The organism is Streptosporangium saharense, from assembly GCF_014203715.1.
GTDB lineage: Bacteria > Actinomycetota > Actinomycetes > Streptosporangiales > Streptosporangiaceae > Streptosporangium > Streptosporangium saharense.
Genome location: NZ_JACHJP010000008.1, coordinates 56,083 through 286,768, shown reverse-complemented (window position 1 = coordinate 286,768; position 230,686 = coordinate 56,083). Strand labels below are relative to the sequence as shown.

Genomic DNA, 230,686 nt, shown 5'->3' with positions numbered 1-230,686 from the left:
CTTCTTCACCGTCGCCGCGCAGCGCGACCTCCTTGAGAAGGCGCTCAGGGCACACTCCGAAGGCACGATGCTGCCGCTGGCGATCCTCGACGGCGCCGGAGCCCTCGTCGGCAGGATCGACATCAGCGGCATCACCAGGGGCGCCTTCCAGTCGGGCAGCGTCGGTTACTGGGTCAGCGAGTCCCACAACGGCCGGGGAATCGCCACCGAAGCCGTGTCCGAAACCAAGGAGATCGCCTTCACAGAACTGGGCCTGCACCGCCTCCAGGCCGAAACACTCGCCCACAACACGGCATCCCAACGAGTCCTGAGACGCAACGGATTCATCCCCTACGGAATCGCCCCGCAGTACCTCAGAATCGCCGGAGAATGGCAGGAACACATTCTCTACCAGGTCCTGAACGGGGAATGAGCGTAGGTGCCGGGCACGGTGAACACCGTGCCCGGCGGTTGGTTATCTGAGGCGGGCTTCGATGGCCTCGATGATTCGGGGGCGGAGTTCGGCGGCGCGGATCACCGCGTCCACCGAGCCGACCTCGACCGCGCGTTCGATGTTGTGCACCCGGTCGAACTCCCCGGCCACCTCGCCGAGCTTCTCCGACCTGACCGTGGCGCGGAGCTGGTCGAGTTCGGCGCTCAGCGCGGCCCGGTCACCGCCGACGGCGGCCGCGACCCGGGCCTCCAGGTCACGCACCCGTGGGTCGGCCGCGGTCCTGGCCGCGACCTCGCCGGAGAACACCACCGCGGCGGCGGGGGCGCCACCGAGCACCGAGGCGAAGGAGCCCTCCAGGGCCAGCACGGTCATGCCGGGGTTCAGCGCCTTGGAGAACACCACGAACGCGCCGCCGTGGTAGCGCGAGATGACGCAGAACACGATCGGCCCACGGAAGTTCACGATCGCCCGGCCGATCTCCGCGCCGTACTCCAACTGCAGCTTCCGCATCGACTCCGGGGAGCCGTCGAAGCCCGACAGGTTCGCCAGCACCACCAGGGGCCGGTTGCCGCTGGCCGCGTTGATCGCCCGCGCGGCCTTCTTCGACGACTGCGGGAACAGCGTGCCCGCGGTGTAGGTGTCGGGGCCGTCGGTGGGCGGGAAGCCGCGCCTGGGCACGGAGCGGGACTCGATGCCCAGCAGGCAGACCGGGATGCCGCCGACGTGCGCGTCCTGCACCACCGCGGTCTCCGCGTCGGCCATGCCCGCCCAGCGTTCGAGCACCGGGTGGTCCTGGTCGGACAGCGCCCGCATCACGGTCCGGATGTCGAACGGCTTCTTGCGGTCCGGGTTGGCCTCGGCGGAGAAGATCTCCCCCACCCGGGTGAAGTCGCTGCCGTCCAGGGTGTGCGGGAAGTCCGAGATGTCCCGGTCAACGGGGTCGGTCGTCCTGGCCCGCCTCGGCGCGTCCTCGCCGGGCGCGACGTAGGTGTGGTCGTAGTGCGACATCAGCAGGTTCCTGGCGGCCGTGAGGTTCGGCGCCCAGTAGTGCGCCTGCCCGTTCGGGCCCATCACCCGGTCGTAGCCGCCGATGCCGAAGTTGTCCTCCGCCGACACGCCACCGGAGAAGTCGAGCGACTGCTTGCCGGTGAGCACCATCGCCGAATCAGGCGTCATCACCAGGATGCCCTTGGTGTGCATCAGCATGGTGGCCTCGGCGTTCCAGTACGGCTGCGCGCCGACGTTGATGCCCGCGACCACGACGTTGATCTCGCCGCCGTCCTGGGTGAACTCGACGATCCGCTTGAGCGCGGCGGCCACCCAGTCCATGTTCTCCGTGCCGGACTCCATGGAGATCCTGGCCCCGGCGGACAGCGCGTACCACTCCAGCGGCACCCGCAGCCGTTCGGCCAGATCCAGGGCGGCGATCACCCGGCGGCACTCCGGCTCGGACAGCGCGCCGAGCGACTTCGTCGAGTCTCCGAGCAGCACGACCCTGGTGACGCCCTGCGGGTGCCGCGTGGTCGGCGTGGTGACCACGCCCGCGACGATCGCCGCGGTGTTGCGTCCCTTCTGCCGTTCGACCGGCACCAGCGCGTCGCCGTCGAGGTCGTACTCGACGAAGTCGCCGAGCAGGCCGGTCAGCTCGTAGGGGTAGACCGTGTTGCGGCTGCTCGCGCGCAGCACCTTCTGCCGGTAGTCGTCGACCGGCTCGACCGGCTCGTCCGACGGCTCGCCGATGAGCAGCTCCGTGCCGCCGGTGAGGCTGAAGGAGACGCGCACGGCGATCTTCTTGAGCTCACCGGTGCCGTGGTCGCGCTGCCGCGCGATGATCAGGATCTCCTCCAGCCCGGCGCCTATGGTGGTCGGCAGCACCCGCTTGGCGAGCAGTTCCAGCTCGGCGCGGGTGATGTCGCTGGGGGGCCAGACGTAGATCACGACGCGGTTGGTGAGGAAGCGGGGCGCCGAGGACCGCTGGGCCCTGACGCGGCGGATGGAGTCCAGGCAGGCGGCCAGCGCGTCCTCGGCGGTGGGCAGGGCGGCCAGGCGACCGTCGTGCTCACGCAGCTCCACGAGGTTCCTGACCTGCGTGAACGCCACCAGACGGTCGTCGGAGGGGTTCTCCTTCGCCACGCAGCGGAACAGGTAGACGTCCTCGTCGGAGGAGGGCAGGCGGGTGAGGTCGAACTTGCGCAGCCGTTCCATCTGCATCCGCTGGGCGATGTACGGGTGCAGGCCGCGGATCAGCCGGTCCTCCACCATCCCGGTGTCGGAGGGGCGGAAGGTGACGTGGTGGTGCATGGCCGCGCCGCCGCGACCGGCGACGGTCAGGGTGAGCCTGCGGACCTGCGGGGGCAGCGGGTGCGCGCCGACGACCTTGCCCAGTTCTGCGGCCACGTCGGCGAAGTCCTCCGGCTGGTCCTCCCAGACCAGGTAGATGTCGGAGTCCAGGGGCTCCTCACCGGTCGCCAGCTCGGCCAGGCCGCGCAGCGCGTCGCCAAGCGCGTGGAAGCCGACGGCGGTGGACACCACGGTGAAGTCGGTGCACTCGGCGAACACGAAGGCGCAGTCGGCGTGCCTGCCGGTGCGGATGCCGACGAGGCGCTTGTTGCCGTAGTAGCGCCGGGTCAGCACCTCCAGCATGGTCGTGTTGTCGAGGTCCTTGTGCGCGAGGCGCTGGCTGAGCAGCCGGACCAGGGGTTCGGTGACCCGCACCATCTCGGCGACCCGCTCGGCGCGGTCGGGGGCGTCCGGGTTCGCGTCCAGGTAGCGCAGGTGCTTGCGGACGTCGGCGTAGACGCGGGCCCGGTTACGGCGCAGCAGCGGCAGGCCGAGCCAGGCGAACACCACGCCACGCGCCAGGTCGGACACCACGGGGAAGCGGACCTGGGTCGCGGACAGCAGGCGTTCCAGGGCGAGACCGACGGGCTCGCGCAGCGCCTCGGCGGGCGGCGACTCGCGCAGCCAGACCTGCAGCAGGGAGGCGATGACGTCGGCGTCTGTCGACGTCCGCTGCTGGGCCAGGAAGATCCGGAAAACCGCGGCTTCCAGCTCCGGGGTGCGCTCCAGGTCGGTGACGCCGTAGTGGCCGAGCACCCTGGCCAGCTTGTCCTGGAACGTCGTCGGCAGCCCGGCGCGTTCCACGTCGAGGCTCTGCAGGTAGGTGTGGAAGTACTCGCGGGCGCTGTGCACGTGGCTCTCGCCGCCGACCTCCTCGCCGGGTGGGCGGTTACGGCTCAGCTCGGCGAGGTCGGTGAACACGGTCAGCAGGCGCAGTTCCGCTTCGAGGGGGCTGTGGCCGTCCTCGACCACGGCCTGCCGGGCGGCGAGGTAGTCCTCCAGCACCCGGCCCTCGTTGTGCGGGTCCACGTCGAAGCCGAGCAGCAGGCTGCGCAGGTCCTCAAGGCCACGCCGTACACGGTCGCGGGCCGGGGTCTCCTTCGGCGCGGCGGGCAGGTCGAGCTCCACCCGTTCGACGGTCTCGGTGTCCTCGGTGTCGGCGAGGGGGTCGAGCCGCAGCAGCGGGGCTCCGGTGTCCACCTGGCTGCCCAGGGTGACCATGCACTCCTTGAGCCGGGCCCGGAACGGCGCGCGCAGCACCGTCTCCATCTTCATGCTCTCCAGGACCAGCACCGGAGCCCCGGCCTCGACCTCGGCGCCGACCTCGACCAGGGTGGCGACGACCAGCGCGGGGGCGGGTGAGCGGAGCACGCCGCCCTCGTCACGGCTGACCCGGTGGGTGACGCCGTCGACCTCCACCAGGTGCACGGCGCCGTGGGTGCCGGTGACCAGGCGATACTTGGCGCCGTTGACCACGATCTGCCCGGTGTGCCGGTCGATGCGGTTCAGCTCGACGTTGACGGTACGGACGTCCTCGCCCGTCTCGATGACGATCTGGAACCGGTGGGCGCCGACCCTGGCGACCCGCACCTGGTAGCCGACGCCACGCAACTTGAGCTTCAGCCGTCGGCCGCTCTCGTGCTGCACCTGGGGACGGCCGCCGAAGGCCGTGGACAGCAGGCGCCGCTGCTCGACGTGCTCCTCATCCTCGTACACCGCAATGGCGGCGGCGGCCACGGCGACGGCGGAGTGCCGGTGGGACACGAGCCGTCCCTCGCCGCGGACCCGGTCGATCCAGGCGGTGTCGGCGCTGGCGTCGATGACCTCCGGCTGGTCGAGAAGGTCGAGCACGAAGCTCTTGTTGGTCGTGCCGCCGTCGATGATCACCGTGGTCTCGGCCATGGCCCGGCGCAACCGGCCGAGGGCCTCACCACGGTCACGGCCGTGGGCGATGATCTTCGCGATCATCGAGTCGAAGTCGGCGGGGATGGTGTCGCCCTCGCCGACCCCGGTGTCCACCCGGATGCCGGGTCCCGCGGGCAGGTTCAGGCGTGCGATGCGGCCCGGGGAGGGCGCGAAGTCCCGGTCGGGGTCCTCGGCGTTGAGCCGGGCCTCGACGGCGTGCCCGCGCTCCACCGGCGGCTCCCCCACCAGCCGGTTCCCGGCCGCCACCCACAACTGGGCCTTGACGAGGTCGAACCCGGTGGTGGACTCGGTGATCGGGTGCTCGACCTGGAGGCGGGTGTTGACCTCAAGGAAGGCGAAGATCCTCTCGCCGGGGTGGTACAGGAACTCGACGGTCGCGGCGCCGCAGTAGCCGACCGCGACGGCCAGCCGTTCCGCGGAGGCCTTGAGCTCGGCGCTCTGCTCGGCGCTGAGCACCGGGGAGGCCGACTCCTCGATGATCTTCTGGTTGCGCCGCTGCACCGAGCAGTCACGGACGCCGAGCGCCCACGCGGTGCCCTGGCCGTCGGCGATCACCTGGACCTCGACGTGCCGAGCGCCGGTGATCAGGCGCTCAAGGAACAGGACGCCGCTGCCGAACGCCCGCGCGGCCTCCTGGCTGGTGCGCTCGTAGGCGTCGGCCAGCTCGGCGTCGTTGGTGATCACCCGGATGCCCCGCCCGCCGCCACCCGCGGTGGCCTTCAGCATCAGCGGGTAGCCGACCTCGGCCGCGGCGGCGAGGGCGGCGTCCAGGGACTCCACGGCCCCCCGGCTCCACGGCGCGACAGGGACCCCGGCCTCCTCCGCGATCAGCTTCGCGCCGATCTTGTCGCCGAGCTTGCGCATGGCCTCGGCGCTCGGGCCGACGAAGGTGACCCCGATGTCCTGGCAGAGCTCAGCGAACGCCGGGTCCTCGGCGACGAACCCCCAGCCGACCCAGGCGGCGTCCGCCCCGGTCTCCACCAGTGCGCGCCTGAGCACCTTCAGGTCGAGGTACGGCCGAGCCGCCGCAGGACCCAGGTTGTAGGCGATGTCGGCCTCACGGACGAACATCGCGGACTGGTCCACGTCGGTATGCAGGGCGACCGTCTCGATCGTGCTCCCTGTCTCCGCGGCCAGTTCCCGGGCTGCGTGGATGAGCCGCATCGCGGCCTCTCCACGGTTGACGATCACAATACGGCGGAACACTCGACCGACCTCTCATCTCCTGCACCAGAGGGAATTACACCCCGTGCCCACATTCCACCCCGCAGTGCGGACACTGACTGTCATGCGATGAACAGCGCATCCGATCGTACGGCGGACCCGGGAGAAAGAAACCGATGAAAAGCCACTATCCCTCCGGAGAATCGTTGTTTCCATGAAACAAAGGCCGACTCGGATGATCGCTCTGCACGAGCTCCGTCAGCACGCCGGTGACGTCCTTGGGATGCAGGAACGCGATCGACGACCCCATCGAACCGTGCCGGGGCCGCTCGTCGAGCAGCCGGACTCCCCTGGCGTCGATCACCCGCATCGCCTCGGCGACGTCCGGGACTCCGAACGCCACGTGGTGCACCCCCTCGCCCCGCCTGGCCAGGAACTTACCCACGGGCGAGTCGGGGGTCAGCGGTTCCAGCAACTGGATGTAGTTGCCGTCGCGAACGCGCAGCATCGCCTCCTTGACGCCCTGCTCCTCGTTGACCTCGCGCGCGACGACCGTCAGCCCGAAGGTCTTCGTGAAGAACTCGATCTTCTCTTCCAGGTCGTGTACGGCGATGCCGACATGATCGATTCGTACGAACACGCGTCCCACCTCCTCTGGGTTCCCGCACAAGGGTCAGTTCCCGTCGAGCCTGGCCAGCAGGGCGAGCGCGGCCTCGGTGACCACCGTGCCCGGCGGGAAGACCGCGGCGGCACCGGCCGCGCGCAGCTCGGCGACGTCGCCGGGCGGGATCACTCCCCCGACGACGATCATGATGTCCTCCGCGCCGAGTTCCGCCAGCGCCTTCCGCAGCGCGGGCACCAGCGTCAGATGCCCCGCCGCCAGCGAGGAAACCCCCACCACGTGCACGTCCGCCTCGACGGCCTGGCGGGCGACCTCCTCGGGCGTCTGGAACAGCGGGCCGACGTCCACGTCGAACCCGAGGTCGGCGAAGGCCGTCGCGATCACCTTCTGCCCCCGGTCGTGGCCGTCCTGCCCCATCTTGGCGACCAGGATGCGGGGCCTGCGGCCCTCCGACCGCTCGAACTCGGCGCAGGCCGTACGGACCTCCTCCACGCCGGAACCCACCTCCTGCCGGTAGACACCGGAGATCGTCTGGACCCGCGCCGCGTGCCTGCCGAAGACCTTCTCCAACGCCTCGGAGACCTCACCCACGGTCGCCCCTACCTTGACGGCCTCGACCGTGAGCGCCAGCAGGTTCGCCGTACCCGCCGCTCCCTCGGTCAGCGCGGCCAGGCGGGCGGCGACCGCGCCGCCGTCGCGTTCCTGGCGCAGTCTGCGGAGCTTGTCGAGCTGCCGGTCGCGCACCGCGCTGTTGTCGACCTTGAGGACCTCGATGGGCTCCTCGGCGTCGGGACGGTACTTGTTGACGCCGATCACCGGCTGGCGCCCGGAGTCGATGCGGGCCTGGGTGCGGGCCGCGGCCTCCTCGATGCGCAGCTTCGGCAACCCCTGGTCGATGGCTTTCGCCATGCCGCCGACGGCTTCGACCTCCCGGAGGTGGTCGCGGGCTTTGGCGGCCAGTTCATGGGTGAGGCGTTCGACGTAGTAGGAGCCGCCCCACGGGTCGATCACCCGGCAGGTGCCCGACTCGTGCTGGAGCAGGAGCTGGGTGTTGCGGGCGATCCTGGCGGAGAAGTCACCGGGCAGGGCCAGCGCCTCGTCCAGGGCGTTGGTGTGCAGCGACTGGGTGTGGCCCTGGGTCGCGGCCATCGCCTCGACACAGGTGCGCACCACGTTGTTGAAGACGTCCTGCGCGGTCAGCGACCAGCCGGACGTCTGCGAATGCGTGCGCAGCGACAGCGACTTGGGGTTCTTGGCGCCGAACCCGGCCACGATCTCGGCCCAGAGCAGCCGGGCGGCCCGGAGTTTGGCGATCTCCATGAAGAAGTTCATGCCGATGCACCAGAAGAACGACAGACGTGGGGCGAAGCGGTCGATGTCAAGCCCGGCCGCCACCCCGGCGCGCAGGTACTCCACGCCGTCGGCCAGGGTGTAGGCCAGCTCCAGATCGCACGTGGCCCCGGCCTCCTGGATGTGGTACCCGGAGATCGAGATGGAGTTGAACTTCGGCATCCGCTCGCTGGTGTAGGAGAAGATGTCGGAGATGATCCGCATTGAAGGACCGGGCGGGTAGATGTAGGTGTTACGGACCATGAACTCCTTGAGGATGTCGTTCTGGATGGTCCCGGCCAGTTGCTCGGGCGCCACCCCCTGCTCCTCGGCCGCCACGATGTAGAGCGCCAGCACCGGAAGCACGGCACCGTTCATGGTCATCGACACACTCATCCGGTCCAGCGGGATACCGTCGAAGAGCTGCCGCATGTCGTAGATCGAGTCGATCGCCACCCCGGCCATCCCGACGTCCCCGGCGACCCGAGGATGGTCGGAGTCGTAGCCACGGTGGGTGGCCAGGTCGAAGGCGACCGACAACCCCTTCTGCCCGGCCGCGAGGTTGCGGCGGTAGAAGGCGTTGGACTCCTCGGCGGTGGAGAACCCGGCGTACTGCCTGATCGTCCACGGCCGCGTCGTATACATCAGCGGGTAGGGGCCCCGGGTGAACGGCGCGAGCCCGGGGAACCCCGGCGACGCGCATCCGGCCGTGTCCGCCGCCGTGTAGCGGGTCCGCACGGTGATCCCCTCCGGCGTCGTCCAGCCCTGCCCGTCGCCGGGCGGAAGCCGTACCGCGAGATCACCGTCGAGCGGGAGGTCGGAGAAGTTGGGGATCATGGGGTGGCTCCGTTGCCGTGCAGGTCCTGGAGGACGCCGAGCGCGTCGCAGCCCGTGAAGATCGTGCGGTCGATGCCGGGAATGTCGGCCCTCCCGGCGAGCATCACCGTGGTCGCACCGGCCGCGCGCAGCGCCACGACCGTCCGCTCCGCCGTACCGGCGTAGTCACGCTCGTCGCCGCACAGGCAGGCCGCCCGCGCGCCCGAGGCCGTGAACGCGGCGGCCAGTTCCGCGGGGGCGCCGGTCGCGGTGGGGGTGGCGAACCCGCCCGCCTGGAACAGGCCGGTGGCGAAACCGACCCGGGCGGCGTGCCGGGCCGGGGAGCCGAGCGCGGCCAGGAAGACGGCGGGGCGGACCCCGGTCCGCGCGACGGCCGCGTCGGCCAGGTCACGCAGTTCCTCGTACGGCTCGGCACGCCGGAACCCCAGGGAGGCGAGTCCCGGCCCCGGCCCGCCGGGTGTGGGCGGGACCTCCTCCAGGTTCGGGAACTCCGACACGCCGGTGATCGGGCGGCGCCGGTGCGCCAGGTCGGCCAGCCTGGCGGCCCTGGTCTCGGCAAGGCGTTCGGGGATCAGCTTCTCCGCCGCCGTGGCGTGGCCGCCCGCCCGTTCGATCTCCTGGAACCAGGCCCAGGCCCGGGTGGCGAGTTCGGCGGTGAGTTCCTCGACGTACCACGACCCGGCCGCGGGGTCGGCGACCCTGGCCGCGTGCGCCTCCGCCATGACGATCGTCTGGGTGTTCCTGGCGAGCCTCCTGGCCAGGGCGCTCGGCGCGCCGAGAACGGCGTCGAACGGCTGCACCGTGACCGCGTCGGCCCCGGCGACACCGGCCGCGAAGCACGCGACCGTCGTGCGCAGGATGTTCACCCACGGGTCGCGGGCGGTCATCATCGCCGACGACGTCACCGCGTGCTGGAGCTGCGGTCCTTCCGCGCCGACGAGTTCGCCGACCCGCGCCCAGAGCCTTCTCGCGGCGCGGAGCTTGGCGACGGTGAGGAACTGGTCGGTGTCCGCCGCGTAGCGGAACTCAAGCTGGCCGTACGCCTCCTGCGCGCTCAGTCCCGCCGCCGTCAGGGTGCGCAGCGCGGCCACCCCCTCGGCGATCGAGCAGCCGAGTTCCTCACCCTCGCTGCCGCCCGCGTCGTGCGCGGGCAGCGCGTCGATCACGACGGAACGCAGCCCACGGAACTCCCTCGCCACGCGCGGTACCAGCGGGTCACCCGGGTCGAGGCCGAGGGTGCCGCCGGGGGTCTCGCCGGGCAGCAGCCCCAGCAGGACCTCCGCGCCCGGCCCTTTGAGCACGACGGGGGCCAGGTCGAGCAGCACGCCGTCCAGGACCCGGGGCAGGTCGGCCGGGGTGATCCCGGCCGACCCGGACGTGACCAGCCACAGTGACGTCGCGCCGTTCTCCAGGTCGGCGAGGACCGCCTCGCGGGCGGCGGCCGGGTCGGGACCGGCGTGCCGCTGCCTGACGTCCCACTCCCCGGCCCGCCCCTGCGGGGTGAGCGCCCACGGACCCGCCTCCCAGTAGAGCGGCGCGACGGGGACGCCGTCGTAGGTCGTGGTGGTGAGCGCCTCCTGCGGCAGCCCTGATTTGGCGAGCACCCCCAGGGCCAGTTCCCGCCAGCGCTCGTACGCCGTCGTTCCTGCACTGTCCACGTTGATCATCCGATTCGGGGTGTCCGGGGGTTCACTCCGCCACGTACGTGCGGCTCACCCACTGCATGACCCGCAGTTCGAGGCCGTCCAGCGAGACCGTCTCCCCGGTCGGCTCGAAGTGCTCGTAGCGGTTGGCGATGGGCAGCGTGAACGGCTGGCTGGGGTCGAAGACGTGACGGGTGCGCTGCTCCTCCGGGATGCTCGGCACGGACCCGCCGCGGAGGACGACGTTCGGGCGCAGGATGACGGCCGGCTGGCTCTGGGGCATGGATCTCTCCTTTGCTGTACGGCTCGCCGCACGACTGCTGTACGGCGCTGCTACCGCTGTCCGGTCGACGAGGCCATCGGGGACAGCAGACGGTCGGTGACCAGGCGGACGATCGCCGCCTGGTGCTGGGTCAGGTAGAAGTGGCCACCGGGGAACACGTCAAGTTCGGCACCGCCGACGGTGTGCTCGCGCCAGGCTCGGGCCTCCTCGACGGTCGCCTTCTCGTCGTCGTCGCCGACCAGGGCGTGGATCGGGCACGAGAGCGGCGGTCCCGGCCGGTAGCGGTAGGTCTCGACCGCCCTGTAGTCGGCCCGGACCGCGGGAAGGATCATCTGCAGCAGCTCCGGGTCCTGGAGGGCGCGCGGGTTGGTGCCGTCCAGCTTCCGAAGCTCCGCGACGAGCCCGTCCACTCCCCGCAGGTGGACGTCCTCGTCACGGTGCCGGGAGGGCGCGCGGCGCCCTGAGGCGAACAGGATCGCCGCGGGGGTGCCGAGCGCCTCAAGGCGGCGGGCCACCTCGAAGCCGACCACCGCCCCCATGCTGTGGCCGAACAACGCCACGGGCAGGTCGCGGTACGGCAGGAGCGCCTCGGTGACCAGGTCGGCCAGCGTCTCGATGGTCTCGACGCAGGGTTCGTGGCGGCGGTCCTGCCGGCCGGGGTACTGCACCGCGAGGACGTCGACGTCCGGGACGACGGCGGTGGACATCGGGTACCAGTAACTGGCCGAACCACCCGCGTGGGGCAGGCAGACCAGGCGGACCCTGGCGGCCGGGGCCGGATGGAAGCGGCGGATCCAGGTGTCAGCCGCGCCGTTGGTGAGCGTCATGATGCTCCGTCGCTCTCCCGATCGGGAGCTGTTTGGGGCTGTTTCAATCAGAGGCTGAGGCAGGCCGGATACATGGACAACCCCTCAGTGGGCCCGGACGGGGACAAGGGCACGTAGGGGAAACGTAGGGGTGCGGCCCCCGCCGACGGCTCGGCAAGACTTTCGCGAGACACCTATGACGCGTGTTCCGTGTCCCGCCTCACGTGCCGTCGGCGCACGCCAAAGGAGCCGTTGACATGCTGCGTACCGAGCTGATCAGGCCGCTGCCTGAACTCCTGCGCTCTCAGGCCGAGTCACACCACGACAAGGTGGCCTTCCGGGACGGCCGCCGGGCCGTCGGCTACGCCGACCTGGACCGCAGGACCGCCAGGCTCGGCGGACACCTGGCGGCGCTGGGCCTGGGCCGTGGCGAGCGCGTGGTCATCTACCTGGACGCCGGGGTGGAGGTGGTGGAGAGCTACCTGGCGGTCGTCAGGGCCTCGGGGGTCGGCGTCCCGGTCAATCCGTACTCAAGTGACGAGGAGCTGGCCTACCTGCTGGACGACAGCGGGGCCACCGCGGTCGTCACCGACACCCGGCATCTGGACCAGGTGCTGCGGCTGCGGGCGGAGCGGCCTGGGCTGCTCGTGATCGCCTCCGGCGCTGCCGTACAGGACCTGCCGTCGTTCGAGACGCTGGCCGTCACCGAGCCGCCTATGCCGCCCCGCGACGACCTCGGCCTCGACGAGACCGCCTTCATGCTCTACACCTCGGGCTCGACCGGCGCGCCGAAGGGCGTGCTGTCCACCCAGGGGAGCTGCCTGTGGTCGGTCGCGGCCTGCTACGCGCCGCTGCTCGGGCTGTCGGAGGACGACCTGGTGCTGTGGCCGCTGCCGCTGTTCCACAGCCTGGCGCACATCCTCTGCGTGCTCGGGGTGACCGCGACCGGCGCCACCGCCCACGTCATGTCGGGCTTCGCGGCCGACGAGGTGCTCGGAGAGCTGCGCGGCGCGCCGTACACCTTCCTGGCCGGGGTGCCCGCGCTCTACCACCACATCCTGCGGGAGAGCGGCGGTTCCCTGGACGCGCCGAACCTGCGGGTCTGCCTGTCCACCGGCGCGGTGACGTCCGCCTCCCTCGCGCGGAACTTCGCGGACGCCTTCGGCGTCCCGCTGCTCAACAGCTACGGCTCGACCGAGACCTGCGGCGCCATCGCCACCGAGGCGCCCGGCACCGAACAGCTCGCCGGTTCGTGCGGCCTTCCCGTACCCGGCCTGGACGTGCGGGTCGTCGATCCGGAGACCGGGACGGACGTCGAACCCGGCACGGAGGGCGAGGTGTGGGTACGCGGCCCGAGCCTGATGAGGGGCTACCACAACCGCCCAGAGGCCACCGAGGAGGCGCTGCGGGCCGGGTGGTACCGGACCGGTGACCTGGCGGTCCAGGCGGCCGACGGCCAGCTCACCATCAGTGGCCGCCGCAAGGAAGTGATCATCCGGGGCGGCGAGAACATCCACCCCGGCGAGATCGAGAACGTGGTGCGGACGGTGCCCGGCGTGCTGGACGTCGCCGTCACGGGCAGGCCGGACGAGGTGCTCGGCGAGGTGCCGGTCGCGTTCGTGGTGACCGGGCCGGACGGCGTGGCCGTGGACCAGATCTTCGAGGCCTGCGCCACGCGGCTGGCGTACTTCAAGGTCCCGCAGGAGATCCGGGAGATCGCCGAGGTGCCACGCACCTCCTCCGGCAAGATCGTCCGGCACCGCCTGTTCGACACGCCCGGCACCCTGATCGGCTCCCGTGGCACCCGGCACGAGTCGCTGTACCGGGTCGACTGGATCCCGGTCAGGGCGGACGTCACGGAACCGGTCCGCGCCGCCGTCCTCGGTGCCGCGCCGTACGACCTGCCAGGCGAGCGATACCCCGGCCTGTCCGCCCTCCCCTCCGAGCTGCCGGAGATCGTCTACCTTCCCTGGCCGTCATCCCTGGAAGAGCCCACCGCCACTCCTGCGGGAGAGCCCGCCGTCGCCCCTGCGGGAAAGGTCATCATCGCCTCGGGAAAGACCGTCGCGACCTCTGCAGGAGAGCCCGCCGCCTATTCGGGAGATCCCGCCACCACCGCCTCCGGAGCGGCCGTCACCACCCCTGCAGGAAAGGCCATCATCACCCTTTCGGGAGAAACCGCCTCTGCGGGAGAGACCGCTCCCTCAGGAGGGACCGCCACCCCCTCTTCGGAGGAGACCGTCACCGCTGCTTCAGAAGAAACCACCACCGCCTCGGGAAAGACCGTCACGACCTCTGCAGGAGAGCCCGCCCATTCGGGAAAGACCGTCACCGACGTGGCGCGGGCGGCCGTCGCCGAGCTCTCCGCGCTGCTCGACGGGTGGCTCGCCGAGGAGCGCACGCGCGGGACCCGGCTGGTGGTGCTGACCCGTGGCGCGCTCGCGGCGCACGCGGGTGAGGAGGTCCCCGGCCTGGCCCAGGCACCCGTCTGGGGCCTGCTGCGCGCGGCGCAGCGGCGGAACCCGGACCGGTTCACGGTGATCGACCTGGACGGCGAGGCGGCGTCGTCGGCCGCGCTACCGGCCGCCCTGGCCACCGGTGAGCCCCAGCTCGCCGTCAGGGACGGGGTGCCCCGGGTGCCGAGGCTGGTCCCGGTCGCCGTCGGACCGACGGGACCGGCCATCGAGGGAACCGTGCTGGTCACCGGCGCGGGCGGGGCCGCCGCTGCGGCGATCTCCCGGCATCTGGTCGCCGAGTACGGCGTGCGCCACCTGGTGCTCGTCTCCACCGCCCCCGACTCCGCGGCGCTGGCCGTGGAACTCAGCGAACTCGGCGCCGAGGTCACACTCGCGGCCTGCGACATCGCCAACCGCCCGGCCGTCGCCGACCTGCTGGCCGGTGTGCCCGCCGAGCACCCGCTGACCGCGGTGGTCCACGCCGCGGGCGTCCCCGGTCTGGCCACCGGTGGCAGTGCCGACCGCTGGGTGCGGACCGCCATCGACGGCGCAGTCGCCCTGCACGAACTCACCGCCGGCCTCGACCTGCGGGCGTTCCTGCTGGTCTCCACCGCCGAGGGCCTGCTGGGCACGGCCGAGGAGGAGCACGGCGGCTGCGGCGCCTTCCTCGACGCGCTGGCCCAGCACCGCAGGGCCTCCGGCCTGCACGCGGTCTCGCTGGCCCTGGACACCACCGACGTGGAGCTCGGCCCCCTGCTGGACGCGGCCCTCACCGGCACCGACACGCCCGTGGTGGCCACCCGGGAGACCGACTCGGTGCTGTTCCGCGAGGTCACCGTGGCGGACCCGGCCGTCGGCACCTCGGTCGCCGCCAGGCTGCGCGCCCTGCCCGCCGCCGAGCGCCACCAGACTCTGCTCGGCCTGGTGCGGACCGAGACCGCCGGGGTGCTCGGCCACGGCCTGCCCGGGACGGTCGCGCCGCAGCGGGCGTTCAAGGAACACGGCATGGACTCCGCGTCGGCAGTCCGCCTGCGCAACCGGCTGCGGACCATCCTCGGCCTGCGCCTCCCGGCGACCATGGTCTTCGACCACCCCACCCCGGCCCGGCTGACCGACTTCCTGCTCGCCGAACTGCTCGATGAGGCACCGGCTTCCGAGGGGCCTGGCCGTACGGCGGTGGCCGACGAGGACCCGATCGTGATCGTCGGCATGGGCTGCCGCTACCCGGGAGGAGTGGACTCCCCCGAGGCCCTGTGGCGGCTGGTATCCGAGGGCCGCGACGCCGTCTCCGCGTTCCCGACCGACCGTGGCTGGGACACCGAGGCCCTGTTCGGCGGCGCCCCCGGCACCTCGGGGACCTCCTCAACCCGCGAGGGCGGATTCCTCTACGACAGCGCCGAGTTCGACGCCGCGTTCTTCGGGATCAGCCCGCGTGAGGCGCTGGCGATGGACCCGCAGCAGCGGCTGCTCCTGGAGACCTCCTGGGAGGCCGTCGAGCGGGCGGGCATCGACCCGGAGACGCTGCGCGGCACCCGGACCGGCGTGTTCACCGGCGTGATGTTCCACGACTACGCCAGCCGAATCACCCGGGCACCCGAGGAGGTCGAAGGCTACCTCGGCACCGGTACGGCGGGCAGCGTCGCCTCTGGCCGGGTGGCCTACACCTTCGGCTTCGAGGGTCCGGCGATCACCGTGGACACCGCGTGTTCCTCCTCCCTGGTCGCCCTGCACCTGGCGGCCGCCGCGCTGCGACACGGCGAGTGCGACCTGGCGCTGGCGGGCGGCGTGGCGCTCATGGCGACGCCCGAGGTGTTCGTCGAGTTCAGCCGCCAGCGCGGTCTGGCCGAGGACGGCCGATGCAAAGCCTTCGCTGCCTCCGCCGACGGCACCGGCTGGGCGGAGGGCGTGGGCGTCCTGCTCGTCGAACGCCTCTCCGACGCCCGCCGCAACGGCCACCGGGTACTGGCCGTCGTCCGAGCCACCGCGATCAACCAGGACGGCGCCTCCAACGGCCTCACCGCCCCCAACGGCCCCGCCCAGGAACGCGTCATCCGCGAGGCCCTGAGCGTCGCTGGCCTGACCTCAGCCGACGTGGACGCCGTAGAGGCGCACGGCACCGGCACCCGCCTCGGCGACCCCATCGAGGCCCAGGCGCTCCTGGCCACCTACGGCCAGAACCGCTCACAGCCGTTGTTGCTCGGCTCGCTGAAGTCCAACATCGGCCACGCCCAGGCCGCCGCCGGTGTCGGCGGCGTCATCAAAACCGTCCTTGCCATGCGGTACGGCACGCTGCCCCGCACCCTGCACGTGGACGCGCCCACCCCGCACGTCGACTGGACCTCAGGGTCCGTCGAACTGCTCACCGAGGCCCGTCCGTGGCCGGAGACCGGCCGCCCCCGCCGAGCAGGCGTCTCCTCCTTCGGCGTCAGCGGCACCAACGCCCACGTCATCCTCGAACAGTCCCCCGAAACCCCACAGTCGGAGACCGACGAGGCCGGGCGATCCGAGACCAGCGAAACCAAGCGATCCGCAACCGGCGAAGCCGAGGCGTCGGAGACCGGTGGAGCCAGGCGATTCGCGGTCGGCGCGGCCCATGGGTCGGGAACCGGCAGGACCGGCGAGGCCGAACTGCCCGTGACCAGCGAGGGCGAACAGTCCGAGGCCGTAGCGAGCCCCGTTCCGGTGGCGTTCTCCGCGAAGAACCCCGAAGCATTGCGCGCACAGGCCACCCGACTCGCCAAGCACCTGACCGACGAGACCGAGCGATCCACGACCGGCGAAGCCGGGGCATCGGAGGCCGGTGGAACTGGGCAGTCCGAAACCGGCGCGGCCGGAGGGTCGGAGACCGACGCGGCCGGTGGAGTCAAGACCGGCAAGACCGGGCGATCCGCGATCAGCGAAGCCGGGGAGGCAGGAACCGGTAGAACCGGACGGTTCGCGGTCGGCGCGGCCCATGGGCCGAGAACCGGCAGGACCGGCGAGACCGAGCTGCCCGCGACCAGCGAGGGCGAGCAGTCCGAGGCCGTGGCGGATCACGTTCCGCTGGCGTTCTCCGCGAAGAACCCCGAGACACTGCGCGCACAGGCCGCCCGGCTCGGTGAGCACCTGACCGACGAGACCGAGCGGTTCAAGACCGATGGAACCGGGCGGTCCGAGACCGGCGCGGCCGAGGGGTCGGAGACCGGTGGGGCCGGACATTCCGAGACCGGTGGACTCGGGCGATCCACGATCGGCGAAGCCGGAAGGTCGGAGACCGGTAAAACCGGACCGTCCGAAACCGAGTGGTCGGAAACCGGTGGGACCGGGCGGTTCGTGATCGACGAAGCCGGAGAGTCGGGGACCAACGGGACTGGGCGGTTCGAGGGCGGTGCGGCCCAGGGTTCAGGAACCGGCAGGATCGGCGAGGCCGGGCTGTCCGAGATCGGCGCCGGGTTGCACGAAGCCAAGCTGCCCAAGGCCAGCGCCGAGTTGCCCGAGACCGACAAGGGCGAGCAGCCCGAGGCCGTGGCGGGTCCTGTTCCGGTGGTGTTCTCCGCGAAGAGCCCCGAGGCGCTGCGGGCGCAGGCTGTCCGGCTTGGTGAGCATCTGAGTGCCAACCCCGCGCTGCGGCCCATCGACCTCGGTCACTCCCTGGCCGTCTCCCGTTCCACCTTCAACCACCGCGCTGTGGTCGTCGGCGCCGATGCCCGGGAGTTGGTCGCCGGGCTCCAGGCCCTCGCCGACAGCACCGAGCACCCCGGCCTGGTCACCGGCAACGTCTCGGCCAGCGCCCGTACCGTGTTCGTCTTCCCCGGTCAGGGCGCCCAGTGGACCGGAATGGCCCTCGACCTTCTGGACGCCGAGCCCGTGTTCGCCCAGCGGCTCACCGAGTGCGCCGAAGCCCTCGCCGAGTTCACCGACTGGGACCTCCTCGAAGAACTGCGAGGCACCCTCGACCGGGTTGATGTCGTCCAGCCCGCGCTGTGGGCCGTGATGGTCTCCCTCGCCGAACTGTGGCGCTCGTACGGTGTCCACCCCGACGCCGTGATCGGCCACTCCCAGGGTGAGATCGCCGCCGCGACCGTCTCCGGAGCGCTGTCGCTGAAGGACGGCGCCCGGGTCGTGGCCCTGCGGTCCCAGGCCATCACCGCCATCGCGGGAAACGGCGGCATGCTGTCCGTAGCCCTGCCCGCCGACCGGATCGACCTGACCCCCTGGCACAACCGCATCTCAGTAGCCGCCCTCAACGGACCCTCCTCGACCGTCATCTCCGGCGACGGTGACGCCCTCGACGAGTTGCAGGCCGTACTCGACGCGCGGAATGTCCGCACCCGGCGCGTCCCGGTGGACTACGCCTCGCACAGTCCCCACGTCGAATCCCTCCAGCCCGACCTGCTGGAACTCCTGGCACCCATAACCCCCCAGACGCCGCGAATCCCCTTCTGGTCAACCGTCGACAACCGCTGGATCAACGAGGCCGAAACAGACGCCGCCTACTGGTACCGCAACCTGCGCCAAACCGTCCGCTTCGCCGAGGGCGTCAACGCGCTGGCAGGTCAGGAACACGGTCTGTTCGTCGAGGTCAGCCCGCATCCCGTGCTGACCGGTTCGATCCAGGACAGCCTCTACGACACCGGCGCCCACGCCATCGGCACCCTGCGCCGTGACGACGGCGGCCCGCGCCGATTCCGTACCTCCCTGGCGCAGGCCTTCGTCCACGGCGCCGACGCCGACTTCTCCACGGTCTACAGCGGCGCGTGCCTGGTGGAGCTGCCCACCTATCCCTTCCAGCGCACCCGCTACTGGCTGGAGCCGTCCCCGGCCGAGACCGCAGACGTCACCTCCGCCGGGCTGAACAGCGTGCGGCACCCGCTGATCGGCGCCGCCGTGACCGTCGCCGACGGCCACGGGCTCCTCCTCACCGGCCTGGTCTCCCGGCACACCCACCCGTGGCTGGCCGACCACACCGTGATGGGCGCCACCCTGCTGCCGGGAACCGCGCTCCTGGAGATCGCCGTCCAGGCCGGTGACCAGATCGGCTGCGGCCGGGTCGAGGAACTGACCCTGGAAGCCCCCCTGATCCTGCCCGAGCACGGCGGCGTCCAGTTGCAGGCCGTGATCGGGGAGGCGGACGCCACAGGTGGCCGTCCGGTCAGCCTGCACTCGCGGCCCCACGACGCCGTGACGGACCGGCCGTGGACCCGGCACGCGACCGGCACCCTCTCCCCCGAGGCCCTCGCCGTACCGGCCGATCTCCGTCAGTGGCCACCGGCGGGCGCCGAGCCGCTGCCGGTCGAGGACCTGTACGAGCGGCTGGCCGCCGACTACGGCCCGGCCTTCCAGGGCGTGCGGGCGGCGTGGCGGCGGGGCGAGGAGGTGTTCGGCGAGGTCCTGCTGCCCGAGGAGGTCACCGACAGGACGGCGGGGTACGGCCTGCACCCGGCCCTGCTGGACGCCGCGCTGCACGTCATGGACCTCGGTGCCGTACGGCACGGCCAGGAGTCGAGTGAGGGGCACCTGGCGTTCTCCTGGAGCGGGGTCTCGCTGCACGCCTCAGGAGCGACCGCCCTGCGGGTCCGGCTCTCCCCCGTGGGAGTGGACTCGGTGACCCTTGAGGCCGCCGACGAGCACGGCGACCCGGTGATCTCGGTGGCGTGCCTGGCCGTCCGGCCCGTGTCCACCGAGCAGTTGAGGGCCGTCCGCTCCGGGCCCGGTGGGGACTCGCTGTTCCGGGTGGAGTGGACCGCGCTGCCCACCGCAGCCGTCGCCGTGGGCCGTTACGCCCTGGTCGGTGAGGACCCGCTCGGGCTGGTGGCCGGGCTGGCCGCCACGGGCAGCGGGGTGGATGCCTACGCCGACCTGGCCGCGCTCGCCACGGCCGAGGGGCGTGTCCACGACACGGTCCTGCTGCCGCTCGCCCCGGATGCGGGTGGCGAGGTGGCGCACGCCGTACAGGCCGCGACACACGCGCTGCTCGGGCTGCTGCAGGAGTGGCTCGGCGGGGAGCGGTTCGCCGGGAGGCGGCTCGTGGTGGTGACCCGGGGCGCGGTGGGCGCCGGGGACGAGCCGCCGGACCTGGTCACCGCTCCGCTGTGGGGCCTGGTCCGTTCCGCGCAGTCCGAGCATCCTGACCGTTTCGTGCTGGTGGACATGGATGCGGAGGACGCCTCCTACCGGGCGCTGCCCGCCGTACTGGCCGGGGACGAGCCCCAGTTGCTGGTGCGCGGCGGCTCGGTGCGGGCCGCCAGGCTCGCCCGGGTGCGGGCCACCGAGGAGGGCGCCCCCGCGCTCGACCCGGACGGCACCGCCCTGGTCACCGGCGCCACCGGTGGCCTCGGCGTGCTGGCCGCCCGCCACCTGGTCGCCGCGCACGGCGTCCAGCACCTGCTGCTCGTCAGCAGGCGCGGCGCCGAGGCCGAAGGGGCAGCCGAACTGGTCGCGGAGCTGCGCGAGGCGGGGGCCGAGGTGACCCTGGCCGCCTGCGACGTCGCCGACCGCGAGGCGCTGGCCGTACTGCTCGCGGAAATCCCCGCGGAGCACCCGCTGACCGCCGTGGTGCACACCGCGGGCATCGTGGACGACGGTGTGATCGAGACGCTGACGCCGGGCCAGTTCGACCGGGTGCTCGCGCCCAAGGTCTCCGGCGCGCTCAACCTGGCCGACCTCACCCGGGACGCGAACCTCGCCGCCTTCGTGCTGTACTCCTCGGCCGCCGCCGTGTTCGGGGCCGGTGGCCAGGCCAACTACGCCGCCGCCAACGCCTTCCTTGAAGCCTACGCGCGGCATCTGCGGGCCGAGGGCCGTCAGGCCGTCTCGCTGGCCTGGGGTCTGTGGACCGAGCGCAACGGTATGGGCGGCAGGCTCACCGAGACCGACCTGCGCAGGATGGCCGGGGTCGGCACCGCCGCGCTCTCCGCCGAGGAGGGCCTCGCCCTCCTGGACACCGCCCGCGCGGCCGGTGAGGCGGCGCTGATGCCGATCCGGCTCGACCTGGCGGCCGTCCGTGCCCGTTCGGAGAACGTCCATCCCCTGCTGCGCGGCCTGGTCCGGGCGCGGGCGAGCCGTACCAGAAAGTCGGAGCACTCCGGCGGCCTGGCGCTCGTCCAGCGGCTGGCCGGGCTCACCGAGGCCGAGCGCGAGCGTGAGCTGCTGGAGCTGGTCCGCGCCACGATCGGCGCGGTGCTCGGGTACGCGGCGGGCACGGCGATTGACCTGGAGCGCACCTTCAAGGAGCTGGGTTTCGACTCGCTCACCGCCGTCGAGCTCCGCAACCGCCTGCAGGGCGCGACCGGGCTGCGGCTGCCCGCCACCCTGATCTTCAACTACCCGACGCCGAAGGCCCTCGCCCATCACCTCCGTGACGAGCTGTTCGACGACCGCCTCCCGGCCACCACGCCGACCGCCCCGACCGTCGAGGACGGCGACCCGATCGTGATCGTCGGCATGGGCTGCCGGTTCCCCGGCGAGGTACGGACGCCGGAGGACCTGTGGGAGCTGGTCGTCGCCGAACGCGACGCGGTCGGCCCGCTGCCCGGCGACCGTGGCTGGGACCTCGACGGGCTCTACGACCCCGATCCGGAACGGCCGGGTACCTCCTACACCCGCGAGGGTGGCTTCCTGTACGACGTCGCCGAGTTCGACGCGGCGTTCTTCGGGATCAGTCCGCGTGAGGCGCTGGCCATGGACCCGCAGCAGCGACTCTTGCTGGAGACCTCCTGGGAGGCGTTCGAGCGGGCGGGCATCGATCCGGTCTCCGTGCGGGGCGGCCAGGTCGGCGTCTTCGTCGGCACCCACGGACAGGACTACGCCACCCTGCTGGCCGCCGCCCCGCCCGGCAACGAGGGCTACATGGTCACCGGCAGCGCGGCCAGCGTGATCTCCGGCCGTATCGCCTACACGCTCGGTCTTGAGGGACCGGCCGTGACCGTCGACACCGCGTGCTCCTCGTCGCTGGTCGCGCTCCACCTCGCCGTCCAGGCGCTGCACAGCGGTGAGTGCTCGCTCGCGCTGGCGGCCGGTGCTGCCGTGATGGCCACCCCCGAGGGCCTGGTGGCGTTCAGCCGCCAGCGCGGCCTGGCCGAGGACGGCCGGTGCAAGGCCTTCGCCGCCGCCGCCGACGGCTTCGGCATGGCGGAGGGGGTGGGCGTCCTGCTCGTCGAACGGCTCTCCGACGCCCGCCGCAACGATCACCCCGTGCTGGCGGTCATCCGGGGCAGCGCGATCAACCAGGACGGCGCGTCCAACGGCCTCACCGCCCCGAACGGCCCGGCCCAGGAGCGCGTCATCCACCAGGCGCTGAACGTCGCCGGGCTCACGGCGCGCGACGTGGACGTGGTCGAGGCCCACGGCACCGGCACCCGCCTCGGCGACCCGATCGAGGCGCACGCGCTGCTCGCCACCTACGGCCAGGGTCGGGATACTCCCCTGTTGCTCGGCTCGATCAAGTCCAACGTCGGCCACACCCAGGCCGCCGCGGGCGTGGCGGGCGTCATCAAAACCATCCTGTCCATGCGGTACGGCACGCTGCCCCGCACCCTGCACGTGGACCAGCCGACTCCGGAAGTGGACTGGACCTCCGGCGCCGTCGAACTGCTGACCGAGACCCGTCCATGGCCCGAGACGGGACGGCCCCGCCGGGCGGGCGTCTCCTCCTTCGGCGTCAGCGGCACCAACGCCCACGTCATCCTGGAACAGGCCCCCGAGCGTCCGGAAATCGGTGGGGTCGGGCAATCCGCGATCGACGAAGCCGCAGGATCGGAAGCCGGGGGAACTGGGAGGTCCGAGACCGACGGGACCAGGCGGTCCGCGATCGGCGAAGCCGCAGGGTTGGGGACCAACGGGCGATCCGAGGCCGACGAGGCTGGGCTGTCCGAGGTCGGGGCGGGTGTCGTTCCGGTGGTGGTCTCCGCGAAGAGTTCTGAGGCGCTGCGTGTGCAGGCCGTACGGCTCGGCGAGTATCTGAGCGCCAACCCCACCCTGCGGCCCGTCGACGTCGGCCACTCGCTGCTCACGGGGCGGTCGCTGTTCAACCACCGCGCGGTGGTCGTCGGGGCCGACAACCAGGAACTGGCCGCCGGGCTCCAGGCCCTGGCCGACGGCACCGAGCACCCCGGCCTGGTCACCGGCAGCGCCTCGGCCGACGCCCGTACCGTGTTCGTCTTCCCCGGTCAGGGTGCCCAGTGGACCGGCATGGCCCTCGGCCTTCTGGACACCGAGCCCGTGTTCGCCCAGCGGCTCACCGAGTGCGCCGAGGCCCTGGCCGAGTTCACCGACTGGGACCTCCTTGAAGAACTGCGCAGCAACCTTGAGAGGGTTGATGTCGTCCAGCCCGCGCTGTGGGCCGTGATGGTCTCCCTGGCAGAGCTGTGGCGCTCGTACGGTGTCCACCCCGACGCGGTGGTCGGCCACTCCCAGGGTGAGATCGCCGCCGCGACCGTCGCCGGAGCCCTCTCGCTGAAAGACGGCGCCCGGGTCGTGGCCCTGCGGTCCCAGGCCATCGTCGCCATCGCCGGAAACGGCGGCATGGCCTCCGTCGCCCTGCCCGCCGACCAGATCGACCTGACCCCCTGGCACGGTCGCCTGGCCACAGCGGCCGTCAACGGTCCCGCCTCGACCGTCATCTCCGGTGACGTGGACGCCCTTGAGGAACTCCTCGCCCGCTACGGCGCCACCGACGTCCGCACCCGGCGCGTCCCCGTGGACTACGCCTCCCACAGCCCCCACGTCGAATCCCTCCAGCCCGACCTGCTGGAACTCCTGGCACCCGTCACTCCGCAAACGCCGCAGATCCCCTTCTGGTCAACCGTCGACAACCGCTGGATCGACCAGGCAGAAACCGACGCCGCCTACTGGTACCGCAACCTCCGGCAGCCGGTCCGGCTCCACGACGCGACCACCGGCCTGGCCTCCCAGGGATACTGCCTGTTCGTCGAGGTCAGCCCGCACCCCGTGCTGACCGGCTCGCTCCAGGACAGCCTCTACGACACCGGCGCCCACGCCATCGGCACCCTGCGCCGTGACGACGGCGGCCCGCGCCGGTTCCGTACCTCCCTGGCACAGGCCTTCGTCCACGGCGCCGATGTCGACTGGACCCGGCCCGTGGCCGGTGGCCGACGTGTCGACCTGCCGACCTACCCCTTCCAGCGCGCCCGCTACTGGCTCCAGCCGTCCACCAGAACCACCGGCCTGAACGCCCTGGACCACCCCCTGCTCGGCAGCGCCGTACCCCTCGCCGACGGCGACGGAGCGGTGCTGAGCGGCCTGATCTCCCGGCACACCCACCCCTGGCTGGCCGACCACGCGGTGTCCGGCGCCGTGATCCTGCCCGGCACGGCCTTCCTGGAGATCGCCATCCAGGCCGGTGACCAGGTCGGCTGCGGCCAGGTCGAGGAACTGACCCTGGAGACCCCGCTGATCCTCCCCGAGCACGGCGGCGTCCAGTTGCAGGCCGTGGTCGGGGCGGAGAACGACGGACTGCGCCCGCTGCGGATCCACTCCCGCCCGGCCGACGCCGTCGCGGACGAGCCGTGGACCCGGCACGCCAGCGGTTCCCTCTCGTCCCTCACCGGCACCGGCACGACCGACCTCTCGCAGTGGCCGCCGACCGGTGCGACCGCGCTGGACGTCACCGACGCCTACCAGCGGCTCGCCGAGGCTGGTGTGGAGTACGGCCCGGCCTTCCAGGGCCTGCGGGCCGCCTGGCAGGGCCGTGACCAGGCCGTATACGCCGAGGTCGTCCTGCCGGAGGCCGAGCAGACGGCCGCCGACCGCTACGGCCTGCACCCGGCCCTGCTGGACGCCGCGCTGCACGCCATGGGCCTGGTGCCCGACGCCGAACAGGGCAGGCTCGCCTTCTCCTGGGGTGGCGTACGGCTGCACGCGACAGCCGCCACCGCCCTGCGTGTACGGCTGGCCCACACGGCACCGGACACGCTGACCCTGGCCGTCGCCGACCGGACCGGAGCGCCGGTCGCCACCGTGGAGTCACTGCTGCTGCGACCGGTCTCCGACGAGCAGCTCCGCTCCGCGGACCGGACGGTACGTGACTCCCTGCTGCGCATCGACTGGGTCCCGGTGCCAGCCGTCGAGACGAGCACCCGCACCTGGACGGCTCTCGACCTGGACGTCCCCATCGACCCGGCCGCGGTGGACGGCGCCGTGCCCGATGTGGTGGCTGTGCGGCTTGAGCCGTACCGGGGGCCGGACAGGGCGGAGGAGGTCGCCACCGCTGTAAACGTGGCGACCACTCGGGTGCTTCGGCTGGTGCAGGAGTGGCTGATGGAGCCGCGGCTCGCGAACGCCCGGTTGGCCATCCTGACCCAGGGCGCCGTCGCCGCCGGAGCCGATGACGTGCCCGATCCGGTTTCGGCTGCTGTGTGGGGGTTGGTGCGTTCCGCGCAGTCGGAGAATCCGGATCGGCTGGTCCTCATCGACCATGACGGCGGGGAACTCCCGCTGGACGCGCTGCCCGTGGACACCGAGGCGCAGCTCGCCGTACGGCAGGGCGCGCCACTGGTTCCTCGCCTGGCCAGGGTTCCCGTCGGCGGCGGGGAGCCGGGCACGCTGGACGTCTCCGGGACCGTCCTGGTCACCGGGGCGGTCGGTGGCCTCGGCGAGCTGACCGCCCGTCACCTGGTCGCGGCGCACGGCGCCCGGCACCTGCTGCTCGTCAGCAGGCGCGGCGCCGACGCCGAAGGGGCCGACGAACTGGTCGCCGAGTTGCGCGAGGCGGGGGCCGAGGTGACCCTGGCCGCCTGCGACGTCGCCGACCGGGAGGCGCTGGCCGTACTGCTGGAGAACGTCCCCGCCGAGCATCCGCTGACCGCCGTGGTGCACACCGCGGGCGTGGTGGACGACGGTGTTGTGGTCTCGCTCTCTCCTGAGCGGTTCGAGCGGGTGCTCGCGCCCAAGGTCACCGGTGCGCTCAACCTCCACGAGCTGGCGGGCGGGGTCCGTAGTTTCGTGCTCTTCTCGGCCGCCGCAGGTGTGCTCGGCAACCCGGGGCAGGCCAACTACGCCGCCGCCAACTGCTTCCTGGACGCGCTGGCGCGGCGGCGCCGGGCTCGGGGGCTGCCCGCGGTGTCGATGGCCTGGGGCCTGTGGCGGGAGCGCTCCGGCATGGCAGGGCGCCTGGACGAGGCCGACCTCCAGCGGATCACGCGGGGCGGCGCCGTGGCGATGACCGCGGAGACCGGGCTTGCCCTGTTCGACGCGGCCGTGGCCTCCGGTGAGCCGGTGCTCGTGCCGATCCAGCTCGACCGGGTACGGCTGCGCGCCCAGACCACTGGGCTCTCCCCGCTGCTGCGCGGGCTGGTGGACGGCGGCACGGTTCGTCGTACGGCGAGCGGTGCCGAGACCGTGGCTTCGACGGGCGGCCTGGCCGAGCGGCTCGCCGGGCTCCCGGCCGAGGAGCGTGGGCGCGTCATGCTGGACCTGGTGCGCGGCCATGTCGCCGGGGTGCTCGGGCACAGCTCGGGTGAGGCCGTCGAGGAGGACAAGGCTCTCAAGGAGCTGGGCTTCGACTCGCTGACCGCCGTCGAACTGCGCAACCGGCTCAACGCCGCGACGGGGCTGCGGCTCCCGGCGACCCTGGTGTTCAACCACCCGACGCCGCTGGCGCTCGCCGTACACCTGCTGGAGGAGTTGCTCGGCGCGGACGCGCCGGAGCAGGCCGCGGTGGTCGCCGTGGCGGATCCCGAGGAGCCGATCGCGATCGTCGCGATGAGCTGCCGTTTCCCCGGGGGGATCGACACGCCCGAGGCGCTGTGGGAGGTGCTGGCCGAGGGTGGCTCGGTGCTCTCGGAGTTCCCGGACGACCGTGGCTGGGACCTGGAGGGCATCTACCACCCCGAGCCCGGCACCCCGGGCCGCACCTACACCCGGACCGGGGGCTTCCTGACGGACGTGGCCGGTTTCGACCCCGCGTTCTTCGGGATCAACCGCCGCGAGGCGCTGGCCATGGACCCGCAGCAACGGCTGCTGCTTGAGACCTCGTGGGAGGCGTTCGAGCGGGCCGGGATCGACCCGCTCACCCTGCGCGGCAGCCGTACCGGGGTATATGCCGGAATGGTCTACCACGACTACGCCACCTGGGTGCGGGACGTGCCCGAGGAGGTTGACGGCTATCTCGGCAACGGCAGCGCCGCCAGCGTGGCCACCGGGCGGGTCGCGTACGCGCTGGGCCTTGAGGGTCCCGCGGTGACCGTGGACACCGCGTGCTCGTCCTCCCTGGTCGCCCTGCACTTCGCGGCGGGCGCGCTGCGGCGTGGTGAGTGCGATCTGGCACTGGCGGGCGGGGTGACGGTGATGTCCACGCCGAAGCTGCTGATCGAGTTCGCCAGGCAGCGCGGCCTGGCCGAGGACGGCCGGTGCAAGGCCTTCGCCGCCGACGCCGACGGCACCGGGTTCTCCGAGGGCATCGGCATGCTGCTCCTCGAACGCCTGTCGGACGCCCGGCGCAACGGCCACCGGGTGCTCAGCGTGATCCGGGGCAGCGCGATCAACCAGGACGGCGCGTCCAACGGCCTGACCGCTCCGAACGGTACGGCCCAGCAGCGGGTGATCCGGCAGGCGCTGGCCGCCGCCCGGCTGGCCCCGGCCGAGGTGGACGCGGTCGAGGCGCACGGCACCGGCACCCGCCTGGGCGACCCGATCGAGGCGCAGGCGCTGCTCGCCACCTACGGCCAGGACCGCGAGACTCCCCTACTGCTCGGCTCGGTCAAGTCGAACATCGGCCACACCCAGGCCGCCGCGGGCGTGGCGGGTGTGATCAAGATGGTGCTGTCCATGCGGTACGGCACGCTGCCCCGCACCCTGCACGTGGACCAGCCGACTCCCGAGGTGGACTGGACCTCCGGCGCCGTCGAACTGCTCACCGAGGCCAGGCAGTGGCCCGAGACGGGCAGGCCGCGCAGGGCCGGTGTCTCCTCGTTCGGCATCAGCGGCACCAACGCGCATGTCGTCCTTGAGGAGGGGGAGCCGGTCGTTCCCGAGCGGGTCTCGGAGCGGCCCGCCGTACAGCCGGTGCTGCTGTCCGGGCGGTCGGAGAAGGCGCTGCGCGGGCAGGCGGCGCGGCTGCTCGATCTGGTCGAGGCGCGGCCTGAGCTGCGGCCCGCCGATCTGGCGTACTCGCTGGTCACGACCCGTTCCCCGTTCCCGCACCGGGGCGCCGTGGTCGCGGCCGACCGGGAGGAGCTGCTGACCGGGTTGCGGGCCCTGGCCTCAGGCACGCAGGGGGCCGGGGTGCTGCGCGACATCGCGAAGCCGGGCAGGATCGCGTTCCTGTTCACCGGGCAGGGCGCGCAGCGGGTCGGCATGGGGGCCGAGCTCTACGACGCCTACCCCGTGTTCGCGACGGCGTTCGACGAGGTGTGCGCCGAGCTCGACAAGCACCTGGAGCGGCCGCTGCGCGAGGTGATCTTCCATGAGGAAGAGCTGCTCAACCAGACCGGCTGGACCCAGCCCGCGCTGTTCGCCATCGAGGTCGCGCTCTACCGCCTCGTCGAGTCCTTCGGCGTCAGGCCCCACTACCTCGCGGGGCACTCCATCGGTGAGGTCGCCGCCTTCCACGTCGCCGGGGTGCTCAGCCTGGCCGACGCGGCCCGGCTCATCACCGCCCGGGCCCGCCTCATGCAGGGCCTTCCTCCGGGCGGCGCCATGATCGCCCTACGCGCCGACGAAGCCACCATCCAGCCCTACTTGGGGGAGCACGTCTCGATCGCCGCGATCAACGGACCAAACTCCCTCGTCATCGCCGGAGAAAGCACCGCAGTTCACGAAATAGCCCGAAATTTCACGAACCCTCGGCCCCTGAAGGTCAGCCACGCCTTCCACTCACCGCTGATGGACCCCGTTCTCCAGGAACTCCAGCGGGTCGCCGAGTCACTGACCTATCACCCGCCGACCATCCCCATCGTCTCCACCCTCACCGGACAGGTCGCTGTTCCCGACCCTGAATATTGGGTCCACCACGCCCGCCAGCCCGTCCGCTTCCACGACGCCATCACCACCCTGGTGGAACACGGCGTCACCGGCTTCCTGGAGATCGGCCCTGACGCCGCCCTCACTCCCCTTCTTCCGCAGGACGCCATCCCCACCCAACGCCGCAACCAGTCTGAGGAGACCGCCCTCACCACGGCGCTGGCCGCCCTCCACCTGCACGGCACCCCCGTGGACTGGTCCGCCCTCCTCACGCCCCACCTCATCGACCTGCCCACCTACGCCTTCCAGCGCGAACGCTTCTGGCTGGACAGCCAGCCCGCCACGGCGGCCGACCCGATGGACGCCTCCTTCTGGGACGCCGTGGAGCGGCAGGACACGGCCATGCTGGCGTCCGTCCTGCGCGTGGACGGTCTCCCGTCGGAGCTCGCGGCGGCCCTTCCGCTGCTCGCGGCCTGGCGGCAGTCCCGGCAGCACTCGCTGCCCGCCGTACAGGACGAGGCACCCACGCCCGAGGCGGGCGCCGAGCTGCGGGAGAGGCTGGCCGGGCTCTCCGAGCCCGAGCGTGAGGAGCTGCTGCTCGGGGTGGTCGAGAACTGCGTCGCCACGGTGTTCGGCCAGGCCCCGCAGCTCGACGCGGAGCGTGGCTTCCTGGAGCAGGGCTTCGACTCGCTCACCGCTGTCGAGCTGCGCAAACTGCTCACCGAGGTCACCGGTCTGCGGCTGAGCAGCACGTTGATCTTCGACTACCCGACGCCGGCCGTACTCGCCAAGCAGCTACGTGCCGAACTCGACCTGGACCTTCCTGACGTCGGCCCCTCCGCGGTGGCGACGGTCATCGAGGAGGCCGGGGACGACCTGATCGACGAGATGGACCTGGGCGAACTGCTCCGCCTGGCCCGCGACACCGCCGAATCCTGAACCGCACCTTGAAAGACGGAGAAAGAGCTGATGGACGCAGCACCCCAGGAAGTCGTCGCGGCCCTGCGGGACTCCCTCAAGGAGATCCAGCGGTTGCGCCGGGAGAACCGGCGGCTGGCGGACGCCGGTCGTGAGCCGATCGCCGTCGTGGGCATGGCCTGCCGTTACCCGGGCGAGGTGACCTCGCCGGAGGAGCTCTGGCAGCTGGTCGAGCGGGGCGGTGACGCGATCTCCGACTTCCCCGCCAACCGTGGCTGGGACGTCGAGGCCCTCTACGACCCGGATCCCGACAGGCCCGGCACCACCTACGTCCGCAAGGGCGGGTTCCTGCACCGCGCCGACGAGTTCGACGCGGCGTTCTTCGGGATCAGCCCCCGCGAGGCGCTGGCCATGGACCCGCAGCAACGACTGTTGCTTGAGACCTCCTGGGAGGCGTTCGAGCGGGCCGGAATCGCGCCGACCTCGGTGCGCGGCACCCGGGTCGGGGTGTTCGCCGGGATCGCCACCGCCGACTACGCGGCCCGCTTCCAGTCCGTCCCCGAGGAGGTCGAGGGCTACCTGGGCAACGGCAGCGCGGGCAGCGTGGCCTCGGGCCGGGTGGCGTACACGCTGGGCCTTGAGGGTCCCGCGGTGACCGTGGACACCGCGTGCTCGTCCTCGCTGGTCGCGCTGCACCTGGCAAGTCAGGCGTTGCGCAACGGTGAATGCTCTTTGGCGCTGGCCGGTGGTGTCACGGTGCTCTCCACCCCGGCCGGGTTCGTCGAGTTCAGCCGTCAGCGCGGCCTGGCGCCGGACGGCCGGTGCAAGTCGTTCGCCGCCGCCGCTGACGGCACGGCGTGGGGCGAGGGCGTTGGCGTGCTGCTGCTTGAGCGCCTGTCGGACGCCGAACGCAACGGGCACCGGGTGCTGGCGGTCGTCCGGGGCAGCGCCATCAACCAGGACGGCGCCAGCAGCGGCCTGACCGCGCCGAACGGCCCCGCCCAGCAGCGGGTCATCCGGCAGGCACTGGAGAGCGCTGGGCTCACCCCGGCCGAGGTGGACGTGGTCGAGGCACACGGCACCGGCACCCGGCTCGGCGACCCGATCGAGGCGCAGGCGCTGCTGGCCACCTACGGCCAGAACCGCTCACAGCCGTTGCTGCTCGGCTCGCTGAAGTCGAACATCGGCCACACCCAGGCGGCGGCGGGCGTCGGCGGCATCATCAAGATGGTCGAGGCCATGCGGTACGGCGTGCTGCCCCGCACCCTGCACGTGGACGAGCCGACTCCCGAGGTTGACTGGACGGCCGGTTCGATCGAACTGCTCACCGAGGCCCGTGCATGGCCCGAGACGGGACGTCCACGCCGGGCGGGCGTCTCGTCGTTCGGCGTCAGCGGCACCAACGCCCACGTCATCATCGAACAGGCACCGGAGGTACTCACTCCGCACGTGCCGTCGGAGAAGACAGCATCCGCACTGCGCGGCGAGAAGCCGCAGGTCCCCACGCAGTCAACATCGCACCCGATGTCGGCGAAGGCCGTACCGCAACCGGCACGCTCCATCACACCGCACCCGCCGTCGGAGAAGACCCCGCCCGAGCAGACGCCCGCCGAGGGGAGGCCAGGCCCGACGCACGCCATCACTCCCCACCCGCCGTCGGAGAAGACCGCACCCGCACCACCCGAGCAGACGCCGCAGGTCCTCACGCACTCGCTGTCGGCGAAGGCCGTACCAGAACCACGCGAGGAGAAACCACGCCCCGCGCCCACCGTCGCCCCACACCCGCTGTCAGCGAAAACCGCACCCGCACTGCGCGACGGGAAGCCGCAGGTCCCCACGCGACCCACCCCGCACCCCCCGTCGGCGAAGACCGTGCCCGCGCAACGTGAGCAGGAGCCGCAGGCGCTCGCCGAGGAGAAGCCAGGCCCGGCGCACGCCGCCACTCCCCACCTGCCATCGGCGAAGACCACACCCGCACCACACGAGCAGCCCACCCCGCACCCGCCGTCAGCGAAAACCGCGCCGGAACCGCACGAGGAGAAGCCGCACCCCGCACCCACCGTCGCCCCACACCCGCCGTCAACGAAGACCGACGCGCTACACGAACAGGCGCCCTGCGAGCCCGCACACGCCGCCACCCCCCACCCGCCGTCGCCGAAGACCGGGCCGGAACCGTACGAGGAGAAGGCGCGACCCGCGCGCGTTGTCGTCCCGCACCTGTTGTCGGCGAAGACCGTGCCCGCGTTGCGGGAGCAGGCGGCTCGGTTGCGGGTTCGGGTCGACGCGGATCCGGGGGTGGACCTGAACGGCCTGGCGTACTCGCTGGCCACCACCCGGGCCCACTTCGCGCACCGGGCGGCGGTGGTCGCGGCCGACCGGGACGAGCTTCTCGCGGGGTTGGCCGAGCTGGCCGAGGACGGGCCGACGTTCACGACGGTGAACGGTAAGACCGCGTTCCTGTTCACCGGGCAGGGCGCCCAGCGGGTCGGCATGGGAGCCGAACTCCACGACGCCTACCCGGTGTTCGCGGCGGCGTTCGACGAGGTGTGCGTCGAGCTCGACAAGCACCTGGAGCGGCCGCTGCGCGACGTCATCCTCCACGACGAGGAGGCGCTCAACCAGACCGGCTGGACCCAGCCAGCGCTGTTCGCCATCGAGGTCGCGCTCTACCGCCTCGTCGAGTCCTTCGGCGTCAAACCTCACTACCTCGCCGGACACTCCATCGGTGAGGTCGCCGCCTTCCACGTCGCCGGAGTCTTGAGCCTGCCTGACGCGGCCCGGCTCATCACCGCCCGGGCCCGCCTCATGCAGGACCTTCCTCCGGGCGGCGCCATGATCGCCCTACGCACCGACGAAGACACCATCCAGCCTTATCTGGGGGAGCACGTCTCCATCGCGGCGATCAACGGGCCAAACTCCCTCGTCATCGCCGGAGAAAGCACCGCAGTCCACGAAATAGCCCGAAATTTCACCAATCCCCGGCCGCTACGCGTCAGCCACGCCTTCCACTCCCCCCTCATGGACCCCGTTCTCCAGGAACTCCAGCGGGTCGCCGAGTCACTGACCTACCACCCGCCGACCATCCCCATCGTCTCCACCCTCACCGGACAGCTCTTCACCCCGGACCCTGATTACTGGGTCCACCACGCCCGCCAGCCCGTCCGCTTCCACGACGCCGTCACCACCCTGCTGGGCCACGGCGTCACCACCTTCCTTGAGATCGGCCCCGACGCCGCCCTCACCCCGCTCCTGCCGCAAGGCGCCATCCCCACCCAACGCCGCGACCAGCCAGAACAGACCGCCCTCACCACCGCCCTGGCCAACCTCCACCTCCACGGCATCCCCGTGAACTGGCCCGCCTTCCTGCCCCCCGCGACCCCCGTCGACCTGCCCACCTACCCCTTCCAGCGTGAGCGCTTCTGGCTGGACGGGCCGGAGCCGGTGGCCGATCCGGTGGACACCGCCTTCTGGAACGCCGTCGAGGAACAGGACCTCTCGACCGTCGCCGAGACCCTGCGGATCGACGAGTCCGGCAGGCGGTCACTGGGCGAGCTGCTGCCCGCGCTGTCGTCCTGGCGACGGGAACGCCGTGACCGTTCACTCCTGGACACCTGGCGCTACCGGGTCGAGTGGCAGCGGCTCGCCGACCCCGTCGGCACCACGACGATGACCGGCTGCTGGCTGGTCATCCTGCCCAAAAGCCTGCCCAAAAGCCTGAACGAGGACCTGTCCGAGAAAGCCGAAAGCGTGGTCGCCGCCCTGCGGGAGCGCGGCGCCGAGGTGGTCACCGTCACGGAGACCGCAGACCACACCCGCCTCCTGGACGCCCTCGACGGGCGACGGCCAACCGGGGTGCTCTCCCTGCTGGCACTGAATGACCGTGAGACGCGTCCCGGAGTGCCCGCCGTACTGGCCGGAACCGTACTGCTACTGCGTGCCCTGGACGAGGCCGGGATGGACGCCCCGCTGTGGTGCGCGACCCGGAGCGGCGTAAAGATCGGCGAGCAGGGCGTCGAGCCCGCGCAGGCCGCGCTGTGGGGACTTGGCCGGGTGGCCGCGCTGGAGTATCCCGCGCGCTGGGGTGGCCTGGTGGACCTGCCGGAAACCCTCGACGCCAGAACAGGAGACCGGCTCGCCAGAGCGTTGCACGGCCTCGACGGTGAGGACCAGGTCGCCGTACGGCCAGACGGCCTGTACGTGCGACGCCTGGTCCCCGCAGCGGACGGTGGCACAAGCGGCGAGTGGCGCCCGCGCGGCACCGTACTGGTGACCGGGGGCACCGGCGCGCTCGGTGCGCACGTTGCCCGCTGGCTGGCGGGCAACGGCGCCGAGCACCTGGTGCTGACCAGCCGCAGGGGACCGGAGGCCACCGGGGCCGCCGCGCTGGAGACCGAACTGACCGGGCTTGGAGCCCGCATCACGATCGCCGCGTGCGACGTGGACGACCGTGACGCGCTGGCCGTACTGCTGGCGGAGGTCGGGCCGCTGAGCGCCGTGGTGCACGCGGCCGGGACGGGGGTGATGGCGCCGCTGCGCGAGCTGGACGCGGACGGGCTGGCCGCCTCCGCCGCGGGCAAGGTAACCGGCGCGGCGCACCTGGACGAGCTGCTGGACGGCCAGGAACTCGACGCCTTCGTGCTGATGTCCTCCGTCACCGGGGTCTGGGGCGGGGGCGGCCAGGCCGGGTACGCCGCGGCCAACGCCTATCTGGACGCCCTCGCCGAGCGACGCCGTACACGAGGACTGAAGGCCACCTCGGTGGCCTGGGGGCCGTGGGCCGGGGAGGGTATGTCGGCGGGGCAGGAGGAGCCGCTGCGGCGGATGGGCCTCGGCGCGCTCCCGCCCGACCTCGCGGTGGCCGCGCTCCAGCGGACGCTCGACCGGGACGAGACCGTCGTGACGGTCGCCGAGGTGGACTGGTCGCGGTTCCAGCCGGGCTTCACCGCCGTACGGCGGAGCCCGCTGCTGGCCGATTTGCCCGAGGTGCGGGCGTTGGAGGACACCGCGGGACAGTCGGATCAGACCTCCACACTGCGGGCCAGGCTCGTCGGCCTGCCGGTCGCCGAACGCACGCGCACCCTGGTGACGCTGGTGCGCGGCCTGACCGCCGAGGTGCTGGGCCACCCGACTGCCGACGGGATCGACGTGTCCCGTTCGTTCCAGGAGCAGGGCTTCGACTCGCTGACGGCGGTTGAGCTGCGCGACCGTCTCGGCCGTTCGACCGGGGTGCGACTGCCGAGCACCCTGCTGTTCGACCACCCGACGGTCGAGGCGGTCGCCGCCCGGCTGCTCGGCGAGCTCCTTGGCGATGCCCCCCACGAGGAGACACATACCTCGAAGCCGGTCGCCGACGAGCCGGTCGCCGTCATCGGGATGAGCTGCCGCTACCCCGGCGGGGTGCGTACGCCCGAGGAGCTGTGGCGGCTGGTCGCCGAGGGCCGGGACGCCATCGGCGGCTTCCCGACGGACCGTGGCTGGGACACCGCCGCGCTGTTCAGCGACGACCCGGAGCAGGCGGGCACCTGCTACGCCTCGGAGGGCGGGTTCCTGTACGACGCTGCCGAGTTCGACGCCGCGTTCTTCGGGATCAGCCCGCGTGAGGCACTCGCCATGGACCCGCAGCAGCGGCTCCTCCTGGAGACCTCCTGGGAGGCCATCGAGCGGGCCGGAATCGACCCGCGGTCGGCGCGGGGCAGCAGGACGGGCGTGTTCACCGGCATCTCCTACCACGACTACGCGGCCCGGTTCACGACAGTTCCCGAGGAGGTCGAGGGCTATCTCGGCAACGGCAGTTCGGCCAGCGTCGCCTCTGGCCGGGTGGCGTACACGCTGGGCCTTGAGGGTCCGGCCGTCTCGGTGGACACTGCCTGCTCCTCCTCGCTGGTCGCCCTGCACCTGGCGGTCGCCGCGCTCCAGCGTGACGAGTGCTCGCTGGCGCTGGCCGGTGGCGTCGCGGTGATGTCGACGCCGGGCTCGTTCGTCGAGTTCAGCCGTCAGCGCGGGCTCGCGCCCGACGGGCGCTGCAAGGCCTTCGCCGACGCCGCGGACGGTACCGGCTGGGGCGAGGGCGTGGGAGTCCTGCTGCTGGAGCGCCTCTCCGACGCCCAGCGCCAAGGGCACCCGATCCTGGCGGTCATCCGGGGCAGCGCCGTCAACCAGGACGGCGCCTCCAACGGCCTGACCGCGCCCAACGGCCCCGCCCAGGAGCGGGTCATCCGCCAGGCGCTGGCCGCCTCCGGGCTCACGACAGGCGACATCGACGCCGTGGAGGCCCACGGCACCGGCACCCGCCTCGGCGACCCCATCGAGGCCCAGGCACTCCTCGCCACCTACGGCCAGAACCGCTCACAGCCGTTGCTGCTCGGCTCGCTGAAGTCGAACATCGGCCACACCCAGGCCGCCGCAGGAGTCGGTGGCGTGATCAAAACCATCCTGTCCATGCGGTACGGCGTGCTGCCTCGCACTTTGCACGTGGACCAGCCCACCTCCGAGGTGGACTGGACGACCGGCGCCGTGGAACTGCTCACCGAAGCGCAGAAGTGGCCCGAGACGGGACGGCCTCGCCGGGCGGGGGTCTCCTCCTTCGGCGTCAGCGGCACCAACGCCCACGTCATCCTCGAACAGGCCCCCGAGACCCCCGAGCCGCAGCCGTCCGAGCAGACCGGCCCGGTTCCCTTCCTGCTCTCCGGCAAGTCCGAGCAGGCGCTGCGCGCCCAGGCCGGGCGGCTGCGCGAGCACCTCGACGACGACACGGACCTGTCCGTGCTGGGCCGCGAACTGGCCCTGTCGCGGTCGCGGTTCGCCCACCGGGCGGCCGTGGTCGCCGAGGACGCCGAGGGCCTGCGCGCCGGACTGGCCGCGCTCGCGGCCGGTGGGTCGTCACCCGAGGTGGTTCGCGGTACGGCGGGCACGGGCAGGACGGCGTTCCTGTTCACCGGCCAGGGCGCCCAGCGCGTCGGCATGGGCGCCGAGCTCCACGACACCTTCCTGGTGTTCGCGACGGCCTTCGACGAGGTGTGCGCCGAACTCGACAGGCACCTCGAACGACCCCTGCGCGACGTCATCCTCCACGACGAGGAAGCGCTCAACCAGACCGGCTGGACCCAGCCCGCGCTGTTCGCCATCGAGGTCGCCCTCTACCGCCTCGTCGAGTCCTGGGGCGTACGGCCCGACCTCGTCGCGGGCCATTCGATCGGCGAACTGGCCGCCGCGCACGTCGCCGGGGTGCTGAACCTCCCCGACGCCGCCCGCCTTGTCGCCGCACGCGGCAGGCTCATGCAGCGGCTTCCGGCGGGCGGCGCCATGATGGCGGTCGAGGCCACCGAGGACGAGGTGCTGCCGCTTCTCGACGGGCAGGTGGTGGTGGCCGCCGTCAACGGCCCGCGCGCCATCGTGCTGGCCGGTGCGGAACAGGCCGTGCTGCGGGCCGGGGAACGGCTGTCCGGGCGCGGCTGCCGTACCAAACGGTTGCGGGTCAGCCACGCCTTCCACTCGCCGCTGATGGACCCGATGCTGGACGAGTTCCGGGCGATCGCCGGGTCACTGACCTACCACGCGCCGACGATCCAGATGACCGCCGAGGTCACCGACCCCGAGTACTGGGTGCGGCACGTCCGCGACGCCGTACGGTTCCACGACGTGTTCCAACGGCTGGCCGCCGAGGGCGTGACCAGGTTCCTCGAACTGGGACCGGACGGCGTGCTGACCGCGATGGGCCAGGACTGCCTGACCGGGGACGTCACCCTGCTGGCCACGCTGCGCAGGGACAGGCCGGAGGCCCAGGCCGTGGTCCGCGCGGTCGCCGCGCTCCACACGCTCGGGGCGGAGGTGGACTGGCCGGCCTTCTTCACCGGGGCCGGGACAGGCCGGATGTCGCTGCCCACCTACGCCTTCCAACGCGAACGCTTCTGGCTCGACGGCCCCGAGCCGGTGGCCGATCCGGTGGACACCGCCTTCTGGGACGCCGTCGAGGAACAGGACCTCCCAACCGTCGCCAAGACCCTGCGGATCGACGAGTCCGGCAGACGGTCACTGGGTGAACTCCTGCCCGCGCTGTCGTCCTGGCGACGGGAACGCCGTGACCGTTCACTCCTGGACTCCTGGCGCTACCGGATCGAGTGGCAGCGGCTCGCCGAACCCGAGACGGCCCCGCTGCCGGGCACCTGGCTTGCCGTCCTGCCCGAGGGCGAGGCCGCGCCGGAGGGTCTCCTGGCCTCTCTGGTACGGCACGGCGCGGACGTGAGGCGGGTGAGCGTGGGTGAGCCGGACCGTGCCGCGCTGGCTGACCTGCTGCGGCTTGAGCTGGACGGGACGACCCCGGTGGGCGTGCTGTCGCTGCTGGCGCTCGCGGACGCCGACGAGCACGCGGTCACCACGGGTACGGTCGCGCTGCTCCAGGCCCTCGGTGACCTGGGCCTGGACGCCCCGCTGTGGTGCGCGACCCGGGGCGGCGTGACCGTTGGCGAACAGGTCGCGGAACCGGCGCAGGCCGCGCTGTGGGGCCTTGGCCGGGTGGCCGCGCTGGAGCACCCGGACCGCTGGGGCGGCCTGGTTGACCTGCCGGAAACCCTCGACGCCAGAACAGGAGACCGGCTCGCCAAAGCGTTGCACGGCCTCGACGGCGAGGACCAGGTCGCCGTACGGCCAGACGGCCTCTACGGGCGACGCCTGGTCCCCGCGCCGGTCGGACGACGCGGCGATGCCCCCACCTGGGACGGCACCGTCCTGGTCACCGGTGGCACGGGCGCGCTCGGCGCTCGGCTCGCCCGTCACCTGGCCGGGCGCGGTGTCCGGAAACTGCTGCTCACCAGCCGCCGTGGGCCGGAAGCCCCGGGCGCTGCGGAGCTGGCCGGGGAGCTCACCGCGCTGGGCGCCGAGGTCACCGTCGCCGCCTGCGACGCCGCCGACCGCGAGCAGCTCGCGGCGTTGCTGGCCGAGCACCCGGTGACCTCGGTGGTGCACGCGGCCGGGGTGCTCGACGACGGCGTGCTGGACGCGCTGACCCCCGGCAGGATCGCCGGTGTCCTGCGGGCCAAGGCCGTCGCCGCCCGCCACCTGCACGAGCTGACGCTCGATCGGAAGCTGGACGCCTTCGTGCTGTTCTCGTCGTTCAGCGGCACCCTCGGCGCCCCCGGGCAGGCGGCCTACGCGGCGGCCAACGCCTACCTGGACGCCCTGGCCGAACGGCGTGCCGCGCTCGGCCTGCCCGCGACCTCGGTCGCCTGGGGGCCGTGGGCGGAGGGCGGCATGGCCTCGGGCGGCGAGGTGCTGGGGCGCGCCAGGAACGCCGGGGTGGCCCCGCTGGCACCGGAGTCGGGGCTGGCCGCCCTGGACGCCGCGCTGGCGCTGGGTGACACCGCGGTCGCCGTGGTGGACGTGGACTGGTCCCGGTTCGCGGCCGGGTTCACCGCGGTCAGGCCGAGCCGGTTGCTGGCCGAGATTCCGGCAGTCCGGGCACTGGCCGTGGAACAGGCGCCCGCCGGGGCGCTGACGGCGAGGCTGACGGGTGTCTCCGGGGCGGAGCGGGAGCGAATTCTGCTGGACCTGGTGCGCCGGATGACCTCGGAGGTGCTCGGGCACCGGGGCGTGGCCGCCGTGGAACCCCACAGGGGGTTCCTGGAGCTGGGGTTCGACTCGCTGACGGCGGTCGAGCTGCGCAACCGCCTGGGCGGCGCCACGGGCCTCTCACTGCCGTCCACGCTGCTCTTCGACCACCCCACGCCGGTGGCCCTGGCGGGCCTGCTGGCGTCCCGGCTGGCCCCTGCGGCGGAGGAGGGGACGGGGGTGTTCGCCGAGCTGGACGCGCTTGAGGCGGCGCTCACGGACGCCGAGCTGGACGCGGAGGCCGGTCGCAGGGTCACCGCGAGGCTGGAGACCCTGCTCTCGAAGTGGCGTGAGTTCAGGGGTTCAGGGGTGTCGGTCAGGGGTGTCCCGGTCCCGGCCGCGACTGCCACTGTCGAGGCAGACCTCGAACTGCAATCCGCGTCGATCGACGAGGTGCTCTCCCTCATAGATGCGGAATTCGGCCTCTGAACGGATAAAGCCTGCTGGAAGGTGTTCAATGCGGACGGATGACAAGGTCGTCGATTACCTCAAGAAGGTGACCGCAGACCTGCGGAGGACACGCCAGCGGGTTCGCGAACTTGAGGAAGCCGACCACGAGCCGATCGCGGTCGTGGCGATGAGCTGCCGGTTCCCCGGCGACGTACGGACACCCGAGGACCTGTGGCGACTGCTCGCCGAGGGCGGCGACGCCGTCGGCGAGTTCCCCACCGACCGTGGCTGGGACATCGACCGGCTGTTCGACGGCGACACCGACGGCACCGGCGCCTCCTACGTCCGCGAGGCCGGGTTCCTGTACGACGCCTCACGGTTCGACGCGGGCTTCTTCGGGATCAGCCCGCGCGAGGCGCTGGTGATGGACCCCCAGCAGCGGCTGCTCCTGGAGACCTCCTGGGAGGCCTTCGAGCGGGCCGGGATCGACCCGCAGACACTGCGGGGCAGCAGGACCGGCGTCTTCGCGGGCACCAACGGGCAGGACTACGCGGCGCTGGTCACCAGGTCGCCCGCGGCGGGCGAGGGCTACCTCGCGACCGGCATCAGCGCGAGCGTGGTCTCCGGCCGCCTCTCGTACACCTTCGGCCTTGAGGGCCCCGCGGTCACCGTGGACACCGCCTGCTCGGCCTCGCTGGTCGCCCTGCACCTGGCCGTCCAGGCGCTCCGCCAGGACGAGTGCTCCCTCGCCCTGGCGGGCGGTGTCACGGTGATGTCCACGCCGCTGTCCTTCGTGGAGTTCTCCAAGCAGTCCGCGCTGGCCGGGGACGGGCGCTGCAAGGCCTTCGCCGACGCGGCGGACGGCACCGGCTGGGGCGAGGGCGCGGGCGTGCTGCTGCTCGAACGCCTCTCGGACGCCCAGCGCAACGGACACCCGGTCCTGGCGGTCATCCGGGGCAGCGCCGTCAACCAGGACGGCGCCTCCAGCGGGCTCACGGCGCCGAACGGCCCCTCCCAGCAGCGGGTCATCCAGCAGGCGCTGGAGAACGCCCGGCTCTCCACCGCCGACGTCGACGCCGTGGAAGCCCATGGCACCGGCACCCGCCTCGGCGACCCCATCGAGGCCCAGGCACTCCTGGCCACCTACGGCCAGAACCGCTCACAGCCGTTGCTGCTCGGCTCGATCAAGTCGAACATCGGCCACACCCAGGCCGCCGCAGGTGTCGCCGGTGTCATCAAGATGGTCCTGGCGATGCGGTACGGCCTGCTGCCGAAAACCCTGCACGTGGACCGTCCCTCCACACACGTGGACTGGTCGGCCGGGTCGGTCGAGCTGCTCACCGAGGCCAGGGAGTGGCCCGAGACGGGACGGCCGCGCAGGGCGGGCGTCTCCTCCTTCGGCGTCAGCGGCACCAACGCCCACGTCATCCTCGAACAGGCCCCCGAGACCCCCGAACCGCAGCCGTCCGAGCGGACCGGCCCGATTCCCTTCCCCTTCTCCGCCAAGACCGAGCGGGCGCTGCGCGCCCAGGCGGAACGGCTGCGCGAGCACCTGGACACCGCCCCCGGGCTCGCAGACCTCGGCCACTCGCTGGCCACCGGGCGTTCCGGTTTCGTCAGGCGCGCGGTCGCCGTCGCCGACGGCCACGAGGGACTGGCCGCCGCACTCGACGCGTTCGCGACCGGTGAAGAGTCGCCCTCGGTGGTGACCGGCACCGCCGACGTGAGCGGCAAGACCGTGTTCGTCTTCCCCGGTCAGGGCGCCCAGTGGGCGGGTATGGCGGTTGACCTCCTCGCCACCGAACCGGTCTTCGCCCAGCGCCTCACCGAGTGCGCCGAAGCCCTCGCCGAGTTCACCGACTGGGACCTCCTCGAAGAACTGCAAGGCTCCCTTGACCGGGTTGACGTGGTCCAGCCCGCGCTGTGGGCCGTCATGGTCTCCCTCGCCGCGTTGTGGCGCTCGTACGGTGTCCACCCCGACGCCGTGATCGGCCACTCCCAGGGCGAGATCGCCGCCGCGACCGTCTCCGGAGCGCTGTCGCTGAAAGACGGCGCCCGCGTCGTGGCCCTCAGATCGCAGGCCATCACCGCCATCGCCGGAAACGGCGGCATGCTGTCCGTCTCACTCCCCACAAGTCAGATCGACCTGACCCCCTGGCACGAGCGCCTGGCAGTAGCCGCCCTCAACGGACCCTCCTCGACCGTCGTCTCCGGCGACAGCGACGCCCTCGACGAGCTGCAGGCCGTACTCGACGAACAAGGGGTCCACAACCGGCGCGTTCCGGTGGACTACGCCTCGCACTCCGCCCACGTCGAGCGACTCCATGAGGAGCTGCTGACGCTGCTCGCCTCGGTCACCCCGCAGAAGCCGCAGATCCCCTTCTGGTCCACCCTGGAGAACCGCTGGATCGACCGGGCCGAGACCGACGCCGCGTACTGGTACCGCAACCTGCGGCGGACCGTCCGGCTTGAGGAGGGGGTGCGCGCCCTGGCGGCCGACGGGCACGCCTTCTTCGTCGAGGCAAGTCCACATCCCGTGCTCGCCTCCGCCGTACAGGACACCCTGGACAGCGCCGAGGCCACAGCCGTCGCCGTCGGCACGCTGAGCCGCAACCAGGGTGGGCCCGCCCGGTTCCGCGCCGCGCTCGCCGCGCTGTACGTGCGCGGCCACGAGATCGGGTGGGGCACCGTCTTCCCCGGCGCCCACCGGATCGACCTGCCCACCTACCCCTTCCAGCAGGAGCGCTACTGGCTGGACACCGTCGCGGGCGGCGCGGGCGACGCCGCGGACCTGGGTCTCGGCGGCGCCGACCACCCGCTGCTCGGTGCCTCGCTCACCCTGGCCGACGGGGACGGGCTGCTGCTCACCGGCCGCCTCTCGCTGCGCACCCACCCCTGGCTGGCCGACCACGCCGTGCTCGGGTCCGTCCTGCTGCCCGGCACGGCCTTCCTGGACCTGCTGGTTCACGCCGGGGACCAGGTCGGCTGTGAGCGGGTTGACGAACTGACCCTGGAGAGTCCGCTGGTGCTGCCCGAGCGCGGCGGCGTCGCCCTCCAGGTGCGGGTCGGCCCGGCCGACGAGGGAGGGCGGCGCGAGGTCACCGTCCACTCCCGTCGGGAGGACGCCGCGCAGGACGCTCCCTGGGACCGCCACGCCAGCGGCTTCCTCGCCCAAAATGCCCCGGTGACCGGGGAACGGCTGACCGCCTGGCCGCCGCAGGGCGCGACCGCCGTTGACCTGGACGGCTACTACGAACGGCTCGCCGAGGGCGGTCTCGGGTACGGCCCGGCCTTCCGTGGCCTGCGCGCCGCCTGGCTGGACGGCGAGGACGTCTACGCCGAGGTCCGGCTGCCCGAGGGTCAGCGGGAACAGGCCGAGCGCTACGGACTGCACCCGGCGCTGCTGGACGCCGCCCTGCACGCGCTCGGCTGTGCCGTACAGGATGGCCGGGGGCTCGGTCACCTGCCGTTCGCCTGGAGCGGGGTGACGCTGCACGCCTCCGGCGCCGCCGAGCTGCGCGTCCGCCTCACCCGCACCGGCCAGGACAGCGTCTCGCTGCTGGTCGCCGACGGTTCCGGCGCCCCGGTGGCGAGTGCCGACTCCTTCGTGCTGCGTCCACTGGCCGCCGACACGCTGAGGCCGGACACGACGGCCGACTCCCTGTTCCGGATCGACTGGGTAGCCGTGCCGCTCCCCGACGAGGCCGCGGAGCCGTACCGGACCGAGAGTCTTGACCTGCTGCCCACCGAGGTCCCCGCGACCGTGCTGGTGCCGGTCGTGGCGCCCGCTGAGGGCGGCACCGCCGAGCGGGTCCACGCCGTCACGCGCCGGGTGCTTGAGCTGCTGCGGACCTGGCTCGCCGAGGACCGCTACGCGCACGCCCGGCTGGTGATCGCCACCACCGGCGCCGTCGCCGTCCGGCCCGGTGAGGACGTGACCGACCTGGCCTGCTCCGCCCTGTGGGGGCTGGCCCAGTCCGCGCAGTCGGAGAACCCCGACCGGATCGTCCTGGTCGACCTGGACGGCACCGAGGCCTCCGCCGCCGCGCTGCCCGCCGCGCTGGCCACCAGTGAGCCCCGGCTCGCCCTGCGCGACGGCACCGTACTGGCCGCCAGACTGGCCCGCGCCGCGACCTCGACCGCGCTCAGGCCCCCGGCGGGCACCCCGTGGCGGCTGGACATCGCGGACCGGGGAACCCTGGACAACCTGTCCCTCGTGGCCTGCCCCGAGACCCTGGAACCGCTCGCCCCCGGCCACGTCCGGGTAGCCCTGCGCGCGGCGGGCCTCAACTTCCGCGACGTGCTCAACGCGCTCGGCATGTATCCCGGCCAGGCCGGGCTGCTCGGCAACGAGGGCGCGGGCGTCGTCATCGAGGTCGCCGACGACGTCACCGGCCTCGCCCCCGGCGACCGGGTGATGGGCATGTTCGCGGGCTCCTTCGGCACCGTCGCGGTCACCGACCACCGGCTGCTGGTGAGGATGCCGCAGGGCTGGGACTTCACCGAGGCGGCGTCCGTCCCGATCGTCTTCCTCACCGCCTACTACGCGCTCGTCGATCTCGCGGGACTGCGCGCGGGCGAGTCCGTCCTGGTGCACGCCGCCGCCGGTGGGGTGGGCATGGCCGCCGTCCAGCTCGCCCGTCACCTGGGTGCCGAGGTGTACGGCACCGCAAGCCGGGGCAAGTGGGACGCGCTCGGCCTGGATGGTCTCCATCTGGCCGACTCCCGAACCCTGGACTTCGGGGCCACGTTCCTGAAGGCCACCGACGGTGCCGGCGTGGACGTCGTGCTCAACGCGCTGGCCAGGGAGTTCGTGGACACCTCACTCGGACTGCTGCCTCGGGGCGGCCGGTTCGTCGAGATGGGCAAGACCGACATCCGGGACGCCCAGGAGGTCGCGGCCCGGCACCCCGGCGTGGCCTACCGTGCCTTCGAGCTGTTCGAGGCGGGCCCGGAGCGGATCGGCGAGATGCTCTCCGAGCTGGTCGCGCTGTTCGAGGCGGGTGCGCTGCGTCCGCTGCCGACCACCACCTGGGACGTACGGCGCGCCGCCGACGCCTTCCGGTACGTCAGCCAGGCCAAACACATCGGCAAGGTCGTGCTGACCGTCCCGCCCGCGCTCGACCCCGAGGACACCGTCCTGATCACCGGCGGCACCGGCACCCTCGGCGCCCTGCTCGCCCGTCACCTGGTCGTCGAGCACGGCGTCCGGCACCTGCTGCTCACCAGCAGAGGCGGCCCCAACACCCCGGGCACCGCCGAGCTCGTCGCCGAACTCGTCGAGCACGGCGCCGAGGTGACCGTCGCCGCGTGCGACGTCGCGGACCGCGAGCAGCTCGCCGCGCTGCTCTCCGGCGTACGGCTGACCGGCGTGGTGCACACCGCGGGCGTCCTGGACGACGGCGTGATCGGTTCGCTCACCCCGGAGCGGGTCGATGCCGTGCTACGGCCGAAGGTGGACGGCGCGCTCAACCTGCACGAGCTGACGGCCGACCACGATCTCGCCTGCTTCGTCCTGTTCTCCTCGGCCGCGGGGGTGCTCGGCGGCGCCGGTCAGGGCGGATACGCCGCGGCCAACACGCTGCTCGACGCCCTCGCCCAGCACCGCCGCGCCCTGGGCCTGCCCGCGCAGTCGCTCGCCTGGGGCCTGTGGGAGCGGCGCAGCGCGATGACCGGGCACCTGGACGCCCGCGACGTCGAGCGGATGGGCAGGGGCGGCATGACCCCGCTCACCTCCGAACTCGGCATGGCCCTGTACGACGCGGCCTCGCTGCTGGACGAGCCGCTGCTGCTGCCCGCCGACCTCGACCTCTCGGCCCAGCGCGGGCGCGGCCCCGTCCCGGCGCTGCTGCGCGGCCTGGTGCGGGCCCCGGCCCGTAGGAGGGCAGAGGCGGTCTCCGGCCCGCGTGGTTCCGCGCTGACCGAACGGCTGGCCGCCCTCGGGGAGGCCGAGCTGCTCGACCTGGTGCGCGCTCACGCCGCCGCCGTGCTCGGGCACGCGTCGGCGGACGAGATCGACGCCGGGCGCGCGTTCAAGGACCTCGGCTTCGACTCGCTGACCGCCGTCGAGCTGCGCAACCGGCTCAACACGGCGACCGGGCTGCGCCTGCCCGCCACCCTGGTCTTCGACCACCCGACCCCGACCGCCCTGGCCCGCCACCTGCGCGCCCACCTGCTGGGTACGGCCGAGGCCGCGCCCGCCGTACAGGCCACGACCGTGGCCGACGAGGACGCCGTCGCGATCGTGGCGATGGGCTGCCGCTACCCGGGCGGGGTGAGCTCGCCCGAGGAGCTGTGGCGGCTCGTGCTGGACGGTGGCGACGCGCTGACCGGCTTCCCCACCGACCGTGGCTGGGAGGGCGAGGGGCAGGGCGGTTTCCTGCACGACGCCGCCGAGTTCGACGCCGCGTTCTTCGGGATCAGCCCCCGCGAGGCGCTCGCCATGGACCCGCAGCAGCGGCTCCTCTTGGAGACCTCGTGGGAGACCTTCGAGCGGGCCGGGATCGACCCGACTTCCGTGCGGGGCGGCCGGGTCGGCGTGTTCACCGGCACCAGCGGCCAGGACTACGCCTCGCGGCTGCGCCGCGTCCCCGCCGAGGTCGAGGGCTATCTCGGCAACGGCAGCGCGGCGAGCGTGATCTCCGGCCGGGTGGCCTACACCTTCGGCTTCGAGGGTCCGGCGATCACCGTGGACACGGCCTGCTCCTCCTCGCTGGTCGCCCTGCACCTGGCGGTCGCGGCGCTGCGGCGTGGCGAATGCGACCTGGCGCTGGCGGGCGGGGTGGCCGTGATGTCCACTCCTGGGCTGTTCGCCGAGTTCGACCGGCAGGGCGGCATGGCGGCCGACGGCCGGTGCAAGGCCTTCGCCGCCTCCGCCGACGGCACCGGCTTCGCGGAGGGCGTGGGCGTCCTCCTGGTCGAACGGCTCTCCGACGCCCGCCGCAACGGGCACCCGGTGCTCGCGGTCGTCAAGGCCACCGCGATCAACCAGGACGGCGCCTCCAACGGCCTCACCGCGCCCAACGGCCCCGCCCAGGAACGGGTGATCCGCGAGGCCCTGAGCGCCGCCGGGCTCACCCCGGCCGAGGTGGACGCCGTCGAGGCCCACGGCACCGGCACCAGACTCGGCGACCCCATCGAGGCCCAGGCGTTGCTCGCCACCTACGGCCAGAACCGCTCACAGCCGTTGCTGCTCGGCTCGCTGAAGTCCAACCTCGGCCACACCCAGGCCGCCGCCGGTGTCGGCGGCATCATCAAGACGGTCCTGGCGATGCGGTACGGCACGCTCCCCCGCACCCTGCACGTGGACGCGCCCACCCCGGAGGTCGACTGGACCTCGGGAGCCGTCGAACTGCTCACCGAGGCTCGTTCATGGCCCGAGACGGGCAGACCACGCCGGGCGGGCATCTCCTCCTTCGGCATCAGCGGCACCAACGCCCACGTCATCCTCGAACAGGCCCCCCAGGAAGAACCGAACCCCACCGCCCCGACCGGTCACGGCGCCGTCCCGTCCCCGCTCGCCCCCCAGACCAGCCCCACCGACACCCACGTCACCCCTGAGCGGAGCCCCCAGAAGGAACCGGCCTTCACCGCCCCCATCACCCCCGGACAAATCCCCCAGGAAGAACCGAACCCCACCGCCCCGGCCGGTCACGGCACCATCCCGTCCCCGCTCTCACCCCAGACCAGCTCCACCGACACCCACGTCATCCCTGAGCAGGCCCCCCAAGGGGAACCGGCCCCCGCCACCCAGACCAGCGGCACCACCCCCGGACAAAACCCCCAAGAAGACCCGGACCCCACCGCCTCGACCAGCGGCACCAACGCCCCCATCACCCTCGAACAAACCCCCCAAAGGGAACCGGATCCCGCCACCCCAACCCGGCACAGCGCCGTCCCCTTCCTGCTCTCCGGCCACTCCGAGCAGGCGCTCTCCGCCCAGGCCGGGCGGCTCGCCGCCTTCCTGGCCGAGCGTCCGCGGGCCGTACTCCCCGATGTCGCGCACTCGCTGATCGCGCACCGGGCCGAGCTGCCGCACCGGGGCGCGGTGGTGGCTCGTGACCGGGAGAGCCTGCTGGACGGACTGGAGGCGCTGGCGGCCGGGCGGGGTCTGCGGGGCGGGGCCGCGACCGGGAGGACCGCCTTCCTCTTCACCGGCCAGGGCGCCCAGCGGCCGGGCATGGGGCGTGAGCTGTACGACGCGTACCCGGAGTTCGCGGCTTCGTTCGTCGCCGTCTGCGCCGAACTGGACGAGCACCTGGAACGTCCGCTGCGCGAGGTGGTCTTCCAGGGAGGCGAGCTGCTGGACCAGACCGGCTGGACCCAGCCCGCGCTGTTCGCCTTCGAGGTCGCCCTCTACCGCCTCGTCGAGTCCTTCGGCCTCCGGCCCGACTTCGTCGCCGGGCACTCGGTCGGTGAGCTGGCCGCCGCGCACGTCGCCGGGGTGCTGAGCCTCCCCGACGCCGCCCGGCTTGTCGCCGCACGTGGCAGGCTCATGCAGGGTCTCCCGGCCGGTGGCGCGATGGTGGCCGTCCAGGCTCCCGAGGACGAGGTGCTGCCGCTGCTCGGCGACCGGGTCTCGCTGGCCGCCGTCAACGGCCCCGAGGCCGTGGTGGTCGCCGGTCACGAGGAGGAGGTGCTGGCCGTCACCGAGCGGCTCGCCGAACGCGGGCACCGCACCAGGCGGCTGCGGGTCAGCCACGCCTTCCACTCGCCGCTGATGGACCCGATGCTGGAGGAGTTCCGCGCGGTCGCCGAGTCGCTGACCTACCACGCGCCGACGATCCCGCTGCCAATCGAGGTAGCCGACCCCGAGTACTGGGTGCGGCACGTTCGCGACGCCGTACGGTTCCACGACGCGCTGCTCACGCTGGCCGAGCGCGGCGCGACCACCTTCCTGGAGATCGGCCCCGACGCGGTGCTGACCGCCGCGGGGCGGGAGAGCCTGCCCGGCGCCCGGTTCGCGCTGGTCGCCGCCCAGCGCAGGGACCGGCCGCAGGAGCAGTCGTTCGTCGAGGCGCTGGCCGCGCTCAAGCTGCGTGGCGCCACTGTCGACTTCGCACGGCTGTTGCGCGGTGCCCGCCGTACCGAACTGCCCGTCTACGCCTTCCAGCGGGAGCGGTACTGGCTTGAGGACGCGGAGGGACCGGCCGACCTGGCCGGGGCCGGGCTCGGGCCCGCCGAGCACCCGATGCTCGGGGCGACGGCCGAGCTGGCCGACGGCACCGGGGTCCTGTTCACCGGCTCGCTCTCCGAGAGGACCCACCCGTGGATCGCCGAGCACGGCGTCATGGGCCGCTCCGTGGTCCCCGGTGTCGCCTACGCCGAGCTGGCGCTGCACGTGGCCGAGCGGGTCGGCTGTGACCGGGTCGAGGAGATCACCCATCTGGCGCCGCTGGTCCTGCCGCGCACCGGGAGCGTGCTGCTCCAGGTGCGGGTCGGCCAGGCCGACGCCGTGGGACGGCGCCCGCTCACCGTGCACTCCCGGCCCGAGGACGCCCCCGACGCCGGGTGGACGCACCACGCCGACGCCGTTCTCGGCTCCGGCAGGGCCACGCCGGACTTCGACCTGCGCGCCTGGCCGCCGCCCGGCGCCGAGGAGATCGACCTCGACGGCTTCTACCGGCGCGCGACCGAGACCGGCTTCGCCTACGGCCCGCTGTTCGCCGGGCTGAGGGCCCTGTGGCGGCGAGGCGAGGAGGTCTTCGCCGAGGTCACGCTGCCCGAGGAGGGCCGCGCGGCGGCCAGCCGGTTCGGTGTCCATCCGGGCATGTTCGACGCGGTGCTCCAGGCGATGGCCGCCTCCGTGCTGCTTGAGCGCGTCTCCCCCGAGGAGGCCCCGCACGGCCGCCTGCCGTTCGCCTGGACGGGCGTCGAGCTGCACGCCTCCGGTGCCTCCTCCGTCCGGGCCAGGCTGACCCCGGCCGGTGAGGGCGGCGTCGCCTTCGCCATCGCCGACGCCGCGGGCGAGCCGGTCGCCTCGGTGGAGTCGCTGGTCATGCGTCCGGTGTCCCCGAAGGCGATCACCGGCGCCGGTACGGCGGGCCGGGACGCCCTCTACCGGATCGACCTGACCGAGCTGCGGCTTCCCGAAGCCCCGGCGACCGTCGGCTGGGCCGTACTGGACGAGCTCACTTCCGGCCAGGACGTCCCGGAGACCGTGCTCACGCACTGGACGGCCCCTTCGGAAGGACCCCTGGCCGAGCGGGTGGGCTCCGTCACCGGCCGCGCGCTAGGGCTGCTCCAGGACTGGCTGGCCGACCAGCGGTTCACCAGTTCCCGGCTGGTGTTCGTCACCAGGAACGCCACCGGCCACGACGTCGAGGACCTCGCGCACGCCTCCCTGTGGGGCCTGGTCCGCTCCGCGCAGGCCGAACACCCCGGCCGGTTCGTCCTGCTCGACCTGGATGGAACCGACACCTCCGCCGACGCCCTGCCCGCCGCGCTGGCCACAGACGAACCCCAGCTGGTCATCCGTCAAGGCGTGGTGACCGTGCCCAGACTGGCCAGGACCACCGCCGACGCGACCCCGCCGACCTTCCGTGCGGACGGCACGGTGCTGGTCAGCGGTGCCACCGGCGCGCTTGGACGGCTCACGGCCCGGCACCTGGTCTCCGGGTACGGCGTGCGCCGCCTGCTGCTCGTCAGCCGTGGCGGTCCCTCCTCAGAGGGGGCGGCCGAACTCGTCGCCGAGCTGCGTGAGGCGGGTGCCGAGGTGACGATCGCCGCCTGCGACGTGGCCGACCGCGAGCAGGTGGCCCGGTTGCTCGCCGAGCACCCGGTGACCGCCGTGGTGCACACCGCCGGGGTGCTCGACGACGGACTTGTCGAGTCGCTCACCCCGGAGCGGATCGCCACGGTGCTGCGGCCCAAGGTGGACGGCGCGGTCAACCTGCACGAACTGACCCTTGGTCGGGACCTCGACGCCTTCGTCCTGTTCTCCTCGGTCGCCGGGGTGTTCGGGGCGGCGGGACAGGCGGGCTACGCCGCCGCCAACGCCTTCCTGGACGCGCTCGCCCACGGCCGCGACGCCGCCGGACTGCCGGGCACGGCCATCGCCTGGGGTCCCTGGCTGCTGGACGATCCGGTACGGCGCGGCATGGCCGGTGGGCTCGGCCGCGCCGACCTCGCCCGGATGGCCAGGGGCGGCCTCACCCCGCTCCAGGAGGAGCAGGGCCTCGAACTGTTCGACGCCGCCCTGGCCGGGACGGACCCGGTGGCCGTCGCGGCCAGGCTCACCCCCTCGGTCTTCCAGGGCAAGGAGGTCCCGCCGCTGCTGCGTGGCCTGGTCCGCGCTCCGGTACGGCGGGCCACCGAGGGCGGGCAGCCCCCGGCCCAGAGGCTCGCCGGACTGACCGGGGAAGCCAGGACCAGGGCGCTGGTCGACCTCGTCCGCACCCAGGTCGCCGATGTGCTCGGCCACTCCTCGGCCGAGGCCGTACAGGCGACCAGGACGTTCAAGGAGATCGGCTTCGACTCACTGACCGCCGTCGAGCTGCGCGGCCGCCTGCACGAGGCGCTCGGGCTGCGGCTGCCCGCGACCCTGGTGTTCGACTACCCGACCCCGGCCGCGCTTGCCGCCTTCCTCGACGAGCGGTTGCCCCACGAGGGGACCGCGCCCCGGGGTGAGCCCGGCCTGGCCGAACTGGACCGCCTTGAGGCCGCCCTGGAACGGCGGCTGGCCGAGGGTCACCCGCTCGGCGACCTCACCCCGCGCCTGCGCGCCCTGCTCGACCGTCTCGGCGGCCAGGACGCCTCCGACGCCCGCCTCGCGGGTGACGACAGCGACCTCGACTCCGCCTCGGACGCCGAACTCTTCGCCCTCGTCGACTCCCTGAACTGAGCCCCCCACGTAGCAGCACCCCGGCCGCCGAACCGGCCTCACCGCCGTGCGCGGCGCGGCCCGGACCGGGACGGCCCCCAGCAATCAGCATCCGTAGCAGGAAGTGGTTCCGACATGGCCGACGAAGACCAGCTTCGCGAGTATCTCAAGCGGGCGGTGGCCGACACCCGTAAGGCCCACCGCCGGATCAAGGAGCTAGAGGACGAGCGCCACGAGCCGATCGCCGTCATCGGCATGGCGTGCCGGTTCCCCGGCGCGGTGCGCAGCCCCGAGGAGCTGTGGCGGCTCCTGCTCGACGAGACCGACGCGATCTCCGAGTTCCCGACCGACCGTGGCTGGGACCTCGACGCGGTCTACGACCCCGACCCGGGCAGCGCGGGCACCAGCTACACCCGCCACGGCGGCTTCCTCGACGGCGCGGCCGGGTTCGACGCCGCGTTCTTCGGGATCAGCCCCAACGAGGCACTCGCCATGGACCCGCAGCAACGACTGCTCCTGGAGACCTCCTGGGAGGCCGTCGAACGGGCGGGCATCGACCCGCAGTCGCTGGCCGGAAGCCGTACCGGCGTCTTCGTCGGCACCACCTCCCAGCTGTACGGCACCGCCTCGGACATCCCGGAGGGCGTTGACCTCTACCTCGGCACCGGCACGACCTCAAGCGTCACCTCGGGCCGGATCGCCTACAGCTTCGGCCTTGAGGGTCCGGCCGTATCGGTGGACACGGCCTGTTCCTCCTCGCTGGTCGCGCTGCACTGGGCGGCCCAGTCGCTACGCCGGGACGAGTGCTCCATGGCCCTGGCCGGTGGGGTGACGGTGATGTCGAACCCCGGGATGTTCGTCCTGTTCAGCCAGCAGAAGGGGCTGGCGGCGGACGGCCGCTGCAAGGCGTTCGCGGGGGCGGCCGACGGCACCGCCTGGAGCGAGGGCGTCGGCATGATCCTGCTTGAGCGCCTGTCGGACGCCCAGCGCAACGGGCACCGAATCCTCGGCGTGATCCGGGGCAGCGCCGTCAACCAGGACGGCGCCTCCAACGGCCTCACCGCCCCGAACGGCCCCTCCCAGCAGCGGGTCATCCGGCACGCCCTCGCCGACGCCCGGCTGACCCCGGCCGACGTGGACGTCGTCGAGGCCCACGGCACCGGCACCCGCCTCGGCGACCCCATCGAGGCCCAGGCCCTGCTCGCCACCTACGGCCAGAACCGCTCAGAGCCGTTGCTGCTCGGTTCGATCAAGTCCAACATCGGCCATACCCAGTGCGCGGCGGGCGTGGCGGGCGTGATCAAAATGGTGCTGTCCATGCGGTACGGCACGCTGCCCCGCACCCTGCACGTGGACGAACCGACTCCCGAGGTCGACTGGACTGCCGGTTCGGTCGAACTCCTCACCAGCGCCCGTTCCTGGCCGGAGACCGGCCGCCCCCGCCGAGCAGGCGTCTCCTCCTTCGGCGTCAGCGGCACCAACGCCCACGTCATCCTCGAACAGGCCCCAGAACCTCCACGGCCGGAGTCGGATAAGGCCGGATGGTCCGTGACCGATGGGGCCGGGCGATCCGCGACCGACGAGGCCAGGGGGCCGGAACCCGACAGGACCGGGCGATCCGAGTCCGGCATAACCGGACAGACCGTGACCAACGGGACCGGGTGGCTCGCGGTTGGCGCGACCCAGCGGCCGGGAACCGGCGAGGCCGGGCTGCCCAAGACCAACGGAACCAGGCGGTCGGAAACCGGTGAAACCGAACAGCCCGCCACCAACGGGACCAGGCCATCCGCAACCGGCAGAACTAGCGAGACCAGCCCGTCCGAGACCAACGGAACCGGACGCTCAACGAGCGACGAGGCCAGAAACGGAAACGGACGGCCCAAGGCCGACGAGACCGGGCAATCCGCGATTTACACAACCCAACAGCTGGAGACCGGTAGGGCCGGTCGGTCCGCGACCAACGGGACCGGGCCATCCGCGACCAGCACGACCCAGCACCCGGAAACCAGTGAGGCCAGGCAGTCCGAGACCGGCGAAGCCGGACGGCCGAAAGCCGGTGGAACCGGACGATCCGCGACCGAAGAGACCAGACAGCCCGAGACCAGCGAGACCGGGCAGCCGAAAGCCGGTGGAACCGGACGGTCCACCACCAACGGGACCTGGCCATCCGCAATCGGCACGACCCAGCAGCTGGAGGCCGGTAGGGCCGGACGGTCCGCGACCGAAGAGACCGGGCAGCCCGAGACCGGCGAGGCTGGGCGGTCGGAAGCCGGTGGAACCGGACGGTCCGAGACCGCCACGGCCCAGCAGCCGGAAACCAGTGGAACCGGGCGATCCGCGACCAAAGAGACCGGGCAGCCCGAGACCGGCGAGACCGGACGACCGAAAGCCGGTGAAACCGGACGGTCCACGACCGACGCCGAGCGGTCCGAGGCCGGGGCGGGTCTCGTTCCGCTGGCGTTCTCCGCGAAGAGTCCTGAGGCACTGCGTGCGCAGGCCGCACGGCTCGCCGAGTACCTGAGCGCCAACCCCTCCCTGAGCCCCGCCGACGTCGGCCACTCGCTGCTCACGGGACGGTCGCTGTTCAACCACCGCGCGGTGGTCATCGGTGCCGACCGCACGGCGCTGGCCGACTACGCCGCAGGACAGACCCCGCCGAACGTCGTCACCGGCACCGCCGACGTCACCGGCAAAATCCTCTTCGTCTTCCCCGGCCAGGGCACCCAGTGGACCGGTATGGCCCTCGACCTCCTGGACACCGAACCGGTTTTCGCCCAACGCCTCACCGAATGCGCCGAAGCCCTGGCCGAATACACCGACTGGGACCTCTTCGAAGCCCTCAAAGGCGACCTCAACCGAGTAGACGTGGTCCAACCCGCCCTGTGGGCCGTCATGGTCTCCCTCGCAGCGTTGTGGCGCTCCTACGGCATCCACCCCGACGCCGTCATCGGCCACTCCCAAGGAGAGATCGCCGCCGCGACCGTCTCCGGAGCGCTGTCCCTGAAGGACGGAGCCCGCGTCGTCGCCCTCAGATCCCAGGCCATCACCGCCATCGCAGGAAACGGCGGCATGCTCTCCATCACCCTCCCTGCCGACCAGATCGACCTGACCCCCTGGCACGAGCGCCTGGCAACAGCCGCCCTCAACGGCCCCACCTCAACCGTCATCTCCGGCGACATGAAGGCCCTCGACGAGCTGCAAGCCGTACTCAACGCAAAAAACATCCACAACCGCCGCGTCCCCGTGGACTACGCCTCCCACTCCGCCCACGTCGAACAGCTCCACGAAAACCTGCTGAACCTGCTCGCCCCGGTCACCCCCCAAACACCGCAGATCCCCTTCTGGTCCACCCTCGAAAACCGCTGGATCACCCAGGCAGAAACCGACGCCACCTACTGGTACCGCAACCTGCGCCAACCCGTCCGCTTCACCGAAGGCATCCACACCCTCACCACCCAGGGCTTCCACGCCATCGTCGAAGTCAGCCCGCGCCCCGTCCTGACCACCGGCATCCAGGAAATCCTCGACGACACCCCCGCACCCACCATCGCCCAAGGAACCCTGCGCCGTGACCACGGCGACCGCACCACCTTCCTCACCTCGGCAGCCCACCTCCACGTCCGAGGCATCACCACCGACCTCACCCCCCGTACCGACGCACACCCGGTCGATCTGCCCACCTACCCGTTCCAGCACGAGCGCTACTGGCTGGAGCCGTCCTCAGGCGCAGGGGATGTCGCCGCCGTGGGTCTCGGCTCGACCGAGCATCCGCTGCTCGGCGCCGCGCTGCCGCTGGCCGAGGGTGACGGGCTGGTGCTCACCGGGCTGCTGTCGCTGCGTACCCACCCCTGGCTGGCCGACCACGCCGTGTCCGGCACCGTGCTGCTGCCCGGCACGGCCTTCCTGGAGATCGCGGTCCGGGCCGGTGACGAGGTGGGCTGTGACCTGGTCGAGGACCTGACCATCGAGGTCCCCCTCGTGCTGCCCGAGCGCGGCGGCGTCGCCGTACAGGCCGTGGTCGGGGCGGCGGACGCCTCCGGTTCACGCGCGGTGACGGTGTACGGCCGCCCGCAGGACGCGCCGTACGACGAGCCGTGGACCCGGCACGCCAGCGGCCTGCTCACCACCGACAGCACCGCCAACGACGCCACCGCGCTCGGTTCCTGGCCGCCCGCCGGGGCCGTATCCGTGGAGACCGACGGCTTCTACGACCGCCTGGCACGGGCCGGTTACGGCTACGGCCCGGTGTTCCAGGGGCTGACCCGGGCCTGGCGGCTCGGCGAGGAGATTTATACCGAGGTACGGCTGCCCGCGCAGGCGCACGGCGACGCGGAACGGTTCGTCCTGCACCCGGCGCTGCTGGACGCCGCGCTGCACGGCATGGGGCTCGCCCGCCAGGAAGGTTCCGAGGGCACCGGCCTGCCGTTCGCCTGGAGTGGCGTACGGCTGCACGCCTGCGGCGCCACCGCGCTTCGGGTACGGATCTCCCCCACGGGACCGGGTTCGGTCGCCCTGGCGCTGTTCGACGAGGCCGGGGCGCCGGTCGCCTCGGTGGAGTCGCTGGCCGTACGGGCGATCTCCGCGCGGCAGCTCCGATCCACCGGGTACGGCATGCGCGACGCGCTCTTCCAGGTCGAGTGGACCGGCGTCACGGCGGCCGGGGACATACCGGTGGAGCGCTGGGCGGTGCTCGGTGACGCCCCGGGCATCCCGGGAATCCGCCTGGACTCCCTGGCCGCCGTGACCACCGCGCCGGACGTGCTGTTCCTGCCCGCCCCGAGGACCGATGGCGAGTCCGTGACGGACACGCACCGGGTGACCGGTGACGTTCTGAGCCTGCTGCAGGAGTTCCTGGCCGACCAGCGGTTCGGCGGGGCGCGCCTGGTGGTGCTGACCGAAGGAGCCGTCGCCGCCGCCGACGGTGACACGGTGCCGGGGCTGGTCCACGCGACGCTGTGGGGCCTGCTGCGCTCCGCGCAGGCCGAGAATCCCGGCCGGTTCCTCGTCGTCGATCTCGACACCCCCGCCGACGCCGCCGCCCTGCCGTCCGCGCTGGCCTCCGGCGAACCTCTGCTGGCCGTACGGCACGGCAGGGTGCTCGCTCCGCGCCTGGTCAGGGCCGTCCCCGAGGCGTCCGCCAGGCCGTTCGACGCGGACGGCACGGTCCTGGTCACCGGGGGCACCGGCACCCTCGGCGCCCACGTCGCCCGCCACCTCGTCGCCGAACACGGCGTACGGAACCTCCTGCTCACCAGCAGAAGCGGACCCGACGCCCCCGGCGCCGCAGAAATCGTCGCCGAACTCCAGGACGCGGGCGCCCAGGTGACGGTCGCCGCCTGCGACGTGGCCGACCGCGAACAGCTCGCCGCGCTGCTCACCGGCCTGCGGCTGACCGGTGTCGTGCACACCGCGGGTGTCCTGGACGACGCCGTCATCGAGACGCTGACTCCCGAGGCCCTGGCCCGGGTGCTGCGCCCCAAGGTGGACGCCGCGCTCAACCTCCACGAGCTGACCCGGGACCAGGATCTCGCCGCGTTCGTCCTGTTCTCCTCGGCCGCCGCGACCTTCAGCAGTCCCGGCCAGGGCAACTACGCCGCGGCCAACGCCTATCTGGACGCGCTGGCGGCCCGGCGCCGGGCGGCCGGGCTCCCGGCGCAGTCGCTGGCCTGGGGGCTGTGGGCGCAGCCCAGCGGCATGACCGGGCACCTCGGCGAGGCGGAGCTCGAACGGATGAGCCGGGGCGGCACGGTGCCGCTCTCCGCGCGGGACGGCCTCGCCCTCCTGGACGCCGCCCTCGCCGTACCCGCCGCGCTGGTGGTCCCGGCAAAGCTCGACCTGGCGGTGCTGCGCGGGCTGTCGCCGGTGCCGCACCTGTTGCGCGCCCTCATCCGCCCCACGGGGCGCCGGGCCGTACAGGCGTCCACCGCCCAGGACGGCGGGCTTGCCGAGCGGCTGGCCGCCCTCACGGAGGCCGACCGGCGCCGGGCCGTACTCGACCTGGTGCGGGAGCAGGTCGCCGGGGTGCTCGGGCACTCCTCGGCCGAGGCCGTCGATCCCGACCTGCCGTTCAGCGGGCTCGGGCTCGACTCGGTGACCGCGGTCGAGCTGCGCAACCGGCTCTACCAGGCCTCCGGTGTACGGCTGCCCGCGACAGCGATCTTCGACTACCCGGCCGTCGCCACGCTCGCCCAGCGCCTGTGCGCACTGCTCCTGCCCGAGGCCGAGCCCGCCGAGCAGGCCGCGGAGGACCAGGCCGCCGCGGAACGGGCGCGGGCCGCCGAGATCGACGACATGGACATCGCGGGCCTCGTCGAACTGGCGCTGGGCACCGTCTGAGAAGGAGCGACACGACCATGACCACCACCCAGGAGCGGATCGTCGAGGCGCTCCGCGTCTCGCTCAAGGACAACGAGCGGCTCAAGCGGCAGAACGAACGGCTCGACGCCATCGCCCACGAGCCCATCGCCGTCACCGGCATGGCCTGCCGCCTTCCCGGTGGGGTGCGCTCGCCCGAGGACCTCTGGCGGCTGCTCGCCGAGGGCGCGGAGGGCATCGGCCCGTTCCCCACCGACCGTGGCTGGGACCTGGGCGGGGACAGTGCCACCGCCCAGGGCGGGTTCCTGTACGACGCCGCCGAATTCGACGCCGCGTTCTTCGGGATCAGCCCCAACGAGGCACTCGCCATGGACCCCCAGCAACGGCTGCTCCTGGAGACCTCCTGGGAGGCCGTCGAACGGGCGGGCATCGCGCCGGAGAGACTGCGCGGCAGCCGTACCGGCGTCTTCGCGGGCGTCATGTACCACGACTACGCCGCCCGGCTGGACGAGGTGCCCGACGCGGTGGCCGCCTACCTCGGCAACGGCAGCGCGGGCAGCGTCGCCTCAGGCCGGGTCGCGTACGCGATGGGACTCGAAGGTCCCGCGATCACCGTGGACACCGCGTGCTCCTCCTCGCTGGTGACGATCCACCTGGCGGTCCAGGAACTGCGCCGGGGCGGCTGCGACCTCGCCCTCGCCGGTGGTGTGGCGGTGATGTCCACCCCCGGCCTGTTCGTGGAGTTCACCCGGCAGAAGGGGCTGGCGGCCGACGGCCGGTGCAAGGCGTTCGCGGACGCGGCCGACGGCACCGGGTTCTCCGAGGGCGTCGGCGTACTGCTCCTCGAACGCCTGTCGGACGCCCGCCGCAACGGGCACCGGGTGCTGGCGGTCATCCGGGGCAGCGCGATCAACCAGGACGGCGCCTCCAACGGCCTCACCGCCCCGAACGGCCCCGCCCAGGAACGTGTCATCCGCCAGGCGCTTACCGCCTCCGGGCTCACGGCGAGCGAGATCGACGCCGTGGAGGCGCACGGCACCGGCACCAGACTCGGCGACCCCATCGAGGCCCAGGCGTTGCTGGCCACCTACGGCCAGAACCGCTCACAGCCGTTGCTGCTCGGCTCGATCAAGTCCAACATCGGCCACACCCAGACCGCCGCGGGAGTCGCGGGCGTCATCAAAACCATCCTGTCCATGCGGTACGGCCTGCTGCCCCGCACCCTCCATGTGGACCGTCCCTCCTCACACGTGGACTGGACGACCGGCGCCGTGGAACTCCTCACCGAGGCCCGTCCATGGCCCGAGACGGGCAGGCCACGCCGGGCGGGCGTCTCCTCCTTCGGCATCAGCGGCACCAACGCCCACGTCATCCTGGAACAGGCCCCCGAGGAGGAGCCGGTCCCTTCAACCGCCGAACGGGCACCCTGGCCACAGGCCGGACGCACGCAGGCCGCCCAGCCCACCGACGCCGGACACTCCCCGGAAACGGCCCCCACCACCGAACAGGCGCCCTGGCCGCAGACCGGACACGCACAGGCCGCCGAACGCGCACAGGCCACCCAACCCACCGACATCGGCCATTCCCCGAAGACGGCTCCCACGACCGCTACCGCTGAGCAGGTGCCCCGGCCGCAGGCCGGACGCACCGAGACCGCCGACATCGGCCACTCCCCGGAAACGGTCCCCACGACCACCACCGCCGAGCGGGCGCCCTGGCCGCAGGCCGGACGCACGCAGGCCGCCCAGCCCACCGACGCCGGGCACTCCCCAGAGGCGGCCCCCGCGACCGCCACCGCTGAGCAGGTGCCCTGGCCGCAGGCCGGACGCGCACAGGCCAACGTCGGCCACTCCCTGAAGGTGGCCCCCACGACCGCCACCGCCGAACAGGTGCCCTGGCCACAGGCCGGACGCGCACAGGCCACCCAACCCACCGACATCGGCCACCCCCCGAAGACGGCCCCCACGACCGCCACCACCGAGCAGGCACCCTGGCCGCAGGCCGGACGCGCACAGGCCGACATCGGTCACTCCCCGGGGGCGACCTCCGCGACCGTCACCGCCGAGCGGGTGCCCTGGCTGCTGGCCGGGCGTACCGAGGCCGCCGTGCGTGCGCAGGCCGTCCGGCTCGCTGAGCATCTGGCCGCCAACCCTGCCCTGCGGCCCGTGGATGTCGGCCACTCCCTGGCCGTCTCCCGCACCGCCTTCGCCCACCGCGCGGTGGTGATCGACGCCGACCGCACGGCGCTGGCCGACTACGCCGCAGGACAGACCCCGCCGAATGTCATCACCGGAACCGCCGACGTGACCGGAAAGACCCTCTTCGTCTTCCCCGGCCAGGGCACCCAGTGGACCGGCATGGCCCTCGACCTCCTGGACACCGAACCGGTTTTCGCCCAACGCCTCACGGAATGCGCCGAAGCCCTGGCCGAGTTCACCGACTGGGACCTTCTCAAAGAACTACACGGCACCCTCGACCGAGTAGACGTCGTCCAGCCCGCGTTGTGGGCCGTGATGGTCTCCCTGGCCGAACTGTGGCGCTCCTACGGCATCCACCCCGACGCCGTGATCGGCCATTCCCAGGGTGAGATCGCCGCCGCGACGGTCTCCGGAGCACTCTCCCTGAAAGACGGTGCCCGGGTCGTGGCGCTGCGGTCCCAGGCCATCACCGCCATCGCCGGAAACGGCGGCATGCTCTCCATCACCCTCCCTGCCGACCAGATCGACCTGGCCCCCTGGCACAGACGGATCTCCATCGCCGCCCTCAACGGCCCCTCCTCAACCGTCGTCTCCGGCGACGGTGACGCCCTCGACGAGCTGCAGGCCGTACTCAACGCAAAAAACATCCACAACCGGCGCGTCCCCGTCGACTACGCCTCCCACAGCCCCCACGTCGAGCAGCTCCAACACGACCTGCTCAAAATCCTGGCCCCCGTCGCCCCCCAAACGCCGCAGATCCCCTTCTGGTCAACCCTCGAAAACCGCTGGATCGACCAGGCCGAGACCGACGCCGCCTACTGGTACCGCAACCTGCGCCAGCCCGTCCGCTTCGCCGAAGGCATCCACACCCTCACCACCCACGGCTTCCACGCCATCCTGGAAGTCAGCCCCCACCCCGTCCTGACCACCGGCATCCAGGAAACCCTCGACGACACCCCCGCACCCACCATCACCCACGGCACCCTCCGCCGCGACCACGGCGACCGCACCACCTTCCACACCGCAGCCGCCAACCTCCACGTCCGAGGCATCACCCCCGACCTCACCCCCACCTACACCGGCGCGAACCTCGTCGACCTGCCGACCTACCCGTTCCAGCGGGACCGCTACTGGCTGGAGGGGCCGCGTGGCAGGGCGTCCGCCGACTCCCTGTTCCGTACCGTCTGGCAGCCGCAGGTTCCGGCCACCCGGGAGGCGGAGCCGTTCATCCTCCTCGACGACCTCGCCACGAACACCCCCGTCCCGGGAACCGTCGTGCACCGGCTGGGACACCGGCTGGGTCACGGCCCGGGGCGGGCGGGCGCCGTACGGGATGCCGTCAACCAGACGTTGGAGTTGCTGCGGGCGTGGCTGGCCGAGCCGAGGTTCGCCGGGGCCCGTCTCGTCCTGGTCACCCGGCGTGCGGCGGGTCCCGGGCTCGACGACCTCGTCTGGGCGCCGGTCTGGGGGTTGGTGCGGTCAGCGCAGGCCGAGTGTCCTGGGCAGTTCGTCCTGCTCGACGTGGACGAGTGGGACACGCCCGCCATGGCCGCCGCCCTGGCCTCCGGTGAGCCGCAGCTCGTGGTCCGCGACGGTGTCGTGCACGCCGCCCGGCTCGCCCGGGTGCCTCGGGAGCGGGAAGCGGCCAGGCCGTTCGACGCGGAGGGCACGGTGCTGGTCACCGGAGGCACCGGCACCCTCGGCGCCCACATCGCCCGTCACCTCGTCACCGAACACGGCGTACGGAACCTCCTGCTCACCAGCAGAAGCGGCCCCGACGCCCCCGGCGCCGCAGAACTCGTCGCCGAACTCCAGGACGCGGGCGCCGAAGTGACGGTTGCCGCCTGCGACGCCGCCAACCGCGAGCAGCTCGCCGCGCTGCTCACCGGCCTGCGGCTGACCGGCGTCGTGCACACCGCGGGCGTCCTGGACGACGGCGTGCTCGGCTCGCTCACCCCCGAGCGGGTGGACACCGTGCTGCGGCCGAAGGTCGATGCCGCGCTCAACCTCCACGAGCTGACCCGGGACCTGGACCTCAGCGCGTTCGTCCTGTTCTCCTCGGCCGCCGCCACCCTGGGCAGCGCGGGCCAGGCCGGTTACGGTGCGGCCAACGCCTTCCTGGACGCGCTCGCCGAGCACCGCCGCTCCCGGGGACTGCCCGCGCAGTCGCTCGCCTGGGGGCTGTGGGCCGAACGGTCCGGCATGACGGGGCGGTTGAGCGAGGCCGAGTTTGCCCGGATGACGCGCGGCGGGGTCGCCCCGCTCTCCACCGCCGAGGGGCTGGCCCTGTTCGACGCGGCCCTGAGCGCCGGGGACGCCACCCTGGTCACCGCCCGGCTTGACGTGGCCGCCATCGCCCGGCAGGCCGCCCCCGGCCCGGTGCCCGCCCTGCTGCGCGACCTCGTGCCCGGCGGTGCACTCCCCCAGCGCCCGGAACCGTACGAGGAGAAGGAGCGGCTGGTCGCGCGGCTGGCGGGGGCCGGGGAGGCCGAGCGGGAGCGGATCCTCCTGGAGCTGGTGCTCGGCAGGGTGGCCGGGGTGCTCGGTCACGCGAGTTCCACGCAGGTCGATCCGGGCAGGCGCTTCCTCGAACTCGGCTTCGACTCGCTGACCGCGCTGACCCTGCGCAACCAGCTCAACGCGGCCACCGGACTTCGGCTCCCCACCAAGGTGGTCTACGACCAGCCGTCCCCGGCGCTGCTCGCCACCCACCTGCGCGAGCTCCTCAGCCTCACCGAGCGCACCGACGCCCCGGAGGCCCAGGCGGGGCCGCTGGCGACGCTCTACTGGCGGGCGTGCGAGGAGGCGTCCTCGATGGATGCGCTCGCCCTGCTCAAGGCCGCCTCCCGGTGCCGCCCCTCCTTCCCCGAGGCCGAGGCGCACGCGCGGATCCCCGAGCCGATCCGGCTGACCGGGGAACCGGCCGAGGCCACGGTGCTGGTCTGCCTGCCGTCCTTCGGGCCGGTCTCGGGGCCGCACGAGTACGCGCGGTTCGCGGCCGCCCTGCGTGGGCGGCACGAGGTGCTGGTGCTGCCGCAGCCCGGCTTCGTGGACGGTGAGCTGCCGCCCGCGGACCTGGCGGCGCTGACCGCCGCGCACGCCGGGTCGGTGCTCAGGCACCTGGAGGGCCGTCCCTTCGTCCTGGTCGGCCGTTCTGCGGGCGGCTGGATCGCGCACGCCGTCGCGAGCAGGCTGGAGCGGCTGGGGACCCGTCCCGCAGGCCTCGCCCTGATCGACACCTACGACCCGGACTACGACCAGCTCCCGTCGCTCGAACCGTCGATGTCCGCCGTGATGAAGGACCGCGAGTCCGCCTTCGCGCTCTGCGACGACACCCGCCTGGCCGCCATGGGCGCCTACCACCGGATCTTCTCCGGCTGGCGTCCCGAACCGATCGACACCCCCACCCTGCTGGTCCGGGCCGCCGACCCGTGGGTGGAGGAGATCCGTGAGTCGTACGGCTGGCGGGCCGTCTGGGCGCTTCCCCACACCGCGCTGGACACCCCCGGCGACCACTTCTCGGTCCTTGAGGACCACTCCGGCACCACGGCGGGAACCGTCCTCTCCTGGCTCACCGTCTGAATCCCCCTCCCTAGGAGACACCATGAAGATCGTCATCATCGGCGCGGGTCTGGGCGGCGTCGCCTCCGCCCTCGCGCTCTCCCGCAACGGCCACCAGGTCGAGCTGTACGAGCAGGCGGACGAGCTCCGCAAGGGCGGCTACGGGGTGATCCTGTGGCCGAACGGCACGGGCATCCTGAACGACCTGGGCATCGACCACCGGGACATCGGCCACCGCCTCGACCGGGTGGACATCACCTCCGAGACCGGCCAGCCGCTGGTCCGGGTGGACCTGGACCGGATCGCCAGGACCTTCGGCTCCCCGAACAAGGTGATCCGCCGCAGCGAGCTGGTGGAGGTGCTGGCCGCGGCGCTGCCGCCCGGTGTGCTGCGCTTCGGCGCCCGCGCCACCTCCGTCGAGGAGCCCGCGGAGGGCACGGACGGGCCGGTCGTGATCACCTTCGAGGACGGCCGCCGCGTCGAGGCGGACGTGCTGATCGGGGCGGACGGCCACCGCTCCTTCGTCCGCAAGCACCTGTTCGGCTTCTCCCCTGCCGAGCACACGGGCTGGGCGACCTGGCACGGCACCACCAAGCTCCCGGTCGAGCTGACCTCCAGCCACCGGGTGCAGACCATGGCGGGTGACGCGGGGCTGTGCGTGATGCACCCGCTCGGGGAGGACATGCTCTACTGGGCGTTCGAGACGCCGTGGGCCGACGGCGACATGGCCCCTCCCGGTGCCCTGGACGGCCCCGACGTGCGCAACAGCGCGGGTCCCGGCGGGGAGCCGCCGTCCCCGGTGGCCAACCTGCGGGCCCGCTTCGCGGAGTTCTCCTCCCCGCTGCCGGAGCTGCTGGCCTCCATCAGCGACGAGGACATTGCGGTCTTCCCGCACATCCTCCACCAGGTGCCCCAGCGGTGGGGGCGCGGCCCGATCACGCTGCTGGGCGACGCGGTGCACGCCGTACCGCCACGCACGGGGATGGGCGCCAACCAGGCGCTTGAGGACGCGTGGGTGATCGGCAGGGCGCTGTCCGGCAAGGGCTCCCCCGCCGCGCTGCTGCGCCGCTACGAGAAGACCCGCCAGCGCCGGGTCAAGATGCTCTACCACTACGCCGCCGCCACCGGAAAGCAGGGGCAGGCCGTGCCCGGCCTGTTCAAGCGGTCCAAGAACGGCATCTCCTTCACCGGTTTCCAGCGCTTCCAGATCAAGGCGTTCAGCAACTACCTGAACACCGCGGCCCGCTGACCGTCCGTCACGCCCGAGAGAGGGACCCCCCATGAAGATCATCCGTCAGCACGCCTACGGCGCCCCCGAGGTGCTGGAGCTGGAGGACCTCGAACTGCCCGCCCCCGGCCTCGGCGAGGTGTTGCTGCGCACCCACGCGGCCGCCGTCACCTTCTTCGACATCCTCAACCGCCGAGGTGACCTCGCCAGGCGCGACTACTACAAGGCCGACGCGGCGCTGCCGCTCGAACCCGGCTACCAGGGGTCCGGCTACGTCGAGGCGCTCGGCCCCGACGTGACCGGCGTCGAGGTCGGCGACCGGGTCGCCTGGGCTCTGGCGGCCGGGTCGTACGCGTCGCACGTCATCGCCCCGGCCGCCCAGCTGATCCCGGTGCCGGACGACATCGGTCTCGACGAGGCCGCGGGGCTGCCGGTGCAGGGGCTGCTGGCCTACAAGCTGACCCACGAGGCCTACCCGCTGTCCGAGGGCGACTGGGCGCTGGTGCAGTCGGCGGCCGGTGGTGTGGGCACGCTGATCACCCAGTTCGCCGGGATGCGCGGCGCCAGGGTCATCGGGGTGGTGTCCAGCGAGGAGAAGGCCCCCGTCGCCAAGGAGGCCGGGGCCGAGGAGGTGATCGTCTCGACCACCACCGCCGACCTGCCCGCCGAGGTCAGGCGGATCACCGGCGGCAAGGGCGTCCAGGTGGTCTACGACGCGGTCGGCAAGGACACCTTCGCCGACAACCTGGACAGCCTCGCCTCGCGCGGTTACCTCGTCAACTTCGGTCAGGCGAGCGGCTTCGTCCCGCCGCTGGACCTGATGACGCTCAACGACAAGGGCTCGCTCTACGTCACCCGTTTCTGCCTGCCCCACTTCTTCGACGAGTCCTGGCCGCCGCTGGACTTCCTGGCGCGGGCCTTCCAGTGGATGCGCGAGGGAAAGCTGTCCGTCCGTATCGACTCGCGCTACCCGCTGGCCCAGGCCGCCGAGGCGCACGCCGCCGTCGAGCAGCGCCGTACCAGCGGACGTGTTCTGCTCATCCCGTGAACCCCTATTACCCCTGACATTCGGCCGGAACTCCTTTTCGCATTAAGTGCACGGACCAGGAAGGTTAGACTCCGCGATATGGGTGACACGAGCACGATTTCCGTTGCGCGCGCCACGATCGACAAATTCACCGACGCGTCATCCGGGGAACTCGACAGCGCATTCCGCCGCCTCACCGCGGAATTCTGGGAGGACGGTTCCGTCCGCCCCGAGGCGCTCTCCGACATTCCCGCCCTGCTGGATCTTCTCGGCGCCGTTCCTCCCAGGAAGCAGGCCAAACTGGCCGTGCTGCTCGGGCTGCTCGCCGAGGCCGACTCCCCCGGTCACCCCGCCGTCAGGAAGGGCCTGGACCTCTACCTGCGGCTGCTGGGAGATGGACAGAAGGATCCGGGCCGTGAGGCCGCCCTGGTCTTCCTGCTGGCCCACTTCCCCGAGGACCGCGAGCCGATCCTCGCCGCCGTGGCCACGGCCGGTCTGGACGAGGACGACCTCTCCCGGCTGACCCGCTGCCTCCAGCCGTACGAGACCGCCGACGCCGCCACCCGGTGGAACCTCGGCCGGGTCTTCCCCTCCCCCGCCGTGTGGGGCCTGACCGAGGAGGAGCGGGCCGCCAACCCCGCCCTTGAGGAGTGGCTCGGCCTGCCCGAGGGACGCGGCGCCGGGCTGTGGGCGACCGAGACCCGCGCCCTGCTCGCCTACGCGGGTGCCAAGGCCCTGTGGTCCGCCGAGTACGGCCCCGCCGTCTCACCGTTCGTGACGGCCGTCCCGGGCGAAGCGGAGCGCACGACGGGACCGGCCGACGGCTCCGACGTCTTCCGTGGCCACGCCGCCGCCTTCCGCTGCCCGAGCTGCCTCGGCCCGCTGTCCGACGGCACCAAGAGCACCGATAGCCCCGACTGTGACGGCTGCGGGGCCTCGTTCCCGGTGCGGGACGGGCTGCTGGACTTCCACGACGAGCCGTCAGGCCCGAGTGACCCGCTGCTGGCCGGGCGGTACGAGCGTGGCCTGCGGGCCGGTTTCGTCCGCATCATGGGCGCCAACTGGGGCGGCTGGGTGTCGCTCGACGACGAGGACGACTACCTGACCGAGCACGTCAGGCCGGTCGAGGGGCCGCTGCTCGACCTGGCGGCGGGCGCCGGCCGCTGGACCAGGGTGCTCACCCGCTCGCTGGGTGAGGACCGGGTGGTGGCGCTCGACCTCTCCGCCGAGATGCTGGCCCAGCTGCGGGCCAAGCTGGGCGGGGTGCTCACCGTCCGGGGCAGCGCACTGAAGCTGCCGTTCGGCGACGCCACCCTGGGCGGGGTGAACTGCTGGAACGCACTGCAGGCCATCCCCGAGCCGGAGCGGGCGATCCAGGAGGTCGGCCGCTGCCTGCGCCCCGGCGGCACCTTCACCGTGCTGACCTTCCGCCAGGCGTCCGACCCGCTCTACCGCCACTTCCAGCGCCGCCTTGAGCGCCAGGCCCACCGGGGCTCCTTCGACCCGGAGCAGCTCACCGGCTGGCTGGCCGAGGCGGGCATGGCCGTACGCGATCTCTCAGGACCGGGGAACTTCCTGTTCCTCACCGCCGTCAAAGAATAGTCTCCGCCGATTTCCCCCCACGAGGAGATGCCGTGCCCGTCATTCCCGATCCTTCCCAGACCTACATTCCGGGAATGGACAACAAAGTCGTCTTCCTGAAGAACCTCATCACCTCCCCGCTGATCGAGGTCGGGGAGTACACCTATTACGCCGACGTCGACGACCCGGCCGCGTTCGAGGCCAGGAACGTTCTCTACAATTTCGGCCCCGAGAAACTCGTCATCGGGAAGTACTGCGCGATCGGCACCGGAACCCAGTTCATCATGCCCGCCGCGAACCACCCGATGATCGGGTCCACCACCTACCCGTTCTTCATGTTCGGCGGCGACTGGACCCAGCAGACCATCGACGCGCTGGCCACCGTCACCAGCCGGGGCGACACCGTCGTCGGCAACGACGTGTGGATCGGCCGTGAGGCCGTGATCATGCCGGGCGTGAAGATCGGCGACGGCGCTATCATCGGCACCCGTGCCGTGGTCACCTCCGACGTTCCCGCCTACGGCGTGGTCGGCGGCAACCCCGGAAAGCTCATCAAGAAGCGCTTCGAGGAAGCGGACATCGACCGGCTCGCCAGGATCGCCTGGTGGGACTGGCCGGTCGGGGCCGTCACCGAGCACGTCCGCACCATCTTCACCGGCTCCCCCGCCGAACTGGAACTCGTCGCCAAGGAAGCCGGCCTGCTCGGCTGACGTCCCCCGATCCCGCGGCCGGTACGTCCGCAGGCGTACCGGCCGCGTCCCCGCACAGCACCACTCATATCTCCCTGAATGGAGTAGCACCGTGGAAGCCGCAGTCCTTCACACCCTCGGCAAGCCGCCTCGTTTCGAGCAGTTCCCCGACCCGGTCGCCGGGGAGGGTGAGGTGCTGGTCAAGGTCCTCGCGGCCGCGCTGAACCCGTCCACCAAGGCGGTCGCGGGCGGCGGCCACTTCGCCAGCTCGGAGAACCTTCCCGCGGTTGTCGGTCTGGACGGTGCCGGTCTGCTGGAGGACGGCAGCCGGGTGTTCTTCGGCGGGCCGCGCAAGCCGTACGGCTCGTTCGCCCAGACGACCGTCGTGCCGGTGCACCTCGCCTGGCCGGTTCCCGAGGGCGTGGACGACCTGACCGCGGCGGCGCTGCCCAACCCGGCGCTGTCCTCGTGGATCCCGCTTGAGCACAGCGCCAAGCTGCAGGCCGGGGAGACCGTGCTGGTGCTGGGCGCCACCGGCGAGTCGGGCAGGCTGGCGATCCAGATCGCCAAGCACCTGGGCGCCGGGCGGGTGGTGGCCGCGGGCCGCAACCAGGCGGTCCTGGACACCCTGGGTGAGCTGGGCGCGGACGCGACAGTCTCGCTGAACGGCACCCAGGAGGAGATCACGGAGGCGTTCGTCGCGGCGGGCGGCGACACGGGCTACGACGTGATCCTCGACTACGTGTGGGGCAAGCCGACCGAGGCGCTGCTCGCCGCCATCTCCCGCAAGGACTTCCACCTGCAGTCGTCCGGGCCGCGCCTGTTGCAGATCGGCGAGTCCGCGGGGGCGACCATCGAGCTGGCGGCCGGTACGGTCCGCAGCGCGGGCCTGACCATCGTCGGCGGTGGCTTCCCGCCGCCCAAGGTCTTCCTCGACATGTTCAACCGGCTGCTGGCCGGCGCCGCCGCGGGTGAGATCAAGATCGACACCCAGGCCGTGCCGCTGGCCGACATCGAGGAGGCGTGGCAGTCCGAGGACAAGAGCAAGCGCCTGGTGATCGTCCCGTAGAACAGGTCATAAAAGAGCCGCCCCCGGCGAACCGGGGGCGGCTCTCTGGTTTCAGGTGCAGGTCCACTCGGGTTCGCGCTTCTCCACGAAGGCGAGCGGCCCCTCAAGGGCGTCCCTGCTGTGCATCCGGCGCTCCTCCCACACGTGGCGGGTGGCGAAGGACCGTTCGAGCGGGGTGGTGACGGCCTGGGCGGCCGCTTCTTTGATGGCGCGGACGGACAGCGGGGCGCAGCGCAGGATGTCGCGCACCCAGCCGTCCACGCAGGCGTCCAGTTCCCCGGCCGGGACGACGTCGTTGACGAGTCCGTACTCCAGGGCCCTGCGGGCGGTCAGGCGGCGGCCGGTCATCAGGTGGCCGAGCGCGGCCCGGTACGGCAGTTGCTGGGCCAGCCGGAACACCCCGCCCGCGCCCGCGACGAGGCCGAGCTTCGCCTCGGGCAGCGCGAAGACCGCGTCCTCGGCGGCGACGATGATGTCGCAGGCGAGCGCCAGCTCGAAGCCGCCGCCCATGGCGAAGCCCTGGACCCTGGCGATGACCGGCTTGGCGAAGGCGAACCGCTCGGTCAGCCGGGGATAGCCCGGTCTGCCCCGGCTGCCGAAGGTGGACAGGGACGTGCCCGCCCGCACCCGTTCGGCCAGCTCCTTGAGGTCCTGGCCGACGGAGAAGGCCCGCTCCCCGGCGCCCGCGAGCACCACCACCCAGACGTCGTCGTCGGCCTCGATCTCGTCCCAGACCCCGCGCAGCTCCTCGTGCATCCGCAGGTCCATGGCGTTGAGCACCTCGGGCCGGTCGAGGGTGACGTAACCCACCCGGCCCTTCTTCACGTACCGCAGGCGGGTCAGCTCTCCGGCCATCAGAACGGATACCTCGCCGGGGTCTCGCGGACAGTCAGCCACTGCCACTGGGTGTACTCGTCCCAACTGTGCTCGGAGCCGTGCCGGGTGCCGTTGCCCGAGGCGCCACGGCCGCCGAAGGGCACGTGGGACTCGTCGTTGACGGTCTGGTCGTTGACGTGCACCATGCCGGTGCGCAGCCGGTCGGCGATGGCCAGGCCACGCCGTACAGAACCCGTCTGGATGGCGGCGGACAGGCCGTAGGCGGTGCGGTTGGCGAGCGCGACGGCCTCGTCGTCGTCGGCGACCACGGTGACCGGGGCGACCGGGCCGAAGATCTCCTCGGTGAAGGCCGGCATGTCCGGGGTGACCCCGGCCAGCACGGTCGGCTCGTAGAAGGGACCGCGGCGCACTCCTCCGGCCAGGAGCCTGGCCCCGGCCTCGACGGACTCCCCGACGATCCGCTCGATCCGGTCGAGTTGCCCGCCGTCGATGACGGGGCCGAGATCGACCTGCTCGCGGAAGGGGTCGCCGACGCGCAGCTTCCCGGCGCGTTCGACGAGCAGTTCGAGGTAGCGGTCGGCGACGGCGCGGTGCACCAGGTGACGGCCGGAGGCCATGCAGATCTGGCCCTGGTGGAAGAAGGAGCCCCAGGCACCGGCCGAGGCGGCGGCCTCCAGGTCGGCGTCGTCGAGCACGATCAGCGGGCTGTTGCCGCCGAGTTCGAGCGAGACCCGCTTGAGCATGCCCCCGGCGACCGCGCCGATCCTGCGGCCGACGGCTGTCGAGCCGGTGAAGGCGATCATCGCCACGTCGGGGTGCTCCACCAGGGTCTGTCCCGGTACGGCGCCGCCCGGCAGGACGCGCAGCACCCCCTCGGGCAGCCCGGCCTCCTCGAAGATCCGGGCGAGGACCCGGCCCCCGGAGAGCGGGGTGCGCACGTCGGGTTTGAGGACGACGGTGTTGCCGAGGGCCAGGGCGGGGGCGACGGCGCGGGTGGCCAGCAGCAGCGGCACGTTCCACGGGCTGATCACGCCGACCACGCCGAGCGGCAGCCGCCGGGCGTGGCTCTCCCTGCCCGGCTCGGCGGCCAGGAGGTGGCCCTGCGGGCGGGTGGGCAGCGCGGCGGCCGCCCACAGTTCGTCCAGGACGGCGCCGACCTCGTGCTCCGCCTTGCCCCGGATCGCCCCGCCCTCGCGGACCAGCAGGTCCGCGACCTCGGCGCGGTGCCGTTCCAGCGCGGCCGCTGCCCTGCGCAGTACGGCTGCCCGCCCGGTCGGCGGCGTCGCCGCCCAGGAGGGCTGTGCCTCCCGGGCGACGTCCACGGCGGCGGCGATGTCGGCGGGGCTCGCCAGCGTGACGACCGCGAGCGGCAGTCCGGTGGCGGGCTCCCGCACCTGGAGTCGGTCACCGGAGAGCTCGGGGTCGGGCCCGGCGTCCAACTGGATCAGACCGCTCATCGCGGCCACCTCCTTGTGACGTGTGAGTCGATCAGGTCGCGCCGGGCGCGGGCCTGGGCGCGTGTCCCCTGATGGGGACGTCGATCAGCAGGGGCCGTGTCCGCAGCGCGGACTCGGCGACGACCTCGGTGAGTTCCTTCGGATCGGTGACGCGGACGGCCTCGACGCCGAAGAACGCGGCGGCCTCCCGGAAGTCCAGGCGGTGCCGGTCGTCGGCGGGGGTGAGGTCGAGGCCGACGTAGTTGCCGGTGTCGGTCGAGCGGCTGTTCCCCCAGCCGTCCAGGGTCTCCTTGAGGGTGCGGTACTCGCCGTTGTTCATCACCACGAAGGTCACCGGCACCCCGAAGTGCCCGGCCGCCCACAGCCCCTGGAGGCCGAACATGGCGCAGCCGTCCCCGAGGACGGCGACCACGGGCCGGTCGGGGTCGCCCATCCGGCGGCCGATGGCGGCGCCGATGCCCCAGCCGAGGCCACCGCCGACGGTGTGCACGTACGACCCCGGCCGGTCCTGGCGGAGCACCTCGCGCAGCCGCAGCCCGGTGGTGATGGCCTCCTCGACCACGACCGCGTCCCCGGGCAGTCCCTGGGCCACCGCGTGGGCGGCGGCCAGCGGGTCGAGGGGGGCGGTGCCGTACACGGCGAGGGCGGCGCTCTCGACGGCGGCGCGCTTCTCCTCGGCCCGCGCGGCAGCGGCGGCGATCCGTTTTTTAACAGACGGAACGCCTCCCGCAAGTTCGGCGGTGAGGCCCGCGAGACTGGGACGCAGGGCGCCGTGCAGGCCGAGCCGTACCCCGAAGTTGCGGCCAAGCTCGGCGGGGTCGGCGTCGAGCTGGAGCACGACGGTGTTCTCCGGGATCGGGGAGCCCGGGGTGTAGTGGTGGGCCATGAAGGCGTGGGTGCCGACGATCAGGACGGTGTCGTGCTCGGCGAGGGTCCGCCGGATCGCGGTGTAGGTGGGCATCAGCATGCCGCCGTACAGCGGGTGGGTGGTGGGGAAGTCGAGGTTGTCGTACATCGGCTGGTGGTAGGTCACCGCGCCGAGCGCCTCGGCCAGCGCGACCAGCTCGGCGACCGCGCCGTCACGGCCTACGGCGTCACCCGCGACGATCGCCGGACGTTCCGCCTCGGCCAGCAGCCTGGCCGCGGCGGCGAGTTCGGTCGCCGGTCCCTGCGGGGTCACGACGGTACGGCCCGGCAGCTCGACCTGGGTGTCCTCGGCGAGCAGGTCCATCGGGATGGACAGGAAGACCGGCCCGGCCGGGGTGCGCCGGGCGGCGGCGAAGGCACGGGTGAGCATCAGCGGCAGGTCGTGGGCGTGCTGGACGTCGAAGGTCTCCTTGACCGCCGCGGCGGCCAGGCCGACCAGGTCGCCGGAGAGCATCGGGTCGTTGGCCAGGTGACGCCGGTCCTGCTGACCCGCGGTGACGACCATCGGGGTGCGGGAACGGCCCGCGTTGAGCAGCCCGACCAGGCCGTTGGCCAGGCCCGCCGCGATGTGCAGGCTGACGAATGCGGTCCGGCCCGTGGCGCGGGCCCAGCCGTCGGCCATGGCGACGACCGACCCCTCGTGGGCGCCGAGCACGTATTCGATGTCCCCGGCCTCGGCGAGCGCGTCGGTGAAGGGCAGCTCACTGGTGCCGGGGTTGCCGAAGACGGTGGTGACGCCCTCGGCCCTGAGAATCTCCAGCATCGCCTCGATGGGTTTCACCCGGTTACCTCCACGGGACGGCGGTCGCGGGTCCATGACCTGCCCACCTTGGCGATCACGTCCTGGCTGTAGATCCGCAGGGCTTGTTGGAAGGCGAATTCGGAGAGGTAGTGACGGAAGGTTTCCACGGGCTCCTCCGCGTGGTGCAGCATGTGACGGTTGGCGACGACGGCGGAGTTGGCGAGACGGTGGGCGGCGGCTTCTACGGCGGCGTCCATCGCCTTGGGGTCGACCACCTCGTCGAACAGAGCCCTGGCGTCGGGCTCGTTGGCCCAGATCTTACGCCCCGACAAAATCACCTGGCGGGCGCCCCTGGCACCGAGGAACCGGACGAGACGCAGGTTGCCGAGACCGGGGACGATGCCCTCGTCGGCGGCGGGCAGGCTGAACCAGCTGTCGGCGGCGGCGATCACGTGGTCGAAGACCAGCAAGAGCTGCGCTCCGCCGCCGATGGCGAAGGAGTCCACGGCGGCCACCCACGGCTTCTCCAGGGTGCGCTGCGGCCACGCCTCCTCCTCATCGAGGAGCAGGCCACGGTAGAGCTTGCTGATGTAGCCGAGTTCGCGGCGCATCAGGAAGTCGACGTAGCCGATGCCGCCCTCGTGCAGCTCGGTGAGGTTGATCCCGGCGCTGAACACCCGCCGCCCCAGGTAGCGCGGGTGGGTCATCGGGGCGCCGCGCACCACGCCCGCCGTGGTCTCCGGGTCGAGCAGGGCCAGGTCTACGGCGGTCTCCATGTCCTCGACGTGGGCCCTGGTCTCGGCGTTCAGGCAGTGCTCGTTGTGGATGGTCAGGTGGGCGACGCCGTCCCGGCGCTCGATCCTGACCACCCCGAGGTCGGCCTCGCCCGTGCGGCTGAACTCCGGGAGCAGGCTCAGTGCCCGCTCGGTCGGGCGGAGCATCGCGTCGATCAGGTGCCTGCCCGACTCGGGGTGGGCGAGTACGGCCTGCAGGAAGATGCCCTGGTCGATCTCCAGGCCCTGCTTGTCGGCCTGGCGCAGCCCCTCCTCCGCGGCCAGTTGCTCCTGACCGGGAACGAGGTCGGGGAAGGCCACCCCCGCCCGGCGCAGCAGTTCCTCGATCCGCAGATGACGGGTGCGCCCCTCGGTGAGCTCGCCGTACAACTCGCCGACGTGCTCGCGCAGGAAGCGCTGCCTGGCGAGCCTGGCCTGCGGCGTGGTGTCCACTTTCCCGATGGTCTCCGGGGCGGCGAAGGAAAGGTTCACGGCGATTACTCCCTCGGGGTCAGGCGCGGTCGGCGGACTGGTGGCGGAGCGTCCGGTCGCAGGCGGCCAGGTGGGCGCCGAGCGACTCCTCGTAGCTGGTGGTGACGGCGTCGAGCAGCAGGCGGCGGCGGATCGCCAGCTCGCCGCCGATCATGCCGCTGAGCAGCTCGGCGGCACTCAGGATGGCGTCGCTGATGCCCGCCCGGTCCACGGCGACGTGGTCGAACAGCCCCAGCTCGACGCCCTCCCTCGCGGTGACCTCCGTACCGAAAAGGACCAGGCGGCGGGCGCGGGCGACACCCAACTGCTGAGCCAGGCGGTGTACGGCCATGCCGGGCCAGAGCCGTCCCGAGGTGACCGCGGCGCTCAGCCGGACGTCGGCGGTGACGATCCTGTGGTCGGCGGCGAGCAGGATGTCCAGGGCCGGGCCCGCGCACTCGCCGCTGGCGACCGCGACGACCCCGGCCGGGGAGCGCTCAAGACGACGCAGCGCCTGCTCCCACTTGTTGACCAGGTGGATGCCGACCTCGCCGGGCCAGGGCCGCTCGCGGACGCCGGGGGCGCCCTCGATGTGCAGGACGGCGAAGGTCGTCTTCTCGGCGTCCTCAAGCTCGTCGCAGAGCCTGGCCAACTGGCCGACGAGCTGCTCGGTCAGCGGCTCCGAGCTGTCGACGAGAACGTGGATCCCGGTCGATTCGGTACGTGTGGGAAGCAGTTCGCTGACGGACATAGAAGTCCCTCTCTCGAAAAGCGCGAAATATGTCTTTTTAATTGGTCAATAGCGGACGAGGGCGGTTTCAATGGTCGAGCCGGGGCCCATTGTCATGAAGATTCCGTGGTCGCCCGGTTGGACGCGTCCCTCGGCCATCAGCCGTTCGTAGGAGAACAGGAAGGAACCGCTGGAGAGGTTTCCGTAGTCCCGCAGCACCCCGCTGGTGTGCCGGACGTCGTGCCTGGTCAGTCCGAGGTTGATCTGGACCGAGTCGATGACCTTCTTGCCGCCGGAGTGGATGATCCAGTGCGCGATGTCGCTGCGCCGTACCCCGGTGTCCGCCAGCAGCCGCCCGATGATGAGCTCGGCGTGCGCGCCGACGACGTACGGCACGTCACGGTCCAGGAAGAAGCTGAACTTGCCCTGGTCCTCGTCCCAGTCGTAGCGCATCGCGTCGATGGCGTCGGGGATGATGCAGCTTGAGAACTTGAGGATGGTCGGTCCCTCGGCGCGGACGTGGCCTTCCTCCAGCAGACCGGACGGGTCCGCCATCAGGATCACCGCGGCGGCGCCGTCGCCGAACAGGCTGTTGACCACGGCGGTGCGCATGGTGCCGTCGAAGACGTACGCCGCCGAACAGGTCTCCACGCAGACCATCAGGGCCGGGCGGCCCGGGTGGGCACCGGCCCATCCCGCCACCGCGTTCAGGCCGTTGAGCCCGGCGTTGCACCCCATGCCGACCACGTCGAGCCTGCTGGTGTGGACGCTGAGCCCCAGCTCCTTGATCAGGTGCGCGGACAGGCCGGGGGTGAGCAGACCGGTGGTGGTGACGCAGCAGATGTAGCCGATCTCGGAGAGGTCGAGACCGGTGCGCGCCACACACTCGCGGACCGCCCGCGCCCCCATCTCCACACTCGACGTCCTGTGCTTGCGCAGCAGCTCACCCTGGGTCTCCACCCGCCGCCCACCACCCGGCTCCTCGGGCGGGAGGGTCAGGAAACGCCGGTCGATCGCACTGTTCATGAAGAGCGACCTGATGCGCCTGTCGGTTATCCCGAATATGTCGAGGAGTTCGCTCTGCGCATAGGAGTGCGGCGGGGTCGCGGTGGCGATGCCAACGATCCGGGGCAGGACCCTGTTCCGTTTCTCGAGCGGCGACGCTTCCGTTTCCGACAGGGTCAGAGTCATTTCGTCCCCCCCTTTCTTGGAATTCCGGTCGTGGACGACCGACAAATGCATTCCAACAGACCCATCCACCACCAGACCACCCCGCCCCACCCCCAAAACGACCCCAGCCCCACCCCTCTCTTCGACCCCTTCACACAGCCCTCACAGTGAGGCGCCCACCCTCCCGGGTGCCACCGAACAGGCCGCGCGGCTCCCGGAACGCATCTGAACTCTGCGGTGCCTGGGCGGGGAGGCCTTCCGAGGCCCGACCCGCGTGGTCATAAGCGGCGGGTACGGCCTCGACCGCTCGGTAGGCCGCTGCTGTTTCTCCGGCCTTGGAGTACCGTCGGCGACGATTTCCCGCTGCCTGCCAAGCTCACCGTGACCGCAATCACCGGCGGCGAGGGGTACTCAACCGTCCCGGACCTGTGCACACTCAACGTCGACATCCGCCTCACCCCCGCCCTGGACGACCAAGCCTCCGAGGACCTGCTACACGGCTACGCCACGTGACCCGGCACCCAGCGGAGCCTGTCCGTCGTCACGGAGGCGGACAGATTCGTGGCAGAGGCCCTGCGCCGATGAGGACAGCGAGTGCTGCCACGTCAACCGGCCGCGTCGTGTCGACGCGATACACCGTTCCGAGAGAGAGCGGTTCGGCGTCTCGTGCCCACCGCCGCCAGTCCTCGTCGGAGGAGCCACCGCTGTCGGCGTGGACGGCATGCCGGTCGGTCAGGCGGGCGGCAAAGCGGTCCCGCGCGACCCGCACCGGCACCTCGCACCACACCTCACGCACATCGGCCACCTCTACCCCCGCGCGCTGAAGGCCCGCGACCACGACGGCCCGTAGCGAAGCCAGCCAGGGGCTTTCCAGCACCGCGTGCCCCCGGGCCTCGGCCAGCAGCGTCCACAGTGTCTCCCCGGCGGCCCGGCCAAGGAGGCTGCCCCACTGCCCAGCAGGACAGTCACCGGGCCGGACCGCGCCGAGGTTCTCCGCCAGGGTCTCCTTGATCGCGTCCTTGCTGAACAGGGGAAGCCCCAACTCGGCGGCCAGAGCCCTGGCAAGCGTCGTCTTGCCAGACCCGGGCAGTCCGTTGACCAGTACAGCGACCACGGCCCGACCCTAACCCCCGGCCAGTTCAGGGGAGGATGCGTCCATGGGACAGAGGGAGATGGGCCGTCTTGACCCCGGAAGTACCCGGGAGCATTTCGATGAGATTCAGCCGGGCTATGACCCGGAGGATCACAGGCAGCGAACTCTCCGGCAGGCCGCGTCGGCCGGATTCGAGGCGGTGGCGGCGCGGGAGAACGGGGTGCTGGTCGGATTCGCCTACGGCCTGCCGATCTCCGCGCGCTCGACGCGGTGGGACGGGCTTCGGCCCGTGGCGTTACGCGGTCAACCCGAGAAAATCCTGAACAGCACGGATGTGCCGGTGAGTACGTAGCTGATCGCGGAGTTCGGTCAGGGTGCTGGAGCTCAGCGCGGAGTCCACCCCGCTCATGTGTTCCAGAACCTGGTGGGCGCTCTCCAAAGCGGCGTCGATGTCGCCGAGCGCGAGATGGGCTTCGGCTCGACGCGCCAGGTAGATGGCTGTGCCTCGGGCTTCTTTCTCCGTGTCGTACGGATCATGGTGGGACATGGCGGCGTCGAAGTGCCGCAACGCCCGGTGGGGTTCGCCCAACGACAGTGCCGAACTCGCCGCGACCTGGTGCAGTTCACCGGCGGTCACCCAGTACATGGCGGGAAGGTCTTCTGAGGCCGGGCCCGCGCGGTCATAAGCGTCGAGCGCGGCATCGACTGCTCGATAGGCCGCTGCTGTTTCCCCAGCCTTGGAGTGGGCGCGGGCCTGGCGCGCGTGGAGCATGGCCAGCACACGCGGAGAGGTGATGTTCCGGGTGGAGGCCAGGGCGCCGTTGATGAGGTCGAGGGCGCCGCGCGGGTCGCCGTTGGTGTAGCGGAGGTTGGCCCAGAACGCCAGGGCACTGGCCCCGGCTGTGTCGTTGCCGGAGCTGGCTGAAGCACGGACCGCGGTGATGAAGTGTCGTTCGGCGGTCGCGGTGTGTCCGGAATCGTAGGCGCACCACCCTGCCAGCTGTGAGGCTTCAGCGGCCAAGGTGTACAGACTTCGGCCGGTGTTGTCGCTGTAGGAAGCCTCTCGAAGGATTCTGGTGATCAGGCGCAGTTCAGCGGTCGCGGCGTCGTACGCCTGACCGGAGCCGACCTGGTCATCCAAATGGCGTAACGCGTCCAACCGGGTGTCGAACAGGGTGACGACCTGCTGGCCGATACGGCGACCTGACGTACTGGTGGCGGCCGAATGCGGGGCTGTGGCCCATTGAGCGACCATGGCGGCGAGCGCGCCGCTTGACGCGACCAGGAAGCCCCGTCGATCCACTGGCCCTCCTACACTCTCCAGTGCTTGAACGGTACCCGCTGGAGTCCACGGAGATTCCAAAATGGTGTGATCGTCGTCAAACGCGAGAAAAAGCCAGTCCGGCCAACCTCGGCGCCGGACTTCCTGCGGGTCGACGCCGAGCACATCGGCCATGGCCTCTTGGACAGTGATTTCCGGTGTGATACTTCCCGAGGTCCAGCGAGAGACTTTCTCCTTGCGGGTGGCGGTTGCGCTGCCTTCCCGGGCGCGGTGCCTGTCAGAAACCCGCTTCAGGAACATGACCGCAGTCCAGCGGTTGCGATCAAGCAGCGTGGCGAGCGGATGACGGTCCACCGTGACGTTCATGCGCCCTCATTCCTGCTCCGAGGGTTGTCATTCCAGTCTGGCTCTTGGTCAGCGGGATACAAGGATCATGCCGATGGAAGGCAACGGTAGGCAACCGGAAGGCAACTCCAAGCAACGGTTGATCTCTTCTCTGTCACCGGCGTCACAGATTCACTGGCGGATGCGACCACACGACGCCTGGTGGGGGCGCTGCGAACACAGGTCGCGGTGGAACACCGCATCTCGGTCACTCAGGCTTATCGAGAAAGGAAACGGCATGACGTCACGACATGTTCTGGTCACTGGTGGTGCCGGATTCATCGGCACCCACTTGTGCGCGGCGCTGTTGAATCGGGGTGACCGGGTCACCGCACTGGACAACCTTTCGGCCGGACGCCTGACCGCTCTGGACGACCTGCTCAAGAACGACAGCTTCACCTTCCTGAAGCAGGACGTCATCGACCCGATCGACTGTGGCCGAGTGGACGCGGTCGTGCACATGGCTACTCCGGTCGGACCCGACGTCGTCCAGCAGCGTCCGATAGCCACGATGCACGCCGGTTCGATCGGCACGTTCAACGTGCTGGAGCTGGCCCAGCGGGATGACGCACGGTTCCTGCTCGTCTCCACCTCCGAAATCTACGGCGACCCTCTCGTGCATCCGCAGAGTGAGGACTACCGCGGCAACGTGTCCTCGACGGAGCCGCTGTCGTGCTACGACGAGGCCAAGCGCTTCTCCGAGGCAGCCGCGTTCGCCTACCAGCGCCAGTACGGCCTCGACATCGGCATCGTGCGGCCCTTCAACGTCTATGGGGGCGGCATGTACGACAGTGACCGGCGGGTGGTGCCCGCGTTCATTCGGAGTGCGATGGCCGGGCAGACGCTGACGCTGCACGGCGGCGGAACCCAGACTCGATCGCTGTGCTACATCGATGACTTTGTCGGTGGGATGATCGCCATGCTTGACAGCGATCAGAGCGGCCCCATCAACCTCGGCTCCGACCAGGAGGTCACCATCCGGGAGCTGGCCGAGTTGGTGGTCGAGGTGGTCGGCTCGGGCGATGTCGAGATCGTCCCTGGCCGTGCGCAGGATTCCCTGATGCGCTGCCCGGACATCAGCCGGGCCCGCGAGTTGCTCGGCTGGACTCCGACGGTGCCGCTGCGCGCGGGCATCGAGCGCACCGTCGCCTGGGCCCGTACGGCGCAGGCCGGTTGACCGCCGTGGTCGTCATCGTGATTCCCTCGGCGTGGTGTGCCGTCGGAGGAATCCAGAACCCATCGTTGCAGTGCACTGCGGAAACGGTCGGCGGCGCCATTGACTGGCTCGTCGAGGCCTACCCCGTCCTCAAGCCGCGAGTCCTGGCCGAACCGGGCCGGTTGGTGAGCTGGGTGAACCTCTACGTGGGAGAGCACGACGTTCGTGCTTTGCAGGGCCTGGACACCGTGGTGCCGACCAATAGCGAGATCGTCGTGCTACCCGCGCTGGCAGGAGGCTGACCATGACCGACACGATCGCAGAAGGCAGGGCCAACATGGTGGCCATCCCCGGCGGCCGGGTGCTGATCGGAGCGCCGGGCGCGCACCTGGACCAGGTCGGTGACGCCCAGCCGTACCCGCGGACCTGGTTCGCTGACGAGAGCCCGCGACACCCCTGCCAGGTAGCACCCTTCCTGCTGGATCGTCACCCGGTCACCAATGCCTCCTACGACCTCTTCGTCCGTGCCAGCGGCTATCGAACCGAGGCCGAACAGCGGGGGTTTGGACTGGTCTACGGCGAACACTTCTGGGAGGAACGCGCCGGAGCCTGCTGGCGGAGTCCCTCCGGAGCCGGGAGCGACCTGACCGGCCGCCAGCGGCATCCGGTGGTACACATCGCCCGCGCCGACGCTGAGGCCTACTGCGCCTGGGCAAGCAAACGCCTGCCCACCGAGGCCGAATGGGAGTACGCCGCACACGGCTCCACCTGGCGGCCCTGGCCCTGGGGAGAGGACTTCGATCCCGCGTGCGTCAACTGTGCTGAGCACTGGGCCGAACGGCTGTTGGGCGACCTGACCGACTGGCATCGCTGGTGGGCCCAGCGGCGATCCTGCCAGGGTGAGCGGCCGGCGACCACACCGGTTGGCGCGTTCCCAGGCGGCGACTCTCCCTTCGGGCTCGCTGACATGGCGGGCAACGTCGCCGAATGGATCGCCACCCCCTATCGGCTGTATGCGCCGGAAGTGAACTGCGACCCGATCCTGCGCCTCGCCCAGGGACGCTACGGTGTCCTGCGCGGTGGCGGCTGGATGAACATGCGCTGGCAGGTACGCACCACCGAACGCATCGCCTGCCATCCGTCCTACAGCACCTGGGCGACCGGGTTTCGCTGCGCGGCCGACGTGGACACGGAGCAGCTCGATTTCTCACGTTAGCCAGCGTGAGCGCCCCTAGGCTGCCGGGCATGCGCACACTCGTCACCGGCGGCGCCGGATTCATCGGCTCCCACATCGTCGATGCCCTCCTCCAACGCGGCGACACCGTCCACGTGCTCGACAACCTCTCCAGCGGCCGGACGAGCCGCCTTCCCGAGGGCCCCAGGCTCTGGGAGATCGACATCACCGACGCCGCCTCGGTCAACGCCGTGGTCGCCGAGGCGCAACCGCAGATCATCTACCACCTGGCCGCGCAGATCGACGTCCGGGCATCGGTCAGCGACCCGGCGCGTGACGCGGCCATCAACATCGGCGGCACCATCAACCTGCTGCAGGCCGCCCGCCAGGTGGACGCCAAACTCGTGTTCGCCTCCACCGGCGGCGCCCTGTACGGAATGGAGGCGCCCATCCCCTCCAACGAGCAGGTCCAACCCGCACCCGAAGCCCCGTACGGCACGGCGAAGTACTGCGCCGAGCAGTATCTCGGCCTGTTCAATCGGCTGTACGGCACCCGCCACACCGCGCTGCGGCTGGGCAACGTCTACGGACCCCGCCAGGACCCCGCAGGCGAGGCCGGCGTGGTGGCGATCTTCTCCGGCTACGCCCACACCGGCCAGCGACCCACGATCTTCGGCGACGGCACACAGACCCGCGACTACGTCTATGTCGGCGACGTCGCCGCCGCGTTCCTCGCCGCGGGCGACACCCAAGAGGGCGGGGTGTGGAACATCGGCACCGGCCAGGAGACCAGCGTCCTGGAGCTGATCAAGCACATCGGTCAGGTGGCCGGTCGCGACATCGAACCGCTCTTCGCCGCCGCCCGGCCCGGCGAACTCCAGCGCAGCGCCCTGAACGCCACCGCCGCCGAACATGACCTGGGATGGACGGCCACCACTCCCATCGAGGAAGGAATCACCCGCGTGTACACATGGGTACGCGACGGCCAGCCCGACCGGACGCTCTCCTAAGACACCTCCGCAACGTGTCCCCCGCCGCCACCGTGTGAGCGATCCCCGACACGCGCAAGGCCTCGGTACCGTGTCAGCACCGAGGCCTCACGCGGAAGCGCGGGGTCAGACGTCGAAGGCGCCGGTGTTCACACGGCCGATGAACGAGCGCCACTGGGCGGGGGTGAACGCCAGGGCCGGACCGGAAGGGTCCTTGCTGTCACGGACAGCGACGACGCCAGGGAGATTGGTGGCGACTTCCACGCATTGCCCGTTGTCGCCGCTGGCAGTGGCCTTTCTCCATGAGGCGCCGCCAAGGTCTACTTGGTCCATTTCCTGATCGCATCCTCTATCGTCTGATGGGTGACGCTTTTTGGCTGAGCATCCGCTCTGATGCTGTCATATCGCTGTTTGATGCGTGCCACGGCGTCGTGGTCGGCGGTTACCTGGCCGGACAAGACCGAATCGGCGGATACCACTTCGGAGCCGTCACGTAGTCGCGCCAGTGCGAACGCGCTCATCATGCCAGGCACACACCCTGCGGCGGTAGGAACCAGTTGGATGGTTATGCGTGGATGATGAGCCATCTCCAGCAGGTAGCGCAACTGGGCCGCCAGGACGTTGGGGCCCCCGATGGGGCGGTGTAGTACGTCTTCGTCGATGAGGGCGATGAAGGTCGGTGGGGACGGACTGTCGAAGATCGCGATCCGGCTGGTGCGAGCCTGGACGCGTTCGTCTACCTGTTCTGGGGTGGAGGTCGTCTGGAAGATCGCGCGGGCGTAGTCGGAAGTCTGCAGAATGCCCGGGATCAGCAGTGGGTCCCACGATTGCAGAATGACGGCGCGGGGCTCGATCTCCTCAACCCAGCGGGCGAACCACCCCAGTGTGGGTGATTGGGAGATCTTCGTGAACAGGGCGGCGAAGTGGCCGTCCAGGCCGAAGACGTGGTCGGCCTCCTCGGCGATGTCGAGCGTGGGCGTGCGGCGGCCGTTTTCGATGTGGCTGATGAGCGACTCATGGCAACGAATCCGACTGGCCAGGGTGGCTTGCGTCATTTTTGCGGATTTGCGGTATTCGGCCAGATCGGCGGCGAACCGGGCCCGAGGTGACATCTGGTCGCTCGTATGAGGATTCACAGACCCCTCCCTGACTGCGGATGCAAAGGGTTGTTTTCCATAACCGTACTGCGACATTAACACGACACTCAATACAAGGGAGATGCATTCCTTTGTCGGCCAGATATCGCGAAGAAAACATACCGATGGGTGGCCCGAGCCTCCATGCTTGACCTCGGCACCGTCGAAGACGACAGATGCTGCGTCTTGGTGAATGGTAGGTCGAAACTCGGATAAGTCGGTGATTTCATGCCAACGGCAACCACCACGCCTCGGCTTCTACAAGAGGCACCTGAAGTGAATCAATGGCAAATCACAACACTGTGGCGCGGCGCGCGGACGCTGCACAAGGCACAGCAAGCGGTCACGCTCTGGCTCGCCGACGGGAAACCCAAGCCGGAAGCGCCCGCTGAGCCGGTCTCGGAGCCTGTTGTGCCGGTACGGCCTGGCCGGTCGTCGTTGCCCAAGCGGGTCCGACGTTCCTTCCCTGGTACTCCCCGGTCCGGGATCTCCTGGACCAGACTGCGACGCCCCGGTCGTTCCGAGGATCGAGTACGGCCCGCAGCGAGCAAGCCGCCTCGACGCGAAGGCCGCTGCCGCCTCCCCCGCACTCATACGACCTGTCGGCCCGGCCTCCACAGGGCGGTGCTGTACGGCGCGCCCCCTTCTTTGTCTTGTCCCCCGTAGGGCAGGCCCGTCTGGCGATCACCCTGGCCAGGCATGCCTCTGATCGGATCACGGAGGTCCAGATCATGCACAACACCCCCGCTTCCACCCCGGCGATCCCGGGCTGGCGGTTGATCGTCAGTGACACCGGCCGGTACTGGGCCATCCGCAAGCGGGCCTTCCCCCGCGTCGCGTTGAGGGCCGGGGTGGAACCGGCGGTGGACGCCGACACCTTCGAGGAGGTCCAGGCCGCCGTCGCCGCGCAGGAGGAGAAGGCCCGGACCGCTGTTGAGGGGGTGTCCTCGTGACGGGACGGCACCGCGACGGCCAGCCGTACGCCTCGGTGTATCAGCGGGTCTGGGATGGCCCGGCACGGGCCGAGGCCGAACGCCTTGACCAGGTGTGGTCTGACTGGACGGTGCTCTACAGCCTGGGAAAGCGCAGCTTCTACGCCGTCGCGTCCTGGGACGGTCCTCAGGTCGTGGTGGTCGAGGACGCCACGTCGGAGGGGTTGGAGGGGCGGATGCAGGAGGCGGAGATGGCCCGGATGGTTCCGGCCGCGCCGACCCCGCACGACGGCGGGGAGAGCCCGCCCGCTGAGGGGACCACCAGGAGGCGGCGCCGGGGTGGGAGGGCGGCATGATGCCCCTGCTCAACACGACCCGTCCATACGCGGATCGAACCTGCGACACCCTGCAGACGGCCCACCCGGGTTGGCTGGTCTTCCACAACGCGCAGACCGGGTTGTGGAGCGCCTACCGACACGCCCTGTCCGGCAGGCCGGAGCCCGGCGCTGTGCTGTTGGTGCGGGCCGACTCGGCTGAGGATCTGGACCGCAAGCTGGCCGCCCAGACGCCCAGGCAGGTGTCCACTCGCCTGACCGCTCAGGCATCCCCGCTGGTGCCGCCGAGCATCCAGGCCGTCGCCGTCGCCCGTGCCCTCCAGACCCACGGCGCCCACACTATCCGCGCTGGTCGGCGGCCTGTCGGACTGCGCAGGTTGCTGCGCTCCTGAAGCCGGTACGGCGGGCGGTGGGGACCCATCCCACCCGCTGCCCGCCGTACCCCATGAACGTGCGGCCCAGTCAGGAGGGGTCTGGGCCGCACACCCTCGCAGGTGGCTCCCGCACCGAGGCGCTCGGTGTGCTGGGGAAGGGGGAGCCGCCTGGCGCACCGGTCCCGCGTCCCCACACGCGGGGCCGGTCCTCCTCCAAGGTGCCCGGCCCGTGCTCCCCGGCTCGGGGCCGGGCACCCGCCCTCTACCCGGTCCCCGCGTGGGACAACGGCACCCGCCCCATCTGAACCGGCGAGACCTCCCCATCTGAACCAGCACGACCCCCCACCTGAACCGGCGCGGCCTCCCCGCGTGAGGCGAGTTTCCTGTCCGTCTTCCGAAGTGAGACGACGATGACCGACCACGAGTACGAACAGCGCGTGATTGATGCGCTCATCAGCACCCATCCGGGCTGGCGGTACGAGGAACGTGACCTGCCCGGACTGCCTCGGTGATGGGCCACCCGCTACGCCCCGACCAGCGAAAGGCCGGGGCCAGGGATGTGCTGGGCCGTACCAGCCTGCGGCGGCTGTCCAGTGCGCTGGCCCGGCACGACGAGATCCTCCACCGGCTGCGCTACTGAGACCGGCTGCCCTGCTGAAACCGACTTCGCTACTGAAACCGGCTGTGCTACCAAAACCGGCTGTGCCACCGAAGCTGCTGAAGGAAGTCCCCATGACCGTGAACAAGAATGACACCGGCCCCGCGGAACGGCTCCTCACCCCCGGTGAGGTGGCGCACATCTTCGGCGTGGACCCCAAGACCGTCAACAGATGGTCCCTCACCGGGAAGATCCCCTCGCTCAAGACGCCCGGTGGACAGCGTCGATATCGCCAGAGCGACATCGACGCTCTCCTCGGTCAGCCCGTCCGGACCAGTGAGGCCATCGCCGTAGGTAGGTCGGCCCTTGAGGTGACGTGCAGTTTGCGGTAGGCGCGGGTGAGGTGCTGTTCGACCGTGCTGACCGTGACGTAGAGCCGCTTGGCGATCTCCCGGTTGGTGTAGCCGTGGGCGGCCAGTTCGGCGACCCTGCGCTCGGCGTCGCTGAGGATGCCGTCGGCGGCGCCCGGCTCCTGAAGCGTGGGCTCGGCGCCGTTCCAGTCGAACTTCGCGCCGAGCAGCCGGGTGAGCGGCTGGGCCTGGCACTTCGTGGCCAGCGTCCAGGCGCGGCGGGCGGTCAGCCTGGCCCGGCGCAGTTCGCCCAGGTCGTGGTAGGCCCTGGCCAGGTCGGACAGTGCCCTGGCCAGCTCGTAGCGGTCACCGGCCTCCTGGAGGATGTCCGCCGACTTGCGCAGCAGCGCCGGGCGCTGACGCAGCTCGTAGGTGGCGGCGAGCTGGCGCATCGCCATGCCCCAGGCGCGGGGCGCGGCGGGGCCGGACATCCCGAGCTGCTCCTCAAGGAGCCTGCGGGCCTCGTCCTGGTCACCGAGCTGGATCATGGCCTCGGCGGCGTCGCCACGCCAGGCGACGAGACCGGGCACGTCCAGACCCCAGCGGCCCATCAGGTCGCCGCAGGCCAGGAAGTCGGAGAGCGCGGCGTCGAGGTGACCGCTGGACAGCTCGTACTGACCCCTGGCCTGGAGGTAGTGCAGGCCGTACCGGCTCTGCAGCATGGCTTCGGGCACGGGCAGGTTGAGCTGGTCGGCGGCCTCGTCGTAGCGGCCCATCGCGGTCAGCGCGGTGAGCAGGCTGGCGAGCAGGGCGCCGACCGCCACCCCCCAGCTACCGGCCGGGACGATCTCCAGGGCCTGCCGGGCGTGCAGCTCGGCTCCGGGCAGGTCGCCCTGCCGGATGCTGATCTCGGCCCTGATCGTGGCCAGCCTGGCCCTGCGGCCCGGCGACTGGCGGGAGATCGCCTCCTCGATCAGGCCGTCGCACCAGGGCGCGGCCCGTCCCGCCCGGTCGCCGTAGGTCAGCGCGAGCAGCGCCGACTCGACGGTGTCCATGCCCATCTCGTCCAGCCGGGAGCTCCGCAGGATGCGCTCGGCCTCGGCGACGACCTGCTCGGACGGCCCCTGGCTGAGTACGGAGTCCAGCGCGGTGGCCGCCTCAAGGCGCCAGCTCACGGCGGTTGACGGGAGGGCACGCGACCTCGGCGGTTCCTCGGCTTCGGGGACGTAGTCCAGGAACGGCGCGTACCAGCAGCGCAGCCACGGGCGGGTGGTGCGCAGTTCGGCGGCGGTCTCCGGGTCGTGCAGTTCGCTCTCAAGCTGGAGCTCGGTCAGCACGTCCCTGGCGTCCTCGAACCGGCCGTGCCACAGCAGGGCCTTGGCGAGCACCAGGCCGTCGCTGGGACGCAGGTGGCCTCGGTGCAGGGCGTCGGTGAGCTCGGCGAGGTGCGGGGTCGGGGCGCTGGGGTTGATCCGCCACTCGGCGCGGACCAGCGCCGTCCTGATACGGGCCAGGCGGGGGCCGTCCTCGCACACCCGGCAGGCCAGCCGCAGATACTCGACGGCCGAGCCGACCCGGCCCTCGGCGAGCGCCAGGGTGGCGGCCTCCTCAAGGACGGGGACGACCCACGGCTCCTCGACCGGTCCCGCGGCCAGCAGGTGTTCGGCGATCGCGGCGGCCGCCGCCCCGCCCGCGTGCAGCAGCGCGGCGGCCCTTTTGTGCAGTTCGGCCCGGCGCTCGGCCTCCACGTCGAGCAGGACGGCGGACCTGGCGACCTCGTGGCGGAAACCACCCGTGGTCAGCACCCCGCTCGCCTCAAGCTCGCGCAGGCCCCGCGCCACCTTGGCGCCGTCCAGGCCCAGCAGCCGGTCGACCGCACCCGAGGCGCCGAGTACGGCGACGCCTTGGGCGAGCGGGAGCAGCCCGGGGTCGCCACGGCGCAGCAGGTCGAGCACCGCCTGCCCGTAGGAGTCGCCGACGGTCAGCTCGCCCTCGACGGCGGTCGCGGCCCGCACGGCGGCGAGGTGGCCGTCCAGCAGGGAGTTCACCAGCAGCGGGTTGCCGCCGCTGACCCGGTGGCACGCGGCGGCGAGCCGCTCCCCCGCGGGTCCGCCGAGCCGTTCCGCGGTCAACTGACCGACGGCGCCCGGGGTGAGCAGCGGAAGCACCAGGTTGTGGTGGTTGGGACGGCGCAGCAGCTCCAGCAGGAACTCAACGGCGCGGGTGGTCGGCCGTCCCGCGCGGCCGAAGACGGCCATGATCCCCGAGCTGCGCAGCCTGCGGGTCAGGTAGGACAGGCACGCGAGCGAGTCGTCGTCGGCGTGCTGGACGTCGTCGACCACCAGGGCGAGCGGCTGCCGTTCGGCCAGTTCGAGCAGGAGCGCGGTCAGCTCCTGCGCCGCCGTACGCCGTCCGTCTTCTCCTGCGGCGAGCAGGCCGCGGACTGCCGCGCGCCGCTCGGCGGCCAGTGGCGCGCCGAGCAGGAGCTGACCCATGACGCCCAGCGGGAGGTGGGTCTCCTCGGTGGCGCCGATCGCGGTCAGCGGCAGCGCGCCCGCCTCGTGGGCCCGCTCGGCGAACTCGTCAAGCAGCGCGCTCTTGCCGGTGGCGGCGGGGCCGCTCACCACCGCGATCCTGCCCTTGCCCTCGACCGCCTCGACCAGCAGACCGGTCAGGAAGGTCAGGTGCTCATCTCTCTCAACCAGGCTCATCTCTTCCATCCCCTTGGTCGGTACGGTCAGTGACGCTCGACGGCCTCGGCGAGCTCCACGGCGGTCTCTCTGGCGCGGGCGGCCGCGGCGCGGACGGCGGAGAAGGCGGCGGCGTGCAGGTCAGGGCCCCGGCCGAAGCCCCAGACGGGTTCGCCGCCGAAGTCGCAGCGGGCGTAGACGGCGGCCTCGCGCTCAGGGTCGTGGGACTTGCTCTCCGGGCCGGTGTGCCGGACGTCGCGCACCTCCACACCCCACGGCTGGAGGGTCTCGCGCAGGCTCGCGATCTCGTCGGCGCGGACCGCCCCGTCGGCGCTGGCGGGTCCCGCGCCGTCCACGAACAGCTCCGCGAACACCGGCACCCGGGAGACGGCGAGCTGCCGGGTCTCGTCGGCGGTCGAGAGGTACTCCTGCTCGAAGAGACGGCCGATCCGGTCGGGGGTGATCTCGGCGCCGGTGGCGTCGGCCACCGACTGCACCGTGCGGGCGAACTCGATCTGCAGGTCACGCGGCAGGTCCAGGCCGTGCCAGGCGCTCATGACGTACGCGACGCCGCCCTTGCCGGACTGGCTGTTGATCCGCACCACCGCCTCGTAGCTGCGGCCGACGTCCTCCGGGGCGATCGGCAGGTACGGCATGCGCCACATGCGGTCGCGAACACTCTGACCAGCGGCGGCCGCCTCGGCCTCCAGAGCGGCGAAGCCCTTCTTGATGGCGTCCTGGTGCGAGCCGGAGAAGGCGGTGAACACCAGGTCGCCGCCGTACGGGTGCCGGGGGGAGACCGGGAGCTCCGAGCAGTACTCGACGGTACGGCGGACCCGGTCGAGGTCGGAGAAGTCGATGCCCGGGTCGATGCCGTGGGTCAGCATGTTCAGCCCCAGGGTGACCAGGCAGACGTTGCCCGCCCGCTCCCCACCGCCGAAGAGGCAGCCCTCGACCCGCTTGGCCCCGGCCATCATGGCGAGTTCGGTGGCGGCGACCCCGGTGCCCCGGTCGTTGTGCGGGTGGATCGACAGGCAGCGGTACTCGGGCCGGGAGAGATTGCGGTCCAGCCACTCGATCTGGTCGGCGAACACGTTGGGCGTCGAACGCTCGACCGTCGCGGGGAAGTTCAGCACGATCTCCCTGCCGGGGCCGGGCTGCCACAGGTCCATCACGGCCTCGCAGACCTCGACCGCGAAGTCCGGCTCGGTCTCGTTGAACAGCTCGGGCGAGTACTGGTAGCCGAGGTCGCAGTCGCCAAGCAGCCGCTCGCCGTACCGCATCACCGCGGCGGTGCCCTGGACGGCGAGGTCCACGCACTCCTGGCGGCCGATCCCGAAGACGAGGTCGCGGAAGAGCGGCGCGGTCGCGTTGTACACGTGGACGACGGCGCTGCGGGCGCCGCGCAGGCTCTCCACGGTGCGCCGGATCAGCTCGTCGCGGGCCTGCGACATGACGGTGATCCGCACGTCGTCGGGGATGCGGTCCTGCTCGATCAGCATCCGCACGAAGTCGTACTCGTCCTGGCTGGCGACCGGGAAGCCGACCTCGATCTCCTTGTAGCCCATCTCCACCAGCAGTTCGAACATGGCGAGCTTGCGGGCCGGGGTCATCGGGTTGACCAGTGCCTGGTTGCCGTCCCTGAGGTCGGTCGAGAGCCAGCGGGGAGGGGCCGTGAGGGTTCTGTCCGGCCAGGTACGGTCAGGCAGGACCATGGGGACGAAAGCCTGGTAGCGGTGGGACGACCGGTCAGCCTTCACGGTGGTTTCCCTTCACAAGGGTTGGATCCGAGGAGCCGGCCGGTATGACCCGGCCGTCGGCAACGCTAAAGAACCGATGGGGCCGTCACAACGGTGATGAGACTGACGTCCGCCCATTCTCACCGGAGGGATGAGCAGGGGTATCGAAAGGTGTAGTTGCCGATTCTCCTTGCGGCCACTTCTCCCCTGCGCCCTGTGTCATCTTCGCCGCGACTCCCCATAATCGGAGCGGAGAAGACACGGCCCCCCGACCGGCGAGTAGGGGGGGTGCTACCTGAGCCCCTAAGGGGGAATCATTGGCAACCCGTACTTGGCAGACCGCCTGGAACTGCTTCCGTGAGGCCCGCCCCGTCGTGCAGTGCGCCTTCCTGCTCCGCTATCTGGCGGGTGCGCTGCTCGGTGGCCCCGGCGGCTCCCTGCATCCCGGCCGGATCGCGCTCGGCGCCTTCGGCTGGTTCCTGGCCACCACCGCGATCTACCTCTTCAACGGCGTGGCCGACCTGCCCGAGGACATCAGGAACGGTTCCACCCGGCCGATCGCCGACGGACGGCTGGCTGTGGAGACCGCGCTGGCCTCGACCGGCCTGCTCGCGGCGGCCGGGCTGGTCTGCTCCTTCGCCCTCGGTTTCGCCTCCGGCGCCCTCGCCATGGTGTACGTGATCCTCGGCTACGCCTACTCGGGGCCGCCGTTCCCGCTGAAGAAGACCTACTGGAGCTGTACCGTCACCGGTCTCGCCGGGGGGATGATCACCTACCTGGCCGGGTTCCTGGCCGGGGGGCACCGGCCGGACAGTTCGCTGCTGGTCTTCGCCGGGATGATGACGCTCTGGATGGGCGGGGTCGGCGCGGTGGCCAAGGAGTTCCCCGACATAGAGGGTGACCGCAGCGCAGGTCGGCGGACCTGGCCGATCGTCTTCGGGGTGCCCCGCGCGACCCGGCTGCTGCGGCTGCTCGCGGCGGGCGTGGTGCTGGTCTTCGGCACCCTCGTGGAGCTCTACACAACCCGGCTGCTGTGGTGCGTGGTGACCGTGCTCGTCGGCGCCATCGCGATCGGGGTGACCAGCAAGGGCCTGACCCGCGGTGAGTCCGCCGCGCGGCGACGGCCGTACATCGCCTTCATGTGGACCCAGCACGCGACGCACCTGGTGCTCGGCATCACCGTCCTGGCCACTCCGCTGGGGTGACGCCGGCTCAGCCGAGCAGCCCCGCCGGTCGCCTCGTCCCGTCCCCGGTTCCCACCACGATCGCAGTAAGGATCAGCCCGTCTTGCACCATCCAACGACCGGTGAAGCCGATCACCGCGAACCCCCGCAGAGTCGGCCCCGGGACAAGCAACCGGGCGGTGAACGTCCCGGTGACGTGATCGACCGTGATCAGCGCGTCGTCGAAGTCGAGCCAGGACCTGACCAGGGGGAACCACGCCTTGTAGACGGCCTCCTTGGCGCTGAACAGCAGCCGGTCCCAGCAGACGTCCGGCGCCCTGACCGCGAGGTCCCTGATCCAGACCCGTTCTCCGGCCAGGGAGATCGCGTCCAGCACGCCCTCGGTGAGATGGGTGTTCGGCTCGGCGTCGATGCCGATCGACGCCGCGTCGGACAGCCGCCCGAGCACCGCGCCACGGTAGCCCGCGCAGTGCGTGATGCTGCCCACCACGCCGCTCGGCCACAGCGGTTCCCCGCGCAGCCCGGACAGCACCGGGGAGGCGGGCAGCCCGAGCCGCGCCATGGCGCGCCGGGCGCAGAGCCGCGCGGTGGTGTACTCCTGCCGCCGTTTGGCCACGGCATTGGCGACGACCGCCTCCTCCTCAGGGAAGAGCGTGCCGTTCAGAACGTCACGGGTGTCCACGGACACCACTGATGGACCCACAATCTTCTCGATCATGATGAATTCCGTAACTGGACACACCCGCGCCGGTCGTGCGACAGGCTCACGTCAAGGTAACCGCAGGCCATGAGTCACGGGAACGGTGACGGCGCAGAGCGCGGGTCGGGGCTCCGGTACCCAGGGGCGGTAGGTGGCGGGCAGGGGTTGGGCTCCCGGGTCGGCCCGGTGAAACTGACAGTCGAGCCCGCCACAGCCGAGGTGCCGGGCCACCGGATCGGACGGGGGGCTGGACGGATGCGGTTGGGGAAACTGGACCACGCGATGTCCGCGCGCCTGGGTCTGGGCTGCCTGCCGCTGGGTGGCGCGTACGGCCCGGCCGATCCCGCCCGTGCGCTGCGCCTGGTACGGTTCGCGCTGGACTCCGGGGTGGTGCTGCTGGACGTCACCTCCGAGGGCGAGGTGCAGCGGATCGTCGAGCAGGCCATAGCCGGGCGCCGCGACGAGGTCGTGATCGCCGCGCACGGCCCGGCCGACGCGACCGGGGTGACCGAGGACTGTGAGCGGACCCTGCGACGGCTCGGTGTCGAGCACCTCGACCTCTACCACCTGCACCTGGGCGGTTCCCGGATCCCGGTCGAGGAGGCCGTCGGCGCCGCGGCCTCCCTGGTCGCCTCCGGCAAGGTGGGCGCGCTCGGGATCGGCGGGGTTGACGGCGAGCGGCTGCTGCGGGCGCACGCCACCCATCCGCTCGTCTCAGTCGTCGTGGAGTACTCGCTGCTTGAGCGCGGCGCGGAGCTGGACCTGATCCCGGCCGCCCGCGATCTCGGGCTGCTGGTCGCGGCGAGCCGCCCGCTCGCCCGCGGTCTGCTGACCGGCCGGACCACCACCGGGGCCGAGCACGGAGCGTTCGCCGAGACGCTCAGGGCGCTGGCGGGGACGGCGGCCGAGCTGAACCTCGGACCGGCCAGGCTCGCGCTGGCCTGGCTGCTCTCCCGGGGCGACGACATCCTCCCGCTGCCCGGGACCCGGGACCGGGTGCACCTGGAGATGAACCTTTCGGCCCGGCGGATCGAGCTGCCGCCGGAGGCCGAGCAGGCGCTGACCGCCCTGACCGTCGATCCGATGGTCAGCCCGTCTTGAGGCGGCGGTTGACCTGACCGTGTGGCGGATTGATCAGTGAGGCGGCGATGGCCTTGTTCACCGCGTCGATTCTGGAGACCGCGCCCAGTTTGACGAAGACGTTGCGCAGGTGACGCTTGACGGTGGCCTCGGTGATCATGAGCCGGGTGGAGATCTGGCTGTTGCTCAGCGCCTGCGCGACCAGCTTCAGGATCTCCAGTTCCCGGGCGGAGAGCACGTCGTCAGCGCTGCTCTGCAACTGCCCGAGGCTCTCCCTGGAGACGGCCAGCACCATCCGGTCGGAACCACGGTGGACACTGCGGATCGCCGCGACGAGCTCCTGGCCGTCCACGCTCTTCAGCAGGTAGCCGCGGATACCGACGTTGATCAGCTTCCTGAGGAGCTGGGGGCCGTCGTACATCGACAGGATGATGATCTGCGAGGACGGCGAAAGCTCCCGCATCCTGGTCACGGTGTCGGTGGGCTCGCCACCGGGGAGCTCCACGTCCAGCAGGACAATGTCCGGGCGGTGCTGGGCGACCTGGGCGATTCCGTCACCGCTGTTGGCGGCCTCGCTCACCACCACGATGTCGCTCTGGGACTCCAGGATCTCGCGCACGCCTTCACGGACCAGCGTGTGGTCGTCGACCAGGACGACGCGGGTGGTGCAGCCGGTGGCCGAATGGTCAACTGCCCTGTTTTCGTGGGGAATCATCAAGGGGTCGTCCTTTGAGGGGTACTGAGAGATCCACTCTGGTGCTGCTGCCCAGCCAGCTGTTGACCAGCAGGCGCCCCCCGAGCAGTTCAGCGCGTTCACACATCGAGAACAGACCGACCCCGGCCTTCGCCGGGCGCTCCGACGGCAGTCCGATCCCGTCGTCCTCCACGGACGCCTGGAGTTCGTCGGGTGTGATCTCGACGTTCACCAGGAGCAACGAGGCCTTGGCGTGACGCAGGGCGTTCCGGATGCCTTCTCGAATGATCAGAAACACTTCGTCGAGAACCTCGGGCGGAACCCAGGTCTCGTCGCCGTTCACCCAGAGCCGGACCGCCGTCTCGTTGACGTCCACCGACTCCAGCTCGTTGAGCAGCGCCTTCTCCAGGCTCTTCAACGGCTCGCGGGTGTAGAGGTCGGAGGTGACCGCGCGGAGGTGGTGCATCGACTCCCGGATCGCCTGCTGGGCGTTGGCCAGCTTCACGGCCGCCCGGTCCGGCTGGGTCTCCTGGTAGAGCGTGTAGAGCTCAAGCTGGCGATGGGTCACGCTCATGCCGTGGCCCACCCGGTCGTGGAGGTCGCGGGCGATCCTGCGCCGTTCGCTGAGCTGCGCCTCGTGCACCCTGTTGAGGAGCAGACCCGTGTAGGCGGCCACCGCGTCGCGGATGCGCAGGGCGATGCTGCGTTCCAACGCCAGGCTGATCAGCCTGAGGGTCTCCAGCGACTGCGGGTCCGGGGTCAGGCAGGTGAACACCACGGAAAGCGCGGTGTGGAAGAACACCGAGGAGGCCTGGATGGACTCGCGCGGATGCACCCCGTCCACGGCTCTGGTCGTGCCGATATTCCAGGCCAGAAGTTTGTAGGAATTGTCAACCTCGACCTGACCGGCGCGCAGGCTGCCGATGACGTCGGCCATGATGCGCTGCGCGTTGGTTAACGCCTGGCCAAGGGAGACTGAATTGTAAACGAGGGAGTTACCGGCCGAGCGGAGGTTGGCCTCGTAGGTGCGGACGATCTCGGGTATCTGCAGTTCAATCAGATCAGCAACCTGCTGCGCATTCGTTAAATGCGCTTCCTCCCGAGCGGTCACGTGCCGACACCTCGCATCCCTCGGCTAACCCCCCCGGTCAAGGTAGCAGACGGCTGTGACAAATCGCGAGGCGACGAGGATTGTAACTTTACGTATTTGAACGGCGACGAGCAGTGCGGCGTGTGAGCATTCCTTCGAGGGTTGGCCGGTCCCCGCGGAGGCCATTCCGCAGGTCGGACCTGCATTTCATGGCCGCACGCCGACTGTTGACAGAAATGACGAACAAATTGCTGACAATTACTGTAAAGCCAAGCACGCGCCTTCACACTTGTGGTTTACACCCGACCCCGAGGGCCACTCGGATTTCCCGACCATTGCCGGATATCGGGGAATTTGTCAGGTTTCAGGGAAGACGAGTTCGGCGTTCGTCCCTTCGGTGAGCAGGAAGTATCCAAGGAAGGTCACCCCGTTCTCCCGCGCGTCGAAGCGGGCGACGCGCACTCCCTCCGGCTCGTGGAACACGTCCCCCGGCCCGAGCACGGTCTCCGGCCCACCCTCGATCTGGTAGATCACCGAGCCCCGCTCGATGCTGCCGAAGACCGGGCCGTTGTGGATGTGCAGCCCCGCGGCGTAGTTGGGCGCGATGGTGATCCGCCGGACCTCGACACGCCGGGTGGCCAGCGGCTCGGGCAACTCCTGGTCCATGACCACCACCCGGCTGAGCGGCCCCTCCTGCCCGTCCGCCCCGGTCCGTACGGCAGGCGCGCCGAGCAGCGTGAGAATCCCCTCGATCGCCTGGCCGAAGGGCTCCGTGCCGTCCGCCGCCCTGGCCAGGACGTATCCCCCCTGGAGCGTGGCGACGATCGCCGACGCCGTGGTCACCGGGTCGACCGCCGGGCTCAGCTCCCCGGCCTCGACGCCCTCCTCCAGCACGCTCGCCAGCCGGGCACGCAACCAGGTGAAGGTCTCCTCGACCGGCTCCCTGAGGGCCGGGGTGGCCATCACGTCGGGATCCTGGGTCAACCGGCCGATCGGGCACCCCTTCAGGACGTCACGCTCCCGGCGAAGGTAGGCCGAGATCCGTTCGAGGGCCGTGCCCGTACCGGAGAGCAGGGCCTCCACCCCGGCGCGCATCTCCTCGGCCGTGCGCTCGATGGCGGCCCGCGCCAGCTCCTCCTTGCCGGAGAAGTGGTGGTACATACTGCCCTGACCGACCTCGGCCAACTGCTGGATGCTCTTCGGGCTGGTCCCGACGTAACCCCGCTCCCACAGCAGGACGCGGGTGCTCTCGACAAGACGCTCTCGTGTGCTCACGAAGGCAGTGTACATACCAGTAGGTACAGAGCCTCACCGGTTTGTGGACTTGAGAGTCCAAACTGTGTTTCCTAGACTCCGCGAAGCTCGTCGAAGACGACCGGTGCGGCGAGAGGAGTGGGAGAACCCCATGATGGTTGGCCGGGATGACGAGCGGGAGCGGCTCTCGACGTTCATGACGGACGCCGGGGAGCGGGCCCTCATCCTCAGGGGTGAGACGGGGATCGGCAAGAGCGCCCTGCTCGACCACGCCGTCGGCCTCGCGGCCCCGCACCACCAGGTGATCAGGGCCACCGGGGTCGAGGCGGAGGCGGAACTGCCCTACGCGGGCCTGCACCAGCTGCTCTACCCCCTGTTCCCCCACCTCGCCGGGCTCGACGACAGGCACCGCGCCGTCTTCGACGTCGTCTTCGGCCCCGGCCAGGGGGAGACGCCGTCGGTCATGTCGCTCGGCATCGCCGTACTCGACCTGCTGGCACTGGCGGCCACGGACAGACCGCTGCTGCTCGCGCTCGACGACGGTCACTGGCTGGACGCGTCGAGCATCGAGGTGTGCGGGTTCGTCGGGCGCAGGCTGGCGGGCGGCGCGGTGCGGATGCTGGTCGCCGTACGGTCCGACGTCACCTCGCGCTTCGACACCGCCGCCCTCCCCGAGCTCGCCGTACCCGCCCTCACGGATCGGGACGCCGAGCACCTGCTGGACGCCCGCCACCCCGCGCTCGACGCGCGGACCCGGCGCGCCGTCCTGGACCAGGCCGGGGGCAACCCGCTGGCCCTGCTCGAACTGCCGCCCCACGTCGGCCCGGGCGAGGAGGCACCCGTCCCGCTGTCGCGCAGACTCCAGCACGTGTACGGCGCGCGCGTCCAAAGTCTCGACGCCGCCGTGCGGGCCGAGCTGCTGCTCGGCGCCCTGGACGGCGTCGCGGCCGGGCCCGGCGCGAACCGCTCGTACGGCGCCCGCCACCGCATGCGCGACGTGGACGAGGCGGCGGCGGCCGACCTGCTGGACACCGACCCGGCGACCGGGGAGGTCGTCTTCCGCCACCCGCTGATCCGTTCGACCATCGTGCGGCTGGCGACGCCCGGCCAGCGGCGCGCGGCCCACGCCAAGCTGGCCCGGGTGTACCACGACGACATCGAACGGCGGGCCCACCACCTCGCCGCCGCGCAGGTCGATCCCGACGAGGAGGTGGCCGCCGCCCTTGAGGCCGCCGCCGGTTCGGCGACCAGGCGGGGCGGCGCGGTCGCCGCCGTCGCCTGGCTGACCAGGGCGGCGGAGCTGAGCGAGACCGCCGAGGACCGGTCGCGGCGGCTCGGCGACGCCGCCTTCATCGCCGGGCACGCCGCGCTGCTGGACCAGGCCCGCGAACTCGCGCACTCGGGCCCCGCGCCGGACGGGACCGCCTCGCCCGCCGCCGTCGTCACCACCGCCTACGCGGCCATGTACGAGGACGGCGACCTGCGCTCGGCGCACCGCCAGGTCACCGCCGTGCTTGAGGACCCCCACGCCGACTTCGGGTCCGGCCAGACGCTCACCCGGCTGGTGAACCTGTTGCTCGCCGTCAGCCAGTACTCGGGAGACGCCACCCTGTGGAGACGCGCCGAGGAGGTGACGGCGGCCCTCGGCGACCGTCTCGACCCGCGCTCGGCGATCTACCGCGACGCCTGGGGCGACGTCGTCCGCCACGGCGCGGACGTGCACGAGCGGGTCGAGCGGGCCTTCGCCTCCCCCGCCCTGGAGCCGTGGGACCTCTCCCGCCTGGCCGTCGCCGCCTACCACGTCGACATCCTCAGCCGGTACAGCCCCCGGCTGCGCCGGGCCGTGGACCGCGAGATCGAGACCGGCGCCATGGCCAACGGCATGACCATGCTGCACCTGATCATGCTCGACGAGCTGGCGACCGGCCGGTGGGACGACGCGGAACGGACGGGTCAGCGCGTGCTCGAACTGACCACCTCGCACGGATACACCCTGTTCGCCCACCACACCCGCGCCTACCTGGGGCTGCTCGCCGCCCTGCGCGGACAGGCCGAGCACGCCCGCGAACTCCAGGCCGTCGTGGACGCCTGGGCCCGTCCCCGGGGAGTCGGCTTCCTGACCCAGATCGCCGACGCCATCGGCACCACCGCCGCCCTGAGCGAGGGGGACCACGAGGCCGCCTACATGCACGCCATCGGCATCACGGCCCCCGGCTCGTTCGAGCCCTACGCGCACCAGGCCCCGCGCACCCTGCTCGACCTGGTCGAGGCCGCCGTCCACACCGGCCGGGTACGGCAGGCCTGCGAGCACGCCCAGGCAGCGCTCGACGCCGGCCTGCCCGAGGTGTCGCCCCGGCTCGCCCTGGTCACCTACGGCGCCCTGGCGATGACCGCCGACGACGACACCGAAGCCGAGAGGCTGTACGGCAAGGCCGAGAGCGGATCCGCGGAGACCGACTTCCCCTTCGAGCTGGCCCGGCTCCGCCTCGCCCACGGCACCCGGCTCCGGCACACCCGGGGGCCGAGGACGGCCCGCCCCCTCCTGGCCCGCGCCGCGGAGACCTTCGACCGGCTCGGCGCCACGGGATGGGCCGAACGGGCACACGCCGAACTGCGGGCCGCCGGGCTGGCCGCCCCCGCCTCACCCGCCTACCCGACCACGCTGACCTGGCAGGAACGCCGGATCGCCGACCTGGCCGCGGCCGGGCTGACGAACAAGGAGATCGGCGAACGGATGCACCTCTCCCCCCGCACCGTCAGCTCACATCTCTACCGCGTCTTCCCCAAACTGGGCATCACCTCCCGCGCCGCCCTGCGCGACGCGCTGAGCAGAGTCGAATGACTGATGCGCCTTGATCATCACGGGATGACAGTGAGGGAGGTCCACCCGTCTCCCATGTAAGGACTCGACATGATCGACAGGCGTACCTTCGGCAAGGTCCTCGGCGTGACCGCCGCCTCACTCGCGGGCCTGGGAAGCCCCGGGGAACCGGCCGCCTTCGGCACGTTGAAGCAGGTCAGGGCCGGTCTGCTCGACATCGGTTACGCCGAGGTCGGCCCCGCACACGGCCCCGTGGTCATCTGCCTGCACGGCTGGCCGTACGACATCCACAGTTTCGCCGAGGTCGCGCCCCTGCTGGCGGCGCGGGGGCACCGCGTGATCGTCCCCTACCTGCGCGGCCACGGCACGACCCACTTCCTGTCATCCCGTACGGCCCGCAACGCCCAGCAGTCGGCCATCGCCCTCGACATCGTCGCCCTGATGGACGCTCTCAGGATCGAGAAGGCCGTGCTCGCGGGCTTCGACTGGGGGTCGAGGACCGCCGACATCATCGCGGCCCTGTGGCCGCAGCGGTGCCGGGCCCTGGTCTCGGTGAGCGGCTATCTCGTCACGAACCTGGAGGCCAACCTCGAACCGCTGTCGCCCAGGGCCGAGTACGCCTGGTGGTACCAGTACTACTTCGCCACCGAGCGGGGCCGTACGGCCATGCGGGACAGGACGAAGCGCCGCGAACTGACCCGGCTCGTCTGGGAGACCGTCTCCCCGACCTGGAAGTTCGACGACGCCACCTTCGAACGTACGGCCGCGGCCTTCGACAACCCCGACTACGCCGCCATCGTGATCCACAACTACCGCTGGCGGCTGAGCCTGGCGGACGGGGAGCGCCGCTACGACGCCCTGGAGAGGCGGCTCGCCGCGCGCCCGGTCATCAAGGTGCCGACCGTCACCCTCGACGCCGACCGCGACCCCTTCACCGCACCGGGCGACGGCATCTCCTACCGGGACATGTTCACCGGCCCCTACGACCACCGCACCCTGCGGGGTATCGGCCACAACGTGCCGCAGGAGGCCCCGGCCGCCTTCGCCCAGGCCGTGGTCGACGTAACCCGCCTCTGACCGTCAAGTGACGGATGTGGGGCACCCACCCACCGGACGAGAGTTGGCGCCGAAGCCGCCCAACCGGGCGGAACAGCACAAACCTCCTCGAAGGGAACTCTCATGGCCGACATCAAGGGTGTGCGTGGGCAGCGGATCCTGGCGAACGCGCTGTCGGTGGTCACGGCGGGCGTCGCGGTCGGCGTCCTGGCCGTCGTCGGAACCGCGAGCGCGGCCACCTCTGTTGAGAAGCAGGCCAAGCCGACCATCGTGCTTGAGCACGGCGCCTTCGCCGACGCCGCGAGCTGGAACGGCGTGATCAAGGAACTGCGCCGCGACGGCTATCCCGTCATCGCGGCGGCCAACCCGCTGCGCGGACCGGCCAGCGACGCCGCCGCGCTGCGCAGCGTCCTCGACCACGTCGAAGGCCCCAAGATCCTGGTCGGGCACTCCTACGGCGGCTCGGTCATCAGCACGGCCGGGGCGAACGACCCGCAGGTCAAGGCCCTCGTCTACGTCGCCGCCTTCCTGCCCGCCCCGGGTGAGAGCGCCCTGGAGCTGACGAACAAGTATCCGGGCTCGACCCTGCCCAACGCCCTCGACGCCGTCCCCTTCACCCTGCCCGGCGGCGCCACCGGAACCGACCTCTACATCAAGACCGCCAAGTTCAGGCAGCAGTTCGCCGCCGACGTCCCGGCCGACACCGCCGCCCTGATGGCCGCAACGCAGCGCCCCATCGCCCAGGCCGCCCTTGAGGAGAAGGCCGAGGTCGCCGCCTGGCAGAACAAGCCCGTCTGGAGCGTCGTCGCCACCCAGGACCTCAACATCCCCGTCGAGGCCCAGCGGTTCATGTCGAGGCGCGCCCACGCGCACATCACCGAGGTCCGCGCCTCCCACTCCGTCGCCGTCTCCCACCCGAAGACCGTGGCCGACGTCATCGAGGACGCCGCCCGCGCCACCCGCTAGAACCCCGAGGTCACCTCCATGGACATGAAGCTCGAAGTCGTCGTCCTGCCCGTCTCCGACGTCGACCGCGCCAAGGACTTCTACACCCGCCAACTGGGGTTCCGCCTCGACGCGGACTTCCCGATCAACGACGGCTACCGGATCGTCCAGGTCACCCCGCCCGGCTCGGCGTGCTCGATCATCTTCGGGGACGGCGTCTCCGAGGCGGAGCCCGGCACGACCCGGGGGCTCCACCTGATCGTCTCCGACCTCGAACAGGCCCTGAAGGAACTGACCGGGCAGGGCGTCGCCGTCTCCGGCCCGTTCCACGACGCCACCGGCGCCTTCCACCACGCCGGTGAGCGTGGGCGGATCCCCGGCCTCCACCCGGAACGCGCCAGCTACGGCTCCTTCGCCGCCTTCTCCGACCCCGACGGCAACGGCTGGCTCCTCCAGGAGATCACCCAACGCCTCCCGGGCCGCTGACCTTCAGCCACACCTGGCCCCGGCGGACAGCCTCCGCCGGGGCAGGCTGAACGATCCGGATGTACGGCGGAACGGTGATCATCGGCATCTGTCCGGGTCCTGGCCCTCGCGTTCGAACTCCTCGTAGGGGATCACGACGTCGTTCCACTCGGCCGGAGAGCGTGTGTCGTCGTAGCGCTGGACCAGTATCAGCCCCGGCTTCAGCTTCGCCATGCTCTCCATGGAGAAGCTGACGCTCCCGATGTTGACCTGGCCGGATCCGCTTCCCCGGTGGCCGAAGGCGTTGTAGAGCACGCCGGGGCGCAGTACGAACGGTTCCGGCTCCACCGCCCAGCCGTTGTCGGGGGCATCCAACCGGACCGACGCGCTCTGTCTCTCCAGGGAGGGCGCGACGAAGGTCACGTCGCTCTTGGTCGTCGCGTCCGACGACGGGCCGGGCACCGCGCCCAGCGGACCGGAGGTGTCCTCGTAGTGGGAAACGCTCACCCCCTCGGGGGCCGAATCGCCGCACCACGCCAGGATGATGAGGGGATGGCCTTCGGCGTCGACGCTGACCCCGGCCACCCCGACCACGGGGGGCGTGCATCCCGCGACGCCCATGATGCCGACGATCAACAGCGCAATTACCCACAAGCGTCGCATAGCCGCACCATAGGCGCCTCAGACGCTTTCGATCAAAGTGCCTCAACCGTGGCGGGGCCGTACGGCTCAGGCGAGGACGGCCGGCCTGAGCACGTCCTCGCACCAGCGACGGAAGCTCGTGGGACTGCTCGACAACGGGGTACGGGGCACGCCGTTGTCGAGACCGGCGACCTTGGCCCGCATCATGTCCAGCAGGCTCTGGGCCATGGTCGCGGACATCCCGGACCCGACCAGTCTGGCCCTGAACTCCTCGTCCGGAGTCCGCTGGAAACGGATCGGGCGTCCCAGCACCTCGGACATGATCCGCGCCATGTCGTCGTGGGAGAGGTCCTCCGGGCCGAGCACCGGGACCTCCTCGACACCGCTCCAGGTGCCGTCGCGCAGAAGTCCCGCGGCGACCGCGGCGATGTCACCGGTCGAGCAGATCGGAGCCCTGAGGTCCCCGGAGACCGGCGAGGCGAACACGCCGTGGTCCCTGATCGGTTCGACCTGCCGCAGCAGGTTGTCCATGAACGACGGCAGCGCCAGCGCCCGGTAGGCCACGCCCGTGCTCGCGATCAGGTCGTCCAGGGCGAGGGTCGCCGTCACGTGACCCGCCCGCGCGGCCACCGCCGTACCCCGGCCGAGAGCGGAGACGCCGACAACCCGCGCGACCCCCTGGGCCGTGAACGCCTCGCACGCCGCGCGGCTGAAGTCGACGTAGGCGGCCTCGGGACTCTCGGAGCGGGGGTTGGGCGGCACCAGCCAGAAGACGGCGTCGGCGCCGTCGAACGCCTTGGCGACCACGTCGGGGTCGCGATGTGAGCCCTCGACGATCTCGACACGCTCGCGCACCTCGGCGGGCAGGCGGGCGGCGTCGCGGACGATCACGCGGAGGGACTCGTCGTCGGCCAGCAGGCGGGCGAGGAGCTGCCCGCCGATCTGGCCGGTGGGCGCGGTGATGACAATCATGAGAACTCCTTGGAAAGGTTGCCGTCCGCCAGTCAACCCGGGGCCGCACCGGAGCTGAAGGACCGATCTTGTGGTGATTGATACCGTGCGGGTATGAGTGATCTGGAAGTCCGGCAGCTCCGGTATTTCGTGGCCGTCGCTGAGGAGCTCCACTTCGGGCGGGCGGCGGAGCGGCTGGGCATGGCGCAACCACCGCTTTCCCGGGCGATCCGGGAGCTGGAACGGCAGCTCGGCGTGCCGCTGCTGACGCGCACCACCCGCCAGGTCGCGCTCACCCCCGCGGGCGAGGTCCTGCTCCACGACGCCAGGACCGCGCTCGACGCGGTCACCGCGGCCGGGCGGCGGGCCCAGCGGGCGGGCCGGTCCGAGCCCGAGCTTCGGATCGCGATGAAGGCCGACTACGACGGCGGGCTGCTGCCGCGCATCCTCGACCGCTACCGGGAGGAGGCGGCGGCCCTGCCGGTGCGGCTCGTGCTGGGCGGGCGGGGCGAGCAGGCACCCGCGCTGCGCGACGGCAGCGCGGACGTCGCCCTGCTGCCCGCCCCCTTCGACGACCACGGTCTCGACGTGGAGCCGCTGCTGACCGAACCCCGGCTGGTCGCCCTGGCGGCCACCGATCCCCTGGCCGCCCGCCCGTGCCTGGACCTGGCCGACCTGTCCGGCCTGATCCTGCCCGACGGCACCCCCGCCGACCGTGAGGACCTGCCCCCGGGCACCACCGACGACTTCGGCGTGCGGTACCGAACACCGGCCCCGTGCGACCCCGGCGGGCGTCCGCGCGGGACGGTGGCCGGGCCCAGGTCGAGAACCCTGGACCTGGCCCAGATCTTCAACCTGATCGAGCTGGGAAGCATCGTCTGGTTCCCTCCCGTCTCGGTCGTCCGGCGGCATCCCCGCCCCGGCGTCGCCTACCGGCCCGTCCGCGACCTCCCCCCGCTCACCCTCACCCTGGCCTGGCCACAGACCTCCCGCTCCCCCGCCGTCGCCGCCTTCGTCCGTACGGCCACAGCCATCGCGGCGGCCGGTGACACGCGCGGGATGATGTGGGGATGAGAGCGCGGGTGAGTGGCTTCCGGTGGGTGGATCTTGAGGACGGGCGGACCGTCGACAGGACCCACGCCTGCGAACTCCTGGAGATGTACGTCGGCGCGCAGGACGGGCCGGGTGAGGATGTCTTCTCGCTGACCGTCTGCACCCCGTCCGCCCTCGCCGAGCAGCTCGACCACCATCCCTTCCTCATCGGCAGGCACTGGCTCTTCGTGCGCGAACTCCGTCCTGACCGGGTGACCGCCTGGCTTGCCGACCGGATCGCCGTGCTCGACGCCCCGACGTGGAGTGAGCTCGCCGAGAAGGTCGGCCGCATCGGGCACTGGGAGTTCGAGGACTACGATCACTCGACGGGCACCTGAAGATCGCCGTTGGCACGTCCCTGCATGGGCGGAGCCCCCGGGGTGACGACGGTGATCGACCGGCCGGGGGCGATGAAAGGGAGGGCGGTCAGGGGTGTGCGCCGGGTTTTCCGGCGAAGATCCAGCGGTTGCTGGCCAGGGAGTCGTTCGGCACGGGCAGGAGGTCACGCCCGTGGTGGCGGGCGAAGTCGAAGGGGGTGCGGACCGTGGCCGACCAGCCGAGCTCCGCCAGATGACCGACGGAGTCGGGACGGGGCTCCCCGTCGAACAGGGCCAGGAGATCGACGCCGATCTCCTGCCTGGCCACGGTGTAGACGGGACTTGAGCGGACCTGCGGCGACTCAAGCCCGAGCTTGACCTCGCAGGCCAGGACGCTTCCCGGGGCGCTCAGCCGGTCGACGCTCTCGATGAGGCCCCGCTCGGCGGGCGGCGGGAGGTAGAGCAGCAGCCCCTCGGCGAGCCACGCGGTCGGCGCGGCCGGGTCGAAGCCCGCCTCGGCCAGCGGCAGGACCCAGTCGTCACGCAGGTCCACCGCGATCGGACGGCGCCTGGCCCTCGGAACGGCGGCGAGACCGTCGAGCACCCGGTGCTTGAACGCCAGCACACCGTCGCGGTCGATCTCGTAGACGACCAGGCCGGGTGGCCAGTCGATCCGGAAGGCCCGCGTGTCGAGCCCCGCCCCGAACAGGACGACCTGCCGGACGCCCGTGTGGGCCGCGCGGAGCAGGAAGTCGTCAAGCACCCGGGTGCGCAGGCCGAAGTAGCGTCCAAGCCTGCCCCACAGGGGGTTGGCCTCCCCGCCCCTGACCTGCGCCGGGCGCACCGGCCAGTCGGCGGAGGCGGCCGCGGCCCGCACGAAGTGCTCGGCGTAGGCGTCGTCCGCCAGGGAGTCAGGCCGGTGGGTCTCGATCGCCCGAGCGGCGGCCACCATGAGGGCGGTCAGCCCGACGCCCGCCTCGACCCCGACATTCCGGACGTCCTCCATGCTTCCTCCTCCTCAGGCTCTGCTTCCTGCGGTGTCCACGGGTGGTCGTTGGTGGCGAGGTGGGCACCGTACAGGGCGCGCATGAAGCGCAGGATGTCGGCGTCCTGCAGGTGCAGCCCCGTGGTGCAGTCGGTCAGCACCGTGATGTGGAACCCCTTCTGGAAGGCGGTCCTGGCGGTGGAGTCCACGCAGACGTCGGCGTAGAGACCGGCGAGGACGATGCGCTCGACGCCACGGCTGCGGAGGTGGTGCTCGAACCCCTCGCTGAGGAAGGCGTCGAAGCACGCCCGCTTGGTGAAGATCCGCTCTCCCGGCGCGGGTGACACCGTACGGAACTCCGCGCCCCAGGAGCCCTCAAGGCACTTGGGCCGCTTGCCAAGCGCGCGGTCCCTGCGCCGCCAGCTCGGCCCCTGGTGCTCGACGTCGCCGACGAACCGGACGAAGACCACCTCGGTGCCCTGCGCCCGTGCCCGCTCGACGGCCAACGCGGCGTTCTTCGCGACGACCTCCAGCCTGGCGGGGTCACCGGGGTAGCGGGCCAGGGCCCGGGGACCGGCGCAGAAGTCGTTCTGCAGGTCCACGACCACCAGCGCCGCCGTCACGGCTCCGCCAGCGCGACCGGCTCCAGCGCGTCGAGCAGCGCCTCGACCACGGCGGTCGTGGAGTGCCTGCCGCCGAGGTCGGGGGTGGCGACGCCCTGACGGCCGAGGGTCTCAAGACCCCGCTCGACCATCCGCACCGCTCCGGCACAGCCCGCGTGCCGCTCGGCGATGGCCGCCGCCGCCCGTACGGTCGCCACCGGGTTGACCGTGTCCTTGCCCGCGAGGTCGTCGGCCGAGCCGTGCACGGTCTGGTACTCGACCAGCCCGGCGGCGTCGGGATGCAGGTAGACGTTCTCGGTGCAGCGGTTCTCCTGGCGCTCGGAGCCGAAGCGGTCGAGCAGGACCACGTGCATGATGTCGGCCCACTCGTTGCCCGCGATGATCATCGTGCGGGGGCGCGGGCCGTACTCGATCAGGTTGCGGTTGACCGTGTCCGGCTGGAACAGGTCGATCTCGACGCCGTGCCGCGCGGCGCTCTCGGCGACCCACGCGTCGAGGGCGCCGTCGAGCAGGTGGAACTTGTAGGCCATGATGATCCGCTCGGCGCCGCCGTCCGGCCACTCCTGCCGTGCGCGCCGTACGGCGAAGGCGATGATCTGCTCGGTGATCTCTCGGCTGAACGCCATGGTGCGGACGAGGGAGTCGGGACTGTGAGTGTTTTCGCCGGTGTAGAAGCCCTGGGCCTCGTCCCTGACCAGCAGCAACGACGTCTCGGGAGGGCCGATGACGTCGACCTTCACGGCCCGCAGGCGCTGGCGGACGAGGTAGAGGGACTGGGCGTTGATGGCCGTGCGGAAGACGGCCGGGACGCCGAGGGCGGCCCGCGTGCGGCAGAACTCCGCGTAGTGGTCGGCGTCCTGCCGCGTCAGCTCGCGGATCCGCTCGACCCCGGCGCCGGCCTTCAGCGACGAGTACGAGTGGTAGAGCCTTTCCGACCGGGTGAGGTCGATGCCGACGGAGTACGTGTCGGCGATTCTGTTCAGCACCCGTTCGAAGACGGCCGCGAGCTCGGGGCCCGTCCCCTGGCCGACGGCGAGTCCTATGACTGGTTCCACCTGCTGCTCCTGGTGTCGACGAAGGCCGGACGTTGTTGATCTTCGCGGAGGGTTATCCGACCAGGTGGTCGCCGGGGATGCCGGTCTTCTCTGGGCTGTAGTAGTCCTTGATGCCGGTGGCCCAGACCGGGACGGGGATCTGGTCGGCGGCGGAGGGGCCGAAGGCGTCGAAGAGCGCCTCGATGTTCCCCGGCGCGAAGCCGATGGCCGTCATGAGCGCCGCGAAGTCGCGCCGCCCGATGAGGCCGTCGCCGTCCGGGTCGCCCAGCGCGGCCAGCGCCTCGGCGAACTCGCCGATCGCCTCGTCGAAGCGCTCGGGGGAGAGCACGCACGCGACGTACTCGTCGAAGCTGATGCGACCGTCGCGGTTGGCGTCCAGCTCGGCGGACAGGGTGGTCCAGTAGCGCCCGAAGGCGGCCAGGAGGGCGGCCTTCGCATCGTCGCCGGAGTCGGGGGATGCCGTGATGACCCGCTTCGCCATGAGCTCGAAGTCACCGGCCTCCAGGTAGCCGGTGCCGTTGGCGTCGAGCAGGGTGAAAACCAGCCTCACCCGGTCAATGGCCGCTTGCTGCATGCTCTGCCACCTTTCTTGGAACGCCGTTACGAATGCGACCGGATTCAGGAGCCCCGGCCGCACGCGATTATGCCACACCGTGACTTCGTGTTTACCGTACGGATGACACTCTGTTAACAACGAAGTACGCTTAAGACACAAATGCCAATAAATCCCGCTTTAACCCCATAATCACCCATAAGGGCAGCTAGGGGCCGGGGGGAGATCCCGGCCCTCCACGGCCTCCCGGCGAGCGGGAATTCTCCCCGGGGACGGCCGGAGGAATTCCGCGAACGACCCGTCCGGCCGGTTTCCCGCCCCGGCGGAAACGGTTCACCCATTCCCGGGAGCACCCGAGCACAGGAAACGGCTTTTCCCGGAGATCGGACCCCCGCGGTGGGGGGCGAGGCCGTGCCCGCCATACCTCATCACGTGATCACATCGGACGGTGTGAAGTCCCGTGATCCCCCGACTGCCACACACGGAACGAGACGGACCGAAATCGATCCGTGACGACGGCAACTTCGTCCCTATCAGGGCAGAGGTCATATATGACCGAAACCATCGACGAGAAGTGACCATAATCCGCAAGGTTAACCAGAGAGTGAATATGTAGATCAATCATCCGATATCGGAAAGGCTCTGGGAACGCGGAGATGAGCTCCTGAAACCATCGATGGGGGACGGGGAATAGCCATGTTCAGCATATCCCTGCATAAAGAAGACATCGCAGTGATCAACACCGTCGTCGATGAACTGGCGCAGCGTCACGACAGTGTGGAGTCCGCAGAATTCCAGCTGGAGAGCCGGACGTACGCCGAGGAACTGCCGCGTCGGCTGCGTCAGGCGATCAACGAGTACCGGATCACCGAGCGGTCGGGGACCCTGGTGGTCTCGGGGCTGCCCGTGGACGACGCCGCGCTCGGCCCGACGCCCTCCGACTGGAGGGAGAAACGGGCCTCCACCACGCTCAGGCACGACATCGCCTTCTTCCTCGTGGCGGCCCTGCTCGGCGAGCCCATCGGCTGGGCGACCCAGCAGGACGGTCGTGTCATGCACGACATCTTCCCCATCAAGAAGTACGAGAACGACCAGATCGGGTGGGGAAGCGCGCAGGACCTGACCTGGCACACCGAGGACGCCTTCCACCCGCTGCGCACGGACTATCTCGGGCTGATGTGCCTGCGCAACCTCGAAGGGGTCGAGACCACCATCGCCGACGTCACCGACGTCGAACTCGACCCCGAGGTGCGGGCGCTGCTGTCGGAGAGACGCTTCTTCATCCTCCCCGACGACTCACACCTCCCGCAGAACGGCGCCGCGGGAGAGACGGAACACGACGAGCGGGTGGCCGAGCTGCGCGAGCGCAGCCTGCGCGCCGTCGAGCGGGCACTCAGCGATCCGGAACCGATCGCCGTGCTGTTCGGCGACCCCCGCTCGCCCTACGTGCGGGTCGATCCGCACTACATGCGGGGCGCGCAGGGCGAGATCGAACAGGCCGCGCTGGAGAAGTTCACCACGGCCGTCGACTCCGTCCTCACCGGCGTCGTGCTCAGGCCCGGCGACATCTTCTTCCTCGACAACTACCGCGTGGTTCACGGCCGTAAGCCCTTCAACGCGCGTTTCGACGGCACCGACAGATGGCTGCGCAGGCTCAACGTCACCAGGGACCTGCGCAAGTCGCGGGAGTTCAGGCTCGACGGCGCAGCCCGGGTCATCTACTAGCGGGTGGCTCAGGCCACCGAGGACCGCAGTTCCCGAATCGTAGGGATAATCATGACTGAAATGGCGCAGAGCAGGGCGGCGAAAACGTACGCCGGCAACCCGGAGAACAACCTCACCGAATGGGAGTTCCTGGCGCTGAACAGCGAACTCAACATCGCCGACGGACACGCTCGCCAGGAACTCACGCCGGGCCAGACGAAAATCATCGACGAGTTGCCCCTGCTGTTCGCCGAAGGGGAGCGCCGCCCGGTCGAGGAGATCGAGCGCGAGTGCCACAGGACGTACTTCCAGCTTCTCGGCCAGCACTCCTATCCCTCCGCCCCGGGGCGGGTGCTCAGCTGCTACTCCTCCTCGGTCGCCATGGAGATCCTCTCCCGGGCGCTGGCCACGAGGATGGAGACGGTCGCCCTCGTCCACCCGACCTTCGACAACATCGCCGACCTGCTGCGCGGCAACTCCCTGCGCCTCGTCCCCCTGGCCGAGGACCCGCTGCACGACCAGGACCTGGACGAACGGCTGCTCGCCTCGGTCGGCTGCGTGTTCGTCACCACGCCGAACAACCCGACAGGCAAGGTGATCACGCAGGAGCGCCTGCGGCGGATCGCCGAGCAGTGCGCGGAGCACGACGTGGTCCTGGCGCTGGACACCTCCTTCCGCGGGTTCGACCCGCGCGCCCACTACGACCACTACGCGGTGCTCCAGGACGCGGGCTGCCGGTGGGCGGTGATCGAGGACACGGGCAAGCTCTGGCCGACGCTCGACCTCAAGCTCGGCATGCTGGCCTTCTCCGAGAACCTCGCCCTGCCGGTCGAGAAGATCTACTCCGACATCCTGCTCGGCGTCTCCCCGATGATCCTCGCGCTGGCCCGCAGGTTCGCCGAGGACGCGGCCAGCGGCGGGCTCGGGGAGCTTCACCGCTTCATCGACGGCAACAGGGAACTGGTCCGCGCCGAACTCTCCGGGCTTCCCGGCATCACCTTCCCCGACCCCGACAGCAGGGTCAGCGTCGAACGGGTGCACCTGGGAGAGCGGCCGAGCGTCGAGGTCTGGAACGCGCTCCGCGAACGCAACGTGTACGCGCTGCCGTGCAGGGCCTTCCACTGGGACGCCCCAGACGAGGGGGCGAACATGCTGCGGATCGCGCTCGCGCGCTCGGCCGACCCGCTGGCCCGCTCGATCAAGGCTCTGCGTTTGGTGCTGGAGAGTCTCTGATGACGGGCGCGGACGAGACCGGCGCGTCTCCCGGGGAGCGGCTCGATCACGTACGGCAGTGGCGCGCCGGAGTGGTCCAGGCCGTCTCCCCGCCGGGGGCGCGTGACCTCGGTCCCGGGTACGTGGACCCGGCCCTGCTCCCGGTCGGGCTGCTCAGGGACGCCTACGACCGGGCGCTGACCGAGTACGGCTCGGCCGCGCTCAGCTACGGGCACAACCCCGGCGTTTCCGCGCTGCGGGAGACACTGGCGGCCAGGGCGGGGGGCGGACGGTGCGGGAGCGCGAACGTGATCCTCACCTCGGGCACCTCGCAGGCCCTCTACCTGGCCAGCACCGCCCTCGCCAGAACGGGGCAGGTGGTGCTGGTCGAGGAGACCTGCTACGACCTGGGCCGCCAGATCTTCACCGACTGCGGGCTCGCCGTACGCAGAGTGCGGTGCGACGAGTCCGGGATGGACCCGCACGCCCTGGAGGCCGCGCTCGGAGAACTCGCCGGGAACGTGGCGTTCGTCTATCTCATCCCGACCTTCCACAACCCGACCGGCAGGGTGGTGCCGCTCTCCCGCAGGCGCGAACTCGTGGCCGCCGCCGCACGACACGGCGCGTTGATCGTCGAGGACGACGCCTACGCGGACCTGGCGTTCGCACCCGGCGAGATCCCGCCGACGCTCGCCGAGCTCGCGGACTACCGGGGGGTGCTGCGCCTGTGCACCTTCTCCAAGACGCTCGGGCCCGGGCTGCGTCTCGGCTGGATGCTGGCGGAGGAGGACCTGGCCCGCAGGCTCGTGTCCCACGGCCTGTTCGTCAGCGGCGGCTCGCTCAACCACACCACCTCGCTGGCCGTGGCCGTCCTGCTCAGGGACGGAGACTACGACCGGCACCTCGAACACCTGAGGGAGCGGCTGCGCGAGCGGCACGACGCCCTGGCCGGACGCCTGCTCGCGGACCTGCCGGAGGAGGTCGCGCTCACCCCCTCCCGGGGCGGCTTCTTCCTGTGGCTGACCCACAGGGGCGGGCGGAACGAGGCCGAACTGCTGACCGCCGCCGAGCGCGCGGGGGTCCTGGTCGGCGCGGGCTCCCGGTTCGGCGTCACCCCCTGGCCGAGCGTACGGCTGGCCTACAGCTTCAACCCGCCCGCCGTCCTCGACACCGCGGCCCAACGTCTGGCCGAAGCCTGGAACCGTCCACCCCCTGCCGTATTGGAGTCAGATCATGCTCTCCACAAGCCATGATCGAAGCGCCGTACCGTCCACAGGTCCCTCCGGATACAGCCTGCCCCTCTCCCCTTCGGGGCGGGCTTCGATGCTCACCCCACCGCCGTGGCACTTCTCCGGCGAGGTCATCATGGTCGAGTACCGGGTCGACCCGGCCTCCGCCGCCCGGTTCCTCCCTCCCGGCCTGACCCTGGGATCCGACCCCGGCGCCGCGGCCGCGGTGTTCGCCGAGTGGCAGTGGTGCTCCGCCTCCGGTGAGGAACTCGCGGAACCGGCGTCCAACCAGTTCGCCGAGTTCCTCGTCCTGATCGGCTGCGAACGGGAGGGCGTCCCCGTGGCACGCTGTCCCTACGCCTGGGTCGATCAGGTGGTTCCGCTGGTCCGTGGATGGGTGCAGGGCATGCCGAAACAGTTCGGGGTGGTCCACCAGTCACGGGCGACGGCGGTCGGCAGGGGCGGTCCCCGTCTCGCCCCCGGCGGGCGCTTCCACGGCAGCCTCTCGGTGAACGGGCGCAGGGCGGTCGAGGCGGCCGTCACGCTGGACGGCCGTACGGAGGCCAAGCCGTTCCTGCACACCGTGCCGCTGGCCCACACCCTCGTCTTCCCCGACTGGGCCTCGACCGGGGCCGGGCAGCCCACGCTGGTCGCCTCCGAGGTCTCCGACGTGGAGTTCTCCGACATCTGGAAGGGGGAGGCGGAACTGGAGTTCCTCGACGTTCTCGGCGACGACTTCGCCGAACTGTTCCCCATCGCGACGGGTGACGGCTACGTGTTCTCGTACTCGGAGACGCTGCGCGGCGGGCGGATTCTCTAGGGGTTACGAGGGCAGAGACGACACCTGAACCGAAAACGGGGGCCCATGGTGCTGAGAATTAATTTCACAGTAGCTGACCTGTCCCGTTTCCGAATGGTAGCGGGACTGGGGCCACTTGTGGAGAGCGCGTTCGCGCTCAAGGCGTTCAGCGGAGGCGCCAACATTCCAATCCAAGGATGGCGGAACCGGGTAAGGAAAGAGCTCGGAGAGCACATATTCGAGGTCGAGCTGATCAACAGACGGTACTGGCTGCCCGATCTGCTCAGCGTCCTCAGCCGGGCGCCGGGGGAACCCGACTGCGCCCACCAGGTGGACGCCGAGAGCCGGGAGCGGATCGTCGCGGTGCTCGGGCACTTCTGCCAGGTGGCTGTCCTGCCGTACTGGAACCGGATCCAGGGGCGGATGAAGGCGCTGTGCGACACCCAGGGCCGGATGATGATCACGGGAGGGGTCGGGCGGCTGCTCAACACGATCCATCCCCAGATCCGGTGGAACACGCCGACCCTCGAACTTCCGTACCCGATGGACAGGGAGATCCATCTCAACGACGGCGGCCTGGTGCTGAGCCCGTCCTTCTTCCTGCGGGACCAGTCCTGCGTGTTCATCCCCACCGTCCGCGACACCGACGCCCCGGCTGTCGCGTTCGCGCTCAACGAGGGGGTGGAGACGCAGATCTGCGACTCCGAGGAGTGGAGCGAACAGGCTCTGGGCGCCCTGATCGGGCACACCCGCGCCGCGGCGCTCCAGGAGCTCGCGGAGGGGCGCACGACCGGCGAGCTGGCCGAACGGCTGGGCATCTCGATGGCGGGCGCCAGCAAGCACACCACCGTCCTGCGGAAGTCCGGCCTGATCACCACGGCGAGAAACCGCAACACGGCCCTGCACACCCTGACCCCACTGGGTGTGGCACTGCTGCGGAGTCACCCGCTCGGTGTCTCCCTTCCCGATTTCGAAAAGGAGCGCACCATGAACAGCAATCCGTTCGACGACCCGGACGGCCGTTTCCACGTGCTGGTCAACGACGAGGGGCAGCACTCCCTGTGGCCGTCCTTCGCCGACGTGCCGCAGGGGTGGGAGATCGCCCTGACGGAGCAGGACCGGCAGACGGCCCTGGACTACATCAACGAGAACTGGACCGACATGAGGCCGAAGAGCCTGCGGGAGGCCATGGACAAGGTGTGAGCCCGCCGTCCTTTCCCGGGTCTTCGCTGTCGTCTCCGGGGTCTTCGCTGTCGGCGGAGATCCCGGCGGGGCACACGCGGGCGGTGGCCGGTGAGGAAGAATCGTCGTCCATGACGACCCGTTTGCTGATCGCGGATGACCAGGAGATGGTCCGCAGGGGCATGCGCCGCATCCTGGAGCAACAGCCGGACATGGAGGTCGTGGCCGAGGCCGGTGACGGCGTCACCGCGGTCGCGCTGGCGCGCAGCACGCGGCCCGACGTGGCGCTGGTGGACATCCGCATGCCCAGGATGGACGGCCTTGAGGTCACCAGGCAGCTCGCCGGTCCCACGGCGGCCGTCCCGGTCAAGGTGGTCGTGGTGACGACCTTCGACCTGGACGAGTACGTCTATCCGGCGCTGCGCAACGGCGCCTCCGGCTTCCTCCTCAAGCGCTCGGGTCCCACGCTGCTCGTCGAGGCCGTCAGGGCCGCGATGGCGGGGGACAGCCTGATCAGCCCCTCGGTCACCGTACGGCTGCTCAAGCACGTCACCGGCAGCCACCGGGAGCGGCAGCCGCTGCTCGAACCGCTCACTGACCGGGAGGTGGAGATCGCGGGGAAGGTCGCGGAGGGCATGACCAACTCCGACATCGCCGCCAAACTGTTCATCTCCCCGGGCACCGTGAAGACTCACGTCGCCAGCATCCAGCGCAAGCTCGGCGTCCGTAACCGGGTGGGCATCGCCGTGAAGGCGTGGGAGATGGGGTACGCCACCGGCGGCCCGGGGGCCTGAGACCCCGCGGCATTTCGGTCATGTTTGCGCCGAGAATATCCGCTGAACGGCAGATGCGGGATTTTCCAAAAAGCGCTACGCGTCGGCATTCCCCATGAAAATGCATAGACTCTCGCCCATGCAGGGCAAAGTCGCTTCTCTTTCCCGCTTTCGTGGTCTCTGGTACGGCGTGGCGGTGGTGATAATCCTGACCCCCGTGCTCGTCACCACGTCGGGAGAGTTCCTGGTCGCCGTCCCCGCGGTCACCTCACTGGCCGCCTCGGTCCTTCCCTGGCCGATCGGTAAGGTGCGCATCGCCGCCGTCGCCGTCTTTCTCGCGACGCTGTCCATTGTTCTGGACTTCGCCTATTTCGGCCGCCCGCAAACGGCATTGTTGTGGCTTCCCATCGAGGTGCTCGGGCTGACCATCATTCTCGGGCGGGTCGTCCGCGAGGTCCCCGGCCGCCGGGTCCTGGTCGTGGTCGGGGTGACGGGGCTCGCGGCCTTCGCCGCGCCCGCGCGCTTCACCCTCAGGACCTCCTCCCTCGACGGGGAGTTGCTGTTCGCCTCCGTGTTCATGCTGACGTTCGCCGTCGCCCTGGCGGCCGGGGTTGGGTTCTACCTGAGGTCACTGGACAACCAGCGGCGGCTGGCCGTGGCCGAGGCCCGCAGGGACCAGCGGCTGGAGCTGGCCAGGGACCTGCACGACTTCGTCGCGCACGAGATGACGGGAATCCTGCTTGAGGTGCAGGCGGCCCGGGTGCGCGAGTACGACCCGGTGGAGAACGGCGCGCTGCTGGCCAGGCTTGAGGAGGCCGGGCAGCGCGCCCTGGACTCCATGGACGAGACGCTGCGGGTGATGCGCGGCTCGGAAAGCCCCTCTGGTCGCTTCTCCGAGGGGCGTGACCAGGAGCCGCTCCGCCCGCACGGCCTCGGCGAGCTGCCCGGCCTGGTGCGCAGGTTCCGCGAGACGGTGACGGCCCACACCGAACTCGACCTGGAGGAGGACCTGGCCGACGTGCTTCCCCGCCAGACACAGCGGGCGATCTTCCACGTGGTCCTCGAAGGGCTGACCAACATCAGGAAGCACGCGGGCAGGGCGACCAGGGTCCGGGTGACGGTCGGACGCGCCCAGGACGGCCGGGTCGAGGCGACGGTCACCGACAACGGGGGCCGGACCCTGCTGAGGGGCGAGCGCCGCGGCGGTGGCGCGGGGCTGGTCGGGCTGACCGAACGGATCGAGGCGCTCGGCGGCACGATGACCGCGGGGCCGAGGGAGCGCGGCTGGTACGTCAGCGCCTCCCTGCCCGCCCCGTCCGACGCCCTGGGATGATGGCCGCGTGGACGAGGAAGTGATCCCGATCCTTCGCGTCAAGGACGCCGCCGTGGCGGTCGCGTGGTACGGGCGCCTGGGCTTCGTCCGGCGGTGGGAGCACCGCTTCGAGCCGGGATTTCCGGCGTTCGTCGAGGTGGCCCGTGGCGGGGTGAGGCTGTTCCTGTCGGAGCACGAGGGCGACGCCCGCCCGAACACGCTGGTCTATCTCCGCGTCCGTGACGTCGACGCCGTCGCGGACGAGTTCGGCGTCCGGGTGGAGGACGCTCCGTGGGCACGCGAGATCGAGCTGGTCGATCCCGACGGCAACCGGCTACGGGTGGGCACACCGGCGGAGTGAACGCTCCCGGCTGACTTCCTGCGGGATCCGCTTCAGGGCCGGAGCGGGGCCGCTTCATGCCGGGGCGGGGCCGTACCGGAAGCCGGAGCCGGGGCGCGGATATCTGCCAAACGGTAGATGTGGCGGACCCCCCGGAGAACGGACCCTTGGAGGGACGGAATCGGCCTCCCGGAGGATCCAATGGCATCGCCCATGATCAGAACATGTACCGCGGCAGCGGGAGTCATCGCGGTTCTGGCGTGCCTGACCGGCTGCAGAGCGAGCGACGGCGCATCGAACCAGGAAAAACGCGACTTCTCCTTCTCGGGAAGTGCGCTGACCATCGACGTCCAGGATACCAGCCTCACCGTCGTGAGCGACTCCGCGGCCAACACCGTCCACGTCGAGCGCTCCCTCGGGGGCGCCGCGACCAACGATGGCAACGCCACGTGGTCGTTGGAGGGCAGCACGCTGAACCTGCACGTCGAGTGCTCGGGCATCGTCGTCTCCTGCGACAGCGAGCACACCGTGCGGGTCCCCAAGGGCGTCGCGCTCACCGTCACGGGCTCCGGCACGCCGGTGCGGCTCAGGGGGCTGGGCGGAGACACGACCGCGACGCTGAAGGACAGCTCCCTGAACGTCGCCGACCCGGCGGGCAGGCTGCGGCTGCGCGTCAGCGGGGGGCATCTCAAGGTCACCGGCGCCACCTCCTCCGACGTCGAGGCCACCACGACCGGAGACGGCAACGTCAACCTGACCTTCACCGCCGCCCCGCGCAGGGTCGAGGTCCACGCGTCGGAGGTCGCCACGATCGTCCTACCGGAGGGTCCGGAGACCTACCGCCTCGACGGGGTGCGGAACGCGGAGAACCTCTCCAGCGACCCCGCGAGTGACCGCTCCGTCGTCGTGCGGGCCGCAGACGGCGTCAACCTCAGGAAAGCGGGATAGGAGCCGTTCGATGCTCGAAATCGTGGACGTCACCAAGGTCTACAGGGGCGGCAAGCACGCCGTGGACAACCTGACGATGCGCCTGGGAACCGGCATCCTGGGGCTGCTCGGCCCGAACGGCGCGGGCAAGTCGTCACTGATGCGCATCGCCGCGACGGTCACCCGGCCGACCAGCGGGAGTGTCACGTTCAACGGGGAGGACGTCCTGGCCAAGCCGGACACCCTCCGCCGGGTTCTTGGATACCTCCCGCAGGACTTCGGCGTCTACCCCAACCTGACCGCGCGGGAGTTCCTCTCCTACCTCGCGGCGGCGAAGGGGGTCTCGGCCCGTTCCGCGCGGGCGCGGATCGACGAACTGCTCGAACTGGTCAACCTGACCGAGGCCGCCAGACGCCCCCTCGGAAAATACTCGGGAGGCATGCTCAGGCGGGTGGGCATCGCCCAGGCCCTCCTCACCGACCCTCAGGTGATCATCGTGGACGAGCCGACCGCGGGGCTCGACCCCGAGGAGCGTGTGCGTTTCCGCAACCTCCTCAGCGACCTGGCCGCCGACCGGGTGGTCATGCTCTCCACGCACATCGTCTCCGACATCGAGTCGGTCGCCTCCGACATCGCGGTGATCGCGGCCGGGCGGCTCCGCAGGCGCGGCACGCCGGAGGAGCTCCTGCGCGAGGTCGAGGGGCACGTGTGGGAGGTCGTCGCCGATTCGGCGGCCGTGGCCCAGATCCAGGCGCGACACGTGGTCAACCGCATGGTGCGCACGAGCGCCGGTGTCCGGATGCGGTTGTTGTCCCCCGTCCAGCCCTACGCCGAGGCGGTGGTGGTGACACCCGACCTTGAGGACGCCTACCTCGCCATCATCAACGCGCGGGGACGGCAGGCCGGGGCCGGGGACCGGGCGGTCGTGTGATGACGGCGCACACGCTCACCGGGCTCGTGGCCGGTGACTTCAAGGAGCGGATCAGGCGCCCGGTCTACGCGGTGATCCTGCTGTCTGCGGTCGGCCTGGGATACCTGGCCACACCGGCCAGAGAGACCCAGTGGGTCATCATGAACATCGGCAGCTACCGGGGCGTCTACGACAGCGCCTACATCGGCATGGCGACCGCGCTGGCCGGTGCGCTCTGGCTCACGCTCGGCGGTTTCTACGTCGTGCGCGACTCCGTCGGCCGCGACCAGGACCTCGGCGTCGGGGAGTTGCTGGCCGTCACCCCGATGCGCACCGTCGTCTACTTCGCCGGCAAGTTCCTCGGCAGCGTCCTCGTCCTGGCCTCGATGCTGGGCGTGCTCATCGTCACGGCGCTGGTCGTCCAGCTCGCCAGGGGCGAGTCGACGGCCGTCGATCCGATCGCGCTGGTGACACCGTTCGTGCTGATCGCCCTGCCCATGGTGATGCTCACCGCCGCCGCGGCGCTGATCTTCGAGACGGTGCCGCTGCTGCGCGGGGGGCTGGGAAACATCACCTGGTTCTTCGTCTGGCTGGCGATCGTGCTCGTCGGGCAGGCACCGCAGGCCCCCTTCGGGGGGATGGGGGTGCACGCGGTCGTCATGACGATGCGCGCGGACATGGCCGCCCAGGGGATCGAGAGCGACGGCCAGGAGTTCAGTCTCGGCCTGACCTACCTCGACCGTCCGCTGAAGACCTTCGAGTGGAGCGGGTTCGACCTCACCGCCGACTTCGTGCTCGGCCGGCTCGTCCTGGTCGTGGTCGCGGTGCTCATGGCCCTGCTGCCCGCCCTCTGGTTCGGCCGTTTCGACCCCGCCAGGGGTGTCGCCAAGGTCTCCGCCCCCTCGGACGTCCCCCCGGCGGCCGACGTGTTCGCGCCGCCGCCCGGTCTCGCCAGGCCGCGCACCCTCATGGGCCTGCCGAGAACCGAGGTCAGGACGACGGGGGCCAGCGCACGGCTGGTGGCGGGAGAGGTGCGGATCCTCTTACGGGGGGTTCCCCGGTGGTGGTGGCTGGGCGCACTGGCGATCTCCCTCGCCGTCCTGGTGCTCACCTCCTTCTCCGGCGCGGGCCTCACGGCGGCCTCGGCGATCTCCGTGGCCTGGATCTGGCCGATCCTGATCTGGTCCCGGCTGGGCACCCAGCGGCACGAGCACGGTGTGGAGACGCTGATGGCCGCCTACCCGGCGACGGGACGCAGGCTCCTGGCCGAATGGGCGGCCGGGGTCGTCCTCACGGCCCTGGTCGGGGCGGCGCCGCTGGTCTCGGCGGTCATCACCTCGGGCACGGCCGCCGTGGGCACCTGGGTGGCCGCCGTCCTGTTCGTCCCCTCACTCGCCCTCGCGCTCGGTGTGCTCAGCCGTACGCACCGGCTCTTCCAGATCGTCTACCTGGTGCTCTGGTACGTCGCCGTCAACGGCGTCTCCCTCCTTGACTACATGGGGCTGCGGGAGGACGGTCCGTCCTTCGTCCTCGTCGCGGTCCTGGCCGCAGCCCTGCTCGGTGCGGTCTTCCTGGTGGGGCTGGCCAGACGCGACGTCCGGGTCTGAGCACCGCCGCCTCCGGTTCACAGTGATCGTTCGTTCTGAGGAGAAAACGTGTCATTGGAACAGTCCGAGAACGGCAAGAACGCCACCGGTAACCTCGGCCGACGGATAGACCGGCTCGAACGCGAGGTGGAGGAGCTTCGCGAGGCCAACGAGATCCTGCAGTCGATCGCGTCCTTCTTCGCCCACCGAGGAGACGACGCCCACAAGACCCCCTGTGGAAACGCCCACGGAAGCACGGACTGACCGTGGAGCGCCCGTCGAACCCCCGCCAGGCCAGACCGTGTCACATCTCCCACAGCGACGCGGTGGCCATGGCGGGGGAAGGGGAGCGGAGCCGGGCGGGGCTCTCCCCGTGCCTCCGCCACGGCTCCGCTCCCTCGACGGAAGGAGGCCGTGGGGTCCTGCCTGGCCCCACGGCCTCCGGGACTTCCCAGCCTTCAGGGCTCCAAGACCCCTCATCAGCCTCCGGAACTCCACGATCTCCAGGGCTCCAGGAGGTCAGGGGCACAGGGCTTCACAGGCTTCGGCCTCCGGGGTTCCGCGGATCTCCAGGGCTCACCTCCGGAGTTCCGCGGCCTCCCGGAGGGCTCAGGAGGAGTGGACCGTGTCCAGGGAGGGGAAGCGGCGCAGAGAGGGGCTCAGCACCGTGATGAGCGCGACCAGGGCGAAGCCCCCGGCGCACACCAGGAACGTGACAGGCCCATCGGTGAGGGCGACCACGACGCTGCCCAAGGCCGGGCCGATCACCCCGGCGATGCCCGAGCTGAGACCGCTGATCCCGCTCAACCGGCCGCGCATCCCCTCCGGGGCGGCCAGCATCTGGTACGTCAGCACCGTGGTGTTCGCGGCGGGCGCGAGGAAGGCGGCGAGGCCGAAGAGCAGTCCCAGCGGCAGCCCGCCGGGGACGTACGCCATGCCCCCGGTCACGGCGGTCACGACCAGGGAGAAACCGACGACGAGCACGGACGGGCGCAGCGCGGCGGTCAGCCGGGCCGCGACCGCGGCGCCGAGCAGGCCGCCGATCCCGAAGCAGGTCATCATCAGGCCGATCTCGTGGCTGGGGACGTTCTCCTCCCCCGACCTGACCAGGACGACGATGACCAGCGCGCTGAAGACGAGGTTGGTGAGCGTGATCCAGACCAGGGTCATCCGGATCACACCGTGTCCCATGACCCAGCGGATCCCCTCGACGGTGTCGGCACGCGCCCCACGCGCCCGCGGCTCCTCCAACGACTCCGGCTCTTCCAACGACTCCGGTTCCCCCGACTCCCCGGGCTCCCCGGGGAGGACGGCGAGCCGGGGAAGCCTAAGGAAGATCAGCGCCCCGAAGGAGAGCGCGAGCATGATCGCCTGGGTCACGAACGGGGCCGCCGGGTGCAGGGTGAACAGCAGACCGGCGGAGAAGGGGCCGAGCATGGCGGCCACGTACGGCCGTGCCGTGTTGCGGGCCACGGCCGTCATGAGCTGCGACTCGGGCACGACCGTCGGCAGGGCCGCGTGCTCGACGGGGTCGAACACCGAGCCGAGGAAGCCTTCGAGGGCGACGACCAGCAGGACGTGCGGGAAGAAGTACGTGTCCATCACCAGTGCCGCGACGAGGCTCGCCAGCCCGGCGACCCTGGCCGCCTGGCAGACCAGCATGATCTTGCGGCGGTCCCTGCGGTCGGCCAGCACGCCCGCGGGGACCACCGAGATCATGTGGACGGCCGCCATCACGGAGGCGGCAAGTCCCACCTCAAGCGCGGAGCCGGAGCGTGCCATGATCAGCAGCGGTACGGCGACGGCGACGATCTCGATGGTCAGCTCGGAGAGGAGCTGACTTGTCCAGAGGATCGAATAGTTTCGGTTGCGGGAGAGAGGTTTGTTCCCCTCGTCCTCACCCGGTAGAACCGCGGTCACTGTCCACTCCGTCTCGTCGCCGGGCCAGTCGGCCGGAGATCTGCAGGAATTCGACGCGTTCCTTCGCCGGGTCGAGGAGGAACCTGCCCGTGTGCGTCTGGGACGCGCCGCCCAGCTCGCGCATCGTGAAGCGCAGGTCCTCATGGCAGGTCAGCGCGCCGTACGGCCTGCCGCCGATCGACAGCAGGAGCCGTCCCTCGTCCACGCCGATCTCGAAGACCGCCTCGTCGTTGACGAAAGCCCCCAGGACATCCCAATGAGCCGTGACCTCGGGGCCGAGATCCCGGTCCGGGTGGTGCTCCCCCACGACGATCCCCGCCGCGCGCAGCCGTTCGACCAGTGCCGACCACATGGCCTGCCCGGTGTTGGCGTTCGTCGTCAGCGCCACCACGGTGTCGGTGGCGAGGTCGAACCTCAGGTGGCAGGAGGTTCCCTCGCCCGTGCCGTCGTGACCGGCCGTGCGGCCGTCGCCGTACAGTGCCCAGCCGAGGCCCCAGCCGTCGGCGAGGCCGAACGGACCGGCGGAGATCCCGTGGAGCTGGTCGCCGAGCATCGGCCTGGTCGTCTCCGGGCCGAAGGGGCCCTTCGTCCTGTCGTCGGTCAGGAAGAGGCGGGCGAAGGAGAGCAGTTCCTCTGCGCTGAGGGCGAGCGCGCCGTTCGGCGCCTCAAGCGGGGGGAGGTTCTGTTCGACGACGGGGAAGACCTTCCCCCGCGTCGCGCTGACGGCGTGGCCGGCCACCACCTGCGGCCCTGCCCTGCCGTCGAGCCGGGCCGGGATGCCCAGGGGGTCGAGGACGAAGACGTCGACGGCCTCCTCCCAGCTCATCCCGGTGATCTCCTCGATGAGGAGACCGACGACGACGTAGCCGACGTTGGAGTAGGAGAACACCGTGCCCGGCGGATGGGCCAGGTCCGCCTCGCGGCAGTTCCTGGCGACCCAGCGCGCCCGGTCGCCCTCCCCCGCGCCCTCCTCGCGGACGTTGCCCGCCAGGCCCGCGGTGTGGCTGAGCAGTTGGCGCAGGGTCACCACCCGGCCCGCCCCGAACACGGGGAGGTAGGCGGCCAGCGGTACGTCGAGATCGACGTCACCGGCGGCGACCAGCTCCATCGCCACCACGGCGGTGAAGGGCTTGGTGATCGACCCCATGGGGAAGGCCGAGCGGGATGTGACGGCGCGTCCGGAGCCGAGGAGGTGCTCCCCCGTCACGGCGGTGAGGGTACGGCCCCGCCAGCGGACGGCGAGCTGGGCTCCGGGGACCGCGTGGCACCGGGTCAGGTCGGTGAGCAGGGTTGAGAGGTCGTCCGCGTTCACGACCGCAGCCTCTCCGCCACGTGGCGGGCGGCGTCCCGCAGCCCGTCGAGGAGGTCTCCGGCCAATCGTTCGACGGTGGCCGCGGCGTGCAGGTTCTCCGAGTAGTACCAGGTGAGACGCATTCTTCCTCCCTGCACGATGCCGACCACCTCGAAGGGGTGGTCGAGGAGCCCGGCCGGGTCCCTGTCCCTGCCGACCGTGTTGTGGAAGGCGTGGTAGAGCGGGCTTCCCGGCGTGATCGTCAGGTCGCCCGCCTGCCCGTGGTAGTTGAAGATGACGGGCGCGGCCGTACGGGTGGCGAGGGGGGCGCCCGCCGGGCTGAGGTGGCGCAGGACGCCGTATCCCAGGCCCTTGCCGGGGATCGAGCGCACCCGCGCGCGGACGGAGTTGACCAGTTCCGCCCAGTCGCCGGACTCCTCGGGCACCTCGACGCCGACGGGGAAAATCGTGGTGAACCAGCCGACGGTGCGGGAGAGGTCCTCGTCCTCGAAGAGGTCCTCCCTGCCGTGTCCCTCCAGGTCGATCAGGACCCGAGGCGTGCCGGTCCAGCGGCTCAGCGTGCGTGCGAGCCCGGCGAGGATCACCTCGCGGGTCCCGGTGCGGAAGACGCGGACGGCGCCGCGCAGCAGGAGCCTGCTCGTCTCCTCGTCGAGTTCGACAGTGACGCTCCTGACGGAGGAGACCACGGCCGGTCCGTCCCCGTCCACGGGCAGCGGCGGGCTCTCCGGCAGTCCCGTCCAGTACTCCAGCTCGCCGTCGAAGTGGCCCTCCTTCGCGTGGCGCTCCAGCCGGGTGGCCCACCTGGCGAACGGGGTGGTCGGCGGTTCCGCCTGGGCCAGGGTTCCCCGGTAGGCACCCTCCAGGTCGTCGAGCAGGATGTGCCAGGAGACCGCGTCCACCACCAGGTGATGGACCGTGAGGAACAGCCGGGGGCGTTCCCCGGGACCGAGGACGAACAGGAGGGCGCGCAGCAGGGGGCCGTTCGCCAGGTCCAGGCTCGCGTCCGCCTCCGCGGCCAGCCTGTCCATGACCGCCTCGCGGTCGGAGGCGGCGACCTCGGACAGGTCGTGGCGCAGCAGCCCCACCGCCTCGCCGACCGGGGTCACCCACTGCCGCCAGCCGTCGTCGTCGCGGGCGTAGCGCAGCCGCAGCGCGTCGTGCCTCACGGGCAGTACGGCGAGGGCGGCGCGCAGCGCGTCCTCGTCGATTCCGTCGGCCAGTTCGGCGAGGACCGACTGGGTGAAGTGGTGCGGCGCGACCGGGTCGCCCAGCAGGAACTCGCGCTGGACGGGGGTGAGCGCGACGGCGCCGGTGGTCGTCTCCTCCTGGTTCTTCCGCCGGTCACCGCCCTGATCGGGACGCCCCGCGACCTCGGCCAACCGGCCGACGGTCGGGGCGAGGAACAGGTCCCTCGACGTGACGACGATCCCGGCCTGGCGCATCCGGTGGGCCGCCTGGATGCTCAGGATCGAGTCGCCGCCCAGCTCGAAGAAGTCGTCGGTGACCCCGACCCGGTCGAGGCCGAGCAGGTCGGCCCAGATGGCGGCGATGGCCGTCTCGACGTCGTTGCCCGGGGCGACGTAGGTCTCGACGGGGATCTCCGGTTCGGGCAACGCGTCCCGGTCGACCACGCCGTCCACGGTGAGCGGCAGCCGCTCCAGCGGGACGAAGGCCGCGGGAACCATGTAGTCGGGCAACGACGCGCGGGCGAGGTCCCGCAGGTCGTCGACGGGGACCTCGGGGGTGACGTAGGCGACGAGTCCGGTCTCCCCGGCCACGGTCACCACCCGCGTGACGTCCGGGTGGCCGCGCAGCACGGTCTCGACCCGGCCGACCTCGATCCTGAACCCCCGGATCGTGACCTGGTCCTCGGCCCTGCCCAGGCGCTCGACCCGGCCGTCCACGGTCCATCTGGCCAGCTCGCCGGTACGGTGAACGCGCTCGCCCGCCGTACCGAACGGGCTGGCGACGAAGCGCTCGGCGGTGAGGGAGGCCTGGCCGATCCGGCCACGGGCGACCTGGGCGCCCGACAGGTAGAGCTCGCCCCGCACCCCAGGGGGGACAGGGCGCAGCCAGCGGTCGAGGATGTGGACGCCGCTTCCCGCGCCCGGCGCGCCGACCGAGGGGCGTGGGCCGCCGTCGATCCGCTGCAGCAGCGCGCCCGCGGCGCTCTCCGCGACCCGGTGCCGGGTGTGGGCCACCAGGCCGGGTACGGCGGCCAGCGCCCGCCAGAGCGGTTCCCCGACCGTCTCGCCCGTCAGCGTCAGCAACCGGAGGTTCCTGAGCAGGTCCGTGCCGAGGAGGCGTTCCGCCTGGGAGGGGGCCAGGTCGAGGTGGGTGACCCGGTGTTCGCGGACGTAGGCGGCCAGCGCCTCGGGGTCGCGCCTGACCCGGTCCTCGACGAGGTGCGGCTCGTCGCCCCTGGCCAGCAGCAGCAGGGCCAGCAGCAGGTCCTCCGAGCCCGGCGTCGTGGCGATCAGACTGCGCTGGCGGCCGGTTCCCGTCAGGCTCTCCTCAAGGGAGAGCAGCAGGCCGCCCAGATTGCGGTGTTCGAGCACCACCCGTCCGCTCCGGCCGTCCGGTTCGGTCATCTGGAGGATGTAGGCGGCGTTCTCCCCGGTCAGGGCCGTACGGAACCCGTCAGGGTCGGTCGTGGGCAGGCCGCGAAGCGTGACGTCCCGCAGCCGCACCCAGCCCCTCTCCCCCGGCGTGTCGAGGCTCTCGCGGGTGTCGAGGACGAGGGTGGCCGCCGCCTCGCGCAGCACGGCCGCCGTCGATTCCCCGGGCAGGCGCGGATCGACCGGCAGGCAGGCGCCACCGGCCTTGAGCACCGCGAGCAGCGCCACGACCGTCCGCGTGTCCGGTCCGCCGACCACCGCCACGACCCGCTCGGGGCCGACCCCGAGGGACAGCAGGTGGTGGGCGAGCCGGTTGGCCTCGGCGTTGAGCTCGCGGAACGTCATCGGCCGCGCCCTGTCGGGTCCGGCGAGCGCGGCGGAGCCCGCCAGGGTCTCGGCCCGCTCCTCGAAGAGCGTGGGCAGGTCGGCGCGGGGGGCGGACGCCCCGACGGCCCAGGAGGGCGCGCGGAAGCCGGTCTCCGAGGGCAGCGGGAGGGTGGCCAGGCAGCGCCTGTGCCGTCCGACGGCGCCCATCAGCGCCCGCAGGTCGGCGGTGATCCGTTCGATCGTCTCCGGCAGGAACAGCGAGGTGTTGTAGCTGACGGCCACCATCAGCTCTCCGCGCCGTTCGACGAAGTCGAAGCTCAGGTCGTGGCTGAGTTCCCCGCTGACGAAGGGCAGCTCCTCGACCTGGAGGCCGGGCAGGCTCGCGCCGGACGAGCGGTCGCTCTCCAGCCCCACCATGACCTCGACCACGGCGTTGCGGCTGGGGTCGCGCTCCGGCCTGAGCACCTCGACGAGCCGGTCGAAGGGCACCTCCTCGTGGACGAACGCCTCAAGGACCGTGTCGCGCACCTGGGAGAGAAACTCCTCGAAGGGAAGCGACTCGTCGACCGTCGAGCGCAGCGCGACCGTGTTGACGAAGCACCCGATCACGTCCTCGAACTCGTGCCTGCTCCTGCCCGAGGTCGGGGTGCCGACGACGATGTCGTCCTGGCCGGTGTAGCGGGCGAGCAGCACCTTGATCACGGCCACCAGCGTCATGAACAGCGTGGCGTCCCGGCGCGCGGCCACCTCCCTGAGCCCCACCACGACCTCGGGGGCGATCTCGACGAGCCGCATCGCCCCGGCCGCCTGCCGTACGGCGGGGCGGGGGAGGTCGGTCGGCAGGTCGAGGGGGCGCACCCCGGCGAGCCTGTCGCGCCAGTAGTCCAGGTGCCGTTCCATCGCCTGGCCGTTCACCAGGTTCCGCTGCCAGGCGGCGTAGTCGGCGTACCGTACGGCGAGCGGCGGCTGTTCGACCCGCTCTCCCCTGAGGGCCGCGCCATACTCGGCCTCAAGTTCGCGGGTCAGCAGGTCGAGGGACCATCCGTCCACGGCGATGTGGTGCGCGAGGAAGGCCAGCACGTGGTCCTGGTCGCCGAGCCGTACCAGCGTGGTCCTGAAGACCGGACCCCAGCCCAGGTCGAACGGCCGGGCCGTCTCCCGGCGCAGATACTCCTCAAGCGTGAGGTCCGTGAGGTCCTCGCGCTGGATGGTGACCGGTTCGGCGGGCTGGACCACCTGGACGGGGTCGCCGTCCACGGTGCTGAAGGTCGTGCGCAGCGGTTCGTGCCTGGCGACGATCCTGCTCAGCGCGGCGCCGAGTGCCCCGGTGTCCAGTTCGCCGCGCAGCCGCAGGGCGGTGACCACGGTGTACTCGGTGCTGTCGGGGTCGAAGTCGTGCAGGAACCACAGGCGCTGCTGGGCGTAGGAGAGCGGGGCGGGGCCGTACTCGGCGGTGGGAAGCAGCGGCGCGTCGTCGGCGGCCGTCCCCTCGGCGAGCACCGCGGCCAGGCCCTCGACGGTCGGGGTGTCGAACAGTTGCCGTGGGGAGGGGGCCAGGCCGAAGTGGGTCCTGATCCGGGAGATCACCCGGATGCTGAGGATGGAGTCACCGCCCAGCTCGAAGAAGTCGTCGGTGACGCCGACCCTGGAGACGCCGAGCACCTCGGCCCAGATCCGCGCCAGGACGCGTTCGGCCTCGGTGCGCGGCGGGACGTGGAGGGCCGTGGAGCTCTGCTGGGCGTCGGGGCTGGGCAGCGCCTTCCTGTCCACGGTGCCGCTGGGGTTCAGCGGCAGCGCCTCGATCAGGACGAACGCGGAGGGCACGGCGGGGGTGGGCAGTGCCTGGACGAGGTAGGCGCGCAGCTCCGCGAGGTCGGGCTCGGTCCCCGGGCGGGGCACCACGTAGCCAACGAGCCTGCTGTGGCCCGCCTCGTCCTTCCTGACGGCCGCGGCCGCCGCCTCGACCCTGGGGTGGCGGGCGAGGGCGGCCTCGACGTCGCCGAGTTCGATGCGGAACCCACGGATCTTGACCTGGTCGTCGGCCCTGCCGAGGCATTCGAGGTTGCCGTCCCCGCGCCACCGGGCGAGGTCGCCCGTCCGGTACATCCGCTCCTCGCCCCCGGCGAAGGGGTCGCGCAGGAAGCGCTCGGCGGTCAGCTCGGGGCGGTTGAGATAGCCCCGCGACACCCCGTCCCCGGCGATGTAGCACTCCCCGACGGCGCCGACCGGGACGGGCCGCAGCTCGGCGTCGAGGACGTAGATCCGGGTGTTGGCCAGCGGCCTGCCGATCGGCACGAACGCCGCCTGGCCCACGGGGTCGCCGCCGAGCCGGAAGACCGTGGAGTCCACCGTGGTCTCCGTCGAGCCGTAGGCGTTGGCGATGATCACGTCGTCCCCGCCGAACACCGTGAGCACCTCGGCCGCGGCGTCCACGGGCCAGCCCTCGGAGCCGACCATCAGCACCCGCAGGGAGTCCGGCCGCTCGCCGCGCCAGACGAACTCCGCGGCCAGGGCCCTGGCCAGCACGGGGACGGTGACCATGAGCTGGGTCCCGGTCTCCAGCATGAGGTCGGCGATGGCGACCGGGTCGGCCATGGCCCGCGTGGGACACACCACCATGTGGCCGCCGAACAGGGCCGAAAGCAGGAAGTCGCCGAAGAACAGGTCCACGGAGAGGCTGGAGACCGACAGGCAGCGCGGCCTGAGCGCGGTCAGGCCGTAGTGGTCGTCCCAGGCCCGCACCATGTGGTGCATGTGGCGGTGGGCGACCATGACGCCCTTCGGACGGCCCGTGGTGCCCGAGGTGTAGGCCACGTAGGCGAGGTCGTCGGGCTCGACGACGACCTTCGGTGGTGTGCCGGGCAGCCCGTCGAGCGAGGCCCGGTCGCGGTCCAGGCAGACGACCGCCGCCTGATGGCCCGCGACCCGGTCGAGCAGCGGCTCCTGGGTGATCACGACGGGGGCACCGGCGTCCTCAAGCATCAGGGCCAGCCGCGGCGCCGGATATTCGGGGTCGAGCGGCACAAAAGCCCCACCCGCCTTGAGTACGGCCAGCAGCGCGACCACCGCGTCCACCCCGCGGTCGACGCAGACGCCGACGAGGACCTCGCGCCCGACCCCGAGCCCGACCAGGCGGTGCGCGAGCTGGTTGGCCCGCCGTTCGAGCTCGGCGAAGGTGAGGGTCTCGGCACCGCAGCTCACCGCGGGCTGCCCGGGGACTGTCGCGGCCCGCTGGGTGAAGAGTTCGTGGACGCACGCGGCGGGCGGGAACGCGGTCGCGGTGTCGTTCCACTCGGTGAGCACCCGGCGCCGTTCCGGCTCGGTGAGCAGGGGGAGGTGCGCCACCCGGGTGTCCGGGGCCTCGGCCAGCGCGCCGAGCAGCGTGTCCAACCGGCCCAGGAGGCGCTCGGCGGTCTCCTCGTCGAACAGGTCGGGGTCGTACCCCAGCGCCAGGACGAACTCCTGCCCGGCGTGGGCCGTCAGGGTGAGGGCGTAGTTGGTGTGCTCGTCCCCGCCCAGCTCCGACAGGCGCAGGCCGTACCTCGCGGCGGCGTGCTCGTCGTAGGGGTAGTTCTCGAAGACCACGATGCTGTCGAAGAGCGTGGTCCCGCTGGGCACGCCCGCGGCCCGCTGGACGTGCGCGAGCGGGAGATACTCGTGGTCGCGTCCCTGGGCCTGGGCGTCCTGCAGGCGCCGCATCCACTCGTCGGCAGGGCTCTCGCCGTCCACGGCGACCCGGATCGGGACGGTGTTGACGAACAGGCCGATGATCGACTCGACCCCGGCGAGGCCGGGCGGACGGCCGGAGACCGTGGCGCCGAAGCACACCTCCCGCTCGCCGCTGAGCCGCGACAGCAGCACCGCCCACGTCCCCTGCACGAGGGTGTTGACGGTGACCCTGGCCTCCCGCGCGAACGTGTAGAGCCGCCGGGAGCGCTCGGGAGACAGGGTCAGCCGGAGTTCGCGGGAGGAGCGGGTGTCGTGGGCCCTGACGGGCGGACGGTCGTAGGGCAGCGGGGTCGGCGCGGTGAACCCGTCCAGGACGGCGCCCCAGTGGCGCCGCGCCCCCTCCTGGTCCTGCGCGTCCAGCCACGCCACGTAGTCCCGGTAGGGGCGCCGGATCTCGGGAGCGCCGACCGGTCCCCCGGTCGTCGCCGCGTACTCCGCCAGGACGTCGGAGAGCACCCCGGCGAAGCTCCACCCGTCGATCATCATGTGGTGGGCCGACCACAGCAGGTGGACCGCGCTCTCCGACAGGCGCACGACCGCCAGGCGGAGCAGTGGCGCCCTGCCCAGGTCGAGTGGCTGTTCCCGCCACCGGTCCCACAGGTCCTCCGAGGCGCGGCGCCGTTCCTCCTCCGTCATGGCCCGGTGGTCGTGGTGGGTGACGGGGACGCGCACGGCCGCGTGGACGACCTGGACGGGGACCGGGACGTCCTCCCAGACCACGGCGGTGCGCAGCACCGGGGTCCGCTCGACGACCCGCTGCCAGGCCCTGGCGAGCGCCACGGGGTCGGTGACGCCGTCGAGCCTGGCGCGGAAGTAGCCGGTGTAGAGGTCGCGTCCCGGCTCGGAGAGGGTGTGGAAGAGCATGCCGCTCTGGGCGAACGTGAGCGGGTAGATGTCCTCGACCTGCCCGTCCCCACCGGTGAGGCGGTCGATCGCCGCCTGGTCGAGGGGGGCGAGGGGGAAGTCGGAGGGGGTGAACCCACCCGCGCCCGGCGCCGTGCAGTGCTCGACGATCTCCTCAAGGGCGGTTGTGAACTCCTCGGCGAGCCGCCTGACCGTCTCCTCGCGGTGCAGGCCCTCGGCGTAGGTCCAGTGGAGGTGGAGCCTGCCCTCGCGGACCAGCCCGGTGACCTCGATGAGGTACGGCCTGGCCTGGGTGGGGCTCCGCTCGGCCCCCTCGGTCTCGCCCCAGCCCCTGACCAGCCCGGTGCCCTCGTCCTCGACGTCAAGACGGCCGTGGTAGTTGAAGCTGATCTGGGGTTCGGAGACGCCGTCGGAGAGGCGGGGGTCACCGGCCAGATAGCGCAGGGCGCCGTAGCCGAGCCCGTTGTGCGGCACCGCGCGCAGGTGCTCCTTGACGCCCCTGAGCGTGGCGCCCCAGTCCCGCTCCCTCGGGACGGTCAGCGCGACGGGGAACAGGCTGGTGAACCAGCCGACCGTGCGAGACAGATCGACGTCGTCGAACAGCTCCTCCCTGCCGTGGCCCTCCAGCGCGACGAGCGTCGTCCGGTCGCCGGTCCAGTCGCTCATGACCCGGCCGAGCGCGCTGAGCAGCACGTCGTTGATCTGCGTCCGGTAGGCCGAGGGCACGTCGCGCAGCAGCGCCCGCGTGCTCTCCTCGTCCAGCTCGACGCTGACCGTGCGCTCCTCGCCGACGGCGTTGGTCCCGGTGCCCTCAAGGGGCAGCCGCGTGACCTGCCGTCCGGCGACCTCCGCCCAGTGGTCCGCCTCCCCGGCGAACCCTCCCGAGGCCGTGAAGTCCGCGAGCCTGGCCGACCAGTCGCGGAAGGAGGTCGTCCTGCGGCCGAGATCGACCGGCAGGCCGTCCCGCGCCCACGTGTAGGCCCGCTCCAGGTCGGAGACCAGGACCCGCCAGGAGATGCCGTCGACCACCAGGTGGTGCGCGGCCAGCAGCAGCCGTGGCCCGCGCCCCCGGCCGAGCAGGAACAGCCGGGCCCGCAGCAGCGGCCCTGTCGCCAGCGGGAAGCCGCTCTGCGCCCTGAGCGACTCGGCCCGCATCTCCTCGTCCTGCCGCTCGGCGCCGAGGGACGACAGGTCGACCCGGCGCAGAACCTCCCCGTGCTCCGCCTCGTCGTTGCGCAGCCGCCACCCGTCCTCTCCGGGTACGGCCCGCAGCCGCAGCGCGTCGTGCTGGTCGAGGAGGGCGGTGATGGCCGTGGCCAGGGCGTCCTCGTCGAGTTCCTCGGTGAGTTCGAGCACCACGGTCTGGTTGAACCGGTCACGGCTGTCGGCGAGGTTCTCGAAGAACCAGTGCTGGATGGGGGTCGGGAGCACCTCGCCGGAGACGGGGCCGTCCTGCGCCCCCACCGTGTGCTCGGTGCCCGCCTCCGCGGCGAGTTCCGCGATGGTCTGCCGCAGGAACGCCTGCCTGGCCGTCAGCAGCAGTCCCCGTTCCCTGGCGCGGGCCACGACCCGCAGGCTCAGGATGGAGTCGCCGCCCAGGTCGAAGAAGTTGTCCTCGACGCCTACCTCGTCGACGCCGAGCAGCTCCGCCCAGATCCGCGCGAGCGTCTCCTCGGCCGGGGTTCTGGGTGCCACCCTGGCCTCGGACAGGTCGCGGCGCAGCTCCGGTTCCGGCAGGGCCCTGCGGTCCACCTTGCCGTTGACGTTCAGCGGCAGCCGGTCGAGGGCCACGACGACGGAGGGCACCATGTGCTCGGGGAGCTGGTCGCGGGCGAAGGAGCGCAGGTCGGCGGTGGTCGGGCCGTCGGCGACGGCGTAGGCGACCAGGCGCCGTGTCCCCCGCTCGTCCTGCTTGACCGCCACGGCGACGGCGTGGACGCCGGGGTGCCTGGCCAGGGCCGCCTCGATCTCGCCGAGTTCGATGCGGAAGCCACGGATCTTGACCTGGTCGTCGGCGCGGCCGAGATAGTCGAGCACGCCACCGGGCAGCCACCGCGCCCGGTCGCCGGAGCGGTACATCCGGCTTCCCGGGGGGCCGAGCGGGTCGGCGACGAACCGTTCCGAGGTCAGGCCGGGGGCGCCGAGGTATCCCCGGGAGAGGGCGGTCCCGGCGAGATAGACCTCGCCAGGGACCCCCGCCGGGACCGGGCGCAGCCACCGGTCCAGCACGTAGGCCCTGACCCCCTGAAGGGGCCGCCCGATGGGCACCGCCCCGGTGATCTCCTCGGGGACGAGCGGGCCGTTCATGCTCACGCACACCGTCGCCTCTGTCGGGCCGTAGGCGTTGAACAGGCGGTGACGGCCCGCCCAGGCGCGGACGAGCTGGGGTGGGCACGCCTCTCCGCCGAGGATCAGCGTCAGCTCCGCGGGCAGCGTCTCGGCGGGCAGCTCCGCCAGCGCGCTCGGCGGGAGGACGACGTGGGTGACGCGGTGACGGACCAGCGTCTCGACGAGGGGCTCGCCGGGCAGCCGCCGTTCCCTGGGGGTGACGACCAGCGTGCCTCCGGTCAGCAGGGACAGGCTCAGCTCCCAGAACGCCGCGTCGAACCCGAGCGAGGCGAACTGCAGGAACCGCGTGCCGGGTCCCGCGCCGAAGTACGAGGCCGACCCCTCAACGAGGCCGCGCACGCCCGCGTGGGTCACCACCACGCCCTTGGGACGGCCGGTCGAGCCCGAGGTGTAGATCACGTAGGCCGGGTGCGCGGGAAGCGGCCAGGGAAGCTCCCCCTCGGAGTCGTCGGACGGGACGCCCTCGGACAGGTCGAGAACCCTGAGCCCCTCGGGGAGCCGCTGGTCGAAGGCGGCGGAGGTGATCACCAAAGTGGGCCGCGCGTCGTCGAGCATCAGCCTGAGCCGTTCCTGCGGGTTGTTCGCGTCCAGCGGCAGGTAGGCAGCCCCGCTCCTGAACACCGCGAGCGTCGCGACGACCATCTCGACGGACGAGGGCAGCGCGACCGCCACGATCTCCTCGGGCCCCGCGCCCTCCCTGACGAGCACGCGGGCGAGCCGCTCCGCCCTCGCCGCGACCTCCGCGTAGCTGAGCGGCCCCTCCTCGGAGACGAGCGCGACCGCGTCGGGGTCGCGGGCCACCTGGTCGGCGAACAGCTCCGGCACCGTGCGGACGGCCGGGTGTTCGAAGGTTCCCCCCCACTCGGTGACGAGGCGCCGTGTCTCCTCCTCGGAGGTCATGGGCACCGTGGCCAGCGGGGCGTCCGGACGCTCGACGACGCCCCGAAGCAGGGTGACCAGGTGCTCGGCCATCCGTTCCGCGGTGGCCTCGGTGAACAGGTCGGTGGTGTAGCCGACGTACGCCAGGAGTGTCCCGTCCCGCTCGGCGAACTCGAAGGAGACGTCGGCGTCCACGGTGACCACGGGCGGGTCGATCTCCTCGATCCGCAGCCCCGGCACCTCGACGGGCCTGGGCGGGGCGCCGTGCAGGCTCACGGTCGCCTCGGCGAGCACGGGCCTGCTGGGGTCGCGCTCGGGGCGCAGCGCCTCGACGACCTTCTGGAACGGCACGCCTCCGTTGGCCATGGCGTCGAGCGTGGCCAGCCGTACAGAACGCAGCGTCTCGGTGAACGACAGGGTCTCGTCGATCGAGGTCCGCAGCACCACGGTGTTGACGAAGAAGCCGACGACGTTGTCCACCTCGACCCGGTCACGGCCGGCCAGCGGGGTGGTCACGGCGATGTCCTGCCTGCCGGACCAGCGGGCGAGCACGACCTTCACGGCGGTGGCGAGGGTCATGAACAGGGTGGCGCCGTTCGCGCCGCCCAGCTCCCGCAGCCGGGAGACCACCGGGGCGGGCACCTGGAAGGTGTGCCGCAGGCCCGCCCCGGTCCTGACCGGCGGTCTTGGGTGGTCGGTCGGCAGGTCGAGCGGTTCGAGTCCGTCGAGCCTGTCCCGCCAGTAGGCCAGTTGCCCGGCGCTCTCCTCCGGCCGGTGCTCGCGCTGCCAGACGGCGAAGTCGCCGTACCCGACCGGCAGCGGCGGCAGCTCCGCGTGTCCGCCGTCGAGGGCGGCCGTGTACAGCGCGGCCAGCTCGCGGGTCAGCACCCGCATGGACCAGCCGTCGGTGACGATGTGGTGCATGGCCAGGACCAGCACGTGCTCGTCGGCGGCCAGCCTGAGCAGGTGCGCCCGCAGGACCGGCCCCCGGCGCAGGTCGAACGGCCGCGTCATCTCCCCCAGCATGCACCGCCGCGTGGCCTCGGAACGCTCGTCCGCCGGGAGCGCGGACAGGTCGGTGACGGTGAGGGGAACGTCCGCCTCGGCGTTCACCACCTGCGCCCCGCGCCCGTCGACGGAGGTGAAGACGGTGCGCAGCGAGCCATGCCGTACGGCGAGCTGGCGCAGTGCCCCGGTGATGGCCCGCTCGTCCACCTCGCCCAGCAGGCGCAGCGCGTGGGCGGTGTTGTGCTCGACGCTCTCCGGATTGACCTCGTACAGGTACCAGAGCCGCTCCTGCGCCGGGGACAGGGGAAGCGGGCCGTCCGTGGCGACCGGGCGCAGGGGGTGTTCCTCGACCGGGTCTGCGGCCCGGCCCGCGAGCCGCCGCAGCAGCGCCTCCCGTGCCCCCTCGGGCAGGGCCGTCGCGTGCTCCTCGTGTGCGGGGGGCTTGTTCACGCTTGTCCTCCGATCTCGGTGCCGGACACGGCCGCCTGCTCCCAGTCGGCCAGGATCTTCCGCCGGAGCAGTTCGGCGAGGGAGGCGATCGTGGGGGCCTCGAAGAAGTCGCGGGGGGATACCTCGACGCCGAAGGCCCGGCCCATCCTGGCCATCAGCCGCAGGCTCGTGACGGAGTCGCCGCCCAGGTCGAAGAAGTTGTCCTCGACGCCGATCCGCTCCCCGCCGAGCAGGTCGGTCCAGATCTGGGCGAGCGCCTCCTCTGTGGGGTCGCGGGGCGCCACGTAGCCGGTGCTGGTGCCGTCCTCGCGTCTGGGGGCGGGCAGCGCGCGGCGGTCCACCTTCCCGGTCGGGCTCAGCGGCAGCCTCGGCAGCGTGACGAAGACCGAGGGCACCATGTAGGCGGGCAGCGTCGCGGCCAGTGCCTCGCGCAGGGCCTCGCTCCTCGGGGCGTCGTCCTGCCGGGGCACCACGTAGCCGACCAGCCGTCTGTGCCCCGAGTCGTCCTGGGCGGCGACCACGACCGCGTCGGCCACCTCGGGCAGGGCGAGCAGGGCGCTCTCGATCTCGCCCAGTTCGATGCGGAATCCCCTGAGCTTGATCTGGTGGTCGACCCGCCCGCCGAACTCAAGCTGGCCCCGGGCGTTCCACCGTACGAGGTCGCCGGTGCGGTAGAGCCGTGAGCCGGGCGGCCCGAACGGGTCGGCGACGAAGGCCAGGGCGCTCAGGTCGGGCCGGTTGAGGTAGCCGCGGGCCAGCCCGGCGCCGCCGACGTACAGCTCGCCGGTGACGCCGACCGGGACGACGCGCAGCCGGTCGTCGAGGACGTAGAGCCTGATGTTGTCGGCCGGGGTGCCGATCGGCACGTTGCGGTAGACGGCCCCGTCCTCCACGCGGAACCTGCACACCGCGACCGCGGTCTCGGTCGGCCCGTAGACGTTCATGAGCCTGCGTCCCCGCGACCACTCGCGCGCCAGCTCCGGCGGGAGCACGTCGCCGCCGAGGCCGAGGTTGACCAGGTCGGGTACGGCGCGCGGATCGACGGCGACCACCGCGGCCGGGGGCATCGTCATCGCGGTGATGCCGTGCTCGTGCAGGTGCCTGGCGAGCGTCGTCGGGCTGCGCTGGGCCTCGGGGTCGGGGATGACCAGGGTCGCCCCGGCGGTGAGCGCCTTGAAGATCTCCCACACGCTGCCGTCGAAGCTCATCGTGTAGAGCTGCATGACGCGGGAGCCGGGGCCGAGGCCGTACCAGCGGTGACCGACCGTGGTGATGTTGCACAGCGCGCGGTGCTCGATCACCGCGCCCTTCGGGCGGCCCGTCGAGCCGGAGGTGTAGATGACGTAGGCCATGTCCCGCGCGCCGCCGGGGATCGGCGGCGCGGTCTCCGGGCGGGTGGCGGCCAGGGCGATGACCCGTTCGACGGACAGCACGGCCGCCCCCGTCTCGGGGAGCCTGCCGAGCAGGTGTTCCTGGGTGAGCAGCAGCGGCGGCCTGGCGTCGTCGAGCATCGTCCGCAGCCGTTCCGCGGGGAAGTCGGGGTCCAGCGGGAGGTAGGCGCCGCCCGCCTTCAGCACGCCGAGGATGGCGACGATGGCCTCGACGCTACGCTCGACCGAGACGCCGACCAGGGTCTCCCTGCCGACGCCCACGGACAGGAGGTGGTGGGCGAACCGGTTGGCCTGCCTGTCCAGTTCGGCGTAGCTGACGTGCCTTCCCTCGTGGATGAGGGCGACGGCCTCGGGGCGGATCCGGGCGTGCTCGGCGATCACCCGCTCCACCCGGCGGTCGATGTCGGCCTCCGAGGCGGTGGCGGTCCACTCCTCGACGATGAGGCGACGCTCCTGCTCGGTGAGGATGGGCAGGTCACCGACCTTGCGTCCCGGGTCGCGGGCGATCTCCCCGAGGAGCGTCCCCAGGTGACCGGCGATCCGTTCGGCGGTGGCCGTGTCGAACAGCTCGCTGTCGTAGTGCAGCAGCAGCGAGAGCCGCTCCCCGGCGTGGACGATCACGTTCATCGGGTAGCTGGAGCTGTTGCTCGCGGTGATGTCGGGGAAGCCCAGGCCGTACCGCTCGCCGATCGCGAGGTCGGCGGGGTAGTTGTCGAAGGCGACGATGCTGTCGAACAGGGTGGTGTCGTCCCGCAGCGGCGCGCAGCTCCGCACCTCGGTCAGCGACATGTGGCCGTGCCTCCTGGCCTCGGCCTGCTCCTCCTGGAGCCGGTGCAGCCACCCTCCGAGATCGGCGTCCTGGTCGACCTCGACCAGCGCGGGCAGCGTGTTGATCATGAGGCCGATCATGGTGTCGGCCCCGTCGAGGTCGTCGGGGCGGGAGGCCACGGTCGCGCCGAAGCAGACGGTCCGCTCCCCGCTGTAGCGGGCGAGCAGTACGGCCCAGGCACCCTGGATGAGCGTGTTCACCGTGACCCTGCACTCCCTGGCCGCGGCGTACAGGCGCCGGGAGATCTCCGGGGACAGCGTCAGCCCGCTCTCGGCCGGGGTGACCGCCCGCTGGTCGTCCGTGCGGGGCCGGTCGTAGGGCAGCGGGGTGCGCGCCTCGACCCCCGCGAGGGTCCTGCGCCAGTACTCCTCGGCCTCGGTGAGGTCCTGGGCGGCCAGCCAGCTCACGTAGTCGGCGAACGGCCGCCGCCGTGGCGCGGCGAACTCCCCCTCCCCGGCGAGCGCGGTGTACTCGCCGAGCACCTCGGAGAGCACCTGCATGGTGCTCCACCCGTCGAACAGGATGTGGTGGAAGGTCCAGAACACCTGGATCCGGTGGCCGCCGAGGTCGGCCAGGGCGATCCGCGTCAGCGGGGCGGCCCCGATGTCGAGCCGCCGTTCCTTGTCCTGGCGGAGGTGGTCCTCGGCGGCCCTTCGCTGCCCCTCCTCGTCCAGCGCGCTCCAGTCGAGGCGGGTCACCGGACAGCGGGCCGCGGTGTGGACCACCTGGAGGGGCTCGGGCAGGCCGTCCCAGACCAGGCTGGTGCGCAGCACCGGCTCCCGGTCCACGACCCGCTGCCAGGCGGCTTCGAGCAGGTCGGGACGGTGGACGTCCTTCAGCGTGAAGGAGAGCTGCTCCTGGTAGGTCCCCTGCTCCCGGTCCATCAGGGAGTGGAAGAGCAGCCCGCTCTGCATCTGGGTCAGTGGATAGACGTCCGCCACCGACCTGCCGTCCCCCACCAGGCGGTCGATGTCGGCCTGGCCGAGTCCCGCCGAGGGGAAGTCAGACGGGGTACGGCCACCGGCCCCCGGCTCCGCGCAGTGGGCGACGACCCGGGCGAGGTTCTCGACGAACTCCTCCCCGAGCCGCCTGACGGTCTCCTCCCGGTGCAGGCCCTCGGAGTAGGACCAGGCGAACTCAAGCTCGCCGTCGATCACCTGGCCCACGATGTCGATCAGGTGCAGCCGGGTGGCGTCCCGGTCCTCGCGCAGCCCTATCCCGGAGACTGCCGAGTACAGGCCGCCCGTTTTGACAGGGCCGTCGAAGCGCCCCAGGTAGTTGAAGCTCACCGGCGGAAGCGGGTCCCCGGCGAGCCTGCCCTCGTCGGCGCCGTAGTGGCGCAGCGCGCCGTACCCGAGGCCGCGCAGCGGGATCGCCCGCACCCGCTCCTTGACCGCCTTGAGCCGCTCCCCCCAGTCGCCGTCCCCGGGGTCGGCCAGCGCGACCGGGAAGTAGGAGGTGAACCAGCCGACCGTGCGGGACAGGTCGACGTCGTCGAACAGCTCCTCGCGGCCGTGCCCCTCAAGGGCGATCACCACCCGCTCGCGTCCCGTCCAGCCGGAGAGCACCGGCGTGAGCGCGGCGAGCAGCACGTCGTTGATCTCCGTACGGTAAACGGGGGGCACGTCGCGCAGCAGCGCCGTGGTCCTGGCGGCGTCCAGCCGTACGCGCACCTGGCGGGTGTCTGCCACCCGGTTGGCGCCGTGGCCGTCGAGCGGGAGCGTCCCGTCGTTCCCGCGCGTCACCCCCTCCCAGAACGGGAGCTGGTCGGCGAGGCCGCCCCCGGCCGCGTGGGCGGCGAGCCTGCGGCTCCAGTCGCCGACCGAGGAGGTCACGGCCTCCAGTTCACGCCGGTGGTAGGCCCGCTCCAGGTCGTCCAGCAGAACCCGCCAGGAGACGCCGTCCACCACGAGGTGGTGGGCGATGAGCGCGAGGCGGGCCTGGCGGCTCTGTCCCACGGTGAACAGCACGGCCGTGAACACCGGGCCGGTGACGGGGTCGAGGGCCGTGGCGACGCGCGCGGACTCCCGTTCGACAGCCGCGTCGAGCTCCTCCGCCGCCACGCCGGACAGGTCCACGGTGTGGAAGACCGTGGCGTGCTCGGCGGGGACGGTCTCCTGCGCCCACCGGTCCCCGTCCTGGACGAGGCGGGTCCGCAGCGCGTCGTGGTGGCCGACCAGCGCCGAGACGGCCGCGCGCAGGGCCGCGACGTCCGGCTCCCCCGCGAGTTCGGCCACCACGAACTGTTCGAACCTGGCGCCCACCCCCCGGTGGGTGAGGAACCAGTGCTGGATGGGCGTCAACGGCTGCTTGCCGTACGGCGAGGCCTCGGGAGACCGGGTTTCGTTGAGCGGGGTGAGCCCGGGGGCGAGCACCGCGATCGTCTGCCAGCGGAACAGGTCCTTGGAGTGCAGCCGGAACCCGGCGGCGCGGACGCGGGCCACCACCTGGAGGCTGAGGATCGAGTCGCCGCCCAGGGCGAAGAAGTTGTCCTCGGTCCCCACCCGTTCCGCGCCGAGGACCTCGGCCCAGATGTCGGCGAGCAGCCGCTCGACCGGCGTCGCGGGGGCGGTGTGGGTCTCGACCGGTACGGCGGGGCTGGGCAGCGCCGCTCTGTCGATCTTGCCGTTGGCCGACAGGGGCATGCTGTCGAGCGGCACGAAGGCCGAGGGCACCATGTAGCCCGGCAGGTGGAGCCCGACGTGTCCGGCCAGGTCGGCGGAATCGACGCGCGCTCCCGGCTCGGCGACGACGTAGGCAACCAGTTGCCGTGCCTGCCGTACGACGACGACGGCCTGGGCGACGGCCGGGTGGGCGCCCAGCACGTTCTCGATCTCTCCCAGCTCGATCCGGTAGCCACGGATCTTGACCTGGTCGTCGGCGCGGCCCAGGAAGTCGAGGGTTCCGTCCGGTCTCCAGCGGACCAGGTCGCCGGTGCGGTACATCCGGGAGCCGGGAGGCCCGAAGGGGCAGGCGACGAACCGTTCTGCGGTCAGGTCGGGCCGTCCCGCGTATCCCCTGGCCAGACCGGCGCCGCGCAGGTGGAGTTCGCCGGGCACCCCGACGGGCACGGGGGCGCCGTGGCCGTCGAGCACGTAGGCCGCGGTGCCGTCGATCGGACCGCCGATCGACGGCAGGCCGGTCCCCTGCCCGACGGGTCCGGCGGTGGCGACGACGGCGTTCTCCGTGGGGCCGTAGGCGTTCACGAGGGTGAACGGCAGGCCGGGCGCGGGCCTGCGGTGGAGCACGTCCCCGCCGGTCAGGACCGTGCGCAGCCGGGTCCCGGTGATCCCCGGCTCGTCCAGCAGGGACTCGATCCTCGGCGTCGGCACGAAGGCGGTCGTGGTGCCCTGCCGGGTGAACCAGGCGACGAGCGCCCCGGGGTCGTCCAGGGTGTCCTGGTCGGGCTGGTCGATCCTGGCGCCGCCGTACAGGTAGGGCCACAGCTCCCACACCGTGGCGTCGAACCCGAGCCCGGCCAGGTGGCTCGCCCGGTCCTCCTGTCCGATCCCGAAGGCCCGCAGGTGCCATTCGCACAGGTTGGCCAGGCCGAGGTGGGAGACCATGACGCCCTTGGGCAGCCCGGTCGAGCCGGAGGTGTAGATGACGTAGGCGAGGTCGTCCCATTCGACCTCGACCAGCGGATCGGTGTCCGGCCACTCACCGACGGCGAGATCGACGACCGTGGCCCCGGTCTCCGGCAGGTCTCCCGTGGCGACGACGACGGGGGCGCCGGTCTCCCGCACGATGTGCGCGAACCGGGCGGCGGGGATGTCGGGGGCGGTCTGCACGAAGGCCCCGCCCGCCTTGAGCACGCCCAGCATGGCCACGGCCAGCTCCGGCTCACGTCCGAGGCGCAGCACCACGGAGCTTCCCCTGCCGACCCCGAGGCCGCGCAGGCGGTTGGCCAGCCGGTTGGCCAGCCCGTCGAGCTCGGCATAGGTAAGGCTCGTCCCCGCCGAGGCGATGGCGACCGCCTCCGGCCTGACCGCCGCCCAGCGCGCGACCCTCCGGTGGACCGGCTCCCCAGGCCGTGGGGCCTCGGCGGCGCCGTTCCACTCGACGAGCAGCCGCCGCCGCTCGGCGTCGTCCAGCATCGGCACCTCGCCGAGCGGGCGTTCCGGCCCGGCCAGGAGGTTGTCGAGCAGGGTGCGCAGGTGGACGGAGATCCGCTCAACGGTCTCGGCGTCGAACAGGTCGGTGTTGTACTCGATCATGACGTCGAGGGCGTCCGGCCGCTCGGTGAACTCCAGGGTGAGGTCGAAGACCGCAGCGGGCCTCGGCAGGGCGAGCCGTTCCGCGCGCAGCCCGCCGAACCCCCCTGCCGTCTCCGCGGCGGGCGCGTTCTGCAGCACGATCATCGCCTGCACCAGTGGCGTACGGCTCGCGTCCCGCTCCTGGCACAGCTCGTCGACCAGCCGGTCGAAGGGCACGTCCTGGTTCGCCAGCGCCCCGAGCACCGTCTCCCGCACCCGGTCCAGGAAGGCCGTGAAGGAGAGCCGGTCGTCGACCGTCGAGCGCAGGACCACGGTGTTGATGAAGGCCCCGACGATCCCCTCAAGCTCGGGACGGTCCCGCCCGGAGGTGGCGGTGCCGACGGCCACGTCCCGCGTGCCGCCGTACCTCGCCAGCAGCACCTGCCCCGCCGCGACCAGCGTCATGAACAGGGTGGCGCCGTTGGCCTGGCCGTACTCCCTGAGGCGTGTCAGCAGGTCGGGGCCGAGGGTGAGGCGCTTGGCCGCGCCCGCGGAGGTCCTGACGGCGGGGCGGGGCCGGTCGGTGGGCAGTTCGAGCGGGGGCAGGTCCGCGAGGCGCTCCCGCCAGTACCGGATCTGGGGGTCGAGGCGTGACTCGTCGAACTCCTCGCCCTGCCAGGCTGCGTAGTCGAGGTAGCCGATTCCCAGGGGCTCCAGGTCGGCCCCGGAGTAGAGCGCGGCCAGCTCCCCGACGAGCGTGTTCAGCGACCAGCCATCGACGGCCATGTGGTGGACGCCGAGCACGAGGACGTGCTCGTCCTGCCCCCGCCTGATCAGCAGTGCCCGGGCCAGCGGACCGTGTTCGAGGTCGAAGGGGGTGGCGGTCTCCCGGGCGAGAAGCCGGTCCTGCTCGCTCTCGCGTGCCTCGCCGTCCAGCCCGGTCAGGTCGGCGTACGCCAGGGGCATCCCGGCGTCGTCGGATGGGCGGACGAGCGCGGCCGGTTGGCCCTCGGTGACGACGACCGTGGTCCGCAGCGCCTCGTGCCTGGCCAGGAGGGCGCCGAGCGCCCCGCGCAGCGCGTCACGGTCGAGCGCGCCGCGCAACCGCAGGGCGGTGTGGACGTTGTACTCGACCTCCCCCGGGTTGAGCTGGTGGTAGAGCCAGAAGCGCCGCTGGGTGGCCGAGAGCGGCGACGGTCCCGTACGGCGGGCGGCCGGGATGGGCCGTGTCGGCGTTCCGGCCCTCAGCTCGGGCCTGGCGGCCAGCTCCGCGACGGTCGGCGTCTCGAAGAGGTCGTGGGGCGTCAGCCGTACCCCCGTCGCCGCCTGGATCCGGGAGAGCACCCGGACCGCGGACAGCGAGTCGCCGCCCAGGTCGAAGAAGGAGTCCCGCACACCGACCCGTTCGAGGCCGAGCACCTGCCGCCAGATCTCCGCGAGCGCCGTCTCCGTCTCGTCGCGGGGCGCCGTGAAGTCGGCCTCGACGCTGTCCTCCCGCCGGGGGGCGGGCAGCGCGGCGCGGTCGAGCTTGCCGTTCACGGTCAGCGGGAAGCGGTCCATGACGTGGAAGGCCGCGGGGACCATGTAGCCGGGCAGCCGCCAGGAGAGCGCGTCGCGCAGCAGGGAGGGGGTGGGGGCGGGCGCCGTCCCCGAGGGCACGACGTAGGCGACCAGCCTGCGCTCCCCCGGCCGGTCCTCGCGGACCACGACCGCGGCCTGGGCGACGGAGGGCTCGCTGACCAGGGCGTTGTCGATCTCACCCAGTTCGATGCGGAATCCACGGATCTTGACCTGCTGGTCGTTGCGGCGCAGGTACTCAAGGCCGCCGTCCCGCGTCCTGCGCACCAGGTCACCGGTGCGGTACATCCGGGAGCCGGGAGGGCCGAAGGGGCAGGCGACGAACCGCTCCGCGGTCAGCCCGGGAGAGCCCGCGTAGCCGCGGGCGAGGCCGGGGCCGCCGACGTACAGCTCGCCGTCCTCGCCCGGGGAGACCGGGCGCAGGCTCTCGTCCAGCACGTGCAGGCGCAGGTCGGGAATGGGCTCACCGATGGGGCTGCCGGTCGCCGCCGCCGCTCCCGCGCTGTCGACGGCGAAGTAGGAGACGTGCACGGTGGTCTCGGTGATGCCGTACATGTTCACGAGCGCCGGGGCGTCGTCGGGGTGGCGCTCGTACCAGTCGGCCAGCGCCCGGAAGTCCAGCGCCTCACCGCCGAAGATCGTGTAGCGCAGGCGCAGTCCCCGGCCGAGCTCGGGGTTGTCCCGGTCGGCGGCCATAAGCTGGTAGAAGGCCGAGGGCGTCTGGTTCAGCACGGTCACTTGCCTGTCGACCAGCAGCCGCAGGAAGTCCAGGGGCGAGTGGGTCACGGCCTTGGGGACCACGACCAGGTGCCCGCCGTACAGCAGGGCGCCCCACAGCTCCCAGACCGAGAAGTCGAACGCGATGGAGTGGAACAGCGGCCACACGTCCCGCTCGCCGAAGCCGTACCAGTGCGCGGTCGAGCCGAAGAGGCGGGTCACGTTGCGGTGCGGGACGATCACCCCCTTCGGGCGGCCTGTCGAGCCCGAGGTGTAGATGACGTAGGCGGGGTTGTCCGGTGTCCCGGGTACGGCCTCGCGGGTCTGGCGCTTCCAGGTGGAGGGGTCGTCGACCAGCAGTTTCGGTGTCTCCGTGGGGAGCGTCGCGGCGATCTCGGCCGTGGTGACCACGAGGACGGGACGGGAGTTCCCCAGGACGTACTCGACGCGCTCCGCCGGGGTGTCGGGCTCGACGGGCACGTAACCGGCGCCCGCCTTGAGCACCGCGAGGACGGTGACGACCAGGTCGAGGGAGCGGGGCAGCACGACGGCGACGAACCGCTCGGGGCCCGCGCCCTCCTCGGTCAGCGCCCCGGCCAGCCGTTCCGCCGCGGCGTCGAGTTCCCGGTAGGTCAGCGACCGGTCCTCGAACGAGACCGCCGGGTTGTCGGGCGTCCTGGCCACCTGGTCGGCGAACAGCTCTTCCAGACGGCGTTCGTGCCAATCAACCATGGGGCGGCTCCTTCGCGGAAAAGCAGTGGTGGCGGTATTTCCACGCTCCGGGAAACGGCATTTCCGGATGCGGCCCCAAGGGCCGGGAAAGCGTTTTCCCCACCCGCTGAACTCTGTTCTTCCGCATATCGGGAGCGGCCACCAGCCCGGATTCCCCGGCGATTACATGGGGAATACCGGCCGGGACGGGCCGTCGGGAGACCGGTGTCAGGCGCTCCCGCGCGTTCCACTCGGCGAAAAGTCACAGGAATCCAACAGGGGTGCACCTCGCCAAGTCTTCAGGCCCGTCATCGGGGTCTCCACTGTTTGACCTGTCGGCTAAACACGCTCCTGGGGTTCGTGAATTCGAAACGGCGGATGCCCCGGCCTTCAAGGCCGGGGCATCCCGAGGTGACGGTCGCGTCGGTACGGACCTCCCGACCCGCGGTTGGCGAGAGGCGGCGCCCGGTCACCTGCCGGGCGCGGGGGCCAACCCCATGAAGACCCCCGCGCCGGTCAAGCCGACGTCTCCTGTCCCGGATCGGAGCACGCCGTCGCCGGTACGGCGGGCGGCTCCGATCGCCGGGTCAGAGAACGCCGTTGTCGTGAGGGACCGTCGCCGGGTCGGGGATCGGCATGAAGACGTCCCAGTGTTCGACGATCTTGCCGTCCTCAAGGCGGAAGATGTCCACCAGCACGACGCCCCGGTCGTCGGGACCTGCGTGGATGGTCTCGTGGATGGCGACGAGCTCCTCGTCGGCGATGATCCGCAGCGGCCGCTGCACGTAGTCGGGGGACCTGCGCCGCTCGGAGTTGACGAACTCGTTCTTGAAGCCCTCGATACCGTCGGCGACGAACTCGTTGTGCTGGGTGTAGCGGTCGCCGAAGTACCGGTCGGCCGCCTCGGCGTAACGTTTCTGCACGAAGCACAGGTCGTAGAACTCGGTCACGATGGCCCGGTTGCGTTCGGCTTTTGACTCTTGCTCAGTTGTCACGAAATTTCCTAGTTCATCAGGATAAAAGCGGAAAAATCAGGTGATCTCCCACCGGGCGCGCCGCTGGCTCCACAGCAGCACCACCAGGATCACGATCAGCGGGATGGCCGGGCGGTACTGCGCCACGACCGTCAGCGAGCTGGCCAGGCCACCGAGCGCGCCGAGCGCGAAGCCCCCGGCGAGCGTCAGCGGGAAGCTCCTGAACCCGCCGATGAGGGCCGCGGCGAACGCCTGGGTGATGAGGTAGGACAGCGACATGTAGTCCGTGGGGAACAGCGGTGCCACCAGGATGATCGTCAGCGTCGTCACCGCCCCGCCGACGGCCCACACCCCCAGCGCGAGCCCACCGGCGGGGATCGCGGACAGGGCCGCGGTCGTCGGCCGCTCCGACAGCGCACGCAGCTTCAGGCCGAGCCGGGTGCGTCCGAGGAACAGCACGCACCCGACGGTCGCCCCGACCGCGAGGACCGTCGTGATGACGGCGGTCCAGGTGATGTTCACCCCGCCCAGGTGGAAGGCGATCCCGGCGAACGGGTCGGGGAAGCGGCCCACGGTCGAGGCCCCGAAGACCCGGTTGCCGAACGCCACGATCGCCGCGAACAGCATGATCGTCACGGCCGCCTTGACCACCTGCCTGCCCTCGGCGAACCAGGCCACCATGATCCCGCCGACCGCCGTGTGGAGCGCGGCCCCGACCAGGACCCCGGTGACGACGGCCACCGGGAGCGGGACCCCGGCGTCGTTCAGCGCGACCATGGTGAACGCGCCGAAGGCCCCCACCGCGGTCTGCGTGAAGTTGGCGACGCCCGCCAGCCGGTAGGTGAGCAGGTTGGACAGGCCGAGGAGCGCGTAGGCGGCTCCCGCGGCAAGTCCCGCGATCGTGGTGGACAGCAGCAGCGGCATGTCAGCCGTCCGCGCCGGGGACGACGACGAAGTCGGGGGTTACCGTCTTCCACGCGCCGTCTTCGAGCTTGACCATCTTCACTGCCTGGTTGGGGGCGTGCGAGGTGGCGTCCCCCCAGGTGAAGGGGGTTCCGGTCATCGGGTTGGAGATCGGCTTGAGGGTCTTCAGCGCGGCCGTCACCGACTCCCTGGTGATGTCCCCCTTTATCGTCTTGAGGACCTCCACCATGGTCTGCGCGGCCACGTAGCCGCCCTGCGAGAACGAGGAACCCGCCACGCCGATGGACTCCGCGAGCGACCTCCAGTCCCTGTTGGCCTCGGTGTCGTCGGTGTAGGGCTCGAACTCGCTGCCCGCGTAGACCTTCATGTCCTTCAGGTCGGCCAGCGCCCTGGCGACGCCCTCGGTGTAGGAGACGCCGAGGAACAGGAAGTCGACGTTCTGCATCCCCTGCGCCTTGGCGATCTTGACCATCGGGACGACCTGCGGCTGCGCCGCGTTGAACACGACAGCCTCGCAGCCCGCGGACTTGGCCCGCAGGAGGTACGGGGTCAGGTCGGAACTCGGCTGGATCGAGTCATCGTTTATGGTGATCTTCTTACCGGTGGCCTTCTCCCAGCGCGTGACCGCCGCCGTGTAGGCCGCCTGCCCGCCCGGCGTGAGCTGCACGAAGTTGCACAGCTTGCTGTGGCCGAGCGTCTCGGAGGCGAAGTAGAGGTTGGCCGTGATGCTCGTGAACGGCCCCACGTTCACCGAGGCGATGTTGGGGCTGTTGAAGCAGACCGGATCGACGCCGACCGCCGAGACGACCGCGAGGCTCTGCTGTTTGTAGTAGGCCGAGTTGACCGCGCAGCCCACGATGGTCGCGTCCCCGGCGAAGGCGACGGCGCCCTGGGCGAGGAGTTCACGGACCGCCTGGGAGGCGCGTCCCGGGTTGGTCGCGTCGTCCTTGACGACGAACTGGATCTTCCTGCCGTTGATTCCGCCCTGCTTGTTGACCCGGTCGAAGACCGCCTGCGCGGTCTTGGTGGCGTCCTCGGCGGGGAAGCCGTCGTTGCCGGTGAGGGAGGCGAGGGCGCCGATCGTGATGGGAGAGGAGGGGTCGTCGCTCGTGCCGCAGCCGGTCGTCGTGGCCAGCATGGTGCCTGCGACCGTGACGACGACGGAGATCGTCTTCAGTGCGTGACGCATGGGTTCACCTAGGTCATTCGTGAGGAGTTCAGGTGGGTTGGGGATGCTGACCGGACGCGGTGCGCCCGAGGTAGGCGGCGACAACACGCTCGTCGGAGAGGACCTCCTGCGGCGTTCCCGAGGCCAGGACCTCACCGAAGTCCATGACCACGAGGCGGTCGGCGGTCGCCCTGACCAGTTCGATGTCGTGCTCGACGAGGATCACGCAGCCGCCGGTGAGGGCGGGGATGCCCGCGATGCGCCGGGCGAGCGCCTCCGACTCCGAGGCCGACTGCCCGGCCGCGGGTTCGTCGAGCAGCAGCACCCGCGGTCTGCTCGCGACCAGCCCGGCGACCTCGACCAGCCGTCTGGCGCCGACGTCGAGGGTGCCGACCGGCGTCCGCGCGGGCGGGCAGCGGAAGTGGGCGAGGATCTCGTCCACCTCGGAGGCGCCGAGTTTGCGCCCCGCCACGGCCCGCACCAGCATGCCCACGTCGAGGTCGGCGGCCACGGTGAGCTGCTGGAAGCTACGGCGCAGGCCGAGCCGGGCGCGCCGGTGCGCGGACAGGCGGTCGACGGGCCTGCCGTCCAGGTGGACCGTTCCCGTGTAGCCGTGGGCGAAGCCGGTGACGGCGTCGATGAAGGTGGACTTGCCCGCGCCGTTCGGCCCGAGCAGCGCCAGGACCTCGCCCCGCCGTACCTCCAGGTCAGCGCCGTTGACGGCGACCACCTCACCGAAGCGCACCGTCAGCCCGCTGACCCTCAGCACCACCTCACCCAGCTCACGCCCGGTCTCCACGACCTTTTCGACCTGTTCGGCCTTTTCTGAAGGGCGTTCGCGGAGCTTCTTGGCGTTGCGCTTGGCCCGGATGATGTCCGTCTGACCGAACTCTCCCCCGCCCTGCCGCAGCATGTAGACCGCGAACAGCCCGACGACGATGGTGCCCACGTCCTGGGGCAACGCGAGGGCGTCGAGGCCCACGGGCAGCAGCGTGCCGACGACCCCGCCGATCACCGCACCCTCAGGGCGGTGCACCCCGATCGAGATCGCGATGCCGAACATGACCAGCGACTGCTGGGCGGCGAAGTTCTGGGCGGTGACGGTGCCGAGTTGTCCAACCAGGAGCGCCCCCGCCAGCCCGGCCAGGAAGGCCGAGACCGAGAAGGCGGCGAGCTTGCTCAGCGTCACGCTCGTGCCGTGCGCGGCCGCGGCCCGTTCCGAGGTGCGCACCTCGACCCACGAAGCCCCGAGCCTGGTCCTGTCGAGTACGGCGAGCGCGACGAACAGCGCGACGGTGATCCCGACGACGAGTACCGCATAGCCCGCGTCGCTGTCGAGTCCCGCGGGCCGCTCCACAATCAACAACTCGTCCTGCCCGGGAAAGGACCCGGAGGCGAAGACAACGTCCATGGTGACCGCGAACGCGAACGTCGCGATGGCCAGGCTGACGCCGCGCAGCCGCAGGGCCGGGATCCCGACGACGAGACCGACCGGCACGACGGCGAGCGCGCCGAGCACCGCCCAGACCACGAACCCGCCGGGCGCGCCGTGCACCCCGAGCCAGCTCGTGGTCCAGGCGCCGATCCCCATGAAGGAGAACTGACACAGCGAGATGACCCCGGCCCGGCCGGTGATCACCCCGAAGCTCTGCATCATGATCACGACGATCGCCGCGCCGGTGACCGTGAACACCCAGTAGTCGGTGAGGACCATGGCCAGCGGCACCGCCACGATCACGGCGGCCGGGACAGGCACGCCGTACCGGAACCAGGGAGAGGTGGGCATCTTCATGCGGCCTCCTCCGCCGAGCCCAGGTAGAGCCGCTGGAGCAGCCCCGGTGAGGCGGCCAGTTCCGCGCACTCCCCCTCGAAGACCATCCGGCCGGTGCGCAGGACGTAGGCGCGCCCGCCGACGGACAGGGCGAGGTCGGCGAACTGTTCGACGAGCAGCACGCAGACCCCGCTGTCGGCGAGGTCGCGGACCGCGGCGAACAGCCGTTCGACCACGACCGGCGCGAGGCCGAGGGAGAGTTCGTCGAGCAGCAGGATCGAGGGGCGGCGGACCAGCGCGCGGCCGAGCGCGACCATCTGCTGTTCCCCGCCCGACAGCAGCCCGGCGCGGCTGTTCCTGCGCCTGGCCAGTTCGGGAAAGAGCTCGAAGACGCTCTCGACGTCGTTGTCCCCCGCCGCGACCAGGAAGTTCTGCTCCGTGGTCAGGTCGCGGAAGACCGAGCGTCCCTGCTCCACGTGCGCGAGGCCGAGCTTGGCACGCGCCGTGGGGCGTTTCCGCTCGATCCTGCGGCCGTCGAGGGTGATCTCCCCCGAGGCCACCGGGGTGGCGCCGGAGATCCCCTCGATGAGGGTGGTCTTGCCCGCGCCGTTCACGCCGAGCAGCACGGTGATCTCACCGGCCGGGGCGACCAGGCTGGCCTCACGCACGATCGGCAGGTGGTCCCGTTCGACGGTCAGCCGGGAGACGGACAGCCCGGACACGGGCGCGGGCGGAGGCTGCGCGCCCATGGGTCACAGCACCCCGTTCCGGTGCGGGATGGTGTCCTCGTCGGGAATCGGCATGCCGACGTCCCAGTGTTCGACGATCTTCCCGTTCTCCAGGCGGAAGATGTCCACCAGGACGATGCCGGTGTCCTCGGCGTGACGGCGCAGCCAGACGTGCACGGCCACCAAGTCCTCGTCGGCGATGAAGCGCAGCGGACGCTGGACGTAGTCGGGCGCCAGGTGAGCCTGCGAGGTGCCGAAGTGCTCCTTGAAGGCGTCGATGCCGTCGGCCACGAAGGCGTTGTGCTGGATGTAACGGTCACCGAAGTAGGCGTCGGCGGCCTCTGCGTAGCGTTTGCGCACGAACGCCAGGTCATAGAACTCCTGGACGACGCGGCGGTTCAGCTCTGCGGTCGGCATCAGGGCACCCCCGCTCAGAGCACGCCGTTGGAGTGCGGGACGGTCGCGGGGTCGGGTACCTCACGGTAGACGTCCCAGTGCTCGACGATCCTGTCGTCCTCGATGCGGAAGATGTCCACCAGCACTGTCGAGGGCTTGTCCGGGCCGAACTGCATGTGGGCGTGGACGGCCACGTACTCCTCGTCGGCCACGACGCGCAGGATGTCCTGCCTGAAGTGCGGTGACTTGTTCTCCTGCCATTCGGCGAAGAACTTCACGAAGCCCTCGGCGCCGTCGGGGACGAACGGATTGTGCTGGACGTACTTCGGTCCGGCGTAGGTGCGGATGGCCTCCTCGTGCCGGTTCTCCTGGAACGCCATCCGGTAGAAGTCCTCGACGAGTTTGCGGTTCTTCTCGCGCTTCGACGTCATGCGCGTACTCCTCACGTCCACGGGTGAGGGCCGTTCTCGATGCCGGACCAGCCTCACCCGTCTTCCGAATATCGGGTACAGTAAACCGAAAATCGGAGACCCACAAGGGGTAGCCTGTCGGCACGTCGCGAGGCCCCATACTCGCTACAGGTCATGGGTGAGGAAGGACCGGAGAGGGCTCGATGGGCATGGAGACGGCGCGCACGGCGGACCACGCTCTGCTCGCGCTGCGGACGCTGGCCGACAACGGGCCGATGACCGTGACCGACCTCGCCGCGGAGCTGGGGGTGAGCCCCACGGCGGCCCACCGCGTCATCGCCACGCTGCACGCCTCGGCGATCGTGCGCCGCTGCGAGGACGGCCGCTACGACGTGGGACCTCGCCTCATCCGGCTCACCGACCACCTGCTGCAGTACTACGCGAAACAGGCGACCCCGGCGATGCTGCGCCTCGCGGAGTCAACCGGCGGCACCGTCGTGCTCAACGCCCTCCAGGGCGACAGCACGATCGCATTGCACCAGGTCACCGCGACCCGGACCCCGCTGCGCATCGAGTACCGGCTCGGCTACGCCACCCCCTTCACCGGCAGCCCCGGCGGACTGACGATCCTCGCCCACCTGCATCCCTCCCGCAGGGACCGCCTGGTCAGCGAGGCCGGGACCAAGGGCCTGCGCGAACGCCTCGACCGGATCGTCGCCGACGGCTTCCTCATCTCCGGCGAGGAGGTCTGGGCGGACGCCGTCTCGGTCTCGGCCCCCATCCTCGACGAGAACCTCGGCGTCATCGGAAGCCTCTCCGCGGTCATCACCACCGACCCCGCCGAGCATCAGAAGATCGTCACCCAGGTCACCCAGGCCGCAGCCCGGGTAGCCAGCCGCTCCAGCGAATTCAGCGGCCCCGGCTCCACCCAGCCCGGGAAGCCCACCGATGACTGACATCCAGAGAACAACCAGCCGACCCGAACGATCACGGGAAGCCGACACCCGGACAACCAGCCACTCCAGCGAGTCCAACGGACCCGGACCCGCCCAGGCCACGAACCGGATGACCAGCCACTCCAGCGAGTTCGACGCCCAGGAGGCCGAGGAAACCCCCCATGGCTGACACCTCGAAGACCGTCGAGAAGGCGATCCGCATCCTGGAGGAACTCGGCGCCTCCCAGTGGTCAACCCCGCAGGAGCTCTCCACCCGCCTCGGCCTGAGCAGGACCGTGGTCCAGCGCCTGCTGTTGACCCTGCACCAACGCGAGTTCGTCACCAGGGAGAACGGCCTCTACCGGCTCTCCACCCGGCTCAGGGTGATCGCCGACGTGGTGCTCCGCAAGCTCCGCGCCGCTTCGCACAACGTGGTCAGGGAACTGTCCGAGGACCTGCGCGAGACCGTCGTGCTCTACGTCGCCGACGGCGCCGACGTGGTGGTGCTCGACGAGGCCCTCACCGCCCAGGACCACCTGACCTGCGTACGCCACGAGGTCGGTGCCCGGGTGGGGATGCTGTCGAGCGCGGGCGGCCTCGCCCTGCTGTCCGGGGCCGAACCCTCGACCCGCACGTGGGTGCTGCGCGCCTCCGGCGCCGGTGACGAGGTCGCCGCCGAACTGGCCGCGATCGAGGAACAGGGCTTCGTCGCCATGCGCGACCGCCCCTACCGGGGCATCAGCTCCCTCGCCGTCCCCATCATCGGCCCCGAACACCACGCCGTCGCGAGCCTCGCCGTCCTCGCCCCAACCGCCCGCGTCTCCGCGGTGGACAACGCCCTCCCAAGAGTACGGCGAGCCACCACCCGCATAGCCGACGTCCTCAAACGCGACGCGGCCCACCCCCAGGACTCCTGAGGCCGTACGGCGGGAGCATCACCGGGGCGGGGCCGTAACCCTAGATCCGGGGGCGCCACGATTGTCGGTGGGTCGTCCAGCGTGCGAAGTCGTCAGCGGGGGCCCATCGGGGACGGCGCGCGAAGTCGTTGGCGGTGTCGTCCCACGTCAAGGACAGCATGCGAAGTTGTCGGTGGGGTCGTCTAGCGTCGGGGGTGGCATGTGAATTGGAGGACCATGTGACAACCCTGCCCGACCGTCCGAACACCGCCCTGCTCGTCATCGACGTCCAGAGCGGGGTGGTCGCCGACGCGCACAACCGCGACGGCGTGATCGCGAACATCAACACCCTGGTCGACAGGGCACGCGCGGAGGACGTGCCCGTGATCTGGGTGCAGCACTCCGACGAGCACCTCGAACGCGACAGCGACGCGTGGCAGTACGTCCCCGAGCTGACCCGCCACGACGCCGAACCGCTGGTCCACAAGAACTACGGCGACTCCTTCGAGGCCACCGACCTTGAGGACGTGCTGGCCGAGCGCGGCGTCGGCCGTCTCGTCGTCACCGGCGCGCAGACCGACGTCTGCATCCGCTCGACCGTGCACGGCGCCTTCACCCGTGGATACGACGTGACGCTGGTCAGCGACGCCCACACGACCGACGACTTCGGCGAGGGCCTGCCCCCCGCCCAGCAGGTGATCGCCCACACCAACCTCTACTGGCACTGGCAAAGCGCCCCCGGCCGCCACGCGGACGCCGTCGAGACGGAGAAGGTGACCTTCACCAAGAGCTGATCCGCCCCGGTTCGTCCAGCCACACCCGCTGCCCGTCGGGGGCGACGGTCATCCCGAACCGGCTCCGGCCAGGCTGCCCCCAGCCCACCCACCGGAAGTAGGCGTCAACGACCTCGTCCCAGACGGGACGCTCGCCGTACTGGCGGACCTCGATGTCGCGGTGGCCCTGGGTCCAGGTCACCGCGGCGGCGTGGGGTGTGCCCGGTTCGTACACCCACAGCCGGTAGGCGTCGTCCCAGACCAGGCTGCGCGAGTGCAGACCGGTCAGCGTGGCGATGGCCAGGTCTGCCCCGGCCGGGGTGTGGCCGATGGTGCGCGGATCGACCGTTGTCGTGGTGGCCCGATGGTCGCGGGTGTAGCTCAGCACCCCGGCCGGGACGCGCTGCGGACGCATCATCATGTAGGAGGCGAACCCGGGAAAGCGGCCGTGCGCGAGCCCGTCGGGAGTGACGACAAGCCGCAGCTCGTGGCCGGTGCCGAACCCAGGAACGTACGGCAGCACGATGACGCCACCGGGACGCGTCTGCTCCACCCACGCGTACGGCACGGCGCGCACCCCACAGGTGACGTGCACCCGGTCGTACGGCTCGCCCTCGGGGTGGCCTTCGGTGCCGTCACCGACGACCAGGCGCACCCGGTCGTGACCGGTGAGGTTCTTGGCGGCCTGCTCGGCCACCATCGGGTCGATCTCCATCGAGACGACCAGGCCGCCGTCACCGACCAGGTGCTCCAGCAGCGCGGCGGTCCACCCCGTGCCGGTACCGACCTCAAGGATCCGGTGGCCGGGTTCGACGTCCAGCAGGTTCAGCAGCCCGGCCACGGTGCTGGGTGCCGACGCCGAGGAGGTGTAGTCGGCCCCGGCGGGCAGCCGTACGACACCGTCGGGGGCGACCACGTCGGCGACGGACAGTGCGCCGTCGTCGAGCTGGGTGACGATCGAGGTGTCGGCGTAGACCGTCTCCCACCAGCCGTCCGGATCGGTGTCCCGGTCGATGGCACGAAGGCCGTCCTCATCCGGGACCAGCGCCAACGCCGGAACGAAGTCGTGGCGAGGCACCGCCCGCAGCGCCTGCTCCACCGGCTCCTCCAGACGGCCCAGACGGGTGAGCAGGCGCTCGATGCGCTCACTTTCGGTGTCACCGGTGGCCGTACGGTCCCGGTCGGGGCTGTGAACGACCCCCGAGATGTCGAGCTCCCTGTCTTGGAGCCCCTTGCCGTCGCCATGCTCGCCCACCATCGTCTCCCTCGACCCGGTTCTCCCAGAGTGACCGTACGAGCACCGAACGAGTACGGACAAGGGAATCCCGTCACGGTCCGTATCAGCCCTCTGACACCGCCGGACCCGCGGCGATGACCGTGTCGAGGAGGCCCTGTGATGCCTGCAGGTTCTCGATCGCGTGGGTGATGCGCTCGCGCTCCCTGCGCAGTTGCGCCACCAGGTCCGGGCACACGGGTGCGAGGGTCGGGCCGTCGTCGCGGATGCACGGCAGCACCTGGGCGATGGTGGCGGTTGGCAGTCCGGCCGCGAGCAGGATGCGGATGCGCCGGACCGTATCCACATCCGCGTCGCCGTAGACCCGGTAGCCGCTCGCCAGCCTCGTCGGCGCCAGGAGCCCCTGTTCCTCGTAGTAGCGCAGCAGCCGCTCACTGACCCCGGTGCGGTGGACCATCTCCCCGATGCGCATGTGACCTGCACCTCACCCCATTGACTCTCACATTGATGTGAGACTTTAGCGTTCCGGTCATGACCACTGGCACAGCGCCCCCGCTTCCGGCTGGACTGCGCCGGGCAGCCACCCTGGCGGTGCTCACCGCGTGTGTGTTCGTCGTGGGCACCGCCGAATGGGTCATGGTCGGGTTGCTCCCGGAACTGTCGGCCGATCTGCGTCGTCCGCTGCCGACCACCGGTTCCCTGGTGACCTGGTACGCCCTCGTGGTCACCGTCGCCGGTCCGCTGGTGACGGTGGGGATGCTGCGCCTCCCCCGACGCCGTGCGCTGCTGGTCCTGCTGGGCGTCTTCGTCGTCGGCAACCTCGCCGCGGCTCTGGCGGGAGGCTTCGGCGCCCTGGTGGCGGCCCGGATGCTGACCGCGCTCACCCACAGCACGGCCTTCGCGGTAACGGTGGTGATCGCGACGGCGACGGCACCGGCGTCAGGCCGAGGGCGGGCCATCGCCACCGTGACGGCCGGATGGAACCTGGCCACCGTCCTCGGCGCGCCCCTGGGAACCTGGATCGGCGACCAGTTCGGCTGGCGAACCACCTTCTGGGCCATCACGGCCCTCGCCGCTCTTGTCCTCTGCGCCGTGGCCGTACTCGTGCACCCGCCCGCGCCGCAGGAGACCACGCGGCCTGGCAGTGCGCTCCGGCCCAGGGCGGTCCTGGTGCTGGCGATCATCGTGGTGGCGCAGACCGGCCTGTTCACCACCTACACCTACATCGCCCCGCTGCTGCGGCAGGTCAGCGGCTTCACCGGCTCCGAGGTCACCACCCTGCTTGCCCTCTTCGGGCTGGGCGCGCTCTGCGGCAACGTCCTCGGTGGCCGCCTGGCCGACCGCGCCCCGTGGGCAGGACTGTGCGCGCTGCTCGCCGCCCTGTCCGGTGTGCTGGCCGCGTTCACGCTCACCGGCGACGTTCAGTGGACGGCGGCCGTCACCGTGCTCGCCCTCGGTGTGATCACCGCTGCCCTCGTCCCGCTGTTGCAGGACCGGGCCCTGGCCGCCGCACCCGAGGCACCCACCCTGGTCACCGCGATCAGCGCCTCCGCCTTCAACCTCGGCGTCGCCGGGGGCTCCCACCTCGGCGGCCAGGCCCTCACCACCGGTCTCACCCTGCGCGACCTGCCCTGGGTGGGCGCCCTGGTGGCCGCGGGCGCCGTACTCCTCGCCGCCGTGACCGCCCACCGATCACGTACCACCCCGTGAAGGAGAGATCTGTATGTCCACCGCTCTGCCCAACTCCAGCCTCGGCCGCGTGGTGCGCGGCACCGGCCCCGGCCTGCTGCTCGCCCACGGCGCCGGTGGCGGCATCGACGCCAACTACGGCCCCATCATGGACACCCTGGCCGCCCAGCACACCGTCGTCGGCCCCGACTACCCGGGCACCGGCCGTACCCCGCGTGCGGAAACCCCGCTCTCCCTGAATGGCCTGGCCGACGAGTTGGTCGCCACCGCCGTGGAGGAGGGCGTGGAGACCTTCGCCATCGCTGGATACTCGCTCGGCACGCCGGTCGCCATCCGGGCCGCCACCCGTCACCCCGACCGCGTCACCGCCCTGGTCCTCACCGCGGGCTTCGCCCACCCCAACCCACGGTTCCTGCTCGCGGCCCGGATGTGGCGCGACCTGCTCCGCGCGAACGACCTGGAGCACCTGGCCGGCTTCCTGTCCCTCATCGGCCTCAGCGCCCCCGCCCTGGACGCCGTCGGCCAGGACGACCTCGACGCGGCCCTCAGGACCACCGCGGCCACGATCCCCCCGGGCACGCCGGAGCACCTCGACCTGCTCATCGACCACGTCGACGTACGGGCCGACCTCACCGCGCTCACGGTGCCGACCCTCGTCATCTCCACCACACTCGACCAGCTCGTCACCCCGCACCACCACCGGCAGCTCCGCGATGCCATCCCCGGGGCGCACTACGCCGAGATCCCCACCGGCCACCTGCCATTCGTCGAACAGCCCGAACAGTGGGGAGCCCTCATCCGCGACTTCCTCCGCGACAGCCGTACCTGACGGACACGGCAGCACCCCCGCCCAGGAGAAGACGGGGGTGCCGGAGCTCAGGGAATGTAGATGGTGAAGTACCAGCCCGCCTGGTTCTGCCGGTCGCCCCCGTACCAACGGCAGGGACCGAGTCCGGTGAACTCGCCGTTCTCGGCGGCGTCCTGGTAGCCGACCCAGCAGGCTTCCCTGGTCTCGTAGCGAAGGGACCAGTACGTGTCCGGCGGCAGCGGAGAGAAGGCGCGGCTCTCGGCCGAGGCGGACGCGGCGCCGGTCTGGCCGGTGACGGAGGCGGAGGCGGGTACGGCACCGGCCAGGGCGACGGCGCCCAGTGCCGCCGCGAGCAGAGCTGCGGCGGGTAGTCGGCGAATCTTCACGGTGGCTCCTCGGTCAGGTGGAAGGACACCCTCAGATGAGCACCGATCAGCGAATTCAGGGAGCTATCGTTTTTCCATATTTCGGCTGCATGGTCCGGCGAAAAGAAGCGTTTTGTCACCGTCGAAGTACAGGCGACCACACGTTCCTGAACCGTCTTCCACAGAGGGTTCCGAAAGTGCCGTCAAGCCTTCGACATGAAGGAAGCGCACACGAGAGGAAACCGGGTCGCGGCCGCCCTGCTCACCACGTCACTGCTGGTAGGCTCCACGTCCCCCGCCTACGCCCTGCCCGACTCGTGCACGGTCAGTTACGACGGATCGACCGCCTCCTCCCAATCTATGTGGATCATAATCCGATTAACCCGCAGAACCCCTGCTGGGGAAAGGCATGGGGTAACAAGGCTCCCGTCGACGCCGTCTCCCGCATAACTATCGGCGCAGCAATTCTGAAGCACAAAAACTAAACGGTTGAAGAATTGATAACACGAAAGCCCCGTCCACCGTATGGCCTGGGGAGCCCACTGATCAGCACGACGTCCCCCAACTCCGTCGGCGCTGAACAGGCAGCGGGTCAGCCACCGGCGAGGATCACGTTGATGTCGCTCTGCCGGTAGCGGCGCTGTCCGCTGGGGGTCTTGAGTGAGGGGATCTTCCCGGTGAGGGACCACCGGTTGACGGTCTTGGGGTCCACGCCGAAGATGTGCGCGACTTCTCCGGGGGTGAGGAGCCGGTCGGTGGTCTCCGGTCCGGTGGTGAAAGTCCCGTCGGGCGCGACGGCCTTGGGGGTAAGCATGGGGCTCCTTCAGTAGCGGAGGTTGTGGAGGATCTCGTCGTGCCGCGCCAGCGCGCTGGCCAGTCGGCGCAGGCTGGTACGGCCCAGCACGTCGCGGGCTCCGGCTTTGCGCTGGTCGGGCCGCAGCGGGCAGTAGCGGGTGGCCCACCATTGGGGCAGGCCGGGCAGGTCGCGCTGTTCGTAGCGCCACCCTGGGTGGGTGCTGATGAGCAGGCTGATCATGCGTTGCTCGTAGTTGTATTCGGTCATCGTCGTCTCGCTTCGGAGGACGGACAGGAAACACGCTCCGCCCGGGGTCAGCAGGGGGTGGAAGCTCGGGTCAGAGGGGGCGAAGCTGCGATCCCGCGCGGGGAGTTCTCGCGGGAATGGAGCAGGGAGTTCTCACGGGGAGAAGGTGGGGTGTTCTTGCGGGGATGGGGTGGGCGGGTGCCCGGCCCGAGCCGGGGAGCATGAGCCGGGCACCCTGGAGGAGGACCGGTCTTCCACACGTTGTGGAAGACCGGTGCGCCAGACGGCTCCCCCTTCCCCAACACGCCCTGCCATGTCCCGACGTGTGTAGGAGCCGCCTTGCGGAGATGTGCGGCCCAGACCCCTCCCGCCTGGGCCGCACGTTCATGAGGTACGGCGGGCAGCGGGTGGGATGAGGTCCCACCGCCCGCCGTACCGGCTTCAGGAGCGCAAGAGTCTGCGCAGTGTGGGAGGTCGTTGAGCGATCCGACCGGCCCAAAGAGCGTGGGCGGCGTGGGTCTGCAAGGCACGGGCAGCGGCCACGGCCCGGATGCTCGGCGGCACCATCGGGGAGGCCTGAGCGGTCAGGCGAGCGGACACCGGCCTGGGCGCCTGGGCGGGCGTCTGGGCGGTCAGCTTGCGGTCCAGTTCCTCCGCCGACTCCGCGCGCACCAGCAACACGGCGCCGGGTTCGGGCCTGCCGGACAAGGCACAGCGGTAGGCACTCCACAGGCCGGACTGCGCGTTGTGGAAGACCAGCCAGCCGGGGTGGGCCGTTTGCAGGGTGTTGCAGGTTCGATCTGAAAGCCCGGCCTCTGGACGAGTCGCGTTGAGTGATGGCATCATGCCGTCCTCCCGCCCGGCGAATGCCGCCTTCTGGCCGGGCCCCGCTCACGCGGCCCAGTGGGCGGACGCTCCCTGTTGTCGCGCGGGGCCAGCGAAGGCGGCGCGACCTGGACCAGCCGGGTCATCTCCGCATCCTGCATCCGCTCCTCCAACCCCTCGGAGGTCGCGTCTTCGACCACCACCAACTGCGGGCCGTCCCAGGACGCCACGGCGTAGAAAGCGCGCTTGCCCAGGCTGTAGAGCACCGTCCAGTCAGACCACACCTGATCGAGCCGCTCGGCCTCGGCCCGCGCGGGGCCGTCCCAGACCCGCTGATACACCGAGGCGTACGGCTGGCCGTCACGGTGCCGTCCCGTCACGAGACCGGCCCCGTCGTCTCAGCGGCGGCCAGGTTGGTCTTCTCGGCGGCGGCGACGGCGGTGCGGGCCTTCTCCTGCTCGGCCACGGCGGCCTGGACCTCCTCGAAGGTGTCGGCGTCCGCCGCCGGTTCCACCCCGGCCCGCAACGCCACCCGGGGAAAGGCCCGGTTGCGGATCGCCCAGTACCGGCCGGTGTCACTGACGATCAACCGCCAACCCGGGATCGCCGGGCTGTTAGGGGTGTTGTGCATGATCTGGACCTCCGTGATCCGATCAGAGGCTCTGGCCGACGAGATGATCGCCAGACGGGCCTGCCCTACGGGACAAGAGAAAGAAGGGCGCGCGCCGTACGGCACAGCCGCGTGAGCGCCGGAAGCCGGACGAGCATGAGGAACGCGGCAGCGGCCTTCGCGTCGAGGCGGCCTGCCGGTCGCGGGCCGTACCGCATTCCTGCGGAAACCAGGCCGAGAGAGACCGGAGCGACGCACCCTGACCCAGGAGATCCCCGATCGGGGAACGCCGGGGGTAAGGCGCCGAGTTCGTTTGGGCGGCGAAGGACGTACCGGCACAGCAGGCACAGAGCCCGAAGCCTGCACCGGAGCGGCAACCAGGTCATCGACAGGAACCGGCATGAGATCCGGCTCGGAAACGGCTTCCACGAGACCGGGCTGGCCATCCAGTACGGCATTCACGGCCGGGACCGCTGCGGGCGCCCCCGGCTCAGGAACGGGACGCCGCTGGGCGGGCACCAGCGGAATCACCTCGCCCGGCGCGACCTCCACCGGAGGCCGAGGAGCGGGCAAGATCTGCGGGCCGTACTCACAACGAGCCTGGAGACGGGCCTGCATGAGCACGCCGGACGGCTGCACGTACTCGTGCCCGTCCTGCTGCGAACAGCCGTGGGCGTACGGCGAATGCCCGCAGCGGGCACACCCCATGGGCAGCGGTACGGCACCGGCGAAGCAGCCGCAGCCGTCCCTGGTCGGCGTGTCCGAGCTGGAGCCCGGAGCACTACTGTTGCTCACGTCAGGAGTTACCTTCCTGATCAAGGCCCCGGCCGGTGTTGCCTCACCGCGATTCCGGGGCCGATCTCGTAACGAAGCTGTGACCGCGCGGCCGGTGACCGCCAAGTCCTCGGCCGCGCGGCGTATCACTCGCGAGTGCGACAGACTGGACGACGTGACCGCCACCAATCCACTCGCATTTGTCCGTTATGGTCTTAATGCCCCCTTGTTTATGGGGGCTAAAGTCCATGTGCTCGGACGATAGCCTGCCGTCGACAGCGACGCAATAGGGGGGCTAAATTTCGAGTGGACGCGATGTGAAGGACCGATACCTTGGATGCCAGGACGCTGCATGACATCGCAGCCATTTCCGACCCACTTGACCGTGCGCGCGCCGCATCCGCCGCTATGGCAACGCTGCAAGGCCAATCCGTAGAACTCTCCCGAATCCGCCGCGCCGCGATCATCGAGGCTCAGGAGTCCGGCATGAAACAGGACGACATCGCCCGCCATCTGGGGGTGACCCCAGGAAGAGTAAGCCAGATGAAGAAGGCCGGAGCCCCACCCCACCAGGCCCCGACAGGACCCATCGAGCCACGACCACGCGTCATCGTGGAGCGGGCGATCCCCACACCACCGTCAGTACGCGGCTCGAAATCCCTCTACCTCACCGAAGCCGCCAGCCAAGGACTCAGGCCAGAGCGCAAGATGCTCTTCATCGGCCCCGAACCAGCCAGTGAGCACGTAGCCGTCGCCCTGCGGGTCGAACCGGGCGACAGTGTGATAGCCCGGCGCAAGATGTTCTGGGCCAACGACGTGCCGGTACGGATCTCCACCAGCTACTTCCGCCTCGACGTCGCCCAGGACACCAGACTGGACAAACAGGAATTCGTACTGCCCACACTCCAAGCGGCGATCGAGGACCTCGGCCACCGCTTCAGCCACGCCACCGAGACGCTGACCTCCCGGCCGCCAACGCCGTACGAAGCCGACCTGCTGGAGATACCTGGCGAATGGGTCGTGCAGGTGCTCCGGATCAGCGTCAGCACCGCCGACGTTCCCATCCACGTGTTGGAAACCGTCTGCGCGGCCAGCCGACACGTGTTCGTAATTGGACAAGTGGCCGGATTCGACCACTTCTGACCACCCATCTCCGAAAACCACCTGGCCCGGCGTTCACCCCACTCGGCGGTACTCGTTCAGCGGCCCATAGAACCGATGTTCTCGACGCCTGACGGTTCGCTTCCTGCAAGGCCCCTGGTGCTGATCCGACACCGGGGGCTTGCACTACTTGCACAGCCGGGCAGCGGACGACCATGGTGACGCATCTGGCCGATGAGGTCCTTGAAGCGGTTCCCGTGGGCGAACAAGTTGCGCATGCGGTGGCTGACTATCAGGAACTGGTCGCCGCCTCAGGGCGTAGGGCGATCATGTGAAGGTCGAACGCCTCTGCGGTCTCGCCTTCGACCCCTGGGGTCTGGCCTATCGGCTTCCATCCCCATCGTTCGTACATGCGCTGCGTTTGCTGGTTGTCCAGGACGGTGGCCAGCGTCGCCCGCTCCTCGGAACGCGAGCTGAGCAGCCCATCTATCAGACGCCTGCCGAGCCCGTGGCCTCGATGGGACGGCAGCACCGCCAGATCAATCACCGCGAACGTCCGCCGCCCGGTCTCGACGGCGAACCCATCAGGCGGGGGCGGCCAGAGCCCCTCCCACCAGGTCGAGCGTGCCGAGAGCGGCAGACCGTAGGCGAAGCCAACCAGCACACCGTTCTCCCGCACTGTGACCGCCTCGAATCCGGCCGACTCGATCTGCCGGAAAGTCCGCCGCCTGTGATCCTCCAGGTCGTAGCCGGGGAACACGACAGCGTAGACCCGCTGAATCTCATCGAAATGCTCCCGAGTGCCCCCGGGGCCGAGACGGCTCATCTCCACCTGGCTCAGGGACACATCCTCACCACACCCACCCGCCCGAGAAAAGAAGAGAACCCGACGTCTTCAGACAGGACACCTTTACGGATGATGCGAAGCTCGGAACATTCGACTTCTGCCCCACGAGCCCGTCATCATGGACAGAGCTTCATACGCCGAGCCGTACCCAAAGATGATCAACGCTCTGACCTGCACCTCTGCACAACCGCCGGGCCGCCGCAGAATCAGTCCGCCCCACCCCCCGTCCGGCCCTACTTGACCTGGGACTTTACCCTCGGGTCGCTCATCACCCTGAAGGGTTCGCAACATGATCAGGGCTTAGCTACAGCGCTGCCAGCCGACGCGTCGCTCATCACCCTGAAGGGTTCGCAACGCGCGATGTCGGCCCGGGGTCGGCCATCATTTCTGGGTCGCTCATCACCCTGAAGGGTTCACGACTCCAGCCCACGGGGGTCGCAAACACACACCGCGAGCTGCGGGCCGTACCTCAGAATGGCGAAGTTGGGCCGGGGTCATCGTTGCCACTTCCGCGCCTCGATGGTCGAGGCCCTGCGGTGACCCGTGCGGTGGGCTGGATTGACCAGCCGCCGCTGGAGGGGCATCGCGGGCGAGGCTCGGCTAGGTCAACGATTCGGCCGGGACCACGATCGACAGACCCGTAGTCTCCTGGGAGGACTGGCCGAGCTGCCTGACCGACTTAGTCAGCGGCGGTACCGCTACCACGCCGACCCCAAGATGAAGGTGCGCGGCCCGATCACCGTAGTGACCAGACCGGCGCCTTCGACACCTAACCGCTCACCTTTCGCAAGGCCCTGGCGCTGACACACGGCCGCGGGGTCCTGTGCGTGAGGACACGGGAGGCGTTCCTCAGGAGAGCGTCCGGTCGGGCTGGCCATCGCGCACTGCCCGCGGTGAGGTTCCCCCTGTTGAACAAAGGCGACACAGCGCTGTTGGTCGGACCTGTTGCTGGGATGGTTCGTCGAGGATGACCTCTTTGGCGGCTTGGGCGATGGCTGCCTGTGTTGGTGTGGGGAGGCCGAGTCGATTCCAGGCGAAGACGATGTGGTGGGCGATGACCGCGCGCAGGCCCCGGGTCAGGGCACCGTCGCGGTTGAGTTCTTCCAGGGTGGTACCGGCCTGTTCGAAGGCGGTGAACCGGTCGGCGGCGTAGGTCAGGGATCCGCTGGCGCGCAGAGGGCGGGTGTCGGCGGTGAGCAGCCTCCGGGTGGCGGTTTTGAAGCAGGCCCATCGGGTGGGGGCGGGTAGATCTGCTGGTGGCCGGAGGTCGGCGATGCAGGCCCAGATGTCGCCCTGTTCGAACCAGTCGAGTCCGGCGGCCCGCATCATCGCGGTGCATAGCAGGATGGTGAGTTCCCGCCGGTCGCCGCGGTCGTGGGCGTGGTTGAGGATGTGGTGGCTGTCGGCGTGGAACAGGGCGTGGGCGGCATGCATGCCTGCACTGCCGCCGAAGGCGTGCGTTTCGGGCTCGTAGACGCTGGCGGTCGCCGACCATGGGCCCGATGCGGTGACCGCTGCCCAGACGGTGTCGGCTGCTGCGTCGCTGGTGGCCCGGTACCGGATTCTCCATTGTCGTTTGCGGGTGAACCACCAGCAGGTGACGGCTCCACCTGTCTCGGCGTCGCGCAGGGCGGGGGCGATGTGGGTTGCCACGAGGTGTTCGGCGTCGCCAGGGTCAGTGAAGGTGAGGTTGGCCTGGTGCCAGTCTCCGTCAGGTCGCATGGGTGAGTCCCTTCGCTATCAGCGCAGGAGCATGGCGGTGTCCCAGGTCGTCGCGGGTGGCTTGCGGGCGGCGAAGGCGTGCAGGGCGAGGGCGTGCCCGGCGCTGCCGGTGAGGAACCCGGTCGGCTCGGCTGGGTGGACGCGTTGGCGCAGAAGCAGGTTCGCGGTGTCGAGGAGTGGTGTGGAGGTGTCGGCGGCGATGCTGGCGACGGTCATGTGGAGGCCGGCGGCGCCATGGCAGAGACCGCGGTCGATGATCAGCCCGGTCTGGCGGGGATCGGTGAGGCAGCCGATCACGGCGGATTCGGCGAGGGTGGCTCGGGCGGGGTCGCCGGTGGCGAGGGCGGCGAGTTGCATCGCCCTGCTGATGCCCGGCGTGCCGTAGCACCAGGACGGCCGGGGCGGTCGGTGTTGTGCTGGTCGGCCACGTCTGATGTCATCGAGCGACACTGTTTCGGGCCACCAAGGGTGTCCATGGTGGTTTTGCTGCCAGGTGTCGAGCCAGGCGCAGATCGTCTCGATGGCCTCGCGCTGGCCGGGGACGGTCAGGCCGTCGCGCAAGGCGAGGCTGAGCAGCGCCAGGACTCCGGTGATGCCGTGGGCGATCCCGTGGTTGGCGTGGCCGCCGGGCGGGTGGCTCTCGGCGCGTCCGGGTGGCGCTTCAGTCCACCAGCCGGGCAGGCCGTTCACGGGCCGGGTGAGACGCACGAGGTAGGTGAGGACGTCTTCGACGAGATCGCCGGTGGGATCGTGGCGGCGCAGGTGTGCTCCCAGACCGGTGAGTCCGCTGATCAGGTCGTATTCGCCGACGTCGGGGCGCTGGCCTGAGCTGATGCGATGGCGGGCCCGGTGGAGTTTGCGGCGGGTGATGGTCTGTACGGCGCTGTCGCAGGTGGCGCGGGCGGTCGCGTATCCGGGAAGGGCGCTGCTGGGGTGGAGCGCGAATGCGATTGTGGTCACGCCGTGGTAGAGGCCGCCGCCGGTGTTGATGGAGAGTCCGTTGCTGACTGCGGCGTTCAGCCAGCGGTCGGCAGGTGCCCAGCCGCCGTCGGCGAGGGCCCGTTCGATGTGCAGGAGCGCGACACCGGCAGCGCCGTCGCCGGTCAGGGACGGGTTGGGCACGCCGGTTGAAGGAGGCGCGTGCAACTGCTGTGCTATGTGGTCGGCGGCGTGACGTGCCCGTTCGTGGAGCCGCACGGTCTGCTCCTTTCCTGGTGGCGTGATCGCTGGGCGAGAGCCCGAGCCAGGCGCAGGCACATCCGTTCGGAGTCGGGGTCGAGGCCGATCATTCGGGTGTGGTGGAGGTGGAGCAGGTCGGTTATGGCGGCGTCGAGGTCGCAGTCGTCCAGGTGGCAGCGGTAGGCGGTGAGCGTACAGCGGCGCCGGGCGGCGAGGGCTGCCAGGTCGGCTGGCGGGCTGTGGTGGAGGTGGTGTGCTTGGGCGAGGACGGATCGGTCCAGTGCGGGGCCGCCGCCGTGCTCGATGTGGTCGATCAGCCAACGGGTGCCGTCGGTTCCCAGCAGACCGGTCGCGAGGCCGAGGTGTCCGGCGGCTGTCGCGGCTGCCGGGTCGATGCCTGCGCCCAGGAGGGCAAGGGTGTAGGCGGAGTCGGCGGCGAAGAGGGTCTCGGCGGCGTGGAGTGCATCACCGTGTCCGAATCTGCCGGTCTCGGGCTGGTAGGTGGCCAGGGTGAGGTCGCGTAGGACGCCGGTCTCGCGCAGCGCGGCGGCCCATGCGGCGAGGGCTGCTGCGGCGGGCCCGTACCGGTCGGGGTGGTGCAAGCGCAGCCGGAGCCGCAGGTGGGGCTGAGGCTGGCGGTCGCGGATGAACCACCAGTCGTTGGCGGGTCCGTCCCTCCAGCCGGACAGCAGGCGGGGCAGGTGGACGGTGAGAAGATCGTTGTGGCGGCCTGGGTGAGCGAACAGCTGCGCGTACAGCCAGGTGGACGCGCCGGGCAGATGCGGTGGCGTCGCGGCGGTGAGGTGTCGCCGGATCGGCCTGGCCGGTGGCCGCAGGGCGGTCGTGCGGGCCAGCGGCATGACGATCTCGTGGGGGCGGCCGTCGATCCAGCCGAAGTCCTGACCGGCCTCGGTCAGGGTGAGCAGGGGTGCCTTGCGGAGCTGCCCGCGCAGGATCGCCAGGTGCGCCGACTCGGTGAGGTCCAGGCCGAACACGACGTCGCCGACACCGGCCATGACGTGATCGGGCACGCGTCGAACCGCCCGCAGGGTGGTGAAGGCGGCACGCCATTCGGGCGCCGACGCACGGGGAGGGGGTAGCTGATCGGCGGTGAGGGTCCAGCGGGCCGGGCTGAGGATGATGCGGCCGTGGCGCAGGCGGGGCAGGAAGGCGAACTCGTCGGCGGCCTGGCCCCAGGAGAACGGGCGGCACGGTCGGCAAGCGCCGGTGCTGATCTCACAGAGCAGCCGCGCCATCGGCTGGGTGCCGTACCGCAGGTCAACGGCGTGCGGCAGCAACGGTTCGACGATCTGCCCGGTCCTGGTCGACACCAGGTAGAACCGGCGGGTGTCTGCGGTCACCGCCAGTTCGTCGGGGTCGAATGCCGCCTCGCCTGCGGGCCGGTGCTCGCCGAGCGAAAGGATCAGCAGCAGCTCGGGAACGCGCGCCAGGTGGCCGGTGCGCGCGACCAGCGGTGGGCACGACAGTTGGAGTGTGACGGCGCCTGGGGTGCTGACCGGCAGGCCCCGGTATGCCTTGGTGAATCGGGCTCTTTCGCTCTCGTCCAGGAGGTACAGGAACCGGCCGGCCGTTGTTCCGGCGTGGCGTGAGGCGCCCGCCACCCAGAGGGTGAAGTCGCCGGAATCGAGGGCGGCTGGAGCAGCAGCGTCCAGCAGGAACCGAAGCTCGGTGTGCGGGACTGGTCCGGCAGGCGGGCCGGGTGCCAGCCGTACCAGGAGACTCCCCTGCAAGGTCACCTCATGGCGGCCCTCCAGCGCGGCCTCCTGCGCGATGCGGGCGAGCACGAGGTCGCGGTCGCACCATCGGGCTGGCGGGTACGGCGCCGAGCCGCGGTAGCCAGCCGGGTAGCCGATCCCGCGATCGGTGTCGGTCACCTCCTTGACCGGCACGACGGTACCGATCCCGTACCGGTGCACGAACGCGGCGTGATACGCCCGCCAGACTGGACGGTCGGGGCCGAGGGCGGCCAGCAGCGACGCGGCCTGCTCAGCGGCGCTGACCACGGCGGGCGGGAGCGCAACCGCGCAGTCCAGACGCAGGTCCATGGCCCGCCTCGGCGCAGCGGCCAACGCTTGGGCGGCGGTCGCGGATCCGGTGGTCGCCGGTCCCGAAATTGCGGAGGACAGGTGCGGTGCCGGGTCGGTGACCGTCATCGGCGGGCGGAGTCCGCTCAGGAGTACTCCCAGCGCCACCAGCTCGGTCAGCATGGCCTCGATGGTGTCGATCGAGGCCATCGGGTGCTGTCGGCTCATCCTGTCCAGGAGAGCCGCGAAGACGATCGGGGCCCGCGTTGCTTCAAGCGCCCGTTTCAGGGGCGGCGACAGGGTGATCGCGATGTCGGCGAATCCGCCTTCTGCGAGGGGCCGGCACGGAACGATCCACTCGGTGCCGCGCCGGAAACCCAGGTTGTTCGCCTGGACCGGCAGGCGGCGCAGCACCTGTGGCTGTGCTTCCAGCTCGCTGGCAAGGTCGGCGAGCCAGGCGGCGTCGGCGCGTTCGACGCTGGTGTGCTGCCCGTCCCAGCGGACGGACGCGTGATCGGCAAGACCGGCTGGGGCGATCCCGGCGAACCCTCCGAACGGCGTTGCCCTGCTCGTCCATCGCAGGAGGTAGCGCATCAGCGCCTCGACGGCGCGGCGGGCCTGCTGGGGCTGCAGCGGGCGGGTGCCGTCGTGCAGGCCGGTGAGGGCGTGGGCCAGGTCGGGGCTGGCCACCGCGATGGCTTGGGCGACACCCTCCAGACACCACACCTGGTTGATCCAGGCCAGCAGGTTGGTGGGCTCGTCGGCGTCAAGGTCGGGCCAGGGCGGAAGACATAAGGCGGCGGGGTAGGCCGCAGCGCGCAGGAGCACTGCGTCCACTGCGGCGAACGCTGGTCGGTCCATGCTGCTCCTGTCTGCGGGCGGTCGTTCCCGGTGCCTGCCGGGAACGACCCCGACCCGTCGGGACTCTCAGCAGGGGTAGACGGTCTTGGTGGTCGTGCAGCCGTCGCTGGTGCAGTCGGCGCTGGGGGTGGTCGCCAGTTCGGGCGCGTTGTTCACGAGACGGACGTCGAGGGTGAAGTCCTCGGAGCCTGCGGGGTCGTCGCTCATCGACGGTCCTTTCGGTTGTCGGGGGTGGTGCTACCCGGCGATGTCCGCCGGGAAGTCGATGACGAGGCGGCTGTGCCATTTGTCCAGCCGGAACCCCTCCGCCAGCTCGTCGTCGGGGGTCGCGGCCGGGTAGACGCGCAAGCGGGGCTTGGGTCGGCCCGCGTGGTCCCAGGCGCCAATCTGTTCGGCGAGGAATGCGGCGGCGGCCTCGGCGTCGGGTCCGTGGGCGTAGGTCACGAACTCGTGCAGGCCATCGGCTGTGGGCTGCGGCGTGCCTCTGTAGGCCAGTGTCGCCACGTCAACGCGGGCGGGGCTTCCCCACCTCCAGGTCAGGCGCACGATGTCGGCGTCGATCGCCTCTTGGTCGGCGATGACCTGGCAGAATCCAGACACGGTCGTGGCCAGCCACATGTCCTGGCCGGAGGCGGACTCTTTCGAGCTGAAGGTGACACCCGACCGCGCGCTGGCGCGTGGCAGATCCAGGACTCCTGTCAGATCCCGCACCGGGTCGGCTGGGTTGGTGGAGGTGTCCTCGCCCAGCCACAGGCTCACCGACGGGTCATCACGCAGCGGGATGCTCAGACCCTGCCGGGCGCCCGCGCCCCGCAGGGGCACGAATCCACAGGTGAACTGGTCGCTGGAGACCAGCGTTTCGCCATCGCGCTCAAGCAGCCAGGAGCGGGTCAGACCCAGGGTGCGCAGCGGGACGATCAGGCGTCCACCGGCGGCGAGCTGGGACCACCACGCCGGTGAGATATCGGGTACGCCGACCGTCACGACGATGGCGTCGAAAGTGCGGCCCGGTTCGAGCTCGAATGCGGCGTCGGCGCAGACGACCTCGACATCGGTGTATCCGGCCTCGTCCAGGCAGATGCGGGCGCGCTGGGTGACGGCAGGGTCGATGTCGACGGTGGTCACCGAGCCGCGCGGCCCGACCAGCTCAGCGATGAGAGCCGCGTTGTAGCCACCGCTGCCTATTTCCAGGACGTGCTCGCCGGGCTTCAGGGAGGCCTGGCAGAGCATCGCGGTCTGCAGCCACGCCGCCGACACCGAGCTGAGATTCAGCCCGTCCTCGCCGCGCACGGTGACGATCGCGCCGTCTCCGTAGGCTTCCTCCAGCGGGACATCACCGGTGAACAACTGCCGGGGTACGGCCCGCAGCGCACGCGCCACCTCTTCCGGCAGCCTCAGGCCGAGAGCCTGCCGGTTCGCGGCGATCCGGTCGACCATCGCCTCCCGCAACTCCTGGGCGGTGACGGTGGTGGTGTTCAGCATCAGCTTTCTCTCCCTGTTCAGCGCCTGCCACGCTTCCGGCGAAGGCCACATTGTGTTCGGTGCCAGCTCCGAAGAGATCGACTTCGGTGGAGCGGGCATGTCGGTTCGGAGAACCTCGCGCGAGAGGCGCTCGATCCGCCGCTGGCGTGGCGAGGGCCGGTTGATTAGGACGGTTCAATTCGAGATCTGGGATCTGATCCGCATTTCGTGTGCGCCGTCTGATGGTGGCGGCGAGCCCGGGAAGTGACATCGGCGTCGATGGTCGTGGCCGCAGGCGAGGCGTGCCGTGGAACGCGGTTGATCGCTACGGCGACCGGCTCGCTGACACCTGTGGACGGAATCACGAGATAGGAGTACGCCACCGGGCTGAGACAGGCCAGAACGTTCACTGAGTTTCACACCCGCACTTAGTCTCACCTTGACTGCGCAGCCCGCCACGGTCATGGTCGAATGCGCATCGGCCCGTCGATTCGCCTCCAGCAGAGGAGTGCCATGAATCCCCAGGAACAGCCCGCTGGATCGTCCCCGCGCCTCGACTTCGTCGGGATCGACGACGATTCACCCGCCAACAAGTGCCCCGCCATCATGGTTGTTCCCGGCACCGGCGATGTGGTCCAGGTCGGCCGACGCGTCGTCGACCCCGACGCGCTCGCGGCAATCGCCCAACACACCGCGATCGCCGACGACGAGACCGCGATCTGGACGCCGGCGAACCTCGCACCCGACCTGCTCAAAGCCCTCACCGGCACGCACACGACCGGGCAGGCGGGACCTGGAGAGCCGTCGTTCGAACAGCTACTCGCGGGTACGGTCCGCTCGGTGCGGCATCTGGAGGCCCGCGACACCTACGATCCCACCGACCCGGCGTTCGTGAACTGGAAGGCCACCGGTGACACCTCCTACGACTGGCAGTCCTGGATCGCTCTGGTGGGAGCCGCGACCGGCCGGGGCGTGAGTTTCCGGCGGCTGCGCATCGTGTCCGAGCCGGTCAGTGACTACATCCGCTGGGAGCACGCCATCAGCTACGGCAACGTCAAGGCCGGAGAGGAACTGCGCTGGTTGCCCCGGCACCTGTGTTTTGACCTGCCGCACCCCGCCGCCGACTTCTTCCTGTGGGACGCGCGACTGCTCGCCTACAACTTCACCGCCGGGGACGGCACCGACACCGGACGGATGGAGTACGTCGCCGACCCGCGCCGGATCACGCCCGTCGTGGGCATGTTCGAGATGCTGTGGGAACGCGGCGTCCCCCACCACGCCTATACGCCGGTGTGACGATCGAGCCGCTCCAGCGCAGCCCGGATCAGCGCGACGGCGGCCAGTCCGTTGACGGCCAGCGCCCACAGCCGATCCCACGTCGCCCGATACAGGGCGACCTCCTCAGGACGGGTCACCGACAGGTAGCCCGACACCAGTTCGACGGTCACCAGCGTGCCGTCAGTGATGTCGAACGCCTCCTCGGGATGGACACCGCGCCGATCCGCGCCCACCGGGATGATGCCCAGGAACACGTTCGGCCGCCGCCGCAGCTCCAGCAGATGCCGCAGTTGTTCGCGATGCAACCGCCGGTCGTACGGCCGGTACCACAGCACAGGTTCCTCGATCAGGAAGAACCAGCGAGCACCCGCCCGGCTGAGCAGCTTCTGGCGGCTCATGCGCTCAGCGACGGCGGCCTCGACGTCCGCCTCCGGTTCGGTGGTGTCCACGCGCTGCTCGGTCAGCACCCCGGTCAGCGCGGCCCGCGTGTAGGACTCGGTCTGCGCCATGCCCGCGATGACCTTGGGCTGGTAGGACTGTGCGACCGCCAACTCCTCGTAGAGCTGGCGAATTGATTTTTGAGCCGCTGCCAGCCCTCCACTGTTCAGGTCCGCGTACGGAATCCACATCCGGGCCATGGCCGATTGCTCGGCGAGCAAGCGCCTGACTTCGTTGGGATCCGCCGCGCACAGCCGACACCACAGCTCAACGTGCCGAGTGGTGATGGTCCGCCTGCCCAGCTCGATCTCTGACACGATCGAGCTGGAACGCCAACCGGCCCGCCGGGCGAATTCCCGGCCTGACAAATCCCGGCGCTGACGGAGAGCGCGCAGGTTGGCACCCAACGCCTCGCGGGCGGCTTGAGCCGAAGATGAGGGTGACGACGACATGATGGCGACTATCTTGCCCAGGAACGTTCATGGGCGCCGTATCGGTTCACCGACATTAGAGAATTCGCTCTAGGTCACCATTTCACCTGCTATTGGTCCCATGCAGCATGTGCAGAGATCAGCTTGCACACGGGTCCTCTCTGAAGAACCCTGGAAAACGCGCTGCCCATGCGGCTCCTGCATGGGGTGCCGATCGCCGCAGGACCTCACACCCCGAGGCCGTACCCGAAGGTGATCAACAATCCGACCCGCGCCACCGCCGGACTTGGGACTTCAACCTCGGGGCCCTCATCACCCTGAAGGGATCGCGACGCGTGTCACAGGCGGCGGCCGACGGTGAGGGTGGCTGTCCAGTGGCGGGTCAGTCTTCCGTCTGGGCGTACGGCCAGCAGGCGGTGGACTTCTTCGTAGAGGTGGTCGCGCTTGGCCGTCTGCATGGCGATGTGGCCTGAGAAGGTGTCCAGGAGGGCGATGTACTCCTCGGCGGTGTACTCCCGCGCCCACACGTAGCGCCGTGTTCCGACGACCGTGAACCATCCTGAGTCCTCGAACTCGGCGGCGGTCGGGTCCGGTTGGTTCTCGGGTGGCGGTGGTGGCCAGGCCGCGCCGTCGCCCTCCCCCATCTCGTCGTACACCCGCTGAATCTCGGTGAAGAAGGGGTCGAAATCCGGAGGGAAGGCGTGTTGGGCATCCCACACGGCCAGGTGTCCGCCCGAAGGTAGCAGCGCGGCGGCCTTGCCGTACTTCACCTGAGGGTCGAGCCACTTCCACGCGGTGGCCGCGTAGAGAAGGTCGAAGAGAGTGTCCTTCGCCGGTCGCCACGTCTCGAACGGGGCGGTGACCACCGAGACGGCGGGGAAGTCGCGCAGTTCGCGCCGTGCCTCCTCGGCCAGGGCCGCGCCGAGTTCGACCGCCGTGATCCGGAAGCCCAGCCGGGCCAGGGGCAGGGTGGCCTTTCCCGGGCCGCAGCCCACTTCGAGCAGGTTCGCGGGCGGCTCAAGCCCCGTCGTCGCGAGCAGATCGGCGTACAGGCCGGCCGGATAGTCGGGGCGTGCCTTCTGGTACGTGGCGGCCACGGTGTCGAAGGTGGTTCGCAGGTGTTCGCGGGACATCCCTCCATTCTGACCGGCACAGCCGGGAGAGCGCTCTTCCCCGGGGAAAGGTGAAGACTAAAGGAAATAGCCTTCCGAACGTTTTTTTCGGAGGCATGGAGAAAGGAACGCACGGTGTCCCCGGTCGCCTTCGGTGTGCGCCGTTCCGCATGCCGGAAAGGTTGGCGGGGGTGTCACTCCGCTGGAACGGTCCCGTCCGGAAATCGGACAGGCCCGCGGCCGGGAGGACGGCAGCAGATTATCGGCGCCCCCCGAGGTCGGGGGAGGGCGGAGACGCATGTCAGGGGCCGATCGGCGTCCGGGGATAAAAGTTGTCGCCACATGCACAGTCAGGGCGAGATGACAACGGACCCAAATGATTGACGGGGGCGCCGTTAAACATACGGACAGTGATGGTCAATGATCGAGACGTGTTGACCGGGCCACATAATCCCAGGTCAGCGGCCATCACAAGGCCCGCCGTACAACGGCGGAAAGCCCGCCAGCCGCACCCGAGATGTCCGACATATATGCATATATCACCTTGTTTACAGCTTTCGGCGACGAAGGTGTTGACGGTGACGCCGCCATCGTCATACTCTCCGGAGCGTCAAGAGCGCTCTTAACCGTCTCTCAACGAAGCGTTCATCACCCAGCGACGTCTGCGGTTACGCAGAATTAGTTTGACGCACCCAAAAAACGGGCGAATAAGGAATGTGAACGTGTTGCCCATAACCGTCTTCGGGGCCATAAAGGAAAGTCAGAAGTTCTTATGAGAAGGCCCGCCGTGGCCATTACCGGGGGTGCCGGATTTCTCGGCTCGCATCTCTGCGAGCGGTTTCTGGCCGAGGGTTACCAGGTCATCTGCGTTGACAACTTCCTCACCGGGGCCGTCGCCAACGTCGAACATCTCATGGCTGACGAGCACTTCCGCCTGGTACGCGCGGACGTCTCCCAGCATCTCGTCGTCGCGGGAGAGGTGGACGCCGTCCTCCACTTCGCCTCCCCCGCGTCACCCGCCGACTATCTCCGCCTCCCCATCGACACGCTGCGGGTCGGTTCCAACGGCACCTACAACGCCCTTGAGCTGGCCAGGGAGAAGGGGGCCAGGTTCGTCCTCGCCTCGACGTCCGAGGCGTACGGCGACCCGCAGGTCCATCCGCAGCCGGAGACCTACTGGGGCAATGTGAACCCGGTCGGTCCGCGTGGCGTCTACGACGAGGCCAAACGCTTCGCCGAGGCCATGACCATGGCCTTCCGCAGGGCGTGTGGTGTGGACACCGCGATTCTGCGGATCTTCAACACGTTCGGTCCGAGGATGCGGCCCTTCGACGGCCGCGCGATCCCGACGTTCGTCAGGCAGGCGCTGCTCGGTGAGCCGATCACGGTCTCCGGGGACGGCAGTCAGACGCGGTCGATCTGCTACGTGGACGATCTGGTCGAGGGCATCTTCCGGGTGCTCAACTCGGACATGAGCGGGCCGGTCAACATCGGCAACCCGCACGAGATCTCGATGCTCGACCTGGCCGAGTGGATCAGGGAGCTCACCGGGACCGCCTCGCCGATCGCGTTCGTGCCCCGGCCGCAGGACGACCCCGAGATCCGCCGTCCCGACATCACGCTCGCCACGACCCGTCTCGGCTGGGCGCCGAGGACGCCGGTCGAGCAGGGGTTGCGGCAGACCATCGCCTGGTTCCAGGAGCATCCGCGGCTGTGGAGCGTCGAGAACCTGGCCGGAGCGGTCTCCTAGGACGACGTCATGAGCACCACGAGGACCGGCTACGCCGACCTGTTCCAGCAGGATCACACCCAGCCGCACTGGGCCTACCACTACGCCAGACGTCTGGTCGAGCGGCACGGCCCCGAGCGGCGGGTGGTGATCCAGACCAGCATGTCGCCGAGCGGCTGGTTCCACGTCGGCAACTTCCGCGACACCGCCTGCGCCTATCTGGTGCACCGCGCGCTGGAACGGCTCGGGCGTGAGTCGTCGATCCTGCTCAGTTTCGATGACTACGATCCGGTACGGCCGTCGCAGGCCGCCGCCCAGGCCGACCTCGCGGGATACGGGACGCGTCCGCTGGGCGCGGTGACCGAGCGCAGCAGGCGGATCTGCCGTCGTTACATCGACGAGCTGAAGCGGATGGGCATCTGTCCCGTGGAGGCCGACGCCGACGGCCGTACCCCGGCCGGTTCCCCCTGGCAGACGCACTACCAGTACGAACGCTACTCGTCCGGCGTCTACGTGCCACTTCAGCGCCGTTACCTGCGGGGCGCGAAAAGGCTCGCCAAGCTGCTGGACCAGGTCCCCGAGCACCTGTTCACCGTCTACTGCGAGCAGTGCGGCCGGGGCAGCACCCGCAACCTGCGCCTCGGCCGTGACCGGGTGCGTTACGTGTGCGAGTCGTGCGGCACGCTCTCCACGACCAGGCGTGTCGAGCTGGTCAAGCCGTCCTGGGCGCTGGACTGGACGCTGCGCGTCACCCACGAGCGCATCGACTGCGAGCCCGCGGGTCAGGACCACTGCAGCGCGGGCAGCACGATGGACCGCACCCAGCCGATCTACCGAGGTTACCTGCGCGCGCACCAGCCGGTGATCGTGCCCTACGGCCTCGTCCGTCAGTTCGGCGACCGCGGCAAGGTCTCCGGCTCGCGGGGCAGCGGCCTGACGGTCGGTGACCTGCTGCGGGTGATGCCGCCCCGGATCATCCTGTTCCTGTACGGCAGGCCGAACTGCCTGTCCGACATCCGGCTCGGTCTCGACCGGGGCTCCTTCCTCGGTGCCTACGACGCCTACGACCGTTTCCTGGCCGAGGCGCGCGCGGGCGACCCGAGGGCCGTGGCGCTCAACGAGCTGATCACCGACGACCCCGGCACCACCCCGCTGCCCCGGATGCGGGCCGTACTCGGCCTGCTGCACGCGAACTGCTACGACGTAGAGCTGGTCACAGCCCTGACCGGTGAGAGTGGGGCCGAGCGGGTCCGGCACGGGCTGGCATGGCTGGCGGGGTACGGCCGGTGCTGGATCGACGAGGTCTCCGACGCCGAACCGCGCCCGCTGCTGAGCGGTGGCGCGCTGCCCGAGCGCTGGGACCGCGCGTCCTACCGGGATCTCTACCTGACGCTGTTCGGCACCGAGTCGGGTCCGCCGCTGCGGCGGCTCGACGCGCTGTTCGGCAGGGAGGCGGTCGTCGCCGCCGTCCACGCCTACCACGACCGCGCCGAGCGACCCCTGCGTGAGCGGGTGCTCGCCCAGCTCAGGCCAGGTGAGCCCGGTGCACGCTGAGATCATCGACCCCACCGCCGAGGCCGTACCCGCCGACTGGGAGATCTTCCGCAAGCAGGAGGGCCTGATCGCGGCCTGGCAGGCGCGGGCGCTCACCGCGATCGCCTGGTGCTCGACGCGGCCGGTCTACCTGGGTGTCGTACGGCAGGGCGGCGAGGTGGTGGGGCTGTTCACCGGCTCTGTCGGCGGTCCGCCACGGCTGCGGCGCGGATACGCCGAGCCCGGCTCGATGCCGCCCGTGGGGTGGTTCGACTGTCATCTTCCGGTCGGCTTCACCGGGGGGTTCGCCTTCGCCGCGGACCTGCCCAAGGCGGATCGGGCCGAGGCGACTGCCGCGTTCGAGAAGGCGGTGCGCCGCAGGCTGGGCAGGCGCTGTCTGGGAGTGCTGTACCGGCAGGTCACCGCGGAGACGCTGCCCGCGTTCGACCGCAGGTTCCGGCCCAGGATCACGACCGCGCCCAACACGCTGCTGCGCAACCGGTGGGCGGATCTGGACGGTTACTTCGCCGACCTGCCGCGTGACCGGCGGCGCAGGCTGCGCCGTGTCCACGCCGAGGCGTCCGAGCGGACCCGGGTGCTGTACGGGGTCGGCGACATCGACGCCGAACGGGCGAGCGCGCTGGCCTGCGCGACCGTGCGCAAGCACAGCCCGTACGCCCCTCCCCTGCCCGTGCGCTACTTCGAGGCGCTCTGCGGTGAGGAGGGCGTGCGGTACTTCGGCCATCTCGACGGGGACCGGCTGCTCTCCTTCGACCTGACCTTCGACGACGGAAGGCGGCTGGTCACCACGGTGAACGGCTCGCTCGACGTGCGGGACGGCGGGCGGCGTGACCTCTACTTCGACCTGTACCTGCGGGAGATCGACTACATGATCTCGCACGGCCGTACAGGCTGCGAGTTCGGCAAGGGGATGGCCGAGCTGAAGCAGCGGTTCGGCTGCGAACTCGTCCCCCAGTCCCTGGTGATCGCCGCCTGGTGACCCAGAGAGTCTCAGAGAGGAAGAACATGGAGTTTCCCCAGGCGCTTGAGGCGCACCTGACCGCGATCCGCTCCCGTGACCTGGACGGATACCTGGAGACCGTGCACCCGGACGCGACGGTGATCCTGCCGAACGGGACGTTCCTTCGCGGTAGGGACGCCGTCGCCGAGTTCCACACCTCCTGGTTCGGCGACCCCGACTGGACGCTGAAGACCGAGACCGTGCGGACCCAGGCGGCCGGGGACTCGGCGTTCGCGCTGCTCTCGGTGGTCTACGACGACCTGGACCCCGAGGGCAAGCCGTACCAGAAGGAGTACTACCTGACGCTGTACTTCACGCTCGTGGACGGCCGGTGGCTGCTCCTGCACGACCAGAACACGTTCTGCTGAGATGAGGACTCGGGGGTTCTCGGAACGGGCCTGGGAGCGGGGGTACCGCGACACCGTGGCACGGGCGTTCGCGGCCGTGCCGTACTACCGGGAGATGTGGGCCGGGGCGGGCACGCGGCTGGACGAGCCTGAGGCGACGCCGGTGACGCGGCTCGACGGGCTGCTCGACCGGCTCTGTCCGCTCGGCGCGCCGTACGTGCGGCGGCGGGAGGAACCGGTGTGGCTCGGGGAGCCCGCCGACCTGTTCGAGGCGCTCGAACTGACCGGGAGCCATCGGCGTGACCGGCCGCTGTTCGAGGTTCGGGAGTCGCTGCTGGACTGGGAGCGGCTCGGTCCCGGCGGGGGGCGCTACCACGTGGTGCTCAGCGCCCGCGCCGAGGTCGCCGACCCCGGGCTGCGGCAGGGCCAGTTGCGGGCGCTGCGCGAGGCCGACGATCCCGGCCTGCTCGCCGACGCCACCCAGCTCACCGACCTGTACGGCGAGGCCCCCGGCGCCCGGGTCTTCCTGCGCAGCTCCCCTGGCGAGACCGCCGAGGGAAACGCCAACGTGGTCGTGCACGACGGACGGCTCGGCTACCTGGGTGCCCGGCACCGGGGCTGTGGCCGTACGCACCTGAACTGGAGACGGGTCCACGCGCGGACCGGCACGTCGGGACCGCTGTTCACGATCACGCGGCGGCACCGGCCGACGCTGGCGAACATCAGCCTGCCGGGGACCGCCCACCTGACCGTCGAGCGCTGCCCCGAGCACGGCACGCCGACGCTGGAGGAGGTGACGCGGTGAGCAGGCTCCGTTCGACGATCAGGCTCGCGCCCGTCGCCCACCACCTGGCCACGATCCGCAGGCGGGAGCGGCTGCCGCACGCCGAGCAGCTGCGGATCCAGTCCGAGCTGCTGCGCGCCCTGGTACGGCACGCGCACGCCAACGTCCCGCACTACCGCGAGACGCTCACCTCGGCCCAGGTCGAGGGAGTGCGCACCGCCGACGACCTGGCGGGGCTGCCGACGCTCGACAGGACCACCCTGCGGGACACCCCCGCGCGGGAGCTGCTCGCCGACGGCTTCACACCGGAGAACACCCGGGCGAACACGACGAGCGGCTCCTCCGGCATCCCGATCACGATCCGCAACTCGGAGCGCGACCTGGGATACCTTCGGGCCGCCTACCTGCAGGACATGCTGGCCAACGGGCTGCGCCCGACCGACCGCATCGCCTACTTCCGGGTGGCACCGTTCCTGCCGCACCCGCTTGAGCGGTTCGGCATCCTGCGCAACCACCACATTCCCACCGACCGTTCGCTGGACGAGCAGGTCGAGACGTTCCTCGCGGCCAAACCGACGTTCATGATCGGCTTCCCCAACGTCATCGCCAGCGTCGTGGACGAGCTGAAGCGGCGCGGCGTCACCCACCGGGGCGTCAGGACCGTGCTGTTCGGCGGGGAGCGGCTCACCCCGACCGCCCGCGCCCACGTGCTCGACTACTTCGGCGCCTCCCACCGGGAGGTCTACGCCTCGGTCGAGGTCTTCACGATCGCCCGCACCTGCCCGGCGGGCAGCATGCACCTGCGCACCGCCGACCTGGTCGTCGAGGTCGAGCACGACGACGGGACCGTCTCCGTGGAGGACGGCGTCGGCGAGATCCTGGTGACCAGGCTGCACAGCGAGGCGATGCCGCTGATCCGCTACCGGCTCGGGGACCGGGTGCGGATCGTGCCCAACGACTGCCCCTGCGGCGTCGCGACCACCCCCATCGTGCGGGAGGTCGTCGGCCGCAGCGAGGACCGCATCGTCACCTCCGACGGCAGGCGGTACTACGGCGACTTCCTCACCACCCTCACCCAGTCCTTCCCCGGGATCACCCGGCTGCAGGTGCTCCAGCCCCGGCCGGGGGCGGTCGAGGTGCTGGTGATCCTCTCCGGGAACGCGCCCGACGACCTGACGGCCGACATCGAACGGGAGCTCCGGCGCAGGGTGCCCGACCTGGATGTCACCGTACGGCGCACACATCGGATCACTCCAGAAGCCAACGGAAAGATCAAGCTTGTGAAGGTGCTCGCCCCCACCGGGGAACGCGTGCCTTCCGGGGGTCCTGCCTCAGCGGAGGGCGGACCGTCAACACAGAAAGGTCGGATGTCAGATGTCGCTGAAGGAAACGATTGACCAGCGTCTCGCCGAACACCTGAAGACCCGGTACGCCGACGAGCACGCCGTACGCAAACTCTCGCAGCACTTCCGCCGCGAGGGGTACGTCAAGCTGCCCGGCCTGGTCTCCGAGGACCTGTTCCAGGAGGTCAGCACCGAGGTCCACCGGCTGCTCGACCTGCACGAGAAGCGGATCGACATCCAGCTCGCCGAGACGGGCAACTCGCCCCGCTACATGAGCACGATCAGCCAGCAGGCCATCGCCAAGGACAGCGAGCTCATCCCCGCCATCTACGAGTCCCAGGCGCTGATGGACTTCCTGTCCAGGCTGGCCGCGCAGCCGGTCCTGCAGTGCCCGTGGGAGGAGGAGAAGTACATCGCCATCCGCCAGCACAAGAAGGGCGACACCCACGGCTGGCACTGGGGTGACTTCAGCTTCACCGTCATCTGGATCATCGAGGCCCCCGACGCCAAGTACGGCGGCCAGCTCCAGTGCGTCCCGCACACCGACTGGAACAAGGAGGACCCGCGCGTCGAGGAGTACCTCCAGGCACACCCGATCAGGACCTGGGGTCACGTCACCGGCGACCTGTACTTCCTGCGGTCCGACACCACGCTGCACCGGACGATCCCGCTGAACGCGGACAAGACCCGCATCATCCTCAACACGTGCTGGGGCAGTGAGTCCGACAGCAAGAAGGAAGCGACCCACGAGACCATGCACGCGATGTTCGACTGACCGATGGCCGACTCCGTGCGTTCGATGGACTCACGGGTGAAGCGGGGGGCGGGCCGTGTCCCGCCCCCCGGCATCACCGCGATGGTCCCCTGCTACAACGAGATCGACTGTGTCGAGCGTGCCTACCGGGAGATCCGGGCCGAGCTGGCGAGGTACGACGACGTCGAGCTGCTGTTCGTCGACGACGGCAGCACCGACGGCACCCTCGACGCGATCAAGGGGTTCGCCGCCGAGGACTCCCGGGTGAAGTACATCTCCTTCGCCAGGAACTTCGGTCTTGAGGCGGCCTTCTCGGCGGGGTTCAAGTACGCCTCCAAGCCGTGGACGGTCCAGTTCGACGCCGACCTGCAGTCGCCGCCGCACGAGATGCACCGTCTGGTGGACAAGGCGCTCGAAGGGTACGACGTGGTCTTCGCCGTACGCGAGAACCGGCAGGACCCGTGGCACCGGAGGCTCGGCACCTGGGCGCACCAGACGATCGCCCGCAGGTGGCTGGGCATCGAGCTGCCCCAGGGGGCGTCGGTGTTCCGGATCGTCCGCACCAGCGTGGCGCACAAGGTGGTGGACAGCAGGCTGTCCACGCCGTACTTCATCGCCACCGCCCCGCTGCTCGGCGCGAGGTACACCACGCTGCCCACCGCGCACCAGCCCCGCCTCGACGGCCAGGGCAAGTGGAATCTGCGCAAGCTGTTCTCGCACGCCGTCGAGTTGTTCTTCGGGTTCTCGTTCCGGCCGCTGACCTGGCTGGTCGGCCTGTCCGGCGTGGTGATGGCGGCCGGTACGGCGGTGCTCGCGCTGGCGCTCACCGGGCGGCTCGGGCCGACGGCGATCGAGCTGGCCGGGCTGGTGGCCGTCCTGGTCGCGCTGGCCCTGCTGATGGTCGTCGCGCGCTACCTCGTGCGGGTGATGCGGGTGCAGGCGATCGGCGTGCCCCGCTACCAGATCCGGGAGGCCAACATCCCGATCCGCGCTGCCGAGGCGCTCTACGGATACGAGACACCCGACGTCAGCGGTCACTTCAGGGAACCAGAGGTCTGGGAGGACGCCAGTTGAGAAACCTCATCGTGCTCGGCGGGGGCGAGGACCAGATCCCCGCCTACCGGGAGGGCCGCAGGCTCGGCTACCGGGTGATCGGCGTCGACCAGCGCCCCGACGCGCTCGGCGCCGCCGAGGCCGACCACTTCCTCTGCATGACCAGCAGGGATCCCGAGGGCATCGCCCGCGCCCTCGGGCCTGTCGACGTCGCGGCCGTGATCTCCCCCGCCAGTGACGCCGCCCAGGAGTCGGTGGCGGCGCTGAGCCGCATCTACCGGACGGCGCACCAGGTCGCGCCGGACGCGCTGCGCTGCTCGGTGGACAAGGGGTTCTTCCGCGAGGTGGTCGCCAGGGTCGGGCTGCCGACCTACCGGCACGTCCAGGACGACGACGTGGACAACCTCATGACGGCCGCGGCCGAGATCGGCTACCCGCTGATCGTCAAACCCGCCGACTCCTCGGGCAGTAAGGGAATCACGGTCCTCGACGACCCCGCCGACCTGCCCGGCGCACTTGAGTACGCCCGCAAGTACTCCTTCTCCCGCCAGGTGATCCTGGAGGAGCTGGTCGAGGGCAGGCACGGCGCCGTGGAGTGCTTCCTCGCCGGGGGCGAGCTGGCGTTCATGGCGGTCACCGACCGGGTCATCACCGGCAGGCCCGCGATGATCAGCGTCTCCCACACCGTCCCCGCCGACCTCGACGAGGACGTCCACACGCGGCTGCGCGAGGCGGTCGTCGCGATCTGCGCCGAGGTCGGGCACCGGCAGGGGCCGGTCAACCTCGACTTCGTGCTCACCCCGGCGGGCGACATCCACCTCATCGAGATGGGCGCCAGGCTCGGCGGCAACGGCATGCCGCTGATGGTCAGGCACGCCTTCGGGCTGAACACCGTCGAGGCCGCCATCCGGCTGGCCCTCGGCGAGCCGCTGACGATCGACGTCACGCGGCGCCGTACCGCAACACTGCGGATCCTGGCGGCCGAGACCGACGGGACGCTCACCGCCGTCGAGGGACTCGACGCCCTGCGGCGGATGCCCGAGGTCGTCGAGGTGCAGGTGTTCAAGTCCCCCGGCGACCACGTGAACGCCTACACGCAGGCGGGCCACAAACTCGGCTACCTGGTCATGGTGGCCGACACGCGCGAGGCGCTCGACGAGGCCGTCGATCGGGCCCTGCGCACCCTCCGATTCGAGATCGAGCCTGACACGAGAGGTCAACAATGCTCCCCCGCAAGCCCCTCGGCTTCCTGATATTCGTCGCGCTGGCCGTCGCCGCCGCGGCCTTCGTCTGGTTCGGCCTGCCGCACGACCGGGAGGTGAAGTCACTCGGGCTGTTCCTGGTGAAGCTGCTGCCGTTCGTCTTCGCCACCGAGGCCCTCGCCAGACTCGACGTGGACTGGGCCAAGCGGCTCAAGCTCCCGCTGATCACGCTGCCGATCGCGTTCCTGGTGTTCTTCCTCTACTTCGTGCCGAAGATCTTCTTCTACGGCGGCGTGGAGACCGGGACCAGGGAGTCCTTCTACGCGCTGTACTACCACGTGCTCACGCTGACGCCGCTGATCATCCTGACGATCACGCTGGCCAACCGGCTCGGCGGCGGCACCTCTGCCCTCACGCGCAGGTTGGCGTACGGCATGCTGCTGCTGATGCTGTCCGGTCTTGAGGACCTGGCCTTCCTCACGGTCAACGACCACACCGACCCGGCCTACGCCACGATCCCCGCCGTGTGGGACTGGGCCTCGCACATGACCGTGTTCCTCGGCCACCCGCCGACCAGGAACGAGGCGTTCGCCTTCATCGCGGTGCACGTGGTGCTGGCGCTGCTGGTCTTCTTCAGCCCCCAGCGCTGGTGGGACGCGCTGGCCAGCCGGGTCAGGCCGCGCGGGACGCGGTCGGAGAGCGCGTAACGATGCTCCTGCGGGAGGCGGCCTACATACCGCTCACCATCGCCCGGCAGTACGGCGGCGCGGCAGGGCTGCGCCGCCGTCAGCTCGACGGGATCAACCGGATGCTCGCCGTGGCCAGGACCCGGGTGCCCTACTACCGTGACGACCCCCGCTACGCCGGTGGGCCGCTGCGCACCCTGGCCGACCTGGCGCGTCTTCCCGTGCTGGACAAGCAGGTGCTGCGCGACCAGCCGCTGGAACGCATGATCGCCGACGGCGTGGACCTGGACGACTGCCTGTCCTTCCAGACCAGCGGGAGCACGGGCAGGCGGGTCAGGATCGTGCACGACCAGGACAGCCACGACTACCACATGGCCGCCTGCGTGCGCCGGTTCCTGGCGACCGGACGCTACCTGCCGACCGACCGGCTCAGCCACATCCGCCCGTTCGCGCCTCCCGCCCGCATGTTCGAGCGGTTCAACCTGTTCCGCAGGCACGTGATCCTCTCGCACCGCCCGATGCGGGAGATCAAGGAGGAACTGCTGGCCAACCGGCCCAAGGTGCTGATCGGTTACCCGGTCCACCTGAGGGCGCTGCTGCGCGCGCTCACCCCGGAGGAGATGGCCCGGCTGCGCCGTACGCTGCGGATCGTCATGACGGAGTCGGAGCTGCTGCTGCCCGAGCACAGGAAGCTGTTCGCCGAGCAGTTCGGAGCCCCGGTCTTCGACGAGTACTCGGCGTTCGAGGTGCTCAACGTCACCTACGACTGCCGCTACGGCCGCGCCCACCTGGGTGAGGACCGGATCTACTGCGAGGTCGTGGACGACAACGGCATCCCGCTGCCCGACGGGGAGCAGGGCCACGTCGTCGTCACGGCCTTCCTCGAACGCGCCATGCCGCTGGTCCGCTACAACCTGGGCGACATCGGGCTCATCGAGCCAGGGCGGTGCCGTTGCGGCCGCCGTTTCCGCACGTTGCGACTGACGACGGGGCGGAGCAACGACTACGTCACGCTCCCCTCGGGGGAACGGCTCTACCCGGACGCGTTCCTGCACCTGGCCGCGACCCACCCCGGGGTCAGCGAGTGCTTCGTGCACCAGGACGCCGAAGGGCTGGTGCGGGTGCACGTCGTCCCGACCGACGAGGCGGGCGAGGGGGTCTACGAGACCGTACGGCACAAGCTGTTCACCCTGGCCGGTGGGGAGTTCCCGCTGGAGGTCGTGCCCGCGGAGACCGTACGGATCACCGTCGGCGGAAAGGGCAGGTTCGTCACCTCCGACTACGCCGCCCCCCTCACATGAGACTGCCGGGAACACCCAGGACTCGGGGCCTGGCGATGCTGCTCGGCGGGCGGGCGGCGTTCCGGGGGACCGTGCTGCTGTCCAACCTGGCGCTGCTCGCCGCCTGGGGGGCCGGGGAGTACGAGGACTATGCCCAGGCCATGGGCAGCATGATGTTCCTGGCTCCCCTGGCCTCGATCGGGATCGAGAAGTGCGCGCTGAAGCTGATCCCGAGGCTGCGGCACACCGTCGCGTCGCTGGTCGGCGTCTTCGTCACGCTCTGCGCGCTGCTGCTTTCCGTGGCGCTCGCGGTGCTGGCGACCACGGTCTCCCTCGGCCACTCAGGTCACTGGGCGATCGCCGGACTGGCCGGGCTGTACGCGATCTGCGTCGGCCTCACCCAGGTGATGGTCGGCCTGTCCAGGGCGCTGGGCAGGCCGAAGCGGGACGTGGCCGCCCACCTGACGCTCTGCGTGGCGCTGGTCTGCTGGACGGGCGCGGCGTTCGTGTTCGAGGTGTCCCCGGTGACGTTCCTGGCGTTGACCGTGACCACGATGGCCACGCTCAACGTGGTGCTGCTGCTCATGCTGCGTCCCCGGTTCGCCGGGCTGCGGCGCCGTACACTCGTGCGGATCGCGGTGCGGACGTCGCTGCTGATGGCCATCCCCGACCTGGTCGGCGGCCTGTCGATGAGCCTGCTGTTCGTGGTGCTCAAGGTGACCGGCGCACGGGCCGAGAGCACCGGCCTCTACATGGCCTCCGTCGCCTCGGCGCTGCTGCTGAACGCCTTCTCCTACCTGCTGCGCGTGCTACAGCCCGACGTCTCGCGCTCCCTGAACCAGCGCGACCTGACCGCGACCTACGACCGGCTTGCCCGGTGGCTGCGGCTGCTGGTGCTGGTCGGCGTGCTGTACGTGCCGGCCGTGCTGGCGGTCGCGCTGCTGGTGCTGCGGCCGTACGGCGGGATCGGGGTCGTCATCGTCTACGCGGCGTGCGTGCCGGTGATCTTCGCGGTCGGCAGCGCCAACTACGTGATGGAGAACGCCAGCGCCGGGGCCCTGGCCGCGACCTCGGTGGGGGCGGCGATCTCACTGGTCGCGGTCGGGGCGCTGGCCTTCTCGATCGTGCCGTGGGCGGGCGCGCTCGGCGCGGTGACCGTGCTGGCCTTCGGCGAACTCGTCCACGCCCTGTTCATCCTGCGCTGGCTGCGGACCCTGGAAAAACCCGTGTCTCACGTCCTCATCGGTGAAAGGAAGTAGCTTCATGACCTACACCTCGCTCGTCACCGGGGGTGCCGGGTTCATCGGCTCCCATGTCGCGGCCGACCTGCTCCGCGCCGGTCACCGGGTCGTGGTGCTCGACGACCTGTCGGGCGGCACCGCCGCGAACGTGCCCTCCGGCGCCCACTTCCACCAGGGCGACATCTGCGACCCCGGCGTGGTCGACGCCCTGTTCGCCGAATGGAGGTTCGACCACGTGTTCCATCTGGCCGCCTACGCGGCCGAGGGGCTGAGCCACTTCATCAAGCGCTACAACTACACCAACAACGTGGTCGGCAGCGTCAACCTCATCAACGCGGCCGTCAACGCGGGCACCGTCCGCTGCTTCGTCTTCACCTCCTCCATCGCGGTGTACGGCCACGCCGAACCGCCCATGACCGAGGACCTGATCCCCTCCCCGGTCGACCCCTACGGCATCGCGAAGTACGCCGTCGAGCAGGAGCTGAAGGTCAGTCACGAGATGTTCGGCCTGCCGTACATCATCTTCCGCCCGCACAACGTGTACGGCGAGCGGCAGAACATCGGCGACCGCTACCGCAACGTCATCGGGATCTTCATGAACCAGATCCTGCGCGGCGAGGAGTGCGTCATCTTCGGCGACGGCGAGCAGACCAGGGCCTTCAGCCACATCGACGACGTGGCCCCACCCATCGCCCGCTCGATCGAGAACCCCAGGGCCTACGGCCAGACCTTCAACATCGGCGGCGACACGCCGTACACCGTCAACGAACTGGCCGAGGCGGTCGCGACGGCGATGGGCGTCGAACCCCGCGTACGCCACGTGGAGGCCAGGCACGAGGTCGTGCACGCCTTCTCCTCCCACGACAGAGCCCGCGAAATCCTCGGCGTAGGCACCACCTCCGTCCCCCTCACCGACGGCCTGACCCAAATGGCCACCTGGGCCAAGAAGCACGGCCCCCAGGAACCGTCGATCTTCTCCGGCATAGAGATCTCGAAGAACATGCCCCCGTCCTGGCAGTCGGTCGTAGCGTCCGACTGACCTTCTTCCCTCCCGAAGCGCCGCCTCCGCGTGGCGCTTCGGGCCTGATCTCCACCGCCAGCCCTGATCAAGCAGTACTAAATCTCCCTGAGCATCAACGCATCGCCCTCAAGAGCAATGAAGTGATGGTCTGCGAGATGCTCGGCTCAGGCCGGATCTTCTGGCCTTCGTTGAATCGGCGTCTCTCCGAGGCGGTAGCCAAGTCCGTCTATGGCCTGCTGAAGTCGCTCATAGACCTGGCCCGATCGGGTTTCCTCTTCCCCGCCATCGGCTCTCCTTCCTAGACGTCGAGCGCAAGGTTTGACAACCCGCCCTGAGGGGCGATTGGACTGGTCAAACTTCTAGGCTCTCGCAGGAGAGCGTCTAAGCCGCGCCGCATGAGTGACAGCCAAGGAAGAAGAGCAAGGCCCCGTCATATCGACGATGCGACATCACCCATAACCCATTGCCCAACGATTCATTTACTCGATAATTTTCCCATAAGTTCACATTAGAGAATATATCGGATAGACAGGTCATCTCATCCTGAACCGAGAGGTCGACGAGTCATCATTGAGGCACAACCCTCATCGCTAGAAAGTTATATGCTGAGCTGTCAGCTATCTTAGATCTTGTAGGCTGAGCTGTAAGCTCATCTTAATTAGGTATAGAGCATTAAAAAATCTGATAGCCACCTCCCCGAACCCCATCTCGCCCCTAGGATGAGCATTCGAAGGCGACTTCGAAATCCCATAGCGGCGGGATGTTCCGTTATAGGCCGATCTGTTAGCTCAACATTGAATCAAACCTTCCCCGCATACGCGGGGATAGGACGGCCTTCCGGGCTGTCCTGGCCATAGCGCCCACATCTTCATATGAGTCGAAAAGCGAGTGGCCCTCGCTGGAACGAGGGCCACTCTGCTCCCACTTGCCCTGGCCAAAGGACTTGGCATCCATGTACCTAGAAAGAAGGAGCACCTTGAGTCTAGACAACTCGACAGGCCCAGACGGCCCGTTGCACGCACGGACAGCGCTCATCCTGGCTGTCGCGACTGTCATCGCCGCCTGCGCCGCCGCCCCCACCTGGTTCATGGTCAACCATGTTCTCGATGGGACCGGGGGGCCGCTCGTCCCACTCTCAGCCGCGCTCGCAGTGTGGGGAACACACTTCGTAAAGATCGTCGATCTGCTCCGGTGAACGCGATCCCGACTTCTCTGTCCCCTTGGGCGAAGACGGACAAGAAAGGTCACCATCCTCTTATCTGTCACGCCCTCGACACCGCCGCCGTCGCCGAGCGGCTGATCGAACCCCTCATCGGGCCGCGGTGCCGCAATGAGCTGCGGGCGGCCTTCGAACCGCTCGGAGATCCGGACGCGTGGATCGCCCTGTTGTGCGGTCTACATGATCTTGGGAAGTTCAGCCCTACCTTTCAGGGGCTCAATATCGAACTCGCCTTGAAGAGGTTCGACGAGTCCGATGAGTCCATTGCGGCGGACCTGATAGCGGTGCGGAAGAGGTCCGGGCTGGACGTGCGTGTCGACACACCACATGGTCTCGTGACGGCCATGCACATGAAGGATCTCCTGCTCCGCTGGGACGCCTCCACGGACACGGCCGAAATGATCGCCGTCGCCCTCGGCGGGCATCACGGTCACTTCCCCAACGGCGCCGCCCTGCGGCAGGCACGGCGGGAGGTCAACAACCACGGGGGCCAGACCTGGGAAGGATGGCGTGACGCCTTCGTCCGCGAAGTCGCCGCGGCCCATGGCCTGCCGGATCCCGCTGGACTGCCGTGGTGGGACGTGCACGTGAGTACGGCGGCGGCGGTCGGGCTCGCCGCCCTGACAACGGTCAGCGACTGGGTCGCCTCCGACGCCGACAACTTCACCTACGCCGACATCTCCGATCCGGTGGCGTACGCCAAGCAGGCGAACGAACGGGCCACCATCGCCGTTGAGACACTTGAGCTCCGCCCCTGGTCTCTCCCCGCCTCGTTCGCCGCGTTGTTCCCGAAGAAGTCGCCACGACCGGTGCAAACCGTCGTCGAGCGGCTCACCGCCGACCGCCACGAGCCCAGCCTGATCATCGTGGAGGCTCCCACCGGCGAGGGAAAGTCCAAGGCCGCCCTGCAGGCCGCCGCAGCCCTCATCAACAATCTGGACCTGACGGGTGCCTACGTCGCGATGCCTACCAAGGCGACGAGCAACCAGATGCACGAGGAGTTGGAAGAGCTCCTGGAGAACCTGGGGGATGACCGGACCAAGGCACGGCTGATCTACTCCAACGCGGGTGAGTATCTAGCCGAGCTGAACATCACCCCCACCGACGTCGGCCGGGACGACCCGGACGGCTCCGACGTCCAGGCCAAGGAGTGGTTCACCCGCAAGAAGAGCCTGCTGGTTCCGCTCGGGGTCGGCACGGTCGACCAGGCGTTGAAGGCCGCCATCCGATCAGGGCACTTTTTCGTACGGCTGACCGCCCTGTCCGGGAAGGTCGTGGTGATCGACGAGGTTCACGCCTACGACGTCTATATGTCCACGCTCCTGGACCGACTGCTCGCGTGGCTCGGACGGCTGGGGACGTCGGTGGTGATGCTGTCGGCCACCCTACCTTCAGAACGAAGGGATGAGCTGGTCGCGGCCTGGCAGTCGGGTCTGCTGCGCTGCCTGCCTAGGGAAACGCCCAGGGCGGAACCGTTCACCGGTTACCCCCGGGTGACGATGGCGGGGGCGGGAAAGCCCATGGTCGAAGCGGCGGGCCTGTCCGAACTGAACACCGGGCGCAAGCTCCGGCTGACGCGCGTCGCGGACGACGACGTGGTCGACTGGGCACTCAACCACGTGGCGGACGGCGGCTGTGTGGCCGTCATGCACAACCTGGTCCGCAGAGCCGTCGCCACCCATGCGGCTCTTGAGGAGCGGATCGCCAAACTCTCTCCGGAGGAACGTCCCCGGCTGCTCGCGATCAACGGCCAGTTGCCAGCGGGTGTGCGCCATGCGATTGAGACCGAACTCAAGGCCGCGGTAGGTCGGAATGGGAAACGGCCACCGAAGATGATCGTGGTCAGCACCAGCGTTCTGGAGCAGGGGCTGGACCTTGACTTCGACGCCATGCTGACCGACCTCGCGCCGGTGGACAACCTCATCCAGCGGGCCGGACGAGTGCACCGTTTCAGCACGGCGCCTTCACGCGGCGAGGCCGTACTGGCGATCACCGGTGTGGACGACACCGACAAGGGACCACGTTTTCCGCAGTATCTCCACACGATCCACGCGCCGATGACACTGATGCGCACCTGGGCACTGCTGCGGGAGCGGACCACGCTGGACATGTCCGTCGAGGTGTCCACGCTGGTCGACGCCGTGTACGGCCCCGCGGAGGCGATCGCCTGTCCCATCGGATGGGAGGACTCCTGGCAGGCCGCGGCCGAGAAACTGGCCAACCAGCGGAGGAACAACGAGCACGACGCCCGGTTGATGTACCTTCCGCACCCCACCACGGTCACCCACCTCGGTGAGCTGACCATGCACGGCAAGAGCACCAAGAACACACGCCAGTCACGGAAGAGGTGAGACCCACGATGGACTCCCTTCTCACGGTCGAGGTCGTGCTGTTCAGGGCGGCGCGGGACGGCCGGTTCGTCCCCGTCGGAGCCGACGTCCCGATCGATCTGACCGACCCCGCCCCACCGGCGGGGGATCATCTGCGCGCGCTGGAGAAGGCGACCGTCTCATTGGCCGTCGGGTCTGGCCTTCCCGCCGAGGTCATCCGGGCCGTCGCCGCGACACCCGTGCCGAGGCTCTTCCAGGAGTCTTCCTGGCTGTATGGGCACAGAGCCGTGGTCCTCACCGACAACAGGTGTGTCGTCGGCGGTCATGTCCTCCACTACAACGACCTGTTCGGCCTGTACGTGACAGAGGCCGAGCCGGAATCCCCCGTCGTCGTGACGGTGAAGGACGCCGACACGGAGATCTCCGTCGTCGCGACGGCTTCCTTCGACCTCCTCACCCAGCCCTGGATTCCGGTGGTCAAGCACGGTGGAGAGACAGGGCTCCTCAGCCTCAGGGACGTCGTCCTGAACGCGCATACGATCCGGCAGATCACCGCCGAGACTCCGACGATGACCGCGGCGCTTCACCGGCTCCTCCTCGCGTTCTTCCACCGTGTGTACGGCCCGCAGAGCGAGGCGGCCTGGCAGGAGCTGTGGGCGGCGGAGCGGCTCCCCGCCGAGGCGTTGGACAGGTACCTGCACCGGCATCGGCATCGGTTTGACCTGTTCCACCCGAAAGTGCCGTTCATGCAGTGCGCGAAGCTGGCATCCCTGACTCCCGCCACCGCGGCCAAGCTCGTTCCCTATCGAGCGGTCGGCAACAACGTGACGCTCTTCGACCACACCACGGCCGCCGACCGGGTGACGCTCTCTCCGCAGGAGGCGGCGCGCTGGCTGGTGACCGTCCAGGCCTTCGACCCCGGAGGCATGAAGACGCCGTACGAGAAGGACAAGTCGTCGGAGCGCGCGCCCTGCAACGACTTCGGCGTCGTGGTGGTCGAGGGCGAGAACCTCAAGGAGACGTTGCTGCTCAACGCCCGCGTCTACCTGCCGGACCACGAGAAGCCCATGATGACCGCTCCCGACGACCGGCCGGTGTGGGAGGAGGAGACCGGGCCGTCACCGAGACCGGACAAACGTACGGCGCGTGGCTGGACCGACCTGCTGACCTGGCCGTCGCGCCGTGTTCTGCTGTCCACCACGGGCTCCGGGGAGGAGACGCTGGTCGACGGCGTGGTCATCACCCCCGGGACACGCCTCGACGCGAGTCTGATCGACGAGGAGGGGATGGCGGCCTTCCGCCGTCCCCGGGACGCCAAGGGGAAGTTCAAGAAGAGCTCCCCCATATTTCCGGTCAGGCTCCATCCGCTGCGCGGTGTCTGGCGCCACAGCGTGGAGCTTCTGCTCGTCGAACTGTGGGAGGAGGGAAAGAACCGGCAACGCCCGGCCGCGCTCGACCATATCGCCGAACTGGCCGAACGTCGGTTCCTCCCCCTGAACGCCGTCTACACCCTGCGTGTCTTCGGTCAGCGGCTTGACTCCAAGGCATCGGTGATCGAGGCGTGGATGGAGGAGCGGGTCCCCGCGCCCGTTCCGCTGTTGCGCGCGCGGGACGAGAACCTCGGCTCGATCATCGGTCACGCGATCGCGCTTGCCGACGACGCGGGCTCCGCGCTGCGCTCGTTCCAGGCGGAGTATCGCAAGGAATTCCGTGACACCACGACGCCGGACATCGACCACCAGTACTGGCCACGGCTCTCCCGCCCCTTCGGCACCTTCCTGGTCTCTCTCGGCGACGCCCAAGTCGATAACCACTCCGAGCTGCCCGCCATCCGGGAATGGGCCCGATGGGTGAAGCACCTCGCCACCTCGGTCGCGAAGCGCTGGGTCGCCGGTTCACCGGCGCAGGGACGCGCGATGGCCGCCCTCGGCAAACACCACGGGGTGTTCCACTCACGGCTCGCGACATCGGAGCACACGTTCTACGCCAGGATCGTCGCCTACACCATGGGAAAGGAGGAGACGAATGCCTGACTCACCCCGCGATCGGCGTCGCGTCTACGTCAAACATCTCCGCGGCCTGGAGAAGGCCCTGCGTTCCGAGAACCGAAGCGCGGCCGCCGAGGCGCGCCGGTCGCTCGCCCATCTGCGGTACGGCCTCGTCGAGGGTAAACAGCATCAGGCTTCCGTGGTCGCGTTCCGGCGGGGCCAGCCCCAGGACTCGGAGGAGGAGAAGGTCTGGCTGCTACTCGGGGGGCTGTTCGCACTGCACCCGCTGGACTGGGCGAACCCGCCTCGCCCCCGCTCGCTGGGCGCCTCCCTGGGACGGCTACAGAAGAAGCTGGACAGTCCGAGGGTCGAGCGGCGGCTCTCCGCGCTCCTCACCATGGACCGTAACTCCCTGCCCCACCATCTGCGGCAGACGGTCCGGCTGCTGTCCAGCCATGACGTCCCCGTGCACTACGACCAGCTTCTCGACGACCTCGTCGTGCTCCTCGGCGGAAACCACCGTGGCGACCTGGCCAGCGAGGTGCGCCTGCGCTGGGCCCGTGAGTACCACATGCCGATCTCGGGCGTGACGCCCCAGGACTCCTCTGTTCTCCCGGAGACAACCGAATGATCATCGAACTGCACCTGCTCCAGTCCTTCCCCGTCAGCAACCTCAACCGGGACGACATCGGCCAGCCCAAAACAGCCACCTTCGGCGGATACACCCGCGCGCGCGTCTCCAGCCAGAGCATCAAGCGCGCGGCGCGGCTGCTGTTCGAGGAGTACGGCCTGGACAGCTCCGAGGTCGGTGTCCGTACCAAGCGGCTGCTCGACAGCGTCGTGGAGCGCCTGGTCCAGAAGGGCCGCGACCAGGAGGAGGCACGGGTGGTCGCCACGGCTGCCCTCCAGCAGCTCGGCTTCGGGCTGGACCCGGCCAGGGGACTCACCCAGTACCTGCTCTACGTCGGCCGGGAGTCGATCGACCAGTTGACGAGCTACTGCCTCAACGAGTGGGACGCTCTGGAGAAGTTCGCCGCCGCCAGGACCAAGGCCCAGCAGACGAAGGTCAAGCCGGACAAGGCAGCGCAGGCCGAGGTTCGCCGGATCCTCGACGCGAGCAGGGCCGCCGACGTCGCGCTGTTCGGGCGGATGATCGCCGACAACAAGGACCTCAACGTCAACGCCGCCGCCCAGGTCGCCCATGCGATCTCGACGCATGTCGTCGCCGCCGAGTTCGACTTCTACACCGCGGTCGACGACCTGAAGCCCGACGACGAGTCCGGGGCCGACATGCTCGGCACGATCGACTTCAACACCGCCTGCTACTACCGGTACGCCAACGTCGATCTCGCGCAGTTGGCGGAGAACCTCCAGGGCGACGTCGATCTCGCCGAGCGCACCGCGCGTGCCTGGCTGCTGGCGTTCGTCAACGCCGTGCCCGGTGGCAAGCAGAACTCGATGTCGGCCAGGACCATGCCCGACACCCTGTTGGGCGTGGTGCGTGAGCGGGGAGCCTGGAACCTCGCCAACGCCTTCCTCAAGCCGGTCACCGACAACGACCTCATGGACGGTTCGACCAAGAGGCTCGTCAATCACTTCGCCAGGCTCCGTGGTTTCTTCGGCTCCGACGGGATCCGTGCCGCGGTCGCGGCGTCCGTGTCCGGGGAGATTCCCGAGGTCGAAGGGGTGCTGACCGTGGACAGCCTCGACGCCTTCGCCTCCGCCGTGCTCACCGCCGGGGAGTACGGTCGGTGACGCGCGACGACGTGATGTCCCTGGCGCTGTGCTTCGACGCGCCGATGCAGTCGTGGGGAATCAGGTCACGCGGCATCATCCGTGACACCATGCCCGAGCCGACGAAGTCGGGGGTCGTGGGCCTGCTGGCCGCCGCCCTGGGCATCGACCGGAACGACGACATGGCCCTGGCCGTGATCGCCGGGCTCCGCCTGGCCGTACGGGTGGATCGGGAGGGGGTCATGGAGCGGGACTATCACGTCACCCAGAACGTGCCGACCACGCAGGGCACCGGGCACCGCACCGTCGTGAGTGAGCGCTACTACCTGGCGGACGCGCTCTTCCTGGTGGTGCTTGAGGGTGGGGAACGGATACTGACCAGGGTGGCCGAGGCGGTGGAACGTCCGCACTGGCGGCTGTCCTTCGGCCGCAAGGCCTATGTTCCCGCCCGTCCGCTCCTCGCTCCCGGGGAGGGACCCGTCGCCCGGAGCGCCGAGGATGTGCTCAAGGAGTACGGCTGGCTTGAGACTTCCCCACGAACCCGTGCATGGATGAAGGGGCAGACGGAGCGTCCGGGGCTGCGTACCGTCGTGGAGTGCCCGCCCGGCGTGGCCGGTACGGAGGTCCGTCACGACCAGCCGCTCAGCTTCGCCGAGGGCAACAGGCGGTTCGCGCCCCGCGCCGTCTGGACGGGCGAGGTCCCGCTGACCGACGGCATGATCCCCGCGGGAGAAACGCTGTGTTCCTGACCAAGCTCACCATCAACCCCCAGTCCCCGGACTTCCGGCGTGACGCCTCGGACGTCCATGACATGCACAGGACGGTGATGTCGGCCTATCCCGAGCTGCCGCCGACCACCGTCTACCGCAGCACGCACGGTGTTCTCTGGCGCGTCGACGAACTCCCCGGGGGACAGATCGTCCAGTACGTGCAGAGCCAGACCGCCCCGGACTGGAGCCATCTCCCCGAGAGATCGCTGCTGAGGCCCGCGGAGGTGCGTCCCCTCCAGCCGCTGCTTGAGTCGATCCGACCGGGCAGGAAGCTCACGTTCCGGCTGATGGCCAATCCGACCCGTTGTGTCCAGCGCAGGCGCATCCCGCTTCGGCAGCCGACCGAGCAGGTCGAGTGGCTTGTCGGTAAGGGTGAGCGGCACGGGTTCGTCGTTCCCGTCAGTCGGCAGGGCACGCCCGATGTGGTTGCCATTCCCGCTCCCAGGTTGGTCGGGAAGAAACGACAGGCACGGCACATCACCATTGATCCTGTCCGTTACGACGGTCATCTGGTGGTCACCGACCCCGAGGCCTTCACCGCCGCGCTGGTCAACGGCATCGGACGTGCCAAGGCGTACGGCTGCGGCCTGCTCAGCCTGGCTCCCGCGCGTTCCATCTCCGCATGAGACCGCGGCGCAGGTGGTCCAGGCCGAGAGGCGTCAGTCGCCGGTGAATTTTGGGGGTCTGCCCTCCTGGATTGAGGCGAAGCCCTCTCTGAGGTCGTGGGTGCCGAACATGAGTTGGTAGCCGCGGCGTTCCAGGGCTATTCCCGCCTCGAAGGAGGTGTCCAGGCCGAGGCGGACGACTTCCTTGATCTGGCGTACGGCCAGCCTCGGGCGGGAGGCAATGAGGGCGGCCAGTTCGACGGCCCTGTCGATGGCGTTGCCCGCGACCACCTCGGAGACGTAGCCGAGCCGGTGGGCGTCGTCGGCGCTCATCGGGGCGCCGGTGAGCAGGGCGTACATGGCGTTCTGCCGCCCGATGGCCCTGGGCAGCCGCTGGGTGGCGCCGCCGCCGGGGACCAGGCCGATGGTGACCTCGGTCTGGGCGAAGCGGGCGTTCTCCGCGGCGATGACGAAGTCGCACTGGAGGATGAACTCGTTGCCGCCGCCGAAGGCGTCGCCGTTCACCGCGGCGATCACCGGCTTGCCGCTGTACCAGAACGCCTGGTGGGTGTAGGCGCGGATCGCGCCGACCACGTCGCGTCCGGCCTGTTCGCCCAGGTCGGCGCCGACGGCGAAGACCGTGTCCCCGCCTGTCAGGACGATCGCGCCGACGTCGTCATCCCGGTTGAGCTCCTCGACGGCGGCGGCGAGCAGCTCACGCACCTCGGTGTTGAGCGCGTTGCGCACCTCCGGCCGGTTGAGCCGGATGATCGCGACACCGTCGCGTGGCCTCTCGATCTCGACAACTGCCATGGGTGACTCCTGGCCTTTCCTACGCCGGTGAGGGCGTCAGTGATGGGACTCGAAGGTGTCCATGTTCGGGTTGTTCTTCAGCTTTCCGAAGATCTCGGAGCCGTTGTTGATCCAGTGCGGGGCCTCGGGCGTGCCCGGCTCTCCGTCGAGGTCGGCGACGCCGATGAAGCAGACCATGAACCAGATCAGCTCGGCGGCGAACATCTCCGGGTGCTTGTGCGGGTCACGCCCGCCGACCCGCCTGGACCACTCGGCCATGGCCGTGTCCAGGTCGATCCTGAAGCCCAGCGTGTCCTCGGGGACGTCGGTGTCGTGGAAGGTCACCAGGATCCTGTCCACGCCGTCCTCGACCGCGTGCCGTACCTCCTCGAAGGTGAAGGCGGGCCAGAAGGGGCGGTCGTGGAGGTATTCGTCCTCGGTCGGCGTGTGGGCGGCGCGGCGGTTGGTGCGGTAGCGGTCGCTCAGCAGCGACCACATGTTGTCCCTGATCACCTCGGGCAGCGCCCGGTCACCGGTGGAATCGCCGTTCACCGTGCGTACACCTCCTCGCTCGTCGGATCTCCGGCCAGGTCGGCCTGGATGCGGGCTTTCATGCGCATCACCGCGCGGGGGGCGTTGACGCCCGCGGCGGCGACGATCCGGCCCCCGCGGAGGTAGGTGACGAACGGGTACCCGCCCGTTCCTGCCTCCTCGACGTGGACCTCGTCGTGACCCCGGGCGTGGCCGACCATCTGGTACTTGAGGCCGTACTGGTCGGACCAGAAGTACGGCACGTCGGCGAAGGCGGGCGGTTGCCTGCCCTCCTGACCGGCCAGCCAGCTCTCCACGGCGTGGCGGGCCTGCGCGGAGGCGTTGCTCCAGTGTTCGACCCGCATCCGGTGGCCGAACAGGGGGTGGCGCCAGTTGGCGACGTCCCCCGCGGCGAGGATGTTGGGCCGCGCGGTGCGCAGGGCCTCGTCACAGCCGAGGCCGTCGGACAGGTCGAGTCCGCAGCCGTCGAGCCAGTCGCAGGAGGTCACCGCGCCGAGCCCGAGGACGACCATGTCGGCCGTGCTCGACTCCCCGTCGTCGTAGGTCAGCGTGACCGGTCCTTCCGCGGTCAGGGCGGTGACGGTCGCGCCGAGGCGGGTGGTGACGCCGTTGGCGTGGTGCCGTTCCAGACAGAATCTGCCGAGTTCGGCGCCGAAGACGGCCTCCATCGGCAGTTGTCCCTGCACGATCAGCTCGACGGGCAGCCCGCAGGAGCGCAGGGACGCTGCCATCTCGCTGCCGACCAGTCCCGCTCCGACGACAACGGTGCGGGGCCGTACGGCGAGGCGGTCCTTGATCCGCTCAGCGTCGGCGAGGGTGCGCAGGCTGTGCACGCCGGGCAGTCCGGCGAACGCCTCGGGCACCCTGGCCTGGGTTCCGGTGCAGACGAACAGGGCGTCGAAGTCGATCCACCGCTCGCTAAGGTCCGGTTGGGTGACGAGGACCCGGTCGGCGTGCGGGTCGAGCCCGGCGCAGACGGCGCCGTCCATGATCCGCACTCGCGGGCCGTACGGCTGGGGCACGGGGAGGCGGATCGTCTCGGCGGTGACCTTGCCCTGGATGAGTTCCTTGGACAGCGCGGGCCGGGAGTAGGGGGCCGTGCCCTCCCGGCCCCGTACCCAGACGATCTGACCCGCGAAGCCGTGCCGTTCGAGTTCGGTGACCACGGTGTGGCCGGCCAGGGAGCCGCCGGCCACCACGATGGTCTGTGAGGTTTCGCCCACCACGGTCGATCATTCCTCCAGCGTCAGGGCGAGGACCGGGCAGGAGGTGACCGACTGCCGGACCTGGGCCTGGACGGCCGGGTCGTCGGGGATCTCGTCCGCGATGTGCAGGTTCAGGTCGTCGTCGATGTCGAAGACGTCGGGGGCGATGCCCATGCACACGCCGTTACCGTCGCACAGGGTGCGGTCGACAGAGAGTTTCACGGTGTTTCTCCTCCTTCAGCGAGAGTTCAGCGGGTGACCGCGGGTTCGGGGGCGCCCTCGGTCAGGGCCACGTAGTCCTGGTAGCGCTTCAGCAGCCACTGGTTGAACTGCAGGAGCGACTCCTCCTGGAAGGAGTAGCGGCCGGGTCGGCGGAAGCGGGAGCGCATGCCCTTCTGGAGGGAGGCGTCCGAGCTGGCGTCCTGCTGGTGGAAGAGGACGAGGCCGTCCTGAGCGATCTTGTAGAGCTGTTCGAAGCGGGGGTGCTTGGTCGACTCCTCCGGGTAGAGGTGGCCGATGCGCAGGTTCATGTGCTCGGGCCCCGCGGGCAGGACGAGGTAGTAGAACAGGCCCTCGGGCACCGCCCCGAAGCCGAGGTTCGGCGGGATCGAGGCGAAGATGACCTGGTTGCGCTCCTTCTCGCCGAGCGTCGGGATGATCGGCAGCAGCGCCTTGGTGGTCGGGTTGAACCCGGCGTCGGGGTGGTAGAAGCCGGTCGGGTGGTAGATCGCGCCCTCGTCGGGGTCGATGTCCACGAAGCTGGTCAGCCTGACGTGCGCGAAGTCGTGCAGCATGCCGTGGAGGTAGGCGCTGTGGTACGGCTCGATGCCGTTCTCGAGCTGGGACTTCCAGTTCCACGGGTTGTCGCGCAGTTCGGCCACCGGCATGCTCACCATGTCGCCGATGTGGTAGTTCTCCAGCTCGGCGGTCAGCTTGGTGAGGGTGGGCGCGAGGGGTTTCGCGTCCGGGTCGAGATTGGTGAAGACGAATCCGTTCCAGATCTCGACCCGGTGCGAGGGAAGGTAGGCCTCTCCCTTGAGGTGCTTGAGGCCCACGGTGTCGTTCATGGAGGGCGCCGCGATGAGGTTGCCGTCCAGGCCGTAGGTCCAGGCGTGGAAGGGACAGCGGAAGAGCCTTCCGGTGTTCCCCGACCCCTCGCACACCAGATGGGCCCGGTGCGCGCAGATGGGGCTGAGGACCCGGATCTCCATGTCCTTGCCACGGACCATCATCAGGGGCTCGTCGCCCATGTCGACGCGGACGAAGTCGCCGGGCTTCGGGATCTCGTCCACGCGGCCGAGGCACAGCCACTGCCGCATGAAGATGGCCTCCTGCTCGAAGGCGTAGAACTCCGGATCGACATAGCACTCCCGGGGGAGGTTCCACCCGGTGGCCATGTCGTGGGAGCCGTCCTCGATGACCTTGAGGATCCGCCGGAGGTTCGCTGAGACGGGCGCCTGACCCATGACGTGGTGCTCCTTAGATACGTGTCTGCTTACGCCGAAGCGTGGGACTCAGGCCGTGCCCTCCCGGGCTTCGGCGAGTTCGGGTGCCTCGGTGGCCGGTTCTTCCTTGCGAACCAGCAGGTGGTTGAAGAGGAGGTTGAGCAGCAGCGCCACGACCACGGTCGCCGTGATCGCGCTGCCGAGGATGAACTGGGCGTCCTGGTCGAACTTCTGGTAGATCGTGGGGACCGCGACCGGCAGCATGCCGACCCCGAGGGCCACGGCGACGATGAGCAGGTTCTGGTTGCCCTCGAAGTCGACCTTCTGGAGCATCTGGATGCCCACGGCCGCCGTCATCGCGAACATCACCAGTCCGGCGCCGCCGATCACGGGTCCCGGCAGGCTGGCGACAACCTCGCCGAGCTTGGGGATGGCACCCATGATCACCAGCAGGATTCCGGTGACCGTGATGACGTAGCGGCTCTTGACCTTGGTGAGGCTGATCAGGCCCACGTTCTGGCCGAAGGTCGAGTCGGGCACGGAGTTCATGAACCCGGCCAGCAGGGCGGCGAGGCCGTCGGTGGCCAGGCCCCTTGCCATGTCCTTGTCGGTGACCTTCTTGCCGACGGCGTCCCCGATGGCCAGGACGCAGGCGGTCATCTCGCTGAAGACGACAACCATGGCCACGCACATCGCGATGATTGGAACGATCCGGAACTCCGGCGCGCCGAACTGCAGCGGGGTGGAGAAGCCGAACCACTTGGCCCCGGCGACCGAGGAGAAGTCCGCCAGGCCCATGAACCAGGAGATCACGGCGCCGATGGCGAGTCCGAAGAGTACGGAGACGTTGCGGACGAACCCGCCGAACAGCCGGTTCACCAGGATGATGATCGCCACGACGCCGAAGGCCAGCAGGATGTACCGCACGCTCGCGTAGTCGGCGGCGGCCGGGTCGGAGCCGATGATCAGATCCGCGCTGACCTTGATCAACGACAGTCCGATGATCGTGATCACGCAGCCGGTGACCAGGGACGGGAAGTACCGCAGCACCTTGGAGAACGGCCGGGCGACCAGGATGCCGAAAATGCCGGCGGCGATCATCGAGCCGTACATCGTCGGCAGGCCGTACTCGGAGCCGATCAGGATCATCGGGGTGAGGAAGGTGAAGGAGGCACCCGCGACGACCGGCATCCGGATGCCGAAGAAGCGGGTCAGGCCGACGCTCTGGATGATGGTCGCGATTCCGGCCACCAGCAGGTCGGCGTTGACGATCAGTGCGATGGTGTGGGTGTCGAGTTTGAGTACCGCTCCGAGCACGAGCGGGACGGCCACGCAGCCCGCATACATGATCAACATGTGCTGCAGGCCGAAGAAGAACAACTGGGGGATGGGTAGGACTTCGTCTACCGGGTGGCGATCCGAAGCCGGCGACTGGGGTGCGCGAACGGTAGGTGACACGACGGTCTCCTGGGCACTGAGTGGAACGCGCCCTGGTCCCTCCGGCGGCGTCGCAATGGCCATGATCCGGAGCTATGGGCAGACGTGTTCGATGCCCGCCTGGGCGGGAATCCTCGCTGGTCCGACGGCCGGGGTGGTCCGTCAGAGCGCCGTTACAGTGGGTATCCGGTTAGCGGTATATGGAGATTAAGCGCGACCTATACCAGTGTCAACGACTTGTTTTCCTGCGAACCACTTCTTAGGATCCTGTATACCGTATCCCTAATCGACCCCTCTGAGCGGAGGCACAGTGCAGCCGACCGCCCGGCGGATAGGCATGATCGCCCCGTCTTCCAACACCGTCGTGGAGCCCGTGACGAACGCGTTGCTGGCCGCCAGGAACGACGTCTCGGTCCACTTCACCCGGATCAGGGTGACGAGCATCAGCCTTGACCCGGCCGACACCCGACAGTTCGACCAGGACACCTTCACCGACGCCGCCAGGCTCCTCGGCGACGCCCGCGTGGACGTCGTCGCCTGGAACGGCACCTCGGGCTCGTGGCTCGGCCCCGGTCGTGACGAACGCCTGTGCCAGGCCATGGAACAGGTCACCGGTGTCCCCGCGACCACCTCGACACTGGCCATGCTCGCGGCGCTGCGGGCCTTCGGGTCGAGGCGCCCCGGTCTGCTCACGCCGTACACACCGGATGTCGGCGCGGCCATCGCCGCGCACTACGCCGAGCAGGGCCTCGCGGTGCGGGCGGCCCGTCACCTCGGCCGGAGCACCAACTACGACTTCGCGCTGATCACCGACGCCGAGCTGGACGAGGCCTTCGCCGGGCTCGCCGCCGAGGGGTGCGACGCCGTCGCGGTGGTGTGCACCAACGTGCGCGCCGCGCATCTGGCCGCCCGCTGGGAGGCCACGCACGGCGTCCCGGTGGTGGACAGCGTCGCGGCGACGCTGTGGCGGGCGCTCGACCTGGCCGGGGACACCACCCCGATCACCGGGTACGGCGCGCTGCTCGCCGGTCCGCACCCCGTCCACCCGGAACAGAGACGAGGAACAACATGGCCAAGGACATAAAGATCCTCGTGGGGGTCGACGTCGACGCCGTCGCGGGGTGGCTCGGCTCCTACGGCGGCGAGGACTCACCCAACGACATCCAGCGCGGGGTCTTCGCCGGTGAGGTGGGCACCCCGCGCCTGCTCCAGCTCTTCGAGCGGTACGGCCTGCGGACGACCTGGTTCATTCCCGGCCACTCCATCGAGACCTTCCCCACCGAGATGGCGGCCGTCGCCGAGGCGGGGCACGAGATCGGGGCGCACGGCTACTCCCACGAGAATCCCATCGACATGTCCCCCGACCAGGAACGGGACGTGCTCGGCCGCTGTGTTGAGCTGGTCGAGCGGCTGTGGGGACGGCCACCGCGCGGCTACGTCGCCCCCTGGTGGGAGATGAGCCCGAACACGGCCGGTCTGCTCAGGGAGTTCGGCTTCTCCTACGACCACTCGCAGAACTACAACGACTTCCACCCCTTCTACGCCAGGGTCGGCGACGAGTGGACGAAGATCGACTACTCCGGACGGGCCGCCGACTGGATGAAGCCCCTCAAACACGGCACCGAGGTCGACCTCGTGGAGTTCTGCGGCAACTGGTACGTGGACGACCTGCCGCCGATGATGTTCGTCAAGAAGTCGGCCAACAGCCACGGCTTCGTCAGTCCCCGCGATGTCGAGCAGCTCTGGCGCGACCAGTTCGACTGGGTCTACCGCGAACTCGACTACGGGGTCTTCCCCATGACGCTCCACCCCGACGTGTCGGGACGGCCCCAGGTGCTGATGATGCTGGAGCGGCTCTTCGACGACTGGCTCGGCCTTCCCGGGGTCGAGTTCACCACGTTCGACGCGGCGGCCGACGACTTCCGGCGGCGCTATCCTTTCGGAAGCACCGAGCGTCCGGCACCCGTCGGCGACGGTCCTGGGCCGAGACGGAACACCGGGGAGACGACCCTGTGAGCAGGCAGGCTGACACGCCGGGTTCGTTCGACATCGACGCCGACTACAAGCCGCTCAGGGACCGGGTCCGCGACGAGCTGCGCCAGCGCATCATCGACGACGTCTATCCTCCGGGCACCCGGCTCGTCGAGACCGAGATCGCGGCCCAGCTCGGTGTCTCCAGACTGCCGGTGCGCGAGTCGATCCGGGCCCTGGAGAGCGAGGGGTTCGTCAGGACGATCCCCCGCAGGGGCGCGGTCGTCGCCGAGCTCTCCGAGCAGGACGTCGAGGAGCTGTTCGACGTCAGGGAGGCCCTTGAGGTCCTGGCCAGCCAGCAGGCGGCGACCCGGGCGACCAAGGCCGAGCTGCGGCGGGTGCGGGGCATCCTGGACCGGGCCCGCAAGGCGCTCGACTCCGGCGACCGGGTGGCCCTCGGCGAGGCCAACGAGGCCTTCCACGACGAGATCCTGAAGCTGTCCCACAACGTCCTCCTGCAGACCGTGCTCGAACCCCTCCAGGGGCGGCTGCACTGGCTGCTGCGGCAGACCGGCGACCCGTACGACCTGTTCGAGGAGCATTCGGCGTGGTTCGAGGCGATCGCCTCGGGCTCGGCGGAGCTCGCCGCCGAGCACGCGCTCAGGCACGCCCGGCTGAACCGGGAGATCGTCAGGAAGCTCCTGGCCGAGCGGCAGCACCGCGCCCCCTCTGCCTAGCCCCTTTCCGAAAAATTCCAACAGCGGTGGACGCCCCCGCTGTGCCTTCGCTTTCCCACATATCAGGAGCACCACCATGTCCGATCCCACCCGGGCGACCCTCGACGCCCTGAACGGAACCGATGTCCATCTGCGCCACGTCTGCAGGGCCCGCGACGCCACCGACCGGGTGGGGCCACGGCACTTCCTGCACGCGGGGCCGCCGATCGCGCTGGCCGACATCCCCGGTCCCATGCGGGGCGGGATCATCGCGGGCCTGCTCCTGGAGAAGGAGGCCGGGTCCGTCGCCGAGGCCGAGGCGATCATCGACCACGGCGAGGTGAGCATCAGCCCCTGCCACGACGCCGGAGCCGTCGGGGCCATGGCCGGGATCGTCACCCCGAACACCCCCGTCGTGGTCGCCGAGACGGCCGGGGGGCTGCGGACGTTCTCCCCGCTGAACGAGGGCATCGGCGGGGCCATGCGCTACGGCTCCTACGACGAGGGAACGCTGGCGCGGCTGCGCTGGCTCGGTGACGTGCTCGCCCCCGCCCTCGACGAGGCCGTCGAGCACTCGGACCCGATCGACCTGGTCGCGCTGGTGGCCGAAGGACTGCGCCGGGGCGACGACTGCCACAACCGGCTGGTCGCCACGACCGCGACCCTGCTCGTCACGCTCACCCCCGGCCTGCTGCGCTCCCGCCTCGACCGGGAGGACCTGGCGGAGGTCGTCGCGTTCGTCGCGGGCAACGGGCACTTCGCGCTGCCCTTCGCGATCTCGGCGGCCAAGGCGGTCACGCTGGCGGCCAGCGGCGTCGAGGGCAGCCCGGTCGTCACGGCCATGGCGGGCAACGGGCGGGAGTTCGGCATCCGCGTCAGCGGCCTCGGCGACCGCTGGTTCACCGTGGCGGCGCCGGTCGGTGACCCGGTCCTCGTCGAGGGGGCGACCCTCGACGACGTCACCCCGACCATGGGTGACTCGATGATCGCCGAGACCGCGGGCTTCGGCGCCCTCGCGATGACCGCCGCCCCGGCGATCATGTCCTTCGTCGGCGGCGACATGGCGCTGGCCCAGGAGATCACCCGGCGCATGCGGACCCTGTGCGCGGGGACGAGCCGTCGTCTCCTCATCCCGGCGGAGGACTTCCTGGGCACCCCGCTCGGCATCGACGTGCACCGGGTGCGTGCCCTCGGCGTCGAACCCGTCATCAACAACGGCCTCGCCCACCGGGAGCCGGGACGCGGCCGGGTCGGCGCCGGGATCACCTCGATCCCCATAGAGCCGTTCGTCGCGGCCAGCGAGGCCCTCACGGAAGAAACGGAGCGGCGCAGGTGACCTTCCCCTCCTTCTCCCCCACCGACCTGGACGCCGTCGCGGACCGGTGGAACCTCGATCCGGAACTGGTCGGCAGGCTCGGGCCCGCGATCGACCGGATGCGCGACGTCTACGGCCGCGTGCGGGACCTGGCCACCGAGGGTAGAGCCCCCGAGCCGCCGCCCGTCGCCGTCACCCGGGTGCCGCGCGGCCCGGACAACCCCCATGGCGCCTGGCTCTACCGGATCGACGACCCCGACCGGCCGGGAAGCGGCCCGCTGGCCGGGCGGACGGTGACCGTCAAGGAGTCCGTCGCGGTGCGCGGGGTGCCGATGACCCTGGGCAGCCGCCTCATGGAGGGTTTCGTCCCCGGCTCCGACTCCGTCGTCATCGGCCGGATGCGCGACGCCGGGGCGGTCGTCCTCGGCACCTCGGTCTGCGAGGACCTGTGCTACTCGGGGTCGAGTTTCACCAGTGCGCACGGCCCCGTCGGCAACCCCTGGGACCCGTCCCGTTCGGCTGGCGGATCGTCGAGCGGCGCCGCGGTCCTGGTCGCCACCGGGCAGGCCGACTACGGCGTCGGCACCGACCACGGCGGGTCGGTCCGCAACCCCGCCGCCTGGTGCGGCATCCTCGGACTCAAGCCGACCTACGGACTCGTCGACTACGACGGCGCCATGCCGACCGAACGCACACTCGACCACATCGGCGTGCTGACCAGGGACGCCGCCGACCTGGTCGCCTTCCTTGAGGCGACGGCCGTGCCGGGGCCGTACACCGAGGGGTATGCCCAGGAGGTGACCGGGCTGCGGGCCGGAGTCCTCGCCGAGGGGTTCGGCTGGCCGGGCCGTTCCGACCCGCGCCTGGACGACGTGGTCCGCGGGGCCGCGCGGGCGCTGGAGAAACTGGGGCTGACCGTGTCAGAGGTCTCGGTGCCGTTGCACCGGTACGGCAGGGACATCCACCTGCCCATCTCGATCGAGGGCGGTCTGACCACCGTCTTCGAGTCACGGCTGCAGGGCAACAACCACCGGGGTCCCTACCACCCGAACTTCGGGGAGACCTTCGGCGAGGCCGTCGCCAGCCGTCCCGAGGACATCCCGGTCGGCGGGGTGCTCGCGCTCGTCGGCGCCACGCTGCTGCGCGACGCCACCCACGGCAAGGTCATGGCCTACGCCCAGCAGTTGCGGCAACGGCTGCGCGAGCAGATCGACCGGGCGCTGTGCGAGGTCGATCTGCTCGTCCTGCCGAGCGTCCCGATGCCGCCGCACCCGCTGCCCGCCGACCCCCGCGAGGCGGTGATCGAGACCGACCTCCCGTTCGAGATGCACGACAACAACTGCGTGTTCAACCTCACCGGGCACCCGGCGCTCAGCGTTCCGTGCGGGTTCGTCGACGGGCTGCCGGTCGGCATGCTGCTGGTCGGACGGCCCGGCGCCGACGCCCGTCTGGCCCGGGTGGCTGCCGAGTTCGCCGAGCGCGTCTTCCGCTGCCCTCCGCCACCGCACCACGACCTCACCGGGAGCCAACGATGACCGAGCGGGCACTGAACGTCTTCGGCGAGCCGCTGCAGGCCTGCGGCTTCGACCCGATCACCGGCTACCGTCGTGACGGCTACTGCTACACCGGCCCCGACAACCCCAAAGGGCACACCGTCTGCGCGGTCGTCACCGAGGACTTCATCGCCTTCCAGTCCACGGTGGACAACGACGTCGCGACCCCCCGCCCCGACCTGGCCTTCCCCGGCCTGAAGCCGGGTGACCACTGGTGCGTCATCGCCGCCAAATGGTACGAGGCCTACCTGGCCGGACACGCCTGCCCGGTGAACCTCGCGGCGACCAACCTCAGGGCCCTCGATGTCATCCCCCGCGAGGTCCTGATGGCGTACGGCACGGCCCCCGACAGCGCGTCCACGGACGCCAAAGCCACGGACGCTGAGGCCGCAGACGCTGAGGCCGTGGATCACAGGGCCGCGGGAACGCCGTGAGCGGTTGGAGCGCGCTGCGCGCCTACGCCGCCCTGCCCGCGACCACCGGGCCGTGGTACCTCGTGATCACGCTGCTCGGCCGCATCCCCGCGTCCATGGGGCAGCTCGGCTCGTTGCTGCTGGTCAGCGGGGCGACCGGGTCGCTGGCGCTGGGCGGGGCGACGGCCGCCGCCTTCGCGGTCGGGCAGGCCACGGGTGGGCCGATCATCGGCAAGTCCGCCGACCGGTACGGCCACCGGCCCACCGGGCTGGTCGCCGCGCTGCTGCACGCCCTCGCCCTCGTCCTGCTGGTGGTGTGCGTCGAACAGGACGCGCCCACGTGGGCGGCGCTGGCCTCCTCGGTGGTGGCGGGCGCCTCCGTGCCGCAGGTCGGCCCGCTGTCCAGGGCCCGCTGGACGGCGCTGGCCCACCACGGACGGCTGCCCGCGAACCGCTTCCCGACCGCGATGAGCTTCGAGGGGACGAGCGACGAGTTCGCCTTCGTCCTCGGCCCCGCGCTGGTCGGCATCATCGCGACGGCGACCTCTCCCCGTACGGCGGTGCTCATGGCGGCGGCGCTCACCGCCACGGCCTGCGTGTCCTTCGCCCTGCACCCGACGGCGACCCTGGTCACCAGGGGCGGGGAGAAGGACGGGGCCGCCACGGCGCCGGTGCTGCGCGTCCCGGTCTTCCTGCTCGCCGCCGGGCTGGCCGGTCTCGGCTGCTACTTCGGCTCGGTGCAGGCCGGGGTCACCTGGCGTGCGGTGGACGCGGGCTCCGAGGGGGCGGCCGGGCTGATCTACGCGATCCTCGGGCTGAGCAGTGCCCTGGCCGGGGTGTTCGTCCCGATGCTGCCCGCTTCTTTCCCGCTCGCCCGCAGGCTCCAGGCGGGTTTCGCGCTGCTGGCCGTACTCAGCCTGCCACTGGCGATCGTCGGCGGGCTGAGCATCGGCGGGCTGTGGCCGCTGGGGCTGCTGATCGTGCTGCCCGGCATCACCATCGCCCCGATCCTCGTCACCGCCTACACCCAGGCCGAGATGACGGTTCCCGTGCAGCGGATCTCGTGGGTCATGACCCTGCTGACCTCCTCCGTCGTCATCGGCTACGCGATCGGCGCGCTGCTGTCTGGCACCCTCGCCGACCGGTACGGCCCGCTGGCGGCCTTCCTCGTCGCGCTCGGCGCGGCCTGCGTCGGCGTCACGGCCAGCGGCCTCGGCCGACGCCGCCTGGCGGCCCTGCGCCCGGGGTAGACGGGTGGTCTGAGATGATCTGTCGCCATGGGGCCGTTCTCGGCGGTGAGGTGGGTGCGCGCGACGGGGTTCGCCGTCACGTGTGCCGCCTTGGCCGTGCTCGGTCACCTGCTCGGCGGCGGGTCCTTCGACCCGGCGGCGGCCGTGGGCGGCGTCCTGCTGCTGGTGCCGGTCGCGCTGGCGCTGACCGGGCGTGAGCGGACCTTCGGCGCCATCCTTCCCGCGACCGGTCTGGCGCAGATCGTGCTGCACGCCCTGCTCTCCCACTGCGAGCCGTACTCCGCGACCCCGCACCACCACACGCCGGGCATGATCCACCAGGGGCAGATGGACCACATGGCCACCTCGGCCCTGGGCATGCCGCTGATGCACCTGGCGAGCGTGGTCGTGACCTCGGCGTGGCTGCGCTGGGCCGAGGAGGGCCTGTGCGCCCTGGCCAGGCAGCTCGCCGGGCACGTGCTGCGGCGCCTGCTGGTCCTGCTGATCCTGTCGCCCCCGGAACCGTACGGCCAGGCCACCGTCCCCGCGACGGAGAAGATCAGGGTTCCCCGAGCCCGCACCCTGCTGAGACACGCCCTCGTGCGCAGAGGGCCACCCGGAGCGCGCGCCGCGTCGATCGCGGCTTTCTGACATCCAGCGTCCACGTCGGCACCGCGACGGTGTTCCGGCGTGTTCGCGCTCCCCTCGGCAGAAAGCGCATGTCCATGCCCTTCGACCGTTTCACCAGACCCCTGGCCGCCGTGCTCGCGACGGCCCTGACCGCGACAGGCTGCTCCTCCCCGGAAAGAGCCGCCAAACCCCAGGTCACCGAGGCCGCGGGCCCCACGAGATACCCCCTGACCCTCGACAACTGCGGCACGCGGATCACCTTCGCGGCGCCGCCCCGGCGCGTGCTGATCCTCAACGGGACGAGCGTCGGCGAGGCCGAGAGCTTCGTCATGCTCGGCCTGGAGAAGACCGTCCTGGCCAACGCGCAGAGCTACGGCGTCTCCGACGACCCCTCGATGATCGACAAGGTCAGGGCGCTGCCGACCGGTGGCCTGACGATGAACAAGAACTTCGACGTGCCCGCCGAGCAGGTGCTCAACCTCAAGCCGGACCTGGTCGTCTCCACCTGGTCGGGCGGGTTCGAGGCCAGGAACGGGTTCGCCACCCGCGAGCAGCTCGCCGCCGCCGGGATCACCTCGCTCGTCAATCCGGTCAACTGCGCCATGGGCAAGCCCGACGCGACGCCGGAGGAGAAACGCGCCAACCAGGACCAGTCCATCGAGTCCACCTTCGCGTTCCTCGGCCTGCTCGGCAGGATCTTCGACGTCCAGGAACGGGCGCGGGACCTGGTCGAACGGCTGCGCTCCCGGATCGAGGCCGTACGGACCCGCGTCTCCGGCAGACCCACCAAAAAGGTGCTCATCGCCTATCCCGGCATGTCCATGATGAACGCCAACGGCCTGCCCGCCGTGATGACCGGGGGCATCTACGACGACGTGATCGAGGCGGCCGGGGGCGTCAACGTCTTCGCGGGTCAGACCGCCGACATGACGCGCACGCTCAACCGGGAGCAGCTCGCCGTGGCCCCGGTCGACGTCCTGGTCGTCGGCCTGTTCGGCCCCGAGGAGGACGGCGGGCGGGAGGCGGCCAGGCTGTTCGCCGCCTACCCGCAGTGGCAGGCGTCGAAGTCGAGGACCTACGCCGTGGTCTCCGACGGCGTCTACCTCGGCCCGCTCAACGCCTGGGCCGTGGAGAAGATCTCCCGGGTGGTCCACCCCGGTGACTGACACCCGAATCCATGTGAAGAGCAGCCCGCACCTGATCTCGGGACCCGCCACCGGGGTGCTGCTCGCCGTACTCACCGTGGCCCTGATCGCCGCCCTGGCGCTCGGCGTCTCCGTCGGCTCGGTCACCCTGCCCCCGGGCCAGGTCTGGTCGGTGGTCTGGGCGCACCTGTCCGGCCACGGGGACCGGACGGATCCGACGCTCGGACAGGTCGTCTGGGAGATCCGTACCCCACGGGCCCTGCTCGCCGCGCTCGCCGGGGCGGGCCTCGCGGTGGCCGGGGTGGCGCTGCAGGCGCTGGTCCGCAACCCGCTCGCCGACCCCTACGTCCTCGGTGTCTCGTCCGCGGCCTCTCTCGGCGCCGTGCTGGTTCCCGCCCTCGGGGGTACGGCACTGGCCGGGCTTGCCGGTTCGCTCGGCGTCACCGGCGCCGCCTTCGTCGCCGCGGTCGCCTCGGCGCTGGTGGTCTACATGCTCGCCCAGCGCTCAGGCAGGTTGCTCGACTCCTGGCTGGTGCTGAGCGGCGTCGCCGTCGGCTACCTCTGTACGGCGGGCACCACGTTCGTCCAGCTCCAGCTCAACCCCACCGAGCTGCAGGGGATGATGTTCTGGCTGATGGGCAGCGTCGCCGGGGCTTCCTGGGACGACCTCGGGGTGCCCACCCTGGTGATCGTGGCCTGCGTCGCCTGGCTGCTGACCCAGGCCCGCGCGCTCAACGCCCTGCTGTCCGGGCAGGACGCGGCCGTCGCCGTCGGCGTGCCGGTGGCCGCGCAGCGCGTCGGGCTGCTGCTGGTCGGCTCGCTGCTCACCGCGACCGTGGTCAGCGTGGTCGGCGGCATCGGATTCGTCGGGCTGATGATCCCGCACGGCGTCAGGTTCGTCGTCGGGGCCGACCATCGGCGCGTGCTGCCCGTCTCCCTGCTGGCGGGCGCGCTGTTCCTGGTGCTGGTCGATCTGGCCGCGAGGACCGTGGACCGCCCCAACGAACTGCCGGTCGGGGTCTTCACCACCGGGTTCGGCGTGCCGTTCTTCCTGTGGCTGCTGCGGCGCCGTACGAGCGGAGGCTCCGATGCGTCTTGACCTGGCAGGGGTCAGCGCGCGCATCGACGCGCGGCCCATCGTCAGCGAGGTCGACCTGACCGCCGAGCCCGGGGAGTTCGTCGCGCTGGTCGGCCCCAACGGCAGCGGCAAGTCGACCCTGCTGCGCACGGTCTACCGGTCACTGCGTCCCTCCGGCGGTGTCGTACGGCTGGACGGCGCGGACCTGTGGGAGATGCGTCCCCGGCAGGCGGCCCGGCACCGCGCGGTGCTTCCCCAACACGGGCAGGCCGCCGACGGGTTCTCGGTGGCGGAGGTCGTCGCCGTCGGCAGGCACAGCCACAGGAAGCCGCTCGGCCGGGAGACGGCGGCCGACCGGGAGGCGGTCACGACGGCGTTGCGGCGGGTCGGCATGGACTGGGCCGCGGACCGGCTGATGACGACGCTGTCCGGGGGTGAGCGTCAGCGGGTCTTCCTGGCCCGCGCGCTGGCCCAGGAGGCGCCGCTGCTGGTCCTCGACGAGCCGACCAACCACCTGGACGTCGGCTCCCAGTTACTCCTGCTGGACCTGGTCCGCTCCCTCGGCCTGACCCTGCTCGCCGCCCTGCACGACCTCGACCAGGCCGCCGCCTACGCCGACCGGGTCGTGGTGCTCGACCAGGGCCGCGTCGTGGGCCACGGCCCTCCGCTGGACGTGCTGACCCCGGCGTTCATCGAGGAGGTGTTCGGCGTGCGCGCGCACGTGGGGCCCCACCCGCTGACCGGGCGCCCGCACATCGCCGTGGCCTCCCTCCGGTGATGGCCATGGAGCAGTCACCCGGTTCGCCAGAGCCTGCTCGTCCTGTCGAGGCCGCCGCTGGCGAGCGTGGCTCCGTCGGGGGTGAACGCCAGTGAGGTGACGCCACCGGTGTGGCCGGTGAGCGGCGGCCCCAGGGGTTTGTGGGACCTGGTGTCCCACAGCTGGATGCCGCCGTCACCGGTGGCGACGGCCAGCCGCCGCTTGCCGGGGTGGTGGACCACCGCGTTGACGGGGCTGCCGGTGGTCAGGGCGGGGGTCTCCTCGTGGGCCTCGCCGTTCCCGTCCCACAGCGTGACACCGCCGGGGCTGTTGCCGAGGGCGATGATCCCCCGGCTGTCCACGGAGATGGTGTTGACCGAGCTGGCCGAGTGGATCGTCAGCAGGCCCATCTTCTTGTGGGTCCCGGTGTTCCAGAAGCGCACGTGGCCGTCGCCGTAGGCGGTGAGCAGCACGGTCCCGTCGGTGCCGAACCGCACGGCGTTCACGATCGCCGGGCGGTCGGTGAGGGTGGCGGCGGTGCTCCTGCTCGCCACCCTCCACAGTCGGGCGGAACGGTCGGCGCCCCCGCTGGCCAGGAGGCTTCCGTTGCCGTTGAACGTCACTGAGTTCACCGCACCGGTGTGGCCGGTGAGGACGGCGGTCGCCGCCCCGCTTGTCACGTCCCACAACCGGACGCTGCCGTCGGCGCCCCCGCTGGCCAACGTCCGCCAGTCGGGGCTGAACGCCACGGAGTTCACCGCACCCGCATGCCCGGCCAGTACGGCGGTCGCCGCCCCGCTCGCCATGTCCCACAATCGGATGCCGCCGTCGGCACTTCCGCTGGCCAGGGTCCTCCCGTCGCGGCTGAACGCCACGGAGTTCACGGCGCCGGTGTGACCGGTCAGGACGTTCCTGTTGACCGTCGGGGTGGGGCTCGCCGTACGACCACGGGGGCGTCTTGCGGCCTCGACGAGGAAGAAGGCCGTGGGAACCGCGACCACGCCGAGTCCCGCGGCCAGGACGACCCGGCGTCCGACCCGTGTCCGCTCGGGAGGCGCGGGAGGCTCGGGAGGCCCTGGAGGTTCAGGAGGCCCTGGAGAAAGGTCGGCGGCCCGGTTCCTGGCGAAGGGGTTATGGATCGCGGTGTCGGTGCCGCGCTGGTTGGGGGCGGGCAGCCCGCGTCCGCGGAGCCGTCGTCTCAGGTGGGAGTAGAGGTCGTTCATCGTCAGCCACTCGGGGCCGCCCGCGACCCCCGTGCGGACCAGGTCGAGGAACTCGGCCGTGAAGGAGGTCGGGGTTTCGGCCTGCCGGTCGAGGGCGACGACGTGGGCGGTGTGGTCGCTGGCGGTGAGGGTGTAGGCGCCGTGGATGTCGGTGCTGTCCACGACGGTGCTGGAGAGGGCCTCGATGGCACGGCCCGAGTAGCAGCAGTCGAGGATCACGATCTTCATCCGGGCGGGGCTGTCCAGCAGGACCTCCCTGAGCCGCTCGAACTCCAGGCCGGTGACGTCGGTGTCGGTGAAGTCGGTGTCCTTCAGGATCATGCACAGCTGCCCGCGCCGGGTGATGGTGCCGTGCCCGGCGAAGTAGACCAGCAGCACGCCGGTGGTCTCCTCGGCCACACGCCGCAGGTTCTGCACGAGCCTGCGCATGTCGGTGGGGTCCTGCCAGACCTCGACCCGGTCCTTTGGCCAGCCGCATAGACCGGGGTCGGTCAGAACCTCGGACATTCCACGCAGGCTGTTGACCACCGCGGGAATCGGGGGAAAACGCCGGTCGGAATATTCGGCGGTGCCGATGAGTACGGCTCGCGACCCAGAATGGTCGTGAATGTCACCGCTCATCGCCGTCCTGCGGCTTCTCCTCGTCGCCGTCCCGCAGGATCTCCTCCAGCAACGACAGCACGGCGGTGTCCCTGACCCGCTGGGCGTTGAGTTCCACGGTGCCCGAGGGGGAGGTCACCGTGATCGTCACATCGGCACGGCGGGTCCTCAGCCAGGTGGTCAGGGCTCTGACCAGGGCGATCCCGGCGCTTCCCGAGCCGAGCGTCACGACCAGCGTGTCGAGTGCCCCGCCCAGTTCGCCCTCGCCCGGGGGTTGCCGCACCACCCGCGTCCGGCCCGTCAGGGCACGATCTCCTGACAGCCACCCGCGCAGCTCGGTGAACTCGGTGATCTCGTCGTCCCCCGAGACCTGGACCAGGGCGTCCATGGCACCTCTGACTCGTCGGCCCTCCGGCCCCGCCGGGCGGAGAGGCGGAATGGCGGCATCGCCTCGTCAACGCGTCAGGATTATTTCAGTAAACACCCCGGTCATGAGGTTGTTCCGTATAGAAGGGGATTTTCCCTATGGCTTTTACCAGTTTGGTCAGTCCAGGGAGAGCAGCACATGCTCGTGCTCGCCGTACAGGACCGTCTCCACCTGCCGGAAGCCGCACCTCTCCAGCAGGCGCACCGAGGCCGTGTTGCCGCCGAACGGGTCGGCGTAGAGGGGGCGGACCTTCTCAAGCTCCAGGAAAAGGGTCAGGGCCTCGGTGCCGACCCCCCGCCCCCAGAATGGCCTGCCGAGGACATAACCGATAAATCGCCTTTCCTCCTCCCACCAGGAGACGACGTTTCCCGCGACCTCACCGTCCACGGTGACCGCCCGCACCAGGTTGGTCGGATCGCCCAGGACCCTCGTGGCCCAGTGCCGCATGAAGACCTCACGCTCCCTGGGAGTGAACAGCGAGCGCCTGACCGTCTCGGGGTCGTGCTCGTGCTCAAGGAACGCCTCAAGGTCGGACTCCTCAACGGCCCTCAGCCGCACGCCTTCGCTCACGCCGCCGATCCTCACACCCGGCACCGACATTTCCGATCACGCGCGGGCGGTCCTGAAGTGGCGTGCGGTCAGGGCCACGGCGCAGGCGACGGTGACCATGCCCGCAGTGAGCCCGACCGTGCTGCCCTCACCGCCGTTGACGGTGTTGGAGACCACGTTGACCGTCGCGGTGACCGCGAGGAGAGCCCACAGCAGGGCACGCGCGGCCCGGGAACGCCTGCGGGGAGCCGGGAAATCGTTCATGCGAGAACCCTAGGAACCATCCCGGGCCTGGGTAATGCGGCACTCCACCGAGCAGGGGGTGGGGCCAGCACTACCCGGCCAGCAGCCGTACGACCTCCTCGGCCACGCCCCGGGCCGACGCCGGATTCTGGCCGGTGACCAGGCGGCCGTCCGTGACAACCTGGACGGTGAAGTCGGCGGCGGGCACGTGCTCGGCCCCCTGCTCGCGCAGCCGCTCCGCCAGCGGGAACGGCACCACCTCGGTCAGCCCGACCGCCGCCTCCTCGCTGCCGGTGAAGGCCGCGACCCGCCTGCCCGCGACCAGCGGTTTGCCGTCGGACAGTTCGAGATCGACCAGCGCGGCCGGACCGTGGCAGACCGCCGCGACGACACCGCCCCGCTCGTGGATCCCCCGGGTCAACCGGCCGATCCCGGAGTCGCCGGGGAAGTCCCACATGGCGCCGTGCCCGCCCGCGAAGAACACGGCGTCGTAGTCCTCCGGCTCCAGATCCGCCACCCGCCGGGTCTCCCCGAGCGCGTCGAGGAAACGCCGCTGCACCGGGTCATCGGCGTTCTCGCCGTCCCGCGGTGGCACGCCCCCGGCCACGCTGACCACCTCGACCTCGTGCCCGGCCGAAGTGAGGATCTCCCACGGCTCCGCCGCCTCCGACATGTAGAAACCGGTGCTTCTGCCGGTTTCGCCCAGCTCTCCGTGGCTGGTGAGAACAATCGCGATACGCATGGCATGATCGTCACCCATCTCCCCGCCGACGACCAATAACGCGTCCCGGGTACTACCATCAGAAACCTGATCTCACTCGACCTGCTGCGCACCTTCCTGGCCGTCCACCGGTCAGGGTCGGTCACCCGTGCCGCCGAGCACCTCGGCCTGTCGCAGCCCGCCGTGACCGCGCAGATCAGGGCTCTGGAGCGGACACTCGGCCGGCCGCTGTTCGAACGGCTCCCCCGAGGCATGGCCCCCACCCCGGCCGCCGAAGAGCTGGCGGGACGCGTCGCGGCACCGCTCGACGCGCTCGACGAACTCGACCTCGACGACACCACCGCAGCACCGGAGCGCGCCGTACACCTCGGCGGGCCAGCCGAGCTGATGTCCGTCCTGGCGCTGCCCGCGCTGGCCCCCGTGGTCGCCGGAGGGCTGCGGCTGCGGGTGACGCTCGGCCTCGCCGACGACCTGCTCACCGCGCTCGCCGGTGGCACGCTCGACCTGGTGGTCTCCACCGTACGGCCCCGCAGAGGAGCCGCCCTGGCGGCCGAAGCGCTGTGCGACGAGGAGTTCGTGCTGGTCGGCGCCCCCGGTTGGGATCTCGACCGGCTTGGGACGGCTCCCCTGGTCGCCTACGCGGAGAACCTGCCGATCCTGCGACGCTACTGGCGGGTCGTCTTCGGGACCCGCCTGACGCGGGCGCCCGCCCTGGTCGTCCCGGACCTGCGCGGGGTGCTCGCCGCAGTGGTCGCGGGCGCGGGGGTGACCGTCCTGCCGCGCTACCTGTGTACGGCGGAGCTGACTGGCGGCCTGCTCGTTCCCCTGCTGGAGCCCGAACTGCCGCCGATCAACACGCTGTTCCTGGTGTCCAGGGCGGGAAGACTCCACCCCGCAGCCGTCACCGTCCGCGACCACCTGCTGCGACAAGGACGCTCCTGGTGACCGGCTACGGAATCCTGACCAGGACGACCACGTAGAACTCGCCCTTCAGCCGGTCGGCGGTGGTGATCTCGCCGTTCGCTGTATCCTCCCAGACTTCGCACAGGTGGAAGCGGTCCTGACTCGGCGGCTCGGGGACCTGGTAGCCGATGGAGACGTATTTCTGCTGCGAACCGTCACGCAGCCGGGTGAAGGGCCGACCGCCGTTCGTCGTGCCGATGCAGGATCGCACCCCGCAGGCGTAGACCCGCTCGCCCTCGTGGAGGGCTGCCTGGCTGACCTGCCCGGTCTCCAGGTTGACCAGCCGGGTGAAGGGCGGCTTGTCACGCGGTCCCCTGCGCCCTGCGAACCGACCCACGGCCATGACAGCAGGTACTGCCCGTCCCCGGCCGCGATCCGCGTTGCCTTTCCTCCGGTCAGGGGTACGGAGAACACCCCGCCGCCCGTCGGGGAGAACACGGCCCTGCCGTCCGCCACGCCGAAGCCGTCGAACCCCTCCCCGCCCTGGTACCCGTGCTCCGGCGGTTCCCAGCTGAGCACCCCACGACGCCGCAGCCGCCAGACGGCGACGTGCAGCCTGGCCATGATGGTGCGCGCGTAACTCTCCGGATTCTCCTTCGTCAGGAGCCGAGGCCAGGCGGCGCGGAGCTTCAGCAACGCCTCCTGCACCAGATCCGCCGCGTCATGCGGGTTCCCGGCCAACACATAGCCATAACGCAACAGCGCGTCCCCCGCCTGGCGACGAACTCCGCGAACCGTGGATCTGCTTCCAACTGCCTTCGCCTTCCGTCGTCCTCATCCCCTCCCAGCCGAGAACACCCCCAATCTGTTGCATCCCCCCACCGGATGGCACCGTACGGCCCGCACACGAAAGATCGTGGGCACCGTACGCGCGCAGACAGATTTTCTCGATGCCCCGCATGGGCACCGGCTGCCTGCTGCGGATCTGGTCTCTTCCACTCAACCGATCGTCACGGGCCTCGACGTGTGGGCCTCATCAGACCGTCCATGGGCGCGGCGGTCACGGCGTCGGCCCCGACCGAACGCGGCGTCATGACCGCCTACCTCCAACTCGGCCAAGCCCTCGGCATAGCCCTCCTCGGCGTCCTGTATCACCCCGGCCACCCCCTGACCGGCGTCTACCTGGCCTGCCCCACCAGGGGGCCATCCGCTATTGAGCCCGTCCAAGCAGCTTCTCCACATACAGGGCGGACGTTGTGTACGGCGTGCGACCGCGGTCGCCCATCCTTCCCTCGATCAGATTGATCCGTGTTGCCGAAACAACCTGTGTGGCTTCTTTTTCGAGCTGATCGCTGCGGTTGAGGCTTCTACGCAAAAAATGCGAGACTGAACCAGAGGGGCTGAAGAAAGGCCAGGACAATTCCCTGGAAGTTTGAGCAGCGGCGATGGATCATCAGTTCGATCAGATTAATGGCGCGCAACTTGGCGAATACAAGACAAACCGCACTCCATGATAGATATGTGAATCTATCCTCATACAAGCCACCATTTATGGATAAATTCACCCATAGTGCATCAGCCATCCACGTTAATGGACAGTCGCACACGGATGACGCTTGACGCATTTTGGAACAGCGATGACCATGGAAGACCTAGCCAGATTTTCTTCGCAGCAAAATCACAGTTAAGGTCAACGATCTCAGGAGCTTGAAATTACCGCTCACGACGAGTAGGACGATGTGTGCCGACTGTAGAGACCAGGAATTCCGGGGACACTCCAATGAGCTGAGTGGGACCGCGTCCGGGCTTGCCTTGCAGGTTCGCGACATTCACGATGGCCTCCATCTGCACCAGACCATCTCCCCCGAGATCCCGTGCCCCCCACCCCGCCAGCTTCCGGCCAACCGTGCTCTTGTGGGCCGTGACGAGGCACTCACCCTGCTGGACAAGATCCATAGCGCGGGGGCGCCCAGGGTCGCGGTGGTCAGCGGTCCCGCAGGCATAGGCAAGACGGCGGTGGCACTGCACTGGTCGCATAGGGAACAGATCGACTTCCCTGACGGCCAACTCTTCGCCGACCTGCAAGGGCATGCGATCAACGAGCCCGTACAACCGACCGAGGTCCTGGAGCGGTTCATCCGCGCATTCGGAATCGAGCCCAAACGCATTCCCCCTGAGCTTGCTGAACGTTCCGCGTTCTACCAGTCGCTGGTGAGTCGGCGTCGCCTGTTGGTCGTGCTGGATAACGCGGCATCAGCAGCGCAGGTGATCCCCCTGCTGCCCGCCTCGGCGGACAGCATCACGATCGTCACCAGCCGGTGGCGCCTGGCAGGGCTGCTGATGCGAGGTGCCCGAGGCGTACAGCTTGAGCAGCTCAGGTCAGAGGCTGCGTTTGAACTGCTGAAACGCGTCATCGACGACAACCGAGTTGACGCCGAGCGGCAGTCCGCGGAGAAGCTGGTCGAATTGTGTGCCCGGCTACCGCTCGCACTGTGCATCACGGGAGCCCGACTGGCTACCAGGCCGCGTTGGTCCCTCTCCGAAATGGTGAAGGCTTTGTCCCACGAACGGCAGAGATTGGCGGAGTTGTCGGTCGGTGGCGAGGACGACATGAAAGTTCAGGCGACCCTCGCACTCTCCTACAACAGGCTCTCGTCCGAGAACGTCAGAAGACTCTACCGACGGCTTGGACTCTTCCCCGGCACCACCTTCGACAGCTGGTCGGCCGCCGCGATGATCGCACTGCCGCATGCCCAGGTCCAACCGCTGCTCGAGATCCTGACCGATGCCAACCTGCTCGACGACGCACCTGGGGGCAACTACCGCTTCCACGACCTGATCCGGTTACACGCCTGGGAAATGGCTGAACAAGATGATCCCGAAGAGATCCGCGAACAGACCGTGCACAGAGCGGTCGACTGGTTCCTGTTCACCGCCGTAACCGTGAACCGAGTGGTTGCCCCCTACAGCAAGTCCAATTTCAACGCCGTAGTCAACGAACCCACCGAACCCCTCGTCTTCACCAACCGAGCACAGGCTCTCAACTGGCTCGACAACGAATTCCCCAATCTCAGAGCGGCTATACGTGTGGCCCTCGATCGGCGACTGTTTCCCACGGCATGGCAGTTGGTGGGTGCGCTATGGCCTCTGTTCCTCTATCGCGGTCGCCACGACGAGCGTCTTGAGGTCGCCAAGATGGGCCTTGAGGCGGCACGAGCCTGCGCGGACCCCGTGGCCGAGGCCAAGATGCTGAACCGCACCGGGCTGGCGCACCGCTCCGTCGGACAACTCGATGAGGCCACTGCCGCCTTCCACGCGGCGCTGAAAATCTGGCACAGGCAGGGGAATCGGTACCGGATATCGGGCAGTATACGCAATCTGGGACTGATCAAACTGGATCGGGGCCATGTCGAGGAGGCTGTCACACTGTTCCGGGAATCACTGGACGAGTACCGCACGGCGAAGGAACCACGCAAGATCGCACTTCTGCTGTGTGATCTCAGTGAAGCGCTGATCGAGCTAGGAAAAACGGCCGAGGCTATTGACTGCCTGACAGAGGCAGAGAATCTGCTCATCGGAGTAGATGACCCATACAACCGGGCACGGGCGCGTATCCTTCTCGGCAGTGCCCAGGGCGGGAAATCGGGAGTTGCCCTTATCAATCAGGGGCTGGAAGAAATGAAAGGACTCGGTTCAACACTGACAAGGGTGCAGGCCCTACAGGTGCTGGGGGACCTCGCCCTGCAGGAGTGCCGCAAGCAGGAGGCACGGGACCTCTATGAGGAGGCCCAGCGTGTCCTTTCCCGCAGCGGTGGACGAAGCAGACGGTTAGAGGAGCGCCTGGCACGACTGGCCCAGTAACAGGAAAGGCACGCCGTACCAACGCCCAAAGGTAGTGGTTCAGGTGTCCCAGCGCCCGACAACAGTGTTGGGCGTGTGGGAGGCGTCGAGGGCCGACAGTTCCTCGGGGATCAGGGACGCGGTGGCCGGCGCGGGGTCGCCGATCTTCCAGCCCGCGTGCACCACCGCCAGCCGCAATGACTGGATCGGATCCTTCGTCTCACTCCAGAAGTGCAGGAAGGTGGCGAACAGCGCGTCGCCCGCGCCGGTGGTGTTGACGACCCCGCGAGGCGCCACCGCCTCCACTCGGACGAGTGTTCCCTCCCTGGTGGCGAGCAGCGCTCCCCAGCTGCCCAGGCCGACCCCCGCCAGCCGGCAGCGCGGGTAGCGGTCGAACAGCCGCCGCACCCACACCTCCGGCGGATCGGGCAGCCGCTCGTCACTGCAGAAGACGATCGTCGCCGCCTCCAGCCACGGACGGTTGTACTCGCCATCGAGGTCGGAGATGAGGTGGACGTCCACGGCGATGGGGATACCGAGCCGGGAGGCGGGCTCGACCAGGTCACGGACAAACTTGGCGTTCGTCAGAACCAGCAGGTCGGCATCATGGGCATTCGCCTCAAGCAGGTCCACAGGGTAAGGGACGGTGTTCACCGGAGCCAGGTGAGGGAAACCCATCCGGCGACCGTCGGAGCTGACGAGCGTCACCCCCACCGACGATTCGGCCTCCTCGACGATCCCGGGCCCAAGCAGGCCTTCTTTGCCAAGTTCGACCGCTATGCCGAGGCCGGGCAGGTCACGGCCCACCACCGTACACAGACGAACGTCATCTCCCAGTTTCTTAAGGATGCGTGCGATGTGTCCGGCCGCCCCGGAGACCCCGGTGGCGATCCATCGGGGGGAGGAGGTGGAGGCGTACCGCACGGGGAACTCCGTCACACCCACCGACATATAGAGGCTAACCACGCCCGCGACGACGATCCGGCGTGTCATGCGGCTCCTATCACGTGGCGAGGCTGGGAGCCGGCACCGGCGGAATCACGAGGACGCGTTCGGGCTGCTGTAGCTTCATCAAGCGGTACATGAGACAGCGCATGTTGTGGTCGAAACGGCCGGGCTCTGAAGTGATCTGCTCGATGACGGACCGGTAGTGGCCGGGCCGCATCTTCTTGGCTGTCCTGTCAAGCTGATCACGCAGCGATCCGCGCTGGGAGATTCGAGGAGTGACGGCCGCCAGCCTGGCTAGGGCGGAGGCCGGGTCCACGTCCGCGTGCGGGAACCCGGCCAGCATGACGGGCTTGCCGGTGGCGGCGCCGTACAGGGTGACAGAGCCGTGGTCGCCGATGATCCAGTCAGCGGCGGCGAGGACCGCGCGCCAGTCATCGTCGGGCGGAATCAGAGTCAGACCATCCCGCAGGTGGCCGGCGAGCCAGGCCCGCACCTGCCAGATGCCGTGCACAAACCAGATATTGGGGTGGAAGAGCGCCACGACGCGGAACTCCTCGCGTGGCAGTTCGGCGAGCAGGCGCGGCAGCAGGGAGGCGTGCTTGCCGAACAGTGACTGAGGCCCCCAGGTCGAGGTGACCACGACCAGCTTCTGGCCCGGGTCAACTCGCAACGCTTGCCGGTAGGTGTCCCGGTGCGGCAGACTCGCCACCAGCCGGTCATAAGAGGAGTCACCGACGACCTCCGCGACGGGAAGCGCCTGCGGACACGTACGGGCCAGCCGTTTGACCTCGGCCTCGTGCGGCAGGGTGATCGCCGTGGGCAGTACGACGCCGTCGCGCATCAACCGCTGGGCATCGAGCCCGTACGGCGCGCGGTCCTCCGCCTTTGCTCCGTTCCTGGCAGGCACCAGCTTGTTGAAGCCCGCGCCGTGCGGCATGACGACCAGCGGCGCGTGGATCTCGTGGATCGATCCGAGGCTCGCGGAGAGAGCGAGGTCGAAACGCTGCTGTGTGGCCTGCAGCCAGGGAATCACGACACCGCCCAGCCCTTCGATGAACTGTTCCACCCCATTGTTGAAGACGTCTGGGGCCATGGTGAAGACGACCTGAACCCTCAGATCCGACTCGATCAGGCGAATCGTATCCAGCAGACGCTGTCCCGAGGTTACGGTGTGGACGACCGCCAGGATTGTCTTGCAGTCTCTGCGCGTCACCCATCGATGGGCGTCGAGCCCGATGGTGACCCTGTTCCATTCACGATCGGACATTTTCCTGCTTCACCCTCTTGGATTCATCCGGTCTTCGCGGCGGACGGAGCTCATCAACCAGAGCTTCACCGTCCGACCTTGCGGAAACCTGCGTGATCCCGTAAGGGCCCACTGGGGAAAAGATGAGATGCGGAATCGGTTTGCTATGCCCGGATTCCTCAAACTCCAATGAAAAAATCTCATATTTACACCGACGCTCCAAAAAGATGCTCGAATTGAACTTCGCATTCTTGGCTCAGTTGGGCTATGGCCCAGCGAACAACGTCACGACTTTAGGCAGGTCAGGGAACAGCGTCTTTTGGCCTTTCTCCTCACGGTTCCCGGAAAACCGGTAACCGTGAAGCCACTCGTCGGCAGGATATGGGACGAAACCGCCACCCATGGTCAGGGACCCGCCATACAGTCACACCGCTCGGCCGAGAGACCGTCTCAACGACATCGGAGACGCTGTTCACCTGCGACAACACGCCGAGCCTATTTCCTTGAGACGGTGTGGTTCCCCAGGCTTCGCACAGGTCAGGGGAAGCCGAACGCCGAACAGGCTCTGTGCACCCATCGTGAGGCGGGCCACTGTGCCGGGGGGAACCGCTGACGGGCCTACCGGAATTGTGGGCGCGCGTACTCGGTGGAAAATGAAAGAAGAACTTCTTGACGACACTCAACCAGGCCGGAGAAAGATGTCAGGCGGAGAAGCAATGGAGAGGGGCTCTCAACACCTCGGATTCACTGAGATCAGGCCGCCCAGAATACAGTTAACCAGCCAGGACAGGGCAGTCTGGCCATAGAGGCAACATGCTTACCGCTGAGTCCAAGTGGCCGAAAACGCGCTCTATTATTCCCTGGACACAGCAGCAAGAAGGCTCGGAAAGGTGTCCCGTTTCCGCCTCTCACCAAGGAATCGGCGGGCAGCCTCTGAAAGGCGGCATCGCCTCCCCTGAGCACATTCCGAGGAATGTCGGCTTCCACGCGTGGGCAGTGCCCCGCTCCCCCGGTCCACGACCGGCTGTCAGAAGAAGACCGTCGTGCGGGAGTCGATCCGTCGCAGGAACACCCACCAGGTCCACAGTTGCAGTGCCGCGACGGCTGGCAAAACGATTGTGAGAGGGCCTTCCAGGGTCGCCAACGCGGCTTCGGTGGCGAATGAGCGTTCGGCGGCCGGTAGCAGCCGGACGCCGACGAGTGCGGCGGGAGTCGCCGCCGCCAGGGCGGTCAGGAGCAGCGCGAAGCGCGGACGGCCGGTGACGACCCTGCCTGCGGCGAACAGTGCCAGTACGGCCGGCGCCCCGGTGACGACCGTAACTGCCCCTGACTGGATCACACCCCCCAAGACCACTGCGACGGCGGTCAGTGCCGCAGCGGGAGAAGCCCATCGCCGGACTGTCCGTACAGATGCCCTCGCGAGATCGTCCGGCATCCGTACCGCCAGGAACGACGCCCCGTGGACGGTGAAAACGCTGACCGTCGTCAACGCCCACAGAAGGGGGTACCACCCGAAAGGCATCCAGACCGTCCCCGCGCCGGGAACCGCGACCAGCAGGTTGCCGACGAGAAGACCGAGACCGGCGGCGAAGGCGACGCTCGTCCCGACCAGAACACGGTCCCAACCCCTGCGCCAGCCCGGCCGCTCCACCCGGCTGCGGAACCAGACCGAACCATCCCTGACCAGCCATATCAGCAGCACGGCGACGATCAGGGGGTAGTGGCCGTGGAAAAGGAGGCCCTCCAGACGGGGGAACACCGCCAGCAGTGTCGCGACGGTCATCACCAGCCACACTTCGTTGCCGAGGAAGAACGGTCCGAACGAGGTGATCGTCGCACGTCGGGCCCGCTCGCCGTACCCGCTCGCACGGAGCAGTATGCCCGCACCGATGGCGGTTCCGTCGAGCGCCAGATAGCCCCCGAAGAGCGTGCCAAGCAGGCCGTACCAGGCGAGGTCCATGTTCGGCTCCTGAGATGAGGCTCCGGGATGAGCGGTGTCAGAGGGCGGTCGTGCCGACCGGTTCGAGGGTTTCGAGCCGCGAGCCGAAGGTGTCGTCCTCCGGTCCTCTGCGGGCCAACCGGGCGATCAGCCAGTAACCGGTCACGACCAGCGCGAGCATCACCAGGGTGGTCGCGACGAAGGACACAAGAACGGCACCGGCGGGCACGTCCGTCACCGCCTCCCCGGTGCTGAGCAGGCCGTAAACAGTCCAGGGCTGACGGCCCACCTCGCGCACCAGCCATCCGAGGACGACCAGCGCGAAGGGCACCGGGATCACGGCGACCAGTGCGTAGAGGGGAACCCTGAGCCGGATCAGCCAGTCGCGACGGAGCAGCACCACCAGGACGACGGACAGGAGCACCAGTCCGAAGCCCGCCTGCGTCATCACCTGGAAGGCGGTCTCGATCCACTGCGGTGGCACGTAGTCGCCGGGGCCGTACGCCTCGGTGAGCTGTCGTTGGAGGTTCGCCATCCGTGCCGGATCGCCCTCCATGACCGCGAGCTTCATCGGCTGGTTCGCCGTGATGACCAGGATCTGCAGCATGCCCCAGTGGACGGCGGCGAACGTTCCGACCGGCAGGACCGCGACGGCCATACGGAGTGACCGCCTGAAGAACGTCGCCTCTTCGGTGCGCCTGATGAGGTGCCAGGCGCTCACACCGGCGACGAACACCGAGCCGACGACCAGTGATGCGGCGGCGACGTGCAGGAAGGCGTCCCACAGGTTCGGATTGCTCAGCAGCGCGCCGAAGCCGGTGAGATGGGTGTCGCCGATCGGATGCTGGAGGAACGCGTTCGCGGCGAGGATCCACATCGCCGACACGTAGGCGGTGATCGCCACGAGCCAGATCAGGACGAGATGCGTCTTCCTGCCCAGCACTCCCCACCCGAAGATCCAGGCCCCCAGCAGGGTCGCCTCGACGAAGAAGGCGACCAGGGTCTCCATCGCCAGAGCGCCGCCGAAAGCGTCGCCGAAGGCTTGCGTCAGGCCGCTCCAGTTCAGTCCGAGCTGTAGTTCCATGACGATGCCGCCGATGATGCCCACGCCGTAGTTGACGACGTACAACCGTCCCCAGAACTTCGTCATGCGCTCGAACAGCGCACGTCCGGTGACCACGTACGCCGTCTCCATGGCGACGACGAACACCACGAGCCCGAGCGACAGGGAGACGAACAGGAAGTGCGTCGACGCCGTGGTGGCGAACTGGAGTCTGGCGAGCAGCAGGGTGTCCATCTCTTCCCCGATGTCGGAATGTCTCATGTACGGCCCAGGCTGCCCGGCCCCCGCGTCCCGCGTCATCGGTCCTGGGGTGCTCGTCGCCTACACCCCTGGGCCGATGCGGATGTCCTTTTCGCACCCCGGGATGTACGGCCTCCTGCTCCTCGTGGAACGTCCCGCTCCACCGCGTACCGTGGTCCAGGTGGGTCGTACGCATTGGCGCCGTGTGCCACGGGACCTCCGCCTCGACGGCGTCCTGGCGCTCGTTGTCGCCGTCTCCACCGTCATGGCCGGGACCTTCATCGGCGGCAGCCCACCGGGGTGGTTCGGCTGTCTGCTGCTGACGCTCAGCGCGGCGTTCCTGACGTTCCGGCGGCGCTTCCCGGTACGGGTCATGGTGCTGACCATGCTCTGCTCGCTTGTCTACTACCGTCTCGGCTACGCCAGCGGAGCCTTCACCGTCGCCCCGGCCCTGGCGGTCTACACGGCGACGGCGAGTGGGCGCCGGGCCGCCGGGCTCCTCGGTGCGGGCGCCTATCTCGCCGGGGTCTTCCTCGTCGGCCGGTACGGGCAGGAGAGCGCCAGCCGCGAGGGAAGTGTCTGGCTGGTCGTCTGGATCCTGGTGATCATCGTGGTCGGTGAGGTGTCACGCAGCCGGACGGAGCAGCTTGAGGTGGCCCGCGAACGGGCCCGCCACGCCGAGATCGACCGTGAGCGGGAGGCACGGCGCCGGGCGGACGAGGAGCGGCTGCGCATCGCCCGTGAACTCCATGACGTGCTGGCGCACAGCATCTCGGTGATCAATGTGCAGGCAGGTGTGGCCGCTCATCTTCTCGACAGGAATCCCGAGCAGGCCCGGATCGCGGTGACCACGATCAGACAGGCGACCAAGGACGTGTTCGTCGAAATACGCTCGATCCTCGACGTACTCCGCCGCGTGGACGAGGAATCCCCGATGACACCCCCTCCGACGATCCGGCACCTCGACGACCTGGTGCGCAGGACCGTGGCCGGACAGGTGCGTGTCGAACTGGACGTCCGGGAACCGATCGCCGACCTTCCCCCGGACATCGACCTCACGGCCTACCGCATCGTGCAGGAATCGCTCACCAACGTGATCCGCCACTCCGGCGCGGAGAGCGCCCGGGTCAGCCTGCGCTTCGGCGACCACGACCTGCTGGTACGGATAGAGGACGACGGACGGGGCGTCCCGGAGACCGGCCACACGCCGGGAAACGGACTGGTGGGGATGCGGGAGAGAGCGATGGCCGTCTCCGGCCGGTTCACGGCGGCCCCGGGTCGCGAACGAGGTTTCGTGGTGGAGGCCCACCTCCCGCTGAGACGGCACGAAACATGATCCGCGTCCTGCTCGCCGACGACCAACCACTGGTTCGCATGGGCCTGCGCGCACTGCTCGACTCCGAAGAGGGCATGGAGGTGATCGGGGAGGCGGGCCGTGGCGACCATGCCGTTGAGATGGCAGACGCGCTCCGGCCGCACGTCGTCCTCATGGACATCCGCATGCCCGGCCTGGACGGTATCGAGGCGACCCGGAGAATCACCGGCGACCAACGCCTCGACCGCGTCCGTGTCGCCCTCCTGACCACGTTCGAGAACGACGACTACGTCTTCAAGGGCCTGCGTGCCGGGGCCGTCGGGTTCCTCGTCAAGGACATAGAGCCGCCGAAACTGCTGGAGGCGGTGCGCGTGGTCGCGGCGGGTGAGGCCCTGCTGGCGCCGACGGTGACACGGCGGCTCATCGAGGAGTACGTCAACCGCAGCGGTGACCCCGTCTCCTTTCCCGCGCTGGAGCGGCTCACCGACCGCGAGCGCGAGGTGCTCGTCCTGGTGGCACGGGGGCTGTCCAACCACGAGATCGCCGATTACGTCCACTGCAGTCCCGCGACCGCCAAAACGCATGTCAGCCGTGTCATGACCAAGCTCGAAGCCCGCGACCGGATCCAACTCGTCATCACCGCCTACGAGGCGGGCCTGGTACGACCAGGTTGGAAGGTCACGTGACGAAATCTGTCGGGGACGATCTCTAGGGTCCTGGCTATGACGAGTGTGCGGCGGTCGGGTGGGGACGAGGGTGTTTGGGGGGAGGTTCGGGGGCTTGTCGCCAGGCGGAGGGCTCGGGAGTTGGCTGAGCGGGTGGGGGCTCTGGGGGAGGCGGAGCGGGCTGAGGTGGCTCGTAGGTTGCCGGAGTTCCTCGATGAGGTGCGGCAGGTCGCCGTGGAGCGGGTCCGTGCGAAGCAGGGGGAACCCCAGCCGTGGGAGGAGCGCGAGGCGGTCGGTGACGTGCTCCTCCCGTTGGGGCCGTCGCTGCGGATCGTGGGGGTGGGCACGATCTCGGGTGCCGCCGCCGCGGTCGCCTGGCTGACCCGCCGCGAGTTCGCCGTACGGTGGGGGCCGCAGTTGGAACCCGGCCACCTGGTCACGGCGCTGGCCGGCAGGCCCGAGGCCTGGCGCGCCGATGTGGCGGCCCGGCTCGCCAAGAAGATCCGCAGGGCGAACGACCCGATCGCCCCGCTGGCGTTGGCCCTGCTGCGCGCTGTCCAGGGGGAGCCGCCCAACCACGATCCGCTCGTGGTGGCCTGGCTCTTCGCGGGGGTGGTGGACGACGATCCGCTGGTCGGTCCGCTGCTTCCCAGGATCTTCGAGGCGCAGGGTGCGGGCCGTACGCTCATGGAGGAGCGGGCGACGCCCACGCCCACGCCGTGGCTCGCCCTGTTCAAGCAGTTGCTCGCGGACGGGCGGCTGTCGCGCGCCGAGGTCATCGACGGCTGTGTGAGCCGCTTCCTGCGGGGTGGCGATGCCGTTGACCTGCGGTTCTTCGTACGGTTGCACGAACTCCTCGCGCCGGAGCCGCACGAGGTCGCCGCGCGGACGCGTGACTACCTGCGGCTGCTGCCCACCGCTCCCAGCACGGTCGCCACGCTGGCGCTCGACCAGGTCCGCCGGAGCGGCCCGCACGACGAGGCCGACGTCGCCGAGGCGGTCGACGCGCTGATCTTCCGTTCCGAGACCAAGCTGGCCGAGGCGGGCCTGCGCTGGCTCGACCAGGAGGTACGGCGGGCGCCGACGCTGGTCGGGGAGACGGCCTCCGCGCTGGCCACGGCGTTCGCGCACACCTCCTACGACGTCCAGCGCCGCGCGGCCCGGATCGCCGTCAAGCACGCCGCCGCCTTCGAGGCCGGAGCCGCGGTGATCACCGAGGCCGTCGGGCTGCTGCCCGCCGAACTCGGTGCGCAGGTGGCAGCGGTGTTCGGCGGCGAAGTCGCGGAGCCGGAGGCGCCAGAACCGTTCGTCCCCGTGGCGTTGCCCGTCGTCGAGAAGCCCGGCCCCTTCCCCGCCCCCTCTCTGGAGGTGAACGAATGGGATCTCCACGACTGGGTGAAGAGCGAGCAGTGGCTCGCCGCCTTCGTCGAGCAGGCGGGGGGCGACCGTACGGCCCTGCGCGCGCGGCTGGAACCCGTCTTCGGCGATGTCTTCTCCCAGTTGCATGAGATGAAGCGGTGGCGCGACGCTCCCCAGTGGATCGCCGCCCTCGCCAAGGAGGTCATCGCCTCAGGAAGCGACCCCGACGTTCCTGAGGGCACAGGCTTCTCCGTGACCGGCGAGAAGGAGACCGACGTTCCCGGACGGGCGTTCACCGACCTGACCAAACAGGTGTGGAATAACCTCTTCCGCCAGATCTCGAAGCTCGGAGCCTCGGAGGAGCTGGTGGCGGCGGTCCGTGACGGGCTGCCCGCGTCCCCGCCCGAGCGGGTCGAGCGCCGGTTGCCCGATCCTCGGAGCGTCTCGGGGCCGCACATGTTCCTGCTGCGACGGCTCAGCGAGCTGTACGTCGCGCTGCGGGAGGGGACGTTGCCGCCCGTGCTGCTGGCGACGCCCACGTCGATGACCGGGCACCTCTCCCCCGACGTGCTGATCGAGCGGCTGGAGATCTGCGCGGCGGCGGGGGTCGAACCGCTCTCCGCCGACCTGCAGCAGGCGCTGCTGCGGCTGCCGAGAAGACGCGACGCCGAGGCCGCGGAGCGGGCCGCCCGGGTGGGGTCGCGGGCTGCGGCGTCCGTCGCCACCTGGCTGGCCGAGGGCGGTCTGCCCGACCCCGAGACGGGCCTGAAGTGGGGGTACGGCAAGCACGCGAGGGATCACGACTTCCGCGAGGACGAGCTGAGATACGAGGCGACTGCCCGGCTGATACCCGTGTTGCGTGCCAAGCCGACCGGGCACGACCTCATCGACGAGC

155 protein-coding genes and 2 pseudogenes (2 of these 157 running past the window's edge) are annotated in these 230,686 nt (G+C 70.5%); 85 read left to right on the top strand and 72 right to left on the bottom strand.

What is annotated here, in order from left to right; all coding sequences use genetic code 11:
- Positions 1–412, top strand: partial view of a GNAT family N-acetyltransferase gene (locus FHS44_RS30365; protein WP_184720857.1) — the 3' portion only. Its footprint begins 107 nt before the window's first position; 412 of the gene's 519 nt are visible here — the last part of the coding sequence; its start codon lies beyond the left edge, outside the window; it ends in the stop codon at positions 410–412.
- A gap of 42 nt (positions 413–454) precedes the next feature.
- Here the strand turns inward: FHS44_RS30365 and FHS44_RS30360 are convergent, their stop codons facing one another.
- The 6 genes from FHS44_RS30360 to FHS44_RS30335 all read right to left on the bottom strand — a co-directional run bounded on the left by FHS44_RS30360 (position 455) and on the right by FHS44_RS30335 (position 11,404).
- The gene (locus FHS44_RS30360; protein WP_184720855.1) at positions 455–5,905 is read right to left on the bottom strand and encodes an ATP-binding protein; all 5,451 of its coding nucleotides are present in this window, start codon (positions 5,903–5,905) and stop codon (positions 455–457) included.
- Positions 5,906–6,050: 145 nt separating this feature from the next.
- On the bottom strand, positions 6,051–6,503 hold the full coding sequence (gene mce / locus FHS44_RS30355; protein WP_184720853.1) for a methylmalonyl-CoA epimerase: 453 nt from the start codon (positions 6,501–6,503) through the stop codon (positions 6,051–6,053).
- A 33-nt stretch (positions 6,504–6,536) separates the two neighbouring features.
- Positions 6,537–8,651 (bottom strand): methylmalonyl-CoA mutase, encoded by a 2,115-nt coding sequence (gene scpA, locus FHS44_RS30350; protein WP_184720851.1) that lies wholly within the window; start codon positions 8,649–8,651, stop codon positions 6,537–6,539.
- A complete protein-coding gene (locus tag FHS44_RS30345; RefSeq protein ID WP_376771620.1) occupies positions 8,648–10,309 on the bottom strand; it encodes a methylmalonyl-CoA mutase family protein in 1,662 nt (553 codons plus the stop codon). Before FHS44_RS30345 ends, scpA begins: the two co-directional genes overlap by 4 nt.
- Positions 10,310–10,340: 31 nt before the next feature.
- Positions 10,341–10,577, bottom strand: a complete 237-nt coding sequence (locus FHS44_RS30340) for a DUF5988 family protein (protein ID WP_184720847.1) — start codon at positions 10,575–10,577, stop codon at positions 10,341–10,343.
- 50 nt (positions 10,578–10,627) lie between these two features.
- A complete protein-coding gene (locus FHS44_RS30335; protein WP_184720845.1) occupies positions 10,628–11,404 on the bottom strand; it encodes a thioesterase II family protein in 777 nt (258 codons plus the stop codon).
- A gap of 236 nt (positions 11,405–11,640) precedes the next feature.
- Between FHS44_RS30335 and FHS44_RS41265 the strand changes: the two genes are divergently transcribed.
- The 10 genes from FHS44_RS41265 (at position 11,641) to FHS44_RS42490 (ending at position 69,137) form a co-directional block, all read left to right on the top strand.
- Positions 11,641–29,676, top strand: coding sequence for a type I polyketide synthase (locus FHS44_RS41265; protein WP_246436263.1), 18,036 nt, complete (start codon positions 11,641–11,643; stop codon positions 29,674–29,676).
- Positions 29,677–29,706: 30 nt separating this feature from the next.
- Entirely contained in the window at positions 29,707–39,687 is a 9,981-nt protein-coding gene (locus tag FHS44_RS41255) for a type I polyketide synthase (protein ID WP_312863865.1), read from the top strand.
- 28 nt (positions 39,688–39,715) lie between these two features.
- Positions 39,716–51,490 (top strand): type I polyketide synthase, encoded by an 11,775-nt coding sequence (locus tag FHS44_RS41245; protein WP_184720843.1) that lies wholly within the window; start codon positions 39,716–39,718, stop codon positions 51,488–51,490.
- A 114-nt stretch (positions 51,491–51,604) separates the two neighbouring features.
- Positions 51,605–57,805, top strand: a complete 6,201-nt coding sequence (locus FHS44_RS30270; RefSeq protein ID WP_184720840.1) for a type I polyketide synthase — start codon at positions 51,605–51,607, stop codon at positions 57,803–57,805.
- Positions 57,806–57,822: 17 nt separating this feature from the next.
- Entirely contained in the window at positions 57,823–63,564 is a 5,742-nt protein-coding gene (locus tag FHS44_RS30265) for an SDR family NAD(P)-dependent oxidoreductase (RefSeq protein WP_184720838.1), read from the top strand.
- 22 nt (positions 63,565–63,586) lie between these two features.
- Positions 63,587–64,792: an FAD-dependent oxidoreductase gene (locus FHS44_RS30260; protein ID WP_184720836.1), complete on the top strand. Its 1,206-nt coding sequence runs from the start codon at positions 63,587–63,589 to the stop codon at positions 64,790–64,792.
- A 31-nt stretch (positions 64,793–64,823) separates the two neighbouring features.
- The gene (locus FHS44_RS30255) at positions 64,824–65,819 is read left to right on the top strand and encodes a quinone oxidoreductase family protein (RefSeq protein WP_184720834.1); all 996 of its coding nucleotides are present in this window, start codon (positions 64,824–64,826) and stop codon (positions 65,817–65,819) included.
- A 78-nt stretch (positions 65,820–65,897) separates the two neighbouring features.
- A complete protein-coding gene (locus tag FHS44_RS30250; RefSeq protein WP_184720831.1) occupies positions 65,898–67,400 on the top strand; it encodes a class I SAM-dependent methyltransferase in 1,503 nt (500 codons plus the stop codon).
- A 74-nt stretch (positions 67,401–67,474) separates the two neighbouring features.
- Positions 67,475–68,089, top strand: a complete 615-nt coding sequence (locus tag FHS44_RS41990) for a CatB-related O-acetyltransferase (RefSeq protein ID WP_184720830.1) — start codon at positions 67,475–67,477, stop codon at positions 68,087–68,089.
- A 91-nt stretch (positions 68,090–68,180) separates the two neighbouring features.
- Complete coding sequence (locus tag FHS44_RS42490) at positions 68,181–69,137, top strand: quinone oxidoreductase family protein (protein ID WP_184720828.1); 957 nt, start codon at positions 68,181–68,183, stop codon at positions 69,135–69,137.
- Between the two features lie 51 nt (positions 69,138–69,188).
- Here FHS44_RS42490 and dpgD read toward each other — a convergent pair whose 3' ends face one another.
- From dpgD to dpgA, 6 genes are read right to left on the bottom strand one after another with little or no spacing between them, the layout of a single operon-like run.
- Positions 69,189–69,992 carry an enoyl-CoA-hydratase DpgD gene (dpgD, locus tag FHS44_RS30235; RefSeq protein WP_184720826.1) on the bottom strand — a complete coding sequence of 268 codons (804 nt, stop codon included), beginning with the start codon at positions 69,990–69,992 and terminating at the stop codon, positions 69,189–69,191.
- The gene (locus FHS44_RS30230) at positions 69,992–71,431 is read right to left on the bottom strand and encodes a benzaldehyde dehydrogenase (RefSeq protein WP_184720824.1); all 1,440 of its coding nucleotides are present in this window, start codon (positions 71,429–71,431) and stop codon (positions 69,992–69,994) included. Before FHS44_RS30230 ends, dpgD begins: the two co-directional genes overlap by 1 nt.
- A 31-nt stretch (positions 71,432–71,462) precedes the next feature.
- Complete coding sequence (locus FHS44_RS30225; protein ID WP_221461485.1) at positions 71,463–73,139, bottom strand: thiamine pyrophosphate-binding protein; 1,677 nt, start codon at positions 73,137–73,139, stop codon at positions 71,463–71,465.
- A complete protein-coding gene (dpgC, locus tag FHS44_RS30220; protein ID WP_312863863.1) occupies positions 73,136–74,365 on the bottom strand; it encodes a (3,5-dihydroxyphenyl)acetyl-CoA 1,2-dioxygenase DpgC in 1,230 nt (409 codons plus the stop codon). The genes FHS44_RS30225 and dpgC overlap by 4 nt, the downstream gene beginning before the upstream one ends.
- 19 nt (positions 74,366–74,384) lie before the next feature.
- Complete coding sequence (gene dpgB / locus FHS44_RS30215; RefSeq protein WP_184720820.1) at positions 74,385–75,095, bottom strand: enoyl-CoA-hydratase DpgB; 711 nt, start codon at positions 75,093–75,095, stop codon at positions 74,385–74,387.
- A 45-nt stretch (positions 75,096–75,140) separates the two neighbouring features.
- Positions 75,141–76,265 carry a 3,5-dihydroxyphenylacetyl-CoA synthase DpgA gene (dpgA, locus tag FHS44_RS30210; RefSeq protein WP_184720818.1) on the bottom strand — a complete coding sequence of 375 codons (1,125 nt, stop codon included), beginning with the start codon at positions 76,263–76,265 and terminating at the stop codon, positions 75,141–75,143.
- Positions 76,266–76,625: 360 nt separating this feature from the next.
- Here dpgA and FHS44_RS41985 point away from each other — a divergent pair, with 360 nt between their 5' ends.
- Positions 76,626–76,757, top strand: coding sequence for a hypothetical protein (locus FHS44_RS41985; RefSeq protein WP_281401621.1), 132 nt, complete (start codon positions 76,626–76,628; stop codon positions 76,755–76,757).
- Between the two features lie 28 nt (positions 76,758–76,785).
- Here the strand turns inward: FHS44_RS41985 and FHS44_RS30205 are convergent, their stop codons facing one another.
- Positions 76,786–77,358 (bottom strand): P-loop nucleotide/nucleoside kinase family protein, encoded by a 573-nt coding sequence (locus FHS44_RS30205; RefSeq protein WP_184720816.1) that lies wholly within the window; start codon positions 77,356–77,358, stop codon positions 76,786–76,788.
- A gap of 274 nt (positions 77,359–77,632) precedes the next feature.
- Complete coding sequence (locus FHS44_RS30200) at positions 77,633–78,985, bottom strand: NsdA family TPR-like regulatory protein (protein WP_221461484.1); 1,353 nt, start codon at positions 78,983–78,985, stop codon at positions 77,633–77,635.
- A gap of 256 nt (positions 78,986–79,241) precedes the next feature.
- On the opposite strand from FHS44_RS30200, the gene FHS44_RS30195 reads away from it, so the two are divergent.
- From FHS44_RS30195 to FHS44_RS30180, 4 genes are read left to right on the top strand one after another with little or no spacing between them, the layout of a single operon-like run.
- Positions 79,242–80,180 (top strand): NAD-dependent epimerase/dehydratase family protein, encoded by a 939-nt coding sequence (locus tag FHS44_RS30195; protein WP_184720814.1) that lies wholly within the window; start codon positions 79,242–79,244, stop codon positions 80,178–80,180.
- 5 nt (positions 80,181–80,185) lie between these two features.
- Positions 80,186–80,461, top strand: a complete 276-nt coding sequence (locus FHS44_RS30190; RefSeq protein WP_312863873.1) for a MoaD/ThiS family protein — start codon at positions 80,186–80,188, stop codon at positions 80,459–80,461.
- A gap of 2 nt (positions 80,462–80,463) precedes the next feature.
- The gene (locus FHS44_RS30185; RefSeq protein ID WP_184720809.1) at positions 80,464–81,375 is read left to right on the top strand and encodes a formylglycine-generating enzyme family protein; all 912 of its coding nucleotides are present in this window, start codon (positions 80,464–80,466) and stop codon (positions 81,373–81,375) included.
- A 29-nt stretch (positions 81,376–81,404) separates the two neighbouring features.
- Entirely contained in the window at positions 81,405–82,343 is a 939-nt protein-coding gene (locus FHS44_RS30180; protein ID WP_184720801.1) for an NAD-dependent epimerase/dehydratase family protein, read from the top strand.
- Between the two features lie 105 nt (positions 82,344–82,448).
- Here FHS44_RS30180 and FHS44_RS30175 read toward each other — a convergent pair whose 3' ends face one another.
- Positions 82,449–82,655 carry a DUF397 domain-containing protein gene (locus tag FHS44_RS30175; RefSeq protein ID WP_184720799.1) on the bottom strand — a complete coding sequence of 69 codons (207 nt, stop codon included), beginning with the start codon at positions 82,653–82,655 and terminating at the stop codon, positions 82,449–82,451.
- On the bottom strand, positions 82,643–83,434 hold the full coding sequence (locus FHS44_RS30170; protein WP_184720797.1) for a helix-turn-helix domain-containing protein: 792 nt from the start codon (positions 83,432–83,434) through the stop codon (positions 82,643–82,645). Before FHS44_RS30170 ends, FHS44_RS30175 begins: the two co-directional genes overlap by 13 nt.
- A gap of 677 nt (positions 83,435–84,111) precedes the next feature.
- Here FHS44_RS30170 and FHS44_RS30165 point away from each other — a divergent pair.
- The 5 genes from FHS44_RS30165 (at position 84,112) to FHS44_RS30150 (ending at position 86,089) form a co-directional block, all read left to right on the top strand.
- Positions 84,112–84,411 carry a hypothetical protein gene (locus FHS44_RS30165; RefSeq protein ID WP_184720796.1) on the top strand — a complete coding sequence of 100 codons (300 nt, stop codon included), beginning with the start codon at positions 84,112–84,114 and terminating at the stop codon, positions 84,409–84,411.
- A complete protein-coding gene (locus FHS44_RS30160) occupies positions 84,408–84,746 on the top strand; it encodes a hypothetical protein (RefSeq protein ID WP_184720794.1) in 339 nt (112 codons plus the stop codon). Before FHS44_RS30165 ends, FHS44_RS30160 begins: the two co-directional genes overlap by 4 nt.
- Positions 84,743–85,117, top strand: coding sequence for a hypothetical protein (locus FHS44_RS30155; RefSeq protein ID WP_184720792.1), 375 nt, complete (start codon positions 84,743–84,745; stop codon positions 85,115–85,117). The genes FHS44_RS30160 and FHS44_RS30155 overlap by 4 nt, the downstream gene beginning before the upstream one ends.
- Positions 85,118–85,610: 493 nt before the next feature.
- Positions 85,611–85,739, top strand: a complete 129-nt coding sequence (locus FHS44_RS41980) for a hypothetical protein (RefSeq protein ID WP_281401620.1) — start codon at positions 85,611–85,613, stop codon at positions 85,737–85,739.
- Between the two features lie 92 nt (positions 85,740–85,831).
- Positions 85,832–86,089: a BldC family transcriptional regulator gene (locus FHS44_RS30150; RefSeq protein WP_184720790.1), complete on the top strand. Its 258-nt coding sequence runs from the start codon at positions 85,832–85,834 to the stop codon at positions 86,087–86,089.
- Here FHS44_RS30150 and FHS44_RS30145 read toward each other — a convergent pair.
- Positions 86,017–88,758, bottom strand: a complete 2,742-nt coding sequence (locus FHS44_RS30145; protein WP_184720789.1) for a helix-turn-helix transcriptional regulator — start codon at positions 88,756–88,758, stop codon at positions 86,017–86,019. The genes FHS44_RS30150 and FHS44_RS30145 overlap by 73 nt on opposite strands.
- A gap of 26 nt (positions 88,759–88,784) precedes the next feature.
- Complete coding sequence (locus FHS44_RS30140) at positions 88,785–90,497, bottom strand: 2-isopropylmalate synthase (protein WP_312863862.1); 1,713 nt, start codon at positions 90,495–90,497, stop codon at positions 88,785–88,787.
- 296 nt (positions 90,498–90,793) lie between these two features.
- Between FHS44_RS30140 and FHS44_RS30135 the strand changes: the two genes are divergently transcribed.
- Positions 90,794–91,681 (top strand): UbiA family prenyltransferase, encoded by an 888-nt coding sequence (locus tag FHS44_RS30135; RefSeq protein WP_184720787.1) that lies wholly within the window; start codon positions 90,794–90,796, stop codon positions 91,679–91,681.
- Between the two features lie 7 nt (positions 91,682–91,688).
- Here the strand turns inward: FHS44_RS30135 and FHS44_RS30130 are convergent, their stop codons facing one another.
- On the bottom strand, positions 91,689–92,378 hold the full coding sequence (locus tag FHS44_RS30130; protein WP_184720785.1) for a 4'-phosphopantetheinyl transferase family protein: 690 nt from the start codon (positions 92,376–92,378) through the stop codon (positions 91,689–91,691).
- Between the two features lie 264 nt (positions 92,379–92,642).
- Here FHS44_RS30130 and FHS44_RS30125 point away from each other — a divergent pair, with 264 nt between their 5' ends.
- On the top strand, positions 92,643–93,461 hold the full coding sequence (locus tag FHS44_RS30125) for an aldo/keto reductase (RefSeq protein WP_184720783.1): 819 nt from the start codon (positions 92,643–92,645) through the stop codon (positions 93,459–93,461).
- Here the strand turns inward: FHS44_RS30125 and FHS44_RS30120 are convergent.
- From FHS44_RS30120 to FHS44_RS40285, 3 genes are all read right to left on the bottom strand, one after another.
- Positions 93,448–94,155: a response regulator gene (locus FHS44_RS30120; RefSeq protein WP_184720781.1), complete on the bottom strand. Its 708-nt coding sequence runs from the start codon at positions 94,153–94,155 to the stop codon at positions 93,448–93,450. The two genes, FHS44_RS30125 and FHS44_RS30120, sit on opposite strands and share 14 nt — an antisense overlap.
- Positions 94,127–95,245: a sensor histidine kinase gene (locus FHS44_RS41975; protein WP_184720779.1), complete on the bottom strand. Its 1,119-nt coding sequence runs from the start codon at positions 95,243–95,245 to the stop codon at positions 94,127–94,129. Before FHS44_RS41975 ends, FHS44_RS30120 begins: the two co-directional genes overlap by 29 nt.
- 336 nt (positions 95,246–95,581) lie before the next feature.
- On the bottom strand, positions 95,582–96,499 hold the full coding sequence (locus FHS44_RS40285; protein WP_312863861.1) for a TetR family transcriptional regulator C-terminal domain-containing protein: 918 nt from the start codon (positions 96,497–96,499) through the stop codon (positions 95,582–95,584).
- Between the two features lie 130 nt (positions 96,500–96,629).
- Here FHS44_RS40285 and FHS44_RS30105 point away from each other — a divergent pair, with 130 nt between their 5' ends.
- From FHS44_RS30105 to FHS44_RS30090, 4 genes are all read left to right on the top strand, one after another.
- Positions 96,630–99,320, top strand: coding sequence for an AAA family ATPase (locus FHS44_RS30105; RefSeq protein ID WP_221461482.1), 2,691 nt, complete (start codon positions 96,630–96,632; stop codon positions 99,318–99,320).
- Positions 99,321–99,389: 69 nt separating this feature from the next.
- Positions 99,390–100,376, top strand: coding sequence for an alpha/beta fold hydrolase (locus tag FHS44_RS30100; RefSeq protein WP_184720777.1), 987 nt, complete (start codon positions 99,390–99,392; stop codon positions 100,374–100,376).
- 102 nt (positions 100,377–100,478) lie between these two features.
- The gene (locus FHS44_RS30095; protein ID WP_184720775.1) at positions 100,479–101,321 is read left to right on the top strand and encodes an alpha/beta fold hydrolase; all 843 of its coding nucleotides are present in this window, start codon (positions 100,479–100,481) and stop codon (positions 101,319–101,321) included.
- Between the two features lie 24 nt (positions 101,322–101,345).
- Positions 101,346–101,786 carry a VOC family protein gene (locus tag FHS44_RS30090; RefSeq protein ID WP_246436258.1) on the top strand — a complete coding sequence of 147 codons (441 nt, stop codon included), beginning with the start codon at positions 101,346–101,348 and terminating at the stop codon, positions 101,784–101,786.
- Between the two features lie 78 nt (positions 101,787–101,864).
- Here the strand turns inward: FHS44_RS30090 and FHS44_RS30085 are convergent, their stop codons facing one another.
- Entirely contained in the window at positions 101,865–102,428 is a 564-nt protein-coding gene (locus FHS44_RS30085; protein WP_184720771.1) for a hypothetical protein, read from the bottom strand.
- A gap of 66 nt (positions 102,429–102,494) precedes the next feature.
- Complete coding sequence (locus FHS44_RS30080) at positions 102,495–103,379, bottom strand: NAD(P)H-binding protein (RefSeq protein WP_184720770.1); 885 nt, start codon at positions 103,377–103,379, stop codon at positions 102,495–102,497.
- Positions 103,380–103,472: 93 nt separating this feature from the next.
- On the opposite strand from FHS44_RS30080, the gene FHS44_RS30075 reads away from it, so the two are divergent.
- The gene (locus FHS44_RS30075) at positions 103,473–104,432 is read left to right on the top strand and encodes a LysR family transcriptional regulator (protein ID WP_184720768.1); all 960 of its coding nucleotides are present in this window, start codon (positions 103,473–103,475) and stop codon (positions 104,430–104,432) included.
- Positions 104,429–104,788 (top strand): Imm8 family immunity protein, encoded by a 360-nt coding sequence (locus tag FHS44_RS30070; RefSeq protein WP_221461481.1) that lies wholly within the window; start codon positions 104,429–104,431, stop codon positions 104,786–104,788. Before FHS44_RS30075 ends, FHS44_RS30070 begins: the two co-directional genes overlap by 4 nt.
- A gap of 88 nt (positions 104,789–104,876) precedes the next feature.
- On the opposite strand, the gene FHS44_RS30065 is transcribed toward FHS44_RS30070, so the two are convergent.
- The 4 genes from FHS44_RS30065 to FHS44_RS30050 are packed head-to-tail and all read right to left on the bottom strand — an operon-like array spanning position 104,877 to position 108,004.
- On the bottom strand, positions 104,877–105,773 hold the full coding sequence (locus tag FHS44_RS30065) for a class I SAM-dependent methyltransferase (RefSeq protein WP_184720766.1): 897 nt from the start codon (positions 105,771–105,773) through the stop codon (positions 104,877–104,879).
- The gene (locus tag FHS44_RS30060; protein WP_184720764.1) at positions 105,728–106,375 is read right to left on the bottom strand and encodes a cysteine hydrolase family protein; all 648 of its coding nucleotides are present in this window, start codon (positions 106,373–106,375) and stop codon (positions 105,728–105,730) included. The genes FHS44_RS30065 and FHS44_RS30060 overlap by 46 nt, the downstream gene beginning before the upstream one ends.
- Positions 106,372–107,430 carry an isocitrate/isopropylmalate family dehydrogenase gene (locus tag FHS44_RS42485; protein WP_184720762.1) on the bottom strand — a complete coding sequence of 353 codons (1,059 nt, stop codon included), beginning with the start codon at positions 107,428–107,430 and terminating at the stop codon, positions 106,372–106,374. Before FHS44_RS42485 ends, FHS44_RS30060 begins: the two co-directional genes overlap by 4 nt.
- Before the next feature lie 52 nt (positions 107,431–107,482).
- Complete coding sequence (locus tag FHS44_RS30050) at positions 107,483–108,004, bottom strand: EF-hand domain-containing protein (RefSeq protein WP_184720760.1); 522 nt, start codon at positions 108,002–108,004, stop codon at positions 107,483–107,485.
- Between the two features lie 675 nt (positions 108,005–108,679).
- On the opposite strand from FHS44_RS30050, the gene gntD reads away from it, so the two are divergent.
- The 13 genes and pseudogenes from gntD to FHS44_RS29990 all read left to right on the top strand — a co-directional run bounded on the left by gntD (position 108,680) and on the right by FHS44_RS29990 (position 120,221).
- Positions 108,680–109,708, top strand: coding sequence for a guanitoxin biosynthesis L-enduracididine beta-hydroxylase GntD (gene gntD, locus FHS44_RS30045; protein ID WP_281401619.1), 1,029 nt, complete (start codon positions 108,680–108,682; stop codon positions 109,706–109,708).
- Between the two features lie 51 nt (positions 109,709–109,759).
- Positions 109,760–110,920 carry an enduracididine biosynthesis enzyme MppP gene (mppP, locus tag FHS44_RS30040; RefSeq protein ID WP_221461480.1) on the top strand — a complete coding sequence of 387 codons (1,161 nt, stop codon included), beginning with the start codon at positions 109,760–109,762 and terminating at the stop codon, positions 110,918–110,920.
- Positions 110,920–112,152 (top strand): aminotransferase class I/II-fold pyridoxal phosphate-dependent enzyme, encoded by a 1,233-nt coding sequence (locus FHS44_RS30035; protein ID WP_184720754.1) that lies wholly within the window; start codon positions 110,920–110,922, stop codon positions 112,150–112,152. Before mppP ends, FHS44_RS30035 begins: the two co-directional genes overlap by 1 nt.
- Positions 112,133–112,948: an enduracididine biosynthesis enzyme MppR gene (gene mppR / locus FHS44_RS30030; protein WP_184720753.1), complete on the top strand. Its 816-nt coding sequence runs from the start codon at positions 112,133–112,135 to the stop codon at positions 112,946–112,948. The genes FHS44_RS30035 and mppR overlap by 20 nt, the downstream gene beginning before the upstream one ends.
- Before the next feature lie 45 nt (positions 112,949–112,993).
- Positions 112,994–113,794, top strand: a pseudogene (locus FHS44_RS42480) (ArsR/SmtB family transcription factor); the annotation flags it as partial.
- Between the two features lie 120 nt (positions 113,795–113,914).
- Positions 113,915–114,130 (top strand): MbtH family protein, encoded by a 216-nt coding sequence (locus tag FHS44_RS41210; protein WP_246436311.1) that lies wholly within the window; start codon positions 113,915–113,917, stop codon positions 114,128–114,130.
- 110 nt (positions 114,131–114,240) lie between these two features.
- Entirely contained in the window at positions 114,241–114,903 is a 663-nt protein-coding gene (locus FHS44_RS30020; protein WP_184720745.1) for a response regulator, read from the top strand.
- Positions 114,904–115,078: 175 nt separating this feature from the next.
- Positions 115,079–116,215 carry a sensor histidine kinase gene (locus FHS44_RS41205; RefSeq protein ID WP_221461479.1) on the top strand — a complete coding sequence of 379 codons (1,137 nt, stop codon included), beginning with the start codon at positions 115,079–115,081 and terminating at the stop codon, positions 116,213–116,215.
- Between the two features lie 7 nt (positions 116,216–116,222).
- The gene (locus tag FHS44_RS30010) at positions 116,223–116,555 is read left to right on the top strand and encodes a glyoxalase superfamily protein (protein ID WP_184720743.1); all 333 of its coding nucleotides are present in this window, start codon (positions 116,223–116,225) and stop codon (positions 116,553–116,555) included.
- 351 nt (positions 116,556–116,906) lie between these two features.
- On the top strand, positions 116,907–117,482 hold the full coding sequence (locus tag FHS44_RS30005; protein WP_184720741.1) for a hypothetical protein: 576 nt from the start codon (positions 116,907–116,909) through the stop codon (positions 117,480–117,482).
- A 10-nt stretch (positions 117,483–117,492) separates the two neighbouring features.
- Positions 117,493–118,392 carry an ABC transporter ATP-binding protein gene (locus tag FHS44_RS30000; RefSeq protein WP_184720739.1) on the top strand — a complete coding sequence of 300 codons (900 nt, stop codon included), beginning with the start codon at positions 117,493–117,495 and terminating at the stop codon, positions 118,390–118,392.
- Positions 118,392–119,978: an ABC transporter permease gene (locus FHS44_RS29995; protein WP_184720737.1), complete on the top strand. Its 1,587-nt coding sequence runs from the start codon at positions 118,392–118,394 to the stop codon at positions 119,976–119,978. Before FHS44_RS30000 ends, FHS44_RS29995 begins: the two co-directional genes overlap by 1 nt.
- Positions 119,979–120,026: 48 nt before the next feature.
- On the top strand, positions 120,027–120,221 hold the full coding sequence (locus FHS44_RS29990; RefSeq protein WP_184720735.1) for a hypothetical protein: 195 nt from the start codon (positions 120,027–120,029) through the stop codon (positions 120,219–120,221).
- 345 nt (positions 120,222–120,566) lie between these two features.
- Here FHS44_RS29990 and FHS44_RS29985 read toward each other — a convergent pair whose 3' ends face one another.
- From FHS44_RS29985 to FHS44_RS29940, 11 genes are all read right to left on the bottom strand, one after another.
- On the bottom strand, positions 120,567–121,877 hold the full coding sequence (locus FHS44_RS29985; protein WP_221461478.1) for an MFS transporter: 1,311 nt from the start codon (positions 121,875–121,877) through the stop codon (positions 120,567–120,569).
- Complete coding sequence (locus FHS44_RS40280; protein ID WP_221461477.1) at positions 121,855–123,189, bottom strand: serine hydrolase domain-containing protein; 1,335 nt, start codon at positions 123,187–123,189, stop codon at positions 121,855–121,857. Before FHS44_RS40280 ends, FHS44_RS29985 begins: the two co-directional genes overlap by 23 nt.
- The gene (locus tag FHS44_RS29980) at positions 123,186–135,413 is read right to left on the bottom strand and encodes a non-ribosomal peptide synthetase (RefSeq protein WP_184720731.1); all 12,228 of its coding nucleotides are present in this window, start codon (positions 135,411–135,413) and stop codon (positions 123,186–123,188) included. Before FHS44_RS29980 ends, FHS44_RS40280 begins: the two co-directional genes overlap by 4 nt.
- Positions 135,410–144,856 (bottom strand): non-ribosomal peptide synthetase, encoded by a 9,447-nt coding sequence (locus tag FHS44_RS29975; RefSeq protein WP_184720729.1) that lies wholly within the window; start codon positions 144,854–144,856, stop codon positions 135,410–135,412. The genes FHS44_RS29980 and FHS44_RS29975 overlap by 4 nt, the downstream gene beginning before the upstream one ends.
- A 566-nt stretch (positions 144,857–145,422) precedes the next feature.
- The gene (locus FHS44_RS29970; protein WP_184720727.1) at positions 145,423–145,830 is read right to left on the bottom strand and encodes a nuclear transport factor 2 family protein; all 408 of its coding nucleotides are present in this window, start codon (positions 145,828–145,830) and stop codon (positions 145,423–145,425) included.
- Positions 145,831–145,866: 36 nt separating this feature from the next.
- On the bottom strand, positions 145,867–146,733 hold the full coding sequence (locus FHS44_RS29965; protein WP_184720726.1) for a branched-chain amino acid ABC transporter permease: 867 nt from the start codon (positions 146,731–146,733) through the stop codon (positions 145,867–145,869).
- 1 nt (position 146,734) lies between these two features.
- Positions 146,735–147,922: an ABC transporter substrate-binding protein gene (locus FHS44_RS29960; protein ID WP_221461476.1), complete on the bottom strand. Its 1,188-nt coding sequence runs from the start codon at positions 147,920–147,922 to the stop codon at positions 146,735–146,737.
- 28 nt (positions 147,923–147,950) lie between these two features.
- Positions 147,951–149,693 (bottom strand): branched-chain amino acid ABC transporter ATP-binding protein/permease, encoded by a 1,743-nt coding sequence (locus FHS44_RS29955; RefSeq protein WP_246436254.1) that lies wholly within the window; start codon positions 149,691–149,693, stop codon positions 147,951–147,953.
- Positions 149,690–150,421, bottom strand: coding sequence for an ABC transporter ATP-binding protein (locus FHS44_RS29950; protein WP_221461475.1), 732 nt, complete (start codon positions 150,419–150,421; stop codon positions 149,690–149,692). The genes FHS44_RS29955 and FHS44_RS29950 overlap by 4 nt, the downstream gene beginning before the upstream one ends.
- A 3-nt stretch (positions 150,422–150,424) precedes the next feature.
- Positions 150,425–150,817, bottom strand: a complete 393-nt coding sequence (locus FHS44_RS29945) for a nuclear transport factor 2 family protein (RefSeq protein WP_184720724.1) — start codon at positions 150,815–150,817, stop codon at positions 150,425–150,427.
- A 14-nt stretch (positions 150,818–150,831) separates the two neighbouring features.
- Entirely contained in the window at positions 150,832–151,227 is a 396-nt protein-coding gene (locus tag FHS44_RS29940; protein WP_184720722.1) for a nuclear transport factor 2 family protein, read from the bottom strand.
- A 182-nt stretch (positions 151,228–151,409) separates the two neighbouring features.
- On the opposite strand from FHS44_RS29940, the gene FHS44_RS29935 reads away from it, so the two are divergent.
- From FHS44_RS29935 to FHS44_RS29925, 3 genes are all read left to right on the top strand, one after another.
- Positions 151,410–152,162, top strand: coding sequence for an IclR family transcriptional regulator (locus FHS44_RS29935; RefSeq protein ID WP_184720720.1), 753 nt, complete (start codon positions 151,410–151,412; stop codon positions 152,160–152,162).
- A 161-nt stretch (positions 152,163–152,323) separates the two neighbouring features.
- Complete coding sequence (locus tag FHS44_RS29930; RefSeq protein WP_184720718.1) at positions 152,324–153,058, top strand: IclR family transcriptional regulator; 735 nt, start codon at positions 152,324–152,326, stop codon at positions 153,056–153,058.
- Positions 153,059–153,276: 218 nt separating this feature from the next.
- Positions 153,277–153,831, top strand: coding sequence for an isochorismatase family protein (locus FHS44_RS29925; RefSeq protein ID WP_184720716.1), 555 nt, complete (start codon positions 153,277–153,279; stop codon positions 153,829–153,831).
- On the opposite strand, the gene FHS44_RS29920 is transcribed toward FHS44_RS29925, so the two are convergent.
- A complete protein-coding gene (locus FHS44_RS29920) occupies positions 153,818–155,068 on the bottom strand; it encodes a methyltransferase domain-containing protein (RefSeq protein WP_184720714.1) in 1,251 nt (416 codons plus the stop codon). The two genes, FHS44_RS29925 and FHS44_RS29920, sit on opposite strands and share 14 nt — an antisense overlap.
- 82 nt (positions 155,069–155,150) lie before the next feature.
- Complete coding sequence (locus FHS44_RS29915; RefSeq protein WP_184720705.1) at positions 155,151–155,516, bottom strand: MerR family transcriptional regulator; 366 nt, start codon at positions 155,514–155,516, stop codon at positions 155,151–155,153.
- A 59-nt stretch (positions 155,517–155,575) separates the two neighbouring features.
- On the opposite strand from FHS44_RS29915, the gene FHS44_RS29910 reads away from it, so the two are divergent.
- Positions 155,576–156,754, top strand: coding sequence for an MFS transporter (locus FHS44_RS29910; protein WP_184720703.1), 1,179 nt, complete (start codon positions 155,576–155,578; stop codon positions 156,752–156,754).
- A gap of 13 nt (positions 156,755–156,767) precedes the next feature.
- Complete coding sequence (locus tag FHS44_RS29905; protein ID WP_184720701.1) at positions 156,768–157,562, top strand: alpha/beta fold hydrolase; 795 nt, start codon at positions 156,768–156,770, stop codon at positions 157,560–157,562.
- A gap of 47 nt (positions 157,563–157,609) precedes the next feature.
- Here the strand turns inward: FHS44_RS29905 and FHS44_RS29900 are convergent, their stop codons facing one another.
- The 6 genes from FHS44_RS29900 to FHS44_RS29875 all read right to left on the bottom strand — a co-directional run bounded on the left by FHS44_RS29900 (position 157,610) and on the right by FHS44_RS29875 (position 160,404).
- Positions 157,610–157,927: a hypothetical protein gene (locus tag FHS44_RS29900; RefSeq protein WP_184720699.1), complete on the bottom strand. Its 318-nt coding sequence runs from the start codon at positions 157,925–157,927 to the stop codon at positions 157,610–157,612.
- A 571-nt stretch (positions 157,928–158,498) separates the two neighbouring features.
- Positions 158,499–158,720, bottom strand: a complete 222-nt coding sequence (locus tag FHS44_RS29895; protein WP_184720697.1) for a helix-turn-helix domain-containing protein — start codon at positions 158,718–158,720, stop codon at positions 158,499–158,501.
- Between the two features lie 9 nt (positions 158,721–158,729).
- Entirely contained in the window at positions 158,730–158,969 is a 240-nt protein-coding gene (locus FHS44_RS29890; RefSeq protein ID WP_184720695.1) for a hypothetical protein, read from the bottom strand.
- A gap of 420 nt (positions 158,970–159,389) precedes the next feature.
- Positions 159,390–159,794: a hypothetical protein gene (locus FHS44_RS29885; RefSeq protein ID WP_184720693.1), complete on the bottom strand. Its 405-nt coding sequence runs from the start codon at positions 159,792–159,794 to the stop codon at positions 159,390–159,392.
- On the bottom strand, positions 159,791–160,153 hold the full coding sequence (locus tag FHS44_RS29880; RefSeq protein ID WP_184720691.1) for a hypothetical protein: 363 nt from the start codon (positions 160,151–160,153) through the stop codon (positions 159,791–159,793). The genes FHS44_RS29885 and FHS44_RS29880 overlap by 4 nt, the downstream gene beginning before the upstream one ends.
- Complete coding sequence (locus tag FHS44_RS29875) at positions 160,150–160,404, bottom strand: hypothetical protein (RefSeq protein WP_184720689.1); 255 nt, start codon at positions 160,402–160,404, stop codon at positions 160,150–160,152. Before FHS44_RS29875 ends, FHS44_RS29880 begins: the two co-directional genes overlap by 4 nt.
- Before the next feature lie 1,086 nt (positions 160,405–161,490).
- Here FHS44_RS29875 and FHS44_RS29870 point away from each other — a divergent pair.
- Entirely contained in the window at positions 161,491–162,300 is an 810-nt protein-coding gene (locus FHS44_RS29870; RefSeq protein WP_184720687.1) for a UTRA domain-containing protein, read from the top strand.
- 250 nt (positions 162,301–162,550) lie between these two features.
- On the opposite strand, the gene FHS44_RS29865 is transcribed toward FHS44_RS29870, so the two are convergent.
- The 6 genes from FHS44_RS29865 to fxlM form a co-directional block, all read right to left on the bottom strand.
- A complete protein-coding gene (locus FHS44_RS29865; RefSeq protein ID WP_184720685.1) occupies positions 162,551–163,084 on the bottom strand; it encodes a GNAT family N-acetyltransferase in 534 nt (177 codons plus the stop codon).
- An 870-nt stretch (positions 163,085–163,954) separates the two neighbouring features.
- The gene (locus FHS44_RS29860; RefSeq protein WP_184720683.1) at positions 163,955–164,827 is read right to left on the bottom strand and encodes a thiopeptide-type bacteriocin biosynthesis protein; all 873 of its coding nucleotides are present in this window, start codon (positions 164,825–164,827) and stop codon (positions 163,955–163,957) included.
- 18 nt (positions 164,828–164,845) lie between these two features.
- Entirely contained in the window at positions 164,846–166,024 is a 1,179-nt protein-coding gene (locus FHS44_RS29855) for a lanthionine synthetase C family protein (RefSeq protein ID WP_221461473.1), read from the bottom strand.
- On the bottom strand, positions 165,982–168,912 hold the full coding sequence (locus tag FHS44_RS29850; protein WP_184720681.1) for a lantibiotic dehydratase: 2,931 nt from the start codon (positions 168,910–168,912) through the stop codon (positions 165,982–165,984). Before FHS44_RS29850 ends, FHS44_RS29855 begins: the two co-directional genes overlap by 43 nt.
- 66 nt (positions 168,913–168,978) lie before the next feature.
- Complete coding sequence (locus tag FHS44_RS29845) at positions 168,979–169,119, bottom strand: hypothetical protein (protein WP_184720679.1); 141 nt, start codon at positions 169,117–169,119, stop codon at positions 168,979–168,981.
- A gap of 30 nt (positions 169,120–169,149) precedes the next feature.
- Positions 169,150–170,394, bottom strand: a complete 1,245-nt coding sequence (gene fxlM / locus FHS44_RS29840) for a methyltransferase, FxLD system (protein ID WP_184720677.1) — start codon at positions 170,392–170,394, stop codon at positions 169,150–169,152.
- Here fxlM and FHS44_RS29835 point away from each other — a divergent pair.
- Positions 170,372–170,641 carry a hypothetical protein gene (locus FHS44_RS29835; protein WP_184720675.1) on the top strand — a complete coding sequence of 90 codons (270 nt, stop codon included), beginning with the start codon at positions 170,372–170,374 and terminating at the stop codon, positions 170,639–170,641. The two genes, fxlM and FHS44_RS29835, sit on opposite strands and share 23 nt — an antisense overlap.
- A 245-nt stretch (positions 170,642–170,886) precedes the next feature.
- Entirely contained in the window at positions 170,887–171,669 is a 783-nt protein-coding gene (locus tag FHS44_RS29830) for a DUF6879 family protein (protein WP_184720673.1), read from the top strand.
- On the opposite strand, the gene FHS44_RS29825 is transcribed toward FHS44_RS29830, so the two are convergent.
- Positions 171,654–172,541, bottom strand: a complete 888-nt coding sequence (locus FHS44_RS29825; RefSeq protein ID WP_184720671.1) for a Scr1 family TA system antitoxin-like transcriptional regulator — start codon at positions 172,539–172,541, stop codon at positions 171,654–171,656. The genes FHS44_RS29830 and FHS44_RS29825 overlap by 16 nt on opposite strands.
- A 317-nt stretch (positions 172,542–172,858) precedes the next feature.
- Complete coding sequence (locus tag FHS44_RS29820; protein WP_184720669.1) at positions 172,859–173,653, bottom strand: class I SAM-dependent methyltransferase; 795 nt, start codon at positions 173,651–173,653, stop codon at positions 172,859–172,861.
- Between the two features lie 751 nt (positions 173,654–174,404).
- Here FHS44_RS29820 and FHS44_RS29815 point away from each other — a divergent pair.
- The 19 genes from FHS44_RS29815 to cas6e all read left to right on the top strand — a co-directional run bounded on the left by FHS44_RS29815 (position 174,405) and on the right by cas6e (position 196,293).
- The gene (locus FHS44_RS29815) at positions 174,405–175,382 is read left to right on the top strand and encodes a UDP-glucuronic acid decarboxylase family protein (protein WP_184720668.1); all 978 of its coding nucleotides are present in this window, start codon (positions 174,405–174,407) and stop codon (positions 175,380–175,382) included.
- Between the two features lie 9 nt (positions 175,383–175,391).
- A complete protein-coding gene (locus FHS44_RS29810) occupies positions 175,392–176,915 on the top strand; it encodes a nucleotidyl transferase family protein (protein ID WP_184720667.1) in 1,524 nt (507 codons plus the stop codon).
- Complete coding sequence (locus FHS44_RS29805) at positions 176,905–177,894, top strand: GNAT family N-acetyltransferase (protein WP_184720666.1); 990 nt, start codon at positions 176,905–176,907, stop codon at positions 177,892–177,894. The genes FHS44_RS29810 and FHS44_RS29805 overlap by 11 nt, the downstream gene beginning before the upstream one ends.
- Before the next feature lie 26 nt (positions 177,895–177,920).
- A complete protein-coding gene (locus FHS44_RS29800) occupies positions 177,921–178,283 on the top strand; it encodes a YybH family protein (protein ID WP_184720665.1) in 363 nt (120 codons plus the stop codon).
- Between the two features lies 1 nt (position 178,284).
- Positions 178,285–179,067 (top strand): hypothetical protein, encoded by a 783-nt coding sequence (locus FHS44_RS29795; protein WP_184720658.1) that lies wholly within the window; start codon positions 178,285–178,287, stop codon positions 179,065–179,067.
- The gene (locus tag FHS44_RS29790) at positions 179,064–180,443 is read left to right on the top strand and encodes a phenylacetate--CoA ligase family protein (RefSeq protein WP_184720656.1); all 1,380 of its coding nucleotides are present in this window, start codon (positions 179,064–179,066) and stop codon (positions 180,441–180,443) included. The genes FHS44_RS29795 and FHS44_RS29790 overlap by 4 nt, the downstream gene beginning before the upstream one ends.
- Entirely contained in the window at positions 180,421–181,164 is a 744-nt protein-coding gene (locus tag FHS44_RS29785) for a HalD/BesD family halogenase (RefSeq protein ID WP_184720655.1), read from the top strand. Before FHS44_RS29790 ends, FHS44_RS29785 begins: the two co-directional genes overlap by 23 nt.
- Before the next feature lie 24 nt (positions 181,165–181,188).
- On the top strand, positions 181,189–182,217 hold the full coding sequence (locus tag FHS44_RS29780; RefSeq protein WP_246436252.1) for a glycosyltransferase family 2 protein: 1,029 nt from the start codon (positions 181,189–181,191) through the stop codon (positions 182,215–182,217).
- Positions 182,214–183,449 (top strand): ATP-grasp domain-containing protein, encoded by a 1,236-nt coding sequence (locus FHS44_RS29775; protein WP_184720654.1) that lies wholly within the window; start codon positions 182,214–182,216, stop codon positions 183,447–183,449. Before FHS44_RS29780 ends, FHS44_RS29775 begins: the two co-directional genes overlap by 4 nt.
- Positions 183,419–184,105, top strand: a complete 687-nt coding sequence (locus FHS44_RS29770; RefSeq protein WP_184720653.1) for a hypothetical protein — start codon at positions 183,419–183,421, stop codon at positions 184,103–184,105. Before FHS44_RS29775 ends, FHS44_RS29770 begins: the two co-directional genes overlap by 31 nt.
- Positions 184,106–184,107: 2 nt before the next feature.
- The gene (locus tag FHS44_RS29765; protein ID WP_184720652.1) at positions 184,108–185,385 is read left to right on the top strand and encodes a phenylacetate--CoA ligase family protein; all 1,278 of its coding nucleotides are present in this window, start codon (positions 184,108–184,110) and stop codon (positions 185,383–185,385) included.
- On the top strand, positions 185,382–186,623 hold the full coding sequence (locus FHS44_RS29760) for a hypothetical protein (RefSeq protein ID WP_184720651.1): 1,242 nt from the start codon (positions 185,382–185,384) through the stop codon (positions 186,621–186,623). Before FHS44_RS29765 ends, FHS44_RS29760 begins: the two co-directional genes overlap by 4 nt.
- Positions 186,624–186,627: 4 nt before the next feature.
- Positions 186,628–187,644 carry an NAD-dependent epimerase/dehydratase family protein gene (locus FHS44_RS29755; RefSeq protein WP_184720650.1) on the top strand — a complete coding sequence of 339 codons (1,017 nt, stop codon included), beginning with the start codon at positions 186,628–186,630 and terminating at the stop codon, positions 187,642–187,644.
- Positions 187,645–188,514: 870 nt separating this feature from the next.
- Positions 188,515–191,196, top strand: a complete 2,682-nt coding sequence (gene cas3 / locus FHS44_RS29750; RefSeq protein ID WP_312863860.1) for a CRISPR-associated helicase Cas3' — start codon at positions 188,515–188,517, stop codon at positions 191,194–191,196.
- Between the two features lie 8 nt (positions 191,197–191,204).
- Complete coding sequence (gene casA, locus FHS44_RS29745; RefSeq protein WP_184720648.1) at positions 191,205–193,208, top strand: type I-E CRISPR-associated protein Cse1/CasA; 2,004 nt, start codon at positions 191,205–191,207, stop codon at positions 193,206–193,208.
- The gene (gene casB / locus FHS44_RS29740; RefSeq protein WP_184720646.1) at positions 193,201–193,794 is read left to right on the top strand and encodes a type I-E CRISPR-associated protein Cse2/CasB; all 594 of its coding nucleotides are present in this window, start codon (positions 193,201–193,203) and stop codon (positions 193,792–193,794) included. The genes casA and casB overlap by 8 nt, the downstream gene beginning before the upstream one ends.
- Positions 193,791–194,918: a type I-E CRISPR-associated protein Cas7/Cse4/CasC gene (cas7e, locus tag FHS44_RS29735; protein WP_184720644.1), complete on the top strand. Its 1,128-nt coding sequence runs from the start codon at positions 193,791–193,793 to the stop codon at positions 194,916–194,918. The genes casB and cas7e overlap by 4 nt, the downstream gene beginning before the upstream one ends.
- Entirely contained in the window at positions 194,915–195,646 is a 732-nt protein-coding gene (gene cas5e / locus FHS44_RS29730) for a type I-E CRISPR-associated protein Cas5/CasD (RefSeq protein WP_221461471.1), read from the top strand. Before cas7e ends, cas5e begins: the two co-directional genes overlap by 4 nt.
- Positions 195,637–196,293: a type I-E CRISPR-associated protein Cas6/Cse3/CasE gene (gene cas6e, locus FHS44_RS29725; protein WP_184720642.1), complete on the top strand. Its 657-nt coding sequence runs from the start codon at positions 195,637–195,639 to the stop codon at positions 196,291–196,293. The genes cas5e and cas6e overlap by 10 nt, the downstream gene beginning before the upstream one ends.
- A 33-nt stretch (positions 196,294–196,326) precedes the next feature.
- Here the strand turns inward: cas6e and FHS44_RS29720 are convergent, their stop codons facing one another.
- Genes FHS44_RS29720 through FHS44_RS29695 form a run of 6 tightly spaced genes read right to left on the bottom strand, consistent with a single transcriptional unit; the run spans position 196,327 to position 201,787 of the window.
- A complete protein-coding gene (locus FHS44_RS29720; RefSeq protein ID WP_184720640.1) occupies positions 196,327–197,085 on the bottom strand; it encodes an enoyl-CoA hydratase-related protein in 759 nt (252 codons plus the stop codon).
- Positions 197,086–197,121: 36 nt separating this feature from the next.
- The gene (locus FHS44_RS29715) at positions 197,122–197,616 is read right to left on the bottom strand and encodes a hypothetical protein (protein WP_184720638.1); all 495 of its coding nucleotides are present in this window, start codon (positions 197,614–197,616) and stop codon (positions 197,122–197,124) included.
- Positions 197,613–198,839 (bottom strand): NAD(P)/FAD-dependent oxidoreductase, encoded by a 1,227-nt coding sequence (locus tag FHS44_RS29710; RefSeq protein WP_184720636.1) that lies wholly within the window; start codon positions 198,837–198,839, stop codon positions 197,613–197,615. Before FHS44_RS29710 ends, FHS44_RS29715 begins: the two co-directional genes overlap by 4 nt.
- A gap of 9 nt (positions 198,840–198,848) precedes the next feature.
- Positions 198,849–199,043, bottom strand: coding sequence for a ferredoxin (locus tag FHS44_RS29705; protein ID WP_184720634.1), 195 nt, complete (start codon positions 199,041–199,043; stop codon positions 198,849–198,851).
- 26 nt (positions 199,044–199,069) lie between these two features.
- Positions 199,070–200,287: an aromatic ring-hydroxylating oxygenase subunit alpha gene (locus FHS44_RS29700; protein WP_184720632.1), complete on the bottom strand. Its 1,218-nt coding sequence runs from the start codon at positions 200,285–200,287 to the stop codon at positions 199,070–199,072.
- Positions 200,288–200,335: 48 nt separating this feature from the next.
- Entirely contained in the window at positions 200,336–201,787 is a 1,452-nt protein-coding gene (locus FHS44_RS29695) for a nucleobase:cation symporter-2 family protein (RefSeq protein WP_184720630.1), read from the bottom strand.
- A gap of 253 nt (positions 201,788–202,040) precedes the next feature.
- Here FHS44_RS29695 and FHS44_RS29690 point away from each other — a divergent pair, with 253 nt between their 5' ends.
- The 11 genes from FHS44_RS29690 to FHS44_RS29640 all read left to right on the top strand — a co-directional run bounded on the left by FHS44_RS29690 (position 202,041) and on the right by FHS44_RS29640 (position 212,531).
- On the top strand, positions 202,041–202,787 hold the full coding sequence (locus FHS44_RS29690) for a maleate cis-trans isomerase family protein (RefSeq protein ID WP_184720628.1): 747 nt from the start codon (positions 202,041–202,043) through the stop codon (positions 202,785–202,787).
- Positions 202,772–203,719, top strand: coding sequence for a polysaccharide deacetylase family protein (locus FHS44_RS29685; protein ID WP_184720626.1), 948 nt, complete (start codon positions 202,772–202,774; stop codon positions 203,717–203,719). The genes FHS44_RS29690 and FHS44_RS29685 overlap by 16 nt, the downstream gene beginning before the upstream one ends.
- Complete coding sequence (locus FHS44_RS42475) at positions 203,716–204,411, top strand: GntR family transcriptional regulator (protein ID WP_221461469.1); 696 nt, start codon at positions 203,716–203,718, stop codon at positions 204,409–204,411. The genes FHS44_RS29685 and FHS44_RS42475 overlap by 4 nt, the downstream gene beginning before the upstream one ends.
- 76 nt (positions 204,412–204,487) lie before the next feature.
- On the top strand, positions 204,488–205,726 hold the full coding sequence (locus FHS44_RS29675; RefSeq protein WP_184720624.1) for a YlbE family protein: 1,239 nt from the start codon (positions 204,488–204,490) through the stop codon (positions 205,724–205,726).
- Positions 205,723–207,240 carry an amidase family protein gene (locus tag FHS44_RS29670; RefSeq protein WP_184720622.1) on the top strand — a complete coding sequence of 506 codons (1,518 nt, stop codon included), beginning with the start codon at positions 205,723–205,725 and terminating at the stop codon, positions 207,238–207,240. Before FHS44_RS29675 ends, FHS44_RS29670 begins: the two co-directional genes overlap by 4 nt.
- Positions 207,237–207,692, top strand: a complete 456-nt coding sequence (locus FHS44_RS29665; protein ID WP_184720620.1) for a DUF2237 family protein — start codon at positions 207,237–207,239, stop codon at positions 207,690–207,692. The genes FHS44_RS29670 and FHS44_RS29665 overlap by 4 nt, the downstream gene beginning before the upstream one ends.
- Positions 207,689–208,921: an MFS transporter gene (locus tag FHS44_RS29660; RefSeq protein WP_184720618.1), complete on the top strand. Its 1,233-nt coding sequence runs from the start codon at positions 207,689–207,691 to the stop codon at positions 208,919–208,921. Before FHS44_RS29665 ends, FHS44_RS29660 begins: the two co-directional genes overlap by 4 nt.
- Positions 208,922–208,948: 27 nt before the next feature.
- A complete protein-coding gene (locus tag FHS44_RS29655) occupies positions 208,949–209,551 on the top strand; it encodes a hypothetical protein (protein ID WP_184720616.1) in 603 nt (200 codons plus the stop codon).
- Positions 209,552–209,625: 74 nt separating this feature from the next.
- On the top strand, positions 209,626–210,696 hold the full coding sequence (locus tag FHS44_RS29650) for an ABC transporter substrate-binding protein (protein ID WP_184720614.1): 1,071 nt from the start codon (positions 209,626–209,628) through the stop codon (positions 210,694–210,696).
- Positions 210,689–211,774 (top strand): FecCD family ABC transporter permease, encoded by a 1,086-nt coding sequence (locus FHS44_RS29645; protein ID WP_221461468.1) that lies wholly within the window; start codon positions 210,689–210,691, stop codon positions 211,772–211,774. The genes FHS44_RS29650 and FHS44_RS29645 overlap by 8 nt, the downstream gene beginning before the upstream one ends.
- Positions 211,764–212,531: an ABC transporter ATP-binding protein gene (locus FHS44_RS29640; protein ID WP_184720612.1), complete on the top strand. Its 768-nt coding sequence runs from the start codon at positions 211,764–211,766 to the stop codon at positions 212,529–212,531. Before FHS44_RS29645 ends, FHS44_RS29640 begins: the two co-directional genes overlap by 11 nt.
- A gap of 14 nt (positions 212,532–212,545) precedes the next feature.
- On the opposite strand, the gene FHS44_RS29635 is transcribed toward FHS44_RS29640, so the two are convergent.
- The 5 genes from FHS44_RS29635 to FHS44_RS29615 all read right to left on the bottom strand — a co-directional run bounded on the left by FHS44_RS29635 (position 212,546) and on the right by FHS44_RS29615 (position 216,294).
- Entirely contained in the window at positions 212,546–214,354 is a 1,809-nt protein-coding gene (locus FHS44_RS29635; protein ID WP_184720610.1) for a caspase, EACC1-associated type, read from the bottom strand.
- The gene (locus FHS44_RS29630) at positions 214,344–214,721 is read right to left on the bottom strand and encodes an effector-associated constant component EACC1 (RefSeq protein ID WP_184720608.1); all 378 of its coding nucleotides are present in this window, start codon (positions 214,719–214,721) and stop codon (positions 214,344–214,346) included. Before FHS44_RS29630 ends, FHS44_RS29635 begins: the two co-directional genes overlap by 11 nt.
- 156 nt (positions 214,722–214,877) lie before the next feature.
- Positions 214,878–215,330 (bottom strand): GNAT family N-acetyltransferase, encoded by a 453-nt coding sequence (locus FHS44_RS29625; RefSeq protein WP_312863858.1) that lies wholly within the window; start codon positions 215,328–215,330, stop codon positions 214,878–214,880.
- Between the two features lie 36 nt (positions 215,331–215,366).
- Positions 215,367–215,573, bottom strand: coding sequence for a hypothetical protein (locus FHS44_RS29620; RefSeq protein ID WP_184720604.1), 207 nt, complete (start codon positions 215,571–215,573; stop codon positions 215,367–215,369).
- A 70-nt stretch (positions 215,574–215,643) separates the two neighbouring features.
- Positions 215,644–216,294 (bottom strand): type 1 glutamine amidotransferase domain-containing protein, encoded by a 651-nt coding sequence (locus FHS44_RS29615; protein WP_221461467.1) that lies wholly within the window; start codon positions 216,292–216,294, stop codon positions 215,644–215,646.
- 69 nt (positions 216,295–216,363) lie between these two features.
- On the opposite strand from FHS44_RS29615, the gene FHS44_RS29610 reads away from it, so the two are divergent.
- On the top strand, positions 216,364–217,218 hold the full coding sequence (locus FHS44_RS29610; RefSeq protein WP_184721030.1) for a LysR family transcriptional regulator: 855 nt from the start codon (positions 216,364–216,366) through the stop codon (positions 217,216–217,218).
- 4 nt (positions 217,219–217,222) lie between these two features.
- On the opposite strand, the gene FHS44_RS42470 is transcribed toward FHS44_RS29610, so the two are convergent.
- Together FHS44_RS42470 and FHS44_RS42465 are read right to left on the bottom strand one after the other, a co-directional pair.
- Entirely contained in the window at positions 217,223–217,573 is a 351-nt protein-coding gene (locus FHS44_RS42470) for a hypothetical protein (RefSeq protein ID WP_184720600.1), read from the bottom strand.
- Positions 217,574–217,824: 251 nt separating this feature from the next.
- Positions 217,825–217,884 (bottom strand): annotated as a pseudogene (locus FHS44_RS42465) (SigE family RNA polymerase sigma factor); the annotation flags it as partial.
- 1,206 nt (positions 217,885–219,090) lie between these two features.
- On the opposite strand from FHS44_RS42465, the gene FHS44_RS29595 reads away from it, so the two are divergent.
- The gene (locus FHS44_RS29595) at positions 219,091–221,037 is read left to right on the top strand and encodes an ATP-binding protein (protein WP_184720598.1); all 1,947 of its coding nucleotides are present in this window, start codon (positions 219,091–219,093) and stop codon (positions 221,035–221,037) included.
- A 39-nt stretch (positions 221,038–221,076) separates the two neighbouring features.
- Here the strand turns inward: FHS44_RS29595 and FHS44_RS29590 are convergent, their stop codons facing one another.
- From FHS44_RS29590 to FHS44_RS29575, 4 genes are all read right to left on the bottom strand, one after another.
- The gene (locus FHS44_RS29590) at positions 221,077–222,009 is read right to left on the bottom strand and encodes a carbohydrate kinase family protein (protein WP_184720596.1); all 933 of its coding nucleotides are present in this window, start codon (positions 222,007–222,009) and stop codon (positions 221,077–221,079) included.
- Between the two features lie 10 nt (positions 222,010–222,019).
- The gene (locus FHS44_RS29585) at positions 222,020–223,231 is read right to left on the bottom strand and encodes a glycosyltransferase family 28 protein (RefSeq protein WP_221461466.1); all 1,212 of its coding nucleotides are present in this window, start codon (positions 223,229–223,231) and stop codon (positions 222,020–222,022) included.
- 1,006 nt (positions 223,232–224,237) lie between these two features.
- Positions 224,238–225,170 (bottom strand): cytochrome d ubiquinol oxidase subunit II, encoded by a 933-nt coding sequence (locus FHS44_RS29580; protein WP_184720594.1) that lies wholly within the window; start codon positions 225,168–225,170, stop codon positions 224,238–224,240.
- A 37-nt stretch (positions 225,171–225,207) separates the two neighbouring features.
- Positions 225,208–226,473, bottom strand: coding sequence for a cytochrome ubiquinol oxidase subunit I (locus FHS44_RS29575; RefSeq protein ID WP_246436249.1), 1,266 nt, complete (start codon positions 226,471–226,473; stop codon positions 225,208–225,210).
- Positions 226,474–226,633: 160 nt separating this feature from the next.
- Between FHS44_RS29575 and FHS44_RS29570 the strand changes: the two genes are divergently transcribed.
- The 3 genes from FHS44_RS29570 to FHS44_RS29560 form a co-directional block, all read left to right on the top strand.
- Positions 226,634–227,788: a sensor histidine kinase gene (locus FHS44_RS29570; protein WP_184720592.1), complete on the top strand. Its 1,155-nt coding sequence runs from the start codon at positions 226,634–226,636 to the stop codon at positions 227,786–227,788.
- On the top strand, positions 227,785–228,453 hold the full coding sequence (locus tag FHS44_RS29565) for a response regulator (RefSeq protein ID WP_184720590.1): 669 nt from the start codon (positions 227,785–227,787) through the stop codon (positions 228,451–228,453). The genes FHS44_RS29570 and FHS44_RS29565 overlap by 4 nt, the downstream gene beginning before the upstream one ends.
- A 165-nt stretch (positions 228,454–228,618) precedes the next feature.
- Positions 228,619–230,686 carry the 5' portion of a DUF7824 domain-containing protein gene (locus FHS44_RS29560; RefSeq protein ID WP_184720588.1) on the top strand. It continues 614 nt past the right edge of the window, so only the first 2,068 of its 2,682 coding nucleotides appear in the window; it begins with the start codon at positions 228,619–228,621; the stop codon falls past the right edge of the window.

Coding starts and splice junctions, on each gene's coding strand:
- FHS44_RS29620 (WP_184720604.1), bottom strand. CDS start 215,573: ATGAACGATTTCCCGGCTCCCCGCAGGCGTTCCCGGGCCGCGCGTGCC.
- FHS44_RS29860 (WP_184720683.1), bottom strand. CDS start 164,827: ATGCGACCTGACGGAGACTGGCACCAGGCCAACCTCACCTTCACTGAC.
- gntD (WP_281401619.1), top strand. CDS start 108,680: ATGTTCAGCATATCCCTGCATAAAGAAGACATCGCAGTGATCAACACC.
- FHS44_RS29930 (WP_184720718.1), top strand. CDS start 152,324: ATGGCTGACACCTCGAAGACCGTCGAGAAGGCGATCCGCATCCTGGAG.
- FHS44_RS41980 (WP_281401620.1), top strand. CDS start 85,611: ATGGGCCACCCGCTACGCCCCGACCAGCGAAAGGCCGGGGCCAGGGAT.
- FHS44_RS29665 (WP_184720620.1), top strand. CDS start 207,237: ATGACCGAGCGGGCACTGAACGTCTTCGGCGAGCCGCTGCAGGCCTGC.
- FHS44_RS29950 (WP_221461475.1), bottom strand. CDS start 150,421: ATGGGCGCGCAGCCTCCGCCCGCGCCCGTGTCCGGGCTGTCCGTCTCC.
- FHS44_RS30230 (WP_184720824.1), bottom strand. CDS start 71,431: ATGAGCGGTCTGATCCAGTTGGACGCCGGGCCCGACCCCGAGCTCTCC.
- FHS44_RS29795 (WP_184720658.1), top strand. CDS start 178,285: ATGAGGACTCGGGGGTTCTCGGAACGGGCCTGGGAGCGGGGGTACCGC.
- FHS44_RS29565 (WP_184720590.1), top strand. CDS start 227,785: ATGATCCGCGTCCTGCTCGCCGACGACCAACCACTGGTTCGCATGGGC.
- FHS44_RS30200 (WP_221461484.1), bottom strand. CDS start 78,985: ATGAACGTCACGGTGGACCGTCATCCGCTCGCCACGCTGCTTGATCGC.
- FHS44_RS30000 (WP_184720739.1), top strand. CDS start 117,493: ATGCTCGAAATCGTGGACGTCACCAAGGTCTACAGGGGCGGCAAGCAC.
- FHS44_RS30100 (WP_184720777.1), top strand. CDS start 99,390: ATGATCGACAGGCGTACCTTCGGCAAGGTCCTCGGCGTGACCGCCGCC.
- FHS44_RS29765 (WP_184720652.1), top strand. CDS start 184,108: ATGCTCCTGCGGGAGGCGGCCTACATACCGCTCACCATCGCCCGGCAG.
- cas7e (WP_184720644.1), top strand. CDS start 193,791: ATGATCATCGAACTGCACCTGCTCCAGTCCTTCCCCGTCAGCAACCTC.
- FHS44_RS30195 (WP_184720814.1), top strand. CDS start 79,242: ATGACGTCACGACATGTTCTGGTCACTGGTGGTGCCGGATTCATCGGC.
- FHS44_RS30265 (WP_184720838.1), top strand. CDS start 57,823: ATGACCACCACCCAGGAGCGGATCGTCGAGGCGCTCCGCGTCTCGCTC.
- FHS44_RS30180 (WP_184720801.1), top strand. CDS start 81,405: ATGCGCACACTCGTCACCGGCGGCGCCGGATTCATCGGCTCCCACATC.
- FHS44_RS29920 (WP_184720714.1), bottom strand. CDS start 155,068: ATGGTGGGCGAGCATGGCGACGGCAAGGGGCTCCAAGACAGGGAGCTC.
- FHS44_RS30125 (WP_184720783.1), top strand. CDS start 92,643: ATGTCCGCGCGCCTGGGTCTGGGCTGCCTGCCGCTGGGTGGCGCGTAC.
- FHS44_RS30185 (WP_184720809.1), top strand. CDS start 80,464: ATGACCGACACGATCGCAGAAGGCAGGGCCAACATGGTGGCCATCCCC.
- FHS44_RS29695 (WP_184720630.1), bottom strand. CDS start 201,787: ATGGCCATTGCGACGCCGCCGGAGGGACCAGGGCGCGTTCCACTCAGT.
- FHS44_RS30105 (WP_221461482.1), top strand. CDS start 96,630: ATGATGGTTGGCCGGGATGACGAGCGGGAGCGGCTCTCGACGTTCATG.
- FHS44_RS29785 (WP_184720655.1), top strand. CDS start 180,421: ATGTCGCTGAAGGAAACGATTGACCAGCGTCTCGCCGAACACCTGAAG.
- FHS44_RS29770 (WP_184720653.1), top strand. CDS start 183,419: ATGCTCCCCCGCAAGCCCCTCGGCTTCCTGATATTCGTCGCGCTGGCC.
- FHS44_RS29945 (WP_184720724.1), bottom strand. CDS start 150,817: ATGCCGACCGCAGAGCTGAACCGCCGCGTCGTCCAGGAGTTCTATGAC.
- FHS44_RS29815 (WP_184720668.1), top strand. CDS start 174,405: ATGAGAAGGCCCGCCGTGGCCATTACCGGGGGTGCCGGATTTCTCGGC.
- FHS44_RS29655 (WP_184720616.1), top strand. CDS start 208,949: ATGGGGCCGTTCTCGGCGGTGAGGTGGGTGCGCGCGACGGGGTTCGCC.
- scpA (WP_184720851.1), bottom strand. CDS start 8,651: ATGATCCCCAACTTCTCCGACCTCCCGCTCGACGGTGATCTCGCGGTA.
- FHS44_RS29935 (WP_184720720.1), top strand. CDS start 151,410: ATGGGCATGGAGACGGCGCGCACGGCGGACCACGCTCTGCTCGCGCTG.
- mppR (WP_184720753.1), top strand. CDS start 112,133: ATGCTCTCCACAAGCCATGATCGAAGCGCCGTACCGTCCACAGGTCCC.
- FHS44_RS29830 (WP_184720673.1), top strand. CDS start 170,887: ATGAATCCCCAGGAACAGCCCGCTGGATCGTCCCCGCGCCTCGACTTC.
- FHS44_RS29720 (WP_184720640.1), bottom strand. CDS start 197,085: ATGGCAGTTGTCGAGATCGAGAGGCCACGCGACGGTGTCGCGATCATC.
- FHS44_RS29825 (WP_184720671.1), bottom strand. CDS start 172,541: ATGTCGTCGTCACCCTCATCTTCGGCTCAAGCCGCCCGCGAGGCGTTG.
- FHS44_RS30335 (WP_184720845.1), bottom strand. CDS start 11,404: ATGACGCTCACCAACGGCGCGGCTGACACCTGGATCCGCCGCTTCCAT.
- FHS44_RS41255 (WP_312863865.1), top strand. CDS start 29,707: ATGGACGCAGCACCCCAGGAAGTCGTCGCGGCCCTGCGGGACTCCCTC.
- FHS44_RS41265 (WP_246436263.1), top strand. CDS start 11,641: ATGCTGCGTACCGAGCTGATCAGGCCGCTGCCTGAACTCCTGCGCTCT.
- FHS44_RS29800 (WP_184720665.1), top strand. CDS start 177,921: ATGGAGTTTCCCCAGGCGCTTGAGGCGCACCTGACCGCGATCCGCTCC.
- FHS44_RS30035 (WP_184720754.1), top strand. CDS start 110,920: ATGACGGGCGCGGACGAGACCGGCGCGTCTCCCGGGGAGCGGCTCGAT.
- FHS44_RS29700 (WP_184720632.1), bottom strand. CDS start 200,287: ATGGGTCAGGCGCCCGTCTCAGCGAACCTCCGGCGGATCCTCAAGGTC.
- dpgB (WP_184720820.1), bottom strand. CDS start 75,095: ATGTCCGTCAGCGAACTGCTTCCCACACGTACCGAATCGACCGGGATC.
- FHS44_RS30090 (WP_246436258.1), top strand. CDS start 101,346: ATGAAGCTCGAAGTCGTCGTCCTGCCCGTCTCCGACGTCGACCGCGCC.
- FHS44_RS30255 (WP_184720834.1), top strand. CDS start 64,824: ATGAAGATCATCCGTCAGCACGCCTACGGCGCCCCCGAGGTGCTGGAG.
- FHS44_RS29960 (WP_221461476.1), bottom strand. CDS start 147,922: ATGCGTCACGCACTGAAGACGATCTCCGTCGTCGTCACGGTCGCAGGC.
- FHS44_RS29865 (WP_184720685.1), bottom strand. CDS start 163,084: ATGAGCCGTCTCGGCCCCGGGGGCACTCGGGAGCATTTCGATGAGATT.
- FHS44_RS29585 (WP_221461466.1), bottom strand. CDS start 223,231: ATGTCCGATCGTGAATGGAACAGGGTCACCATCGGGCTCGACGCCCAT.
- FHS44_RS30120 (WP_184720781.1), bottom strand. CDS start 94,155: ATGATTCCCCACGAAAACAGGGCAGTTGACCATTCGGCCACCGGCTGC.
- casA (WP_184720648.1), top strand. CDS start 191,205: ATGGACTCCCTTCTCACGGTCGAGGTCGTGCTGTTCAGGGCGGCGCGG.
- FHS44_RS30250 (WP_184720831.1), top strand. CDS start 65,898: ATGGGTGACACGAGCACGATTTCCGTTGCGCGCGCCACGATCGACAAA.
- FHS44_RS29885 (WP_184720693.1), bottom strand. CDS start 159,794: ATGATGCCATCACTCAACGCGACTCGTCCAGAGGCCGGGCTTTCAGAT.
- FHS44_RS30080 (WP_184720770.1), bottom strand. CDS start 103,379: ATGATTGTCATCACCGCGCCCACCGGCCAGATCGGCGGGCAGCTCCTC.
- FHS44_RS29845 (WP_184720679.1), bottom strand. CDS start 169,119: ATGAGCGACGACCCCGCAGGCTCCGAGGACTTCACCCTCGACGTCCGT.
- FHS44_RS30085 (WP_184720771.1), bottom strand. CDS start 102,428: ATGCGACGCTTGTGGGTAATTGCGCTGTTGATCGTCGGCATCATGGGC.
- FHS44_RS29650 (WP_184720614.1), top strand. CDS start 209,626: ATGCCCTTCGACCGTTTCACCAGACCCCTGGCCGCCGTGCTCGCGACG.
- FHS44_RS30340 (WP_184720847.1), bottom strand. CDS start 10,577: ATGCCCCAGAGCCAGCCGGCCGTCATCCTGCGCCCGAACGTCGTCCTC.
- FHS44_RS29895 (WP_184720697.1), bottom strand. CDS start 158,720: ATGCTTACCCCCAAGGCCGTCGCGCCCGACGGGACTTTCACCACCGGA.
- FHS44_RS29685 (WP_184720626.1), top strand. CDS start 202,772: ATGGCCAAGGACATAAAGATCCTCGTGGGGGTCGACGTCGACGCCGTC.
- casB (WP_184720646.1), top strand. CDS start 193,201: ATGCCTGACTCACCCCGCGATCGGCGTCGCGTCTACGTCAAACATCTC.
- FHS44_RS29630 (WP_184720608.1), bottom strand. CDS start 214,721: ATGGACGCCCTGGTCCAGGTCTCGGGGGACGACGAGATCACCGAGTTC.
- FHS44_RS29875 (WP_184720689.1), bottom strand. CDS start 160,404: ATGCACAACACCCCTAACAGCCCGGCGATCCCGGGTTGGCGGTTGATC.
- FHS44_RS29590 (WP_184720596.1), bottom strand. CDS start 222,009: ATGACACGCCGGATCGTCGTCGCGGGCGTGGTTAGCCTCTATATGTCG.
- FHS44_RS29965 (WP_184720726.1), bottom strand. CDS start 146,733: ATGCCGCTGCTGCTGTCCACCACGATCGCGGGACTTGCCGCGGGAGCC.
- FHS44_RS30020 (WP_184720745.1), top strand. CDS start 114,241: ATGACGACCCGTTTGCTGATCGCGGATGACCAGGAGATGGTCCGCAGG.
- FHS44_RS29905 (WP_184720701.1), top strand. CDS start 156,768: ATGTCCACCGCTCTGCCCAACTCCAGCCTCGGCCGCGTGGTGCGCGGC.
- FHS44_RS30065 (WP_184720766.1), bottom strand. CDS start 105,773: ATGGAGGACGTCCGGAATGTCGGGGTCGAGGCGGGCGTCGGGCTGACC.
- FHS44_RS30155 (WP_184720792.1), top strand. CDS start 84,743: ATGATGCCCCTGCTCAACACGACCCGTCCATACGCGGATCGAACCTGC.
- FHS44_RS29955 (WP_246436254.1), bottom strand. CDS start 149,693: ATGAAGATGCCCACCTCTCCCTGGTTCCGGTACGGCGTGCCTGTCCCG.
- FHS44_RS29755 (WP_184720650.1), top strand. CDS start 186,628: ATGACCTACACCTCGCTCGTCACCGGGGGTGCCGGGTTCATCGGCTCC.
- FHS44_RS29975 (WP_184720729.1), bottom strand. CDS start 144,856: ATGGTTGATTGGCACGAACGCCGTCTGGAAGAGCTGTTCGCCGACCAG.
- FHS44_RS29780 (WP_246436252.1), top strand. CDS start 181,189: ATGGACTCACGGGTGAAGCGGGGGGCGGGCCGTGTCCCGCCCCCCGGC.
- FHS44_RS29910 (WP_184720703.1), top strand. CDS start 155,576: ATGACCACTGGCACAGCGCCCCCGCTTCCGGCTGGACTGCGCCGGGCA.
- FHS44_RS29635 (WP_184720610.1), bottom strand. CDS start 214,354: ATGAGCGGTGACATTCACGACCATTCTGGGTCGCGAGCCGTACTCATC.
- FHS44_RS30150 (WP_184720790.1), top strand. CDS start 85,832: ATGACCGTGAACAAGAATGACACCGGCCCCGCGGAACGGCTCCTCACC.
- FHS44_RS29820 (WP_184720669.1), bottom strand. CDS start 173,653: ATGTCCCGCGAACACCTGCGAACCACCTTCGACACCGTGGCCGCCACG.
- FHS44_RS30175 (WP_184720799.1), bottom strand. CDS start 82,655: ATGGACCAAGTAGACCTTGGCGGCGCCTCATGGAGAAAGGCCACTGCC.
- FHS44_RS29810 (WP_184720667.1), top strand. CDS start 175,392: ATGAGCACCACGAGGACCGGCTACGCCGACCTGTTCCAGCAGGATCAC.
- FHS44_RS29640 (WP_184720612.1), top strand. CDS start 211,764: ATGCGTCTTGACCTGGCAGGGGTCAGCGCGCGCATCGACGCGCGGCCC.
- FHS44_RS29615 (WP_221461467.1), bottom strand. CDS start 216,294: ATGCGTATCGCGATTGTTCTCACCAGCCACGGAGAGCTGGGCGAAACC.
- FHS44_RS30075 (WP_184720768.1), top strand. CDS start 103,473: ATGAGTGATCTGGAAGTCCGGCAGCTCCGGTATTTCGTGGCCGTCGCT.
- mppP (WP_221461480.1), top strand. CDS start 109,760: ATGACTGAAATGGCGCAGAGCAGGGCGGCGAAAACGTACGCCGGCAAC.
- FHS44_RS41990 (WP_184720830.1), top strand. CDS start 67,475: ATGGACAACAAAGTCGTCTTCCTGAAGAACCTCATCACCTCCCCGCTG.
- dpgD (WP_184720826.1), bottom strand. CDS start 69,992: ATGGCCGGAGAGCTGACCCGCCTGCGGTACGTGAAGAAGGGCCGGGTG.
- FHS44_RS30050 (WP_184720760.1), bottom strand. CDS start 108,004: ATGCAGCAAGCGGCCATTGACCGGGTGAGGCTGGTTTTCACCCTGCTC.
- FHS44_RS30145 (WP_184720789.1), bottom strand. CDS start 88,758: ATGAGCCTGGTTGAGAGAGATGAGCACCTGACCTTCCTGACCGGTCTG.
- FHS44_RS30270 (WP_184720840.1), top strand. CDS start 51,605: ATGGCCGACGAAGACCAGCTTCGCGAGTATCTCAAGCGGGCGGTGGCC.
- FHS44_RS30130 (WP_184720785.1), bottom strand. CDS start 92,378: ATGATCGAGAAGATTGTGGGTCCATCAGTGGTGTCCGTGGACACCCGT.
- FHS44_RS29850 (WP_184720681.1), bottom strand. CDS start 168,912: ATGGACCGACCAGCGTTCGCCGCAGTGGACGCAGTGCTCCTGCGCGCT.
- dpgA (WP_184720818.1), bottom strand. CDS start 76,265: ATGACTCTGACCCTGTCGGAAACGGAAGCGTCGCCGCTCGAGAAACGG.
- FHS44_RS29760 (WP_184720651.1), top strand. CDS start 185,382: ATGAGACTGCCGGGAACACCCAGGACTCGGGGCCTGGCGATGCTGCTC.
- FHS44_RS41245 (WP_184720843.1), top strand. CDS start 39,716: ATGCGGACGGATGACAAGGTCGTCGATTACCTCAAGAAGGTGACCGCA.
- FHS44_RS30095 (WP_184720775.1), top strand. CDS start 100,479: ATGGCCGACATCAAGGGTGTGCGTGGGCAGCGGATCCTGGCGAACGCG.
- FHS44_RS29675 (WP_184720624.1), top strand. CDS start 204,488: ATGTCCGATCCCACCCGGGCGACCCTCGACGCCCTGAACGGAACCGAT.
- FHS44_RS29690 (WP_184720628.1), top strand. CDS start 202,041: ATGATCGCCCCGTCTTCCAACACCGTCGTGGAGCCCGTGACGAACGCG.
- FHS44_RS41210 (WP_246436311.1), top strand. CDS start 113,915: ATGAACAGCAATCCGTTCGACGACCCGGACGGCCGTTTCCACGTGCTG.
- FHS44_RS29890 (WP_184720695.1), bottom strand. CDS start 158,969: ATGACCGAATACAACTACGAGCAACGCATGATCAGCCTGCTCATCAGC.
- fxlM (WP_184720677.1), bottom strand. CDS start 170,394: ATGCTGAACACCACCACCGTCACCGCCCAGGAGTTGCGGGAGGCGATG.
- FHS44_RS29580 (WP_184720594.1), bottom strand. CDS start 225,170: ATGGACCTCGCCTGGTACGGCCTGCTTGGCACGCTCTTCGGGGGCTAT.
- FHS44_RS29940 (WP_184720722.1), bottom strand. CDS start 151,227: ATGACGTCGAAGCGCGAGAAGAACCGCAAACTCGTCGAGGACTTCTAC.
- FHS44_RS29915 (WP_184720705.1), bottom strand. CDS start 155,516: ATGCGCATCGGGGAGATGGTCCACCGCACCGGGGTCAGTGAGCGGCTG.
- FHS44_RS30260 (WP_184720836.1), top strand. CDS start 63,587: ATGAAGATCGTCATCATCGGCGCGGGTCTGGGCGGCGTCGCCTCCGCC.
- FHS44_RS30070 (WP_221461481.1), top strand. CDS start 104,429: ATGAGAGCGCGGGTGAGTGGCTTCCGGTGGGTGGATCTTGAGGACGGG.
- FHS44_RS30170 (WP_184720797.1), bottom strand. CDS start 83,434: ATGTCACCTCGGGCCCGGTTCGCCGCCGATCTGGCCGAATACCGCAAA.
- FHS44_RS29995 (WP_184720737.1), top strand. CDS start 118,392: ATGACGGCGCACACGCTCACCGGGCTCGTGGCCGGTGACTTCAAGGAG.
- FHS44_RS29575 (WP_246436249.1), bottom strand. CDS start 226,473: ATGAGACATTCCGACATCGGGGAAGAGATGGACACCCTGCTGCTCGCC.